General features: G+C 46.9%; 183 protein-coding genes and 3 pseudogenes (1 of these 186 only partly in view). 64 read left to right on the top strand and 122 right to left on the bottom strand.

What is annotated here, in order from left to right:
* The 8 genes from AYJ58_RS06050 to AYJ58_RS06015 all read right to left on the bottom strand — a co-directional run.
* Positions 1-8, bottom strand: partial view of a tyrosine-type recombinase/integrase gene (locus AYJ58_RS06050; protein ID WP_106649398.1) — the 5' portion only. 856 nt of this gene lie to the left of the window's left edge; 8 of the gene's 864 nt are visible here — the first part of the coding sequence; its start codon is at positions 6-8; the stop codon falls past the left edge of the window.
* A 656-nt stretch (positions 9-664) separates the two neighbouring features.
* Positions 665-1,495: a hypothetical protein gene (locus AYJ58_RS06045; RefSeq protein WP_106649397.1), complete on the bottom strand. Its 831-nt coding sequence runs from the start codon at positions 1,493-1,495 to the stop codon at positions 665-667.
* Positions 1,496-1,593: 98 nt separating this feature from the next.
* Entirely contained in the window at positions 1,594-2,301 is a 708-nt protein-coding gene (locus AYJ58_RS06040) for a LysE family transporter (RefSeq protein WP_106649396.1), read from the bottom strand.
* 136 nt (positions 2,302-2,437) lie between these two features.
* A complete protein-coding gene (locus AYJ58_RS06035; protein WP_106649395.1) occupies positions 2,438-3,280 on the bottom strand; it encodes an AraC family transcriptional regulator in 843 nt (280 codons plus the stop codon).
* Positions 3,281-3,532: 252 nt separating this feature from the next.
* Positions 3,533-4,261: a hypothetical protein gene (locus tag AYJ58_RS06030; protein ID WP_106649394.1), complete on the bottom strand. Its 729-nt coding sequence runs from the start codon at positions 4,259-4,261 to the stop codon at positions 3,533-3,535.
* 193 nt (positions 4,262-4,454) lie between these two features.
* Positions 4,455-6,092, bottom strand: a complete 1,638-nt coding sequence (locus AYJ58_RS06025) for an alkaline phosphatase (RefSeq protein WP_106649393.1) — start codon at positions 6,090-6,092, stop codon at positions 4,455-4,457.
* 40 nt (positions 6,093-6,132) lie between these two features.
* The gene (locus AYJ58_RS06020; RefSeq protein ID WP_106651755.1) at positions 6,133-7,626 is read right to left on the bottom strand and encodes an alkaline phosphatase; all 1,494 of its coding nucleotides are present in this window, start codon (positions 7,624-7,626) and stop codon (positions 6,133-6,135) included.
* A 175-nt stretch (positions 7,627-7,801) separates the two neighbouring features.
* Positions 7,802-9,859: a TonB-dependent receptor gene (locus AYJ58_RS06015; protein ID WP_443019232.1), complete on the bottom strand. Its 2,058-nt coding sequence runs from the start codon at positions 9,857-9,859 to the stop codon at positions 7,802-7,804.
* Positions 9,860-10,185: 326 nt separating this feature from the next.
* Between AYJ58_RS06015 and AYJ58_RS06010 the strand changes: the two genes are divergently transcribed.
* Together AYJ58_RS06010 and AYJ58_RS06005 are read left to right on the top strand one after the other, a co-directional pair.
* The gene (locus tag AYJ58_RS06010) at positions 10,186-11,001 is read left to right on the top strand and encodes a hypothetical protein (protein WP_106649391.1); all 816 of its coding nucleotides are present in this window, start codon (positions 10,186-10,188) and stop codon (positions 10,999-11,001) included.
* Between the two features lie 312 nt (positions 11,002-11,313).
* Entirely contained in the window at positions 11,314-13,308 is a 1,995-nt protein-coding gene (locus AYJ58_RS06005; protein ID WP_106649390.1) for a diguanylate cyclase domain-containing protein, read from the top strand.
* Here the strand turns inward: AYJ58_RS06005 and AYJ58_RS06000 are convergent.
* Entirely contained in the window at positions 13,305-14,270 is a 966-nt protein-coding gene (locus AYJ58_RS06000) for a hypothetical protein (protein ID WP_106649389.1), read from the bottom strand. The genes AYJ58_RS06005 and AYJ58_RS06000 overlap by 4 nt on opposite strands.
* Position 14,271: 1 nt before the next feature.
* Entirely contained in the window at positions 14,272-14,658 is a 387-nt protein-coding gene (locus AYJ58_RS05995; RefSeq protein WP_106649388.1) for a PadR family transcriptional regulator, read from the bottom strand.
* A gap of 408 nt (positions 14,659-15,066) precedes the next feature.
* On the opposite strand from AYJ58_RS05995, the gene AYJ58_RS05990 reads away from it, so the two are divergent.
* Together AYJ58_RS05990 and AYJ58_RS05985 are read left to right on the top strand one after the other, a co-directional pair.
* Positions 15,067-15,720, top strand: a complete 654-nt coding sequence (locus tag AYJ58_RS05990; RefSeq protein WP_106649387.1) for an excalibur calcium-binding domain-containing protein — start codon at positions 15,067-15,069, stop codon at positions 15,718-15,720.
* 51 nt (positions 15,721-15,771) lie between these two features.
* Positions 15,772-16,119 carry a thioredoxin family protein gene (locus AYJ58_RS05985; protein WP_106649386.1) on the top strand — a complete coding sequence of 116 codons (348 nt, stop codon included), beginning with the start codon at positions 15,772-15,774 and terminating at the stop codon, positions 16,117-16,119.
* A 19-nt stretch (positions 16,120-16,138) separates the two neighbouring features.
* Here AYJ58_RS05985 and AYJ58_RS05980 read toward each other — a convergent pair whose 3' ends face one another.
* From AYJ58_RS05980 to AYJ58_RS05970, 3 genes are all read right to left on the bottom strand, one after another.
* Positions 16,139-16,654: a NifB/NifX family molybdenum-iron cluster-binding protein gene (locus tag AYJ58_RS05980; RefSeq protein WP_106649385.1), complete on the bottom strand. Its 516-nt coding sequence runs from the start codon at positions 16,652-16,654 to the stop codon at positions 16,139-16,141.
* Complete coding sequence (locus AYJ58_RS05975; protein ID WP_012088215.1) at positions 16,651-16,947, bottom strand: DUF134 domain-containing protein; 297 nt, start codon at positions 16,945-16,947, stop codon at positions 16,651-16,653. Before AYJ58_RS05975 ends, AYJ58_RS05980 begins: the two co-directional genes overlap by 4 nt.
* Positions 16,948-17,400: 453 nt before the next feature.
* Positions 17,401-18,915: an ATP-binding cassette domain-containing protein gene (locus tag AYJ58_RS05970; RefSeq protein WP_106649384.1), complete on the bottom strand. Its 1,515-nt coding sequence runs from the start codon at positions 18,913-18,915 to the stop codon at positions 17,401-17,403.
* Positions 18,916-19,081: 166 nt separating this feature from the next.
* Here AYJ58_RS05970 and AYJ58_RS05965 point away from each other — a divergent pair, with 166 nt between their 5' ends.
* Positions 19,082-19,333: a DUF2999 family protein gene (locus AYJ58_RS05965; protein WP_106649383.1), complete on the top strand. Its 252-nt coding sequence runs from the start codon at positions 19,082-19,084 to the stop codon at positions 19,331-19,333.
* Between the two features lie 175 nt (positions 19,334-19,508).
* On the opposite strand, the gene AYJ58_RS05960 is transcribed toward AYJ58_RS05965, so the two are convergent.
* The 9 genes and pseudogenes from AYJ58_RS05960 to AYJ58_RS05920 form a co-directional block, all read right to left on the bottom strand.
* Positions 19,509-19,895 carry a carboxymuconolactone decarboxylase family protein gene (locus AYJ58_RS05960; protein ID WP_106649382.1) on the bottom strand — a complete coding sequence of 129 codons (387 nt, stop codon included), beginning with the start codon at positions 19,893-19,895 and terminating at the stop codon, positions 19,509-19,511.
* 835 nt (positions 19,896-20,730) lie between these two features.
* Complete coding sequence (locus tag AYJ58_RS05955) at positions 20,731-22,377, bottom strand: endonuclease NucS domain-containing protein (RefSeq protein WP_106649381.1); 1,647 nt, start codon at positions 22,375-22,377, stop codon at positions 20,731-20,733.
* Positions 22,378-22,776: 399 nt separating this feature from the next.
* Complete coding sequence (locus AYJ58_RS05950; protein WP_106649380.1) at positions 22,777-23,106, bottom strand: hypothetical protein; 330 nt, start codon at positions 23,104-23,106, stop codon at positions 22,777-22,779.
* Positions 23,107-23,649: 543 nt separating this feature from the next.
* A pseudogene (locus AYJ58_RS05945) lies at positions 23,650-23,793 on the bottom strand (type II toxin-antitoxin system HipA family toxin); the annotation flags it as partial.
* 3 nt (positions 23,794-23,796) lie between these two features.
* On the bottom strand, positions 23,797-24,033 hold the full coding sequence (gene hipB, locus AYJ58_RS05940) for a type II toxin-antitoxin system antitoxin HipB (RefSeq protein ID WP_106651754.1): 237 nt from the start codon (positions 24,031-24,033) through the stop codon (positions 23,797-23,799).
* A 527-nt stretch (positions 24,034-24,560) separates the two neighbouring features.
* Positions 24,561-24,821 carry a hypothetical protein gene (locus tag AYJ58_RS05935; RefSeq protein WP_106649379.1) on the bottom strand — a complete coding sequence of 87 codons (261 nt, stop codon included), beginning with the start codon at positions 24,819-24,821 and terminating at the stop codon, positions 24,561-24,563.
* A gap of 86 nt (positions 24,822-24,907) precedes the next feature.
* On the bottom strand, positions 24,908-26,557 hold the full coding sequence (gene ltrA, locus AYJ58_RS05930; protein WP_106649378.1) for a group II intron reverse transcriptase/maturase: 1,650 nt from the start codon (positions 26,555-26,557) through the stop codon (positions 24,908-24,910).
* 1,130 nt (positions 26,558-27,687) lie between these two features.
* Positions 27,688-29,325 (bottom strand): chaperonin GroEL, encoded by a 1,638-nt coding sequence (gene groL, locus AYJ58_RS05925; protein ID WP_106649377.1) that lies wholly within the window; start codon positions 29,323-29,325, stop codon positions 27,688-27,690.
* A gap of 57 nt (positions 29,326-29,382) precedes the next feature.
* The gene (locus tag AYJ58_RS05920) at positions 29,383-29,673 is read right to left on the bottom strand and encodes a co-chaperone GroES (protein WP_006086113.1); all 291 of its coding nucleotides are present in this window, start codon (positions 29,671-29,673) and stop codon (positions 29,383-29,385) included.
* Between the two features lie 224 nt (positions 29,674-29,897).
* On the opposite strand from AYJ58_RS05920, the gene AYJ58_RS05915 reads away from it, so the two are divergent.
* Positions 29,898-31,259: an MATE family efflux transporter gene (locus AYJ58_RS05915; protein WP_106649376.1), complete on the top strand. Its 1,362-nt coding sequence runs from the start codon at positions 29,898-29,900 to the stop codon at positions 31,257-31,259.
* On the opposite strand, the gene AYJ58_RS05910 is transcribed toward AYJ58_RS05915, so the two are convergent.
* Positions 31,256-32,257 (bottom strand): LysR family transcriptional regulator, encoded by a 1,002-nt coding sequence (locus tag AYJ58_RS05910; protein ID WP_106649375.1) that lies wholly within the window; start codon positions 32,255-32,257, stop codon positions 31,256-31,258. The two genes, AYJ58_RS05915 and AYJ58_RS05910, sit on opposite strands and share 4 nt — an antisense overlap.
* 128 nt (positions 32,258-32,385) lie before the next feature.
* Between AYJ58_RS05910 and AYJ58_RS05905 the strand changes: the two genes are divergently transcribed.
* Complete coding sequence (locus tag AYJ58_RS05905) at positions 32,386-33,468, top strand: efflux RND transporter periplasmic adaptor subunit (protein WP_106649374.1); 1,083 nt, start codon at positions 32,386-32,388, stop codon at positions 33,466-33,468.
* A gap of 3 nt (positions 33,469-33,471) precedes the next feature.
* On the top strand, positions 33,472-36,561 hold the full coding sequence (locus tag AYJ58_RS05900) for an efflux RND transporter permease subunit (RefSeq protein ID WP_106649373.1): 3,090 nt from the start codon (positions 33,472-33,474) through the stop codon (positions 36,559-36,561).
* 110 nt (positions 36,562-36,671) lie between these two features.
* On the opposite strand, the gene AYJ58_RS05895 is transcribed toward AYJ58_RS05900, so the two are convergent.
* Positions 36,672-37,793: an ISAs1-like element ISSod22 family transposase gene (locus tag AYJ58_RS05895; protein ID WP_106651753.1), complete on the bottom strand. Its 1,122-nt coding sequence runs from the start codon at positions 37,791-37,793 to the stop codon at positions 36,672-36,674.
* A gap of 698 nt (positions 37,794-38,491) precedes the next feature.
* Here AYJ58_RS05895 and AYJ58_RS05890 point away from each other — a divergent pair.
* On the top strand, positions 38,492-39,478 hold the full coding sequence (locus tag AYJ58_RS05890) for a DUF3187 family protein (protein WP_232790867.1): 987 nt from the start codon (positions 38,492-38,494) through the stop codon (positions 39,476-39,478).
* Positions 39,479-39,696: 218 nt separating this feature from the next.
* Here the strand turns inward: AYJ58_RS05890 and AYJ58_RS05885 are convergent, their stop codons facing one another.
* A complete protein-coding gene (locus AYJ58_RS05885; RefSeq protein ID WP_106649372.1) occupies positions 39,697-40,281 on the bottom strand; it encodes an FxsA family protein in 585 nt (194 codons plus the stop codon).
* A gap of 250 nt (positions 40,282-40,531) precedes the next feature.
* Here AYJ58_RS05885 and cutA point away from each other — a divergent pair, with 250 nt between their 5' ends.
* From cutA to AYJ58_RS05860, 5 genes are all read left to right on the top strand, one after another.
* Positions 40,532-40,855, top strand: a complete 324-nt coding sequence (cutA, locus tag AYJ58_RS05880) for a divalent-cation tolerance protein CutA (RefSeq protein WP_106649371.1) — start codon at positions 40,532-40,534, stop codon at positions 40,853-40,855.
* Positions 40,852-42,711, top strand: a complete 1,860-nt coding sequence (locus AYJ58_RS05875) for a protein-disulfide reductase DsbD (RefSeq protein WP_106649370.1) — start codon at positions 40,852-40,854, stop codon at positions 42,709-42,711. Before cutA ends, AYJ58_RS05875 begins: the two co-directional genes overlap by 4 nt.
* Positions 42,712-42,892: 181 nt before the next feature.
* Positions 42,893-44,548: a cation:proton antiporter family protein gene (locus AYJ58_RS05870; RefSeq protein ID WP_106649369.1), complete on the top strand. Its 1,656-nt coding sequence runs from the start codon at positions 42,893-42,895 to the stop codon at positions 44,546-44,548.
* 295 nt (positions 44,549-44,843) lie between these two features.
* Positions 44,844-45,989 carry a galactokinase gene (galK, locus tag AYJ58_RS05865; RefSeq protein ID WP_106649368.1) on the top strand — a complete coding sequence of 382 codons (1,146 nt, stop codon included), beginning with the start codon at positions 44,844-44,846 and terminating at the stop codon, positions 45,987-45,989.
* A 160-nt stretch (positions 45,990-46,149) separates the two neighbouring features.
* A complete protein-coding gene (locus tag AYJ58_RS05860; RefSeq protein WP_106649367.1) occupies positions 46,150-47,184 on the top strand; it encodes an aldose epimerase family protein in 1,035 nt (344 codons plus the stop codon).
* Positions 47,185-47,353: 169 nt separating this feature from the next.
* Here AYJ58_RS05860 and AYJ58_RS05855 read toward each other — a convergent pair whose 3' ends face one another.
* Together AYJ58_RS05855 and AYJ58_RS05845 are read right to left on the bottom strand one after the other, a co-directional pair.
* Positions 47,354-47,758: a hypothetical protein gene (locus tag AYJ58_RS05855; RefSeq protein ID WP_106649366.1), complete on the bottom strand. Its 405-nt coding sequence runs from the start codon at positions 47,756-47,758 to the stop codon at positions 47,354-47,356.
* A gap of 496 nt (positions 47,759-48,254) precedes the next feature.
* Positions 48,255-49,256, bottom strand: a complete 1,002-nt coding sequence (locus AYJ58_RS05845) for an NAD(P)H-quinone oxidoreductase (protein WP_106649364.1) — start codon at positions 49,254-49,256, stop codon at positions 48,255-48,257.
* Between the two features lie 430 nt (positions 49,257-49,686).
* Here AYJ58_RS05845 and AYJ58_RS05840 point away from each other — a divergent pair, with 430 nt between their 5' ends.
* Positions 49,687-52,812 carry a M9 family metallopeptidase gene (locus AYJ58_RS05840; protein WP_106649363.1) on the top strand — a complete coding sequence of 1,042 codons (3,126 nt, stop codon included), beginning with the start codon at positions 49,687-49,689 and terminating at the stop codon, positions 52,810-52,812.
* A 166-nt stretch (positions 52,813-52,978) separates the two neighbouring features.
* Here the strand turns inward: AYJ58_RS05840 and AYJ58_RS05835 are convergent, their stop codons facing one another.
* From AYJ58_RS05835 to AYJ58_RS05820, 4 genes are all read right to left on the bottom strand, one after another.
* A complete protein-coding gene (locus tag AYJ58_RS05835; RefSeq protein WP_106649362.1) occupies positions 52,979-54,796 on the bottom strand; it encodes a sel1 repeat family protein in 1,818 nt (605 codons plus the stop codon).
* Between the two features lie 183 nt (positions 54,797-54,979).
* Positions 54,980-58,057 carry an efflux RND transporter permease subunit gene (locus AYJ58_RS05830; RefSeq protein WP_106649361.1) on the bottom strand — a complete coding sequence of 1,026 codons (3,078 nt, stop codon included), beginning with the start codon at positions 58,055-58,057 and terminating at the stop codon, positions 54,980-54,982.
* Complete coding sequence (locus AYJ58_RS05825) at positions 58,057-59,277, bottom strand: efflux RND transporter periplasmic adaptor subunit (RefSeq protein WP_198555611.1); 1,221 nt, start codon at positions 59,275-59,277, stop codon at positions 58,057-58,059. The genes AYJ58_RS05830 and AYJ58_RS05825 overlap by 1 nt, the downstream gene beginning before the upstream one ends.
* Positions 59,278-59,571: 294 nt before the next feature.
* A complete protein-coding gene (locus AYJ58_RS05820; RefSeq protein WP_106649360.1) occupies positions 59,572-60,909 on the bottom strand; it encodes a leucine-rich repeat-containing protein kinase family protein in 1,338 nt (445 codons plus the stop codon).
* 221 nt (positions 60,910-61,130) lie between these two features.
* On the opposite strand from AYJ58_RS05820, the gene AYJ58_RS05815 reads away from it, so the two are divergent.
* Positions 61,131-62,576: a LysM peptidoglycan-binding domain-containing protein gene (locus AYJ58_RS05815; protein WP_106649359.1), complete on the top strand. Its 1,446-nt coding sequence runs from the start codon at positions 61,131-61,133 to the stop codon at positions 62,574-62,576.
* A 175-nt stretch (positions 62,577-62,751) separates the two neighbouring features.
* On the opposite strand, the gene AYJ58_RS05810 is transcribed toward AYJ58_RS05815, so the two are convergent.
* Together AYJ58_RS05810 and AYJ58_RS05805 are read right to left on the bottom strand one after the other, a co-directional pair.
* Positions 62,752-63,873 carry a sterol desaturase family protein gene (locus AYJ58_RS05810; RefSeq protein WP_106651750.1) on the bottom strand — a complete coding sequence of 374 codons (1,122 nt, stop codon included), beginning with the start codon at positions 63,871-63,873 and terminating at the stop codon, positions 62,752-62,754.
* Between the two features lie 158 nt (positions 63,874-64,031).
* A complete protein-coding gene (locus AYJ58_RS05805) occupies positions 64,032-65,405 on the bottom strand; it encodes a DUF4397 domain-containing protein (protein ID WP_106649358.1) in 1,374 nt (457 codons plus the stop codon).
* 375 nt (positions 65,406-65,780) lie between these two features.
* On the opposite strand from AYJ58_RS05805, the gene AYJ58_RS05800 reads away from it, so the two are divergent.
* Positions 65,781-68,498, top strand: coding sequence for a DEAD/DEAH box helicase (locus tag AYJ58_RS05800; RefSeq protein ID WP_106649357.1), 2,718 nt, complete (start codon positions 65,781-65,783; stop codon positions 68,496-68,498).
* A 17-nt stretch (positions 68,499-68,515) separates the two neighbouring features.
* On the opposite strand, the gene yidZ is transcribed toward AYJ58_RS05800, so the two are convergent.
* From yidZ to AYJ58_RS05770, 6 genes are all read right to left on the bottom strand, one after another.
* Positions 68,516-69,475, bottom strand: a complete 960-nt coding sequence (yidZ, locus tag AYJ58_RS05795; RefSeq protein ID WP_106649356.1) for an HTH-type transcriptional regulator YidZ — start codon at positions 69,473-69,475, stop codon at positions 68,516-68,518.
* A complete protein-coding gene (locus tag AYJ58_RS05790) occupies positions 69,450-70,643 on the bottom strand; it encodes an MFS transporter (protein ID WP_106649355.1) in 1,194 nt (397 codons plus the stop codon). Before AYJ58_RS05790 ends, yidZ begins: the two co-directional genes overlap by 26 nt.
* Before the next feature lie 233 nt (positions 70,644-70,876).
* Entirely contained in the window at positions 70,877-73,684 is a 2,808-nt protein-coding gene (locus tag AYJ58_RS05785; RefSeq protein WP_106651749.1) for a M16 family metallopeptidase, read from the bottom strand.
* Between the two features lie 354 nt (positions 73,685-74,038).
* Positions 74,039-74,305: a hypothetical protein gene (locus tag AYJ58_RS05780; protein ID WP_232790865.1), complete on the bottom strand. Its 267-nt coding sequence runs from the start codon at positions 74,303-74,305 to the stop codon at positions 74,039-74,041.
* Positions 74,306-74,474: 169 nt separating this feature from the next.
* Positions 74,475-75,179 (bottom strand): single-stranded DNA-binding protein, encoded by a 705-nt coding sequence (gene ssb / locus AYJ58_RS05775; RefSeq protein WP_006083192.1) that lies wholly within the window; start codon positions 75,177-75,179, stop codon positions 74,475-74,477.
* Positions 75,180-75,288: 109 nt separating this feature from the next.
* Entirely contained in the window at positions 75,289-76,656 is a 1,368-nt protein-coding gene (locus AYJ58_RS05770) for an MFS transporter (RefSeq protein WP_106649354.1), read from the bottom strand.
* A gap of 414 nt (positions 76,657-77,070) precedes the next feature.
* Between AYJ58_RS05770 and uvrA the strand changes: the two genes are divergently transcribed.
* The 3 genes from uvrA (at position 77,071) to AYJ58_RS05755 (ending at position 83,425) form a co-directional block, all read left to right on the top strand.
* Positions 77,071-79,953 carry an excinuclease ABC subunit UvrA gene (gene uvrA / locus AYJ58_RS05765; protein ID WP_106649353.1) on the top strand — a complete coding sequence of 961 codons (2,883 nt, stop codon included), beginning with the start codon at positions 77,071-77,073 and terminating at the stop codon, positions 79,951-79,953.
* 184 nt (positions 79,954-80,137) lie between these two features.
* Complete coding sequence (locus AYJ58_RS05760) at positions 80,138-81,307, top strand: M28 family peptidase (protein ID WP_106649352.1); 1,170 nt, start codon at positions 80,138-80,140, stop codon at positions 81,305-81,307.
* 195 nt (positions 81,308-81,502) lie between these two features.
* Positions 81,503-83,425, top strand: coding sequence for a DEAD/DEAH box helicase (locus tag AYJ58_RS05755; protein ID WP_106649351.1), 1,923 nt, complete (start codon positions 81,503-81,505; stop codon positions 83,423-83,425).
* Between the two features lie 145 nt (positions 83,426-83,570).
* Here the strand turns inward: AYJ58_RS05755 and AYJ58_RS05750 are convergent, their stop codons facing one another.
* On the bottom strand, positions 83,571-84,095 hold the full coding sequence (locus AYJ58_RS05750) for a type II secretion system protein (RefSeq protein WP_106649350.1): 525 nt from the start codon (positions 84,093-84,095) through the stop codon (positions 83,571-83,573).
* Positions 84,096-84,311: 216 nt separating this feature from the next.
* Between AYJ58_RS05750 and AYJ58_RS05745 the strand changes: the two genes are divergently transcribed.
* Positions 84,312-84,677, top strand: a complete 366-nt coding sequence (locus AYJ58_RS05745; protein WP_011847890.1) for a DUF6677 family protein — start codon at positions 84,312-84,314, stop codon at positions 84,675-84,677.
* On the opposite strand, the gene AYJ58_RS05740 is transcribed toward AYJ58_RS05745, so the two are convergent.
* Both AYJ58_RS05740 and AYJ58_RS05735 read right to left on the bottom strand, forming a co-directional pair.
* A complete protein-coding gene (locus tag AYJ58_RS05740; RefSeq protein WP_106649349.1) occupies positions 84,674-85,288 on the bottom strand; it encodes an HAD family hydrolase in 615 nt (204 codons plus the stop codon). The genes AYJ58_RS05745 and AYJ58_RS05740 overlap by 4 nt on opposite strands.
* A gap of 31 nt (positions 85,289-85,319) precedes the next feature.
* The gene (locus AYJ58_RS05735; RefSeq protein ID WP_106649348.1) at positions 85,320-86,294 is read right to left on the bottom strand and encodes a DMT family transporter; all 975 of its coding nucleotides are present in this window, start codon (positions 86,292-86,294) and stop codon (positions 85,320-85,322) included.
* 316 nt (positions 86,295-86,610) lie between these two features.
* Between AYJ58_RS05735 and AYJ58_RS05725 the strand changes: the two genes are divergently transcribed.
* Together AYJ58_RS05725 and AYJ58_RS05720 are read left to right on the top strand one after the other, a co-directional pair.
* A complete protein-coding gene (locus AYJ58_RS05725; protein ID WP_106649346.1) occupies positions 86,611-87,429 on the top strand; it encodes a hydratase in 819 nt (272 codons plus the stop codon).
* A gap of 159 nt (positions 87,430-87,588) precedes the next feature.
* Positions 87,589-88,704 carry an energy transducer TonB gene (locus tag AYJ58_RS05720; protein WP_106649345.1) on the top strand — a complete coding sequence of 372 codons (1,116 nt, stop codon included), beginning with the start codon at positions 87,589-87,591 and terminating at the stop codon, positions 88,702-88,704.
* A gap of 24 nt (positions 88,705-88,728) precedes the next feature.
* Here the strand turns inward: AYJ58_RS05720 and AYJ58_RS05715 are convergent, their stop codons facing one another.
* The 7 genes from AYJ58_RS05715 to slyA all read right to left on the bottom strand — a co-directional run bounded on the left by AYJ58_RS05715 (position 88,729) and on the right by slyA (position 95,511).
* Positions 88,729-89,058: a cysteine-rich CWC family protein gene (locus AYJ58_RS05715; protein WP_106649344.1), complete on the bottom strand. Its 330-nt coding sequence runs from the start codon at positions 89,056-89,058 to the stop codon at positions 88,729-88,731.
* Between the two features lie 415 nt (positions 89,059-89,473).
* A complete protein-coding gene (locus AYJ58_RS05705) occupies positions 89,474-90,424 on the bottom strand; it encodes a hypothetical protein (protein ID WP_106649342.1) in 951 nt (316 codons plus the stop codon).
* A 443-nt stretch (positions 90,425-90,867) separates the two neighbouring features.
* Positions 90,868-91,935, bottom strand: a complete 1,068-nt coding sequence (locus tag AYJ58_RS05700; protein WP_106649341.1) for a c-type cytochrome — start codon at positions 91,933-91,935, stop codon at positions 90,868-90,870.
* 10 nt (positions 91,936-91,945) lie between these two features.
* Positions 91,946-92,569, bottom strand: a complete 624-nt coding sequence (locus tag AYJ58_RS05695) for a c-type cytochrome (RefSeq protein WP_106649340.1) — start codon at positions 92,567-92,569, stop codon at positions 91,946-91,948.
* A 208-nt stretch (positions 92,570-92,777) separates the two neighbouring features.
* Positions 92,778-93,806, bottom strand: coding sequence for a DUF2955 domain-containing protein (locus tag AYJ58_RS05690; RefSeq protein ID WP_106649339.1), 1,029 nt, complete (start codon positions 93,804-93,806; stop codon positions 92,778-92,780).
* Positions 93,807-93,970: 164 nt separating this feature from the next.
* Complete coding sequence (locus AYJ58_RS05685) at positions 93,971-95,029, bottom strand: HlyD family secretion protein (RefSeq protein WP_106649338.1); 1,059 nt, start codon at positions 95,027-95,029, stop codon at positions 93,971-93,973.
* An 8-nt stretch (positions 95,030-95,037) separates the two neighbouring features.
* Positions 95,038-95,511: a transcriptional regulator SlyA gene (gene slyA / locus AYJ58_RS05680; protein ID WP_006083211.1), complete on the bottom strand. Its 474-nt coding sequence runs from the start codon at positions 95,509-95,511 to the stop codon at positions 95,038-95,040.
* Between the two features lie 221 nt (positions 95,512-95,732).
* Here slyA and AYJ58_RS05670 point away from each other — a divergent pair, with 221 nt between their 5' ends.
* Positions 95,733-97,634 carry a methyl-accepting chemotaxis protein gene (locus AYJ58_RS05670; RefSeq protein ID WP_198555609.1) on the top strand — a complete coding sequence of 634 codons (1,902 nt, stop codon included), beginning with the start codon at positions 95,733-95,735 and terminating at the stop codon, positions 97,632-97,634.
* A gap of 56 nt (positions 97,635-97,690) precedes the next feature.
* On the opposite strand, the gene metF is transcribed toward AYJ58_RS05670, so the two are convergent.
* The 3 genes from metF to metB all read right to left on the bottom strand — a co-directional run bounded on the left by metF (position 97,691) and on the right by metB (position 102,364).
* On the bottom strand, positions 97,691-98,578 hold the full coding sequence (gene metF, locus AYJ58_RS05665) for a methylenetetrahydrofolate reductase (protein ID WP_106649335.1): 888 nt from the start codon (positions 98,576-98,578) through the stop codon (positions 97,691-97,693).
* Positions 98,579-98,795: 217 nt separating this feature from the next.
* Positions 98,796-101,189 (bottom strand): bifunctional aspartate kinase/homoserine dehydrogenase II, encoded by a 2,394-nt coding sequence (locus AYJ58_RS05660; protein WP_106649334.1) that lies wholly within the window; start codon positions 101,187-101,189, stop codon positions 98,796-98,798.
* Between the two features lie 11 nt (positions 101,190-101,200).
* A complete protein-coding gene (gene metB, locus AYJ58_RS05655) occupies positions 101,201-102,364 on the bottom strand; it encodes a cystathionine gamma-synthase (RefSeq protein WP_106649333.1) in 1,164 nt (387 codons plus the stop codon).
* A 212-nt stretch (positions 102,365-102,576) separates the two neighbouring features.
* On the opposite strand from metB, the gene metJ reads away from it, so the two are divergent.
* Positions 102,577-102,891, top strand: a complete 315-nt coding sequence (gene metJ / locus AYJ58_RS05650; protein WP_006083215.1) for a met regulon transcriptional regulator MetJ — start codon at positions 102,577-102,579, stop codon at positions 102,889-102,891.
* 134 nt (positions 102,892-103,025) lie between these two features.
* Positions 103,026-103,769: a sulfite exporter TauE/SafE family protein gene (locus AYJ58_RS05645; RefSeq protein ID WP_106649332.1), complete on the top strand. Its 744-nt coding sequence runs from the start codon at positions 103,026-103,028 to the stop codon at positions 103,767-103,769.
* A 106-nt stretch (positions 103,770-103,875) separates the two neighbouring features.
* Here the strand turns inward: AYJ58_RS05645 and nrfD are convergent, their stop codons facing one another.
* The 5 genes from nrfD to AYJ58_RS05620 form a co-directional block, all read right to left on the bottom strand.
* The gene (nrfD, locus tag AYJ58_RS05640) at positions 103,876-104,823 is read right to left on the bottom strand and encodes an NrfD/PsrC family molybdoenzyme membrane anchor subunit (RefSeq protein WP_106649331.1); all 948 of its coding nucleotides are present in this window, start codon (positions 104,821-104,823) and stop codon (positions 103,876-103,878) included.
* A 2-nt stretch (positions 104,824-104,825) separates the two neighbouring features.
* Positions 104,826-105,392: a 4Fe-4S dicluster domain-containing protein gene (locus tag AYJ58_RS05635; protein WP_106649330.1), complete on the bottom strand. Its 567-nt coding sequence runs from the start codon at positions 105,390-105,392 to the stop codon at positions 104,826-104,828.
* 12 nt (positions 105,393-105,404) lie between these two features.
* Positions 105,405-107,687 (bottom strand): thiosulfate reductase PhsA, encoded by a 2,283-nt coding sequence (gene phsA / locus AYJ58_RS05630; protein ID WP_105251315.1) that lies wholly within the window; start codon positions 107,685-107,687, stop codon positions 105,405-105,407.
* 418 nt (positions 107,688-108,105) lie between these two features.
* Positions 108,106-108,768 (bottom strand): pentapeptide repeat-containing protein, encoded by a 663-nt coding sequence (locus AYJ58_RS05625; protein WP_106649329.1) that lies wholly within the window; start codon positions 108,766-108,768, stop codon positions 108,106-108,108.
* 95 nt (positions 108,769-108,863) lie between these two features.
* Positions 108,864-109,037 (bottom strand): SRPBCC domain-containing protein, encoded by a 174-nt coding sequence (locus AYJ58_RS05620; protein WP_232790864.1) that lies wholly within the window; start codon positions 109,035-109,037, stop codon positions 108,864-108,866.
* Between the two features lie 24 nt (positions 109,038-109,061).
* Here AYJ58_RS05620 and AYJ58_RS22155 point away from each other — a divergent pair, with 24 nt between their 5' ends.
* The 4 genes from AYJ58_RS22155 (at position 109,062) to AYJ58_RS05595 (ending at position 113,450) form a co-directional block, all read left to right on the top strand.
* Entirely contained in the window at positions 109,062-109,490 is a 429-nt protein-coding gene (locus tag AYJ58_RS22155) for a hypothetical protein (protein WP_106649328.1), read from the top strand.
* A complete protein-coding gene (locus AYJ58_RS05610; RefSeq protein WP_106649327.1) occupies positions 109,477-110,580 on the top strand; it encodes a phosphoribosylaminoimidazolesuccinocarboxamide synthase in 1,104 nt (367 codons plus the stop codon). Before AYJ58_RS22155 ends, AYJ58_RS05610 begins: the two co-directional genes overlap by 14 nt.
* Before the next feature lie 497 nt (positions 110,581-111,077).
* The gene (locus tag AYJ58_RS05600) at positions 111,078-112,259 is read left to right on the top strand and encodes a hypothetical protein (protein WP_106649325.1); all 1,182 of its coding nucleotides are present in this window, start codon (positions 111,078-111,080) and stop codon (positions 112,257-112,259) included.
* A 213-nt stretch (positions 112,260-112,472) separates the two neighbouring features.
* Complete coding sequence (locus AYJ58_RS05595) at positions 112,473-113,450, top strand: transposase (protein WP_106649324.1); 978 nt, start codon at positions 112,473-112,475, stop codon at positions 113,448-113,450.
* A 366-nt stretch (positions 113,451-113,816) separates the two neighbouring features.
* Here AYJ58_RS05595 and AYJ58_RS05590 read toward each other — a convergent pair whose 3' ends face one another.
* The 7 genes and pseudogenes from AYJ58_RS05590 to AYJ58_RS05560 form a co-directional block, all read right to left on the bottom strand.
* Positions 113,817-114,395: a porin family protein gene (locus AYJ58_RS05590; protein ID WP_106649323.1), complete on the bottom strand. Its 579-nt coding sequence runs from the start codon at positions 114,393-114,395 to the stop codon at positions 113,817-113,819.
* Positions 114,396-114,852: 457 nt separating this feature from the next.
* On the bottom strand, positions 114,853-115,098 hold the full coding sequence (locus AYJ58_RS05585; protein ID WP_232790863.1) for a hypothetical protein: 246 nt from the start codon (positions 115,096-115,098) through the stop codon (positions 114,853-114,855).
* Positions 115,095-116,303 carry an IS4-like element IS10A family transposase gene (locus AYJ58_RS05580; protein ID WP_001206290.1) on the bottom strand — a complete coding sequence of 403 codons (1,209 nt, stop codon included), beginning with the start codon at positions 116,301-116,303 and terminating at the stop codon, positions 115,095-115,097. The genes AYJ58_RS05585 and AYJ58_RS05580 overlap by 4 nt, the downstream gene beginning before the upstream one ends.
* A gap of 108 nt (positions 116,304-116,411) precedes the next feature.
* Positions 116,412-116,882: pseudogene (locus AYJ58_RS05575) on the bottom strand (DUF4336 domain-containing protein); the annotation flags it as partial.
* 352 nt (positions 116,883-117,234) lie between these two features.
* Complete coding sequence (locus AYJ58_RS05570; RefSeq protein ID WP_106649322.1) at positions 117,235-118,092, bottom strand: class I SAM-dependent DNA methyltransferase; 858 nt, start codon at positions 118,090-118,092, stop codon at positions 117,235-117,237.
* 237 nt (positions 118,093-118,329) lie between these two features.
* On the bottom strand, positions 118,330-118,791 hold the full coding sequence (locus AYJ58_RS05565) for a hypothetical protein (RefSeq protein ID WP_106649321.1): 462 nt from the start codon (positions 118,789-118,791) through the stop codon (positions 118,330-118,332).
* 122 nt (positions 118,792-118,913) lie between these two features.
* Entirely contained in the window at positions 118,914-119,687 is a 774-nt protein-coding gene (locus AYJ58_RS05560) for an EAL domain-containing protein (RefSeq protein ID WP_106649320.1), read from the bottom strand.
* Between the two features lie 292 nt (positions 119,688-119,979).
* On the opposite strand from AYJ58_RS05560, the gene AYJ58_RS05555 reads away from it, so the two are divergent.
* Positions 119,980-122,133, top strand: coding sequence for a TonB-dependent siderophore receptor (locus AYJ58_RS05555; protein ID WP_106649319.1), 2,154 nt, complete (start codon positions 119,980-119,982; stop codon positions 122,131-122,133).
* A 107-nt stretch (positions 122,134-122,240) separates the two neighbouring features.
* Here AYJ58_RS05555 and AYJ58_RS05550 read toward each other — a convergent pair whose 3' ends face one another.
* The gene (locus AYJ58_RS05550) at positions 122,241-122,954 is read right to left on the bottom strand and encodes an oxidative stress defense protein (protein ID WP_106649318.1); all 714 of its coding nucleotides are present in this window, start codon (positions 122,952-122,954) and stop codon (positions 122,241-122,243) included.
* 417 nt (positions 122,955-123,371) lie between these two features.
* Between AYJ58_RS05550 and rimO the strand changes: the two genes are divergently transcribed.
* Positions 123,372-124,790 (top strand): 30S ribosomal protein S12 methylthiotransferase RimO, encoded by a 1,419-nt coding sequence (gene rimO / locus AYJ58_RS05545; RefSeq protein ID WP_106649317.1) that lies wholly within the window; start codon positions 123,372-123,374, stop codon positions 124,788-124,790.
* A gap of 98 nt (positions 124,791-124,888) precedes the next feature.
* On the opposite strand, the gene fumC is transcribed toward rimO, so the two are convergent.
* Complete coding sequence (fumC, locus tag AYJ58_RS05540; protein WP_106649316.1) at positions 124,889-126,292, bottom strand: class II fumarate hydratase; 1,404 nt, start codon at positions 126,290-126,292, stop codon at positions 124,889-124,891.
* A gap of 195 nt (positions 126,293-126,487) precedes the next feature.
* The gene (locus tag AYJ58_RS05535) at positions 126,488-126,712 is read right to left on the bottom strand and encodes a ribosome alternative rescue factor ArfA (RefSeq protein WP_006087026.1); all 225 of its coding nucleotides are present in this window, start codon (positions 126,710-126,712) and stop codon (positions 126,488-126,490) included.
* Positions 126,713-126,986: 274 nt separating this feature from the next.
* Here AYJ58_RS05535 and AYJ58_RS05530 point away from each other — a divergent pair, with 274 nt between their 5' ends.
* Together AYJ58_RS05530 and AYJ58_RS05525 are read left to right on the top strand one after the other, a co-directional pair.
* Complete coding sequence (locus AYJ58_RS05530) at positions 126,987-127,835, top strand: substrate-binding periplasmic protein (protein WP_106649315.1); 849 nt, start codon at positions 126,987-126,989, stop codon at positions 127,833-127,835.
* A 269-nt stretch (positions 127,836-128,104) separates the two neighbouring features.
* Positions 128,105-130,231 (top strand): TonB-dependent receptor, encoded by a 2,127-nt coding sequence (locus AYJ58_RS05525; protein ID WP_106649314.1) that lies wholly within the window; start codon positions 128,105-128,107, stop codon positions 130,229-130,231.
* A gap of 225 nt (positions 130,232-130,456) precedes the next feature.
* On the opposite strand, the gene pmbA is transcribed toward AYJ58_RS05525, so the two are convergent.
* A complete protein-coding gene (gene pmbA, locus AYJ58_RS05520) occupies positions 130,457-131,800 on the bottom strand; it encodes a metalloprotease PmbA (RefSeq protein ID WP_106649313.1) in 1,344 nt (447 codons plus the stop codon).
* A 174-nt stretch (positions 131,801-131,974) separates the two neighbouring features.
* Between pmbA and yjgA the strand changes: the two genes are divergently transcribed.
* The gene (yjgA, locus tag AYJ58_RS05515) at positions 131,975-132,511 is read left to right on the top strand and encodes a ribosome biogenesis factor YjgA (RefSeq protein ID WP_106649312.1); all 537 of its coding nucleotides are present in this window, start codon (positions 131,975-131,977) and stop codon (positions 132,509-132,511) included.
* Between the two features lie 29 nt (positions 132,512-132,540).
* A complete protein-coding gene (locus AYJ58_RS05510; RefSeq protein WP_106649311.1) occupies positions 132,541-135,063 on the top strand; it encodes an Ig-like domain-containing protein in 2,523 nt (840 codons plus the stop codon).
* A 138-nt stretch (positions 135,064-135,201) separates the two neighbouring features.
* Here the strand turns inward: AYJ58_RS05510 and AYJ58_RS05505 are convergent, their stop codons facing one another.
* Entirely contained in the window at positions 135,202-136,533 is a 1,332-nt protein-coding gene (locus AYJ58_RS05505; RefSeq protein ID WP_106649310.1) for an APC family permease, read from the bottom strand.
* On the bottom strand, positions 136,530-136,685 hold the full coding sequence (locus tag AYJ58_RS21905) for a hypothetical protein (protein WP_012586678.1): 156 nt from the start codon (positions 136,683-136,685) through the stop codon (positions 136,530-136,532). The genes AYJ58_RS05505 and AYJ58_RS21905 overlap by 4 nt, the downstream gene beginning before the upstream one ends.
* Positions 136,686-137,149: 464 nt before the next feature.
* Between AYJ58_RS21905 and AYJ58_RS05500 the strand changes: the two genes are divergently transcribed.
* Positions 137,150-137,551 carry a hypothetical protein gene (locus AYJ58_RS05500; RefSeq protein ID WP_006083244.1) on the top strand — a complete coding sequence of 134 codons (402 nt, stop codon included), beginning with the start codon at positions 137,150-137,152 and terminating at the stop codon, positions 137,549-137,551.
* Positions 137,552-137,635: 84 nt separating this feature from the next.
* Here the strand turns inward: AYJ58_RS05500 and AYJ58_RS05495 are convergent, their stop codons facing one another.
* The 33 genes from AYJ58_RS05495 to AYJ58_RS05335 all read right to left on the bottom strand — a co-directional run bounded on the left by AYJ58_RS05495 (position 137,636) and on the right by AYJ58_RS05335 (position 178,084).
* On the bottom strand, positions 137,636-138,787 hold the full coding sequence (locus AYJ58_RS05495; RefSeq protein ID WP_106649309.1) for an ABC transporter permease: 1,152 nt from the start codon (positions 138,785-138,787) through the stop codon (positions 137,636-137,638).
* Between the two features lies 1 nt (position 138,788).
* On the bottom strand, positions 138,789-140,006 hold the full coding sequence (locus AYJ58_RS05490; RefSeq protein ID WP_198555672.1) for an ABC transporter permease: 1,218 nt from the start codon (positions 140,004-140,006) through the stop codon (positions 138,789-138,791).
* 80 nt (positions 140,007-140,086) lie between these two features.
* A complete protein-coding gene (locus AYJ58_RS05485; protein WP_106649307.1) occupies positions 140,087-141,061 on the bottom strand; it encodes an HlyD family secretion protein in 975 nt (324 codons plus the stop codon).
* Positions 141,051-142,508, bottom strand: a complete 1,458-nt coding sequence (locus tag AYJ58_RS05480) for a TolC family protein (RefSeq protein ID WP_106649306.1) — start codon at positions 142,506-142,508, stop codon at positions 141,051-141,053. The genes AYJ58_RS05485 and AYJ58_RS05480 overlap by 11 nt, the downstream gene beginning before the upstream one ends.
* Before the next feature lie 118 nt (positions 142,509-142,626).
* Positions 142,627-144,075 carry a metalloprotease TldD gene (gene tldD, locus AYJ58_RS05475; protein WP_106649305.1) on the bottom strand — a complete coding sequence of 483 codons (1,449 nt, stop codon included), beginning with the start codon at positions 144,073-144,075 and terminating at the stop codon, positions 142,627-142,629.
* A 113-nt stretch (positions 144,076-144,188) separates the two neighbouring features.
* The gene (locus AYJ58_RS05470) at positions 144,189-145,019 is read right to left on the bottom strand and encodes a carbon-nitrogen hydrolase family protein (RefSeq protein ID WP_106649304.1); all 831 of its coding nucleotides are present in this window, start codon (positions 145,017-145,019) and stop codon (positions 144,189-144,191) included.
* Entirely contained in the window at positions 144,943-149,199 is a 4,257-nt protein-coding gene (locus AYJ58_RS05465) for a YhdP family protein (protein WP_106649303.1), read from the bottom strand. Before AYJ58_RS05465 ends, AYJ58_RS05470 begins: the two co-directional genes overlap by 77 nt.
* On the bottom strand, positions 149,199-150,665 hold the full coding sequence (rng, locus tag AYJ58_RS05460; RefSeq protein WP_198555671.1) for a ribonuclease G: 1,467 nt from the start codon (positions 150,663-150,665) through the stop codon (positions 149,199-149,201). Before rng ends, AYJ58_RS05465 begins: the two co-directional genes overlap by 1 nt.
* Positions 150,666-150,928: 263 nt before the next feature.
* Positions 150,929-151,531 carry a Maf family protein gene (locus AYJ58_RS05455; protein ID WP_106649301.1) on the bottom strand — a complete coding sequence of 201 codons (603 nt, stop codon included), beginning with the start codon at positions 151,529-151,531 and terminating at the stop codon, positions 150,929-150,931.
* A 2-nt stretch (positions 151,532-151,533) separates the two neighbouring features.
* Positions 151,534-152,022, bottom strand: coding sequence for a rod shape-determining protein MreD (mreD, locus tag AYJ58_RS05450; protein WP_106649300.1), 489 nt, complete (start codon positions 152,020-152,022; stop codon positions 151,534-151,536).
* Positions 152,019-153,029, bottom strand: a complete 1,011-nt coding sequence (gene mreC, locus AYJ58_RS05445) for a rod shape-determining protein MreC (RefSeq protein ID WP_106649299.1) — start codon at positions 153,027-153,029, stop codon at positions 152,019-152,021. The genes mreD and mreC overlap by 4 nt, the downstream gene beginning before the upstream one ends.
* 44 nt (positions 153,030-153,073) lie before the next feature.
* Positions 153,074-154,123 (bottom strand): rod shape-determining protein, encoded by a 1,050-nt coding sequence (locus AYJ58_RS05440; protein ID WP_105251284.1) that lies wholly within the window; start codon positions 154,121-154,123, stop codon positions 153,074-153,076.
* Between the two features lie 340 nt (positions 154,124-154,463).
* A complete protein-coding gene (locus AYJ58_RS05435; RefSeq protein WP_232790861.1) occupies positions 154,464-158,429 on the bottom strand; it encodes a DUF6701 domain-containing protein in 3,966 nt (1,321 codons plus the stop codon).
* Between the two features lie 373 nt (positions 158,430-158,802).
* Positions 158,803-159,291: an MSHA biogenesis protein MshP gene (locus AYJ58_RS05430; RefSeq protein ID WP_198555607.1), complete on the bottom strand. Its 489-nt coding sequence runs from the start codon at positions 159,289-159,291 to the stop codon at positions 158,803-158,805.
* The gene (locus AYJ58_RS05425) at positions 159,281-160,132 is read right to left on the bottom strand and encodes a PilW family protein (RefSeq protein WP_106649298.1); all 852 of its coding nucleotides are present in this window, start codon (positions 160,130-160,132) and stop codon (positions 159,281-159,283) included. The genes AYJ58_RS05430 and AYJ58_RS05425 overlap by 11 nt, the downstream gene beginning before the upstream one ends.
* Entirely contained in the window at positions 160,132-160,710 is a 579-nt protein-coding gene (locus AYJ58_RS05420) for a prepilin-type N-terminal cleavage/methylation domain-containing protein (protein ID WP_106649297.1), read from the bottom strand. The genes AYJ58_RS05425 and AYJ58_RS05420 overlap by 1 nt, the downstream gene beginning before the upstream one ends.
* Positions 160,700-161,197, bottom strand: coding sequence for a type II secretion system protein (locus AYJ58_RS05415; protein ID WP_198555605.1), 498 nt, complete (start codon positions 161,195-161,197; stop codon positions 160,700-160,702). Before AYJ58_RS05415 ends, AYJ58_RS05420 begins: the two co-directional genes overlap by 11 nt.
* A gap of 167 nt (positions 161,198-161,364) precedes the next feature.
* Positions 161,365-161,868: a type II secretion system protein gene (locus tag AYJ58_RS05410; RefSeq protein WP_106649295.1), complete on the bottom strand. Its 504-nt coding sequence runs from the start codon at positions 161,866-161,868 to the stop codon at positions 161,365-161,367.
* Positions 161,869-161,979: 111 nt separating this feature from the next.
* Positions 161,980-162,597, bottom strand: coding sequence for a prepilin-type N-terminal cleavage/methylation domain-containing protein (locus AYJ58_RS05405; RefSeq protein ID WP_106649294.1), 618 nt, complete (start codon positions 162,595-162,597; stop codon positions 161,980-161,982).
* Positions 162,598-162,672: 75 nt separating this feature from the next.
* On the bottom strand, positions 162,673-163,167 hold the full coding sequence (locus AYJ58_RS05400) for an MSHA biogenesis protein MshF (RefSeq protein WP_106649293.1): 495 nt from the start codon (positions 163,165-163,167) through the stop codon (positions 162,673-162,675).
* A gap of 50 nt (positions 163,168-163,217) precedes the next feature.
* Positions 163,218-164,438: a type II secretion system F family protein gene (locus tag AYJ58_RS05395; RefSeq protein WP_106649292.1), complete on the bottom strand. Its 1,221-nt coding sequence runs from the start codon at positions 164,436-164,438 to the stop codon at positions 163,218-163,220.
* Between the two features lie 2 nt (positions 164,439-164,440).
* Complete coding sequence (locus AYJ58_RS05390) at positions 164,441-166,201, bottom strand: GspE/PulE family protein (protein ID WP_106649291.1); 1,761 nt, start codon at positions 166,199-166,201, stop codon at positions 164,441-164,443.
* The gene (locus tag AYJ58_RS05385) at positions 166,198-167,430 is read right to left on the bottom strand and encodes a tetratricopeptide repeat protein (RefSeq protein WP_106649290.1); all 1,233 of its coding nucleotides are present in this window, start codon (positions 167,428-167,430) and stop codon (positions 166,198-166,200) included. Before AYJ58_RS05385 ends, AYJ58_RS05390 begins: the two co-directional genes overlap by 4 nt.
* Positions 167,427-168,335, bottom strand: a complete 909-nt coding sequence (locus tag AYJ58_RS05380; RefSeq protein ID WP_106649289.1) for an ExeA family protein — start codon at positions 168,333-168,335, stop codon at positions 167,427-167,429. The genes AYJ58_RS05385 and AYJ58_RS05380 overlap by 4 nt, the downstream gene beginning before the upstream one ends.
* 6 nt (positions 168,336-168,341) lie before the next feature.
* A complete protein-coding gene (gene mshL, locus AYJ58_RS05375; protein WP_106649288.1) occupies positions 168,342-170,021 on the bottom strand; it encodes a pilus (MSHA type) biogenesis protein MshL in 1,680 nt (559 codons plus the stop codon).
* Positions 170,022-170,035: 14 nt separating this feature from the next.
* Positions 170,036-170,356, bottom strand: coding sequence for an MSHA biogenesis protein MshK (locus tag AYJ58_RS05370; protein ID WP_106649287.1), 321 nt, complete (start codon positions 170,354-170,356; stop codon positions 170,036-170,038).
* On the bottom strand, positions 170,343-170,993 hold the full coding sequence (locus AYJ58_RS05365; protein WP_106649286.1) for an MSHA biogenesis protein MshJ: 651 nt from the start codon (positions 170,991-170,993) through the stop codon (positions 170,343-170,345). Before AYJ58_RS05365 ends, AYJ58_RS05370 begins: the two co-directional genes overlap by 14 nt.
* Positions 170,990-171,592 carry a fimbrial assembly protein gene (locus AYJ58_RS05360; RefSeq protein WP_106649285.1) on the bottom strand — a complete coding sequence of 201 codons (603 nt, stop codon included), beginning with the start codon at positions 171,590-171,592 and terminating at the stop codon, positions 170,990-170,992. Before AYJ58_RS05360 ends, AYJ58_RS05365 begins: the two co-directional genes overlap by 4 nt.
* On the bottom strand, positions 171,589-172,467 hold the full coding sequence (locus AYJ58_RS05355; protein ID WP_106649284.1) for an MSHA biogenesis protein MshI: 879 nt from the start codon (positions 172,465-172,467) through the stop codon (positions 171,589-171,591). The genes AYJ58_RS05360 and AYJ58_RS05355 overlap by 4 nt, the downstream gene beginning before the upstream one ends.
* Positions 172,468-172,709: 242 nt before the next feature.
* Complete coding sequence (gene csrD, locus AYJ58_RS05350) at positions 172,710-174,653, bottom strand: RNase E specificity factor CsrD (protein ID WP_106649283.1); 1,944 nt, start codon at positions 174,651-174,653, stop codon at positions 172,710-172,712.
* 185 nt (positions 174,654-174,838) lie between these two features.
* Entirely contained in the window at positions 174,839-176,083 is a 1,245-nt protein-coding gene (locus tag AYJ58_RS05345; protein WP_106649282.1) for a malic enzyme-like NAD(P)-binding protein, read from the bottom strand.
* Positions 176,084-176,619: 536 nt separating this feature from the next.
* A complete protein-coding gene (gene rpmE, locus AYJ58_RS05340) occupies positions 176,620-176,832 on the bottom strand; it encodes a 50S ribosomal protein L31 (RefSeq protein ID WP_063883331.1) in 213 nt (70 codons plus the stop codon).
* Positions 176,833-177,013: 181 nt separating this feature from the next.
* Positions 177,014-178,084, bottom strand: a complete 1,071-nt coding sequence (locus tag AYJ58_RS05335; protein ID WP_106649281.1) for a FimV/HubP family polar landmark protein — start codon at positions 178,082-178,084, stop codon at positions 177,014-177,016.
* Between the two features lie 102 nt (positions 178,085-178,186).
* On the opposite strand from AYJ58_RS05335, the gene priA reads away from it, so the two are divergent.
* From priA to AYJ58_RS05315, 4 genes are all read left to right on the top strand, one after another.
* Entirely contained in the window at positions 178,187-180,382 is a 2,196-nt protein-coding gene (gene priA / locus AYJ58_RS05330; protein WP_106649280.1) for a primosomal protein N', read from the top strand.
* Between the two features lie 134 nt (positions 180,383-180,516).
* Positions 180,517-182,262 (top strand): arginine--tRNA ligase, encoded by a 1,746-nt coding sequence (argS, locus tag AYJ58_RS05325; RefSeq protein WP_106649279.1) that lies wholly within the window; start codon positions 180,517-180,519, stop codon positions 182,260-182,262.
* A 3-nt stretch (positions 182,263-182,265) separates the two neighbouring features.
* Entirely contained in the window at positions 182,266-182,982 is a 717-nt protein-coding gene (locus tag AYJ58_RS05320) for an SPOR domain-containing protein (RefSeq protein WP_106649278.1), read from the top strand.
* Positions 182,983-183,316: 334 nt separating this feature from the next.
* Positions 183,317-183,541 carry a hypothetical protein gene (locus AYJ58_RS05315; RefSeq protein ID WP_006083282.1) on the top strand — a complete coding sequence of 75 codons (225 nt, stop codon included), beginning with the start codon at positions 183,317-183,319 and terminating at the stop codon, positions 183,539-183,541.
* A 210-nt stretch (positions 183,542-183,751) separates the two neighbouring features.
* Here AYJ58_RS05315 and AYJ58_RS05310 read toward each other — a convergent pair whose 3' ends face one another.
* From AYJ58_RS05310 to AYJ58_RS05300, 3 genes are read right to left on the bottom strand one after another with little or no spacing between them, the layout of a single operon-like run.
* The gene (locus AYJ58_RS05310) at positions 183,752-184,690 is read right to left on the bottom strand and encodes an SPFH domain-containing protein (RefSeq protein ID WP_198555603.1); all 939 of its coding nucleotides are present in this window, start codon (positions 184,688-184,690) and stop codon (positions 183,752-183,754) included.
* Complete coding sequence (locus AYJ58_RS05305) at positions 184,690-185,625, bottom strand: SPFH domain-containing protein (RefSeq protein WP_012586651.1); 936 nt, start codon at positions 185,623-185,625, stop codon at positions 184,690-184,692. The genes AYJ58_RS05310 and AYJ58_RS05305 overlap by 1 nt, the downstream gene beginning before the upstream one ends.
* A 12-nt stretch (positions 185,626-185,637) precedes the next feature.
* Positions 185,638-186,108, bottom strand: a complete 471-nt coding sequence (locus AYJ58_RS05300; protein WP_106649276.1) for an NfeD family protein — start codon at positions 186,106-186,108, stop codon at positions 185,638-185,640.
* 474 nt (positions 186,109-186,582) lie between these two features.
* On the opposite strand from AYJ58_RS05300, the gene AYJ58_RS05295 reads away from it, so the two are divergent.
* Positions 186,583-187,335, top strand: a complete 753-nt coding sequence (locus AYJ58_RS05295; RefSeq protein ID WP_063883325.1) for an outer membrane protein OmpK — start codon at positions 186,583-186,585, stop codon at positions 187,333-187,335.
* Between the two features lie 102 nt (positions 187,336-187,437).
* Here the strand turns inward: AYJ58_RS05295 and udp are convergent, their stop codons facing one another.
* Positions 187,438-188,196, bottom strand: a complete 759-nt coding sequence (gene udp / locus AYJ58_RS05290; protein WP_006083287.1) for a uridine phosphorylase — start codon at positions 188,194-188,196, stop codon at positions 187,438-187,440.
* Positions 188,197-188,609: 413 nt separating this feature from the next.
* Here udp and AYJ58_RS05285 point away from each other — a divergent pair, with 413 nt between their 5' ends.
* Positions 188,610-188,822 carry a YdcH family protein gene (locus AYJ58_RS05285; protein ID WP_006083288.1) on the top strand — a complete coding sequence of 71 codons (213 nt, stop codon included), beginning with the start codon at positions 188,610-188,612 and terminating at the stop codon, positions 188,820-188,822.
* 64 nt (positions 188,823-188,886) lie between these two features.
* On the opposite strand, the gene AYJ58_RS05280 is transcribed toward AYJ58_RS05285, so the two are convergent.
* On the bottom strand, positions 188,887-190,062 hold the full coding sequence (locus AYJ58_RS05280; RefSeq protein WP_006087063.1) for a type III PLP-dependent enzyme: 1,176 nt from the start codon (positions 190,060-190,062) through the stop codon (positions 188,887-188,889).
* Positions 190,063-190,439: 377 nt separating this feature from the next.
* Complete coding sequence (locus AYJ58_RS05275; RefSeq protein ID WP_106649275.1) at positions 190,440-190,919, bottom strand: hypothetical protein; 480 nt, start codon at positions 190,917-190,919, stop codon at positions 190,440-190,442.
* A 169-nt stretch (positions 190,920-191,088) separates the two neighbouring features.
* Between AYJ58_RS05275 and AYJ58_RS05270 the strand changes: the two genes are divergently transcribed.
* The 3 genes from AYJ58_RS05270 to AYJ58_RS05260 all read left to right on the top strand — a co-directional run bounded on the left by AYJ58_RS05270 (position 191,089) and on the right by AYJ58_RS05260 (position 194,143).
* Positions 191,089-191,925: a mechanosensitive ion channel family protein gene (locus AYJ58_RS05270; protein WP_106649274.1), complete on the top strand. Its 837-nt coding sequence runs from the start codon at positions 191,089-191,091 to the stop codon at positions 191,923-191,925.
* Positions 191,926-192,043: 118 nt separating this feature from the next.
* The gene (locus AYJ58_RS05265; RefSeq protein WP_106649273.1) at positions 192,044-193,582 is read left to right on the top strand and encodes a tetratricopeptide repeat protein; all 1,539 of its coding nucleotides are present in this window, start codon (positions 192,044-192,046) and stop codon (positions 193,580-193,582) included.
* Between the two features lie 231 nt (positions 193,583-193,813).
* Entirely contained in the window at positions 193,814-194,143 is a 330-nt protein-coding gene (locus tag AYJ58_RS05260; RefSeq protein WP_106649272.1) for a hypothetical protein, read from the top strand.
* A 33-nt stretch (positions 194,144-194,176) separates the two neighbouring features.
* Here AYJ58_RS05260 and AYJ58_RS05255 read toward each other — a convergent pair whose 3' ends face one another.
* Positions 194,177-195,016: a LysR family transcriptional regulator gene (locus AYJ58_RS05255; protein WP_106649271.1), complete on the bottom strand. Its 840-nt coding sequence runs from the start codon at positions 195,014-195,016 to the stop codon at positions 194,177-194,179.
* 190 nt (positions 195,017-195,206) lie between these two features.
* Between AYJ58_RS05255 and AYJ58_RS05250 the strand changes: the two genes are divergently transcribed.
* The 5 genes from AYJ58_RS05250 to AYJ58_RS05230 all read left to right on the top strand — a co-directional run bounded on the left by AYJ58_RS05250 (position 195,207) and on the right by AYJ58_RS05230 (position 201,590).
* On the top strand, positions 195,207-195,938 hold the full coding sequence (locus tag AYJ58_RS05250; protein ID WP_106649270.1) for an SDR family oxidoreductase: 732 nt from the start codon (positions 195,207-195,209) through the stop codon (positions 195,936-195,938).
* Positions 195,939-196,425: 487 nt separating this feature from the next.
* Entirely contained in the window at positions 196,426-196,755 is a 330-nt protein-coding gene (locus AYJ58_RS05245; protein WP_006087070.1) for a cytochrome c, read from the top strand.
* Positions 196,756-196,946: 191 nt separating this feature from the next.
* A complete protein-coding gene (locus tag AYJ58_RS05240; protein WP_106649269.1) occupies positions 196,947-198,671 on the top strand; it encodes a DUF3373 domain-containing protein in 1,725 nt (574 codons plus the stop codon).
* 55 nt (positions 198,672-198,726) lie between these two features.
* The gene (locus AYJ58_RS05235) at positions 198,727-200,115 is read left to right on the top strand and encodes a tetrathionate reductase family octaheme c-type cytochrome (RefSeq protein WP_106649268.1); all 1,389 of its coding nucleotides are present in this window, start codon (positions 198,727-198,729) and stop codon (positions 200,113-200,115) included.
* Between the two features lie 314 nt (positions 200,116-200,429).
* Positions 200,430-201,590 (top strand): putative sulfate/molybdate transporter, encoded by a 1,161-nt coding sequence (locus AYJ58_RS05230; RefSeq protein ID WP_106649267.1) that lies wholly within the window; start codon positions 200,430-200,432, stop codon positions 201,588-201,590.
* Between the two features lie 225 nt (positions 201,591-201,815).
* Here the strand turns inward: AYJ58_RS05230 and AYJ58_RS05225 are convergent.
* The 3 genes and pseudogenes from AYJ58_RS05225 to AYJ58_RS05215 all read right to left on the bottom strand — a co-directional run.
* Positions 201,816-202,058, bottom strand: a pseudogene (locus AYJ58_RS05225) (polysaccharide deacetylase family protein); the annotation flags it as partial.
* Entirely contained in the window at positions 202,055-202,693 is a 639-nt protein-coding gene (locus AYJ58_RS05220; RefSeq protein WP_106649266.1) for an ester cyclase, read from the bottom strand. The gene AYJ58_RS05220 and the pseudogene AYJ58_RS05225, both read right to left, overlap by 4 nt.
* The gene (locus AYJ58_RS05215; protein WP_106649265.1) at positions 202,693-203,829 is read right to left on the bottom strand and encodes an alkene reductase; all 1,137 of its coding nucleotides are present in this window, start codon (positions 203,827-203,829) and stop codon (positions 202,693-202,695) included. Before AYJ58_RS05215 ends, AYJ58_RS05220 begins: the two co-directional genes overlap by 1 nt.
* Positions 203,830-203,940: 111 nt before the next feature.
* Here AYJ58_RS05215 and AYJ58_RS05210 point away from each other — a divergent pair, with 111 nt between their 5' ends.
* Positions 203,941-204,852 carry a LysR family transcriptional regulator gene (locus tag AYJ58_RS05210; RefSeq protein ID WP_106649264.1) on the top strand — a complete coding sequence of 304 codons (912 nt, stop codon included), beginning with the start codon at positions 203,941-203,943 and terminating at the stop codon, positions 204,850-204,852.
* A gap of 50 nt (positions 204,853-204,902) precedes the next feature.
* Here AYJ58_RS05210 and AYJ58_RS05205 read toward each other — a convergent pair whose 3' ends face one another.
* The gene (locus AYJ58_RS05205) at positions 204,903-206,714 is read right to left on the bottom strand and encodes a sensor histidine kinase (RefSeq protein WP_106649263.1); all 1,812 of its coding nucleotides are present in this window, start codon (positions 206,712-206,714) and stop codon (positions 204,903-204,905) included.
* A 214-nt stretch (positions 206,715-206,928) separates the two neighbouring features.
* On the opposite strand from AYJ58_RS05205, the gene AYJ58_RS05200 reads away from it, so the two are divergent.
* The 7 genes from AYJ58_RS05200 to AYJ58_RS05170 all read left to right on the top strand — a co-directional run bounded on the left by AYJ58_RS05200 (position 206,929) and on the right by AYJ58_RS05170 (position 212,516).
* The gene (locus tag AYJ58_RS05200) at positions 206,929-207,531 is read left to right on the top strand and encodes a response regulator transcription factor (RefSeq protein WP_106649262.1); all 603 of its coding nucleotides are present in this window, start codon (positions 206,929-206,931) and stop codon (positions 207,529-207,531) included.
* A gap of 414 nt (positions 207,532-207,945) precedes the next feature.
* Positions 207,946-208,221, top strand: coding sequence for a hypothetical protein (locus AYJ58_RS05195; protein WP_106649261.1), 276 nt, complete (start codon positions 207,946-207,948; stop codon positions 208,219-208,221).
* 15 nt (positions 208,222-208,236) lie between these two features.
* Positions 208,237-208,788 carry a dihydrofolate reductase family protein gene (locus tag AYJ58_RS05190; RefSeq protein ID WP_106649260.1) on the top strand — a complete coding sequence of 184 codons (552 nt, stop codon included), beginning with the start codon at positions 208,237-208,239 and terminating at the stop codon, positions 208,786-208,788.
* A gap of 310 nt (positions 208,789-209,098) precedes the next feature.
* Entirely contained in the window at positions 209,099-209,623 is a 525-nt protein-coding gene (gene hslV / locus AYJ58_RS05185; RefSeq protein WP_011918556.1) for an ATP-dependent protease subunit HslV, read from the top strand.
* A gap of 19 nt (positions 209,624-209,642) precedes the next feature.
* On the top strand, positions 209,643-210,971 hold the full coding sequence (gene hslU / locus AYJ58_RS05180) for an ATP-dependent protease ATPase subunit HslU (protein WP_106649259.1): 1,329 nt from the start codon (positions 209,643-209,645) through the stop codon (positions 210,969-210,971).
* A gap of 196 nt (positions 210,972-211,167) precedes the next feature.
* A complete protein-coding gene (locus AYJ58_RS05175) occupies positions 211,168-211,554 on the top strand; it encodes a gamma-butyrobetaine hydroxylase-like domain-containing protein (protein ID WP_063883307.1) in 387 nt (128 codons plus the stop codon).
* A 374-nt stretch (positions 211,555-211,928) separates the two neighbouring features.
* Positions 211,929-212,516, top strand: a complete 588-nt coding sequence (locus AYJ58_RS05170) for a DMP19 family protein (RefSeq protein WP_106649258.1) — start codon at positions 211,929-211,931, stop codon at positions 212,514-212,516.
* A 485-nt stretch (positions 212,517-213,001) separates the two neighbouring features.
* Here the strand turns inward: AYJ58_RS05170 and AYJ58_RS05165 are convergent, their stop codons facing one another.
* Positions 213,002-213,370, bottom strand: a complete 369-nt coding sequence (locus tag AYJ58_RS05165) for a hypothetical protein (protein ID WP_106649257.1) — start codon at positions 213,368-213,370, stop codon at positions 213,002-213,004.
* A gap of 923 nt (positions 213,371-214,293) precedes the next feature.
* Between AYJ58_RS05165 and AYJ58_RS05155 the strand changes: the two genes are divergently transcribed.
* The 3 genes from AYJ58_RS05155 (at position 214,294) to AYJ58_RS05145 (ending at position 219,499) form a co-directional block, all read left to right on the top strand.
* Complete coding sequence (locus tag AYJ58_RS05155; RefSeq protein WP_106649256.1) at positions 214,294-215,859, top strand: cryptochrome/photolyase family protein; 1,566 nt, start codon at positions 214,294-214,296, stop codon at positions 215,857-215,859.
* Between the two features lie 13 nt (positions 215,860-215,872).
* Positions 215,873-216,580, top strand: a complete 708-nt coding sequence (locus tag AYJ58_RS05150) for an SDR family oxidoreductase (RefSeq protein WP_106649255.1) — start codon at positions 215,873-215,875, stop codon at positions 216,578-216,580.
* Between the two features lie 582 nt (positions 216,581-217,162).
* The gene (locus tag AYJ58_RS05145) at positions 217,163-219,499 is read left to right on the top strand and encodes a M4 family metallopeptidase (protein WP_106649254.1); all 2,337 of its coding nucleotides are present in this window, start codon (positions 217,163-217,165) and stop codon (positions 219,497-219,499) included.
* A gap of 210 nt (positions 219,500-219,709) precedes the next feature.
* Here AYJ58_RS05145 and AYJ58_RS05140 read toward each other — a convergent pair whose 3' ends face one another.
* Genes AYJ58_RS05140 through AYJ58_RS05130 form a run of 3 tightly spaced genes read right to left on the bottom strand, consistent with a single transcriptional unit; the run spans position 219,710 to position 222,491 of the window.
* A complete protein-coding gene (locus AYJ58_RS05140) occupies positions 219,710-220,261 on the bottom strand; it encodes a response regulator transcription factor (RefSeq protein WP_106649253.1) in 552 nt (183 codons plus the stop codon).
* The gene (locus AYJ58_RS05135; protein WP_106649252.1) at positions 220,258-221,568 is read right to left on the bottom strand and encodes a sensor histidine kinase; all 1,311 of its coding nucleotides are present in this window, start codon (positions 221,566-221,568) and stop codon (positions 220,258-220,260) included. Before AYJ58_RS05135 ends, AYJ58_RS05140 begins: the two co-directional genes overlap by 4 nt.
* Positions 221,569-221,576: 8 nt before the next feature.
* Positions 221,577-222,491: a dTDP-4-dehydrorhamnose reductase family protein gene (locus AYJ58_RS05130; protein ID WP_106649251.1), complete on the bottom strand. Its 915-nt coding sequence runs from the start codon at positions 222,489-222,491 to the stop codon at positions 221,577-221,579.
* 178 nt (positions 222,492-222,669) lie between these two features.
* Here AYJ58_RS05130 and AYJ58_RS05125 point away from each other — a divergent pair, with 178 nt between their 5' ends.
* Positions 222,670-224,520, top strand: a complete 1,851-nt coding sequence (locus tag AYJ58_RS05125) for an alkaline phosphatase D family protein (RefSeq protein ID WP_106649250.1) — start codon at positions 222,670-222,672, stop codon at positions 224,518-224,520.
* 4 nt (positions 224,521-224,524) lie between these two features.
* On the opposite strand, the gene AYJ58_RS05120 is transcribed toward AYJ58_RS05125, so the two are convergent.
* The 4 genes from AYJ58_RS05120 to AYJ58_RS05105 form a co-directional block, all read right to left on the bottom strand.
* Positions 224,525-224,914, bottom strand: a complete 390-nt coding sequence (locus AYJ58_RS05120) for a hypothetical protein (protein ID WP_106649249.1) — start codon at positions 224,912-224,914, stop codon at positions 224,525-224,527.
* Positions 224,915-225,067: 153 nt separating this feature from the next.
* Positions 225,068-225,979, bottom strand: a complete 912-nt coding sequence (locus AYJ58_RS05115; RefSeq protein ID WP_106649248.1) for a pseudouridine synthase — start codon at positions 225,977-225,979, stop codon at positions 225,068-225,070.
* Positions 225,980-226,032: 53 nt separating this feature from the next.
* A complete protein-coding gene (locus AYJ58_RS05110) occupies positions 226,033-226,608 on the bottom strand; it encodes an LON peptidase substrate-binding domain-containing protein (RefSeq protein ID WP_106649247.1) in 576 nt (191 codons plus the stop codon).
* Between the two features lie 183 nt (positions 226,609-226,791).
* Positions 226,792-227,847, bottom strand: a complete 1,056-nt coding sequence (locus AYJ58_RS05105) for an alpha/beta hydrolase (RefSeq protein WP_106649246.1) — start codon at positions 227,845-227,847, stop codon at positions 226,792-226,794.
* Positions 227,848-228,197: 350 nt separating this feature from the next.
* On the opposite strand from AYJ58_RS05105, the gene AYJ58_RS05100 reads away from it, so the two are divergent.
* The gene (locus AYJ58_RS05100; protein ID WP_106649245.1) at positions 228,198-230,591 is read left to right on the top strand and encodes a TonB-dependent receptor plug domain-containing protein; all 2,394 of its coding nucleotides are present in this window, start codon (positions 228,198-228,200) and stop codon (positions 230,589-230,591) included.
* The last annotated feature ends 95 nt before the right edge of the window (positions 230,592-230,686 follow it).

The raw sequence follows: 230,686 nt of genomic DNA, 5'->3' as shown, positions 1-230,686 counted from the left end.
GATGACATGGTAGACCTCCTAGGTGAGGGATTATCCCTAGGAGTAAGTGTGGAACAGTGGTTCGCTTTAAGCTCCGCGCAGCGGCTTAGTTCAACATTTTATTAGTACGCATGCGCATTTACCTTGTCAGACCAGTAAAAGCGCGCATTGTTAACTATTTGTATTGCAAAGAACTTATCAGCTTTCCATTAAATACACCATCAGGAAAAACGCACATGCGTGTTTTCCAAACCTATTATCAACTTAATTAAAAGTATAAGTAACTAATTTTAATGTTATTTATTAAAAAATGAGAAAACGCGCACGAGTGCTGGATGAATATCGTTCAAAATCCTTATGATTTAAATACAACTGTATACTTATCCTGATTTTTGATGAGTAGTAGTGAATTAGATCACACGGGGTGTAACGATGAAAATTTCTAGGCCAGAAAGTCTGTTCGTTACCGCTCCACCGTTAACAAGTTAACTTGTTAACAAGTTAACTTGTTAACTTGTTAACTAGTTTGGAGCATTAACTTTTTAGGACGGATTTATATATTGAGAACTTACCTAAGATTAGCATTGTTGCACCAGTGACTTTCTAAAACATAGATGACTAAAGCAGCGACCATCAACATATGGTCGCTGCTTTACATCTCACTCATAGGGATAGGGAAACGAGACTAGTCTGCTTTAATGACGGCTTGTTTTAGTATTTCTTGGTCATTTTTATACACAACTAGCTCACCTGGAGGGCTATCACTGCTGCCTAAGACGGTGACATAACAGTGATACTGGTATGGGCCGCTGCGAAATTGGAATGAATGATTCCCACCGCTACCGTCGAATACGAGTTTCCCCTTGTTCAGCACTAGATCTGGCTTTTCGCTCAATGACTTACCCTTTGCCCAAGCGGCATAACGATATTGGTTGTTGCCCATATTATCGACACGAATAGTAAACTTAGCGGTTTCCCAAGTTAATTCAGGGCTCACGAACTCACTCACGCTCGTATGTAATCCAGTTTGTTGCTTAGCAATAAGCTCTGCCTTCAACGTTGCCTCTGCGGGTGTTTGAGCGTTAATGCCAATAATCTTGCCGTCAAAATCCAGCCACACCACACCGCTGCCGAGCATAATGCCGCGCCACCCCATAGTCTGCCAATCGGCTTCAACCTTAGAATGAGCAATCTGCTCAAGCAGCTGTGGATCGAAGACTTGGTTGAAACGTGCAACCATTTCCTGAGTATTTTGAATCGCTGGGATCGGATATTCACGTTTAAGTGGGTAAGCCACTCGCTTAGCAATGGCTTCTGGATCATTCGCTTTGGCCGCATCGATAAGCCCTTGCACCAGAGGAATATATTCCTTTGGTAATGCCTCGTCGGCCGCATTCACTGCGCTAGTTAACCCCATAGCACCGAATATCAAAGCGGCATAACATAGGATTTGCATCAATTTAGCTTGGCCGAAAATAGCGGTTTTTATTGCCTTTAATGGTGAGGCGAGTGACATCTTTATCCCTTATATCCAAACGTCTCTGCTGAGACCCAAAGCGAAGAATAACATAAGTACACAGGACAAAAACCTAAGCTGATTGACGCAATGCCTGACTAAACCGTCAGCAACAGGTTAGCGTAAATCGCCAGCGCGACCGACATAAAGATAACACCAATAATTGCATCGATAATCGGTGTCAGTCGCTGCAATTTAAGTTGCACCTGCGCCTTAGATAACATCACAGCCACAAAGCCAAACCATGCTAGCGACAGCGATAACAACAAGATAGCGGCAGCGATTTTAGTGCTTGTGGTAACGCTTGGAGTAATCAAGGCCGAAAACAGGGTTAAGAAAAACACCAATGCTTTGGGATTCAATAGATTGGTATAAAGCCCAGTCAAAAAGCCTTGCCTGCGCGACATAGGTCCACCTAAGCCACCAGCAATAGACGCCGCGCCTTCAACGTCAGCAGAAAGAGCATCAACCTTTGTCCCAGCATTTGTACTGGCACTCGCTTTACGTTTAGCGAGTATCGCAAGACCGGCACGCAGGGCACCAAACCCCATCCAAGCGAGGTAAGACGCGCCCACGATTTGCACCAATAAATACAGAGTGTGTGAACTCTTAATGAGTAGACTCACGCCAGTTAGGCTCAAAATCGTGTGGGCTAAAATGGCCATTGAAATCCCCACGGCGGCGGCAATTGCCGTGCCTCTAGGTTGCTGAGTGGCAATCTTTACCATAATAGCGAAATCGGGTCCGGGGCTGATCAAGGCAACCGTGTGGATCACGGCCAAGGTGAGTAATAAAGATAAATCCATAGAGATGCGGCTCCGCAAGAAAAAGTAAAAAACGATAACTGAGGCTGCCAGTATGGCCATTTGTCGCCGGGCTGAATTGTAATAAATTGCACGATTCTGTTTTATTCGAATCGGCAGTCGTCGAAAGACGGAAAAACTAGAGCATGCGCCGCTGAAATTGCACCGGCGATAATAGGAATGCCTGCTTAAAGGCTTTATTTAAATGGCTCTGGTCGAAAAATCCGAATTGCTGCGCCACATCCGCCACTAAAGCACCATGACTTAAGGACTTTTTCGCCAACTCTAAACGCACCCGCTTGAGATACGCATGGGGTGTCATCCCTGTTGCCTGTTTAAATTGCCGTAAAAACTGAAACTTACTTAAGTTCACTTCATTGGCTAAGGTTTCAAGTTGAGTATTATGCCAAGGTTCATCGTGAATTCGCTGCTTGACTAAGCTTACCTGTAACTTAGATAACCCCAGCTGTTGATTCGGTTTAGATATGCCAGATGAAACGCCGCTTGGGTAACGCTCCAGCAGCAGATGAATAAAGTTCAGTAAGTGGGACTCGCCCGCGAGCGCACTGCATTGGCCTTGGATCAATAGCTCGTGTAGCTGAATAAAATATTGATAAAGCGTTGGGTCATCCACCATAGGCGCGCTGAAAAAGTGCTCCTTTAACCCCAGTTCTTGGCTGACTTCATTCATATATTCAACGGGGATAGACATGACTTTCACCCGATAACCGTCGGCATCGCGGCTCTGGCCATCGTGGGTTTCGTCGGGATTTAAGGTCGATAGACTGTGCTGACCGAGTTGGTAACGACTGCCCTTATTCACAAACTGCTGCGCACCTTGGGTGACCACACCTAAGTGGTAGTCCAGATGCACATGTTTATCAAAGCTGAAATGCGTGAATTCCGCCTGACTCAGTTCTATGCCTGATAAGCTGGGATGACGCCAATAGTTAATGTTTTCAATCGGTGTTGCTGTGCTCATCGCTCGCGGCTATTACCTATAAATCAGCATAAAAACTGGGGAAACTCAAATCCACTGAAGTTCATTCTAGCCTTCATTGTCAGCGCGGGAATAGTAAATTATTGCAGCCATATGGTTTGATGGAATGTGCGCATAGATTCGCGCTGAAAAAAACAAAAACGCCCAACTCTGTGGACGCTTATAAATAAGGTAATGCTTAAGTTAAGCGCTAGGCTCGTCAGTATCACTTACACTTAATATCGATTAAATCGATTAATGCGAATGACTGCCGTGTCCGCCTTGGGCTTCAATCGCTTGGCCTTCACTGTTGTAAAAACCGCTACTGCCATGCTCGATAAAGCCTTGGTTGATCATCTTAGCGATAAAAGGATCGGACTCACTGTCGCCGACATCGGCAAAATCAATATCTTGATAATCTTGAGTTAATACCACAAAAGCATCGCTAGCAAATGGCTCAACGCCCACCAGCTTGTAGGCTAGATTCGGTTGAGATTGACCTAAGATAAACTCAGCGGGCAGGCCGATGGCATCAATCCATACCAGCTCACTCTCCAAGCCGTTAACCTTACCTTCAAAGCCTTGAGTCGTAAAACACGCCTCTTGCTTAGCTTGTGTCTTGGTCATGTGGGTCGGCAATGCTGGCGATACGACATGGTACAACTGGTCGCGATCGTGTTGAATGTTGAGTGCGCGCAAATCACCTTTGCGGTAAGTCACAGAACGTTTTTCAGCGGGGAAATAACGCACGTACTCGCCATTGCTCGACCATTGTTCAAATGTTGAACCATCACGCTGAATAATAAAGTCTTGTCCATTACGGATGAGGGTCATTTGCCATTGCTGGCCCTTGCCATTGGTCACTTGATATTGAGCCTTTAAATGCTCGGCTTGTAGCGTTGGACACTGAGCCTCTTGCGCTGCCATAGCAACATTTGGCAGAACTAAGCTGGATAACATTAGAGCCAATAGACGGTTTTTCATTAGACTTCTCACTTACTGAACAGGGTAAACACTTAAGCTTTTGTAAACGCTTTGGTATGTTAAATCGTTAGGCTAAAGGCCGATGGATGACGTATGCCATCCATCAGCGCTGCTTTTACTTAACTATTACTGCTACTGCACTATGTCTTACTGCACTATTTCTTACTTCACTTATGCAGAGACTAAGCAGAGCTTACTTAACCGTAGCCGCTTCAGCTTTAGCCACTAAATTTGCCGCGCGGTTCATCACGTGGAAAATGTGGTTCTGCTCAACCGTACCTTGGATAAGATCCGAACTTGGGCCGCGGGCGAAAATCGCCACGTCTTCCCCAGCATGGGTTTCATCGCTTAATGGCACTAGGGCTTCTTGGTGGAATCCTGCACTTTGGGTATCAACAAAGTTCAAGTCCTTACGCCCTGCATCCACTGGGAAGTTGTAACGCTCATCGCCACCTGTTGCTAATGACGCATAGCCCATGCCGTTAGCGTAACCGACTGTGGTATATGGCAAACCGTTAGCATCGGTAGAGTTAGTCACTTCAGCAACGCCATTGGCGTCGTTTGACTTCACTAAACCTAGGATAGGGTTACCACGGGTTGGATAACCTGCAATGGTGAACACATGGCTGTGATCCGCGGTAACCATTAACAAGGTATCGTTTGCCGAGGTTTTTTCCATCGCCACGCGTACCGCTTCAGACAATGCCACTGTGTCATACAGCGCACGCGCCGCGTTACCCGCATGGTGAGCGTGGTCGATGCGGCCAGCTTCAACAATCAGCACGAAGCCTTTTGAGTTTTTCTTCAGAATATCAATCGACTTAGCGGTCATTTCCGCCAGTGATGGCTCGCCAGTCACGCCCGCTTCGGTGCGGTCGTAGTCGTATTCCATGTGCGATGAGTTGAATAGACCAAGCAAATGATCTGTGCTTGTCGCATCCACACCGAGGAAACCGTCTCTGTCTTGCACGTAAGCGGCGTTAGTGTATTTGCTCATCCACTCGGTTGTGAGGTCGCGGCCATCGTTACGCTTACCGGCTTTACCTTCTGGATCAATGGTCGTCTTAGGAATAAAGCTACGGCGACCGCCACCCATCATCACGTTAAGACCGCTGCCGTAGTTAAAGTCGAGCATTTGCGCGGCGATATCTTTACAGCCATTAGTCACAGCTTCAGCTGGCAAGTTTGAATCGGCCTCCCAATCACGTTCTGGCGCATGGGCATAGGCCGCCGCAGGTGTTGCATGGGTTAAACGAGTCGTTGTCACCACACCCGTTGCCATTCCCGCCATTGCGGCAAGCTCGAGTGACGTCACCAGATTTTGATCTTTAGTCGAAGCACAGTTAGCACGTACTACGCCTTCGGCCTGTGAAATCACGCCCACGTCGGTTTTGACACCTGTCATCATCGCCGACATAGTGCCTGCAGAATCCGGCGTTTGGCCGTCGACGTTATAGGTTTTAGAAAGACCCACATACGGCAGAGTTTCGAAAGATAACGAGTTTTCTTCACCCGTTTTGCCTTTGAGCTGGCCTTCTAAAATCCGTGCGGCAGTAATGGTCGATACGCCCATACCGTCACCCACAAACAGGATCACGTTTTTAGCGGCGCCCACATCATTGTTCACGGTTAAACCTTCAGCTTTGGTCACGCGAGCTTGTGCATCGACATACCACTGATTTACAGCCGTCCAGTCTTTACCGTTGCTACCGTTCGACCCATTTGTTCCATTGCTACCCGGCGTTCCTGCCGTACCGTTATCGCCATCACTACCGCATGCGGCTAAACCCAGCATGGCTGAAATCGCGACAACTATTAATTTCTTATTCATTTTTTGCTCCAAAAGTGAGGACTCAGTAACTAATTCGGGATTAGTACTTAGTGCCGCCAAGTTGCTGCGCTTGGTTGATGATGTGGAAGATCACGTTTTGCTCAATCACGCCCTGAACCAGATTCGAACCTGGACCTCTGGCATGCAAACTGACATCTTCACCGGCATGAGTTTCACTCGACATAGGGATAAGCGCTTGTTGCATAAAATCTTTATCTTGCGTATCGACTGAGGTTAAGTCGTCACGAATAGTCATTGCACCTGGGCCATTGGTATAGGCGAGCGTAGTATAAGGCTTGCCGTCAGTCGCAATGGCTAACGAACCGTCGATGTCGTGCACTAAACCTAAGATAGGGTTACCGCGTTTTGGGTAGCCTGCGATAGTGAATACATGACTGTGATCCGCCGTGACCATAATCAAGGTATCCTCGCTGCTGGTTGCATCCATTGCCGCTTTCACTGCATTAGATAATTCAACCGCATCGGTCAGGGCACGGCTCGCATTGCCCGCATGGTGACCATGGTCGATACGGCCAGATTCAACGATCAGCAAGTAGCCTTTATCGTTCTTCTTCAAAATATCGAGGGATTTGGCGGTCATTTCAGTCAGTGATGGCTCACCAGCTACGTCATCGGCGCGGTCTGCTTCGTATTCCATGTGCGATGGATTGAATAGGCCGAGTAAGTGATCTGTGTTGGCGGCATCAATGGCGTCGAAGCCTTTTTTGTCCCACACGTAGGCAGATTTACTGAAGTTATCGACCCAAGCTTTGGTTAAGTCTTTGCCGTCTTTACGTTTACCGGCTTTGTTCTCACCGTCTGTCACTTCTTTCGGTAAGAAGTAGCTGCGACCGCCACCTAATGCCACAGTTAACGCATTAGCTTCATCGCGCATCACCAATTGGCTGGCGATGTCAGTACAACCATTCGCAACCGCTTCGGCAGGTAAGTTGAAATCGCCTTCCCAATCGCGCTCAGGTGACTTAGCATACGCCGCAGCAGGCGTGGCGTGGGTTAAACGCGCCGTACTGACAACCCCTGTTGATAAGCCTTTAGCATTGGCAAGGTCAACCAAGGTGATTAACTCGTTACCTTTTGAAGACAAGCAGTTACCACGTAAGCTGGCATCCGAAATAGCAATGCTACCCGCTTTAGTCTTAACCCCAGTCGTCATGGCTGTCATAGTGCCCGCAGAATCTGGCGTTTGTTGATTAGTGTTGTAGGTTTTCACCAATGCACTATGTGGAAATTGCTCAAAGCTTAAAAAGCCTTCTTCACCGCCTTGATTACCTGACTGCTGCTGTCCCTGAAAAATCCTTGCAGCAGTTAAAGTAGACACACCCATACCATCACCGACAAATAAAATCACATTTTTAGCGGTTTTTTTAGTGTCGACTTGGGCTTTAGCCACCACGTTTGCCGCACTGTCTTTAAACCACTGGCTGTCTGTTTGCGTTGCGGGCAGGACTGCAGCGTGCGCCACAACCGTCATTAAGCTGCAGGAGATAGCTGCAGCGATCCGTTTAATATTCATCACGTTCATCACCGATTTATTATTGAGTGTATGAGGGTATTCCCTGTAGAGGCGACCCGATTTTCAGGCATTTATGTGACGAATAAGCGTGATTTGGATGGCGGTTTTATTGCAGCTAAGTGTGAGATTTGTTTCAACTAACAATATGCCAAACTGATCAAAAGAAGGGGTAATCTTAGAAATGGTAACTCACGCTCACTCTTACCATACGCGGCTCAACGGGATGATAATGCTGATCTTCAACCCCTTCGGCTGCTTCACCGGGTAAGCATGAGGCATAAAAGTAATCTATGTCGTGATCTTTACTATCGAACACATTGAGTAGCTCAAGCTTAGTGTCAAAGCGGCGGAACTCATACCCTAGCGCAAAGTTAACTAATGTGGTCGCATCGGCCTTGTGCTCATTAAAACTGTCGAGCACCCGCTCGCCAAGGTGTCGCACGCGAACACTCGAATACAAACCATCGCCGTCGGGTCGATAGGTGATGCCCGCACTAGCGACAAAGGGAACCGCGCCATCGATATACTTGCCCTCTTCAAGCTCGTTTTCAGTGAATCTGGCATTGGTCCAGGCCAACTCCATATCGATACTGACGGCATCATTCAACCAATAATAAGCCGTTAATTCAGCGCCATAACGTTCAGACGCGCGACTCGGCTCAGTGTTACCGGCATCGCCGACAAACACGAGTTCTGAGTCTAATTGCAGATACCAAAGCGCGGCGGAGAAATTGATAAAGTCCCTATCATAATATTTCACCCCAAACTCACCGCCATTGGAGCGCACGAGCAGATCGACTTTCTCGACTCCATCGCCACTCACTGGATCGACGTTAATGGTCGCACCGCGGGCATCGTTCGAATGCAATCCTTGGCCCGCATTCACATACAACTCAAGATTATCGCTCCATAAATAGGAAGCGCCCGCCTTAAGACTGAACATGCCATCGGACGCATCACCACTGTTCAGCGGATTATCACTGTCGACCTGCACATCGAAATAGTCGTAACGCAGCCCAAGGTTGAAGCGCCATTGCTCTGCGGGCAGCCACTCCACTTTGCCAAATATGCCGCTCGATAACTCTTGCACTTCATCAAGCCTGACGGTATTCAACCTTTGTCGCGCCTGAGTGTTATACAAACCCACAGCACCAATATCGTCATAACGTACATCGCCGCCCACACTGTAATTCAGTTGAGTGCCGCCAAGGTAAGTGTGCCAGTCGCGTTTCAGATCGCCGCCCCAAAGTGTGCGTTCATCGACTTGTTCAAACTCATCGCCATTAACGGGATCATTTAAGAAGTAGGTAAAATTAGAGAATAAATTCATGGTCGAGCGAATGGCATACACATTCCCCTGCCAATCGCCCGCATCGTAATTGGCTGAAATGCTATAGCGGCTTGAATCACCGCCGACGTCTGTATCTAACGAGCCGTAAAAATCGATTAATCCTGAGTCTACCGCACGGGCGGGAATTTGATCCGCCGAATTCCAACTGTTGTCGTAGGCCATCATAGTCACGCTCAAGTCACCCTCACCGAGCCGAGTTAAATAACGCCCGACTAAGCTAACCTTACTCACATCCTCATCGATATCCGTCCACGGACCATCATAGGCTTGTACTTCACCACCAAGAATAAACCGCCCTATATCCGTGTTTAACTCCTGCGTTGCCACCAGCCGCTGGTAACCATATTCCCCCAAAGTCACACCCACTTGGTTATGGGGCAATTGTTCAGCCAGCAGCAATTGGGCGGCACCTGCACCGGAAAAATCGGCCACCTCGGGATAATAAGCCCCTTTGGCATAACGGATCTCACCGATAAGTTCAGGGATCAAAAAGTTAAGGTCGGTATAACCTTGACCATGCCCATGGGTGCGCATATTCACCGGCATACCGTCGACGCGGGTATTAAAGTCAGTGCCATGGTCCAAGTTAAAGCCGCGTAGAAAATACTGATTCGCCTTACCCGAGCCGCTGTGTTGAGTGACTATCATACCTGGCACAAATTCGAGGATTTCCCCCGTGCGCAATAGTGGTCGACTCTCAATTTCAGCCGCGCCGACTATCCCCTCAGATGCCGAGGTGCTATGGCCTAAGGTATTAATCTGCCTGCCGCGCACCTCAAGGCGTTCAATATTGTCAGTCGCCGCATCAGCCATAACCACGCTGGATAAACTACAGAGAGGTAATAACCATGCCATTGATAACCAAAGTTTTGATAAGCGCATTCCTGATAGTTCACGTCCCGACTTCATCCCTTATTTCCTAGTACAAGTAATAGATGACGCCGATTTAACGCCTAATTCACACGGAAAAAGCCGATCGAGCTCAAACTCTGATGAGTAAAAAAACAGCAAAATACAGGCAAATATTAATTCTATGTGCTGTATCGCACATTTTTAAAAGCAAAAGGACAAAATGTCCGCCAGCAGATCACATTTCAATGTCCTATTGATGCGAGTTCATGGAAACGAGTGATTTAACTTGAATAAAAATGAACCCATTTATTAGGCTAGCTATACTCTAGATAACTCAACACGTTTAGGGACAGGCTATGCAGCGACGGAGCAATATGCGCATTTTTTGGGGGGTGATAGTCCTATTCTTTTGTTTCTCAGTTCCTGCGATCTGTAAATCCACAGCAGAAACTACAACGGCGCTTGCAGCTAAACCTATTATTACCATGGCGTTTTATGAGGACCCCAAACACAACTTTTACTTTAAATGGGCTGAGCTGATATACACCCAAGCCTTTGAACGCTTAGGCTATGGCTTCGCCTATCAAGTGGTTCCCGCAGTCCGCGCCAGTATGATGGCTGACTCAGGAAAAGTGGATGGTGAACCGGGACGCGTATTTCATTATGGTGAAAAATTTACTAACCTCATTCGCATCGAAGAACCGGTTGTCGATACCCGTTTAATTGCCTTCGCACATAATCCCAACATCAAGATTACTAACTGGCAAGCACTGCAAAAGAGTCGATATAAGATCGAATACTATCGAGGCGTGTTCCTCGCAGAACAAAAGCTAAAAGGACTCATTCCAAAGGAACGCCTGACTGAATCCTCATCCCCTGTAAGCTCTTTTCGTAAAATACTCCGCGACCGGATCGATATCTATATTGATACGGAAGCAAGCTCATTGGAGCTATTACAAACGCCAGAGTTTCAAGGTAGCGAGATCAGCGCGATTGCCACCCTAGAAGAACTCACCAGCTATGGTTACTTGAATAAACGTCACGCGGCACTCGCCGTTAATCTTGCTCGGGAGTTAAAACAGATGAAGCAAGAAGGCATATTTGAAACCTATAAACAGCAGGCAAAAAAATCACTTAATGATGCAGTGAATAATGGCGATGCCCCACAATAACTTAATCGGCATCGCCAATCTTGTTTCAATTATTTCATTGACTTAATTTCAAAGCGTTTTAGTGTTATCTAAAGTATGTCGCTGACATATATGGCTTAACTGACAGTACATGAATGAACTGACAGTGTATTGCACAACAAAGAGGCTGACCCACAACCAAACGGTATTTAGATTTAGCATGTGGAACAATCAACCTAAGGAACAGATGAATAGCAAAATAGTCCTCAAAAATTGCAGACAAATCGATTTACCCCTTCTCCCTAAGCTGCCCACTCTGAAGTGGTATTGCTGTACTGGCAGTGGAGCATAAGGATGGGGACTCAGTTCGCACGCACCTTAGCTAGGTTACAGCAACGAACTCGTTCAACCGTTGCTAAGGTTTTATTAATCATCAGCATGTTCGTAGGGATCTGCATCGCGCTCGTCGCCCTAGTGTATATTCAAGGCAATATATTTGATGGTGTACGCACCTATGTCCGTGGTGAAGGCTTATGGGCTAAGGCGCAAAAAGATGCGGTTCTTTATCTCACCCACTATTCACACACCCAAAATGATGTGGACTTTCAGCGTTATCGTGCCGCGACGAGCGTCATGGAAGGCGATCATCGAGCTAGACAAGCCTTACTCGCCACACCCATTGATGAACAAGCCGCCAAACAGGGTTTTATTCAGGGCCTCAATGACGAACGGGATACCGACTCAATGATCTGGTTTTTCCGACACTTTCAATCCAATCATTACATGCAGCAAGCCATTCAGTTGTGGGGCTTAGCCGATCAACGCTTCGAGTTTGTGGTGCAACTCGCCGAAAATATGCGCATTGAGATCAATCAGCTTGGTGCTAGGCCCGAAGTTCTCGCACAATATCGCCAGCAATTGATTGATGCCAATGAAGAATTGCTCAGCCTAGAAATTGAATTTTCAGCTGTGCTCAGTGAAGGCGCACGCTGGGTCAAGCAAATGACTTGGTTAATTAGCCTTGGTGCCCTATTGCTGTTTATCAGTATTGGGATCTTCGCCAGTCGGCAGATCATTCGTAACATCGCCAGATCCGAGCGGTTGTTACAGATAAGCGAATCTCGCTTCACTAGCCTGAAAAACTCCGACACTATCGGGATCATTTCATGGCAACTCGATGGCACCATACATGATGCCAATGATCATTTTCTCCAGATGCTCAATTTTGACCGTGCGGATTTAACTTCAGGCTTAATCAACTGGCGCTCAATTACCCCGCCTGAATATGAAACACGTGATGCCATTGCGATTACAGAGTTAGAACAGTTTGGCCGCTGCCAGCAATATGAAAAACAACTTATCAGCAAGAATGGCGTCTTAGTGCCAGTAATGCTAGCGGCGAGCTTTTTGAATGGCAGCAAACATGAAGGCGTAGCCTACTTTATGGACCTCACCGCCAGTAAGCAGGCCGAAGATAAACTCAGACTCGCGGCAACCGTTTTTAATGCCAGCACGGACGGCATAATGATCACCGATCCCCTGCTAAGCATTATCTCTATTAATCAAGCCTTTACCCATGTTACAGGTTTTACCAAACAGGATTTACACGGCGATGCCAACGACTTCCTCAATGATGGACACAATAACGATGACGCCCGCCAAGCCATGCGAAATCTGTTGCAGCAAGGCGAGCAATGGCAGGGAGAATTATTAAAAATGGTTAAATCAGGCGACTTACTGTCGCTGAGTGTACGCATCAATACAGTGCGAAATGAGCATGACCGCCTGACTCATTTTGTCATTGTGATTACCGACATTTCCGAACGTAAGGCAGAGGAAGAATATCTGCTTCATATCGCCCACCACGACGCCTTGACGAATCTGCCTAATCGCGTGTTATTTCACACTAAACTTGAACAAGCCATAGTGCATGCGCAACGCACTCAAAGCATTTTTGCGGTGTTATTTTTAGACTTAGATAATTTTAAGCCAGTGAATGATTCGTTTGGTCATGATGTGGGCGACAAATTACTGCAAGAAGTTGCGATGCGGCTACGCTCAAGTACTCGGCAAATGGATACCACCACTCGCCTAGGCGGCGATGAGTTTGTGATCTTGCTGGAACGCCTTGCCAATACCCACAATATCGCCCAACTGGTCCCTAAGATAACCCAAGCTATTTGCGCGCCCTACACTATCAATGGTCATCAAATCCATATTGGCGTCAGCGTAGGTTTGGCGCTTTATCCAGAAAACGGCACAGATGCAAAAAGCCTGATCAATCATGCAGATCAGGCCATGTATTCGATGAAAAAAATCAATAAGATTCAACGACAAAACTCAGTCTAAGTCTGACTAGCGAGTTTACGCCAACGTAATCCATCACGAATCACCTCATAGCTGGGGAACATAGCGGCAATCACTAGACTATAACTGAACCATTTATCTAGCTGCAGTAACGTAAATATCCCCTGTAATTCGGTTCCTTGGTTCTGTACTTGGGTTTGTAATAGTGGCGAACTAAATGCCAGAAAGACTAAGAACGAGGCATAAGCAAGATTGATCCCCATATTTGCCAATAACAATTCACTGGTCCACACTCGGCGGCGTAACTGCCACAGACTATTGCCCATAGACAGCAAAATAATAGGGCTAAACCATTGCAGTAATTGCTGAGCATTGGCGCTAAAAATCACAGTGCGTGCGGCTAATTGCTCGCTACTCATCCACATAGAACACCATATCACCAGCAAGAGAAAGAGATACGTCGCCAGATCGGCAAACACATCACTTAAACTAATATGCTGCCAACCTGGGCCGACTTTTGGTAGGTTCTGCGGCTGCCATTTCTGGCAATTACTGCCGGACAGCGGTTTTCCTTGAGCCGAAAAGCTCCAAAAAGACAAGCCAATTGCAGTAAAAGCTAGACAGGCATCGCCGATAAAACCACTAACGATATGCTGGATAAATCTGAATAGATTTCCCTCTGTTGAGCCCAACCATTGCGTCGTACCGCCCACCACCTGCAACACAAACAAGACACCCAACACCATGAAAAGTGTATTTTTAAACAGCGGAATATCCTCAGAGGCAATAATAGGCACTGCCGGTACAAATTGCTGCGCGACCTTACAGGGATGCCCCATTTGCTTTAATACATCGGCAATTTGCGATTCAGTCAATTCGCCTTGTTCAGATAAGACATCCAGTTGGTCGCAGATATTGGCTTTTAATTCACGGCCAATTTCCTGACGTTTGTTCTCGGGCAATTCTCGCTGCACCGCGGCGATATAGCGATCGACTAATTCCATATCAAATCTCCTCTGCACTCTCGTCTGAGCGATTAATATCAGAGCCATTAGTGTCAGCGCTTTGCTCCAGTAAAAAAGCCAAGGCGCCATTAAGTTGCTGCCATTCATCGGTAAGTTGACTGAGCAACTCAGCGCCCAATGACGACAATTGGTAATAACGACGCTCACGCCCTTCGGCCTGTCGCCACTCACTATCCAACAATCCTTGATCGGCTAGGCGGCGCACTAAGGGATACAGAGTCCCTTCGTCAATATCAATACCGCCTTCCTGCAACTGTTTGCGGAGCGAATAACCGTAGTGGGCTTGTTTTAATAATCCCAGTACCGCCAACACTAATACCCCACGGCGCAACTCGAGTCGCATTTTGACTAGCTGTGAACTTGTCATAGTCGAATTCCTATCCTGAACACTGTGTCACACACTGTGCGCCACACAGCAAATACTATGTAGCACACAGTAAGATTGCAAGTTTTTATTGCACACTTTTTGCTCTTTATGTTCAAAATAAACACAAGCAATTGTTTGTATTGAATTTAGAAAAATACCAACCGTTTCTGCTAAGTGCTCACATATCCCCTACTCCATACGCTCAAAGTGAATGGCTCACACATAAGCAAATTCAGGATAAAAAATTGCAAAACTTCCTATGCTTGAGTAACTTAGCAGCCAACACTGGATAATCGACCAGTCAACCTAAGAACGGTTTACTCCTCAAAGGGATAAATCTGATCGACTCAAGTAAGTGTTGATATTCAATAACTAAAATATTAAGCCGTTAAATTAAGGACATAGAAAATGCTCATGGATAGAGGCGTGCTGGTACGTTGGAACGATGAAAAGGGATTTGGCTTTATTCAGCCAGAAAACAACGTCGCCCAAGATGTGTTTATTCACATTTCAGTACTGAAAAATATGGCGAGAAAACCCATAGTGGGCGACAGCATTCTGTATCAAACGGAAGTGCAAAATGACGGCAAGAGAAAAGCGGTTATCGCCTCAATTGAAGGCGTCGCTGTTATTGCAGCGAGTGCAACACCGCGCTCCCACTCTCATGTCCAATCACGCAATGAAACCTTCAACTTCAACAACAAAAGCAAAGCGCATTCCCATAGCCCACGAAAATCGTCTTTTAATACGATAATCCCGCTGCTAATAATCGTGGCCATCGTTATCTTTGGCTTTAAACAATACCAAGAATTCAATGAAGCTACTGCAATCGATGAAGTACCAGTCCTCACGAATGAAGACACTCAGCCAATGCCCATGTATGAAACTAAATCGCGAACACAAGCAACGGCAACACCAAAATTCCAATGTGAAGCGGGTAAAACCCATTGCAGCCACATGAGTTCCTGTGATGAGGCGACTTTCTACATCCAAAATTGCCCCAATACTCAAATGGATGGTGACGGTGATGGCATTCCCTGCGAGCGTCAGTGGTGCAGTTAGCGATGCGACACCCATGAATTCATACCCATCACAACTTCCAAATGGCAACGCATGCACACCGATATCATTACGCACATTGATTCACCTGAGATACTGGAGTCCATGTTAACTGAGCATGCGGCGGTGCTGTTGTTATTTGGCGCGCCGGACTGCGGTGTGTGCCAAACGCTCAAACCGAGAATTGCTGAGATGTTAGCGCAAGCGTTCCCGCAGATGCGGATGGCCTATATTGATTGCCAAGCCCAAGGTGAGATAGCGGCGAGCCGCAATGTATTTGCCTTGCCTGTAGTGGAATGTGTGTTTTATGGCAAAACCTTTGGACGTTTTTCCAAGGTGTTTTCGTTAGCGGATATTCGAGGGGCGCTTGCCCGCCCCTATGGTTTAATCGTGACGGAATAATTCAAATTAAACACTGAGATTATTTGTTTACCAAGGGTCTAAACCCAGCATAATGCACTGACTTATCTAGCTTAACCTGTACTGCTGGCGTGCTTATAAGACGTGTTGAGCCAGGTGCTGCTTTAGCTTTACCGCTGCAACCACAGCCGTCACCTGTTGAATGACAACATCCGCCCTTGGCTGCATGTTTGAGTGAAGCGCGGCCTTGGGATGCATCCGTCAACCTAAGATTCAAATCCGCTGTTTGTGCCAGCAAAGTCGCCACTGTTTGACTGGCACTGCCTTTACTCACGCTAATCCCCGCATCGAGCAACTTTCCTAACATGCGCTCACCGATATTCTGCACAAGTACAATGTCGGTACCTTGTTGAATAATCAGCTCTAATAAGGCTTTTTTAGCACTACAGTCACCTTCAATTGCTGGGTTATCGACTAGTTTGATCAGCTGAAGCTGTTCGTTATAAAAACCAATCTGTAGGGCTTTCGTAAAGTGACTGGCGAGGCGTTCGCGGCTCATCGGCATGGCAATAATCATGATAAATCCTTGTCTGTTTGGGTTGGCAGTCTCAAGGCTTGACCTTGAGTAATGGCCGTCGCCACCTTTTTACGGGCATTGGCGAGAAGGTAACCAAAGGTTTGCCGAGAGATCCCCATCAAGGCCGCGGCTTCGATCTGGCTTAATCTTTTAACATCACCCAGTTCGAGGGCCTCAAACTCATCGGCCTCTAATTGAATATGAGTTAATTTAACCGCAGGGATCCCATTAGGCTTAAATAGGCTACAGGGCACACAGCTCGATAATTGACGGCATTTTTTGGGTCTTGGCATAAATGTTTTATCTTTAAGTCGTCTTATATGTCTTGAAATCGGGTTTTAGGTCTTAGTGCACATCTTCGGTACTACGAGTAACACTCGGGCTCAACTAAAGCTCAACTAAAGCTCATCTAAGGCTCATCTCGCTAAGGGAGCCCATAGCTTTGGATTCTCAAGCGTGATAACTGACTTGATGAATAAGTCCGATGGATGAACCATAAAACAGTCACGAGTTTCTGGCCTAGGCCAGAAACCATTATTCGCGCCAACGACATTAAAAACTGTAGGACGGCTCACAGTTACCTATATCAAGCATGACTAATTAACAGAATGGCTGTCTGGCGTGACTAACATTCTCAATGGCTAGCGCCCTGTAAGGTCAGTCTTAACCTGCGTTGGAGTGCCGAGGGATAATGACAAACTCTGCAAACAAAGAAGCAGCCGTTAAGCTGCTGCGATAGGTGGCATTTACAGATTTAAACGGGTTAAATCCTCAGACTCACAGTAGTTCACCTGTACCGAATAGCCGTCATCTTGCTTGATGAAATCGACAAAGTTTTTAATCGCAGGTAAGGCATCTTCCCTATGGTGCGACACGTACAGCAATTGGCTCAGATGATGCTCGGCTATCATCTCCAGCGCCCGCATCACTAAGGTGCGATTGATAAAATCTAAGCCCTGATACGGCTCATCTAAAATCAGCAACAGTGGCTGTTTAATCAAGGCGCGACCTATTAGTAATAACCGCTGCTGACCATAATCGAGCTTCTTAAAGCTGGTGCTCGCCAACCCTGTCATGTGCAAAATCGCCAACCATTCCTTCGCCAAATCTAGCTGAGGTTTAGTGGGTTTATGGTACAGGCCAATAGAGTCAAAAAAGCCCGAAAGCAGCACATCTAATGCCGAGCAACTGACGCGATATTGCAAGTGTAGCGCCGACGATACTATGCCAATCCGTTGTTTAATTTGCCAAATACTCTCGCCACTTCCGCGAGGTCGGCCAAAGAGCGTGATGTCGTTGCTATAACATTGGGGATGGTCGCCTAAAATCAGCCCCAGCAAAGTGCTTTTACCGCAGCCATTTGGGCCACGAACTTGCCAATGTTGCCCCGCTTCAATGCGCCAATTCACGCCGCTGAAAATCAGCCCACTGACGTACTCCACTTTGCCATTTTTAATCTCGACCAGAGGATCAAACGCCTCGGCGTTGTGCCTTTGCCGCTCCATCAAGGCCAAGAGTTCATCGCTACGCTGCGCCGATAACGCATTCAACTGCGCCATCACAGGATGATTGTGCCATTGCTCAATCGACATCGGCGGGCTGAGTTTGTGCACACTCTGCCCCGATTTGAGCATCTCGCCATTAAACAGCGCCACATGGCTGATGCACGGCGGCAATTCTTCTTGGCGCGAGGTGATGATCAGCAACTGAGTATGCGCGGCCACTTCACTCAGCAGCTCAGATAAACTCGCCTGGTGTTCAACATCGAGCCCTGCATAAGGGTCATCTAAAATCAGCAATTGCGGTAACATTGCCAGCGCACGCGCCAGCATGACTCTGCGTGTTTCGCCCGTAGATAATTGCCGAAAACCGCGCAGGCGCAGCGGCTCAAGCCCAACCTTTTGTAATAATGCAGGGAGTTGTTTGGCATCTTGGCAGCATTCCAGCACTAAGGATTCGACACTCGAACCGTAATCCAGCTCGTCTTTTTCTAACTCGCGCGCCAGCAATGCTTGCTGCAACCCAAGTGACACCCAGCCGATACGTTGCGGCAGGCCAGCAATCGTCCCTTCATCGGGCTGAATATCACCGGTTAATATTCGCCCGAGCAAGGAACCGCAATAACTGTCGGTCGCGAAAATCGCCCAGTGATCTGCTGGGTGCAGTTGCCATTCATCGACGACTAGCACCTCATTATCACGCCCGTATCGTAACTGTTTAACCACAATACTTTTGTCTTGGTTCGCGACAACATCAAGCATAAACACAGTTCCTTTCTATTTTTAAGGGATGATAAAATCTAATGCGCTTAATGGCATAGGTAAAGCGTGGCAAAATCCAACGGGTACGCGTGTGTGAGTCAACCACTCTGGCAGAACTGTGATAAAATCGGCACCTGTTTAACTTTCATATCAACAAGGTAATGCAATGAATCCCATTATTGCCATCTTAAAAGAACACAACGTCAGTGACGCTAAAATCCAAGAACTGTTTCAAACATTAACCGACAATCCATTAATGGCGATGGGCACGCTCGGTCAATTAGGTATCCCAGCCGAAAAATTACAACAACTGCTGGGATTAGTGATGCAGAATCCGGCTTTAATTAAAGAAGCCGTGCTCGAACTCGGTTTGGATTTTTCAAAAGTAGAAGCCGCAAAAGCCCAACTGCAAAAATAAGCACAGACGATTCAAGTTTGTAGCCATCATGCGCTAGGGGAATGCGCGTAAATCAGCTCCCCTAGCGAATGTTAAAACCACTAAACCTCAATTTAACTAAATCTCACAGCAACTAAACCTCACAGCAGCTAAACCCCAAAGCCATCGATGCTCAAAATGATCAGTACCAAGTGAACTAACGGTTTTGCGCCTGCCACTCCTCAATCGCCTCTTTCGCCGCTCGAAAAGCTTCAATCCCCGCAGGCATACCGCAGTAAACGGTGCAATGCAGTAAGACTTCTTGGATCTCTTCAACCGAGCAGCCATTGTTTAGCGCGCCCCGCACATGGCCCTTTAACTCAGTCGGCGCCTTTAATGCCGCCAGCGTCGCTATGGTAATCAAACTGCGCGTTTGCCTTGAGATAGCATCACGCACCCAAACCTCACCCCAGCAATTGGCCGTAACTAAATCTTGCAGCGGCTGGGTAAAATCCGTCGCACTATTGAGCGCCTTATCCACATAGCTATCGCCCATCACAGCACGACGCACCTCAAGCCCCTTCTCGTATTGCTCATCGTTCATCGATGCACCCTTTTTTCTTATGTGATTAAGCTATGTGATTAAACTCTGTGACTAGACTTATTGAACCGCCGCCAAAGACACTGCCCAGCAAAAACATAACATAGGATTATTAGATTTCGATGCTTATTTGCGGCCTAACGGCTCAGATGGGACATCCCTTCCCCCCGAGCCTGCGCCATCATCCATGATGTCGCCACGGCCACACTCAAACAACTAAGAGCTATCTGCGTATTTCGACAACTTCGCAGGGAAAGGTGTATCTCTTTTATATTTGGTGTTGCTTGCGAGTCATGTAAAGCAAACAGAATTAAGCCCACCATCCCTTTTTTAAAATTTAACAATGGGTGGCCCATTAAATTCTTGGATGTGAAAGAGCGGCCATGCCGTCAACGGTCACTTACATGCCAATGCTTAATCGAGCCAACTATCCAGTTATCTGTATGCCTTTTTTACAAGCATACACTCTATAAATTTAACAATGGATGGCTCGTTAAATTCGTTTGCTACTCGTTTGCTGCTTAACAGCGGAAGCTGATTATTAAGCACTGTCATTCCAGTGACACGCCACCCCTTTTATTTCACAAGAAGTATCCATGAGGGCTCGACGACGGCATCCATGCCTACTGAAGTGCAAATGCCGCGATCACATGGTCAATGATGTTCCAGACATCATAGTGACATTTCCCATATCCCTATGGGTCAGATATGAAAGAGCGGCCATGCCGTCAACGGTCACTTACATGCCAATGCTTAATCCAACCAACTATCCAGTTATCTGTATGCCTTTTACAAGCATACACTCTGCAAATTTCACAATGGACGGCTCGTTAAATTTTCATGTATGAAAAAAACCACCGCCAAAATCGTGTCTATCATATAATTCATAGATAGACTTACAAAATTCCGTCCTAGTTTTAATGAAGTTTATAATAGCAGCATAAGGATGAGGGTTTTCTGCGCGACAGTAGCGAAATCCATTATAATAAAATCCATTTTCAACATTTTCTTTTTTATTTAAAACCACCAAATAGTTAGCGTATTCCAAGCCATAGGTCATGACGAATTCACAATCATTCTTATCAAAACCACCATGTGCCTGAGACTTTATTATTTTGGACTCATTTCCTTCATAACAATCCTTAATCACTTTATTAAGATCGATCTCGCCAGCGCCTAAATCTAACTCTATTAAACAACCATAATACTTATAAAAGTAATCATCCGTTTCTATATCTATGAAATATCTAGGAATCCACTGTTCTACATTCTCTGATTGCATAGCAGACTTAATCATCAAATTAATAGTATATAAAGTATTACTTGGATTGAATATGTATGAGTTTATAGAGTTTAAAATTTTTTCATCTAACCTGTTACATGCATCCTGCACTGCACTAGCCACTCCTTTTCGCCATACATAATGATGCGTTAAACAACTCTCCATTTCCATTGAAGAATTTTTAAAGTGTTCCAAAGATCTAAATTTTTTTTGATAAATGCAATAATCATGGCCTGTTAAACCCTTCAATTCATTTATTATACTTTCATCAGTTAAAATATCATTACTTAAAAATCTACCATACCTTTTTATATATAAAACTTCCCAGCCACACTCTAGGATGTCGTGAGAAAATTTAGCGGGATATCCTAGCTCAACATAATCTTTCTTAGCAAAAGGACGTTGATCTAACACTATTCCATTTAGTTCCTCTGTTTTATCTAGACCTTTAAGACTACTAATATAATCCTCATCAAATTCCTCTAAAATGTTTTCATTAGATTTAATTATTTTTAAATACCTAACATCACTTAACAATTGATTAGATGTGTAAACTAAGAAGTTCAAACTTACCATCTCATTAGATAAATTAAAATACTCCCTAAAACCTACTATACTTTTATCTTGATCAACACTGACAGCATCATACTTTAGAATGACTAATACATAATCCTCAATCCCTTTCGCCAAATAGCTATCAGAAATTGATTTCAAACCTGCATTCATACTATTTTCATCAAAATAAAAATAGCAAGTATGGTTATGACTAAAAACGCGTTCATTTTGTATTTCAATCGGTTTTATTTTAACTACTGAAATAGGATTATGTGATTCATCAATGTGTAATTTGAATCCAACCACCTCAGAGTTACATTTGCTCACATATGATGAAAATGGAATAATCAATTCATTCCATTCAGTAGATACGATTAAAGAAACAATCTCATCATCCTTTAAGCTTTTATTCTCTTTTAAACCCTCAATATACTTTAAAACTTCATGTATAGCTTGCCTCGATGAACTATTTGATCTTTTCAACTCGATAATTACATATCTTCCGTAATTATCTTTTGCTAATATATCAATAAAACCTCGTGTCCCCTCACTATTAGGAACAAAATATTCCTTTCCAACTAATTCTAATCCCATATCAAAGATTGAAAGCTTAGATATCAACTTATCTCTAATTTTTGACTCACTCATTTTTCAGCATCCTTTCTTATAACGTTCCTAATTATGCGTACAAACGGGTAGAGTAAATTTAGTCTTATAATACCCATATAAGCAACAAAAAGCCCCGAAACAGTTAAGTATCGGGGCTTTCTTTATTCTTTTACAAGAAATTCTGCACTAAGCTTCTAGGCTTTAGAACGACAATGTATCTTACGTAGGATAAATCGAGTTAGAACAAGGCGCTTTACCACGACGTTTAGCTTTCTTAAACGAGTGGTGAAGCAACGCAGTTATCACCGATTTAGACCAGTAAGATGTCGGGTAAGGAACAAACATTACTGCTTGTCCCTCCCTTAAGAACCGTACGTGCGAGTTTCCCCGCATACGGCTCAAGCCTTTATAAATCTATACCTAAGTACAGACCAGCGACTACTCTTTTGCGATATACAGTGCAATTATAGTTGTAACGAGTATTCCCAGAATGCCGACCGAAATATTTAGTGCCGTCAACCTGTTGGGCAGTGTCCATTCTGACCCTTTTTTACCGAAGTTTTCACAAGCTGAAATGCCCCTCATCGTAATTTGCACTTTGCTAAAGACAACCCCCCTGTCATAACTTTGTTCCTGACCCTTTATAAATCCTTCAGAAATAAGTTGTGACATGATTACTGCCCCTTTGCTGTCCAAGTCACTGTAGAAACCATAAGTCTCATCTTGTTCTTTCACTCGGTTCAAAAGTTTAAAATGTTCACTGTTCATAGATACGCTCACACTTGGTTAAAATCGCATCTATTATACCAAAATAAAAAGTATTTTTTTCAACACAACTTCGAGTGCAATTGCCTGTGACAATTAGGGTGAACAACCAAAGATGGGACATCCATAACTCTTTTGGCATTAACAGCACACCGAGGCTACATAAGTTCACCCTCCCCTGCGAAGTTGCTGAAGGCGTTGGAATAAATTGCGTGAGTCTGGATATGGATGTCCGGCTAGCTTTCGTAGGTACAGGGACGTTGCCTTCGGAAGCGATAGCAATTTATCCATAAGCCCAAGGCCAGTATCTAATGCATGTAACTTCGCTAGGGTGAGTGCTGCATAGCAGCGTTACGAACGAGAGCCACGGATGGCGAACTGGCAGTTAGACATGGACGTTGTTCGGCAAGGACTCTTGTTAACAAAGATCCAAGAGGGAATTGCTGTTGATCCCCTCTTGGTCGGGTGTGGGGTGAAGCCCCACGACTTTGATTCACCTCGGCCGTTAGGCCGCAATGACTAGCAAGTTATGCTAGCGATCACAGTGGTCGGTGAAAGTGGAAATCCACTTTGTTGCCAGTCTTTGGTGTAATCCACCGCAAAGGTGTCGGTCGTCGAATCAAAGGATAACTCCCCGATCATTAAATCACCGAGGTGCATCTCTAACGTGAGCTTTTTGGAAGTACTCATAGGTTAATACCAGCCGTTAGTTTCGGTGTCGCTGGTTTGAGCCGCAACGATATCAATCCCCAGACCATCAAGAATTTTGAATACGGTTGAGATATAAACATCCTCACCTTTTTCAACTCGGATCAGCGTTTTTTTGGTTACGCCGCACAGCATGGCCGCCACGTCTTGAGTAAGAGCAGCACTTTTCCTTCGCTCTTTAATTAACAAGCCGAGGGATTGTTGATTTAGCTGTGATGCCATCATCATCTCCAAAAGTGTAACTTCATGCACCTTAGCCCTAAAACCAGCCCCATTCAATATAAAAGTGTACAGAACTACACTTTTGGATTGTTGAAAATGACAAGCCACCAAAAAGTGTACAATGTTACACCTTCATGGTCATTTCAGCGCTTATATCCCAAAAAGTGTAGGTAAGTACACCAGAAACTTATTCACGTCGTTAGACCAAGAAAACAAAACCCCGACTCAGTTACCCGAGTCGGGGTTTTCATTTTTCTCTTACAAGAATTTAGGTTTAAGCGATTGAGCTAAAGACCGCAGATGTTTTTGCGCAGGATAAAACGTTCAGTACAAGGCGCTGTGAGCGTAGCATACGTTGTGTGTATGTGAGCGAGCAGCAACGCCGTAATCAACGTTTTAAACCAGCAAAGATGTCGGGTAAGGAACAAACATTACTGCTTGTCCCTCCCCTAAGAACCGTACGTGCGAGTTTCCCCGCATACGGCTCAAGCCTTTATAAGTCGGCACTTAAAGTGCACGACCAACAACTACCAACTGAGAGCTAGTTTGTAAAAGCCATTTTGTTCATCTTTTAAATGAACTGAGTACGACAATGCTTCAATCTCCGCAATAGCCTTTGTGATTTCGTCCTTGCTGACATTTTCCTTAGAGAATGTACACTCAGCGTGGGCTATACCACTCTTAGCTATACTCTTAACCGCAGCATCTACGTTCCTCAAAATTTCTTCTACTCCATAAGAGGCACTATCACTAATACCTCTAGCAGTCTTTGCATCGATCATACTCATTTGGAGCTCCTGTTATCACGTTATACACTGTATTTAAGTACACACTGTTTACTTATACAGCATCTAACCATGAAAGTGATCAGTTTTCAACCAGAATGAATCTGTCGATGACAATTAGGGTGCAACAACACTAAGTTATCCATTTCATCACTGCCCCCTTTCACCCTTTCCACAATATGATGAATATTCCATCCTGTTTCTTTGGTGATCTTGTGACGGCAAATGGGACAACATTTCTGTTGTCTGAGCCAAAGTATCAGCAGCCTCCTTTGACCTTGCATTGAGTCACGCCAAGCTCGCTCTAGGCGCTGCTCGAAGTATTCCTCAAATGCCAAGTCATAAGGATTTGCTTCTCCTTTGATCTTAGTATGTCGCTTTATCACAGTATCATTGGTGTATACCAGCCGTTTAGTAAAGCCATCGACTGTCATGCCTGAAAACACCCAATTTCGTGGACCTGCTGTTTTAAAGTATTTAGCTTTAATCCAGCGTTTCTGACGATTTTGATGTCGCCTACGGCACCACTGCCAGAGTAGTTTCCAAACCCGATAATCCACGTAGTTAAAAGTCTCCTTCGCCACAATGTGGCTATGGTAGTTAGCCCATCCTCGAAGAACAGGATTAAGCAGGCTTATCAGCGTTGCCGCCTTTACCGTTTTATTACTTTTAACAATATCGCGAACCTTCTGAAGCAAGTTACGCAAGTTCTTACGGCTCGGCTTTATCAGCAATTTGCCATTGTATTTACGTACGTTTTGCCCCAGAAAATCAAACCCTTCGTCAATATGCGTTAACACCGTTTTTTCTGGCGATAGCGTTAACCCGCGTTCTGCCATAAAGGCTTCTACCACAGGTTTGACTTCATTGACTAACAGCTCTTTCGAGATACCAGTGATAATGAAGTCATCCGCATAGCGCACATAATTGACCTTGGTCTTGTAACTGGCTTTGGTGTTCTTCTTCCCAAAGTGGGATTCAAGCACCGCTTCCAAACCATCAAGCGCCATATTGGCCAATACAGGAGAAATAATTCCTCCTTGGGGCGTTCCCGCATCCGTTGGGTTTAACCTACCGGACTCCATAAAACCTGCTTTCAACCATCGACTGAGCACTTGTTTGTCCAAAGGTATATTGGCAAGTAACCAATCGTGGCTGATGTTATCGAAGCACCCTTTGATATCGCCTTCCAGCACCCACTCCGAGGAGCTTTTACGACTCAGATTGACAAAACATTGCTCAATCGCATCGTGGGTTGAACGCATAGGACGAAATCCGTAGCTATTTCGATCGGCGGTTGTTTCCGACACAGGCTCCAAAGCTAGCAGATATAGCGCCTGCATAGCCCTATCGAGCATGGTTGGAATACCTAAAGGCCGACGTTTACCGTTAGCCTTCGGGATATAAATCCGCCTTAACGGTTTTGGCTTGTAGCCTTGCCGTTTCAATTGAAATACCGCCTGCCACTTAGTTTCAGGTGTACTCCATAACTCCCCATCGACACCGGGCGTCCTTTTGCCTCGGTTCTCAGTTACTCGTTTGACTGCCATTACTTTGCCAGCAAACGAGCGCACCAACATACGTTGCAAAGCCTTAACCTTGCGCCATTGTTGTTGCTTAGTCGCCTTCGCGATCCGTACTTGTAGCTCTCGCACCTGACGTTCAGCGGCATACCAGTCAATGGAATGCCAGCTGTTCGCTGGATGGGAGAACGCAGGTACAACTAATGCTGCACTCATCTTGCTTTTCTCCTGTTATCAATTGATCTAACAGAAAAAAAGACAATCCTCCCCTAATGGGAAGAATTGTTTCATTCCCATTAGGATCAGTTTATAAGACAGCTTTACACGTCTTTCACACGATTAAAGACCAGTTAGAAGTGGGCACTGTTTCCAGTTAAGGCATTTCGCCTCTATCCAAATCATTACAATTTGGCATTCGCTTTTTCTAACCTCCTATACCCGCTTATTCAACAGCTCGCCTTACGGTCTGCCTGCCCATTCAAAATAAATGAAGTGGCAAATAATCGGGCTTACCGAGTTCCATTGAAGTTACATGAGCAACTTAGGTTCTGCCTATCCACCGACGGCCTTGTGACGACGTATTCCCAGATGTAAAAGGAATAACCAGCCGCATACCTTTTGGTTAGAGCGTATCAACAATCTTTCGCTCTTTGCGGTTGACGGTGTTTAACAGCAGTTCACATACGTTAACCTTATTGCCCAGCCTAGCCCTCAACCTGTTTATTGTTAACAAGTTATACCCACTCTCACGAGTAAAGCACTGCTTACGCAGAGGTACATTGTCAGGAAGCTTCGCACCATGTCGTTACCAACATCGCACTATCCCTAGGCTACTAACAGTCGCATGTTAGGTCTCACTTACTTGTTTAATGGAACAAGTCGAGACAATAACTTCAACAGCTGACACCGGAAGATCACTCCAGTAATCATTTGACACATGGAACAGGTAATCGAATCAAACAATCATAAGTACACAGGCAGGTTAATTAGACCCGCTAGAGTATTCATTGAATTGCTTTCTTAATTGGGAAGACACACTACGAGGATGGCGGAACGCCTTGCGGGCAGATGTTAATCGCCCTTCTTTTTCCCGACTGCATAACTAGTCGACTAAAGTTTGTAGTTGTCTATTACGTGTTGTCGGCAGACTTGCGTCGCCGTTTTTCTTTAACCAATTGTATATAAACACAATTGCGCGACATCTTCAAGGAAGATTCCGGCAATCGGTTTATGCATACCGATTACCGGTGTCGACTACTAGTTTTGCAGGTGTGGAAGCAAGCACTTGTTAGTGCTTGCTTACGGTGTAGCCTGCTAGGTTAGTGACCTACACGACTCTCGTCGCACTACATCATGCCGCCCATTCCGCCCATTCCACCCATCCCGCCCATATCTGGCGCAGAGTTTTGTGGGATTTCAGCAACCATAGCTTCTGTAGTGATCATCAGACCTGCGATTGACGCAGCGAATTGCAATGCACAACGGGTCACTTTAGTTGGGTCAAGGATACCCATTTCTAACATGTCACCGTAAGTGTCGTTGCCGGCGTTGTAACCATAGTTACCGCTGCCGTTCTTCACTGTGTTAGCAACAACTGACGCTTCTTCACCCGCGTTAGTGGCGATTTGACGCAGTGGTGCTTCCATTGCACGCAGTGCGATAACCACACCGTGTTTTTGATCTTCGTTTAATACTTCAACGTCAGCGATCTTAGAAGCTACGCGAACCAGAGCAACACCGCCGCCAGGAACCACGCCTTCTTCTACCGCAGCGCGAGTTGCATGCAGAGCATCTTCAACGCGGGCTTTTTTCTCTTTCATTTCAACTTCAGTCGCTGCGCCAACTTTGATTACTGCTACGCCGCCAGCTAGTTTAGCCATACGCTCTTGCAGTTTTTCTTTGTCGTAGTCAGAAGTTGATTCTTCAACTTGTTGTTTGATTTGGCTTACACGAGCAGCAATTTGTGTTTGCTCGCCGTTACCATCGATGATGGTGGTGTTGTCTTTAGTGATCACAACACGCTTAGCTGTACCTAAATCTTCCAACGTTGCTTTTTCAAGCTCTAGGCCGATTTCTTCAGCAATAACAGTACCGCCAGTCAGGATTGCTACGTCTTGCAGCATTGCCTTACGACGATCGCCAAAGCCAGGCGCTTTAACCGCAGCCACTTTCACGATACCGCGCATATTGTTAACAACTAAAGTTGCTAATGCTTCGCCTTCAACGTCTTCAGCAACGATAAGCAATGGCTTACCGGTTTTTGCCAGACCTTCAAGGATAGGTAACAGTTCGCGAATGTTAGAGATTTTCTTGTCTACTAACAGTACGAATGGGTGATCTAATTCAACGCTGCCGGTTTCTGGCTTGTTGATGAAGTATGGAGACAGGTAGCCACGGTCAAACTGCATACCTTCTACTACGTCCAATTCGTTTTCTAACGCTTGGCCTTCTTCAACTGTGATCACGCCTTCTTTGCCGACTTTTTCCATCGCAGTTGCGATGATTTCGCCGATAGATTCGTCAGAGTTTGCAGAGATAGTCGCCACTTGCGCAATCGCTTTTGAGTCGGCACAAGGTTGTGATAAGGCTTTTAATTCAGCAACTGCAGCGATAACGGCTTTGTCGATACCGCGCTTCAAATCCATAGGGTTCATACCGGCTGCAACGGCTTTTAAGCCTTCAACAACAATGGCTTGAGCCAGTACAGTTGCAGTAGTAGTACCATCACCGGCGGCGTCGTTGGCTTTAGAAGCAACTTCTTTCACCATTTGCGCGCCCATGTTTTCGAATTTGTCTTCTAACTCGATTTCTTTGGCAACAGACACACCGTCTTTAGTGATCAGTGGTGAGCCGAAGCTCTTGTCTAATACCACGTTACGGCCTTTAGGGCCTAAGGTCACTTTCACTGCGTTTGCGAGAATGTTTACGCCAGCCAGCATTCTTACGCGAGCGTCATTACCAAATACAACTTCTTTAGCTGCCATCTTGATTATCCTTTAAATTTTTAATGATTAATTGGAATGTCGAATTGATGCTGAGGATTAACCCACTACTGCCATCAGGTCAGCTTCCGACAGGATCAAGACTTCTTGACCGTCGATTTTTTCTTTCTTAACGCCGTAACCTTCGTTGAAGATCACCACGTCACCCACTTTGACATCCAGTGGCTTAACTGTGCCATTTTCTAAAATACGGCCATTGCCCACAGCAAGGATTTCACCGCGAGTTGATTTTTCAGCGGCGCTACCGGTCAGTACTATGCCACCCGCTGATGTAGATTCAACTTCTAGACGCTTAACGATTACGCGGTCATGTAATGGACGAATATTCATCTATGAACTCTCCTAATGATTTGATGCCCTACAATCGAGCCTATTTGTGATTAAAAAAACAGACACGTCGGTCTGCTCTTTTGCTGTCTGAGATATGGGGCTGGCTGTGTCGAGATCCAAGGGCATTTACAAAAAAAACTTCAATTTTTTGATGTCGGTTTTTTCAAGTCGGCACAATCCTGCTAGAATCTCGCCTCCGCTCGCTAACAAGGCACTATTTTTCCATGAAAGACAGACACGGGCTGCTCACCGCGCCAATTGGTCGTGTACTGCTCAACATGAGCCTCCCCAACTTAATTGGCATTATGACCATTCTAGGTTTCAGCCTCGCTGACACTTTTTTTATCAGCCAATTGGGCACCGAAGCCTTAGCCGCCATTAGTTTTACCTTTCCAGTGACCTTAGTGATCTCGAGCATCGCCATTGGTATTGGCGCTGGTGTCTCGACTAATTTAGGCCGACTTATCGGTTCGGGTAATGCCCACAAGGCCAAAGTGTTCTTGCATGATGCCTTATTACTCACCTTTGGTTTGATTGCCAGTTTAGCTGCACTGGGTAGCATTTTTATCGAGCCACTGTTTCGCTTACTTGGGGCAAACGATGACAGCTTGCCGCTGATCCACGACTATATGATTTACTGGTATGTCAGCGCGCCGCTGCTGGTATTGTTGATGGTGGGCAATCAAGGTTTGCGTTCCACCGGCGATACTCGCTCGCCAGCGATGATTATGGCGCTGGCGGCAGTCATTAACCTTATCCTCGATCCATTACTTATCTTCGGTATTGGGCCGTTTCCACGCTTAGAAATCCAAGGCGCCGCAATTGCAACCCTGTTCGCTTGGTTGATTGCCTTATCTTTGTCGGGCTATTTGTTGATTGTTAGGCGCAAGATGCTCGAATGGGCGGCCTTTGACATCGACAGAATGCGCGCCAACTGGACTAAATTAGCCCATATCGCCCAGCCGGCAGCGCTGATGAATTTAATCAATCCATTAGCCAATGCCGTTATCATGGCGATGTTGGCGCATATCGACCATAGCGCAGTGGCAGCCTTTGGGGCTGGGACTCGCTTAGAGTCAGTGCTGTTAATAGTCGTGATGGCACTGTCGTCCAGCCTAATGCCCTTTATCGCGCAAAACTTAGGGGCAGGACAGCCACAAAGAGCGAAAGAAGCCCTGCTATTATCGATAAAATTTATTTTTGTTTTCCAAACCTTACTCTATATCCCGCTGATCTTTTTAGCTGAGCCTATCGCGCACTTATTCAGTACCGATCCGCTAGTGATCGAGTGGTTGAGTTTTTATATCTTAGTGCTGCCCTGCGCCTACGGACCTTTAGGCATAGTGATTATTGTCGCAACGTCGCTCAATGCTTACCACAGACCTATGAGTTCACTGGTGATCAACCTATGCCGCTTAGTGCTACTTATGCTGCCGTTGGCGGCCTTGGGATCGTACATAGGTGACGTGAAAGGCCTGCTGCTGGCGCTGCCTGTGACCAATATTTTGATGGGGATTGCCTGTTACTGGCTGGCGCAGCGGATCTGTGAACCGACAAAGGTCACAACCGCTAACGCCATGAGCTAAAGGGAAACGAGTTCGATTTTTTGCCTAGAAAGTGGCAAAACATCATCTGAAAACGCTTCTGAAGAGGCTTTGCAGGAGCGACGTGTACCTTGCTCGCTCATGTTAGTCGGCACGCCATTTGGCACTAACTCTTGCATTATGTAGTCGATAAAGCGTCGGCTGGCTAAACTCACATAACGCCTTGATGGATAAGCTAAGAAGCACTCGCCTTGGTGGGGCTGGATTTCAGGTAACAGCGTCACCAACTCTCCGCTTTGGACATATTCCTCTACCACTTCAACGGGTGCATACACGATACCGCGCCCTTGCAACGCAAACTCAACTGCCACTTCAACACTGTTGGAGCAGAAATTGCCTCTGACTCTCACCTCTTGCTCTGATCCTATCCATAACTCATTGAAAATTTTTCCGTTGGATAATCGGAACAAGGAAACATTATGCGATTCAATTTGTTGTGGTGTTTTAGGTGTGCCGTGCGCCGCTAAATATTTAGGACTGGCGTAAAAACGTAAGTCAGTGGTAAAAATCGGCCGCACCACTAAATCTAAGGTATCCAACGCGGGCTCGACCACAAAAGCCACATCGAGATTATGTTTCACCATATCGACAGATTCTGAGCTACTGATGACTTCTAAGGTGAGTTTTGGGTGCATATCCATAAAGCGGAAAATGGCTTGCATCAAGATTTTCATGCTATGGATGGGGAACATTTGAATGCGCAGATGGCCGCTGATCTCAGCATCATCATTGGTCATTTCAAATAGAGTTTCATCGAGCTGGGCCAGAATGTTTTGCGAGCGCTGGTAGAAATGGCTGCCCGCAGAGGTGAGCGTCATGGAGCGGCTCTGGCGGTGGAACAATTTAATATTCAGCTCATCTTCCAAGGCTTGCAAACGTCGACTCACAGTCGATTTGGGTAAGTTAAGTAAATCAGCCGCTTCAATCAAACTACCGGTTTCAGCAATTCGGTGGAATAACGCTAAGTCCTCTGTCTTCATTTTGGCCTTAAGTTCAATCTCATTATGTGGGACTGATAATCCCAAAGTATCCCGTTTATTGCAACTACTTTAGCTGGTATCTTCGCGCCCAGAAATGCTGACAACTTGTTAACTAGGAAATCGCTACCATGAAATCATCTCGACTCTTGCCACTGGCTATGCTGCTTCCAGCCCTGCTCAGTGGTTGTTCGCCAGCGGAAAGTTCAGTGCAAGTGGACACTGTCCGTCCGGTTAAACTGTTTGAAGTGCTCAACGTAGAAGCTGGAGATTTTAGAACCTTTCCTGCCCGCGTTGCCGCCAATAGCCGCGCCGAATTGTCGTTCCGTATTTCAGGACAACTCACCGAACTGACATTAGTCGAAGGCCAAAGAGTCGCTCAAGGTAGTCTGCTCGCCCAGCTTGACGATAGGGATGCCAAAAATAACTTAATGACCCGTGAGGCAGAGCACGAACTGTTAGCCGCCGACTTTAAACGTAAGACCGAGCTACTCAATCGTAAGCTGATTTCACAGTCTGAGTTTGATAGCACGCAGGCGCAGCTCAAATCGGCCAAGGCCGCCCTTGCGGCTGCGCGCGATCAGCTGAGTTATACCCGCTTAACCGCGCCCTTTAGCGGCACTATTGCAAAACGTTTAGTGGATAACCACCAAATAGTGCAGGCCAATCAGGGGGTGTTAACACTGCAAAACAACAACTTGCTCGATGTGAGCATTCAAGTCCCCGAAGCCATGGCGGCGGGGCTGAAGCAATATACCGATCAAGCTCACTTTGCAGCTAAAGTACGTTTTAGCGCCTTCCCCGAGCAGAGCTTCGACGCCAAGTTTAAAGAATACTCCACCCAAGTCACCCCAGGCACTCAAGCCTATGAAGTGGTGTTTTCATTGCCTCAACCCCAAGATATTCAATTACTTCCTGGTATGAGCGCCGAATTAACCTTAGCTTTAGTCAAAGATCCCAGCGCACTCGCGTCAACGGTCGTGCCTGTGACCGCTATCGATAAACGCGATCAAGATGGCCAAGTGCAAGTGTGGGTTTATCAAACCCAATCGGGTGAAGTCAAACCGACCATAGTGACGTTAGGACGTGTGAGTAATCAAGGCGTTGAGATTTTAACAGGCGTCAACAAGGGCGATCTTATCGTCAGCGCTGGGGTGTCTCAATTATCCGCGGGCATGAAAGTCAAACCACTTCGCTGGCAGCGTGGAGTGTAATTGATGAACATTGCAGAGTATTCGATACGCCACAAAGTCATCAGTTGGATGTTTGTGTTGCTGCTACTCGTGGGTGGCGGCGTGAGTTTTACCGGTTTGGGGCAATTAGAGTTTCCCGAATTCACCATTAAAGAAGCCTTAGTGATCACAGCTTATCCCGGTGCATCACCAGAGCAAGTGGAAGAAGAAGTCACACTGCCGCTCGAAGATGCCCTACAACAACTCGATGCGATTAAGCATGTGACCTCGATTAACAGTGCGGGTCTGTCACAAATCCAAATCGAGATTAAAGAAAGCTACGACAAAACCAGCCTGCCACAGGTATGGGATGAAGTGCGGCGCAAGGTCAACGACACAGCGGGAAGCTTGCCTCCGGGCACCACAGCGCCGCAAGTGATGGACGACTTTGGTGATGTGTATGGCATTTTATTTAATCTCTCTGGCCCTGATTACAGTAACCGCGAATTAAGCAATTACGCCGACTATCTGCGCCGTGAACTCGTGCTAGTACCCGGCGTTAAAAAAGTTTCAGTTGCGGGCAACGTCACCGAGCAAGTGGTGATTGAAATCTCCCAGCAAAAGCTGTCGGCACTGGGGTTAGATCAAAGCTATATCTATGGTTTAGTGAACAATCAAAACGTGGTCTCTAACGCGGGCAGCTTAGTGATTGGCGATAACCGTATCCGTATTCATCCCACGGGCGAATTTAGCAATGTGCAGGATCTCGCGCGTTTGATCGTTAGTCCACCGGGTAGCACTGAGCTCATTTACCTTGGCGACATTGCCAATATTGAGAAGGACTACGACGAAACCCCGAATGTGCTTTACCACAATAAGGGCGAAGCGGCGTTATCACTGGGGATCTCTTTCTCTAGTGGCGTGAACGTGGTTGAAGTCGGACAGAAGGTCAGTAACCGTTTAGCCGAGCTTGAATCCCAACGCCCAATCGGGATGAATTTAGCGACGGTTTACAACCAGAGTCAGGCGGTCGATGAGACAGTCAACGGCTTCTTAATCAACCTATTAGAATCGATTGCAATCGTGATCGCCGTGCTCCTGCTGTTTATGGGGCTGCGCTCGGGTCTGTTGATGGGTCTGATCTTACTGCTGACAATTCTGGGCACCTTTATTGTGATGAAAGTGCTGGGGATTGAGCTACAACTTATCTCCCTCGGTGCACTCATTATCGCCCTCGGCATGTTGGTCGATAACGCGATTGTGGTTACAGAAGGTATTTTGATTGGCCTGCGCCGTGGTAAAACGCGCCTCGAAGCGGCGAAGCAAATTGTGGCTCAAACCCAATGGCCGTTATTGGGTGCGACTGTGATTGCCATTATAGCCTTCGCGCCCATTGGCCTATCGCAAAATGCCGCCGGTGAGTTCTGCCGCTCTTTATTCCAAGTGTTGATGATTTCGCTGTTTATCAGCTGGATCACCGCCATCACCTTAACGCCGTTCTTCTGCCATCTGTTATTTAAGGATGCGCCGAGCGACGAAGAAGCCCAAGACCCTTACAAGGGCTGGTTCTTCAGCTTATATCGCGCAAGTTTAACCCTAGCGCTGCGCTTTAGACTGGTGAGTATTCTGCTGGTTGTCGCCATGCTGTTCAGCGCGGTAGTGGGCTTTGGTCATATTAAAAATGTGTTCTTCCCTGCCTCTAACACGCCGATTTTCTTTGTGGATATCTGGATGCCAGAAGGGACAGATATTAAAGCAACCGAACGCTTTACCGCTGATATCGAAAAGTTAATGCTCTCGCTGAACGAGCAAAAAGACGTAGGGCTAAAACACTTAACAACCGTTATTGGTCAAGGTTCGCAGCGTTTCGTCCTGCCCTATCAGCCGGAAAAAGGCTATCCCGCCTTTGCCCAGTTTATAGTCGAAATGCAGGATCTCGCCGCCGTTAAAGCCTATATGCCAGAGTTAGAAACCTTGTTAAATCAACGTTTCCCACAGGCGCAATATCGCTTGAAAAACATGGAGAACGGCCCTTCGCCCGCCGCCAAAATTGAGGCGCGCTTCTATGGCGATAATCCTGAAGTGCTACGCGCTTTAGGCGACCAAGCCGAAGCCATTTTCCACGCCGAACCGAGCATGGATGGCATACGCCACAACTGGCGCAACCAAGTGCCCTTGATCCGTCCACAGTTAGAAAACGCCCAAGCGCGGGAAACGGGGATCAGCAAACAAGATCTGGACAATGCCCTATTGGTTAACTTTAGCGGTAAGCAAATTGGTTTATACCGAGAAACCAGCCACTTGTTGCCGATCGTCGCCAGAGCGCCCGCCGAAGAACGTTTGCAAGCCGACAGCCTATGGAAGCTGCAAATTTGGAGTAGCGAACACAATACCTTTGTACCAGCCACCCAAGTGGTGAGTAACTTCAACACTGAGTGGGAAAATCCGCTGGTGATGCGCCGCGATCGCATGCGTATGCTCGCTGTGATGGCCGATCCTAAGCTTGGCAGTGATGAAACCGCCGACTCTGTGCTGCGTAAAGTAAAGGACAAGGTCGAAGCGATCAGCCTGCCCGCAGGTTATCACTTGGAATGGGGCGGTGAATTTGAAACCGCAGGCGAAGCACAAACCGCAGTATTCAGCTCGATTCCTATGGGTTATCTGGCGATGTTCTTGATCACTGTATTCTTGTTCAACTCAGTGCGTCAGCCCTTAGTGATCTGGTTTACTGTGCCCTTGGCCCTGATTGGGGTGTCTGCGGGACTCTTGTTATTCGACGCCCCTTTCAGCTTTATGGCGCTACTCGGCCTGCTGAGTTTGTCGGGTATGGTGATTAAAAACGGTATCGTCTTGGTCGATCAAATCAACCTCGAACTCAGTGAAGGCAAACCCGCTTATTTCGCCTTGGTCGACTCCTGTGTCAGCCGTGTGCGCCCCGTCATGATGGCAGCCATAACCACTATGCTCGGGATGATCCCACTGATCTCTGACGCCTTTTTCGGTTCAATGGCGATTACGATTATTTTCGGTCTCGGTTTTGCGTCACTGTTAACACTCATAGTACTGCCAGTGATGTACAGCCTAGTATTCAATATTAAAGCGACAGCGATAGGAGGTGAGTCACCTAACAAATAACACTCAACTTATAGCTCCGCAATTGTTCCAAAAACGCTTCCCGGCGCGGCCGGTCAGTCACTCTGTTAGTGGCTGACTGGTCATTATTACCAGGGCAACCGCATGAGTGTTTAAAATTCGTCCAGCTGCAACCCTGCTAATAGAACCGATTCTAAATATTCAGGTTTCATCCAAGCTCTTTTCTGTTTCGCTGGAATGCTTCCTTTAGAAGGTTCAGCCCTAAGCATATTCAGTGATATTTGCCTAAGCATGGCCCAATTTTCTGCCCCATGATGTTGGTAAATCTGGCAACTATCTTCTTTCATTGAGACATCTAGCACCCAGTGTAAGCTGTTCTCAATCCCCCAATGGCCACGAACTGAATTGGCTAACTGCTGCTCATCGAGTGTGGCTGAACTGATATAGTAACGGTAGGTCAGTTCTGCCTCTTTCCCTTTCGTATACCGATAACTCAAACACATACCTAATGTGTTCAATTTCATCCACTTAGGAAAATAATCTTGGAGCTGGTTTGCAGGTATTACATAATAGGCTCTTGCCTCGATACGGCCTCTATTTTTTTCAATAACGAGTCCATCAAGAGGATTACTGCGCGCTTCACTGAAAGCACTGACCACGGCCTCATGCAAGGAACTTTGATTTGCCTTTACAGCAAGTAAGTAGTCACCTCCTTGCTCGACTATCTGTCTTGCAATCTCTGTCTGGCAACCCATGGCGTCGATTGATACAAGTGCTCCTTCTATATCTAACAACTGCAGCAGCGCTGGGATTGCGGTTATCTCATTGGATTTATTTGCCGTTTTTACTTGCCCCAGCACCACTTTATTGGCACAGGCAAACGCATTGACCATATGAATGGTTGAGCGCCGATCTTCACGATTGTATGAGGCACGAAGCGTTTTACCATCGATAGCAATAAGATGACCATCACTCATCTCATGGACGGCTCGCATCCAATTGGCGAAGCACAGTCGGAACTGTTCCGGCTCGATACGAGAGATAATACGTGCAATGGTATCATCGACTGGGACACCTTCGGTCAGAATTCCCTTTTCTTTAAACCAGTTATGATGTCCGGCAGCATAGTCATGGATTTCTGACCAGCCTTCGGCACCAGCAATCACACCACACAGAGTAACGAACAATACATCATGCAATGGGTAAGTCACTTTGGCAGATTGTCGGCTGTCAGCAATCGAGTTGAAATGAGACGTGAAGGCTTCAAGGTACATGCTCTGATGTTCTCTATAAGAAAAAGAGAGCATAAGATCATAATCGATACCGTTCGTCAAATTGGGTTCAAAACGGTTAAAATACATTCACGATCTCACCCTGTCATTATTACCCTTTAAGAAAAACTGAAAACAATATCATTTGAATAACTAAATTTGACATATTAAAGCAAGGCTTTAATTAATGATCGCAAATAACACAGCTAAGAAGAAATGTATTAATTAAAACAGGAACTATCAGTTCCATATTTATACGAGTAATATGGAGTAATGATCAATTACGCACATTTACACGAATAAATAACAAAGGTATATTTATAGCCGATTGTTAATTTACCATGCCATCTTAAATACCACCCTCATAGTTTACGACAAAACAATGTTGCTGTTTTGTTGAAATTAATTTTTGAGAAGCATCATGAAATTACGTTTTGATAGTATTCTTCCAATAAGAAAACCGACAGTATTACTGGGAATTATCAGCGCTTTGCTCATACTATCTTTAATTCCGTTTATCGGCAGAGCATTCTGGCTTGCACTCGTACTCCTATGGTATGTGTTTTTGTAGCTTGAATTCAGTAATGTTAAGCTGCCAAGTAAAAACTTATTATCAATTTAAATATCAGCTATTTATAGGTAACAAATATCTTTTCAATAAGCGTTGCCTTTAATTTTTATTAGTTTAAAAGAGCGCCAAGATGAGATATGCAAAGAAAATGTTATCTGTGACAATTAGAGCACAGCTAATTTACGCGGTACTTTTCTTACCGAATACTTTCGCAGAAAATATCAATTATAACCATTATGGTCCACTCAGTGTGTATGCTCAGTCACCCATGCAGGCGGCTAGCTTAACCCCTATGCTGCGCTCTGGCTTTGCACTGCCTGAGGGGAAAAAAGAGCTATACGGATCTGCGACGGCTGCAAGTGTATGGGCTGAAACTGATGAATATTATGCTGACTATTATCATAATTCTCTCAATGGTGGGATCAAGTGGCAATTGACAGAAAAATGGATGCTGGATAGTCATTACAACTGGAGTTTTAGTGGAGATAACCACCTTGACTCAGTCACAATCTGGTTTCATGATGCCTTTGGTATAGGTCAAAATGGCCGTGATAATACAACCAAGAATAAAAATGAAATATATTCAAAAAATGGTATATATCAACCTGATATTTCTGGTGACACGCTCAATAATGCCATAAGCTTTTATTTAGAATATCAGCTAATTAATGAAAATAATTATGGGCTATCAATAGGTGGCAGCTTATATTACAACCATGTTAATTCAGGCCCATTTGTAGACAATCGGTTTGAACAAGCATTACAGCTGAATTATAGCTATACCACTGGAATGCATAACTTGTACTCCACAGCTGGCATCAGTTTTAGACAAAATAATGAAAGCCTATCCGGAGCAGACTATAAAGATCATGCATTAATGTTATCTTTAGGTTATGAATTTTTGATGGGACGTCATGGTTGGCTTATTGAATTGCATCATTATGATGGCTTACTGAATGCAGATAATGACTTTTCAAAGGCTTCACACGAAGTATTTCTAGGCTATAGATATTATCTAGATAACAGTGCAATTGAGTTTGCTATAGTCGAAAATCTGCTCAATATGGACAATAGTACTGATATTGCTTTTTCTCTTGGGTATCGAATGATGATTTAAACAGATCTTATTCAATCTCGTGGAACGAAAAAATAGTACATTTATTGCTAAGTGATATTGCTAAGTGATATTGCTAAGTGAATGACTATTGCGATCAGATGAAATACACCAGCGGCGCAGCTCAAATTAATCATGATGGCCGCTGGCATTGAAGCAAGATTGGGGTAAAAAGTTCAAGCGATTAAAGGCGTGTATCAAACGCACTAAACCATAACAGACTAAGGCTTAGGATCTTTATTCTGATCTTTATCAGACAGCTGATGGCTAGCGGGCTTGATATCACTTGGATCGACTTTATGCTCGAAGTCACCCTCAAACACATTACCGTCTTTCTTCACGCTATCATCAAACGGCGCTTGGCCAAATGGGCCATGCGACTTAGGCCCAAACGGACTTTGTCCCGCTTGAAAGCCACCGTGCATACCACCCTGTAATCCCGCCACAACCCGTAACTGCATGCGCTTAAACAGCAAGGCGGCGATCGGGCGACGAGTGAATGGTGTCAGCAATAACAGGCCAATGGCGTCGGTTACAAAACCGGGGATCAGCAGTAAAATGCCCGCCATAGCTAGCATCATGCCCTCGACGATTTCTTGCCCCGGCGCTTCACCGCGAGCGAGTTTTTGTTGAACTTGCATTAAGGTGCTTAAACCTTGGCTGCGAACCAAAGAGACCCCGAGCACGGCGGTAAACAGCACTAAACCTATGGTAGTCCAAGTGCCAAGCACTTCACCCACACGGATCAGCACCGACAGCTCTATTACTGGGATCAGCACAAAGAGTAAAAATATAATGAAAAACATACCGACCTCAGGTTTATCTGACTATCTGTGTAAACTAAATGGGGACTATCCGGTCTTAATTCAAGTCAGGCTAAGCATAGCGACAGACTCAGGGGCGAATCACCACAGATTAGCAATGGATATCACAACTGATATTTAGCTCACCCTTTTGTTAACGCGCTAATGTATGAGACCATTAAAACACGTAAAGTAGCCTAACTCAGTTGGCTTAAGCGAACTTTAAGATTCTTAAGAGACGATACCTAACACCATGCAGCATCAGTATTTAGTGGTTAGCACTACCTGCCCCGATGAAGTACAAGCCAATACCTTGGCTCGGGCTTTAGTTGAGTCGCGTATTGCCGCTTGTGTTCATATCTCCGCCCCGATACGTTCAATTTATGCTTGGGAAGGGAAAATCTATGACGAACAAGAATTTAGCTTACAGATTAAATGTTTACAAAGTCGATATTCAGAGTTAGAACAACTTGTGCTTAGACTCCACCCATATCAAGTACCCGAAATTATTGCCGTGCCTGTGACTCACGGGCTACCAGCCTACTTAGATTGGATAAAAGACAACACTCAGCCATGAAAAAACTACTCAGCCTTATTTTCACGTCTTTATTGCTCCTCACGCCCTTAGCGCACAGTGAAGGGGTTTTCGGTAACAAATTCGACTTCATGAAGAGTGAGCCGGAATTGATGCCTGTCGATCAAGCCTTTGCCTTCGATTTCAAGCAAGAAGGTAATCAGGTCAAACTCAATTGGGTGATTGCCGACGGTTACTATATGTACCGCGACAAGCTTAAATTCAGTGTTAATGGCGCCGAACTAGGCACAGTGGCGCTGCCCAAGGGTAAGCCCCATCAAGATGAGTATTTTGGCGAACAAGAAGTCTATTACACCTATGTGGATATTCCCGTTGCGCTGAAACAGGCCGATGACAATGCCACTCTGACAGTCACTTTTATGGGCTGCGCCGAAGGTAAGTTATGTTATCCACCAACCAAACGTGACGTGGTGCTAAAAGCGATTGCCGCTAATGATGGCTTAATCGCAGGCGCCGAAGCGGGCGAATCAACCGCCGCAGCAGAACCAGCCAGCGCTGAGTCTGCCAGCATTGAACCGAGCACGGCCGATAAAGCCAATCCCCAACCTATTACCCAGCAAGATACCCTGAGCCAAATGCTGTCGAACGACAGCCTGATTTGGACCTTAGTGATCTTCTTTGGTCTGGGTGTCGGTCTGGCATTAACGCCCTGCGTATTCCCTATGTACCCGATTTTGTCCGGCATTATTGTCGGCCAAGGGCAAAAGCTCTCAACTGCAAAAGCTTTTACCTTGTCCATGGCTTACGTGCAAGGCATGGCAATCACTTATTCTATCTTAGGCTTAGTGGTCGCATCGGCGGGACTAAAATACCAAGCAGCATTGCAACATCCGGCCGTGTTAGTGGTTCTGGCGATCCTGTTCTTTGTGCTCAGCTTATCTATGTTTGGCCTGTACGATCTAAAACTGCCATCGAGCTGGCAGGAGAAGATGAACTCAGTATCGAACAATCAAAAAGGCGGCAACTTAGTTGGCGTATTCTTGATGGGCGTGATTTCAGGTCTGGTCGCATCACCTTGTACTACCGCGCCGCTGTCGGGCGCACTCGTTTATGTGGCGCAAACCGGCGACTTACTCCAAGGCTTCTTAGCCCTGTATGTGCTCAGTATGGGCATGGGTTTACCTCTGCTGATTATCGGCACCTCGGGCGGTAAATTATTACCCAGAGCCGGCGCTTGGATGGACATCATTAAGACCATCTTCGGCTTCCTGTTGATCGCTGTGTCTATCGTCATGCTCGGCCGTATTTGGACGGGCGTGGTATCCGATGTGCTTTGGTCATTGTGGGGTGTGAGCTTCGCTGGCTACTTGATGCATCAGAACAAACTCAGTGAATTTAACTGGAAACAAACTGTCCGTTCAGTGCTATTAACTCTGGCACTACTGGCGAGTTTCTCCTATGGATTCCAAGCTGTAATGGGCCACTTAGGTTTTAATCACAATCCCGTAGGCACTGCGGCGACAACCGAAGAAGCCCATGGCTTTAAACGGATTAAATCCATTAAAGATCTTGAGCAAGAAATCGCCGCCGCTGCAGCCCAAGGCAAGCCTGTGATGCTAGATCTCTACGCCGATTGGTGTGTTGCCTGTAAAGAGTTCGAAGCCATCACCTTTAAGGATGCTGACGTGTTAGCCCGCATGAATAAAATCGTGCTACTGCAAGCAGATGTGACTAAGAGTGATAAGGTCGATGTGGCCTTACTCGAAAAATACAATGTGCTCGGTTTGCCTACCTTGTTGATGTTTAACGAACAAGGCGAGCAAAGGGAAGATTTACGTGTGACTGGTTTTATGGGCCCTAAAGATTTTGCCGCCCATTTAGATCATCTGGTGAAATAGTCACGGTTTAGACTTAGACCACTAAAGCAATTTCACTCGCGCAGGTTTTAACCGGCGAGTGTATTTGCCGCAACACCAATAAAAAGCGGACTTTTTTCATTAAAAGTCCGCTTTTTTGTTCCAGTGTCATAGATTTCTTATACAATCAGTCACTATTTTGGACTTTTTAGATTGGAGCATCATGGAACCCGGTATCCTCATTATCACACTCATCTGCGGCATGCTCGTCAGCCGCATAGGACTGCCACCGCTCATCGGCTACTTAGTGGCGGGCTTTGTACTATTCGTCCTAGGGATAGATAAAGAAAGCCTGCCATTGCTGCAAGAACTCGCCAGCCTAGGCGTGACTTTGCTGTTGTTTGCGATTGGTTTAAAACTCGACATTCGCAGCCTGTTCAAGGCCGAAGTGTGGGCGGGGTCGAGTGTGCACTTGGTACTCTCGATCGTGATTTTTGTGCCGATTCTGAAACTCTTCGGCTTACTGGGTTTAAGCCAACTCACCAGTCTTAACCTTGAGCAACTGACGTTAATCGCCTTCGCGTTAAGCTTCTCCAGTACCGTATTTGCGGTCAAAGTGTTAGAAGATAAGGGCGACGTCCAATCCCTCTACGGCCGAGTCGCTATTGGTATCTTGATTATGCAGGATATCTTCGCCGTACTGTTTTTAACCATTTCTAAGGGCGATGTACCTTCGGTATGGGCCTTCGCATTACTCTTACTGCCACTGGCTAAGCCGCTCATTTATAAAGCCTTCGACCGTGTTGGCCACGGTGAACTGTTAGTCCTTTTTGGTCTAGTAATGGCACTCGTGGTTGGCGCTTGGTTATTTGAGTCTGTTGGCTTAAAACCCGATCTCGGCGCACTGATTATCGGTATCTTGTTGGCGGGCCACAAAAAGTCCTCAGAACTGGCAAAATCCCTGTTCTATTTTAAAGAACTCTTCCTCGTCGCCTTCTTCTTAACCATTGGGCTCAACGGCTTACCTACGGTATCGGATATCGTGCTCGCGGCGCTGTTAGTGCTGTTAGTGCCACTTAAAATCCTGCTGTTTGTCTACATTCTTACCCGCTTTAAGCTGCGTTCACGGACCTCAATGTTGGGCTCGTTCAACCTAGGTAACTTCAGTGAATTCGGTCTGATTGTCGCCGCCGTTGCAACCTATAAAGGCTGGTTACCTCCAGAGTGGCTAGTGATCATCGCCGTGGCATTAAGCTTTAGTTTTTTACTCGCCGCGCCGCTTAACGCTACCGTAGGTAACATCTATCAACGATTCCAACAGCGTTTAATCAAGCTTGAAAAACGCCCATTGCATCCAGAAGACAGACCGATCGCCATTGGCAATCCACGCTTCTTAATTTTAGGTATGGGCCGCATTGGTAGCGGCGCCTACGATGAACTCAGGGAACAATTTGACGGCGAAATTCTCGGCATTGAGCACAAGCAAGACATAGTCGACTTACATAAAGCCAAGGGCCGCAACGTAGTACAAGGTGATGCCTCGGATACCGACTTTTGGGAGAAGCTCGACAGAGCACCGAATCTTGAATTAGTGCTGCTGGCCATGCCGCACCACGCGGGAAATATGTTTGCGGTCGAGCAACTCAAAAAACTGGATTATCAAGGCAAGATCAGCGCGATTGTGCAGTACAGTGACGACGCCGCGGCGCTTCGAGAGTCCGGCGTACACAGTGTTTACAACCTGTACGAAGCCGCCGGTGCCGGTTTTGTGGATCATGTGATTTACGAGCTGTTGCAAGACTCAGAAAAAAACACCGCGCAAGCGGAAGAAACAGCGCAAGAGGCTGATCCTAAGATTAATGCAGAGTCCAACAGTTAAGTGCCTGCTAATGCTGCATTGAATTAAAATCACGCCATAATAGGCCGCACAAACGAGCAGTAACCTCTTCTGCAAGTTTGTGCGGCATCCAACTAACTACTGACTAATCTTTACAAATCAATCGACTAGATAACGCACTGAATACGCTATTTTGACTTCCTATCACAGTATCGATTTTCTCCTTACAACCTATCGCCATTTCAGCAAAAAATCTCAGTTACATCACCGACTCAGTCGTGATATAAATCGATGACGGTAACGAAATTAGCTCAGCTTTTTTGGAATTTTTTACAGCATGTCAAACCCTGCGCAGCGCGCCACAAAGTTATTTGTCCAAACCTTTGGCACTAAAGCCGACGATTTATATCAAGCCCCTGGGCGCGTCAATCTGATCGGTGAATACACGGATTACAACGACGGTTTTGTACTCCCCGCGGCCATTAATTTTCATACAGTGATTGCAGTAAAACGCCGTGACGACACTAAGTTTCGTGCCGTTGCCGATGCCTTTCCCGGACAAATTAAAGAGTGGACCTTCGGTCAAGAAAACGACATGGACCCGCAAGATGGCTGGGTGAATTACCTCAAAGGTTTTACTGCGGCTATGGCGCAAACGGGTTTATTAGCCAAGGGCTTAGACTTAGCCATTGTGGGCGATGTACCACTTGCAGCAGGTTTATCCTCATCGGGCGCCTTGGTTGTCGCCTTCGGCACTGCCATCAGTGATACCAGCCAACTGCATTTATCACCAATGGCGGTAGCGCAACTCGCACAGCGCGGCGAGCACAGGTATGTTGAATCGGCCTGTGGCATCATGGATCAAATGTGCAGCGCTATGGGTGAGCAAGACCACGCACTACTGATTGACTGCTTAGATCTGGACAGTGAAGCCATTCCTATCCCAGAAAACCTAAGCCTTATCATCATAGATGCCCATATTGAGAAACAACGTTTAGCCGCCACTAATCAACAACGTCGCAATGAATGCGCCCAAGCTGCTGAATACTTTGGCTTAGATGCACTGCGTCACCTCGATTTACGTCGATTAGAAAGCGCAAAAGCCGATTTAGATGAAGTGTTATATCGCAGAGCGAAACACGTAGTCACAGAAAACCAAAGAACCCTAAGTGCTGCACGCGCGTTAGAGCAAAATAACATTGAAAAATTCAGCCGCTTAATGGCGGAATCCCATGTTTCACTGCGGGATGATTTTGAAGTGACACTGCCCGAATTTGATACTTTAGTTGAGATTGTCAGCCAAGTGATTGGCGAGCGTGGCGGTATCCGCATGACCGACGGCTGCGTGGTGGCTTTAGTCGATCATGAACTGACCGACGCTGTCGTTGCCGCTGTTGAACATGAATTTTTCGACAAAACCGCCATCGATGCCACTGTCTATTTATGTTCCGCCAGCGCTGGCGCGGGCCGCATAGACAATTAGCCAGAACGCGCTTAAAACAAAGAAAACCAATACAGTGACAACGCCGTCTATACCATACGAATTCATCGCTGAACTTTATAGTGTTGATGGCAAATAATAGGGTTAACATACTCATTTAACACAATAAGCAGTGAGCATATTCAACACAGAGGGAAGCTAAATGGTACGTTTCAGTGTTTTGGATCCTTGGACCGATCCCCGCGGCGGCGAAATCGAGCGGGTTCGGATCGACAATGGCATACTCGCATTAGAAGTCATCAGCTTAGGCGGAATTATCCGCGCTCTGTGGACCCCAGATAAACACGGCGAACGTGCCAATATCGTCCTTGGTTGCGACAGCGCTGAAGATTACCTGACGCAATCGGCTCATTTAGGTGCCATTGCTGGCCGCTTTGCGAATCGCATCGCTAACGGCAAAATGCACTATCAAGGTCAAGATTATCAACTCGATGTCAACCAAGCGACCAACTGTTTACACGGCGGCCGTGAAGGATTTAACCGTAAAAACTGGCACTTAGGCCAACTGCCCGATGGTGTGCGCTTGACCTTAATGAGTCCAGACGGCGACATGGGTTTTCCCGGTAATTGCACGGTTCAGCTAGATTACCGCCTCGCAGGCAATAATCTCTATGTGGAGATCTTAGCCTCAGTGGATAAAGCCTGCCCCGTGAGCTTAACCCAGCACAGTTATTTCAACCTCGATGGTTCAGAGACCAATCACGAACATTTGATGCAAATTGATGCCAAGCGTTATCTCACCATGAATGATGTCAGTGTTCCCACTGGGATTGCCGAGACGGCAGGGTCGATTTTCGACTTGAGTCACCCGATACGTTTAGGCGACAAACTGCATGCCGCAGAACTCGCAAGCACGCGCGGTTATGATCACTGTTATATGATGAATGATCCAAACGGTTCACTTGCCCGCTTTGGCTGTTTAAGCAGTCCAGTGAGTGGTCGCGCTATGACGGTTTATACCAATCAACCGAGCGTGCAGCTCTACTGCGCTAACTTTTTAGATGGCACTGTAGGTCGCAATCAACAGGTATTAAATCAACATCATGGCGTGTGTTTAGAGCCGCAGATGCTGCCAGACTCACCGAATCAAGGCGAGCGCTTTGGTAATGAGGTTTGGTTAGTACCTGGCAAGGTTTATCACCACATCAGCCGATATCAGTTCGATGCCGATGCGTAACCATTGCCTATAAAATAGCAATAAATTAACGGTAAATGGGGGCACGCTAAAATAGCGATGAATTGAGGTTAACACTCGGTTTCGCGGAAGGGAATAAAGCGATAAGGAATAAAATAAACACTACTTTATTCCTTACACTCACAGTGTTAGCCCTTAGGCCGACACTGCGTTAATCATCAAAATCATCAACCCAATCATCCTCCAAATCCACAATAACGGCATCGGATTCGACTTCCGGATCAACTTCAGGCTTTGCCTTACGTACAGGCGCAGTTTCCTTCACGTTGTTTAGGTCAATGCGAGCTTGATGTTTAACCATAAATTGAGATCTTGCCGCCTTCCATGCACCACCAAACTTAGCCTCAGCAGCTTTTAACGCAGCCTCATCTAAGTCGTATAGGTTCACTTTGACTATATCTTCCACATACTCAATGATCGCATCGCGATCGGTATTGTATAGGTAGATACGTCCTGGGGAGGCATCGGGCAGCTGGTTGTCATGGACGACAATCGCGTTGCCTTTCGATGTTCTCAGCTCACCATACCAAACCTGTTTCTTTGCTGTGTTATACATATATGCTAATACCCTTAAATCAACACATACACTATGAGTTTTTTAGCCTGAATAAGCGAAGCATCGCTTGCTTTGATCCACGAATAGCGCCGGAAAGTCTCTGACGTTTTCAACTGGGTATTTTTACAGAATATTTCCGATAATCAATGCCTCATACCATGAAATTTTCACTAATTACGTATTAATTTCTGCCAAAGTACCCAAAAAGTTTAATCATTAACGACTTTAGTCTAAAAAATCGACGCGGCAAGTTTTATTCCCAATAAAAAGCAATCATATCGACTATGTTCGATGTGCTTAAACTTTGCGATTCGAAGTTGCAGTTCGAGGTTACTGCAAGGTTAGGCATCAGGTTTAACCATGACGATTTAACGACAGTCGCGCAAACGGCTATTTACCACTGCGTTACTCAGCCACGCTTTTGTCAGAAAGATCGCAGACTGACATCGAATGGCAGCGACCTAAACCAGCTCGCTGCCAAGCCAACTTGCCTAATTTAAATAACAGTCAATACCACCTTGCCCCTGTGTTCACCCGACTCCATCAGCGCATGGGCTTTCGCGGCTTCGCCTAATGGAAAGGTCGCAAAAATATTCGGCACAATTTTATGGGCATTTAACAGTGGCCAGACTTTCTCAAATAATTCGGCGGCAATCGCGGCTTTTGCTTCCACGCTTTGCGGTCTTAAGGTCGACCCTGTCCACATAATGCGTTTTGCCATCAGGCGGAAAATCTCGACTTCAGCCTTAGGCCCGCGCTGCATCGCCACCGACACCATACGGCCGTCCATCGCCAAGGCTTGTAAATCGAGGTTAATAAAATCGCCACCCGCGATATCAAAGACCACGTTTACCCCCTTATCTTGGGTGAGCGCCATGACGGGCTCAACAAAGTTGTGGGTGCGATAGTTGATGACTTCAGCCGCCCCAAGGCTCAAGCAATAATCGCGCTTCTCATCTTGCCCCGTCGTCGCTATCACTGTTGAACCTAAAGCGCTGGCGAGTTGAATGGCCGTACTACCAATACCGCCCGAGCCGCCATGGATCAGTACCGTCTCGCCCGCTTTCAGTCCCGCACGCATAAACAGGTTGCCCCATACGGTGAAGAAGGTTTCTGGCAGCGCAGCGGCCTGCACATAACTAAAGCCCGTTGGGATAGGCAAACAGTGGGCGGCATAGGTGAGCGCATACTCGCCATAACCCCCGCCCGGCACTAAGGCGCAAACCTTGTCGCCGATTTGCCATTGGCTCACGCCTTCACCTAGGGCGCAAATATCCCCCGCGACTTCAAGCCCAATAATGAGTGATGCACCCGGTGGCGGTGGATACGCGCCCACCCTTTGTTTGACATCGGGGCCATTCACTCCAGCTGCATGTACGCGGATCAACACTTGACCAGCGGCGGGGACTGGCAGAGGCGAGCGCGATAATTGCATCACCTCGGGGGCACCGGGTTGATCAACATAGATATGGGTGTATTCGCTTGGTAAAGCTGACATAAAAGCTCCTTTGGAATGGCATCGACCTCATCGCAGATGGCTTAGCGGTTCGAATGCTTACAGCGGAAAGTGCATATAACCTTAATGCGGCTAAGCTAGCGCAAATTCAAGCCAAATAGCCACTCTTATTCAATCAGGCATTTCATAAGGTGTGGAGTCCCACAGACTCAGCTTCCGGTGCAAACCCATATAGCAAAAGCTGAACCTAAGCTGAACAAAAAAGATGTATCGAGTAAATATTGAGGTAAATACTAGATATATTAAAAACTTACAGCCATCATTTGGACGCATTATTTGCTAGCTGCGATGTTTGTCGCGCTATTGTTATCACGCAAATAATCCAATGAGGTTTGATGCAAGCTTAGGTTCCACGCATCAAATAACGCCCAAGGAAGATCTGCTTTGCAGACTAGATAACTACGGATACACAATGAAAAACACACTGCTCTTCGCAGCTATTAGCTTAGCTTTTGCGACTCCCGCTCTCGCCCATGACACTCATACGAGTCACCCATTAGGCAGCAACACACCCAGCAATCCACAAGCGCAACCGGCACCACGACCACCCTCGGCGCCCATTAGCCAAATAGAATCCCATAGACAGATACTGCGGGAGACGCCATTGATGGCATCCCCGAATGAGCCGACGCTTACAGAACAAACAGCGACAGAACCGCCTAAGATACATTCACGCAAGAAGCGAGAAGTATCTGAGCAACCGCTACTTAAGTTACAGAGTCGCAGCGCCGCACTGCAGAGCGATGGCTGCAGTGACTTTGTCGGTAAATCGGGCCAAGCCCTAGTGGATCAATTGAGCCAATCGACACCCGAATGCGTCGGTAAGCTCTATAGCCTCAAAGGCAGTAGCGCCACCGCGCTATTTAGCGAGGCCAATTTGATCAGTGTCGCTAACGCCATTGCTACTAAAGCCAAGGACTACACTGGGGTCGATGTTCAGCATCTTGAATCGCATATTTACTTTGTCCGCGCCGCTCTCTATGTGCAGTTTTACAGCCCAAATGATGTACCCGCTTACAGCAGCGCCGCTAAGGCCAGCTTAAAATCGGCCCTCAACGCTTTATTTGCCAACGCTGCAATTTGGACTGTTTCCGATGACAATGCTGGCGTGTTGAAAGAAGCCTTAATCCTGATTGACTCTGCCGAGCTCGGCGCCGATTTTAATCATGTCACCATAAAAGTGCTAACCGACTACGACGCTAACTGGCAAGCCAGTTTCGCCATGAACGCCGCAGCAAACTCAGTGTTTACCACCTTATTCCGCGCCCAGTGGAATGAGGACATGCAGGCGCTATTCGCTCGTGACCAAGGTATTTTAGATGCGCTGAATAACTTCCAGCTCGAACATCGTGACTTGTTAGGTACCAATGCAGAGTATCTGTTAGTTAACTCAGTCAAAGAGTTATCTAGACTGTATTACATTGATGCCATGCGCCCGCGAGTGACTCAGCTGGTTAAAAATATCCTCAGTAGCACCAGTAAAAGCGAACCGAGTAAAGTGCTTTGGTACGCGGCGGCAGAAATGGCCGACTATTACGATCGCAGCCATTGTAACGATTACAATATCTGTGGTTTTAAGGCGCAATTAGAGGCCGATGCCTTACCTTTTAATTGGAAATGCTCCGACAGTCTCAAGATCCGCGCCCAAGATCTCTATCAAGATCAAGCCAAGTGGGCCTGTGATGTGCTGACCAGCCAAGAAAGCTATTTCCACAGTAAGCTAGAAACAGGCATGCAACCCGTAGGGCAAGATAACAACGATGACTTAGAGCTAGTGATCTTTGGCAGTTCGTCTGAGTATAAATCCTTAGCCAACAGTATCTTTGGCATCAATACCGATAACGGCGGCATGTACCTTGAAGGCTCGCCCGCCGGACTCAAAAATCAGGCGCGTTTTATCGCCTATGAAGCCGAATGGCGCACGCCGGATTTCCATGTCTGGAACCTGCAACACGAATATGTGCACTACCTCGACGGGCGCTATAACCTGTTTGGTGACTTTAGTCGCGGCACGTCAGCCAATACTATTTGGTGGATTGAAGGCCTAGCGGAATACATCTCTTACCGTGACGCCAATACCGCGGCCATTGCCATGGGCGAAACCGGTGAGTTTATGTTGTCGACCATATTCAAAAACAACTATGAATCGGGCCAAGACCGTATCTACCGTTGGGGTTATCTGGCGGTGCGCTTTATGTTTGAGCATCACAGGGACGATGTAAGACAGATTCTCGCCTACCTACGTAACGACCAATACGCGGAATATCAAACCTTTATGGATGGTATCGGTACACGTTACGACAACGAGTGGCAAGGTTGGCTCGCCAGCGGCTTGAGCACGGCTGACAATGGCATTGTCGATAAAGGCCCAAGTGATGTCGATGCTGAGCCCAGTGGCCGTGAAGGTAACTGGACTGGTCCTGCGGGCACTATCAGTAAGGATTACTCGCCTTGCCAAGTGACGAACGAAGCCTACCGTTACACAGAATCGGCCAGCCTGAAAATCGATGTGCCGATGGAATGTATCGATTCAAAACTCGGCCGCGCCAGTTTTAGCTTCACTAATACCGATCGCTCGGCCCAAGATCTTTGGATCAAGATTGGCGGTGGTTGGGGTGATGCCGACATTTATTTCGATTCTAGAGGCTGGGCAAGCCCAGAACAAAACCAAGGCGCGGGGATCGGCAATGGTAACTATCAAGTCATTAAAGTGCAGTTAAACCCTGACGAATATTGGCACTACATTACCTTGTCGGGGGACTTTGGCGGCGTCGACATGCAAGTCAGCACCACTGAGCTGTTCGCTGATGTCGATCCCGATCTGGGAGATGGCGGCGTGGATCCTGAGCCACCAGCAAATTGCGGTGCAGTGACCTTAGATTACGGTAAGCTCACACTGGGCAAAAACGAGTGTATCAGTGGTGGACGCAACAGCTTCTACTTCTGGGTTGAGGAAGATAATAGCCAGTTTACCGTCACCACTAAGGGCGGCGCTGGGGATGCCAATCTTTACTTCAATGCCAGTCAGTGGGCCGACGCCGATAATGCCGATGCCAAGAGCACTCAAGTGGGTAATCAAGAGTCGCTTAGTTTTAGTGCCAATCGCGGCTGGCGTTATATCACAGTGGACACTACCACTGAGTTTAGCGGCGTCACTCTCACCCTCAATGCTGGTGCAAGCAACACGCCTACGCCAGCTCTCATCGCCAATGCCTGCGCGACGCAATCCCCCTTGAGTCATGGTGAGCTGAGTTCAGGCAAAGCGATCTGCACCGCCGATGGCCGCAGCGATTACTATTTTTGGGTGCCAGAAGGTACGGGTCAGTTAAGCATCAACTCTGCCCACGGCAGTGGTGATGTGAGCCTGTTTTCGGGGACGACTTGGGCCAATGCTCAACACTTCGATGCAGCGTCTGTCACGCCTGCTAACACTCAAGAAAGTATCACTGTCGATGCGCCAAACGTGGGGTGGTATTACATCACAGCGCAGAGTGAACCTCAGAGTTCGGGTGTCGCACTGCAAGTCGATTTACGCTAGTTGGCTATCGTTGTTTAAGCCAGAACGTTTAAATCTGCTTATTCAACTCTAGCCACTTAACACTAAAGGCTTAAATCAAGTAATTGAATAAATAGCAAAATCCCTGCCATGGCAGGGATTTTTATTGGCTAAATGCTAACGAATACTCTTTTATATAAACATGAGGTTATAAGCGCAGCTGTTCAAGCACTTGTACTCTGTCCTTGGCCTTTGCTTCATAGTCGTTTGAGAATCGCTCAGCCATTTCAATGCTCTGCTGATAAAGCGTTAACGCTGTTTTCGCATCGACCGCGCCGCCCTCGCCTTTATCTAACAAGGTTGCGAGCTGAAAGTAAGCATTGCCTAAAATGTCCGCCTGCAAACCTTGCTTGGCACCCAGCGTCGTCACTCTTGCTAACCAGTAGCGCGCATTAACTGCATCTCGATGGGTTTCCGATAACAAGATATTGGCAAGTTCGGCTGCGGCGTAGAGATCCCGCTCGGCGGCAATCTGCCAAAACTCCGCACCCGCCGCAAAATTATCTGCCAAATAGTAATAATCGCTGGCCGCTGTATGGGCCAGTTCAGGCTTAGCCTTCACACTTAGGCGATAATTTTCCAGCGCGGCGTTAGCATCAAAATACGGTGAATAGGGTAACACTTGATAGAAAGCCATCAGGCTGCTTGCCTCAGGCAATCCTTGGTCAACTAATTGATTTAACTGCTGCCACGCTTGCGTTTCTCTGACCTTATCTTCACCCGTATTAACGAGGCCACGCTCGATAACTGATAAAGGTAAACGGATTAACTCAAGCTTTGCCTCATTGTCACCAAAACTCGCGGCGCGCCCGAGCCAATAGGTTTTTTCATCAATTCGCCCCGCGTAACCGGCTTGATCTCGCATCCAGTGCAAGGCCTCAATATCGCCCGCCTCTGCGGCTTCACGGTAATACTCTTGTGCCTTAGCCTCGTCCTTAGGCAAAGCGTGCCCAAGCTCATAGATACGCGCCAATAAGCGCTTATCTTCGGCCTTGGCACTTTGAGCTAAGGTCTTGATTTGTGATTCAGGTTTACCATAGGCATACAGTTTCACATCACCGTTAGCATAAGCATATTGAGTGCCGTCGGGATACTTCACCTCCACCGTATCGGGCTGATACCAGACATCGACCTCGTAATGCTCGGCAATCTGTGGGTTGAAGTTCACCCGCATCACCGCCTCATCGCCACGCCGAACGGCCTGATTATACGGGCTGGCCCACAGGCTAGCAGTGCGCTGCAGGCTACTCTTCAGTCGTGCCTCGAAGGGTTTGTCTTCCTCTGGATAATGAATAAAAACCGGATAGTAGACTGGCGCTAACGATAGCGGCGTGGTCGCCAGCAGCGAGCTATCCGCCTCACTACCCGCACGAATGGGATCGATATTAAGTTCATGACTTAAATAAAAATCATCGTGGGGTGACACTTGAGTCGGCAACCTAGTTTGGCTGGCAGCCTTAGATGCATCTACCGAAGTGCGCTGCAACTTGGCGAGGTAATCCCGTTGCAGCGTTTTAGCTCTCTGCCACAGTGGATGGTTTGGCAGTATAGTCACATCGAGCATTAAATCCTCAAGCCGCCACTGACAATCACCACCGCCATTTAAGGCTAAGGGCAGCGAAAACTCACTCGCTTTGCTACCACTGCTAATCACTTGCCGCAGCACTGAGGTTTTTTCGAGTGTGGCGCGGTAGGGATTCGCGAGATCGCCACTGGGAAAACGAATTTCCTTACGGGTACAAATCGATGAGGCGTAATAACCGACCAGTTCTAATTGCGTATTGGCTGGCAACACACCGACAAACTCGAAACGCTGGCTGTCCGCCGGCGCCGTCACTTGATCGACCGGTAACTCACTGCGAAACAAGGCCTGCCAAAAAGAGGCCATGACCGGAGAGGCAAACATCAGCCCAGCCGAGCAAGCCAGATACAGGGACGCCCGATGAAAACACTGTAACAAACTCATAATGCCAGCTCTCCGTCGCTGATGAGGCCACTCGCACTCAACACTCTCTCAAATACTGCAATGATCACTCGACAAAAAAATTAAGCCAACGCGCTTAGCTATTGGCTTAAATCATAACGTATTTATGGGCAAGTTGAACCCATGCAGTGGATCTAGGCTCGATCAACCCCAACCAACCTGCGACTAAACTTTAGCACTGCGCAGCCCAGCAAGCACATCCTTAGCTTTGAGTTCGGCCATAGCAACATAGGCCACAGGCACCACAAATAACGAGAAGAAGGTCCCCGTCATTAAGCCTCCGACTAAGACTAAGCCTATGTTAGCTAACCCTAATGAACCAGGCCCAGAAGCCAGCGCTAAAGGAATGGCACTTAAAATCATGGTTAAAGAGGTCATTAAAATCGGCCTTAAGCGCGATTTAGCACTGCTGAGCGCCGACTCAATCGCACTCAAGCCTTGGTCCTGTTGCTTATTGGCAAACTCCACCAGCAAGATGCCGTGTTTAGTCACGAGTCCCACTAAGGTTAATAACCCTATCTGCGAGTAGATATTCACGCTCTGGCCAAACAAAGCTAAGGTCAGCAGCGCGCCAACAATACACAGGGGCACAGTCAGTAAGATAATTAAGGGATCGACGAAGCTTTCAAACTGCGCGGCCAAAATCAAATAGATAAACACCAGTGCCAGCAAAAATAGCGACTGAGTGCCCGCCTGCGAATCCATTAAATCTTTCACTACCCCATTGTATTTAAAGCCTTGGGCGTCATTGAGCAGCGTTGGCAGTTGCTCGTCTAAATAGGCTTTAATTTCATTGGTGGAATAGCCGGGCATAATATCTGCCGTCAGCTCGGCGCTATCAAGGCCCATAAAGGTCTTAATGTTCGACTCTGCCGTAGTCTGCTTAATCGACACAAACTGCGATAACGGCAATGCTTGCCCCGATTCTGAGGTGACGTACAGCTTATTCAATACTTTGAAATCACTTAGCTTATCTAAGTTTACTTGCACTTGAATGGGATAGGTAAAGCCATCGGTGGCATGTAAGTCCGCCGCCTTGACTGAGCCAAGGAAGGTAGAAAGCGCATTCGTCACATCGCCATAACTCACCCCCGAGAGGATAATCGCATTGCGATCGATAGATAAATCGTAGCGTAGTTGATCCCTCAGTACCGAGTTACCGACGTTGTTCAGCCCTGGATAATCCTCGAGTAACTTTTGCACTTTGGCTGCGGTGTTGTTCAGCTCATCCTTATTGCGATCTAAGGTCGTTAACTCTAAGCGCAGATTATTGGCAATACTGAGGTTATCCGCCGAGCGAATGCTAAAGGACATGTTATAAGCAGAAACGCTCTCCTTCGATTTAGTCATCAAGTCGCTGATCACCTCATCTATCCCCTCGCTGCGCTCACCCCAAGGCTTGAGCAGCACATGGTTTACTGGCTCGCCCTCGATGTAAGACAAGTTCGCTCCAACGGCAGAATGCTCGTCCATCACGCCATTAAGCTCAGCATTATGGTTCAGATGATACTGGCGACCCACACCCGTTGGGCCATTGGACGCCACATCAATAAAACCAGAATCTTCCGCGGGTAAAAGTATTTTTGGCAGCTGCCAGTAAGCGATGCCCGCAAGACCGACAAGCACCACTGCCGCGCCGAGCATTAAACGCTTACGACCGAACCACTTATCCAGCTCTTTGATATACATATCATTTAACTGCTGCAGCGCATGCTCGACTCGGCTAAACCATTTAGGCTGCTGCTCAGTGGTATTGATAAGATAGGCGCTCATCATGGGCGACAAAGTCAACGCCACCACACCAGAGATCATCACGGCAGCGGCCAAGGTGAAGGAGAATTGCCGAAACAGATCGGCGGTTAACCCCGACATGAGTCCTATCGGCAAATACACGGCGGCGAGGGTTAAGGTCATGGCAATGATAGGGAAAATGATTTCCTGGCAGCCTTTAATCGCCGCGTTAAAAGGGGTTTCACCGTTTTCGATATGGCGATAGCAGTTTTCCACCACCACAATAGCGTCGTCCACCACCAGACCGATGGCCAAGATTATTGCCAGAATAGTGAGCACATTGATGCTAAAACCCAGCGCCGACATCACGGCAAACACGCCGATCACACACACAGGAATGGTAATGATCGGGATTGACGCCGCCCGCAGGCTACCTAAAAATAACACCACAATTAAGGATACTAAGATCACCGCCTCAATCAGCGCGGAAAAACCTTCGTCGATGGAAGCTTCGATAAAATCGGCCTGATTGTAGGCCAAGGTCATTTCTAACCCTTGGGGCAAATGCTGCTGCATGCGCGCAATTTCGGCCTTAATGTTCGAGGCCACAGTCACAGGGTTAGCATTACTCAAAGGTAAAATCTGCAGCGACATCGCACTATGACCATCGATGGACAACAGACTCGGCGATAAACTTTCCTCACCTATCACCACATCGGCGACATCGGCCACACGGATGATCTTGCCCTCGCTGACCTTGATCACTAAGTCCTTCACATCATCGAGCGTTTCAACTTGATTTAAAGGGTTGATCGAGAAATCCCGTGACTTGCCTTTAATCGCCCCCGAGGTGAAGCTGGCATTGTAAGAACCTAAGGTGCCCACCACATCGGCGGCTTTAATGTTGAGCGCCTTCATCTGCTCGGGGTTGAGCCAGACTCTAACCGCCTTTTGTGAGCCGCCATAGGGCCCCCACACGGCGCCAACACCTTGCACTTGCTTGAGCTGCGGCACTAGTTGCTGGCTAATGTAGTCGTACATGGCCTGCTTTTCCATGCCGCCCGCGTTCACAAAGGTAATGATATTACTGGCAGCATCGGTAGCCGAGGTATCGTCGGTGACGGTCGGTTTATCTATCATGCTCTGGGGGAAATCGTTAATCCCTTCGACGCTGCTACGCAACTTATTCATTAAGTTGGTGTATTCGATATCGCTGGTATCGTCATTGAATTTAATGGTTAACGAGCAGCGACCTTCGCTACAGTCGGTCGACATAGTATCGACCTTGTCTATGCCCGAAGCCGCCGCAATTAACTTATCGGCCACATTGCTCGACATAAAATCGGCGCTAGCCCCCGCAATCGATGCATTCACAGATGCCGAGTGGGTGGTGTGCTCAGGAAAATATCGGATATCGAGTTTTTGAAAGGCAATCAAGCCCAGTAACACTGCCATGATGCTGAGCACGGAGGCGAAGATAGGATGGCGAATACAGACTTCGGGTAAACGCATTATTCGGCCCCCTCAGTGCTGGGCTCAGCGCTTAGCGCTTCGATCGCACCAGAGTTAGCACTGGAGACAGTGGCTTTGTCTGCCGCGCTTTTGTCCTGAATGACTTTGATCTTGCTATCGGCCTTGAGGTTTTGCATACCCGTTTTAACCACGAGATCGCCTTCGGCTAAACCTTCGGTTACAACCGCATAGCCATCATTAGTGTTTTGCGCGAGTTTAACCACTTGTTTTACGGCGCTATCGCCGCGCACTAACCAGACAAAGCGTTCGTCATTATTGGCGATAATTGAATTTTGCGGCACTAATAAGTGTTTAATATCATTGCTGTAGAATTGCTTAATATTGGCGAACATACCGGGCGCCAGTTTGAACTCAGGGTTATCGAGGGCGGCGTGTACCTCAACTCGTCCTGAACTTTCATCCACCGCAGGGGCCACATAGTTAACTAACCCATTGAACACCTTATTACCATAGGCTTCAACGGTGACATTCACCTTCTGGCCTTTTTGTGCCTTACCTAAATCCTTCTGGCTAATGGCATAACGGACTTCGACCGGATTTAAACTATAGAGGGTGACTAAGGCGGTACCTGCGCCAATTTGGCTGCCGATGGACTGACTAAAGCTTGTTAGCTGACCGTCGAAGGGGGCTTTGATCAAGTAGTCGTTCATGGTTGCTTGTTTCTGACGAAAATCGGCATCAGCCAGATTCACATTTTCCCGCAGTTCATCCACATCTTGCTTGGAGAGTGCAAATGGCTCTTTGATTAACAGGTCTTCAATCCGTTCAAGCTTTGTTTTTGCCAGTGCTAAGGTGCTTTTGGCCTTGTCTAAATCAGCCTTGGCCTTAGTGTTATCTTGCTCGGCAATCACTTGGCCCTTCGTCACTTTGTCGCCGTTACTAAAATGGATAGCACTGATTTTTTCACTGGCATTAAAGTTGAGGATCGCCGAATCGATGGCGTTAATTTTACCGACTTCGTTGACGATATCGGCAAAGGCAGTTTCTTGAATGGCCTCGACCGTCACAGGGATAACGTCGATCTTATCCGCAGCTGATACAGCTATAGGGGTTAAGGTGAAAAGACTCGCCAGTAGAAACGTCAAAGGCGCGATTAAGGGCGCCTTTGGAAGATTGTGGGGCTGGCTTTTAAATGAAATATCGCATGCACTGCGTGCTCGTTTTGTCACTCTTTGTGTAAACATCGTTTGTATAAACATAGTATGCAAACCTATTGTTCTTACTATTCAACGGACATCCTATCCGACAACAGCAAACCGGATTGAACCCAAGACTAATACCCAGTCCTCCAAAGTGCTTATTCAGCAATTTGAGGTTATTTGGGTATACAGCCTATAGGCATAATCCCTGTCAGTGCCAGTAAAAATACTGTTACACATTCAAACAAAACAATGAGTTAACGCAAAACCTAATCGAAAAAACTTAAATCACACAAAATCACATAAACCACAACAAACTAGAAACAGATGTAAAGCCAGCCTGTTAGCAAGCCACTATTTGCCTTTTAGCAGGGCTCCGATGGCCTTTTTCACGTCTGCAAAACAGGGGCGCTGAGTCACATCTAACTGCATACATTCGTCTTTAATCGCACTCAATTTGTTATAGTATTCAGGGCCAACCGAGCCACTCACATAAGCCAACAGATCTTCAATCAAGCAGCCCAGCGCCCGCACTTCAATCGCCTCCATCGCCAAGCGCTCGACTGTAGACAGATTGCGTAAATTGGATGCCGCGCCAAAATCACCAAACAACAAGTTCATCTGTTGATTAACCATAATGTTATGGGCGTAAACATCGCCGTGGCTCACTTGCTTAGCGTGCATGTGCGCCATCGCATCGGCGAGTTGGAATGCCATCATTGCCACCTCATCAAGGCTGAACTGGGTATCGGCATGGAAAGTATCGCGGGTGCAACTTGCTAAGCTTGGCGGTAAGCCTAAATTGCTAAACCCCGGCGGGATAAGCTCCATCACTAAGCCCAATTGATCTTTTTGGCTGATGTGCGCGACCACCTTGATAAGGCTCGGATGATCTCCCGTTGTTAGGCAGCAATCTAACTCGTCGGCGGGATAACCATCGCTGGTCACTTCACCCTTAAAGAGTTTTACCGCAATCTGCGATGAACCCGTCATGGCGACCATGGCTTGATTCAACCAATCGCCTCGATAAATCACCCCAGAGGCGCCTTCACCCAGCTTTTCAGCCAACTTAATATCATCCAGAGTCACATTTGCCACTGTGGCCACATCGGCATGGGGATCGACTAAGGTATGGCTGAACGGATTACCCGCAAACGCGAGCCAAGTTAACTTAGGCAAACCCAATAGCCAAGCTGGCAGCGCTTGCAGTTGATTGGCCGATAGGCGCACCAATTCTAAGTTACGGCAATTGGCCATCGACTCGGGCAAAGCCGTTAACCGGTTGCCCGCTAAGGCTAATTTTTGTAGACGAGGTAAATCGCCCATAGCCGCAGGCAAGGTTTCGATTTGGTTATCGGTAAGGATAAGCCAGCGAGTTTGCAGCGGTAACGCGGCGGCAGTCACAGTACGGATTTGATTCGCCTTAAAGCCAATCATCTCTAAACTTTCACAGCGTCCTAATGCCTCGGGTAAATGCTCGAAGCGGTTATTAGAAGCAAAAATGATCTTTAAACGCGATAATCGGTACAGGTCCTCGGGCAAAGCATTCAATTGATTATTCGATAAATCGAGGATTTCGAGGGTATCGGCTAAGTCAAAAATCTCCCGCGGAAACTCGGTTAACTCCTCTACCAATTGTAAACGCGTGATCCCTTGTAACTGCCCTGCTCTTAACTGCGCTAACGTCTGCACTTTGCTACCCAAGTCAATGAAAAATCGCCGCTATGGTAGCGCATTAATGGCTAAAGCTAAACGCAAGATATCCAGCCAAAGGGCGGCACAATCGGCGCTAAACGGGCGTTAGGCAGGCGCTGCAAATAGGGGGAAACCGTGGGGGAGCTATCCAGAAACGCGAAAACAGATTAGCATGTGCACCAATATGGAATGCCCAGTTAACTCATCACAGGACAATCATGCGGAAACATTTTCGCCAAACGCACTCTTTTACAGTGCTAATGCTGGCCATGTTCGTGGCCCAATTGAGCGGTTGCGCGACCACGTCGGCAAGCCCATCAACCACAGAATTCAATGCCCCAGCAAATGATGTGAGTAACGCTAACGAGCACTCGCCACAACACCAGCAGCACACGCCACCCGCTGTGGTTGAGCAGTACAACGACGTTTGGGAAAAGATCCAACACGCCAACACCATTGACGTACATGACGATGCCGAAGTGCGCAAACAGCGTAACTTTTTCGATGATAAACAGAAATTTATGAACCAAGTCGGCGAACGCGCCGAACCCTTTTTGTACTACATAGTCAGCCAGCTCGAAGCCCGTAATATGCCATTAGAATTGGCGTTATTACCCATAGTCGAAAGTGGTTACAATCCACTGGCACAGGCAAACGGCCCAGCTGGACTGTGGCAGATGATCCCCGCCACTGGGCGTAATTTTGGCTTAACGGTTAACTCAGCCTACGACGGTCGCAAAGATGCGCTGGCCTCAACCGATGCCGTGCTCGACTATCTACAGCATTTGTACGACACATTAGACAAAGACTGGATCAACGCTGTCGCCGCCTACAATACCGGTGAATTGGTGATTAAAGCCGCCATCGACAAGAATAAAGCCAAGGGTAAACCAACGGACTTTTGGTCGCTAGGCATTCCTGCCAAACGCGTACAAACTGTGCCTAAGTGGCTGGCCTTTATTCAAATTATTCGCGCACCCAATCATTACAATCTAAAAGTACGACCGATTGCGAACCGCCCTTTCTTAGATAGAGTCCCTGCGCCCAATGGCGTGGATATCGGCCAAATCGCCAATGCGGCAGGGCTGAGCAAGGCAGAATTTAAAACCTATAACCCGGGCTTTCGCCAAGGCGTGATCCCGAGCAAAGGCAAATATCAGATCGCCTTACCGCTGGAAAACATAGGCCAATATCAGGAAAATCACGACAAACTCTACGCCCAAAAACGCTATGACAGCCAAAGCTATATCGTTAAGTCCGGCGACAGCCTAGGCACAATCGCGGCTAAGTTTGATACATCAGTCAAGGCATTAAAACAGGCTAATAACCTGACCTCTGATCGCCTCAAAATCGGCCAAGAGCTCACACTCTTAACGCCAATGGCAGCCAATGATAATGAGCCAGAACCCACTAAAGCCAACACTAAGGCCGATAGCAAAGCCAAGTCATCGACCAAAAAAAATGCCAACGGCACTAAGGCCAACGGCTCAAAATCGGCCGATATGCCAACGGTAAAAGCCAAAACCTACAAGGTAAAATCCGGCGATTCGCTGGATAAAATCGCCCGTAAGAATAAGGTCAAACTGGCTGATTTAATGAAGTGGAACCAGCTCAATAGCAAGAGCATTATTAAGCCAGGCCAAGAGCTGAAAATCAGCGAATAACACTTGCGATATTAACTGCAAAAAAGCCCAACAAAGCGCCAATTAAAAACGCTGTGTTGGGCTTTTTGCTGTCCCAGTGTCAGAGTTAACCATCACTTAAACATTGCTACTCAGTTGACCTCACATTGACTTCCAGATAATGACTCCAAAACAAACCACTCCAAATGCAGCGCCGTTATTTTGTGTCCTTCTTCGCTAAACCGAGGGGATATAATTGCTGCTTAAACATGCCAACGGGCATGTAATCACCGACGACACCATATTGCTCTGGCCACTCTTTCTGACCTCGAACTGCGGTTCCAAAGAGGTAATCTAAAAATGAAAAATGGGCGGCATAGTTACGATCTATAGCCGCCTTATCGGAAGCATGGTGCCAATGGTGGAACTGCGGGCTGACGATTAAGTAACGTAGCCAACCGAAGTTAACTTGGACATTGGCATGGTTAAATACCGCCTGTACGCCAACGATAATGACATAAATACTGATGATATCTTTGGAAAATCCCAAGATAAAAATCGGCGTAAGTACTAGACAACGGGTGGCGATCAACTCAAACATATGTTGCCTTGATCCCGCCAACCAATCTAAATGCTTGGCGCTATGGTGTACCGAATGGAAACGCCACAGGAATGGGATCTCATGGTAAGCGCGATGCGCCGCATATTGCATTAAATCGGCGACCAATAGAATCAACAGCAGTTGCAACACAAAGGGCAGACCCGCGATAAAGCTTTGCACTGTGCTGGAAATAGCCCAAGAAAAGGTCGACTGCACAAATTGATTCGTCACCAATAATACAAATCCAATCGCTAAATGATTCACCAAAAAATGATTTAAATCCCCTTGCCATTCGGGTCTCAATATTGGCTGTTCAGGTTTATGGGGCAGCCATTTTTCGATAAAAATAAAAATTAAGGTTGAACCTAATAAGTCTAGAATAAACCAATCTAACCCTAGTGAGACCTTATGATTGGCAAAAGGCTCGACCTCGACTTGATGACCACCAAAGGCAATCGCCAAGCTCACAAATACCCAAGCGACAAAGCCAAATCGTTTATTTTTATTTCGAATAAAATTTAATAAACCTAAGCTGCCCGACACCACTAAGGCGACAAATATCAAACTGCGAATAATATCGACGTTATAACTTTGGCGTAATTCGGGGGTAGTCAGGTATTCAGGGAAATGAAACGCCAATACACCTAAAAACGATAATATGGCTAACATGCACGCTATGGTGCCGCTAATACTGCCTTCACCAATTTGGAAATGGCCATCTTTAAATCCTTTGCTAATCACAGTGAACTCCTTTTCCTATGCTGCTCGCGTTATCCACACAACCACCACTCAGCTTAATTTTGCCGATTAGCCTACATTAACCCCACTGCCACAATCAATAAAAAGCGCTACCTAAGTAGCGCTCTTGTATTAGCTAAGTTCACTCACCTTAACGGTTAGAGCTTAATCAAGTTATAACCAAAGCTAGTGGCAGCATCTTTATTCAGCACCATAGTGACATTATCTTCATTGCTGAAATCCATTAAATCGGAGGCATAGACAACGGTTTTAGTGCCGTTTTCGACTGCGATGACTTTAATAGAATATTCGCCTGCAGGTACAGTCACTGACTGAGGGCTAGCTGGATTGACCGCAGTGATTTTATTTACCGCAGTTTCAATCGTGTCATTTGCTTTTAAGAAATATACAGTGAGATTGCTTTTATCGGCAAAACTCACGATGTCAAACTTAAAGCTATAGGGACTTGGCGTCTGAGTTTGCTTCATCTCCATCGCCTTCACTTGGCTGCCCTGCTCTGTCGCCTGCTCGTAAATGAAGATGGTTTTAATATCATCTTGATTAAGGGTGATCAGCACATTGTCGAGTAATTTAGCTTGGCTAGTATGGTCAAGTACGCTCACACCAAAGTCATTAAACTCGGCGCCTTGGTAAGCTGTTACGCCGAAGGGGGCCACATTGCTAAATAGCGCTTCTTGCTTACTACTCACCACTTTCACATCAACATTATGTGTAGCCAAGCCGTTGAATACTCTAAAGTCTACACTGCTTTCGAGGGCGACATGGTTACGCACATTGGTGGTTGAGTCGACGCTGTCTAAACTGATTTTAGCGGCTGAAGCGCCAAAGCTTTCCCTTAAAATCAACTTATAAGGCACCTTGGTTTTAAAATTAATGCTTGCCGTGGTGTAACTGATATTGGTCGTACCCGCCGCAGTCAGATAAATTTTATAGTCGCCCGTATCTAAAATCTGTGGTGTTGAAACCTCACCATAGGAGACGCTACCTAGCATCACTGCATCGGCAAAGCTTTTATCCGCTTTGGCAATATAGGCATCGTAAGCAGGTGCATCAGTCGCAGTGTGTGCAATCAATAATTGCATCTTGCTCTTGTCCGCTTCGGCATTTTGTTTATCGAGCTCGGTACGCGAGTAATTAATATTCAAAAGGGCTGGCGAGGCAAAATCCCCATGCAATACAAAGAAATGGTCGGTTGCCGTTTTTAAATCGATATTCTCTTTGTAGAGTGAAATATCTTTATTTGCCGCATCCTTACCCATCACCTCTACCTCACTCACACCGGGGGTAGATGTAAATCGTGGCATCGCATCTGCGTAGCTCACGCTTTCATAGGTTTTATCGCCAATCTTCAGCGCGGTAGCAGTGCTCCCCACTGTCGCATTATAGAATTGCACATAAGTATCAGTTTTAGAGGTATCCTCATCCTTGTCATTATCAGAACCACCGCAAGCGGTCACGCCTAAACAGGCGAAGGTCAAAACCGCGAATCCCTTTAGCTTACTTTTTATCATTGTTTCCCTCATTAGCAGACAAAAATTCAGTTCAGTCTACGCAGTTATACAATGACAACAATGGCAATTTCCACTAAAAACAAAAACAAATATTTCACAAACTCAAACACTTAACAAACATTTCAATAACAAACAAAATACTGATACAAACGCCACTTTTCGGGCTCTTAATTGATACAAATGCGATTGCTGATACCTTAGTTCACATCTACAAAAACGCTTCCGCTCCAGAGCAATAAGGCTGGCATATCGAATACCTCTCTTTTAGGCTATTGCGACCATGGAGAAATCATCCACAGTTGGTGCAAACCTTGTTCGACTTATGCGATTGAGTTACTCTCGCACCGCCAATTAAGCCTTTAGGATGGATAGGGTTTGCAAGGGATTCTTAACTACTACAAACAGTGTTTTCAACACGATAGTGCTGAAATTAACCTTTGGTCTAGCCACAAACTTGCTGAGCAAGAAAAGCTATTGCTCCAAGGTGAAGACGAGTTAAGCAGTGGCTTTCTACCACGCTTGCCGCTGCCATTTGCTCCTGCCTCCGCATTAATGGCGCGTAGTGCTTTGTATCTGCGAGAAAAAGTATTATTGCACTCTTGTCTGTTTTTCTGCGGCACTGTCGAGCTTAATGGCGAAAAACGTAAAGTCGTCACGCCATTGCTGTACCGCGAATGCCAATTGCAGGCCGATGGCGATAACATTTACCTCGAATCTAATAACAGCTTCTCTGGCGGCGGGCCATTCACCATCAATGAAGCCCTGTTAGAAAAATTAGTCGTTGAAGGACACAGCTTAAGTCAAGAGTTACGCGATAATCCAACGGATGTCAGTGGCTGGATAGCTTGGCTGCGGGCGGGCCAAGCCGATGTTGATACCAGTCATTTATTGCATTTTCCCAAGCTGATCGATGAGACTGAATTCACTGGCTTATGCCGTAAACGTGGGCGGTTTATGGTTAGTCGCAGCCAAATTATTCTTGCAGAGCGTTCGCAGGCAAGTCGCGGCATATTGCACGAACTCGACAATCTCATCACAGCGCCCTCACACTCTGCGCCGCTTCAAGCGCTGTTTGGGCAAGCGCCAACTCGAAATTCAGTTAGTCACAATGTCGATACCCAAGAGAATTACCTTCCTGGGCTATTAAGCCGCGCACAAATTCAAGCCTTAAAGGTGGCGGCCAACCATACTTTGGGGCAAATATCGGGCCCACCGGGAACGGGTAAAAGTTACACCATAGCCACAGTGGCGGCGGAGCAGGTATTAAGGGGTAAATCGGTCCTCATCGTCGCCCACACCGATGTTGCCGTTGATGTGATTGCCGATAAGTTGCAGCAACAATTCCAGCTAGGGAGCAGTCTTATTCGAGCCGGCTCGCCGCAGTTTATTAAAGTCCTTAAAAACCAGATAGATGAAATGCTGCATGGTCAGCATCCTGCGACTGCAGAAACCCTCTCAGATATCTTACTACTCAATGCAAAACAGCAACTTAATACTGTGACTCGCGAGCAAACCAAAATGGAAGCCGGTTTTATACACCATTGCCGCCACGCCATACGTCGCGGCCAAAAACTGGCGACCTTACAACAAAGACAATCACGCTGGCGCTTAGGATTTTACAACTGGGCTTACCGTGCCGGGATCAAACAGTTTGCTCAGCAATGGGATGTGCTCGATAAATTAACCGCCCTCATCGCCCAAAAAGAAGACTTAAGCCTCAAATACTTACAATTGGCCACTCACTATCGATTAAACCAATTACTCAAACATAAGCGCAGTACGCTGGTGAGTTTTGCCAGTGCACTTCGCGCTCGGCAGTCCGCTAAGCAACTCGACGGTTTCTACAAAACGGATTTTGATGCCTTAAAGCAAACCTTTCCCATTTGGTTATCTAGCCTTGCCAGCTTGCATAAAGTGCTGCCCATGGAGCAGCAAATGTTTGATCTAGTGATTATTGATGAAGCCACCCAAGCCAATATTGCCGCCTGTTTACCAGCATTGCAGCGGGCAAAAGCAGCACTGGTGGTGGGCGACAGTAAACAGCTGCGCCATTTCTCGTTTTTATCCCGCGCAAAACAAACCCAAATCCAGACCCAACTCGGACTTGCTGCGGATTGCCGCGGCCTAATGAGCTACCGTGATGCCAGTATGCTCGACTTAGTATCACAATCCCTCATGAGCCAATCCCAAGTGGTATTTTTAAATGAGCATTTTCGGAGTAAACCTGAGCTGATCCAATTTAGTAATCAGCGGTTTTATCAAGGTATGCTGAAGATTATGCAGCACAGACCCTGCACAAGTTCAGGGCACTTACACCGAGTCCAGGTGACTGGCTGCCGTGATAGCAAGGGCATTAACGCCATAGAAGCGGAGGCATTAATTGAAAAGTTAGCTCAACTGATTGATGAACAAGAGAATGCATTAGTGCCCGCCAGCATTGGAGTGCTCTCCTGTTTTCGCAATCAGACAGAGTATTTATCCCAGCAAATTCTCGCACGTTTTAGCACGCAGCTAATAGAACGTCATCAATTACGGATTGCCACGCCCTTTGGTTTTCAAGGGGAAGAGCGCGATATCATGCTGCTGTCGTTTAGCATTACGGCCAACGATAGCCGCGCCGCCGTGTATTTAAATCGAGCCGATATGTTCAATGTCGCCATCACCCGCGCTAAACAAATGCAGTGGCTATTTTTATCGGTACAAGCGCATGAGCTCCCCAACAATAATTTACTGGCAACTTACTTAACATCGGCGGGCCAATTTCAAGCGGCGCACAATTATGTCGATGCCCTCGATAGCTTCGGCCAGTCGGTGGCACTCGCGATTGAAGCAAAAGGCATAACAGTCTGGCGCGCCTACCATATGGCAGGGCTAGAACTGGATATTCTGTGCCGCTATGGTAACCAATATTTAGCAATAGATTTAATCGGTTACCCAGGGCCATGGGCGGACTTTTTCGATATTGAACTGTATAAACTGTTACAGCGCGCCGGGATTAAACTTATCCCCGTCAGCTATGGGCTATGGTGCCAACAGCAAGAATTGTGTATCCAATATATTTGCCAGCAATTGGGTATTACTCAAACAAGTTAATGCCGTAAATAACAGCCTTAATCATGCTGTTGATAAATCACTTTTATCTTGTTTCTTAGCCAAGTGATTTTGGGGTTGTGGCTGTTTCTCTTATGCCAAATCAAGGTAAAAGGAATGGCAAGTTTATCAAGATATTCGCCACTTATCGGGATAGGACGACTGACTAAGTCAGGGTGTAATTGGTGGGCATACTGCTCACAATATTGCGGCGCGATTGCCATCATACTGTGGTGAGGCTCTGCCGCGACAAACAGTGACTGCTCAAAGCTGGCCAAGGTCAGTACTATATTGCGACTTAAACCAAGCTCAATAAGTACATTATCTAAGGCCCAGGTTTCGCTCTTTTCCCACAAGATATTGATATGCGAGTATTTTAAGAAAGTGTCTATATTCCACTCTTCCTGCAAGGCGGGATGATCGCGGCGTAAATACACCTGAGGAAGATCGGTAAATAAAACCTCAAAATCGATAAAATACGGCAATAAATCAAGGGATTCCTTGGAACGAGGATGACTTTCTCGGCCTGTAAAACCTATGTCAGCCTCACCGCGAATAATGGCCTCTAGTGAATCATAATCCCAATTTCGTACTTTCACTTTTGCATCAGGGTAGTGTTGATAAATAGCCTGCGTTAATTGATTAAGCATAATGAGCGACAAAGGTGACTCAAGCATCAGCTCAAAACTGAGCCCTTTCGCCATATCGTCCCCGCGCTTGCCCATAAGCTGTTTGCCCATTTGTAACCAATCGGCTAAGTCATGCTCCATGCTTTGGGCCAATGGCGTTAACTGTAATCCCTGAGGCGTTTTAATGAATAGTGGGTCGTCAAACCAATCACGCAATTTCGCCAAGGATTTACTCACGGTCGATGGCGTAACATTGAGCTTTTTAGCGGCCTTAGTCACACTCCGCTCTTGTAAGAGAAGTTGTAGAGTAAACAATAGATTAAGGTCAAGACGTGCGAGTGATTTCTTCATCTAGATAAACGCTCGGTGCTGTAGGCACACATAATATGAGTAAGGTACTGATAACAGAGCCCAAGGCTAATATCAGCAACAATATGTTAAGTGGACTAATACCTATTAATCCCATCAGCCAAATATACAGTGCTGAAGTACAAACCTGTGCAATACCTAACAATGAACTTGCCACCCCAGCACGCGATGCAAAGGGGCTCAGTGCTTGGCTCATAGTCACACCAAATCCAATAGCGAATCCGCTACAGACAAAACCAAAGCCTAATAAATTCACATTAAGGCTAAAATATTGCACCTGAGTTAGCACAAACACTAGCGCGGCAGCTGCAAATAACAGCTGTGAAATCAACATCAAACTTTTTTCTTTAAGCACAGCAAGTGCAAAAGGAGTCGAGAACGATACCAGCATACTCACTAACGCTGTCAATGCCATAACATTAGAGTATTGCCCGCGGTCAAACCCCATCTGCCCCATGATCAGCATGGGAGACACATTGACATAACTGAGAATCGTAGTCACACCTAGAGTCGTCATAACAAGCCGGCTGAGGAAAAAGGACTGACGAAAAGATTCTTGCGGCGCCAACTGACGATTAACATCCTCAATCCTACTCTGCGCAGGCTTAGTCTCCCGTAATATAAAAATACATAACAAACAGACTAATAGTCCCATGCCAGCCATAGTGCTAAACAGACTCTGCCAAGGGAACTTGAGCATAATTACATGCCCAATAACAGGTGCAATGACCGGGATAATGCACGTAATACCATTGATCATTGAGAGCACTTTAGCTCGGCGCTTATCGTCTAAGGTGTCGCGTAAAATAGCAAAGGCGACAACGTAACAGGAACCAGCACCAATTCCCTGCATAAAACGTATGAGTAAGAACTGATTGCTTGTCTCAGCCATACCACCTAAATACGAAGCTAAGGCAAAGACAATAGCGCCGAATAGAGTGACAGGCTTGCGCCCTAATCGGTCCGCTATGCTGCCAGCAAAAAGCATGGTTGCCGCCATTCCGCCAAGATACACAGAAAAAGCGATATGCAACTGTGCTTCACTCGCGCCTAAATCCTGCGCGATTTGCGGTAAACCAACCAAGTACATATCTATCCCAGTTGGATACAGAAGCACTAAACAAAAACTACACAAAAGATATCGCAACATATACCTCACCCATCTCCTCGCAAATAAGTTGCGCTTAGAGTAGTGGGGCGACCACAGTTAAGTGAGTGGCTTTTTCGACAACAGGTATTTCCGTTTGCGACCAAGGGATATAGGCCGTGGAATTGGTCCTAAATTGAAGGAACAGAAGGAATAGAAACAAAATATCCCCTGCACTGGCTAGCACAGGGGATATGGCGGCGAATGGTCAATCTTCTATTCTATGAACCCAACACTCATTGCTGAGGTGTTAAGGGTGCAGGAAGGACTTGGATGGTTAAACTGCCCTCTGCTGGCAAATATTGCTGTGCCAATTTATTCAGTTCAGCAACCGTCATCTGCTGTGCCAACGCTTGTCTTTGTTTGAAAGCAGCAAAGCGTCCAGGATAACTCTGGGCATTTGACGCTAAATCTAACCAAAAACCATTGCTCTGCGGCGCGGCTTGCATCCATTCAAGCACAGGTTGGCGGGCTCGGTTAAGTAAGTCCTCGCTAATCCCCTGCGGCTGCTTGACTTGGTTAACTGCAGCGGTGAAATACTCGGAAACCTTTGGCAACATGGCTTGAGTCGTCACGCTAAACAAACCTAAGTAACCATAACCGCTGGCATTGAAATCACTATAAGAAAAGGCCGATGGCGAATAACTCGCGCCCGCTTTTTCTCTCACATTCTCCGTTAATAAAATGCCGAGCACTTGCTCCAGCAATCCCAATCCCGCATGTTGGCTCAAGTGAGTCATATCCGTTGTTGGCCACACCATGGCCAGCGCCGCTGAATCGGGATGACCATAGTGTGTTAACGTCATCTTAGCGGGCACTTTCGGGAACACAGGCACTAGCGACTGGCTATTTTTAGTGGGGCTGCGTTTAATTGCCCCGAGAGTGTCAGCCACAGCAGCGATGGCACTGGCTTCGTCGAAATCACCTACTATGGCGATTTCAATTGCTCCTTGCTCGACGGCTGAATGGAAACTCGGCGCCAACTCTGCAAACTGACGCTTTAAAATTTCTTCAGGATCACCATAACCATAGCGTTTATCACCACTGTGGGAGATACGATCAAACTGATTAGAAAACTCAGTTTGCGGGTTGCTATGGAGACTTTGCTGCTCGGCAATCACTTGCTCGCGGAACAATTGCTCAGCCTGCTTATTCATGCCAGGTTCAATCAAAAAGGCCGTCATTAAGCCAAGCTGTGTACGTAATTCTGCGGCATTGGTACTGATCTCACCACCAAAACTCTGCTCACGCACACCTAGGTTAATGGAAATATCTTGCCCAGCAAAAATATCCTGCAGACTGCCATAGTCATGGGCCTTAAGCCCTCCCTGCACAAAGGCACTGTTAAACAGATAAGACAGGCCATCTAACTCAGGGAATGGCACTTCACCAAAGCCAATGTTGAGGCTGACCAATGTGGTGCCTTTATTAAAGTCAGTAGGCTTAAGATTAAGCCGCACACCATTGGCAAACTGCAACTGACGAATGCCCGTTTCGGCATCGCGATTATCGGCGTTTAACTTGCCCTGAACGCCAAATTCAGTGTATGCGAACTCATCAATCGCCTTCGCTGCTGGTACGCTCACAGCTTGTTTGCGGCTTTTCTCATAGCTAGCAACAAGCTGTTTTTCAACATTTTCGATGGGCTTATTGCTGGTTAGATACAGATACGGCGTGGCGTTCCAAGTCTGATTAAATACTTGCTTTAGCTTTTGCGGCGTCACTGTTGGCATTATTTTTTCAAAAAATGCCAGCTGCCAATCAGGCTCTACAGGCACGCGCTTTTCTGCGACCGAGTAGACTAACCCATCAGCAATATTCACACTGTGGATAGTACTGCTACCCGCAGCGCTGAGCTGATATCCTTTGTGCATACGTTTGATTTGTTGGTCAATTTCCTGCTGACTAAAACCAAATTCTTTTGCTTGGCGCAAGGTTTGCTCCAATATTGCTATGCCCTCTTGCCAGTTATTTTCCTGCGTACCTAAGCTCATTTGAGTGCCGTAGGCGATATCAAATTGATCCCCAACCTGCAGGCTAACGCCATATAAACCTTGGCTATGCTGCAACTGCGACTCCATTCGGCGATACAAGATGCCGTGGGCGAGTTCGAGCAGTATTTCCTGCTCCCGCACAGCAGGGCTGTCGGTAGGGTATGCCATAGGCTTGAGCATACCGAGTGAAACCGAGGTCGATAGGCTTGGATCGAAAAATGCCGCCGCCTCGACGCTCTGGCGCGCAGCGACAGTGCCAATCGATTGCGGCTTCACCTTCGCCGCTAAAGGCGCGGCCTGCCAACTGGCAAACTGTTGTTTTATCTTTTGTTCAACTGCGGCCACCTCGATATCACCCACCACAATTAAAGTGGTGCGTGAGGGCGTGTAAAAACCTTGGTATAAAGACAGTAAAGCCTCACGAGTAGCATTCTTTATGCTGTTGGCCTCGCCCACAGGGAAGCGCTGCGAGAGCAATGTTTGCGGCATCAAGAACTGTAATTGATTGCGGTAATTCTCCAGATCCGCACCGCTACGCTCACGCAGCTCAGCCAAGACCACCGCTTTTTCACGCTCAATAAGCGCAGGGTCGAGTAGTAAATTACTGCCAATTTCACGCATTAAAAATAAAGCAGTATCGACTCTATCTTGGCTATTACTAGGCAAGTTGAATTGATAAACCGTCTGCTGAAACTCAGTCACAGCATTGGTATCGGCGCCAAAACTCAGACCTAAGCGCTGCAAAGTCGGGATCATCTCGCCCGCAGCCAAACCCGTCGAGCCATTAAAGGCCATGTGTTCAAGAAAATGCACTAACCCCTGTTCGGTATCGGACTCCACCACTGAGCCGACATCCACCCGCATGCGCACTATGACAGCCTGCTCTGGCGTCTTATTGCTCACTAATAAATAGCGCATGCCATTGGCAAGTTCACCAGTATGGACTCGCCCACTCATGGGCAAGTCAGGCGTTCCCATCCACAGCGGCTCTTCGCTCGCCTGTAGCGGTAATGCCACAGTTAACAATGTCAGCAGTAGCCACTGGCGCATCAGGCTAATCGCCTTGAAATTATTCATTAAAATTCGCACTTTTCCCCCAAAATCAAACAAGAAACCTAAGAAGCGCATACCTAAGTTTCAGATAAAATAAGCAGTCACTATAATACCTAAAGCACTTTAAGTCACAAAATCAATACCTTATGGCGTACTAAAAATAGTTTATAGCCTTGATATTTAGCAGGAATATCTTGAAAAATAAGCGCGAGGGGGATAGGGCAAAGGATAGCATTCAGTAAGCTAAAAATTAGCTTATACCAACCGTATTAGCTCCCAGATGTTTGCAGTGACGTTAAAAAAGCAGAATATAAGTGATTAGAAATATATTCCGCTTTCATATTCAGAAATTTAAACTAACAAGGTGAGAGCATAAATAATCATCGCCCAATAGAAACAAAACAGACCAATCCATATCCAATTCAACCAAGTTAAGCGCGAATTATCAGGATATTCCACAGATTCAAGTGCAAAATTAACTGCTTTTTGAGCTTGATACAGCGGATATAAAACAGCTAATGGAACAAATATTGATGCCACAACTAATGATATTGGCAACGTTTCAATTTGATTAAGAATTCCGCCAACGACTAACAATACAACATAAAATGTCGCCATAGCTGAGCTATTCCAGCGATACTCTCGATTATCTTCTTTAATGTATTCACTAATATAAACAAATAGAGAATGTGTGTCATAAAAAAGCCCCACAAATCATTGCGAGGCTTTAAAAAATGAGATTATGTCGACTTTAGCATCTAAATTGACGCTAGTACTTTATAGCGAATTAAAACGGGATATCGTCGTCCCAGCCATCATCCAAATCTGGCGTGAAGTTTTGCTGTGGTTGTGGTGCTGGACGTTGTGCCGGCGCAGCTGGCGCTTGATAAGCTGGCGCTGGAGCGGCTTGTGGCTTAGGCGCATAACCACCTTGTTGTGGTTGAGCTTGTTGCTGTCCATATTGCTGCTGAGCAGGTGCTGGCGCAGCATACTGTTGCTGAGCTGGCGCTTGGTAAGCAGGTGCAGCTTGAGGGGCTGGCGCATATTGATTTTGCGCTGGTGCCGCTTGTTGTGGTGCAGATTGATAACCTGCGTTTTGTGGCATGCCGCCGCCCATTGGCGCGCCTTGTGCTTGGCCACCTTGACCACGGCTACCTAGCATTTGCATGCTACCGCTTTGATCGATAACCACTTCAGTGCTGTAACGGTCTTGACCGCTTTGGTCTTTCCACTTACGAGTTTGCAGTTTACCTTCAAGGTAAACCTGTGAACCTTTACGCAGGTATTCACCGGTAATTTCAGCTAATTTGCCGAACAGAACCACACGGTGCCATTCAGTACGCTCTTGCTGTTGACCTTGTTGGTCTTTCCACGATTCGCTGGTCGCTACTGTGATGTTTGCGACTGCATTACCGTTTGGCATATAACGCACTTCTGGATCTTGTCCCAAATTGCCAACCAAAATTACCTTGTTAACACCACGACTGGCCATTGAAATCTCCTGCGATTCTTTAAATAATCTATTAATTCAGTATGTTGTTTATCTGTGTCGCCATAGAGGAAAATCAGCTTCCCCAAATACCACACGGCAGACCCAGATATTATTGAGCAGAGCCTAACACAGCTCGTGCTTCTCTTAAATCGAAATGCTCATCAACCTTTAAGTAGGCGACTTTCTCGTCCAGCACGACGATCGCTTCGACGACCCCCATCAGTTGCGATAACTGTGCCGCCATATCCCGCGCTTGCGCCTTGTCTTTGACTTCGGCTTCTAAGGTGTAACTCTTTAACAGCACGGGATTTTGCATACCTAATGTCAGGAATAACCAAATAGACATTAAGATCACGGCAACGATAAACACCCCAACCGCGCCCACTAATTGGAAGGCGCCACCGCCCAGCATACCACCACAAAAGGCCCCTAAAAACTGGCTAGTGGAATACACGCCCATGGCCGAGCCTTTTTCACCGACGGGGCAAAATTTGGCAATCAAACTGGGCAATGAGGCTTCTAAATAGTTAAAGCCAGTGAAAAACAGCACTACGGCAAAGCTCAACACCCATAAGTTGTTAGAGAATGCCGCCATCGCCAGCAGCGCCACTATCATGATCACTAAGGCGATTTGGAACATAGCTTTAGTATTCTTACGTTTAACCCCTATGATGATTAACGGCACCATCAAGAAAAACGCGCCCACAAAAGCAGGGAAATACAGCATCCAGTGTTTTTCTTTGACTAAACCGGCATCCACCAGATCCAGCGGCAAGGCCACGAATACCGCGGTTAACACTAAATGCAGAATAAAAATCCCCGCATCGAGTCTAAACAGTTGGGGATCGGTCAACATACGCTTGAGTCTGGCAGGCGTGGCTAACGTGTCACCCTTAGGCGCGTGGGAAATCGGATTCGGCACTAAAAATTGCACGATCAACATGCCCGTCACAGCGAGAATCGCCGTGAGGAAGAACAAGCCTGATAAGCCAACATGTTGCGCCACAATCGGGCCGACCAGTAAGGACAGCGCAAAAGAGCCACCAATACACATACCGATAATTGCCATGACCTTAGTACGCTGTTCGTCGCGGGTTAAATCCGCCGCCAGTGCTAACACGGCTGCGGCAATCGCGCCCATGCCCTGCACTGCACGACCAAACACCACGCCGTAAATCGAATCGGCGTTGGCGGCAATCAAGCTACCAATGGCAAACAGCACCAGACCGATAAGGATAATCGGCTTGCGACCATATTTGTCAGATAAAATCCCCATGGGGATTTGCAGCACAGCTTGAGTCAGACCGTAGGCGCCGATAGCAATACCGACCCACAGCGGCGAGAAGCCTTCTAAATGCTGACCATAAAGTGCAAAGACGGGCATGATCATAAACAAGCCCATCATGCGTAAACCAAATACACTGGCTAAAGAAAACGCGACTTTTTTCTCAGTACCCGAAAGTCCGTTGTTACCCATGATTTTGCCCTGGATTGAAGTCTTTTAAGGGGCGCATGTTACCACACCCAAAAGGATTTGCTCAAAAGGAAATAGTGGCCTAAACCACTGCCTGTACCGTTAACTTTTATCCCGATTATCACAGACCTATATTGGCCGCGCTCGGATTAACATGTTTATTTTTCTGCCCTATTTAACGCTCAGGCACAGGAAACGAGTCTAACATAGTGTTCACATTTGTCCTGTGAGTCAGTACGCAACAAGTGGATTAATCTTAGTTAATCCACTCGGTACATCACTGCCGCTATCTGCAAGGTGATTAAAAGCCAGTGCCAGCCCTAGGATTGGTGCAGATCACAGAATCAACTAAACTCAGCCGCGGAACTGTGCGATACTTGTGCTCATTTTTTTAAGCATATGGCATTAGAGCGATAGATGGATAAGATTGAAATACGCGGCGCACGCACCCACAATCTCAAGAATATCAACCTGACTATCCCAAGGGATAAACTGATTGTCATCACGGGCTTATCGGGATCTGGCAAATCCTCCCTTGCTTTCGATACTTTATATGCCGAGGGCCAACGACGTTACGTCGAGTCCTTGTCAGCCTATGCTCGCCAATTTTTGAGTTTGATGGAAAAGCCCGATGTGGACCATATTGAAGGCTTAAGCCCTGCGATATCCATAGAGCAAAAATCCACTTCCCATAACCCACGTTCAACCGTGGGCACAATTACCGAAATTTACGATTACCTGCGCTTGATGTTTGCCCGCGTGGGTGAGCCGCGTTGTCCGACACACAATCAACCTTTGGCGGCGCAAACCGTCAGCCAAATGGTCGATAAAGTATTGGAAATGCCCCAAGACAGCCGCTTAATGCTGCTTGCGCCTGTGGTCAAGGCCCGTAAGGGTGAACACGTTAAATTGCTCGAAGGTCTATCGGCGCAGGGTTATATCCGTGCGCGTATCGACGGTGAAGTGTGTGATTTAACCGATCCACCGACCTTAGATTTACACGTTAAACACACGATTGAAGTGGTCGTCGACCGTTTTAAAGTGCGTGACGATATTAAGCAACGCTTAGCTGAATCCTTTGAAACCGCACTGGAACTCTCCGGCGGCATCGCGACCGTCGCCACCATGGATGACGACACAGGTACTGGTAAAGCAAAAGGTGAAGAGCTGATCTTCTCGGCCAACTTTGCCTGCCCGCACTGCGGTTATTCGATGGCGGAATTAGAGCCAAGGATCTTCTCCTTTAACAATCCAGCCGGCGCGTGCCAAACCTGTGATGGTTTAGGGGTACAACAATTTTTCGATCCTGAGCGCGTGATCAGCAACACTGAGCTGTCACTGGCGGGCGGTGCGATTCGCGGCTGGGATAGACGCAACTTCTATTATTTCCAAATGCTTAGCTCACTCGCCGAACACTATAAGTTCGATGTCGAAGTGCCCTATGAGCAGCTCAGCGAAAAAGTCCGCAAAATCGTCCTGTACGGATCAGGCAAAGATAGCATTGCCTTTAAGTACATCAATGATCGCGGTGATGTGGTGGTGCGTAATCACCCCTTCGAAGGCATTCTCAACAACATGGACAGACGCTATCGTGAAACCGAAAGCAACTCGGTACGTGACGAATTAGCCAAGTTTATCAACACCCAAGCCTGCCAAAGCTGTGGTGGTTCACGTCTGCGCGAAGAGGCCCGTAACGTATTTTTAGGCGATATCAATCTGCCGCAACTTACCACTTGGTCGATTGGCGAAGCCTTAGACTACTTTGAGAAGGTCGAATTTAGTGGCCAAAAGGCGCAGATCGCCGAGAAGATTTTAAAAGAAATCCGCGATCGCTTAGGTTTCCTCGTCAACGTGGGCCTCAATTATTTGAGCCTATCGCGCTCGGCAGAAACCCTCTCCGGCGGTGAAGCCCAACGGATTCGACTCGCCAGCCAAATCGGGGCCGGACTCGTCGGCGTGATGTATGTGCTCGACGAACCTTCAATCGGCCTGCATCAAAGGGATAACGAACGTCTGCTACAAACCCTGATCCACCTGCGGGATTTGGGCAACACTGTGATTGTGGTTGAGCACGATGAAGATGCGATCCGCATGGCGGATCACGTGATCGATATTGGCCCTGGCGCTGGCGTACACGGCGGCGAAGTGATTTGCGACGGCCCGATTGAGAAAATCATCGCCTGTGAAGAGTCAGTCACTGGCCAATATATTTCCGGTAAGCGCAGCATTCATATTGATACGCCGCGTATTCCGTTCGACAAAACTCAAGTGATTGAGTTATTTGGCGCACGCGGCAACAACCTGCGCAATGTGGATTTAACCATTCCCATTGGTTTATTCACTTGTGTGACGGGCGTGTCGGGTTCGGGTAAATCAACCTTAATCAACGATACCTTCTTCAAGATCGCCCATAGAATGCTCAACGGGGCGACAGTGGATGAGCCATCACCCTATGACCGTATTGAAGGCATGGAGCAGTGCGACAAAGTGGTCGATATCGACCAAAGCCCGATTGGCCGCACGCCGCGCTCGAATCCTGCCACTTATACTGGCATCTTCACCCCAATTCGCGAGATTTTTGCCGGAACCCAAGAGTCACGCACGCGCGGTTATCAGGTCGGCCGCTTCTCCTTTAACGTTAAAGGTGGTCGCTGCGAGGCTTGCCAAGGCGACGGCTTGATCAAGGTCGAAATGCACTTCCTCCCCGATGTGTATGTACCCTGCGATTCCTGTAAAGGTAAGCGCTATAACCGCGAAACCTTAGAAGTACGCTATAAAGGCAAGAATATTCACGAAGTACTGCAGATGACAGTGGAAGATGCGCGCACTTTCTTCGATGCCGTACCTGCCATTGCCCGTAAGCTGCAAACCTTGATGGATGTGGGTTTATCCTATGTACGCCTCGGCCAAAGCGCGACCACCCTTTCGGGCGGTGAAGCCCAAAGGGTGAAACTTGCTAAAGAGCTGTCTAAGCGTGATACGGGTAAGACCTTGTATATCTTGGATGAACCGACCACGGGCTTACATTTTGCCGATATTCAATTGCTGCTCGACGTGTTGCATCGTCTTAAATCCCACGGCAACACGATTGTGGTGATTGAGCATAATCTGGACGTGATCAAAACCGCGGACTGGATTATCGACTTAGGCCCAGAAGGCGGCGGTGGCGGCGGGATGATTTTAGCCACAGGCACGCCGGAAGACGTCGCCGAGCATCCAACCTCCCATACGGCACGCTTCTTAAAGCCACTGCTGGAACGGGATATTGAAATGGCAAAGGCCAATCAAGCCAAGGCTTGAGTTTCGAGCCCTTGGTCTGAGTAGAATAGAAGCGCAGTCGCATAAGCACTGCGCTTTTTTTTTTAGCTCAGCAATCCAATATGCTTAAGCTATCGCATACATAGAGATCTCATTGAATTAGAATCGGATTTAGGCAAAGATGATATTCATCTTCTGGCGAAGGCTTCAGCGATAAGGAATGTCCATGCGTGATAGCACTCAGTCCCCAGTGACCCACCTTATGTTACCGAGGCAACATCAATCACTTTTAAATAAAAAACTAAGCGAAATAAACCTCAGTGACATAAACCTAAGCCCATCGACTCAATTCAACCACAGTCGCATCGGTCAGCTGCTCGCCAAGTTCACGTTCATGCACTTTATAAGAGATCAATTCCAAAGACTTGGCTTATTAGCACTGGCCTGCTTTGTTGCAACGACTCTCACTGGCTGCGCCAGTTCACCCGAAACCTGTGCGCGTACTGAGCTTAAGCTCACTTGGGCCGACCCCTTAGAGTTACAAGCGATTGTCACAAGATTAAGCTCAGATGAATTTGAAGGCCGCAAAACCCAAACTCCAGGCGCAGAAAAAAGTCGTGACTATATAAAGCAGCAATTTCAGGAGCTAGGTTTACAGCCTTGGGGAGCAGACTTTATCGTGCCCTTTGAATATCAAACCTTCTTCACCCAAGAAACCGGCGCCAACGTGGTCGCCACCGCCATGGCGACAGAGCCGACGAATCGATGGCGTATTATCGTCGCCCACTACGATCATTTAGGCATGAGCGGCAGCAAGATTTACCACGGCGCCGATGATAACGCCTCCGGCGTCGCCGCTATGCTGGCGATTGCTAAACATTGGCAGCAGCAATTTGCCCTACAACCCAATACCTTGCCTAAGGTGAATCTGATGTTTGTCGCAACCGATGCCGAGGAACCTGGGCTCTATGGCAGCATAGCCTTGGTCGAACAACTCAAAACCCGTCTGCCAGAGGCGACTTTTGAGCTGATGTTGAATTTAGATATGGTGAGTCACCCCGGCAGGCCCTATGCGATTTACCTTGAAGGCAGTCGAAACTTCACTCAGTTCAATCAATTTAAACCTCTACTGAATCAACAGAACCGACTGTGCATTAAGCTCTCCCACCCCAAACCCGTTGGCCGTAGCATACAAAGTACCGATTGGCTGCGGGCATCGGATCACTATTCCTTCCACAAAGCCAATATCCCTTGGTTGTATTTTGGCGTGCCGACCCATCCCCAATATCACACCCCTGAAGATACCGTCGCGACAATTGACATCACTTTTCTGGCGGCCGTGACTGAGTCAGCATTTGAGTTACTTCAATTAAATGCCGAATATTTAAAGAATTAATGGGAAGTGGCGCGTTTCTTGCTCAGTTTTAGCGAAAAAAATGCAGAAAACAGGTTAAATAGCGTGACTCTGATTGGTAAAGTGGCGTCCATGCTGCTATAATCCGTCGTTCGCGGGAAATCGACACGGGGTTGATTTTCTGTCTGTGAAACTATTAGCGCCATTTCGCGCGCGCATCCACAAGGCTACAACCCAATGTCATCCGATGAAAGAACTTTCCGTGAACTCGGCTTATCCGAGAATTTGTTGCGTGCTCTTGACGAGCTAGGTTATGAAAAACCAACGCCAATCCAGTCAGCCAGTATCGACCCACTTATGGCTGGCAAAGATATTTTAGGTCAAGCGCAAACAGGTACAGGTAAAACTGGCGCCTTCGCTTTACCACTACTAAACAAAGTGACCAGCCAAACCACGCCGCAAATTTTAGTATTAGCGCCAACACGTGAGTTAGCGGTTCAGGTTGCTGAAGCGTTCAGCAGCTATGCCAAATTTATGAAAAATTTCCACGTACTGCCAATTTACGGCGGTCAAAGCATGCAACAACAGTTGAATGCACTGAAACGTGGTCCACAAGTTATCGTGGGTACGCCTGGTCGTGTTATGGACCACATGCGTCGCGGTACTTTGAAACTCGACTCATTAAAAGCACTCGTGCTCGATGAAGCCGATGAAATGTTAAAAATGGGCTTCATCGATGATATCGAATGGATCCTTGAGCACACGCCAAGCGAGCGCCAACTGGCGTTATTCTCTGCCACTATGCCAGAGCAAATTAAGCGTGTTGCAAACCAACACTTACGCAGCCCAGTGCATGTTCGTATTGAATCAAGCCAAACAACGGTTGAGTCAATTGAGCAGCGTTTCGTGCAAGTATCACAGCACAACAAACTCGAAGCTTTAGTACGCGTATTAGAAGTTGAAAACACTGAAGGTGTAATCATATTCGTGCGTACTCGTAACTCATGTGTTGAGTTAGCCGAGAAGTTAGAAGCCCGCGGTTATGCTTCATCACCACTACATGGTGACATGAACCAGCAAGCCCGTGAGCGTGCAGTTGACCAACTGAAACGTGGCAAGTTAGACATACTGATCGCGACTGACGTTGCGGCCCGTGGTCTTGACGTTGAGCGTATCGGTCACGTTGTGAACTACGATATTCCGTATGATGCCGAAGCTTATGTACACCGTATTGGCCGTACAGGCCGTGCTGGCCGTACTGGTATGGCGATCCTGTTTGTGACAAGCCGTGAAATGCGCATGCTGCGCACGATCGAGCGTTCAACTAACAGCCGAATTTCTCCAATGAAAATCCCAAGCCCAGAGACTGTTGCAGAACGTCGTCTATCTCGTTTAGGTGAGCAATTGGCTGAAACAATCAGTGGCGATTTAGATTTCATGAAAGAAGCTGTTGCGCAATTATGCCAACAGTTAGAAGTCGATAGCGATCTGCTAGCTGCAGCATTATTACAGCAAGTTCAGCAAGAACGTCCACTGCAATTACCTGTGATTCAAGAACGTGTTCGTGATGAACGCAGTGAGCGCACTGAACGTAGCGACCGCGGCAGTGATCGTAATGACCGTGGTGGTGAGCGTGGCGAACGCAGAAGCCGCGAACCGCGTCCAATGCCAGCCAGCTTAGGCTCAGCTGAAGCGTTGAAAGACAACCCAGATTTGAAAATGTGCCGTTACGTGATCGACGTAGGTCGTGAGAATGGTGTAGGTGTGGGTAACATCGTTGGCGCTATCGCGAACGAAGCTAACATCGACAGCCGTTACATTGGCGCAATCCAACTTTATGATGCAGTGACCACTGTTGACCTACCAGACGGCATGCCAAAAGACGTGTTACAGCACCTACGTAAAGTACGTGTTTGTGGCAAGCCATTGAACATCCGCAAAGCTGGCGATCAAGTATTTGTTGATTCAGGCCGTAGCGCGCGTTCAGACCGCCCTGCTGGTGACCGTAAACCACGTGGCGATCGTCCAACGGGTGACCGCCCAGCGGGTGATCGTAAGCCTCGCGCTGCGTCGACTGGTGATAAGCCATTTGCTGACCGCAAACCTCGTGCAGACAAACCTGCCGGTGAGCGTAAGCCACGTAAACCACGTGAAGACTAATCTAGCTTAAGCTAGAGACTAAAAAAGGAGCCTAGGCTCCTTTTTTGTTGGCTTGAAATCAGTAATCTGTCTCTAACAAAGTGAGCCTACGACCATTCACAACATGAATACAGGCCTCAGAAAACGAATTTGCTAACAGCTAAAACTAGCATCCATCGGTCTCGAATAAAAACGAATGTCCAGTTGAGGTATGGTGATATTCGGCATAGCACTGGCCAGCAGTTAAATCTCCCGTTCCATAACCTAATCGCGAATAGTCATTATCTTCAAATGCTTGTATATCACCGTAATCAGCCTGCCTTCTGGTATTATTTTTAGTCTGTTGTTTAGGCACGCCTAAATCCATAAAAGTCTCTAAGAAATACAAATTAGGTGACGTTGATTCACTCTTAGTTTCAGGAAAGCCTGCATAGAATTGATAATCACCGTATTGGGTCGCGATAGTAACATCGTCGCCAGTGGTGTTAACGATTTGCGCTTTCATATGCAGCATCTTGGTCATATCTTGCATCTGCCCCAAGTACCCTTTGACGGCATTCACTTTGGCATCTCTTTGCAAGTTCATAAATTTAGGGGCGGCGATAACAGCCAAAATACCTAAAATAATGATCACGACGACCAATTCAATTAAGGTAAACCCTTGAACACGTTTATTTAATGATATCTGCATTTTATTCCTTTTCCTCCAGAAGCTGCCATGCAAGCAGCGGAAGAATACGCTCAGTGTAGACTGATGTTAATAGATAAACGACGAATAGGCAGCGCAAAGACGCAATTTAAACAAAACAGGCTCCTTAATAAGCAGCCATGGCTCAAGATTGACTCTCATGCTTATTCGCTTAACAATGTCACCCAAACGCTAAGCGTTCCCTTTGAGAGTTTCCCCATGAAAAAAGCCCTAACCGCTGGACTATTATCCGCCTTCGTCGCCCCTGGCAGCGGCCATTTTTATCTGCAACATAAACGCAGTGCCCTAGTGTTTTTTGTGCTGGCAATACTGAGTCTCGGCCTATTGCTGCAACAAGTCATGCAAGTGGCGCAGCTTATCTCGCTGGATATTCAAACTGGTGTTTTGCCGCTGGATATGGGCGTGATTGCAGCCGAAGTGACGAAACAAACCACGGCAACCATTCGTGATGGTGCAGACAAGCTGATGTATGGCTTTATCCTCTGCTGGCTGATTGCCTTATTGGATAGTGTACGCTTGGGACTGAAGCAAGATAAGCAAGATGCAGCCCCAAACAATGCCTAGTCACCCACTGTCCACGCTTCGATAAAGCTATGGTAGCAAGCCACTAGCATGTCGGCGTCGTGGGCATAATCGGGAATAATTTCAGGGCAATATAATGCGCAGCGGCTACCCGCATTACGCGCGGTTTGCAGATCAAACAAATAATCGCCCACATACAGGATATCTGCGGGCGCGAGTTGCCACTGCTGGCAAATAAGGTGAATGCCTTCGGGATGCGGCTTAGGCTGCGCGTCGTAGCGCGTTAACACCAATTCGATATCTATGCCGAGCTTATCGATAGTGATTTGCGCCGCTTCTGGCATATTGCGGGTCAAAATAGCCAAGGGCAGCGACTTAGCCCGTAGGCATTCGATAAGCTCGCGCGCGCCATCGATCCAACTGGCATTGAGTGAGCTTTGTCTTTCGTACTCATGGACGATTTCCAGCGCCTGAGCCTGCGCTTCACCCGCGCTCAGACTATCAACATGGGCCAAGATATCCGTACCAGAATGAATCCCCAACTCGCGCCGTAACCCAGAAAAATCCGGATTAGAATGCGCTAAGGTGCCGTCGAGATCGAAGATGACCCCACGGATATCCTTAAGTTTTAAATCGCTAAGTCTGGTGATCACTGGCCTTTCCCATTAGGTGAAAATGTACGCCTTAGACAATCTGCAAACGCTTCGCCTGACGATTGCGATACAGTGGCAGTAATTGTACCACCATCACAGACACAATAATGACGCCAATCCCCAGCAGAGATAATCCATCTAATTCATCTGCATGGAAGACTTCTGGCCACCAGCCAATGCTCACTACCAAAGCAGTGGCACTAAAGCTAAATACTGGCGTTAGGGCCAACATGGCACTCACCTGTGCCGTCGGCCAGTACTTCATCGACTGCCCAAAACAGCCATAGGCGATCAAGGTATTGGCGGCGCAAAACAGCGCAATCTGCCACTCGAAGCTGTCCATACTGGCAAACTGACTAAAGTCGCTAAAGGGAGCCATTACGAAAATACCTAAGCCATAGATCACTAAAAGCACGTTCGCGGGCGATAAACGATTCAATAAGGATTTTTGCAACAAGGCATAGCTAGTCCACGACAACGCAGAGAACTGAATGATCATCACCCCAATCCAAACCTGATGATTATTGGCGCCAGATAAATCCAAATACGGATGGAAAAACATCAACATGCCTAAGGCCAGTGTCGCAAAACAGCTGAGTTGCACCGCATTCAGCCGTTCCTTAAAAAACAGCACGCTACCGAAGGCAAGGAAAAAGGGCGAAGTCTGGAAATTCAGCTGGGCAGCACCCGGCGCGAGATAATCGAGTGAGTAAACAAAAGACACATAATTGAGCATCAAGAAGATGCCCGCAAGCACTAATCTTAACCAGACTTTAGCATCGAGCGCCGCAAATTGCTTAAGGCTGCCCGCGCTCCATTGGATTAGTATGCTGACCACAAGCGCAACCAAAAAACGAAACCAAGTCAAAGTGACAGGATCAATAAAAGCCCCCGAAAGCTTCAAGGCTATGGGTAACATACCCCAAAATACAATCGCAACTGAGATGAAGAGCAGCCCGAGTTGAGCATGATTATTTGCCGAAGGGGCGTTATGGCTAAGGTTCACGGAGATATCCAGTAGAGACCGCAAAATGGAGCGTCATTCTGGCACTGAGTCAGCGCAATATCTAGCGGCACATCATGGAAACATTCGCGTTAGATTGGATACTTTAGCTGACACTGATGTGGAGCAAGTTTCAGCATCTTACAATAATTGGAATATTGGCCGCACTCTTGACCCAGCGGCAGCTGATTTACTAGGAAAGCCAACATTGGCATTTCCCGCGATGGCAATAACCGAGTATATTTGGCCGATTAAATGGCTTCTTCACACACTCTCTAGGCCACTTCTTTTTAAGCGAACGCTTTAAATAGGAAAGTTAATGTTATCTACCGCCACGATCGAACAAGTTAAAACGCATATTCATGCCGCAGCCAAAGAATTAGCCGAGCACCGCGCCGCAGGCACCAGCGGCGATTTACTGCTCCAAGAGCTGAGGCCAACTAGCTTCGAACAGGCCTTCGCCATTCAGCAAACCGTGGCTGCCATCTATAAGGCTAACAATAATCCTATCGCAGCGTGGAAATGCCTATTACCCTCGGCGGAAAAAACCGTCGTAGCGCCTATTTATCAAGCTGATGTGTATCAACAATCGGCCACTTGCCCACTCTATCCATCGACTAAAGATCTGGCCCGAGTCGAACCGGAACTCGCCTTCGAGATTGCTCGCGATTTACCACCAAGAGCCACACCTTACACAGAGGCTGAAATCGACGCGGCCTTAGGCCACACTCGCTTAGCCTTGGAATTGATCAAAAGCCGCTACCACACACCCAGTGAAGCGACGCATTTTGATGCCCTCGCCGATGGCTTAGTCAATCAAGGACTGTGGTTAGGGCCAGTGCTTAATCCGCAAGAAGGTTTAGAAATGAGCTGTTTTGAACTCAGCGTTGATATTGCCAATGACGAGCACCAGCAAAGCGACACACTGCAAAAATCCGCCATTCATCCCAACGGTTTCCCTAAGGCGGGACTCTACTGGTTAGTTAACTTTTTATCCGCCCAAGGCATTAGCTTAACTCAAGGGCAATATGTGATCACAGGCTCTTACGCAGGAGTGTTAGATCTACCGCTCAATCAGCACTGCCAATTCCACTACGGCGAGCTAGGCCAGTTTGGTTTGCAGTTTGTCGCTAAATGAGTCATGAAATACACAGTGCCAAGCCCATCTGCAAGGTGAGAAGGTTGGCAAAAGCTTGCCTTCTAAAATCTCCAAAGTGACCAACAGCCTGAAAACAAGCTTGTATCAAGGGTGAAACATTTGTATTATCCAAGAGAATAAAATATAAGGATATACAAGATGTTATATGGAAAAATATTACCCTTAGCAAGTCTACTGGCCTTAACCTTAAGCACCTCACTTGCCTTAAACGCCTCGGAAAACACCTTTTCCCAAGCCTACAGTGACTACCAAGCCGCACTCAAACAAGGGAATGACACCCAAGTAGAAGCCAGTGCCAAAAGGGCCTTTGAATTGGGCGAAGCTCAATATGCGAAGGACAGTGTCGATCTGGCCAATCTGGCAATGAACTGGGCTGGTGCGCTCAAAACTATGGCCATGCCTAATCTCTTTGACGGTGATAATGCGGCGAAAACGGCTAAGGCCTATGAGTTATATCAACTCGCATTAAGCAATTATAAAAAGCATTACGGCGAGCATGCTGCCGAGCTTATCGACCCGCTACTCGGCGCAGCAGAAACGGCTCCTAAGCTGGTTTTGGCTAAGGAACTTTTAAATAGCTCGCTGAAAATTGCAGAAAAAACAACAAATAAAAAGCTGTTGGCTGATGTAAAGATGGCAACCTTTGATCGCTTCACCAACACAGGATTGTATACGACTCAGGTAAGGGAGTATGCCTTCGAGGCCTATGAAACTTACAAAGAGATCCTGCCCGAAAATGCCCTAGACAGAGTCAAAGCTACCTATGTAGTGGGTGCCGTTGAGTATGCAGAAAAGCATGATGACAAGGCGATTCCATTGCTTTTAGAAGTCGTTAAGCAGTTTGAAGCCCTTAACTTTAGCCATCCCTATGCATTAAGTGCCCACGCTTATTTAGTCGAACTCTATGAGCGTCAAGGAAAACGTGACGAATCCACCGCTCACTGTATTGCTATCGGCAAGATGAGCCCCTGGGCCGACACTCAGGAGCAACAACCGCTGTTTCGTACGGTACCAAAATACCCCAAGTCCTACCTCCTACAACGTAAAAGCGGCTATGTAACCCTTAACTTCACTGTTGATGAGATGGGATTTGTGAAAAACCCTGAAGTGCTCGAATCCAAAGGCGGTGTGCTATTTGAGAAATCCACACTAAAAATGATCGAAGAATGGCGTTATGCCCCTAAGTTTGACAATGGCAAACCAGTGTCAGCTCAAACCACAGTGCGTATAGATTACTATGTTGATAAATCTTAATATTTTTCAGTAACCTATAACAGATTATTTCACCTCATAACCTAGCCCGTCGCTCACACTCGATGGGCTTTTTTCATCCTGTGTTGCAATCAGCCCCTGACTTAAACTCTGCTTGAGTTGGCTAAGACAGATTTGGCAAATACACGCATCGGCAGACGGTAAAATATGGTTGATGACCCCTAGCGGCGAATCTGATGCTTGCGCTTGCAACACCGCCAAAGGCGGAAACACCTGCTGCGCACACCAACAGTCATCAATGCCCTTACCTAAAATCACAGCACATTGATTCGCGCCTTGGCACAAAGGGCAAATTTGTGCAGTTTCTAACTTAGGTTCTTCCAATGGCTGAGACACGGTAATCCTTATAGCAAGATAAGTTATTATAGCGCGGAGATCATAATAGATTTTTGCAACTCAGGCTGAGTTGTTTCCCACCAAAGCAAAGCTGCTGAGTTATGCAGCATTAATTGCCATTGTTTTCCCAGTGACACGCCTGCTTATGATTTAAAAAAAAGTGTTAATAATGTCCTAGGCATTATAGTGATATTCTCTATGCCACTATCGGTCAGATACACTAAAGTATCCTTTCTGATTTGCTAAAAGATTAAGTACTTGTATTCCAGTGACACGCCATAAACTCATCCCTGAGGGCTCGACGGCGGCATCCTTGCCGCCAACGGTCACTTCCATGCAAGTACTTAATCTCGTTAATTCCCGAGTATACCTGTCGCTAAATTTAACTATGGATGTTTCAATAAAGTTCTTAATTTTATGACTTTGTAAATTCTTTAAATAATTCATCCTGTCTTTCAAATTGAGCGTTTAATTCTTCTTCAGTGATATCAGGCAGAGAGTCATACCAATGCTGTATGGAACTGATATTTGTATCTGTTTCTTTTATTCTAGCTATAAGCTTCTGAAAATTATCTGGTATCAAGCAGGCTAAATTTTCAGCTTGGACTGGACTATAAAACCCCGACATTGGTGGATTAATGCCAAATTTACGCTCCATGTCAAAACCTACTAAAAGTACAGGATTGCTTAATGCAACCGTAAGGGCTATTAATTCAACTGTTTTCAGGTAGTAAGAAAGACTCTGGCTACATGCTTTTTTATCAAATTGCGGGACGCCCATTCCATTTATATGGCGAAACCTTGGAGATATGATGTTGAAGCTATTTTTCAAGCCGTTTACATGAATGACATTACAGATATCCCAATAATGCTCTAATAAAACGTCTGTCCATAACTCGTCATTATCTTGGTCATACTGCCGAGTTGCCTTTTTTAGTGCACTTAACGCACGCTTAAAATTTGGTGTACCGTTATCTGAAACCGAATGCATCCACTTTTTTGCCTTTTCTGACTCAGTACTATCCAAGACAAAAAAACTGCCCGCGACTACGAGTTCTAAAGCTCTCCTTAAAGAATCAAAAGCATTTTTGTAGTTGCCCTGAAAGATCACCGTCAAACAACTATCCAACTCATGTACCGCTTCAACCCACGGGAAAATGCTTACTTTTTCTAAGTGATCGGCTCTTGCCGTAGGAGCTTCCATTAACTCATGCGTACAAAATGACTCAGCTTGCTCAAGCTTTTCGAGATTTGGATAGTAATTATAGATATAGTTAGAAGTCTCTGTAATAACACCTTCCAAACTAGAGAGCAGTATATCTCGTCTAGCGTTAAAACTTTCTTTTGGTAGGTTAAATGGATTCAAGGTCAACTCTTTTTAATAAATTTGACGTGCTACATACGATAACTGAAAAGATAGTTATCCACCAAAAATTAGAGTTCAATACTTTCCAAATCAGTTGATATTTTCTATCAATAGGATAGTTTACTGAGCCACCCATTGCTAAATTCTCTGTGTACTTTAAAGCGACAGTTAACACTAATGCTCGAAAGGTGAGTCATGGTGATTAGCGAGACGACCGTCCGCCCCATAGACGGGGCGGTCGAGCATCCAAGGATGACTGGCTGCGAGTCGACGAGCTAACGCCATGAAAGCCGATACTAGCGGGCTAAACCACTAAGAGCAATCAGTACAATTGACCAATAAAAAAGCCAGCAGGCTATAGGCTTACTGGCTTTTCTGCTTTATTTATTAACTCGCTTTATTTCATCATTTCATCAAGCGAGCCCTGAATCAAAGCCGCTCAACTATGACTTCTTAGGAAAAATCGGATAGGCCTCAGTGCCTAACACTTTGCCATCGACCTCGACACCATAGTAATCGCTGTCATTATGGAATTTTTCCTGCGCTTGCTTCACATCACCCTTGCTACGTGGGTCCTGTGGACGCTCGTGGGAGTTAATGTAAGCGGCAACATCCCAAGCCTGTTGGTTAGTTAACTGCATACTCTTGCCAAAGGGCATATTTTCATAAATGAAAAATGCGGCAGTATTGACCCTGTGCATTCCCGCCCCCCAGTTGTAACTTTGAGATCCCCACAGCGGTGGCAGCGCATACACGCCGGCAATCGCTTGACCTTGGCCATCAACACCATGACAAGTTTGGCAATGGGCGACATAGACCTCTTTACCCCGTTCAGGTGAATAGGCTTGTTCGGGTTTTGGGATCTCAGGATAACCACGACCCGGCAAGTTGGCACGCTGCTCAACTGTCATCGCCTTAGCTAATGCCTCTGGTAGCGGGAAGTCTTCCCGTTTGGCACCTTTAACTAACTCGGCATCGCTCAGCTCAGGGACAGGGCCACTGATATTAGCTTCATCCATCAAACCACCCATGCCTAACCAATAGGCGTAGGCAGAAAGCGCCACTAACTCAGAGCTACCCGATGCAGGAGCTTTACCATTCATCGAATAATTAAAGCAGCCTTGGATGCGTTCTTCAAAGCTACTGACTTTATTGTCTTTTTTGCGATACGCCGGATAAGCAAAATACGCGCCCCAGAGGGGTGAAGCATTGGCTTTACGGCCTGCATCCATATGGCAGTTGGTGCAGTTAAGCTCATTACCCACATACTTATCACGCAGCTGTTGGGTATTCACAAATAGCTGATAACCCAAACGCACTTTATCACCAAAGGCGCCTTCGGGAATCGCACTCAAAGGTCTAGGGACGAGATAGGTTTGATCCGGTATCTTAGGGAAAGAAGGCAGCGGAGCTTGCTTATCTGGCCGTTCTTGTACTGGCTCAGTTTCAGCGTGCGCCTGCACGGTTAACGACCCCATCGCGGCCAGTAATAACATTGCGGAATATTTCATGGCCGGCTCCTTATTTTAAATTCGCAAAGTAGTTGGCTAAGGCATCAACCTCAGCAGCGGTAAGCTTGTTAGCCACGTTCGCCATCATGCCATCGACATCACCTTTACGCGTTCCCGACTGCCATGCCAGTAGCTGAGTTTTAATGTAACTCGCTTGCTGACCTGCCAAACGGGGAAATAAGCCGCCACCTAATACGGAAGGACCATGGCAGGTCACGCAGGCTGGTAAACCACGGGACCAATCACCTTGATAGGCTAAACGGGCGGTATCGTCATTAAAAACAACTTGTTCACCGCGGATAACAGGCTTGACCTCATTGGCAGGCTTTGCTGAAAAATAGTTCGACACTTGCTCAATACCGTCACCTTGGAGCGTCATTGCCATCGGCATCATGGTCGCATTTTGGCGCACACCCGCTTGGAAATGTTGTAACTGGGTCGAGATATATTGTTTAGATAATCCCGCTAATCGAGGGCCGAGCGGTTCAACGCCCTGACCTTCTACCCCATGGCAAGACACACATAACTGTGCAGCTTGTGGGATTACGTTCATCGATTGTTTGTCAGAAGGCTCGGCGGCAGCGGCATAGCCGCTACATAGCGTTAAACCTATGACGAATGTTCTAATCTTCATGTTCTATCCTTGAAGAGAGTTAAGCTCTAAAGCATAGGAGGTTATTGTTATTTATGTTGTTGCTCACACACTGAGCCCATTTTTAAAACAGTCAATAAATGAGCTTTAACGTTCATTAAAGCTCATTTATCGTTCAATCCAAATGGGATAAATTTACCTTACTCTTTGAAAGGGTATGCTGCAAGCCTTCAAACCCGAGTAGCCAGAATTAATAACCAAATCGTGTCGACTCAAAACGATTCAATAACTTATGTATCAAATAGCACAGGAGTAGTGTGCCGACAATGGCGGTGAGAATGCTGCTCACTCGATACAAGGCGCTAAAAATTAAATCGTTGCCTGGGGTCAGATACTGTCCAAACAGAATACCTAAGGTTGTCATAGCGCCAAAACCCACGCCAGAGCCACTTGCCTCTCGCACATGGGCTTGGCTAAAGATCATCAAGCCAATCCACAACAAAGGGGCAATTAATATCAATAGTCCTGACCAATCATAGAGTACCAATTGCACGACGATTCCAAACGACACGCCCAGTAGAGTCCCTATGGCGCGCTTACGGGCATAATCGAGTGCACCATTCCAATGCATAGGAAACAGCAGCAACAAGGTGGTCGCCTGAGCCGACATCGAATCCCGTAGATCGAATATTTGGAATACCAGAAACGATGCTGTCGCTATGGTCGCGCCGAGTAACGCTTCGTGGCGCATTCTATGTGGCGCCTTAGGTCCCGGCTTGTAAGCCGCCCTAGGTTCGACATCGGGCCAGAGTGCCGTCATAGCGTAGGCGATAACAACTGAAAGTGCCGTCGCCCAAAAGTTACTGAAAACTAAGTCGTTTAAATCAACGCCGGGATAGCTAGCAAAGTGCAGCATGATGCTGAGACTCAGCACTCCGTTGGCGCCAAAGAGGAACAAACTGCCGCGGGACATGGCCGCAAAGCGATATAAAAATAGTAAAAACACGATGGGCGTCATCAGGCCGGGATGACTGCCAAACAGACCACCAAGCAGTCCAACCTCTAACCCCGCCATGGCAGAAGAGGCCAATAACTGGCGCATAGCATGGCCATTCATCACGGGCACGAGTCCGAGTAGCAGCATAGGCGTCACAGTGAAGAAGACTCCATTGCTCCAACCAAACATTTTACACAGGGTAAAACCTATGGTCGCGCCAGTCGCAATCCGTAAACACTGGCGTAAATCGTTGGCCGTCAATGGGCTATGGCGTAGTAACATGCTCGTCGCCTTGTTCTATCGATACGTAAAATAGGGATATTTAGCTGGCTTATGCTGCGCTCACACTTATGTAGCTTTGAAGCGTTAACTCAAGCGACTCACGGCAAACACACACCGACCGCGAGTCACTCACCCGTCAACAGCAATTAGTGCGAGTAGATAGGCTAGTAAATATAGTGCAGCAGGCTGATTGCTTTAATCTGCACCTTAGCAAGCAAACCAAATAGGCCGTTCTCTGGCAGCAATTGCACTGTGGCGCGCGCCCCTGCTGGCAGATCTTTCATCCCATTGCCATCCAAAATTAAGTGCAATCTGAGTCTTTGGGCATCACGTACCCAACGGTCAGACTCCTGCGGCGCCGCTAAACGGCCATTGGCATCGAATTGCCCCGCACTCACGCCCGCATCGACACTGCTCACCGTCGCCCGATATAAACGGCCAGGTTCGCCATCGAACGCAATCAAAGCGGTCGAAGAAGTATTGACACCACGCAGGCTCTTCTCGCGAAAATCGGCAATAATATCAATCTTATCCGATACCAACGCTAACAATGGTTGTCCAACGGTCGCAAAACTCCCGACTTCTAACTGCAGGTTAGTTACTATCCCGTCCTGATCGGCATGGATTTGGGTATACGACAAATTAAGCTCGGCTTGGGCAAGATGGTTTTGCGCCTGACGCACCTTAAGATTCTCTTCGCCATAACTGCCACGGCTCACCTTAAGTTTTTCTAAGCGCGCATTGGCGGCGAGCAAATTGGCTTCCGCGGCGGCGGCATCACTATCGGCCTGATCCCTTTGCTGCTGCGATACACCATGGGTGGCATACAGGGCATCGAGACGTTTAGCTTCGCTACGTTTCTGTTGCGAGGTGGTTTTGTTGGCATTAACCTCGGCCTTAGCGGCCAGCAGCGAGGCATCTAACTCAGCATTGTCTTGGCGAGCTTGTTCTAAGGCCAATTTAGCTTGCGATACTGCTAACTCATATGGCGCGGGATCGACTTGAAACAGCAAATCGCCCTTGGCAACCGCTTGGTTATTAGTCACGGCTATGGTCTGAATTTTACCGCTGATCTGCGGTGTCACTTTAGTCACTACACGGGTCGCCATGGCTTGCGGCGTCAATGGCATCATAGTGTCGGCCAGCATGAAATAGCCGAAAACCATTACAAAGGCGAACATGGCAAATTTTACTAAACGGGCAAACTGTTGATCCGGTGTCATCTTCTTTCTCACAAAATAGTTGCTGTTGCCTTGGCCAATTTGGCACTGGCGTTGTCACTAATCAGGCTAATAATGCGTTCAAATTCGCTGAGTTCACTGGCACTGATCCCAGCTAATAACTCACGGCGGACTTGAATAATCCGCGCTTCCATTTGCTTTAATACATCCAATCCCGCAGGCGTTAATGTCACAATCCGTGCGCGCTTATCTTTGTCACAGCAATGACGCTCGACTAGACCTTGCTCTTCTAATTGCCCTAAGGTGCGCATTAGCGAAGCCAATTCAATTTCTAAGGCATCGGCCAACACTTTCTGGCTCACGCTGTCGCCTAAACGCAGTAATTTCCACAATGCCGTCCAACGGGGATGAGTCAATCCCAAAGGCGCCAGCTCGACATCGGCCACGGTACGCCACAATCGATGCAGACGGCCTAAATGCTCCGCCAGTGATAACTCTTTCAATCGCTCTAATTCTTTTTGCATCTTGCTCACCCACTTAGTTAGCGTGCTAAGCATTATACTTAGTTAGCAGGCTAAGTAAATGTGCTCATATAAAAAATTTTCTGTGTCCTATGGCGCAAAAATGTCGCATAGGGAAACAAATAATCCAAAAGGCTGGCGCTATCTCAAATATAATCAGCCGTATCTCTATAATATTAAAAAGATAAATCAGACTGATGAAGTGAACTGGGAGGTTGGCTTTGGTGAATTTAAAAATTAGTACGAGGATTGTGGTTGGGATATGTCTATTACTGTTGGCCATGATGAGCTTTATCATGCTGCTAGTCCTGTCGGAATTCAGCAATCAGGTGAAAGAATCTGAGCAAAGAGAACTGCATAAACTGTACGAAACTGCGGTAGCCAACATAGCCTCATCCGGTAAACTCGCACAGGCCATGGCAACGATAGTTTCACTGACGCCAGAGATCCAAAGTAACTTCGCCGAACGGGATCGCCCTGCACTCAAAGACCGAACTCTGCCGCTGTTTGCCAAGCTTAAGCAAGATTTCGCCGTACAACAATTTCAGTTTCATACGCCGCCGGCAACCTCTTTTTTACGATTACATCGCCCCGAAAAATTCGGTGATGATCTCACTACCATTCGTAAAACCATTGTGGAAACCAACACCACAAAACAGCCATTAAACGGGTTGGAATATGGTGTTGAAGGTTTAGGCATTCGCGGTTTAGTGCCCATGGGTTATCAAGGCCAACACACAGGATCCGTGGAATTTGGTATGTCCTTTGGACAACCTTTCTTCGACAGTTTCAAAGATGCTTATCAAGCTGAAATCGCACTATTATTGCCTAATGGTGCGGATTTTAAAGCATTTGGCGCCACGTTCACGCCCGATATTCAGGCCATAAGTGAACTCAATAGCGTGATGCAAGGCAATGAAGTGATTCGCACTATTAGCTTAGAGGGCAAAACCTTCGCTTTGTATCGCCACGCCATAAAAGATTACTCGGGACAAGTCTTTGGGGTACTGGATATTGCGATGGACAGAAGCCATTCAGAGCAAGTCATGGCGGATATTCGCCTCAAGTTGATCCTCATCGGTTTCGCTGCAATGTTAATCGGCACTGCCATTGCTTGGTTTATTGCTAAGGGCATTACCCGCCCAATAGCAGAAACAACCCAAGCCATGAATGACATCGCCGAAGGCGAAGGCGATTTAACCCGTCGAATTACCATAACGAGTAAAGATGAAATCGCCGAGTTAGCGCAGGCATTTAACCGTTTTGTGGAGAAAATCCACCACACAGTAACTCAAGTGTCTGATGCCACGAGTTTACTCGCAACCTCTGCTGAAGAAATGTCGAGCATTACGCGGGAAACCCAGAAGATGGCGAGTCGTCAACACCTCGAAACAGATCAAGTTGCCACCGCAATGAATGAAATGGCCGCAACGGTACAAGAAGTTGCCCATAACGCAACCGATGCGGCCGATGCCGCCAATCATGCCAATGACTCAACCGAACAAGGCAAATTAGTTGTACAAAAAGTGGTAACCACTATCGCAATATTAGCCGAGGAAATAGCCACAGCAGCAAGTGCAATCAATGAATTAGAGCGTAATACCGCTGAAATCGATTCTGTGCTTGTGGTTATCCGTAACATTGCCGACCAAACTAATTTACTCGCACTCAATGCGGCAATTGAAGCCGCAAGGGCGGGAGAACAAGGTCGAGGATTTGCAGTCGTTGCCGATGAAGTACGCACTCTGGCGAGCCGCACTCAAGCATCTACGACAGAAATTCAGCAGATGATCGAAGCGCTTCAGCATAAAGCTAAGTCCACAGTCAATGCGATGGAAACCAGCACCCGCACCACCCAAAGCTGTGTATCCCAAGTTCACCAAGCAGGTGAGGCACTCGAAGCCATTACCCATGCGGTTTCCACCATTAGCCAGATGAATATCCAAATCGCCAGCGCGGCAAATGAGCAGTGTGCGGTTTCAGCAGAGATTAATAAGAATGTTAATAACATCAATGACATTGCAACTAATGCGACAGATAGTGCGGTACAAACTGCACGCGCTGGCGATGAGCTTGCCCAACTCGCAGTCCGTTTAACAACTTTATTAGCTCAATTTAGAATTTAAACAAAACAAAACGCCGCATTCTCTGCGGCGTTTTTATTAGCTTATTTTATAAAGTTTTACTTAGGACGCACGCCTAACGTATGGCAAATCGCGTAGGTCAATTCGGCGCGGTTTAGGGTGTAAAAGTGGAAATCCTTCACGCCTTCACGTGACAACACCTTAACCATATCAATCGCTACGTTTGCACCCACTAATTGGCGTGTACCGGCATCGTTTTCTAAACCATCGAATTGCTTATGCAGCCAGTTAGGTAGCGACACATTGGTCATGCCCGCAAAACGTTTTAACTGAGTAAAGTTAGTCACAGGCAAGATGCCCGGAACGATTTCAACGTCGATACCGGCGGCAACGCAGCGGTCACGAAAACGCAGGTAAGATTCCACATCGAAGAAAAACTGGGTAATGGCACGGCTAGCGCCCGCATCAATCTTACGCTTAAGGTTGATCAAATCCGCCTGTGCATTACTCGCATCGGGATGCACTTCTGGATAGGCCGCAACGGAAATATCAAAGTCAGCCACAGAGCGCAGTAAACGCACTAAATCCGCCGCAAAACGGGTTGGCCTAGGGCTGCCTGCAGGTAAATCACCCCTCAGCGCCACTATGTCACGAATGCCCGACTTCCAGTAATGCTTAGCCAGTTCTAACAGCTCTTCATCACTGGCATCCACTAAGGTTAAGTGCGGCGCGGCAACAAGGTCGGTTTCCTGTTGAATACGCTCAATCACGCCGTGGGTACGGTCGCGCACACCTGAGTTAGCGCCATAGGTCACAGACACAAACTTAGGATTCAGCGGCTCTAAACGACGGATAGAGTTCCACAGGATCTGTTCCATTTCGGGGGTCGATGGCGGAAAAAACTCAAAAGAAACATTAATATCGCCATTAAGCTCAGACAAACTCTGGTTCAGCGATTGTGAATGTTGTGCGTGATGAAAAGCCATGTGTATTTCCTCAACCGCCCTTGGCGCTACTCTTTGCTAGTATGAATTAGTTCAAATGGACGTTTGGACGTCTATATGTCCATATACTAGAGAAACTGAGATGTAAGTCAAGCCCAAAAATACCCATAAACCGCATTTAATCTCGGTTAATTCGATAGATTTATTCTAGCCAATAAAAAAGGACTCGAAGGAGTCCTTTAAGAGGCTTGATACCGCGTTATTCCTGCAGCAGATCGCGACAGATCTGGGTCAGATCCGACTGCACCGCCGCCGCTGTCACTTCGCGTCCAGCGCCCGGTCCACGGATGATCAGCGGATTACCTTGGTAGAAGACACTGCGGATCACAAACACATTATCACCAGGGGTTAAGTTGGCGTAAGGGTGATGGGTATCAATCCACTGCAAACCCACCTCGGCCTTGAGCTCTGGGCCGCTGTTGTCTAAGGATGCTACGTATCTGAGCACCTTATTTTGCTCCGCCGCCGCACCATACTGTTGCAGCAGATCGGCATCTAACTCGGCAATGCGGGTGAGAAATTGATCTAAGGGAATATCCGCCAAAGCGGCTGGCACGAGTGAACGCAGTTCAATATCTTCAAGCTCGATTTCAAGGCCAATTTCACGGGCCAAAATAAGCAGTTTACGCTGCATATCACGGCCGGAGAGATCGTCGCGGGGATCGGGTTCAGTAATACCTAAGCCTCTGGCTTCAATCACTAATTCTGAAAATGGCTTACTAGTATCGTATTTCTCAAACAACCAACACAAGGTGCCGGAGAAAATCCCGCCCACGGCTTCAACGCTATCACCGCTGTTACGCAGATCATTTAGCGCATGTTGGATAGGTAAACCAGCGCCACAGCTGGCGTTATAGCGCCAAAACAAACGACGATTACCCAGTTGCTGCTTTAACTCTCGATAGAAAGGCAGTGGACCCGAGCCCGCAAGTTTATTCGCGCTCACCACATGGATGCCACGCTCGAACAATTCTGGATATTGCAGCGTCAAACTGGCGCTAGCACTGATATCTAAGGCCACCAGCTCATCGCAGTTAACTTGCTCTAATTGCTCGAATAAATGTTCATACTGCCAAGGCGTTGCTTCAGTATTAAACTCTGTTTGCCACGCGGCAAGATTAATACCAGTGGATTTAATCAAGGCTTTACTCGAACTGACTAAACCGACTAACTCAACACTGGCTTCGAGTTCATGGTCTAGTGAGGGTGAAACCGACTTAAACAGATCGATCCATGCCTCACCGATATTACCCACACCGAGCAACAGGACACCAATGCGTTTACGTGGGCCAGCGCAGCGACGGTGAACTTTTTGGGTTAACAGATTCACCTGTGACTGGGGCACTAACGTCACTAAACTTAAATCGCCACTGAACAAAGGTTTAGCATCACGGCTCAGTAAACGGGCGAAGCTACGACGATAATGTTCGGCGTCGGCACTCACTAATGCGACTAAACCAAAATCTGTGTTGATCTGTTGATCACTAATCCCTAATGCTTCTGCCTCGGCATCGAGTAATCTTTGAACTTGTTTTTGATTCTCAGCGGTATAGGCAAGTTCAACCCTTTGATGGGCAGAGGTCCAATGGGCCAATGGCGTTAAACCCGCGGCGAACAATAGATCTAATAAACGAGTTAATTCACCCGTGAGTTTAAAGCCGAACAGCACAACAGCATTAAGGTTAGTCACCACAGGTGCGCTCGCCGACGAACTGTGGGGCGCGATTAAGGTAAAGTCGGTGTGGGATGCATAACTTGAGCGTACCGCTAAACTCACTTCGGTATTAAACAAAGGCTGCAGAGTGCGCGAATGCAATACTGGCGAGCCTAAACGCGCTAGGCGATCGGCTTCGGCAAGTGACATGCTTTTCAGTAACTTGGCATCGTTGATTTTATTAGGATCGGCGTTGAACACCCCTTCCACATCGGTCCAAATGGTCACGCGCTCGATATCGGCGAGACTAGCAATCAGGCTGGCGCTAAAATCTGAACCATTACGACCAAGTAACAAGGTATCGCCACGCTCGTTAGCGCAGATAAAGCCGGTGATCACTAAGCGTTCATTGGGATGCGCAGCTAATAGGGCTTGTACTTTAGCGCGGGATTCCTGTACCCGAATTTGTGGCACAGCGGCTTCATCGGCCACTAAAATTGAACAGGCATCCACATGGCTTGCCGCCACGCCAGATTCGCGCAGTAGCGCCGCCATTAAACGTGCCGACCAACGTTCGCCAAAGCTCACCACATGGTTGATTTGGTATTCGTTGCGCTCGTCTAAGGACAACAGGCTGATGAGTTGCGCTTTATCAGTGGCCAAACGCTCACGCAGATCTCGGGCTTGTTCATTCGACAACAACTGCTCAATCAACCCCTGTTGGTAACTGATCAGCACTTGTAATTCTTCTTGCCATAGCTGACCCGCATCACGCAGCGCTAATAATTTATACAGGAAATTCGTGCTTTTACCCGCCGCAGAGACCACCACGAGATCATCACTATGACCGTGGGTTAACAGGATATGGGCAACTCGGCGATAACAATCGGCATCCGCTAAACTGGAGCCACCAAATTTATGTAAGTGACAACGTGCCATCTATTATTCCTCTACTGACAAGCCGCAACGGCGGCTAATCCTGCTTGAATATCTGCAACTAAATCGGCGGCATCTTCAATACCCACCGATAGACGCAATAGGGTGTCCTTAATACCAGCCTCGAAGCGCGCCTGCGGCTCCATGGCTCTGTGGGTCATAGTGGCGGGCACGGCCACTAAACTTTCGACGCCACCTAAACTTTCCGCCACGCTAAATAAGCTGAGTGCACCTAAAAAGGCCACCACTTCGGCCTCACCGCCTTTGAGCTCAAAACTCAGCATAGCGCCAAAGCCCTGTTGTTGCTTGGCCGCAATGGCGTGACCAGGGTGATCCGCAAGACCGGGGTAATAGACTTTACTCACCACAGGGCTTTGGGTTAATACCTCAATAATACGCTGGGCATTGGCTTGATGCTCGCGAATACGCACCGCTAAGGTACGCAGGCCGCGCAGGGTCAGATAACTGTCGAAGGCTGAGCCCGTTAAGCCTAGAGTGTTCGACCACCAATGTAAGCTTTCGCCGATTTGCGCATCTTTGGCGACAACAGCGCCGCCGACCACATCGCTATGACCATTGATATATTTAGTGGTGGAGTGGATAACGATATCCGCGCCTAACAATAGGGGTTGTTGCAATATCGGCGATAAAAAGGTGTTATCGACCACCACCAGCGCGCCGACCTCATGGCTCGCCTTAGCAATGGTTTCGATATCTACCACACGCAATAACGGGTTCGATGGGGTTTCGAGCCACACCATCTTAGGATTCTGCGCAATGGCGGCGGCTAACACTTGGCTGTCGGTTTGGTCGACCACAATGAGCTTAAACTGGCCTTTCTTCGCCAAGTTGGTAAATAAACGGTAGGAACCACCATAGCAATCATGGGGCACAACTAATAGGTCATCGGGGCCGAGCAAAGTAGTCACTAAGGTGATGGCCGCCATGCCAGTGCACGTCACTATGCCAGTGGCGCCCTTTTCTAATTGCGCTAATGCTTCGCCTAAAATGCAGCGCGTTGGGTTGCCTGAACGACTGTAATCGAATTCGCGGGGATTTTTATGACCATCGAAGGCGTAATTAGTCGACAAATAAATCGGTGGCACAACTGCGCCATATTGAGTATCGCTTTCGATACCCTGACGCACTGCCAGTGTGGCTAATTGACGCTCTGCCATGGGTGGACTCCTAAATTCGATAGACTGATAGAGATGTCTGGACGTCTAAATGTACCTAAGCCCAACGCCATCGTCAATAGGCGTGAAGACGTTTAGACGTCTAAACATAAAGAAATCTGTTTGCAATCACAAAGAAATAGTAGCAATAATTTGACTGTTGTTTGTAAGGGTTTAAAATCTGCCCCGAATTTAGCGTTATAACAGGTGAGTCAATGACTGAATGGAATGGGGAATACATCAGCCCCTATGCTGAACATGGCAAGAAGAATGAACAAGTAAAAAAAATTACTGTGTCTATTCCGCTCAAAGTGCTTAAGGTCCTCACGGACGAACGTACTCGTCGTCAGGTCAATAATTTGCGTCACGCCACCAACAGCGAGCTGTTGTGTGAGGCATTTTTGCACGCCTACACTGGCCAGCCATTGCCTAACGATGAAGATCTGTCAAAAGACAGCCCAGACAGTATTCCCGCCGAAGCCAAGTTGCTGATGGACGAAATGGGGATCGAGTGGGAAGATATGGAATAGCGACTCGTCGCTTTCAAAGTCATATCACAGTGCTCATCAATAGGGATCGTTAACGATCCCTTTTTGTTTATACCCAAGCGACTTCAAACTTTAAATTTCACTATCTTGAGGTGGTTTGGGATATAGGAAATCCTATGTTTTCTATGATAGATCCACAGACACTCGCCTTAGCCTCGCTGGTCGTGTTTCTGGGCGCATTAACCCAGAGCCTGATTGGATTTGGACTTGCGGTTGTCGCCAGTCCTTTGCTGTATATCGTCGATCCACAACTTGTACCTGCGCCTGTTATTGCTATGGGTTTCTCCATCGCCCTGCTGACCTTAGTGCGTGAACGCGGTCACTTAGAATTCAATGGCTTGCAATATGCGCTCCTAGGTCGCGTGCCCGGCGGTTTTATCGGCGCGAGTTTATTGCTGTTTGCGCCTCAGCCCATACTCGGTTTATCCATCGCCGCCATTGTAACTGTCGCAGTGATCCTCAGCCTGTATAAATTCAGCCTACCCGTGAATAAGAAAACCCTCTTCGGTGCGGGCGTGGTTTCAGGGATCTTCGGCAATATCGCCGCGATTGGTGGCCCGCCGATGGCGATTTTGTTGGCAGGCAAAGATGCCTCGCAGTTTCGTGCAGCCCTGTCGGCCTTCTTCATTTTTAGCTCCATGATTGCATTGGTCATTTTAGCGATCACTGGCTTATTAGAATTAAAACATCTGTGGCTGTCGTTGATGCTGCTCCCCTCAGTGATTTTAGGTTACTTAGTCGCAGGACGATTAGTGGGCCGTGTCGATAAAGAGAAGACAAAGATGGCGACGTTAGTCCTGTGCAGTATCAGCGCCTTAGTGCTAACGGTGAAGTCGGTTATCGAGTTATTACCCCAATAAGCGTCCCGCTTGTACTGGCAAATCATCTCAAGATTCAAACAATAAAAAAGCACTGACATTGCCAGTGCTTTTTCTTTATCTATCAATATTTAAAGCCAGCTTACACTCAGCTTAAATAGCTTTGCCCTGCGTACACAATAAAATGTCTTAAGGCGAGTACGCCGGTTAAGCTCGCACAAGCCACCATGATCATCGCGCCCTTAGTGTGGCGAGTCGCGGCGGGTAGCAGCATAAACAGCAATGGAATACCAAAGCCGATACCGACAACCCCTATCCAGAACACGCTTGCCCATAGCCCTGAGGTTAACGACGCTAAGGCCGCAGCTGCCGCGCCGCCCTTGAAGTACAAGGCGCAGAACAACATGAACAGGAACATGATTTCAATCGCCATCACAGGCAATTCTAACCCGTGCATCTTAGCCAAAGTCTTATCATGGCTATCGGTCTTAAACAACAAGAGTGCCAGTACCGCGTTTGCCGCAGCGCCCGCCGATAAACCCGACACTAAAAACAGCGCAGGCAGTACCGCAGTGTTGAGCATAGGATAAGCATTCATCGCCGAAATTAAGAAGCCAGTGTAAGCCCCTACGCCAATGGCGAGGACAAACAACAATACTTCAATCAGCTTTCGAAATGGCATAAGTAACTTAGCGATAGGCGTTAAGAAACCCAAACCCCATTTCGGTAAGTCATCCCGCAGCACAATAATGGCGTATGCAAAGGCCAAGGGAGAATACGCCAGCAGCGCCAGCACCCCGATTGCCATCACAGACTGGAAGTTATAGTGAATTAAAATCAGCCAGAAGTGGAATGGTTTGGTTAAGTCAAACACTAAGCAAGCTAGACCTAAGCTAATTGCCACAGGCCCAATAATGGCCGCAGCCTTAAGAATGCTGCTTTCGGCTCCCGCGCTGAGTTCCTTATTCGCCCAGCGCAAACCAATGCCAATCAGTAAACTGCCCGCGGATAACCCCGCCATAAACAGGTAAACGGCGATGACCCAGTGCCAAGTGACAGGATCATATTGCGCCATGTCGCCCCAAGTATTGTTCATAATCAAATCCCCCCTCTTTTGGTAGGAACGCGATATACCCTAGGTTTAGTGCCTAAATGGGTTTTATCTTGGTAAGTGATCTTAGTGTTGAGCAGTGTGGCCACTTCACTTTGTGGATCGTTAGCATCGCCAAACACTAAGGCATCGGTTGGACACACAGTCACACACGCTGGCTCTTCGCCCCGTGCTAAACGCGTATCCTTACAGAAGTTACACTTGTCAGCCACTTTGGTTTCTGGGTTCATAAAGCGCACTTTATAAGGGCACGCCGCCACGCAGTACATACAACCCACACACTTGTCGCCGTGGATGGAGACAATGCCGTCTTCACCCACATAGGCCGCGCCCGTTGGGCACACCTTAACGCAAGGCGCATCTTCACATTGCTGGCAAGATACCCTGTGGTATTTGAAGTGCAGATTGGGCATCTCACCAAAGGGGCCTTCCACACGCACTTGCAGACGAGTAACGCCTTCGGGTACGCCATTTTCACTGCGACACGCCACGTTACAAGCTTGGCAGCCGATGCACTTATTCTCGTCGTGCACCATTACATATCGTTTATTCATTTAAGCCTCCGATTAGCGCTTTGCCAGCGTGACGCCCGTGGTGTGCACTGTCATGCCACACACAGGAGCAGTAACGTGCGGTAGTAAGTTACCGCAGTGGATACCTTTGCCCGTTGCTCTGACCAACTCTTTGTTTTTAGAACCAAAGCCCATGTAAGCAAACACAGTATCTTGGCGAATGCCCGGCGTGACTAAGGCATGGCCTTCTTCTGTGCCTACACTGCTGGTGAGGCGGATTGGGTCGCCATTGCTGATCCCTAATTTGCCCGCAGTAACAGGGTGAACCCACACAGCGTTATCCGACATCAGGTTAGCGAGCATAGGCACATTGTGGGTTGCACCATTGGTGTGCACCGCCACTTTGCCTTGGATAAAGTACAGCTCATCTGCTTTTTTAAGATTCACTTCGCGGAACTTGATCACCCCACGGCCCGGTGCCATGGCTTCGACTTTCGCGGAAGTGAGTTCAATTTTGCCACTCGGAGTTTTAAAGGTCAGTGCGCTGGCGTAAGTGCCGTCTTCATCGGCAGGTCGCGCATTAGGGTATGCCTTAATAAACTCGGCAACCATCTTAGGCTCGCACAACATAATTGGCTTACCGAAGCTCACAAAACCTTCGTCTTTGATCCGGCGCAGCAGGTCAGTGTCGCGGTTCACCTGCAGCATTTGCAGGGTTTCCATGTTTTCCCATGGATAGAACTCGCCAAGGCCCATAGCCACACCCACATCCTTAAAGATCTGCCAAGAAGGCTTAGTATCACCTAAGGTTTCAACGACCCGTTGGCGCACATAATAGGCCGGATTTTTACCTGACTTATCAGCAATTTCTTCATCACGTTCAAGATAAGTTGACTCAGGTAGAATCACGTCCGCATAGGCGGCGGTTTCGCTGATATACACATCACACACGGCGATAAAGTCGAGCTTTTTCATCGCTTCAACAACGCGCGCCCTGTCTGTCATGGTTTGCATTGGGTTAGTGCGTGACATCACCCAGCCGTGTAACTGGTAAGGAACAGCGCTTAATGTGGCATCGAGAATAGTTTGGTAAACGCCGCCCGATGTCCACATCATGGCGTACTGTTCTTCCACCTGATCGATACGTTTCGCTGCTGGTTTTGGCATGTCTTTCACGCCAGGTTTTGCCAATACGGGCGCAACCGCTTCACCGGCAAGCTTGTTGTAATCACCGGGTTTCTGGCCGATATAAATCCCGCCCTTACGCTCGATGTTACCAATCAAGACGTTAGCGGCGTAAAGGGCGCGGCGCATCTCAAACTCTTCGGTGGTAAAGGTGGCTCTGTGACCAAAATCGACCACTGCATGGGGCGCTTTAGCGGCATATTCGTGGGCGATACGACGGATGTCTTTGGCAGGCACATCGGAGATAGTTTCTGCCCATTCAGGGGTATAAGCTTTCACTTCGGCGGCAAAGGCTTCGAAACCTTCCACATAACGCGCGACAAATGCCTTGTCGTAAAGATTATCTTCAATCAATACATGGCATAACGCCAAGGCGACGGCCACGTCGGTACCGGGGCGAATGGCATACCATTCATCGGCCTTGTCGGCCACAATGGAGAATCTTGGCTCGAACACCACCAGCTTGGCACCTTTGTCCATTTGCGCCGCCATCATGCCGCGGGTTTCGGACATATTGATGCCTTCGTACAGGTTATGGCCGAAGTTAATGATGTATTTAGAATTACTTAAATCACGTTTGACCTTAGTGCCAAAAATAGCCTTAGCGGCAATTTCATAACCGCCGGGGCAAGTCGACGCGTGGGTAAAGGTATTTGGACTACCAAAGGCGGTCGCAAGGTGAAACAAATGCTTTTCTTGTGAGCCAGATTTTGACGAGAATGCCACGGCTTCTGGGCCATGTTCTTTTTTGATTTTATTGAGGTTTTCAGCAATTAATTTATAAGCTTCATCCCAACTGATCTCAGCCCATTTGCCTTCGCCGCGCTCACCGACCCGCTTTAACGGTTTAACGATACGCTGTGGATCGTACAATAAACTATGGCCTGCGCCGCCACGGGCACACACTTTACCGCCAAAAGATTTAGCGGCCTTGTTGCCACTAATGAAGACGTTTTTGCCCTCAATCACCCGCGCCGAAATCGGGCAGCGAGTCGAACACATTTCACAAATACTGGCAATGTCTTTGCCCATGCCCTTTAGCTGCTTATTCTCTAATGCCGCTAAGCTGCCCGGCAGCAGACTGGCCAGCGCACACGTGGCGCTGCTCGCTCCTGCTCCCTTTAAAAAGGTTCGCCTATTAAGCTCAATCATGGTTACCTCCATCACGCTCATCCCACCCGTCAGTCGCCACATTGGACGCCATCGAGCAGAGGTTTGCTCACTGATTTGATTACTTTTTTAGTTATAAAGCGTTAAAACAGCGCCACCATATCTTCAAAACCAGCATACGCTGAATACACTGCTCATCCACAGAGATTGTTATCCCGAAAGAGGTAGGTGGGTATTGTGGTAAACCACATGGGGAAGCTCGGTGTGATCTACCGCAACTAAAACCTAAGACTGACCTTGAAATACGTGAATAAGATCAATAGGTCTTAAAAAACGGACAGAAAAAGCCGCCAGCTTTGGATACTGGCGGCTGAGAAGAAAACTGACATTTCAGTCAATTGCGATAACCCTAGCAGGATAAGAACATCGCGCTAGCGGGCGCAAACTGATTACAATCGCATTAATCCATTAGCTCTATATCGAGGCAGTTGAGCAGGCGTATCGCTTCATCGCGGCTAAACTTAGCGCCTTTGATTTTATTGTTAAAAATGTCGATATCGTAATTAGTGGCCTCGCTAAAATCCGCCTCCAATAGCTGACTGCGACCAAACAGACTATGACTAAAATCCGTGTAGGTGAAATTGGCTTGATTAAAACTGCCCTCGCGAAAATCGACATCGTGGGCCTTGCACTCTTCGATGATGATTTCATCGAGGGACAAGCCTAAAAATGAGCCGTCATTTAGAATGCATTGCTTAAAAGAAAAAGGCGCGGCAAAGGATAAACGCGACCACGCGGCGCGGGTCCAATCGATACCGACTAACTTACATTCTTCAAACTCGACCCCGCTGAACTGGCACTGGGGCACTTTCACTAAGCTTAAGTTGCAGCGTACAAAGCAACAATCGATAAACTTACATTTACGAAAAACGCTCTCGCTAAAATGGCAGTCTTGAAAGCAGCAATCCTCAAACTCTATGCCCTGTAGCTCTTGGGCTAATTCCGACAAACCATTGAACTGTTTTGATAAAAAACTATTGCCCTGCAAAGCCGCACTTGAGGCTAATTGCGATGGCGCAAACTGCGATTGTTTAAGCTGTGGCACTTCTTTCTGTGATGACATAACACCTCTAATCCTGCCCAATCCCCAACAATACGATAATGCAGGGCAATTGGGCTAGGTACGACCTAATGTTGACTCTCTGATAGGGGCGCCTGCTAGAGAGTCGCGACGAGTTCCTCAAGCTGATCGGTCGCCTTAGACCAACCCGGATGAAACCCCATATCCTCATGATTCTGCCTATCTTCGCTATTCCAATGCAGCACCCGCGCAGTGTACTTCCCTCCATTGGATATTTGGCTTAATGGTCTTGTGAGCTGCAACTGTGTCATAAGCTCGCACATCAGCGAAGAACAATGCAAATAGCCGTGGCAAATTTCGTCAATAAAGGTAAAATGTCGCCACTTTTTCGCGGCAGTCTAGCACAAGGTTCTCTCGGATTAATGGTTAGCATTTTCGAGCAAAATGGCACGGGCCCAGCCCGCTTTAACAGACCACTTTCACTGTGGTGCCAACCTTGCCCTGCGTTTGTTCCATCCCTTGCATTATCTCCTGCTGACACACATCAAACACCGCCCGAAAATACCCCTTTTGCTGTTCAAGATTTAACATCAAATCCCGCAAACTGGCTGAGCGCTTTACACCCTAAGCCACGCGCGAATAATAAAGCGGTTGCAATGAATCTGGCTGTTGCTAACGCCATAATCCTTCTGCAAACCGACACTTATAAAAACCTTATCCCTACACTCTCTATCCTAAGGAATACTCGTCATGAGTCTTGCTGATTCCGTATTAGCCGTGAATAACGATTTGCCAATCCGCACCGACAGCCCAGTCCACAGCGGCAAGGTTCGCAGCGTTTACTGGCTAACCGATGCCGACAGCCGCCGTTTAATCAAAACCAAGGGTTATAACGTCCCCGAAGATACCCCGCTTGCCATCATGGTGATCAGCGACCGTATCTCGGCCTTCGACTGTATCTTCCACGGTGAAGGCGGCCTCAAAGGCATTCCCGGTAAAGGCGCGGCATTAAACGCGATATCTAACCATTGGTTTAAACTGTTCGCCGAAAACGGCCTAGCCGACAGCCATATTTTGGATATCCCTCACCCGTTCGTATGGATAGTCCAAAAAGCCCGCCCCATTAAAGTCGAAGCCATTTGCCGCCAGTACATCACAGGCTCAATGTGGCGCGCTTACTCTAAGGGCGAGCGCGTATTCTGTGGCATCACATTGCCAGAAGGCTTAGAGAAAGATCAAAAGCTCCCTGAGCTGTTAATCACCCCATCGACTAAGGGCATTTTAACCGGTATTCCGGGTGTGCCCGCGCAGGACGACGTGAACATCAGTCGAGCCGATATCGAAGCCAACTACCAAGCCTTTGGCTTTGAAAAGTTAGAAGATATCGACCTGTACGAGAAGCTGTTAAAGGATGGCTTTAAAGTGATATCAAAAGCGCTGGCCGACATTGATCAAGTGTTTGTCGACACTAAATTTGAGTTCGGTTATGTCACCGACAAAAACGGTAATTCAAAACTGATTTACATGGATGAAGTTGGCACTCCAGACTCATCACGTATTTGGGACGGCGCCGCCTACCGCGATGGCAAAATCCTTGAAAACTCTAAGGAAGGCTTCCGCCAGTTCCTGTTAAATCATTTCCCAGATCCTGATGTGCTGCTCAACAAAGACAGAATGCCAGAGCGTGAAGCCCTAGCACGCGATAATGACCTGCCACTTGAGGCCATGATGCAAGTGTCACGCACTTACACCGGCGTTGCCGAGAAAGTGACTGGCGCGGCAATTCCGCTGCCAGCCAATCCAAAGGCAGATATTATTAAGATACTCAAAGATGAGTATGATCTGATTGTTTAATCAGATTTCAGGTTAGTTAGGGAGTATCCCTGCCCCCTGAATTGAAAAGGCGCTTAGGCGCCTTTTTGTTTGCTTTGCAAAATAGATTATCCAAACTTCGTTTGGATCAAAGTCGTGGGGCTTCACCCCACACCCGACCAAGAGGGGATCAACAGCAATCCCCTCTTGGATCTCCCTTGCCGCTCCTAGCGAAGTTACATGCATTAGGTACTAGCTTCGTGCTTATTCGAAAATAGCTAACGCTTCCGATGGGGCGTCCCTTCCCCCCGAAAGCTACGCAGACGTCCTGTCTGCGGCACGCTATTTCCTTCAACGCCCTTCAGCAACTTCGCAGGGAAAGGTGTACTTCTGAGGCTTTGGTGTTGACTGTAATCCCAAAAGAGTTTTGCCAGCCCCATCATTCCAATAAATATCATGCAACTGTGTAGACCATCTAAAGTCGATCAGACTAAAATGATCAAGAAATTCGCTAACTAATTGTAGAATAAGGATGTTACATGAATAATTTTAGCAATAAATATACATTAAATTTTTCGCTTAGAGTGTTAGCGATTCTTGGGTGTATCGGACTAATAATAGCATTGCTCATCTTAGCGATTTACGCATATCAAATGGGCTGTTTTTCATTACTCTCAAATCCGCATGATTTAACTTGCCGTCTATCAGCTTATAACGAAGATTGGAGTACTTTTGGTTCTTTACTATCTGGCGTTTTTTCAATGGTTGCAGGCTTTGGCACCTTAGGCATCCTTTTAATGGGGATGCAACAATTCAAAGTCCAACAAGATCAGATTGCAAAACAAGCTGAAAACCAAAAATCATTTGAAGATAGACAGCAAGCAAAGTGGGATAATGAGAACGACATCATCAGCTTTCAAAAATATCAAATGCATACTAGATCTTTTGAGAATTTACTCATCAATATTGAAAAAAAAAGCAAGAACACAATTACTTTTAAGTCAACAACAGAGTTATACAATAAAATATTTAAAACCAACAGCTCAACTATGACAGTATCTAAATCAAACAGTGAAAACCAAGATTCATCACTGCCTTATATAATAGAATATTACAACATGCTCATTAATGACATTAATAAACCCTCTGTGAATTGTGAAGGTGTAATGTCGAAAATATCTGAGTTACTAGATAAATTATGCATTTGGTATAAATCCCCATCGGATATATTAAGGATTACAGTCGATTCTAGTGCACTTGACTACAGCCCATTTTCAATTAACAAAATAATGCACCAGACAGCTGATGTCATCAATTTAATTACCCAATTTAGCAACATTAAAAATCTAGATAAATTAGAAAAAACCAATTCTAGTGCTGGAATAAATTTCGTTAAGAGTATCACCGCATCATCCAGCGGGTCGATTTCATTTACAAGTAAAATAAATGGAATTAAAGAGCTTATTGAAATAATTATATGGCATGATGAAAATTCACACGCACTAAACAGTCCATTAAAATCTCTTTCACTCAATATCATTTACAATGATGAAATTCAAATTTTCAATGATAAAAGTTTCACCAATGAATTCATTAAAAAATTCGACGAATTACTCAACATTGAAAATAGTGATATCATAACTGAAGATATAAGGTCCACTTTTTTAGCATTTAAAAACAAACAGGATGAAAATCCAGGGTTTGATTTATTATATGGGTAGAAGAGTTAAAAATGGGACATCCATAACTCTCATGGGGTTGCGGCCAACACCGCGGCGTCAGAAGTTCACCTCCCCTCGGAGTTGCCGCAGGGCATTAGCGTTCGTTGCGTGATCGAGGCATGGATGCCGTGAACTAAATGGACATCCATTGTTAATGGCGCGGTAGTTAACCTCCGACTATGCTTAGGCTAAGCATTGAACAAAGAGGTTTGTATGCCGCGCCCTCGCAGAACTCAGATTAGTGTTGAAGACACGCCCTTCTATCACTGTTGTAGTCGCGTTGTTCGGCGTGCATTTTTATGCGGCGATGATAGTTACTCGGGGAAAAACTATGACCATCGCCGCGCCTGGGTAGAATCGCTACTATTTGAACTTGAGGCTGTTTTTGCTATTGATGTAGCCGCCTTTGCGGTGATGTCGAATCATTTGCATGTGGTGTTACGGGTAGATATCGACCGAACTAATCGTTGGACTGATCGCGAAGTGCTTGAGCAGTGGCATAAGCTATTTAAAGGTGATGAATTAACGCAAAAATTCGCTAAAGGTGAGTTGGTTGAACCTCACCAAGTCCTCAGGCTAAAGCATGCTATAGCAATTTACCGTAGCCGTTTATGTGATATCAGTTGGTTCATGCGTTGCTTAAACGAACCGATAGCAAGACAAGCAAATCAAGAAGATAACTGTAGTGGTCGTTTCTGGGAAGGCCGCTTTAAGTCACAGGCTCTTCTTGATGAAACTGCTGTTTTAGCCTGTATGACCTATGTTGATTTGAATCCCATCAGAGCCAAAATGGCTGACACGCCAGCACAATCAGACCATACCAGCATTCAGCTACGCATTCGGGCAGCATTGAAAGGTGATCAGCCTAGCAATCTACTGCCTTTCATTGGTAAAGAGCGCGATAACCAACCTAATGGAATCGCGTTTACACTCAAGGATTATCTTGAGTTAGTTGAGGATACAGGGCGGATCATCCGCAACGACAAGCGTGGTGCAATAAGTGAAAATAGCGCCAACTTACTGACAAGATTAAATATATCCCATGAAAATTGGTTAAAACTGACCACAGAGTTTGGCAAGCTCTTTCGTGGTCCAGTGGGGACGCTGCAAGAACTGACCGATTACTGCGAGCATTTAGAGAAGCGACGACGGCACTTTGCTAAATGCTGTCGGTACCTTAACGCTGGCTGATTTCAAGCCTGTTTCATTGCTCGTTCCTTCAAGACCTCCAACGAGGCAATGGGTTGGGCTTTTTTTACTAAAAATATCGTTTTTTCAGCCAAATAGGTCAATTTAGTTAGTCATCATCCTTTGGAACCCTAATTCGCTAGCCTTTTAACGGCTAAGTGACTTTTTGTCACTTAAATGCCAACAGAAAGTGCATTATGTTCTTGTTTTATCTTGGGTGGCCTTATTTAAGTCTTTTTAAGTCATTTTGACTTTGATTTAAAAAATAAAAAATCGGAGGGGCTTATTAGTAATATAAAAAAGGTGTGACACTTAGCGTGTCACACCTAGATAATCAATTTTTAAATTATAAATATCAACTACAAATAATTAGAATCGATATTCAACACCTAAACTCGCTTGTTTAAAGTCTGTGTCTGTATCTGCGCCGTTACTAACATTCTCAACGGTAATTCCTGCATCATACCAAGTGTACTCGGCATTAATTAAGAATCGATCTGTAACTTTAAATGCGACACCAGCACCAGCGAACACACCTTCATCATCTTTATTTCCAGAAAAACCTAACACATCATAATCTGTGGAATACCATAGTTGCCCGCCTTTAGCGTACAACTCAACGCGATCGACAATGGGATATGAGACTTTTAGCGCAGCGGTATAACCATCTGTTTCTGCATTAGAAAGGCTATTACCATAATCACCGAAGTTGACGTATCCGCCTTCGATAGCTAAATATTGGTTGAAGCGATAACCAACAAGCCCTTGAATAACATCGCTATCGTCGTCAAAGTCATCCTTGCCATCGACTTTTAAATAACCATAGTTAGCACCAACATAAATGCCATTTTCTGTGGCGTCATTATTTTCCATGCTCTGCGCCTGAGAGTAAGCACTAACCGATGCTAAAGAAATAATGGCGGCCAAAGTAAGAATGGTATTTTTCATAATGTACTCCTAGTTAATTATTTAAATACGCTAAGTACATTACAAAAGTAATGCCAGACTTGCTAAATCAAAGCAGAATAATTTTATAAAATTAAAAAATAACATTTATATCAATGCATTATATCAAGTGAAAAATGTAAAATAAATAATGAACAGTTTAAATAAACTGCTAAAATCGCTTATATATCACTCGCTGTTAGTTATCCTCACTCTGACGAATGTATTTATTGCCTATTACATTGTAACTATTTCACAGGCAACAAATAAACCCACAAACCAGCAACATTCAACCAACTTACTATATATGACAAGTTAGTTATCATTCATGCTGCACAGGTTAATTTTAAATAAATTTTAAAATAGTAATTTCTGAACGATAAAATATCCGTCTTTCATTCGTTAATAATATATAACGACTTAATCGTTAAAATGATATTGGGAAAATATCATAAAACTATTATTCCCCCTTTACCCAAGAAAATGATTTTTCCAGAAATGCCGTTGCATCATTCTCTATGATAAGACCATGGGCCATGATGATAACTTTTGGCTCCCAAGCTAATATTTTATTAATATGATTACGTGCTTGTGTCTTAGCAAACATAAAACTTAAACGCCAATCTAAGGGCATTTTACCGTTTGGAGCGAGTATTCCCGCTCCGCGAGCCAATAATCGCTGTAAAGCACTGAAGGATCCCCTCATAAATCAGCCATAGCATAGCCATATTTGAGCAACTGATTGGCGAATAATACCCAGGCCGCCAGCAATTCTTTCTCCGTGATTTGATAATCAGGCCGCCTGAGTACCTCCAATCCCAAGCGAATCGTTGAGAGTACCGTTCGATGCCCAATGGTATTGGCCTGAAAATGCTTATCCCAGCCCTGTTGCTGTGCGTGTAAACCAACTAGCCACAACAGGCATTGAACCATCAACGCTATCAGTAGGATGATGTCGAATCGCTCTGGACTGTTGGTACGACTTTGGCGTAAGCCAAAGCCGTATGCCGGGCTTTTGAGGTCACGAAAGGTTTCCTCTATTTGCATACGTTTGGCGTACAGGTTTACCAGCTGCTTTGGGCTCCGAGATTCTGGTGGTAAATTGCTGGCTAACACCCAAGGCTCTTTCGCCGATGTTGAGTACGTTTTTGCCGATGGATGGTGGCAATTAGTCCTCGTTGAACGCTGATTTGTACGCCCCTTAGGTTTGCTACGATAAAGCGTGAGATGGCAATTGATAGGGTTAGTTTTGGTCAAGGTCTTACAACCCAGGCTCTTCGCTTGACCGTTGGCCAAGTCATGTGTACTGCGAACTGCACGCCAATTTTCAGCGCCAATATCTGCAAATTGAACTGTACCGCGAATACGGCTTAGCCAAAACCAACCATGCGCCTCAACCTCTTTGTACCAAGGCACTTTGAACCCCGCGTCAGTCACGATGAGAGGGGTAACATGCAAAGGTAAAATCTTGGCTAAGTCCGCTAAAAAACCGTTGTGGGAGGCCTTAGAGCATTGTTCTGATAGGGGATAGGACTTCTCATACAGGGTAATAGAGCGGCCATTGAAGGCTATTGAGGCGCGCAGGGCCATGATGCGTTTATGCTCTCGGATGTCTGACCAATCGACGAGCACAATCGGCATAGGGTTACCAGAACAGATGAGGCTGGCATGCCATTGGTAGACAGCTAACCGTTCTTGATGCAGATGCGTGTTGCCGAGCAAACGATCAATGCGCTTGATGTTGTGCTTGGTTCGGGCCGTGGTTGGTAAATTTCGACCTAACTCAGTCAAGGTCAGTGTCTTACATTCAATCAGTGCCTTAGAGGCCAGCATCAAGCTGTTTAATCGTTTTAGGTGAAGTTCTGGGCAGTATTGGTGTAAAGAATGTTGTAGGATATTGGCTTCGCGCATCTTGTTGTCCAAGTGTAGTTTTTGGCGAAACCATTTGATCATGCAACAAGATGCGCTTCCACCCTAATTTGATGATTTATTTGTAAATCATCAGGGGATTCTTCAGTGTAAAGCATTAAAAGATTCGGGTGAAAAGTTCTCGATAAGATCCGTCACAATCAAAGTACGCGATGCTTTATGAAAGAACACACATTCCTGCATGAAATGAGAGCCCGTAAATAAAAGTTGGTCAATATCAGCCGCCCACATGGCATGAAATTGAGCGGTGAACAGGCCATCAAAATGGAGATCTGGCCGCTTTGTTTGAACTTCCGAGGTACCATAGCTTTGGGCCTGCGGATAACGTTGCTGCCAGTCCTTTAAAAACAGGTGGTGCAAATGATTAGGTGCAATAAGATAACGAACTTCGCCTAACGCCTCGACCAGTGCTTGAAGTTCAGAGGTGAGCTTGATTGGGCTATGTACCCACAAAGCGCCATTATTTAAGCGGATCACTGTCATCCGAGTGGTATAGGGCAAGGTAAAAAATGGTACGGCTTCACCATCAAAAATCCACAGGTTTTCTGCTAGTTGCTTCATATCAACTCTCCATGCTACCAATCATTCCATCAATAATCGCTTTCGCTTTATTGCACATTGAAGCACGAAATCAGCCGCCAGCCATCATCACAAAAGTATGAAAAGAGAATAGAAAAGCCAGAGTACCCAAGACTCATTTTGTTTTAAGGGCTAACAAACCTTACTTAAACCCAATAAATCGCCCTTACCCTTCGACGTTGCGAAGAGGCACGAAGACTCTTTATTAAAAAAGATGGGTGTGGCTGGGGGGAAATAAAGGGGAGTAAACGCTTTTCCGTTTTGGTCAGATCTTGATTAAGAATCTGTGGGGCCTAGCCCCACGACTTTGAGTTGCCCAACCTTCAACCCAAGGTCAAATCTTCACGCAGACAAACAGCGCGTTGCCGGATGCGAGATCCCACGGGACGATTTTTTCATAATCGTGTTCGAAAACATGCACTTCAAAATAGGGGGCTAACAATTCCTGCAGTTCTGTGAAGCTAGTCGCGACCATGGCATGTTGATCTTGCCATTGCTCAATGCTGTGTAGTTCTTGTAAGCCAACGTCCTGCAAACCTGCGGCGTGCAACCCCGCTTCCAGCGAGCCTAAATCTTTCATGTCAGAGACTGGTAAAGACGAAGCTGACACCTCAGTAAACGGCAGACTGCTTTTGGCAATACTCAACTTTAAGGACTGTTTCTCGCCTTGACCACTGTAATGCCAACCGGATTCGAAGGCAAAATGGCTACCATCAAACTCGGCAAAATGCTTAACCGAGGCAGTGTTATCGATTCTGTGTTTATCGACAGTATTAAAACAAAACAATCCGCCGTCATTGAGCGCACTGTGCACACTGGCGATACAACTTTTAAGCCGTTCGATACAAGCACTGTAATGGATGGAATATAAGAAACAGGTGATCAAGTCGACGCGCTCTTCTAAATAAAAAGCGGTCATATCTTGCAAATTAAACTGGGCTTCGGGACAACGGCGCATGGCCATGTCGAGCATAGGCTGATTGATATCTAGGCCACTGCATTGATAACCGAGATCGATAAAATGCCGCACATGGGGACCCGTACCACAAGCTAAATCAAGGTGTTGTTTACCGTTATTACCCAGGAACTGATGCAGACGATGAATGCTCGCACTCTGTTGCTGGTAGTTAATATCGGCACACATTAAATCGTAATAGCCAGATAAATCGGTATAGAGCGCGTTGGATGACATAGTAGCGAATAGGTAACAAGGGCAATTTTAGGTGGCGCATGATATATCAGTTAGCCGATTTCATAAACAAACAATTGCCCTTTTGCTAAGTAAGCCACAAGCTAAAGCGGCCATTTGTGTACTCAAGGATTCAATTCGAGTTAGTAGCGCAATAATCGCAGATAGAAAGATACGTTAGTCAAAGAAATGAAAACGCAGTGAACTCACAACATACATCGAGCTCACACTCTCGATTAACTAGTTGCAGGCACATCTCGCGGATTGCTCACAAGGCGGCGCAGCGGCCACTTCGCACATCCCCGCTGTTTTACCTTCGCCGACACACCAAGCATTACAGTCAAAGGTATCAGGATGACCTAAGTCGTCACTGTGACCGTGTATTACATCTTTGCCGGGGTTAGATTCGACTAACAGGCCATCGGGCAAACACGCCTCGCCAAACATTCTGCCATTAGGCACACCTTGTGCGTCGGTACCGACATGGCACCCCGCAACACCGGGCGCAACACCGTCACTGTCCTTCCACCAGCTCTGTTTGTTCTCTTGCCAATCAGAGGGTTTAAATTCTATGGTGCCCATGGCACCGGCCATTCCCTTGGCGCCATCTGAGGGTTCACCGATTTCACCGTGGGCAAACACTTGGCTAGCTAGCAGCAAGGAACAGGATGCGAATAGGGTTAAAGCTGTAAACTGTTTCATAACACCTCCTTTGTTTGAGTCAGAATAAGCTTAGTCAGATGTGTCGATATCGCCATTTTAGATTCTATGGTGAACGCACAAAGCAGAAGATCCAGATAGGTTAAGATGTTGAACGAGCGCGGCTATGGTGCATGAAAGTTCAGCTCTGCATAGGTAGTTAAATGTTCGAGTTTAGGTTTAGCAAAGTAATAACCCTGAAAATACTCAATCCCGATTCCAGCGAGATAATTCAGTTCGGCTTCGCTCTCAACCCCTTCAGCCAAGACTCTGGTATTTAGCTCTAGGCAAATACGCAGTATTTCATCCACCGCCAGCTGTTTTTCTTTATCGACATCGATATCACGGATCAAGGTCATATCGAGTTTTAATACTTGAGGGCGCAGGGCATCCAACCAACTTAAATCAGCAAAACCACTGCCAAAATCATCGATTGCGGTGATAAAACCACGTTTAGCATAGCTCTCGAAGATACGGACTAATTTCGCTCGGTCGACAATTTGCTCGCCCTCAGTCACTTCAAACATGATTTTGTGGATATCAAACCCATACATGTCGGCAGCTTCAATCGTCGCGCGGATACAAGTCTCAGGGTTATACACGGCGTTAGGTAAAAAGTTGATACTGAGCATCTTATCGAGTCCCAGTTTGGAGGCGGTTTCTATCGCTTTAACTCGGCAGGCCTGATCGAAATAGTATTTGTTGCTTTCGTTAATCCGCTCAAACACCCATCCAGCGCCTTCTCCATTGGGCCCACGGACAAGGGCCTCATACCCGTGGATCTCACGACTAGGCCAATGAATGATAGGTTGAAATGCCATTCGAATTTCAAATCCTAATGACTTACCACTTAAGCAATCCATGCAAGTTTGTTGCTTTATTTGAGCGGGAAAATCCATAAACGGCCTCCTAAACATCACCTTACTAGTGTGAGGATAAATGGTTAAATTTGCCAGTTTTTACTGTTCATCATGTTAATAAAATCTTTCACCACAAGATGTTGGCATTTCATCATGAGCACTTACCTCATCCACGCAGACCACAAGGTAAATCAGGCTTAAGTAGTATTCACGAATTTAGCCTGCAAAATTTAACAAATGTAAATGATAACGAATATCATTAACTTAACCGTACGCTTACGTTATATTGTGCTCACTTTTCCATCCCATCCCCAAAATATCAGGCTTAATGATGAACACACTGCGCTTGTCCACACTCTATTCAGCAATAATCATTGCACTATCGACTGCTATGCCAAGCTATGCCGATGAGGCCGCTCCCAATGAAAATGTCGATGAAAAAATTGAAAAAATAGAAATCAAAGGCAGTTATATTGCAGGTTACAACGCCAGTACCGCCAGTGGTGCTTCAAAATTAGAATTGCCAATCAGTGATATTCCGCAATCTGTCTCTGTGATTACCAGCGCGCAAATGAGCGACTTCCAACTCACTAATATCAACACGGTTTTAGATACAGCGACGGGTGTCAATGTTGAACGTATCGAGACTGACCGTACTTATTACACGGCCCGCGGCTTTGATATCACTAATTTCCAGATTGATGGTATCGGCCTACCATTAAGTTCCGGCAGTAACCATTCTGACGAAGATACCGCCATTTATGACCGCGTCGAAGTGATCCGCGGCGCCAATGGTTTAATGACAGGAGTAGGCAATCCCTCTGCCACGGTAAACTTTATTCGTAAGCGCCCAACGGCAGACAATCAACTTAATATTAATGCCAGCTACGGCAGTTTTGACAATGCTCGCCTTGAACTCGATGGCACAGTGAATTTGGGCGAAAAAGTCGCGGCCAGAGCGGTGGCGGTGAAGCAAGTTCAAGACTCCTATCTTGATCGCTACCAACAAGACAAGAATGTCTTGTATGCCATGCTTGAGGCACAATTATCCGATAACACGACTCTTTCACTCAGCCATGCTTATATCAAAAATGACACAGATGGTGGCCTATGGGGTGCACTGCCGCTGTATTATACCGACGGTAGCGCGACCAATTATGATCGCTCTACTAGCACCTCGGCCAATTGGTCATCATGGCTAGTTGAGAAGCACAATACTGTGGTTGAGCTAAGTCATTACTTTAACGATGACTGGCACCTACGTGCGACTTACTCGCATAAATCAACCGATGAAGACACCCAGCTTTTTTATGTTTATGGCACACCAGATAAAACCACAGAGTTAGGTCTGACCGGTTACGGCAGTGAATATGATGCAACAGAAAGCAGCGATTTGGCCGATGTATATGTTAAAGGCGATATCAATTTGTTTGGCCGTGAACACCAGTTAGTTTTTGGCCTAAACTACTCAACGTCAGACAAACAAGAACACTCACTCTACGACTACACCACAGGCAATGGTTTCCCTGCCATGCCAGACCTCAATACGTGGGAGGGCAATACGCCCTATCCCACCTTTGCCGACAGTCCATTGGGGAGCGATGTTAACTCAACCCAAAAAGCCGCTTATTTCACTGGACGGTTTAATTTGTTTGAAGACATGCACTTAATTACTGGTGGCCGCTTTAACCAATGGGAAGCAAAAGGTGAATCCTACGGTGAATCACGGGATACCGATGCACAAGATTTCATCCCTTACCTAGGGCTTGTCTATCGTTTTATGCCAGAACTGGTCGCCTACGCTAGCTATACCGAAACCTTCCTCGCACAAATTAAAAGAGACATTAACAATCAATTGATTGACCCAGTGACAGGCGAAAGTCGTGAGGTCGGTTTAAAGAGCGAATTATTTGATGGTAAGTTAATCGCCAGCCTCGCCTACTTCGATGTCGAACAAGTGAACTTGGCTGTTCCACTCAACAGCAATCCTGATAACAAGATTTTTATTGCTGGTGATGGGATCAATAGCAAAGGTTACGAACTGGATATAGCGGGAGAGGTTTATCCGGGCTTACAGGTGAGCTTAGGTTATACCGACTTCAACATTAATGGCCGCGATGATGTTGCCAAACTGGTAAAAGAATACACGCCAAGTAAGTTATTTAAGTTAAGTGCCGTCTATGAATTTGAGCAACTCGAAGGCTTAAGCTTTGGTGTTAACATGCGCTGGCAGGATGATATCTCTCGCACACAGGATGACGTAGTTGCTGATGGTTTTGCCAATGCGGGTGACCCTATTATCACGAAACAAGATGCCTATGCTATCGTCGATTTGATGGCGCGCTACGCATTTACCGACAATGTTAGCCTGACCGTTAACGCCAACAACATCACCGATGAGAAATACCTCAATAGCCTCTATTGGGCACAAGGTTTCTACGGTGCACCAGCCAACTATAGTGCAACTGTAAGCTGGAAGATGTAATGCTATTTAGGATGGGGCAATCCCAATAAGAACTGGCGAACAAAAAGGGCAGACTCGATTTAAGTCTGCCCTTTTCTATTCTTCAGCACTTATTACTTCAACACTGACTACTTCAACTTATAAATCACTTCAACTCTATCTTCTATGCTCACTTGACCATATTGATAACTCTCGGCGGCGCCCATAGCATCGGCTTTGGCGTTCATGCGTAACATCACAGGTTGCACAGGGCGTTGATCGTAATAACGGATCTGCCAGATCTTGCCGAGATTTTCACCAAAGCCTTTAGCCAAAGACTCGGCTTTTTGTTTAGCATCCACAATCGCGGCTTGGCGTGCCTTGGCGACGTATTCCGCTTCTTTGCTCGATTTAAGGGCGATGTTGTTCACCCGATTCATGCCCTCTTCTAAGGCTGAATCTAAGATTGCATTCAAGCGGCTTAAGTCTGTTACCGTCACGGTAATTTGACGACTGGCGGTGTAACCCGTCAGCTCAGGTGCCTTATCCTGCACATAGGTGTATTGCGGCTGAAGATTTAAATTCGCGCTCTGGATCTGAGCTTTAGCCACACCCGCTGCGGTGAGACGGGCGATAAACTTAGCCACGGCGGCATCGGAATTATCCTTGGCGGCTTTCGCGGTTTTTTCGATCACGGCCACTTCCACATTCACATCCGCCATATCGGGTTCGACTTGGATTTGACTCACACCCATGGTTTCAATGTGGGGGAAATCGACCTCTGCAGCGAGTACCGCTGGCGCCATAAACGCACTCGAAAAAAGACCACCCGCCACCAATACCGCTAAAAGAGAATTTTTCATAACTGACTCCAAAATAATGTGCTTATAGCTAAACCACTTCAAATAGAACGCATATTCAAACGAGACGGTTAACACGACTGTGTCGCTTATTTAGCGCTTAGGCTATCAGTAAAAAGTGCCAATACCTGTACCAATATGTAACAGCATCAACAAACTGTCTCTTGCTCCCTATAAACGCGGCGGATTTTAAAAAGGGTTATTTTTTCTGAAAAATATTTAGCTCGTTTTATCCCTATGGGTTCGACTGCGGATCTCTGGCGGATATCTCTATATCCACACCCAAAATAGGCCTTAGGGTTAACTGGCATATTCAGCGCCCCAGTTGTACAATTTTCAGCCAAAGCTACTGTACCTTTTAACCACTTCAGGTATAATCCGCCATCTTTTTTAAGGCGGCTTATACCTCAGCGAGAAACCATGACAGTTGAAACTTTTAAACCCAAGCAAACGACCACGCTTGATATCCCAGTCAAAACATTAGAAGCCACCAGCACTAATGCTGTTACCACTGGGAATCGCATCGGTTTCGTGTCTTTGGGCTGCCCAAAAAACCTCGTGGATTCAGAGCGTATTCTGACTCAGTTACGCATCGACGGCTACGAAGTGACTAACAGCTACGACAATGCCGACTTAGTTATCGTCAACACCTGCGGCTTTATCGATGCTGCGGTTGAAGAATCTCTGGATGCTGTGCGTGAAGCCTTAGAAGAAAACGGCAAAGTGATCGTCACTGGCTGTCTTGGCGCCAAAGAAAACCAAATCCGTGAAGTGCACCCTGATGTATTAGAAATCACGGGCCCACACAGCTACGAAGCTGTGTTGAAGCATGTTCACAAATATGTGCCTAAGCCAGAACACAACCCTTTCACGTCATTAATCCCACAAACAGGGGTTAAGTTAACGCCTAAACATTACGCTTATTTAAAGATTTCAGAAGGTTGCGACAACCGTTGTACTTTCTGCATTATTCCTTCGCTACGTGGCGATCTCGACAGCCGCCCAGCGGGCAGCATCTTAGATGAAGCTAAGCGTTTAGTGGAATCAGGCGTACAAGAAATTCTAGTTGTGAGCCAAGACACCTCGGCCTACGGCAAAGACAAAGGCGGTCGTACCGATTTTTGGAACGGTATGCCAGTCAAGCAAGACATTACTAGCCTAGCGCGCCAACTGGGTAAAATGGGCGCTTGGGTGCGTCTGCATTACATCTATCCATACCCATGGGTTGACGATTTGATCCCCTTGATGGCCGAAGGTTTGATTCTGCCGTATTTGGATATTCCAATGCAGCATGCAAGCCCGCGCATCCTCAAGATGATGAAGCGTCCAGGCCGTGTTGACCGTCAGTTAGAAGCAATTCAACGCTGGCGTGAAATCTGCCCCGATCTAGTGATCCGCTCGACCTTTATCGTCGGCTTCCCAGGTGAAACCGAAGAGGATTTCCAAATCCTGCTCGATTTCTTAAAAGAAGCCCGCCTCGATCGCGTCGGTTGCTTTAAGTATTCAGAAGTGGATGGCGCTGTCGCCAACACCATCGCCGAGCTTATCAGCGAAGAAGTGAAAGAAGACAGATACCACAGATTTATGGAAGTCCAAGCCGAGATCAGCGCCGAGCGTTTAGCCCGTTTCGTTGGCCGTACCTTAGATATTCTGATTGACGATGTAGACGAAGAAGGCGCCATTGGCCGCAGCTTCGCCGATGCACCTGAAATCGACGGTATGGTGTTTATCAATGGTGAAACTGAGTTGGAACCTGGTATGTTGGTTCGTGCCCGCATCACCCATTCAGATGAACACGATCTATGGGCTGAAGTAGTCGACGCTGACACCCAAGACTAAGATAGATTCTAGGTTCTAGGTTCCAGGGCCTAGATTCTCGCAGCTGCGCTCTTTGCAGCGTCCTAGCAGGGCGAAGCCCGCCCTGCTTTCTACCTTCACTATACATCTGGCCCCAACATCTTATTGGCATCGACCCACAGCTCGAACTCTTCTGCTGTCACCAACTCAAGTTCTAATGCCGCTTGGCGCAGTGTCTTATGTTCGCTATGGGCTTTTTTGGCTATCTTAGCGGCCTGTTCATAACCGATATGTTGATTCAGCGCCGTGACTAGCATAAGTGAGTTTTCCACATGCAGCGCGATTTGCGGTTCATTTGCCACTATGCCGACCACGCAGTGATCGTTAAACGACTGGCAAGCATCCCCCAATAAGCGCCCCGATTGCAGCACATTGGCGATGATCATCGGCTTAAATACATTGAGCTCAAACTGACCATTGCAACCGCCAATGCTAACGGCGACATCATTACCCATGATTTGCGCGCACACCATAGTCATGGCCTCGACCTGAGTCGGGTTGACTTTGCCCGGCATAATGGACGAACCGGGTTCATTTTCAGGCAGGAATAACTCACCGATGCCGCAGCGCGGGCCAGAACCTAACATCCTAATATCATTTGCGATCTTCATTAAACTGACTGCCGCCACTTTATAGGCCGCCGACAGGGCGACTAATTCATCGTGGGCAGCAAGGGCGGCAAACTTATTCGGTGCCGTCACTAAGGGCAAGCCCGTGAGTTTTGCGATATTGTCCGCCACCTTAACGGCGTAATCCTTGTGCGTATTCAGCCCTGTGCCGACGGCGGTCGCACCTAAGGCTAACTCGGCCACCCGCTTGAGACTGTGCTCAATGCCTTCGATGGCATAACTTAACTGCGCGGCGTAACCCGAAAACTCTTGGCCCAAGGTTAACGGTGTCGCATCCATAAAATGGGTGCGGCCGATTTTAACTAGGTGCGCAAATTCCTCGGCCTTATGCAGCAAGCTCTGCTGCAATAACTTCATGCGGGGCAAAACCAGCTCAACGGCTTGGCGATAGGAGGCAATGTGCATGGCGGTGGGAAAGGTGTCGTTGGAAGATTGCGAGCGGTTAACATCGTCATTGGGATGCAAGCATTTAACCGCATCGATAAGTTGCCCACCCGAGAGCACATGGCCGCGATAGGCGATCACCTCATTGACGTTCATATTGGTTTGCGTGCCCGAGCCCGTTTGCCAAATCACCAAGGGAAATTGCGTATCGAGTTTACCTGCTATCAGTTCATCGCACACTTGGGCAATCAGTTGGGCTTTAGCTTGAGTCAAAGTGCCAAGTTGTTGATTGGTAATGGCGGCGGCCTTTTTGAGATAACCAAATGCATGGATCACTTCAATCGGCATTGACGCTTCGACACCGATACGAAAGTGCTGCCGCGAACGCTCGGTTTGCGCGCCCCAATAACAGTCTGCGGGGACTTGTACCTCGCCCATAGTGTCGTGTTCGATTCGATATTGCTGTGCCATGCGCATCTCCTTCGCTAAAACTCTCTAAGCCTTCACCATACTCGCTCAGGGCGAAAGTACAATTAACCTCCAACAAGGAGTATCAATAATAAGGCTGATTTAAGCGTAAAGATTGGCGTAAAGGCAGGCGGAAGAGCGTGAATTGGCAGGATTAGCGAGGCACTAACACAGCAGACTAAAACAGTAAAAAGCAGATTAACAAAAACGCAGACCTAGAAAGTCAAAAGGGGCATCGCCCTTGTGCTGATGCCCCTTTCGGTTTTGTGCCTTACGGTCATATGACCCTTTGCCCTTTTTCGCTTTCTCAGTACGGGTCCTAAACAAGGGACTCGTCACTAACGCTTTAAGTGCGTTGTCGGTAATGGTGCCTCGGCCACTTTCGTGTTCTAAGGTCATATTTTGCGGTTTTTGTTTAGTCATTTTATGCCTCACTGCTTAATGAAAGTTAAGCCCATGGCCTAACCGCGCAAACTATAACGCAATCAAATCAGATGTACAGAGTTTGTGCACTCCAATATAAAAAATGGCTTTGACTAGTAGGAAAGTATGATAGATTATTCAAACAAAAATAATATATTAGCTTAATAATCAATAAGATTTAGTTAATAGGTTTTCAGGTTTAGTTTACCGATTTTGCCATAACCTTTATTGGCACTCAGGTTACGCTTTGTAATCGACAGATAAGGAGATCAATTTGAAATCCACCTTAGTCGCTCAACCTTGGCTCGGCGCACTGCTTTTGCTGATGACACTTCAAGCTCCGCTCGCCAATGCCTTTTCCAGTTCCGACGCCTGCGTGATTACTATGGGATATCGCACCAGCGAACGCTTACCTTTTATCGGAGATGAGCCCAATAATACGGGATTTTATCACGACCTTTACCAAGCGGCGGCGGACAAGGTTGGCTGCAAACTCAATATAGTACGCGCCCCTAAATTACGCATTTTGCGGGATCTCAAACTCGGCAATATCGACTTTTATCCTGGGCTTAACTTCAGCGAAGATCGCGCTAAATACGCGTATTTTATCCCTAATGGACTTTCAGAACGCGCCATAGGCATTAGCCGTGCGGGCGCCGCCGATATTCGCTCGATTGAGCAATTAGCCAATAACAAGATGACCCTCTTAATCGCGCCCGGCAGTTACGACTTTGGTGGCCTACCCGACAAAATACAGGTACGTAAACCGCCTGAACTCAATGTGTCTAAAGCCTTAGATTATTTGCTTTCAAACCAAGGGGATTTTTTCATTTACGATCAAACCACACTGCATTATTACCTAAAGGATCGCGACCCCACTCAGTTCAAACTCCACTATGACTGTTGCCAATTACCGCAGGAAATGTACCTCGGCTTTTCGAAAAAAAGCCGTCACTACCGCGGTAGGCACAACCCTAACTATCGCACCGAAAACCCCATCAGCCCAGATAATAACCCCACAATATTAGCGCCTGATTCAAAAGCCTTCGAGTTTGCCAAAGCACTCGCGGCTATGGATTCCCAAGGTGAAACGCAGCGGCTGTATAGCAAGTATTTTGGTTAGTTCAAGCCTTAAAAACTCACCCAAGCTTTCACCGCCGATAAGACAAGGTTCCATTGGTACGCCTATCGATAATTGAACAGCTCAATTGTTAAAAGTATAAGATAGTCATGACTTAAGTGATTCAAGTGGGAGGAATTTACCTTCTGCTCAAGCTCAATTCTGTTCCTTAGCCCGCTTTATTGCCCTCTGCGACAATATGCCGCACCTGCCACACTGAGATGCTCTTTATAATGCAGCGCAATTAATCCAAGTGAATGGAAGACAATAAGATGGCTGCAAATTCTGCGTATTTATCTCACCCGTTTAAAACTTCAGTAATTTCCTCATCCCTCGCAATCGCCATGGGCTTATCGCTAGCGCCACAAGCCATGGCTGACGACAGCGAATTAGCCAATATTGAGCGCTTAGAGGTCCATGGCCAACAGACCGAAAACCGTAACGCCTTAGGTTCGGCTGAAAATCTACTGAAAGGGCAAGGGGTCGATTTCTCCGAAGCGGGCGGCGTATCGGCCCTACCTATCCTCAATGGCATGATGGGCGATCGCATCAAAGTGCTGGTTGATGGCGCAGACATTACCGCATCCTGTGCAAACCAAATGAATCCACCGCTGTCCTATATTTCTGCCAACCAAGTCACCACAGCCGAAGTGATTGCGGGTGTATCGCCCGTCAGTGCCGGTGGCGACAATATTGCGGGCGTGATTAAGGTTAGCAGCCTTAATCCTAAATTTGGTGAAAGCGATAGCATCAAGTGGAATAGTGGCGATATTTCAACGGGATATCGCAGTGTGAGTGACACCTTGCTACTCGGCACTAATGCCACAGTCGCCAGCAAAAATGTCAGCCTTAGCTATCAAGGCGCCTATGAAGATGCCAACAGCTATAAAGATGGCAATGGCGATAAAGTCATAGATACTCTGTACCGCGCACAAAACCATGCATTGACCGCCGCATGGCGCGATGAGACTCAGGAAGTTACCATCAAACTGACCCATCAGAATATTCCATTCCAAGGTTTTGCTAACCAATACATGGATATGACGGATAACAAGAGTTACGGTGCCCTCGCCCGTTATCAACTCAAACTCGACGATGACGGTGAGTTCAGTGCCCAAGTAAACTGGCACGGCGTGAAGCACGAGATGGGCTTTTTCACCCCAGAAAAAACCGGCAAGATGCCAATGAACACTGAAGGTGATGACTACAGCTATCAACTGCACTGGCGTTTGCCAATGGGTGATGACAGCACCTTACTGGTCGGCCAAGAATACTATAGCTACCAACTTGACGATGTGTGGCCTGCGGTGCCAGGCACTATGATGTCGCCCAATGACTACATCAACATCAACGATGGTGAACGCCGCCGCGCCGCCGTTTATGGCGAATGGCAGCAAGATTTGAGCCCTAGCTGGTGGTTATCGGCAGGTGTTCGCTTTGAGTATGTCACCACCAATACCGGTGAAGTCCAGGCTTACAGTGACATGCCAATGATGGGCATGCCCAATGTCGACGCAGAAGCGGCAAAAGCCTTTAATGCGATGGACAGAAAACGTGATGATAATCTGATCGACGCCACCTTACTGGCTCGCTATCAATTATCGACCAATCAACAACTTGAGTTTGGTTTAGCCCGCAAGAATCGTGCACCCAATCTGTACGAGCGTTACAGCTGGGGCCGCGGCACTATGGCGACCACTATGATAGGTTGGTATGGCGATGGAAATGGTTACGTGGGTAATCCGGATCTTAAACCAGAAACCGCCCATACCCTGAGCGCAGCCTACAAATATAACGGTGATAGCTGGCAAGTCTCGACCACAGCTTGGTACACAGCTGTGACTGACTATGTCGATGCCGAAGTGATTGGCAGTTTTAATCGCACTAGCTCAGCTGATGGTAAACGCAATATTCTTCAATTCACTAACTTAGATGCCAATCTCTATGGTGCACGTTTTAATGCGCTCTATCAGTTTGCTGAAACCAACACAGGCAAATGGCAAGTGTTAGGCAAAGTGAATGTAACCCGTGGTGAGCGAGATGAAGGCAATGAGCCTTTATATCAAATCAAGCCGCTGCAAACCGAACTGGCACTGCAACATCAACTCGGTAACTGGGAAAACAGCCTTTCATGGCAATGGGTTGCGACCAAAGATCGTGTGGATGACCGCCGCCTTGAAAATGAAACCGACAGCTACTCCTTGCTCAATTTAAACAGCAGTATGAAATGGCAGGATCTGACTGTTACCTTCGCCGTGAATAACCTGTTCGACAGCTACTATGAGCTGCCACTGGGCGGGGTGAGTGTGGCGGAATTTAAGGCCGATAATACCAATGGCTTTAAGCAGATTGCCGGTGCAGGCCGCTCGTTTGAACTCAGCGCAAGCTATGCGTTTTAACGACCGATTTTAAAGGCACTGTTTTTAATAACATCGTTTTTAACCACATGGCTTTTTAACGACACAGTTTTTTAGGGCGAATAACTCTAATCCAAACGTTAAACAAAAAGGGCAAGCAGATTAAGTGATTAATCGCTTGCCCTTTTTTATGCTCAAACCACATTCATGCTACTGACGCTAAAGCACTGGCACTAAAGCACTATGCACAAAGAGTAAAACGATGGATTAGTTACCCGCAATCTTCATTTCAGATAACAAGATACCGCCGGTACGAATCGATGAGCGCAGATCAAAATCCTTACTCACGGCTTGCACGCCACGGAACATCTCTTTCAAGTTACCCGCGATAGTGATTTCTTCCACTGGATATTGGATCTCACCGTTTTCAACGTAAAAACCTGCCGCACCACGAGAATAATCGCCCGTTACCATGTTCACACCTTGGCCCATGACTTCGGTCACAATCAAACCTGTGCCCATGTCTTTTACCAATTCGTCGAAGGTTTGGCCTGTATGGCCGAGCGTCCAGTTATAGATACCGCCCGCATGACCTGTGTTGCTTAAACCTAACTTGCGCGCCGAGTAGCTGGTCAGCAAATAGGTTTCTAACATGCCGCGGTCAATAATGCGTCTGTCTTGAGTCGCCACACCTTCACTGTCGTAGTTCGCGCTCGCCAGTGCGCCCAGTAAATGCGGCTGCTCTTCGATATTGAACCAATCGGGGAAGATTTGGGTGTTGATCGAATCCAATAAGAAACTGGATTTACGGTATAAACTGCCACCGCTGATCGCACCGATAAAGTGGCCGATTAACCCTGTGGCGATATCTGGCGCTAATAAAATGGGTAAACGCGTAGTAGCTATCTTGCGTGCACCGAGGCGGCTGACTGTCTTCTCGGCGGTCTTTAAACCGACCGTTTCAGGTGCAAGCATCTCGCTGAATTTACGGGCAATAGTGTAATCGTAATCCCGTTGCATATTGCCTTCGCTATCTTCACCGATCACGCTGCAACTTAAGCTATAACGCGAGCTGCAATACCCGTTTAAGAAACCGTGGCTGTTGCCATACACTTTAACCGCAGTGTGGGCATTGGCACTGGCGCCGTCGGAATTATTAATGCGCGGATCGGCATCGAGCGCCGCTGTTTCAGCGCGGATCGCCAGTTGGGCTAACTCATCGGGGGAAATATCTTCTGGATAATACAGCTGAAGATCGCGGATCTGAGTTGCCATCAAGGCTTTATCGGCAAGACCACTGAAAGGATCGGGCGAAGTGTAACGGGCAATATCGTCAGCCGCTTTCACCGCTAAGGCTATGGCCTCTGGACTTAAATCCGACGTCGATGAACTGCCCTTGCAACCATCGCGGTAAACCGTAATCCCTAAGGCACCATCTTTATTAAATTCAACGGTTTCAACTTCTTTTAAACGGGTAGAAACCGACAAACCTTGTTGTTTACTGATCGCCACTTCGGCAGCGTTCGTTCCTAATTTGTTGGCATATTCCAGCGCCACGGCCACCGCATCTTTCAGCGCGCCCAATTCACTATCGATTCTGTTCAAAGACACAAAGCTACTCTTTCGTTGTCGGCAATGACGCTAGCATAACAAACACAAATCCCATTCACATTAATTATTCACCGCCGACTTAGGCTTGAGCGCGTATCCTAAGCACATTCACCTAGGCGATTTTTGGCTGGAGATGTTATTATTAGCCAGTTATTTACTTGAGGTTTTATCGATATGAAGATTGTTGGTGATTCAGAACATTTTAAACAGCCCTACGACATAGATGAAGATTATGTCAGCAGTAAAACAACGGACAAGCGTGATAGCGAAGCCGTGCAAAAAGTCGGTATGGAGCTTGTTTCACTGAGCAAAACTCAGCTAGATAAAATCGAGCTGGATGAGTTTTTGTACGACGCTATCCTGCAAACACGCAAAATCAAGGTTAATACTGAGGCGTATCGTCGCCACATGCAGTATATCGGCAAATTGATGCGTAATTTTGATATCGAGCCTATCAAGGCTTCACTCGCTATCGTGTTGAATAAAAACAACAACGAAACGGCGAAGTTGCAGATGTTCGAAAAAATGCGTGAACGCTTACTCACCCAAGGTGATGCTGAAATTCAAACCTTAGTTGAGCATTATCCGCAATTAGACAGACAGAAACTGCGTACTTTGGTGCGTCAAGCGACCAAAGAAGTGGCCAAAGGTCCAGAATCAAAATCATCTAAAGAGCTGTTTAAATATCTACGCAGCGAAATCCAAGACTAATTAACTTCAGCCCCACAAGGATGTTGCTTATGCGACTTAGCAAAACGTTATGTAGCCTAGCTTTGCTTTTTATTGGACTATTTGGACTCGGGGCCTGTAACGGCCCTGCGGACGAAGATAACGGTGGCACAGATGCCACTGACGGTATTTATAAACTGTCTATCGACTTTAAGACCTTATCGGGTTCTGAATGCGGCAGTGTTACTTCACTCCAAAGTTTCCCTAAAGACACAGGTTTTTGCGCAGTCGCGAAGTTAAAGAAAGGCTCAGCTACAGTGAGCAATCAGAAAGTCGACTTTACGACAGACCTTGGTGTATTAACACCTAATAGCAAACTAACAGACAATAACGGTGAAGCCATTATTATCGTTAGTAATCCTGATTTACTTGTCAATGCAGGGACAATTACTGCAACGACAACCCCAAATGATTCCACAACGGCGCTAACAGCTACCCGCAATTTTGAGTTTTTAGGTGTTAGCGATGGTACTTCTCCTGCAGCACCTAAACTCAGCGCCAGTATTTTAAACAACTCCGCCTTAGTGACTCGCTTCAAAGTCGATGAGTCGGTGCAACTGCAAGCCATATTGCTCGATAGCGAAAGCAACGGCATCGAAGGCGCGAAAGTGACGTTCAGCGCCGGCTCTGCAGCGCTGAATCCTGCAAGTGCGTTGACCGACAATCAAGGTATTGCCCAGGTGCCTTATACGCCAAGTGCAACTGAATTAGGGGCAAACTCCCTCACGGTCACAGTGGACTACCAAGGTCAATCGCTGCAAACCAGCAGTCTGTATGAAGTCTTGAGTAAAGATGCGGTCAATCAAGAAGGTACGCTGAAACTCGGCTCATTCAATGGCGCTGTCTTTACTGAAGGTAAACTGGCGAGTACCTTAACGGCCGATGCCAATGGCGCATATAAGATCAGCGCAGGTGGCAGCTTTGGGGTGACCGCAAGTTTAGTCTTAGAGGCCAATGACGGTACTATTACCCGAGTGCAAACCCCCTCTTCCATCAGCTTTAGCTCAGATTGCACCAACAGCAATAGTGCGACACTCGATACCCCAGTGACGACCTTATCGGGTAATGCGAGCTCAACCTTCCAAGACACAAGTTGCAGTGGCAACAGTGAACGTAGCGACCAAATCATCGCCACGACAGTAGCAGGCAATCAGACGCTAACGGCAAATTTCCCATTTACTCTACAACGCCAAACCCTTGCCAGCTTAAGTTTTGAGTCAGCAGAGCCAGCACAAATTCGCATCAAAGGTGCGGGCGGCACAGGTGCAAGCGAATCCTCTTTAGTCAGCTTCAAAGTCACCAGCGCTAATGGTCAACCCGCAGCGCAACAGAAAGTCAGCTTTACCTTAGACACTGTGGTTGGTGGTTTAAGTTTTGCTAATGGCACTGCGAATGCGCAAAGCCTGACTAACTCCCAAGGTATCGCCAGTGTGCGGGTATTATCCGGCACTGTCCCCACACCCGTGCGCGTGGTCGCTTCAGCGGTGGATACTGATACTAAAGAAGTCATCACTAGCCAATCTGAACAATTAACTGTCAATACTGGTCTACCGCAACAGCTTGGGTTTAGTCTAGCGACTACGAATGCCAATCCTGAAGCGGGTAATGTAGATGGTGAGAAAGTCACAGTGACAGCAAGACTGTCCGATAGTTTTGGCAACCCAGCGCCAAATGACACAACAGTTAACTTTACCAGTGAAGGCGGCCAAATAGAGCCAAGCTGCTTAACCCAAAATGGAGCCTGTAGCGTCACTTGGACCTCGAGCGATCCTAGACCTCAGGACCACCGTATAACTGTGCTAGCTTATGCGTTAGGCCATGAAACTTTTTTCGATACTAATGGTAACAACCAGTTTGATTCAGCCGATGGCGGTGCAATTCTAAAAGCCTGCATAATGAATGGCGCCCCCGTTTCCTGTCGTGGTAACGGTCTAGATGTAGAAACATTCCACAGCTCAGGTTTTAGCGATTTGCCGACAGCCTTTCGCGATGATAATGAAAACTTCGCCTATGATAGCGGTGAACGTTATTTCGATAACCTCGCTAGCGACACCTACAAAGGTGCCGATGGCAAGTTTAACGGTCCTCAATGTCAAGGCGCGCTCTGTGGGACAGGACAAGCCAATAAAACTTACGTCCGCAAAGCTGTCGTGATGATAATGTCTGGCTCGAAAGCGTATTTCACACTGTGGCAAGATGGTGTCAAAGTATATGAAGATCACCAAGGTCAAACTATTCTTAACAATCTTGATTCGTTAACGGCCATACCAGCTGGGCAAACATCCAAATTTATCGTAAAACTCTACGATAGTGCCGATCAAATTATGCCCTCTAGTACAACGCTTAATGTAGATGCAGATAAAGGTGAATTACTGTCATCGCCTTATACTGTGCCTAAAACGAATGATGCGAATGCGAGTATGACGGACTTTTACCTCAAAAATACTGAAACAGCTAGCAGCCAAGTGGTGCTAACAGTGAACACACCTCGTGGTGTCCAAACCCTACTTAAGTTCAATATTCTGCTGCAATAATAGCTAATTAACACATAAGTAAAAGACCCGCAAATGCGGGTCTTTTCAATTGGGCTTTTGATTAGAAGGCTATGCTGCCTCAATCAAACCCTTGTCAGTTGTTAGCAATAGCTGCGACTCTACAATCCTATGCAGCAACTAATTTTGTAACTCTACTGCTCGGCGTAAACGTATGCTACGCAGGGCCAAATATAAAGCTCCCACGGCAGCCCAAATTAATCCCAATTCTAATGACTGTGGCTCTAAGTTTGCCCAAAGCACGCCAATAGTACCCGCGCCACACAGGGGCAGCACTAAGTATTGCAGGTGATCTTTAAAGGATTGATTACGTCGCTCCCTCACATAAAACTGCACTATGACCGCTAAGTTCACGAAGGTGAACGCCACTAAGGCGCCAAAATTCACTAAGGCTAAGGCCATTTCCAAATCAAATGAGACGGCAGACAGCGCCAGCGCTCCCACCAATAAGACATTAAATGCAGGAGTACGCCACTTAGGGTGGATATAAGCAAACCCTTTACGTGGCAGCATGTTATCTCGCCCCATCACATACAAAATCCGTGCAACGCCAGCGTGGGCAGCCATGCCGGATGCCAACACCGCCACTGTAGTCGCCACTAATACGATGGACTGAAATAGGTTTCCTCCAACGTAGAGTGCAATTTCGGGCAATACCGCATCAAGCTCCTTGAAGCGGGAAATATCGGGGAAATAAAGCTGAAGGAAATAAGACACGCCGACAAAAATCACCCCACCAATCAAGGCAGTCAACACGATAGCGCGAGGAATAACACGCTGCGCATCCTTCGTTTCTTCGGTCAGCGAGCTCAAACCGTCGAAGCCGAGGAAGGAAAAACACAAAATAGTGGCGCCAGTAAATAACGGCACTATCGCCATATTATCGGTATAAAAAGGTCGTACGCTCGCAATCGCACCTTCGCCTTCACCAAGGGAAATGTTATAGGCCATTAATGCTATAAACACGAGGATAATGGCGATCTGCGCAAACACTATCACCCCATTAAAGTTAGCCACCAAATCAATCCCTTTAAGATTGAGCAGGGTCATTATGGTCACGAGTGCGAAAATGAAGATCCAAGGTTCGACAGTGGGGAACATGGCCGTTAAATAGATTTTTGCCAACAACATGTTGATCATTGGCATAAACATATAATCAAGCAGTGACGACCAGCCCACCATAAAGCCGACATTCGGACTAAAGGTTTTCTGGGCGTAGGTGTAGGCTGATCCCGCGTAGGGATATTTACGCACTAAGTGGCCATAACTGAACGCGGTAAACAAAATTCCCGCCAGCGCGAATAGATAAGACGTAGCCACATGGCCAGAGGTAATCTCGGAAACAATACCAAAGGTGTCAAAAACAGCCATAGGCGTGAGATAAGCGAGCCCCATCACTACCACTTGCCATAAATTGAGGGTCTGCTTCAAACCCGGTTTGTGTTGACTCATGAGCACGCCCCCATCACACAGGGTTGAACAGCTAACCATGCATCTGCAATTGGTTTTGGCATGTCACTCACCATCAGCACTTTAGGCTTAATGGCTAACTCAACAACTTGATTTACGGCAATGACCGAAAATTCGGCGCACAACAGCCCCATTGATTTGTCCTCATTAAAATAGGTTCAGCCGAACCTCATATCATTTCCGGATGTTTACCGGCCTCAATTGTTTTAAAACGCATACTCTCTAAATAAAAATAACCGAGATACTGAGTACCTCGGCCATTTTTTTCGGCGCGCATTCTCCCCCAAAACCCGCTAGAAGACAACCCAACAAGGGCACTTTGCTGGCTATCTGCGCGATGAGAGTTAAATTAACAGAATAGAAAAGGATAAAGATGATTAAAGCAGTTTGAACACTGAAACACGCAACAGGAATACAAGATTAAGTCTGATGACATACCAGAGGATAAGCTCAATACAAGATAATTGTTAATTTGTATTAAATTTGTTATTGGAAATGAAGCAGATATAGATATAATCGTTCGGCAAAACTAAACAGGGGCCGTTTAATTTGCGAAGCGACTGCTTCATTTGTTTTATCGCATCAAAAGGAAGATGAAATGCGTAAAATTACTTTAATCTCTCTGGCCATTGGCAGTTGTTTTCTCGCCGCCTGCGCCGCAAAACCACCTATTATCGCTCAAGAAAAAACTGTTGAAATCGATGGTATTAACTTAGTTTTTGGTGGCAGTTTTGATACAGAACGCAAAAACATTTCACTCTCAGTGAATGGCGACTCTGTTATGAAAGGCACTTTCCCTCCTTACACTCCTACTCAACATTTGAGCGGCAAATACAAGGATTTCAAGATATCTAGCCAGTGCTATTTTGGCTCAGTGCTCAGCAGCCAAGGTGGCGCATTTGGCGCGATTGCCGGCGTCATTCAAGCGACTAAATCGAGCTCGGGCGATAAGTGCGATATGCTCGTCGATGGTAAAATTGTAGAAAGTCTTTACTTCTAAAGATTAATTACAGAAGTACCTAAACAGCCCCTGTAAAGTTCAAGCCCAGTAAACACTCGCGAGATACTCTGTCCCGCGAGTCCATCAAAGCTGATTAGCTTCAGCCAACAATCTCACTCTGTGCTTAATACCTAAGATAGCTAAGCCGAAAAAAACCGCAAATAAGCCCCAGAGTTGTAGCCACTTGGGCATCACACTCGCCCAACTTGCGCCCATTTGATTGAGTTCTAACATCCCCATAATCGCGGGTACGGCGGGGATAAACTGCGAACCTAATACTAACGGTTCGGGGATGAGCGCTATCGGCCAGACAAAACCCGACACGAATAGGATTGGCATTGAAATCAACAACAATACTTGGGTCGGTAAATCGCGGCGGGTAAACAAGGTGCTCATGGCGACCCCAGCAGCGGCGGTCGCCAATAAAAAAGGCAACAACCATAATGCCACTGTGCCAAGGCTCGCTTGAATACTGACGTGATACCAGTGGTAGCAATAGCCGACGTAGAAGCTAGTAAAAAAGAGATAAATCAACATGAAGGCGAGTATTCGCCCACATAAGAGTTGTACGGGCGAGACCTGCTGCCAATAGCCCTTCTGGCGCCATTGCCCCGCCCCTAAAATACCTGTACCGATCAGCAGTGTTTGATGCAAGATCAGCAAAAACAGTCCGGGCACAACATAGGGCGTATAACCTAGGCTTGGGTTAAAGGCCGGCACGCTATTTAAGTGCATCGAGTTCAGGTTCTGCTCGGCCTGTTTAGGATTTGTGCCTTGGGCCAACATGCCTATCAATTGCACTTGCTTACCCGCATCCATACCCGCGCTCACTAAGCCTTCGGCCACCGCGGAGTAAATCAGGAAATAACTGGCGTCACCGCCATAACTTAACGTCACCCCCTTACCCAGCATTAAGTCGCGGCGGAATCCTTCAGGGATCACCAGCAAGCCGTGGGCTTTGCGCGTCTCAATAAAACGCTTCGCTTCGGTAATCGAACCCACTTGGCCTATTACTTGGATTTTTGCACTGGCGTCAGCATGGCGGATCAACTGGCGACTTAAAGAAGAATGATCTAAGTCCACCACAATCAGTTGTTGCTCAGTAGGCACTTGGTTTAAATAGGGTAAAGGATACAATATCGAATAAAACAGCACGCCGCCAAACAAGGTCACTGCGATCGCTTTATCGCTAATAATCGCCTTAAGTTCAGTTAACATCAGTCGCCAGATATTCATCCTATTGCCCCTTCGCAGGCAGAGCTACGCCCGAGTCAACTACTGCCACCACATTATTCGCGCTAACCGTGCTCGGCAGTAATTGACGCGATAGCAAATAGATAAAAGGCAGCAAACAGATAAAGCCCCAATAACTGCTGAGTTGGCCCGCCACGCTCGGCCAAGCAGCACCATAACTGACGACGCTCACATGGGACTCAATATAGTGGCTCGACGGCATAATAAGTCGCCACCACTGCGCCAATTGCGGCATATCATGGGTGGGGAAAGTGATGCCCATAAAGGCAAACGCGGGCGCAAATAAGGCCGTGCAGAAACTGATGACCCGCGCACTGTCACGCATCACGACAAAGATGAATAACACCAGACTCCAGACCGCCAGTAACATCACCAATTGTGCCACCAGCAATAGGGCTAAACTGCCCGCCATAGGCAACGCGAGATACAAATACAGCCAAGCTAAAATAAAGCTGCCCTGCAGCATCAATATCGGCGTAAACAACACCAATTTCGCCAGCACCTTAGGCCAAAAATGTTCGGTTAAGGTATTCGATACGCCATTGTTCTGGTTCGTGGGCGCGAGATGCAGCTCTCGATTTAAGCTGTTGGCCATCACTAACATAGATAACAACTGCCACAGCGCAATCAGCACTGGTGGCACTAAGAAGCCTATGTAGTTGTTATTTCGGTTAAACAGCGCCGTTGTTTGGCTTTTGACTGGGCTTAAATTGACTGCCACTTGGGATTTAGGCGTGCCGTTGGCGAGCTGTTTTAAACCCGCGACGTGCAATAAACCGTCACCCAGACTCAGCTGAATTTGGCTTGAGAGTAACTTGCCCACCAGCAAAAATTGGCTGTTGTAGCGCACATCTATGGTGGGCTTGTGGCCAGTGAGCAAATCTTTTTTCATATCATAGGGAAAAACCACGATAGCGTAGACTTTCGCCTGCTGCATCGCCGACACAGCCGCGGCTAAATCGGTGAAGTTTTGTGGCTCAGTCACAGGATTTGCCTTTAGCTGACGGGTCAGCATGCGGCTTAACTGACTGTGGTCTTGATCGACAATCGCCACCGGTAATTGCCTTGGTAACCCCGCACTGAATAACCACCAGAGGCATAACATCCCGATAAGCGGAATATAACTGATCAACGCCAGCTGCCAAGGGTCGCGCCACAGCGCATTGAGCTCACGGCGAACTAACGCGATGAGCAAGGCCATAAAGCTTCTGCTCGATGGCTGTGATTCATCCTTAGTTTTGTCGACCGTATTGGCGTTGGGCGTGCGTTCAGTCACGGCTTTTACTCACTGCGCAGCAACACAGACATACCGACACGCAGATCGGCAATCGGCTGGCTTGGACGCAATTCCACTTCGAAGGTGCGCATATCAAAATCATGGCCACTTTCGGTCGAACGCCAAGTAGCAAAATCGCCCATCACGCTGATATGGGACACAGTAAATTCCACATCTTGCCCGAGTGCTGGAATATTCAGCTGAACTTTTTGGCCTTGCTTGAAGCGCTTAAGTTGGTCTTCGCGCACTTGGAAGACAGCCCAAGCATCCTGCATATCAATCAGGCTCACAATCGGAAAACCGCTCGGCGCTAATTCACCCGCCTGCAATAACACGTCGCTGATTTCACCCGATTTAGGCGCGCGCATTTGGCTATCTTGCATAATGGCGTTAACTTCTTTTACCGCGCCTTCGGCCATACGGGCGTTACCGGCGGCAGCGGCTTTGGTTTCGACCCGCGCGCCTTCCTGCGCCATTTGATACATGGCTAACGCCGCTTGCTCTGTGTATTTCGCCGCTTGCCATTGGGTAAAGGCTTCATCGCGTTTTTGTCTCGCGGCCACACCTTCATTGAAGAGGTTTTCAACGCGGGTATAAGTGGTTTTCGCCAGCGTTGCCGCTGCCTGTGCCTTGAGCCATTGCTCTTTGGCCGCCATCACTTCTTGGCTGCGGGCGCCATTGTTGGCTTCAAGCTGCATCGCTTTAGCGGCATCACGGCCACCTTCGGCCTGCATCAACTTAGCATCCAGCTCAGGGCTGTGGATGGCGAACAGCAAATCCCCTTCAGCCACACTGTCACCACGGCGCACCAGCACTTGCTCAACACGGCCAGGCACCTTAGAGGAGACATTGTATTCGCGGGCTTCAATCTGGCCCTGCAACAGGCTCGGCTGCGGACTGTACGCCAGCTTGAGGCCATAGGCCAAGATAAGGCCTAATGCGACCAACGCCACAAGGGCAAGTATTCTGTTAGCGCGCATTGTTTGTCTCCTGCACTTGGGTAGGGGCTGTGGTTTGAGCTGAGGTTCGGGCTGAGTTTCGGGCTATGGTACGACCGATAAATTCATCTAATTGACCACTGATGGCCATTAATCTGGCATAGGCTTGCACATAACGATAACGGGCGGCCAGTTGCTGAGTCTTGACTGCGCTGAGTTTCAGCTCGGCATCGACTCTGTCGATAGAAGTTGAAAGCCCTTGATTAAAAGCGATTTCCCGCAGGCGCAGGTTTTCGCTGGCGAGTTCGAGTGAGGTATCCAGCGCCTTCACTTCTTCTTCGGCCTGTAATAATTGGCGATAACTTTGATCCAGTAACAGACTCAAGTCTTGCCGCGTTTGTGCCTTGGTATAACGGGCCTGCAAGAGTGCACTCTTGGCAGCTTCGACCTTACCACTGCGGCCATCGCGGCTGAGAATAGGCACTTTAACGCCGACGCCGACCATCCAATCAGGCTCTACCTGAGAAAACAGGCTGTCATCTTCGTAAAGAGTGTAATTACCAAAGAGGAAAACCGTGGGGTGATACTTACCCTGTTCTAATGAAACCAAGCCATTGGCCTGCGCTTCCTTGGCCTCGAGCAATTTGAGCGCTGGATGTTGGCTCAGCGTCACTTGAGTGAGCTGACCTAAAGACGGCGCATGCGGCAAGACAAATAGAGGTGACTCAGTACCAACATCGCTTTGCTGCAACATGCGCGACAGGGCGATAACTGCCATTTCGTGTTGACGGCGAGCGCTGCCTAAATTGACTTTGGCATTATCTAAGGCGACCTGCGCATTGAGGCGCTCAACCTTAGCGATTTGCCCTTCACGCTCTAACGCTAGCGCATGGTCAACATGCTTAGTTAAAGAGCCAACGAGATCGGTTTGGGTATTCACCAGCGCCAGCGTGACATCAACGGCATAGTATCTGTCGACCAATTGGGTAAATAAATCCCGGGTGGCCAGCTGTAATTCTTGTTGCTTCTCGGCCACCATAGCCGCGTGTATGCCTTGGGCTGCGGTGATCTGCCCGCCCGTGTAAATCGGCCACATGGCTTGTAAGCTCGCGCGGAAGATATCTTGCTCGGTAAAAGGTGTGACAAACATTGACCCCGGAATACTCGCCAGTGCTCCGCCAAGGGCGGGTGGCAAAGTGGCGGGATCAAGGGAGGCTAAGGGATTGAGATCCCGAAGATCGAGTTCAATCGGTTTTTCGAGGTGGGTATAACTGCCATTAAGGCTCAGGGAGGGCAGATTTAAGCTCTCGCCCGCCTCTTCTTCACTTTTAGCGCGATTCACTTCCTGGGATTGCGCTTGCAACTTGTCGCTCACCTTGAGCACTTGTTGCCAAGCGTCGGTGAAGCTCGTGGGCTGAGCATAACCAGCCAAAGGCAATAAACAAGGCAAGGGCAGTAAACACAGCCAAGCCACACGTGATAGTTTCATTAACACCTCTAGAGTAGTTACTCTAATTTCCTTTGCGAATGATAACATTCATAGCAGGCAGCGGCTAGAACTCGCCTCCTTAAGTGTGGCGTAAAGCTTAGGCTCTAGATTCTAGATCTTACGCTGTACCACCCACAGTTAAGCGATCTAACTTCAAGGTCGGCTGGCCAACGCCTACAGGGACACTTTGGCCGTCTTTACCGCAAACGCCAACACCTTGATCTAAGGCCATATCGTTACCGACCATAGAAATCTGGCTCATAGCCTCAGGGCCGTTACCGATTAAGGTAGCGCCCTTAATGGCTTGTGTGACTTCACCATTTTCAATCAAATAGGCTTCAGATGCGGAGAACACAAACTTACCCGAAGTGATATCCACTTGACCACCGCCAAAGTTCGGCGCGTAAATGCCCTTCTTGACTGACTTGATGATCTCGCTTGGATCCGACTCACCCGCCGTCATATAGGTGTTGGTCATACGTGGCATAGGTAAATGCGCGTAAGACTCACGGCGACCGTTACCCGTTGGTGCGACGCCCATTAAGCGAGCATTGAGTTTGTCTTGGATGTAACCCTTTAGAATACCGTCTTCAATCAACACGGTTCTTTGAGTCGGCACACCTTCATCGTCGATGCTGAGTGAACCACGACGATTAGGCAAGGTGCCATCATCGACCACAGTCACTAACTTAGAGGCGACTAACTGACCCACCTTACCGCTGAAAGCACTGCTGCCCTTACGGTTAAAGTCACCCTCTAAACCATGTCCAACCGCTTCGTGGAGCAATACACCCGGCCAGCCATTGCCTAACACCACGGGCATTTCACCCGCCGGCGCATCGATGGCATTGAGATTGACCTGTGCTTGACGCACGGCTTCACGGGCAAAGGCGAAACACATAGGTAAACCCGTGTCGTCGCTTGCCATTAATACGCCGTAGTCATGACGACCACCACCACCGGCGCCGCCACGTTCACGTTTACCGTTTTCTTCTAAGATAACGCTACAGTTAAAGCGCACTAAAGGACGAATATCGGCCGCTAAAGTGCCATCGCTGGCGGCGATAAGGATTTCTTCGTGCACGCCCGCAAGGCTAACAACCACTTGAATAATGCGGCTATCTAAACTGCGAATAAAAGCATCGGCTTCTTTCAGCAGATTGATTTTTTTGACTTCTTCCATCGCCGCAATCGGATCTAAACTGTCGTATAACGCCAAGGATTTTTGACGTTTAAAGGCTTGAACCTGAGTTTGCTCACCGGCACTGGCTATGCCACGGGCGGCCTGAGCGGCAGCGCTTAGGGCTGCTGGCGTAATATCATCGGCATAGGCGAAACCGGTTTTTTCACCGCTGATCGCCCGCACGCCCACACCGCGTTCGATATGGAAACTACCGTCTTTAATGATGCCGTCCTCCAGCACCCAAGACTCGTGGCGACTACCTTGAAAATAGAGATCGGAATAATCGATTTTGTGCTGATGTATGGTGTTTAGATAGGTTTGCAACCCCTCTAACGCTAACCCATTCTTCAATAAACTTTGCTCTACTTGTGCTAAAAATGGCATCTATGCTCTCTCTGACCCCAAGGGATCTTGATATTCTGAGTGTAAATTCGCTGTACTAATTCTGTACGTAAATCGCTGTCTAATTCGGTATTGCCGCTCGCAAGTGCGGGCGGTTATTTCAAGCTTGGCTCAAGGAAACGATTATGCTGCACCACGGGCATTTTACGGCGAATATTGTGCAGTTCGGTTAAATCGACCTCAGCCTGCACCCAACCCGTACCCGTTTTACGTTCGGCCAAAATGTTGCCCCAAGGACCGACTATCATGCTCTGCCCCCAGGTTTCACGACTGCCTTCATTATGCTGTCCCCACTGAGCGGCGGCGAGAATAACGCATTGGGTTTCAATCGCTCTGGCCTGTAGCAATACTTGCCAATGGGCTTCACCGGTAACTTTAGTGAAGGCCGACGGCAAGGTAATGATCTCAGCACCCGCAAGACGCATCGCCCTAAATAAGTCGGGAAAGCGTAAATCATAACAGATGGCTAGGCCAATTTTGCCAAAAGGTGTATCGATAACGCTAATGTGATCACCGGGGCAGAAGGTTTCGCTCTCACGATATTGTTTTGTACCATCGGCAACATCCACATCAAAGAGATGCAGCTTATCGTAGTGCCCTAAAGTATCACCTTTATCATCAAACAGATAACTGCGGCTATAGACGCGGCCATCCTCAGCCAGCGCCGGAATAGTGCCTGCCACCATAAAGACCTGATATTTGGCTGCCAGTGCACTTAAGGCCGACTTGAGCGGGCTCTGATGAGCATCACCCGCATAGGCGAGTTGCTGACTTTCGTGGCCACCAAACAGTAAACTGCATTCGGGCAACACGACTAAATGGGACACATCGGCATCCCGTTTGAGTTCGTTAAGCTGCGATTCGATAAACAGCAGATTGGCGCTGACGTCGCGACTGCTCTGACATTGCAACAGGCTGATGTGCATTGTTATCTCCCTGAATTTGCTTAATCGGTTCTACTGCTGGCTGATTCTCTGGTGTGGCAGGCGTGTTCGGCGCTTCAGGCGAAGGTGTCGCTTGAGGTTGCACTAACTTTAAATCGGGCGCTTTCATTTGATCTGTGGCTGGCTTTGGCTCTTCTGACTTTGATTCTTCAGATCTGGCCTCTTCAGGCTTAATGTCTTGTAGCTCAAGTGATTCTGATTGTGCTTCTTGAAGCTGTGGCTCAGATTTCGTCTCTACCGGCTGAGTGATATCGGTATTATGACTCGCGGCTTCGGTCGGCGCCGCTGGGCGATCAACGCCAACAACAGGTAAAATAGCCTCAGGAATTTCAATCTCTTTACTCTTACGTTCCAGTTCTTCAACCACAGGTTCAGCCATAGTGCCGGTCACCCGAAAACGAATTTCTGAAATTACTTCAATCACAGGCTCAAGCACTTTTGTCAGTGCAAATGCGCCCAGACCGAGTGTCCACGCACTGGTACTGAGCAATACCACAGTCGGCACACTCGAGGCCAATTGCGGCACAAAACGGATATCGTAATTCAAACTTTCAGTAGTGAGATCCGTATAGCCACGGACCTTCATATTGCCCGCAATCGCATCCATTTCGGTATCAGTGGTTTTCACTACACCGTTATCAATTTGCAGATTGCCATTGAAGGAGTTGAAATACATGCCCTGACCGAAGACATCGGTGAAATCCAGCGACAGTTTACGCACCAAAGAATCTAAGCTGAACAGGGAGAAAATGCGCGCGCCCTTATCACTCACCTGAGATAAATGCCCTTTGCCTAAGTCGAACTTCACCTTGCCATTTAAGGTTTCGAGGGAGAAAGCATAAGGCGCACCTTGCCAAGACAAATCTGCGTTAACCTTTAATGGCGCTTCATTCACGCCGGGATCTATGCCCAATTGGGCCGAGAGGTAATTAAACTGAGTGGCATTCAATTCGACACTCAAATCAGTTTTATTCTGCCCTGCCTGTTGCTGCCAAATACCACTGCCCTGCAAGGTCACATTGGGCGTAGTCAGCGACAGGGTTTGGATTTTATAGCCTGCCGCTTGTGGGCCCGCCTGCAAGACTAGCTTGCCAAAAGGCTTATCGAAGAAACGAAAATCTTCCACATTCACGGCCACGGGCGGCAGGTTAGTGAGCACTTGATCGCTGGCAAAATCGGCATCGGTATCCGACTTAACCTCGGGTGAAAAATAGAATTTGCTCGCCACAACTTTGAGACCTTGGGTTCGCCAGTTGGGATAGAAATCGACCCAGCCGTCAAATTCGTTGGCAACGGTATTAAAACGCCAGCCCGTTTCATTGGGTTTCGCATTGAGCCTAAGCTCGGTCAGCTGTTGTCCTAAAAGGTCGAGGCGGCCAATATGGGAATCGATACTCGCCACAGCTGGGAATAAACTGTCATGGGCGATATCGTCGACGAGGATGCCGGTTTTAGGTAATTTCTCTTGGCCAACAAAGGCATTAATCACAGGTAACCAGTCGGCTAGTTTCGCCTTACCAAGGTCAATTTGAATATGACCTTTCTCAGTATTTCGGGCTTCATCCTCATCGAATAAACGCCCCAATAACAAATCAAAATAACTGAAATTAGCACCTTTTTCAGCATCAAATCCACCGATAAACTCGGCATGACTCGCCAGTTTGACATCTAAGGTCGCATCATTTTGATCGCCAATAAACTCAGCGACTAAAGGCCGCGGCTCATCTTCGGGTTTGGCAAAATATCCCGGGAATGACAGTTGAGTGCCAACCATATCCGAAGTTACTTTGGCTTGAATTAGATAACCTTTTTCAGTAAACAGCATAGTCATAGCGCCGTCCCAACTGATTTTACCCTGATAGAAATCACTCAAAGGATTATGCAATGCTTCGGGGAGACGATTCAGATCCCAACGACTTTTGAGTGAAAGATTAAGGCTAAAATCTTTGCCTTTAGGCTGAGTATCAAAGGTTAAGTTGAGCGGCTGTTCGAACAAACGCGCTTTAATCCCTTTAGCTGTCACCACCTCATTTGCAAAGTCGACGATACCCGTTACGCCATTAAGCTGCAGTCCGGGCTGGGCAATATATACAGGCGTGTTATCAAAACTAATTTGACCACGAATATCTTCTGCGCCTCCGTCATACAGCGGAATACTGATATCCAAATTGCCAGTCACAGCGCCTTGTACTTGCACGACATCTAAGGTTTTACCCACTGACCCCGCCAAAGGTGAAGCTTGTAATACTTTAGTTGCCGCACTGCCTTGGGTGGCAAGTTCAGCTTCAATCCTCAGCAGCGTGTGCTCGCCAATCGCGGGAATAAATACATGGGCACCCGTGGCATCCACGTTCATCAGCTTGCCTTGGTTGAGCCAAAGATCCATACGAGCATTTTCAAACAAAGCATTAAGGGATAAGTCAGTAACTGCAGGCCAATCGGGTTGAAACTGGAATTTGGCATCCGTTAAAGTAAATGCCGCTTGAAACACGCCGCTATTGTCATCGAAGGGGAAACCGCTTAACGGACCACGCCAAACGACCTGTGCATCTTGAGTCTGACCCGCTTTAAGCCCTGTATCCAAATATTCAGCCAGCGATTCGCCCATCGCCTTATTGGGGAAATACTTGTCAGCATTGGCGACATTATTAATATGAACATTGGCAGCCAGCGCCATATGCGCCGCAGCACTGAAATCCAATTTAAGCGCAGCATCTAAGCCTATATCATCGTTCTCAAGCTGCAACTGAGGCACGTTTAAACTCAACTCTGCAGTATTGAACTGACCATCAATTGCCGCACCGTTAAAAACGAGTGGCGCCACAAATTCATCTCCAAAATCCACGCTATAAACTTGTGCAGGCAAAGAGAAATACAGCGTCTTGTCTTGCCAATGTAAGTTCAGATCTAAAGGATGGGTATTGGGGATACCGTCGACCTTCTGCCAATGTAACTGTTTCACCTCAGAAGTGGCGAGCAAAGGCTGATCGGCCTTTTGATACAGTCGAATGGGCCCAATGCTGGCTTCAGGCGCTAAAGCATGCCATTGATGTAATACGGCTTTATCGACTCCGGGGAATAGCGGTAACAAGGGTAATAGGTTTTGAGTGTTAACTTGATTCACATAGGCAAAGAATTCGTCATGTTGGCGCTTAGCCGCCAGCGTTAACTGCGGCCAATGCTCACCGTTAGTGACAAAATCGAGCCCTGAGCTCTGTACTTCCCAGCCTGAATCCTTTGGCTGCCAAACGATATCACCCGCTTGGATTTCAAATCGTTGTGGCGCTTCCTTTAAGGTCCATTGCAACCAGCTCGGCTCAAAATGCACCATGGCAGAGCTGATGCTGCGATCGGCAAACGTAAGCCAAGCCTTAAGATTAACGACCCCTTCTAAGGGTAATTTTTTGCTCGCATCATAGGGATTAGGCTGACGCGACGCCCACTCACCTAAGTCTAATGAGTTCGCCGCCAGATAAATCTGCCCCGTTAAGCTGTCGGGATTAGCGCCATCGCCATTGAGATCTAACTGTAATCCCAGAGATTCATGCTCAGAGGCATTATCATCGAGATACAGTTCCCCTGCACCGCGGTGACGCTCACCGTTATTGCGCCAATTTAGCTGGCGAATATGGATCGGGCGAAACTCTTGGCGCAAACTCAGCAACTGCACTGTGGCATGGGTTAACGAAAATCTGTCGAGTTGTTTAAGCAATAGGGCATAGAGCCAATCAACCTGCGGCGCTTTAGTCGCCTCGTCGGGATTATTTTCGGTGAGCTTGTCCATGTTTAACGCGATATGGACACCATCAAAATTGACATCTTCGATACGCGGCGTGAAAGTCAGCAACGATTGCCAAAAATCTAACTTTACTTGCACATTCTTGATAATCAGAGTGACAGGTAGCTGCTCCTGCGGCGGGATCACTAAATTATCTATGTTAATTGCCGGACCAAACGCTTGCCAGTGGGCGGATAATTCCCCCACTTGCACATCAACTTTATATTCGTTTTTTACGTAATCAACCAGTTGCTGGCGCACCCCATCAACCTGTGGCAATAAGCCACGGATCAAACTCACTGCAAGCGCAAATAGCACTAAGACTAGCGCGATAAATTGCCAACAAAAACGACTTAGTTTTTTTGCAGTAAAAGGTGCTGCCACTACATCATCACCACATCGTATTTGTTCTGTGAGTACATAGGCTCATTTTGCAAACGGATACGCTTACCGATATAAACCTCAAGCTCAGCAATCAGATGATTTTCATCGGTATGTAAGCTTTGATACACGGCAGGCGAACAGTACAACAGGAATTCATCGGCATCATAGGCGCGGTTTAAGCGGATGATTTCGCGAAATACCTCATAAGAAACCGTCTCCACCGTCTTCATGCTGCCCGTGCCATGGCAAGCGGGACATTCGCCGCAAACCACGTGCTCTAGACTTTCGCGGGTTCGTTTGCGGGTCATTTCAACTAAACCTAAGCCAGAAAAACCACTTACATTAGTTTTCACTCTGTCCTTAGACAAGGCACTGGTTAGGCTGCTGAGCACCCGAGCCTTATGATCCGCCGTCATCATGTCGATAAAATCGATAATTATGATGCCGCCGAGATTACGCAGGCGTAATTGTCTGGCTATCGCTTGGGTTGCTTCGAGATTGGTATTAAAGATAGTTTCTTCAAGATTTCTGTGCCCAACAAAGGCGCCGGTATTGATATCCACAGTCGTCATGGCTTCGGTCTGATCGATAATCAAATAACCGCCAGACTTGAGTTCAACCTTACGGCCAAGCGCACGTTGGATTTCGTTCTCCACATCGTAAAGATCAAAAATTGGCGCAGGCCCTGAATAATGCTCAATCTTCTCGGCAATCTCAGGCATAAACTCTTGGGCAAAGGACTGTAACTCGGCAAAGGTACGGCGAGAATCGACCTGAATACGGTCAAGCTCAGTGCCAACAAAGTCACGTACAATCCGCACAGGTAAGGCTAAATCTTGATATAAGAGCGACACACCGCTGCGCTTACGTCGCTCGCTCACCTTTGACCAAACTCGGCGTAAAAACGCCGCATCTTGGGATAATTCGTCTTCACCCACGCCTTCGGCGGCGGTGCGGATAATAAAACCACCGTCATCATCGACATAGGGCAAAGTGATTTGCTTGAGGCGACTGCGTTCTTCTTCAAGCTCGATACGCTGGGAAACACCAACATGGCTAGAGCCAGGCATAAAAACTAAATAGCGGGAAGGCAGCGTGATGTCGGTTGTCAGACGTGCGCCCTTAGTGCCCAGCGGATCTTTAACCACTTGCACCATAATATCTTGTCCTTGGCGGACTAATTCGGCGATATCGCGGACAACAAAATGACCTTTCTCAACATCGGCGACACATTCAGTGTGCGGCACTATGTCGGAAGCATGTAGAAACGCGGCTTTATCTAAGCCAATATCGACAAAGGCGGCTTGCATACCGGGCAACACACGGCTGATTTTACCTTTATAAATATTGCCAACTAAACCCCGTTTCATCCGGCGTTCAATGTGTACTTCTTGCAGCACGCCATGCTCAACTAAGGCAACCCGTGCCTCAGAGGGGGTTACGTTGATCAGTAATTCTGAACCCATCTTGCGCTGTATTTTATTTGGATTTAAGCGACTGGTATTCACGACTCACCCCATTCGGGAAACTAGATTAATTAATCGAAGCTACAAACTAGAATTTACAAACTAGAATTTATAAACTAGAAGTTACCAACTATCTAAGCATGAAAACCGAATAAAGGTTCAAGGCTAAAGATAACGTCATGGAGATACTCGATTAAGAGCCTAAAACCTCCACAAGGTTCATTCTAACCTCAAGCCTAAGTCGCAATACCAGCCACAAGACGTTAAATCAGCCCAACCTCGGCTAACAACTCACGGGTTTCAACCAAAGGTAAACCCACAACGCCAGAATAACTGCCTTCAATCGCAGCCACAAAGCAACCACCAAGCCCTTGGATACCGTAACTGCCAGCTTTATCCATTGGCTCTTTTGAAGCGACATAAGCATCAATATCGGCGGCCGATAAGACGCAAAAACGCACTTGTGTTTCGACCAAACGCACTGAGGTTTTGAAGCTTAAATCGGCATCAGCTTGGTAAGTCAGCGCCACAGCGGTCATTACTGTATGCGTTCGGCCAGATAATTCACTGAGCGTACGCTTAGCATCGGCCACATCCAGCGGTTTGCCTAATATTTGGTTTTCAAGCACAACGATAGTATCAGAACCTAATACAGCAGGCTGTGACATATCTGCGCATAATGCCAGTCCAGCTTGGGCTTTTTCGGCAGCTAAACGTCGCACATAATCCCTTGGCGCTTCACCTTGCTGCACGGTTTCATCGATATCCGGCGCCACTTGCGTGAAACAAAACTCAGGACGACCGAGCCCCAGGTGGGCCAATAATTCTTTACGACGTGGTGAAGTCGAAGCTAAAACTAAATCCACAGTTAGCGAACCTTATAATGACGTCGAACCCGACGTAGAATCCAAAATATCCAAGGCCAGATCACGAGTCCCGAAATCGCAGGTAAGAATAGATCGGTATCGAACACCGCCTCTTGCATGACAAACTCGACCCAGTAAATCACTAAATGATACATACAAATGAGCAGCATGATCACCAACGACTGTTGCCATTTAGGGAAATTTCGCAATCGCTGGCAATGCAAGATGGCGACATAAATCACCAAAGACATAGCTAAAGAGCGCACGCCTAAGGTAGCGCCCAATAAAATATCCAACACTAGGCCTAACATCCAAGCGGTTAAGATGTTGTATCTATGGGGTAATGCGATAGACCAGTAGAGCACAATCATCAACAACCAGTCGGGACGCCAAGCATCAACCGCACTCGGTAAAGGCATGATCTGGCTGATCACGCCGATAAATAATGTCACCCAAACAATAAAGCGCCCATTGGCAGCTTGAAAGCTCATCGATGCACCTCTGTCGCTGGAGAAGTGGTTTCCGTTGCCGGTTTGGCCACAGTGGCTGCGGGTGTCGTCACAGGCTTAGTCGTCTCTGCAGATGTGCCCTCAGCAGGGCTTGCGCTGCCGATTTTTGATGCCTCTTCGCTAAGCGATTGATCCGCAGCAGGAGCTGTGGGCTGATTTGGCAAGGTCACACCTGAATCGGGAGACGGCCAAATCAACAACACATAACGAATACGATCTAACGCTGCGAGTGGTTGAGCAGTGACTCGAGCATAGCTTTGGCCGTCTTCAGTCAAGACTTCTAATACCCGTGCGACGGGATAACCTTCGGGGAAGCGATTGCCTAAGCCTGAAGTCACCAATAAATCGCCGACACGAATGTCGGTACTCTTGGCCACATGGCGCAGTTCTATCTCATCAAGCTCACCCGTACCATTGGCGACCAGGCGTACATCATTACGGGTAATACGCACAGGTAAACCGTGTGATACGTCGGAAAGCAATAGCACCCTACTGGTCATTTCACTGACCTGCACCACTTGGCCGACAACACCTTGCGCATCCACCACTGGCTGGCCGACAAATACACCGCTACGAGAACCGTGATTCAACACCACGTAGTGATGGAAAGGATCGCTGGCGACCTCTAGCACTTCGGCCACCATCTTGCGCGAATCCAGATAGGCGGGTGAGCCTAACAATGCCCGCAAACGCTCATTTTCTTGGCGTAAATGTTCGAAACGCTGTAAGCGTTCACTCATTAGCAGTTGTTGTCTGAGCAGTTCTTTATTCTGCAGTGCCAACATATTACGGGTGGCAAAACTTTCAGATGACCAGTCGAGCGCTGCGCCTGGCATACTGGCTAAATACTGTAATGGACTAAAGACAGAGGAGAGGTTTTGCCGAACAGGATCGAGGCGATGATTAGCCACGAGCAAAGCCACCGACAAAATAATTGCCAGTGTCAGACGGAATTGGTTTGAAATACCACGAACAAAAATTGGCTTCATAGGAAAGCTAAGGCGGTGATTAACCGCCCTATACCGAAGTTAAATTAGGTTTCTTCGGAGAACAGATCGCCGCCGTGCATATCAATCATTTCGAGGGCTTTACCACCGCCGCGTGCTACGCAGGTCAATGGATCGTCCGCCACCATGACCGGAATTCCGGTTTCTTGCATTAATAAACGGTCTAAATCACGCAATAACGCACCACCGCCGGTTAACACCATACCGCGCTCAGAAATATCTGAAGCTAATTCTGGTGGAGATTGCTCTAACGCCACCATCACAGCACTTACGATACCTGATAATGGCTCTTGTAAGGCTTCTAAAATTTCGTTGCTATTCAGTGTAAAGCTACGAGGTACACCTTCCGCCAAGTTACGGCCGCGGACTTCAATTTCTAGCACTTCATCGCCAGGATAAGCGGTACCGATAGTGTGCTTGATACGCTCAGCCGTGGCTTCACCAATTAAACTACCATAGTTACGGCGAACATAATTGATAATGGCATCATCAAACTTATCACCACCTATACGCACAGAAGACGAATACACTACGCCATTTAGCGAGATAATCGCGACCTCAGTCGTACCGCCACCGATGTCCACCACCATAGAACCTGTCGCTTCAGATACGGGTAAACCCGCACCAATAGCTGCAGCCATAGGTTCTTCAATTAAATACACTTCGCGAGCACCAGCACCCATGGCTGATTCACGGATCGCACGGCGTTCAACTTGAGTAGCACCTACCGGCACACACACTAGAACCCGTGGACTTGGACGAAAAAAACTATTGTTGTGCACTTGTTTGATAAAGTGCTGCAGCATTTTCTCAGTCACATAAAAGTCTGCAATTACACCGTCCTTCATTGGGCGGATAGCTTGGATATTGCCAGGCGTTCTACCTAGCATTTGTTTAGCTTCTGTGCCGACCGCGGCAACAGATTTCTGACCGGAGCCACTACGCTCACCACGTATAGCAACAACAGAAGGCTCATTGAGGACTATGCCTTCGCCACGAACATAAATTAATGTGTTAGCTGTACCCAAATCGATCGATAGATCATTAGAAAAAATGCCGCGTAGCTTCTTAAACATGTAACTAGCCTGTATTCTGTGGAGTCAGAAGAAAAGAAAAATCAGCTAACTTTATCAATGCCACCCTGATTCCACAAGACCGTTGAGGTTAACAATCGCTAATGGAGTGATTTTTTTTCAAATCGTCCTCTTAAAAACAGTATTTAAGCGGAAAATACTGTTTATTGACGAAAATATCGACAACTTAAAACGAAGAAACATACAAATAAGCAACAAATGTCAAACTCAGAAATTGCATTTAGAATCTGTCACTAGGGTTTTAATCAACCTTCAATAAATGAAACTGATGCGCATTTCATACGAAAGGCTCAGTTTGATTCAATAGCTGAAATCACTCAGATTAGTTTACCTCACGCCAATAGATGATTTTGTCATGGCCACGATAACGGCCAAAATACGCGCTCGCCCGCGGTTCTGTGAGAACGCTTGGTGATACGCCATTCCAATTCCAGTACCATTCTAGCCATGGCGGCACATCCAAGGGCGCCGTTACTTGGCCGCGGTATGGCGCACCACTTGAGGTGACCGCTTGCCAGAGCAACTCAAATTGGCCAGCTTGGAATGTTGCAGTCCCGCCAGAACGTACAACACTTTGCCCCGCCACTAAGTCGGGATCAAAGTTGTAGCCAAGGCCAGCATTGTCCACCTGCGAACCCAAACCATACACAGCCGTTGTGCAGCTATCGTTGGTATTCAGTACCCAACGACTGCCATCCCAATATTCGGCCCGAGTCGGCATACGCAGTATTTCTGTCTCAGGACCATAGGTGTTATCCATCACCACACGGCCGTGACGATATTTCTGTTGGTTAGCGGATAATACAACTGCATCACAATTTCTACCGACACTGCAGTCGCCAAGGGTGGAAGCATTCATATTGGGTGTTGCTACTGAACTCACATTACCGTCATTATCAAATACTTTAATCCCCAAGAGCATTTGTTCATAGGGACCATCAACTTCACCACCGACTAAAGCAGGGAGGCGCGAGAAATGAGGTTGATAATCTATGTTAGCCTCACCTATCGCCCAAGAACTCGATTGCAAAGGTACAACCACGTCATTTAAACGAGCCTGCATATCATTGCTATCGTCATTATTTTCCCCCACCAGCAATCCCGATGCCTTAGCAAAACTGCCACGATAATTTTTGGTCACAACGCCAGCGATATTTAGCGCTTTAAGATTAAATGCCACATCAAAGGGTTGGTCCATATAGCTAAAGGCACTGCTACACGCAGGCACCACACTCGATGTGGTCACTTCAAATCGGTCGGGGACAAATCGGCCGATGTTGGCACTTTTTGCCTGTGGTATTGAGTAAAAACTCGATCCCAAGTAACTCGCTGGCGGCGCAGCACTAAATGTAAACACCCCGACTTCACTGATGCTTTGGACAATTGTATTAAGATTATTTGTCGCAGCCACTTGATCGTAACTGGCAATACCTACTCCCCCCTGAACGCCAGAGCTTGGCGCCACCAATTGACTCGACAATACAATACCGGATTGAACGTAATTAGGCGTACTTGGGTTATCGCAATAATTACTGTCGTTATCTGCAACCCAGGCTTTAGCAGCAATCTGCAAATTAAAACTCTCACCGGCTTTTTTATACACAGCGCAGCTAACGTCTCCCGCAGGGCACAAAGCACCGCTGTCTTTGGGCGTAACACACAGACCAACTGGAAAACTGACGAAGGGATCGCTACCTATCATCACCAGCCCTTCATCGGGAGTGCCTGCAACACCAGTATATTTGGCGTTTAGCCCAACTTTACCAGCGTCGCTATAATTAACCGCTATTGTTGCTTTACCGCTGGCATCAAAGGATAAATTCAGGGGAGAAGGTGACGAACTCGAACCGCTGATAGGCGTTGAGTTAACGCTAACGGCTGTTGGGGTAAACATAGATGCAGCGACAGGCGAAATATATTGACTCCATAAATCGACCCTTTTTGTTTGACCAGCAAACGTCGGCACGCACTCTAGGTTGTCGTTTGACTTCCTGACCGCAGAAATAGTCGCATTTTGGGCTTTATTGGCCAATTTATCTGGCATATCAATTAAAAAGCCGCTATCTGCAAATGACAGCGTACAAGCCGCGGTTGATAACGCGCCAGCGCCACTGCGGCACAAGGTATTACTACCAGGGACGGTGGCAGGATTTGAACTCGATACTCCGATTGTTACTGGGGTGGTGACATTATGACGTAAGTCAACAGAGGCGATTCCGTTGATGAAACCGACATTACTAACACTACTGCCATTTTGGTACCAACCGCCATTAGTTGCAGGACTCAATGACAATTGCGCACTAACTGGGTCAGTAAACGGGGTACAAGGAGTGTTTCCATCAGCACACGCTTTGATCTGCATAGGCTCTGCCTTACAGGTGAGCGGTGATGATGAGTAATCAAATTCAAAATGATGTACTTGTAAGCCAATCGGTTTGGATTTTATTGCACAAACTTTAAAATTATCGATTTCGTGGTTGTTATTGGCGCCACCAGTAGAACCCGTAAATGACAGATAAAAATCGGCAGGAACAGAATCTTGACCTGATATCGCTCTCGCATTAAATCGAGGGACAAGTACCTGATATCCATTACCATCACGCACATCTCTGTCTAGCGATACCCAAGCTTGACCTGTGATAGTCGAATCAACTTTAATCCGATATTTATGATTGGGTGCTGCGGTTGACGTACTACGAACATCAATTCTAGGATTCAAATTCGCGGCGGTACCAGCCAAATACTGATAATTTGCCGCCACAGAACCGCGTAATGTTACCGATTGAGATCTAAATCCAGGGCCACCGATCTTCCCCTCATTCGGATTGGAAAAATTACCATACTCATCCAAACCAACACCTATCCATCCACCTGCAAAGCCCGGCGTACCATCATCACGTTGTGCATAACCGAGCGAACCGCCAAAGCTGCCAGGTTGCGGTGTAACAGAAGCATCCGATAAAATAACCGCTACACCATCACCACCCGTTCCAGATGACGGTGACCAAGCATAATAATCAAACTCTATCGTGACGAGATTACCTTCAGCAGGAAATAACCGCTGGTAAGTACTTGCAGTGGCCTGATTACCCAATGCTGGCGTTATTCTTAGTCGCCCCCCGTTGATAGCCGGCGGAGTAGAAGAACCCAGCACTTTCGTTGCCCAATCATTGCCTAAGCTGCTGCGGGAAAACTCATCAGTAAAACACTCTTCAACTGGCGCGACTTTCTCAAGCGCTATAAAATCATAATTTTCAGCAAGATGACTACGTTCATTGTCGCCATAGGTATCTTCATCGTTTACCATACTGACTTGAGTTGCACTCAGATTACAGCGTCTTAACCAGCCACCATCACCACCTAGGCGAGAAGACTTTCCAGCCACTAATGTTGGAGGATTGCTAAAGCCAGTTAAGCTGGTATTAAAGGTACATTGAGTTACTAAGTCACGAGCTGAATTTCCCGAGCCATGAGTCAAGGCGTTGGCAAACTGATAGTTAATCGGCTCGCCATTCAGAGTTATCGTGCCTACACCAGGCTCAATGGCTAGATAAGCAATGGTTTCATTGGCTAATGTATTGAAATTACTAGGCTGACAGCGCCGGCTTGTGCCTTTTCCAGTGTAGACTTCTGACGTATCCATATTAAGCGAAATACCGTTAACGCTTGGCTGCGACACGCTAGTCAACCAACAATTATTATTGCGGGTTTGTAATTGGTTTAACCGTACGCTCAAACCTGAGTCGAGCGTTTGATTGACCCAGGCTGACGATGGCATGTTCAAAGCACTGTTAGTCACCACAGTACCCGCCGTCAACCGCTTACCATCGGATAGAGCATAACTGCCTGGCGTCACAGCTATCCAGTGTACTTCGGGCATAGTGATCGCCGCAGTGCTACTTGGAGGTTGCCGCTGAGTCCAGCTAAAACCAGTCGCTGATACGCTACTGATAAACGCCGACGAGGGACCATAGCCACTTGGGTTTGACGACAAAATCGTCGGCATTAAAAATACTAATGGAGTAACACCAGATGGAAACACATGATCGAAGGTAACCGAGGTTGATGTTGCTTTACCAAATTGGAGATTGAAAGCACTCGCACCACACATACCATTAAAATCAGCATTATTAATAGTATTTTGATCGAATGTCACATTACTATTGCCAGAAATACTCAGAGCACCTCCAGCACCAATCGCACCTGTGATTTCGCTATTACCGCTGATGGTAACGGAGCCCGCAACATAGATAATGGCATTGATTTTGTTTTGACCGGTAATACTCAACGAACCTGCAACATAAATAATTAAATTTTCAGCGGCGCCAGTGAGATTTATATTAACATTCGTCAGATTCAAGCTATTAAAATAGAGACGGGATGTAACGCCAGTTGTCTTGATAACTGTGCCATTCTTGAAATCACCAAAATTATAATCATAATCCCCCGGAGTAAACACATTTCCACCAGAGCGATCGCAAGTACCAGAGTCACAAGATAAGTTACTTAGTGGTGGCACCAAAATACCAGGAGGGGGTTCCAGCCCAAATGGCGCATGATTCCCAGAGGGAGGAGATGTAAAAATACTGTCACACTGAGGTACCGCTGCCACCTGCCAACAGAATACGCATAAAATGGCAAACAACGTGAAACGTAGATTATTAACCACGGGCTTCTACCTCAACTTGTCGGCTAACACGGGTCTCGCCGCTTTCACATACTGCTTTACTGCTGATTCGATATTGCGTGACTGTGTCTACCGCATATGCTGTACAAGTCAACGTCACACTACAGGCATGAAAACCAGTTACATCGGGCGGTGTCCAAACATCCGATGCTAAACACGCTCCGGCGTTACCATTCAATGGAAACAACTTAGCCAGCGCGGCATCGGCGCCACTGTTCGCCGCCGCAAAGGCACGGGTTCCCCACACTTCTTGGGTGAGCCCGGTATCACCGTCTTCCACAATATTAATCAGTGCCGATGCCAGTAGAAACATCACTGTGATCACAAACACGCCAATAATCAATGCACTGCCGCGTTGACGCGCAGGTAAAGCCGTTCGTTGCGACCTTGCTAGTGATGTTCTGGGTAAGATCCGCATGACCGAGTGATGACCTGTCGATTGACGATATAAATTAAGGAACATTGATCACCTGCACTTGATGTCGATATTGGAACGTCTCACCATTGACATTAAATCTTGGCTGCAAGTGCACCATGGCATTATTGACTAAACTCGATGGCGTTAAGATCAACGGCAAGTCATTACTATTATCGAGACGATTCGCCACACTTTGCGCCATTAGCACGCCCGTACCCATAGTGGCTGGATTTGGTTGAACGGTATTAAAGTTATAACCAGCATAACGCACTATTTGTAAATCATTACCGCTTGCACCCTTTTCGAAGCAATAGCTCACAGGACTCGAACCAAAATAGATCCTTTGTCGTGGTGATGCTTCGGCAAAACGTGTTGGCGCAGTAAAAGTCAGTGTCACTTGATTAGCCAAGGTCAGAGGAGGTGTTTTAATCTGTGCTCGTTTTTGTCTCGCGCTGCTATACACATCGGCGTCAACCAAGGGATAGATCCAAGCGAATTGATTCACGCGAATCGCACTCGCGGTATTATCTAGAATAACTATGCCAGTACTCGCGGCCGCAGCGGGGATGATTGGCATAGTGAGATAAGTTGTGCTGGCCTCGATAGGCACAAATTCAATACATTGATAGGTCAGCGAATCGCTATTAAGACGCACACTGTTGGGCAAAGCACTACGTAGCTCACGGGTCATTCGCTCGACGGCAAAACGGCTTTGACTTAGCACTTGATCGACTGAACTCGACTCCACAAAAATCCGCGTACCAAAAATAATAAAACTACTCACCCCAACAACAAGAATGCCTAAGATAAGGATCACAGTGACCATTTCGACTAAGGTAAAACCCTGTGCGTATAGATGCTTACGCTTAACGGAAAAAGAGCCCATTAGTAATTGCTCCTCACCAGATTGTAAGTGATCACTTCGTTGTCCGGCGTAGTCACATTAATGGTGACTAGCTTAGTATTGGGCGCAGGCCCATAGGCGACAGTGACGTTTAAACGATAGTTAGGATAAGCAGCGGCATAGGTTTGGGTTGAGTTGAGCATAGTGGCGTTTTGACTTAAACCGTGATAATCGTCCACATCGTTAAAATCGTTACGGCCCTCGCCTTCATTAGGCCATTTCCACTCCGATGGCCCTAAACTGGTCACATTTGAGCAAGGTAATCCTAAAGGACTACCACAGGCAGGCACACCGCCATTGGCATTAGTGTTTTGATCGTAACGCTTGCCCCAGATCTCATTCATCACCGAATGAGCAAGCTCGGCACTCTTCACTCTATGCAAAGTCTTAGCCGCACGATCCGCCTGTGGAAATAACATGCTGGTTAGCATCACTATCGCAATGGCAATCACCAGCATGCCAATCACTAATTCGATAAGGGTAAAACCTTGCTGTGGTTTGGCTTTTTTGGATGTTTTTACTGATGCTTTACCCAATAGCAACCGAGGATTAATTCGCATAAATATAACCCTCGCTAGAGACGTTAATCATCACAGTGTCATTAGCAATCACATTAATGCATGGCCCATTACAAGCCAACGAAGTGCTACCATCGATATCGAAATCGAGGCTGAAGTTGCTGCTGTTAGTACTGTTAGGGCTTACTAGCACTAATTGAGCACCACCTTGAAAAGCTTGGCTATAAAGCGGGTTGGGCGATAATGCGGTACCAGAACAAACCGCCTCATTTCGGGTAGAGAATTGACTCACTTGATAGCCAGTACCAGAAACGGTTACACGAAAACACCTGTCAGTATTATTGAGCGCTTTCTGCTGTACTTGACGCAGTTCGCTAATGAACTCGTTACGTAGGCTATAAGCACTGTAGGAAGACTGGGTAAACAGGCGAGGCAGTACAACCACAGCAAGAATTGAAATCAAGATGATGGTCGTCACTAATTCTACTAAGGTAAATCCGGCCTGTTTTGACATAGAGAAGTTAAGCATCGCTCGGGTTAATTGCTGATTTCATGTACTAGGTTCAGTTTCTGCCAACGATATGATTAACGCAAATAAATGTCGGTAAATTTGGCGGACTCATTTTTAAAATCCTGTAAGAACCGTATTTTATCTAAAAAAAAGGCCTGCTAGGCAGGCCTTTTTCCTAATCGCTATTAACAAGCAGATGCATCTGGGGTAGCTGTAAACGCTGGCGGAGCTATCGCTGTTGCAGGCGAGTATTCAATAAAACATGTTGTAGGAGCACTAGACTGCCAGAACTTCGCTTTACCAGTCGTCGTTGTTGTATCAACAACCCAATCTGTCGTAGCTCCAACAGGCGTAGTTCCTTCACTAATACTTACATCCAACGCATTTTTGAAATTATCTAGCTCTGCAGTCATATAACCGTAAGCAAGATTCACTTCAACACCAGTCGCAATCTCAACAGTTGGACCATTTGATGCTGCTGGCGCTACTTTTTCCACACCCGCCAATGCAGCCTTTGAATAAACCAAAGTATTTGCACCTTGAATTGATGCCTTTAATCCATTAAGTGCAGATACACGCGCATCACCTTGCAAATTAATAAACTTAGGTGCCGCTGTGACAGCAAGAATACCTAAGATAATGATCACTACGACTAATTCAATTAAGGTAAAACCTTGTTGTCTTTTCATATCAAACTACCTTTCTTTATCAGTGAGTACTCGTGTGAGTACTAATTAAGTTAAGTCACTTCTGAACTAAGTTACTTAAAACATGAACAAAATAAAACTGTTAATTACGGCCTATGGCACAAATGGCGTTTGAGTAAAGCTTAGCACTTTACCTGTACCTGGGTTATACACGATTCCTTTCGCACCAGCTGTTGATAAATCCGGTGTAGGAGTGGGTACACCAGTGGTTTGATCAAGCACCAGTGAAGCCACTTGGTGATAAACACATAAATCTAAACCAGCAACGACAGTGCCTGTAATCGAATTAGCGCTACCACCTGCGCCATCAATCACGCGCACGGTATAACGTTGATTACGCGCATCTTGAGTGTAGAGCACATTACGAGGAGCGCTCTGCAGCACGGTATTAAATACTTGTTGGCAACTCGCATCAGTCATAGCAGTCACATCCGTCACTGAAGTTCCCGTTGGATAACCAAAACGAGGATCGAGCAAAACTGACGTACCATCTAAGATCACACTACTATTTTGGCGCCCATCGACTTCCCACTGCGAACGCACAAAGCTAACGGCAGTCGATAAACCACCGGCTACGCCGTCAACACTGGCGTCTTCAGCATCATCGGTGACATTTAAGAATCGTGGGATCGCGGTTGCGGCGAGTAGCCCTAAAATCACAATCACAATCACAAGCTCTATTAATGAGAAACCTGTTTGCTTAGTTTTCATATATATGCCCCATACTTAAGAAATTTTATTCTAACAGCTAAATCAATTTTAAAAAGCCTTTGAGTTAACAATATTTTAGGGTGCAGTCAAAAAAATGACCCTGCCAGAGTTCAGTTGATAGCCTAAACTATCGCCATTGTGCGACCGATAGTGACAGCTGTTATCCTTAACTAAATAATCAGCAACCAGCCCTGCGTTATCCACTTCGGCACCCATAAGTTGCTGCCACAAATCTTGGCAACCTTGGGCATTTAACTGTTTAGGTTGTGGCCATCCTAAACTATTGATATCGACGACACTAAACTCAGTGTCTTTGGATATGTTGTCAAACGCCTCCCAATTCAACTGCATCTGCGGCGGCTTGCCCAAAGATAGCCATTGGGAGCGCACCATCACCAGCACATTTAAAAAACGCGCATGATCGACTTCTAATCCACGGGCAGCGATTTGCGGTAGGGTAAAAAAGTACTTAGCACCAATCACCGCCATGATAACCAACACTAACCCTATGGTTATCATACGCCCATAGAGGCGTAATAGATCGCTTTCTGCCTTTTGCTGAGTCTGCATTTAACCTCAGCCCCACACATAAGAGAGGAGATAAACATTTTCCATATCGATTATTTACCGCCCTTGACCACATTGAGCATATCCCACATGGGCAGGTATATCCCTAAGGCCAACACGAGAACAATCACGGCCACAAAACCGATCAAAATAGGCTCCAATTTAGCGGTGAGGTTCTTTAAATCATAGTCTACTTCGCCCTCGTAGAAGTCTGCCGCATCATTGAGTAATTGATCGATTTGCCCTGTTTCTTCACCCACGGCCACCATTTGCAGCACTAATGGCGTAAATAACTTGCTCTGATTCGATACCCTTAACATAGAGTCACCAGACTCAATCCCACGGCGCATACCGACTATTTTGTCGTGCATGTAGGCATTATCTACCGCATCAGCCACTAAACTTAGGGCCTGCGTCATCGGCACGCCAGCGCTCAGCATCATAGAGAAACTGCGACAATAACGAGCTAACGTCGAGCGCTCGATAATCGATCCCACGGCGGGGATGTGTAACTTCCACTTATCCCACTGCTTCTCGCCCTTTTCCGTATGGTGCCAATAACGGATGCCGATAATAGTGCCGATCAGCGCCACCAACATCAGCGCCCAATAATTCACAAACAGATTCGATGTACCAATCAGCACTTTTGTCGCCCAAGGTAAATCGGCGCCAAAGCGGGAAAACATCTCGGCGAACTTAGGGATCACCATGATATTGAGGATCACCATAGCGAGCGCAATCGCAATCAAGACAAACATGGGATAACGCATGGCCGATTTAATTCGCCGCCGTGTTTCCTGCTCACGCTCGATATAGCCAGAAAGCTGAATAAAGGCATCTTCTAACTTACCTGTGTTTTCGCCCACGTGCACCATAGAAACAAACAAGGAATCAAATACATCGGGATGTTGATTCATGGATGATGATAAGGGTCGGCCTGCGGTGAGCTGCTCAGAAATATCATTGAGCGCATCTTTCATCCGCTGGGAATGCGCCGTTTCAGACAAGCCCGCAATCGCCCGCAAAATCGGGATGCCAGAACGGGTCAAGGAGTACATTTGCCGAGTAAAAATCTGTAATTCTTCTAACGCGACTTTTCCACCAAATAACTTAGCCAGTGAGAATGACTTAACCACTTTGGCGACTTTGACCTCAAGGGGGATAATCCCCCGCGCCAATAGCATGTCAGCAGCGGCACTTTCCGATGCAGCATCCAGTTGCCCAGTAACGGATTGACCTTGACCACTGCGTCCACGGTATTGATAAATCGGCATAATTACGCCTCAACGCCTTGTTGGCTAATAATATCCTTCGACAAAGGTATTTGTGATTCACTCACATCCTCTACCAGCTTAGCCACCTCTTCAATGGTCGTCATGCCTTCGCTCAAATATTGCAACGCTGACTCGGCGAGCGGAGTAAAATTCGGGCTCTGCAACGCGGCTCTGGCAAAATCCTGCGGATTACCGGTACGCATCGCATCGATCATCTTCTCATCCAACTCGAGGATTTCAAAAATACCGATCCGCCCACGATAACCGCTGCCGTTACAACTCTGGCAGCCGGTACCAATTCTAAAGTTCGCATGGCTAAAATCTTTATGACTCACACTACTCAGCCAGGCTTGTTCCTGCGGTGTCGGCTGATACTCAACGCCACAGTTATGGCAAACGCGGCGCACTAAACGCTGGGCAATAATCACCCTCAAGGCACTGGCGACCAAATAACTGGCGGCGCCCATATCGAGCAAACGCAGTGCACTGGTGACCGCATCGTTGGTATGCAAGGTCGATAGCACAAAGTGACCCGTTAATGCGCCCCTTAAACCAATCTCCACGGTTTCTTGGTCACGCATTTCCCCGACCATGATAATATCGGGATCTTGACGCAAGGTGGTGCGCAATACGTTGGAAAAGTCTAAGCCAATCTTATGGTTAACTTGAACTTGGTTGATCCGCGGCAATTGATATTCAACCGGATCTTCCACCGTAATGATCTTACGGTCGGCGGTATTGAGCTCGCTCAAAATACCGTACAAGGTGGTGGTTTTACCGCTACCCGTGGGACCTGTGACCAGTAGCATGCCGTGAGGGCGTTTAATCTGTTTACGAATACGCGCCAAAATAGCGGGTGGCATACCGGTTTCGTTTAGAGTCAATAAACCCGCCGATTGATCGAGTAACCGCATTACTACAGATTCGCCATGGTAAATCGGCATGGTCGACATACGCACATCGATATGATGACCTTTGATCTCCATGTGGAAACGACCGTCCTGCGGCAAACGTTTTTCAGAAATATCGAGTCCAGCCATTAACTTAAGTCGCAATACTAAAGCCGCGGCAATATTAACTTCATTCAGAATCGTTTCGTGTAGCTGGCCATCGATACGCTGGCGAATACGCAAGGCTTTATCACCGGGTTCGATATGAATATCCGAGGCGCGCATTTGCACCGCATCTTCAAAAATCGACTGCAGCAACTTAACCACTGTGGTTTCATTGTCACTGTCGCCCGACGTGAGGCTGGCTAAATCGAACATCTCATCGGCGGCGTATTCTTCTTCGAGCTTACCGGCGATCTGAGCAATTTGGTCTGTACGGCGATATAAATTATCAAACGCTTGCAGCAGTTGCTGCTCGGGCGCTACCGCTAACTTCAAACGCTTAGGTGCGATAAGCATTTCGAGATGATCAAGCGCCTGCAAATCTGCTGGGTCGCTCATTGCTACCAGTACGCTATCGCCCCTGTCTTCAACTGCTAAAGCACGGAAACGTCGGGCTTGCACCTCAGGAATAAGATGCACCACTTCCGCTGGGATTGGCATTTTACTGATATCCAGCAAAGGTACATTCAATTGTTGCGACAAGAACTGCAGTAACTGATGTTCTGTAATCGATTGCAGATCAATGAGGGTACGGCCCAGTTTTTTGCCCGTATTACGCTGCTCGCCTAACGCCTGTTGTAGCTGGGCTTCGGTAATAATGGCTTCTTGAACTAACAGATCGCCTAAACGCATTTTTAATCTGGGTTTCATTGGCTATCTCCTAGCTGAGTCAAGCGTTGTTCGATAAAGGCACTCGCCTGCGCCGATAAGCCTCTGTGGCCTAATGCAGTCCGATAGGCTTGGCGTGCTTGGGGGAATTGCTGCTGCGAATCAAGCGCATAGGCCAACCCCATCCACCATTTAGCCTGTTGAGGTTCTTGTTGTAATAATTGTCTATAGGCTTGTTCTGACAATGAAAACTGCCCTAGCTTTTGCGCCAAATCCGATTGTGCCATCCACTTTTGCCTCGCCAGCGGATGCGTGTCAGGTATATTGGCTAAGGTCACTAATGCGAGATCAGCCTGACCAGAGGCTTGCTGAACCCGAGCAAGCAATAAAGCAAAGTCTAATTGCTGCGGGAATAACAGCATGCCTTGCTGTAACACTTCACTGGCTTTGGCTAATTGACCTTGCCCATAATGCAGCGCAGCTAATTGCTTGCGCGCTTCGTGCATACTGGGGTCGAGCACTAATGTTTGATCATAGTAACTAATGGCTTCTTTGAGCTTGCCATCCTTTTCAGCCTCACTCGCAAGTGTAAACCGCTTCTTTGCTAGCTGCTTTGGGGTTAACTTCACCTCAGTAATCGCCATTTGCCCTTGTGCTTTGGGCGCAAGTCGATTAGCGCCAGCAGTGACCTCGGCGCTTCGCACACTCGATGTCGCACTATCTGGCTGTGAATGGCTTGGCTGCGAATGGTTTGGCTCGCTTACCGTGTCAACTTGGTTGTTTTCAAGTGCAAGGCTCACATCTGTTTTCGACTGCGCTTGTCGCTCAGGTTCTATATTCCTTTCAAATTCAGGTGACTGACTCGATGCGATTTCGGCGGCACTTGGTTCAAACTCTTCACTATTGGCTGTCATTGTTGTCGCAATCTTCTGCGTAGTCGCAAGCTTCAGCGGTTCTGCAGCGGCATCAAGGTTAGATGAAGCTTCGCTTGAGGCAATGCTCTCCGTTCGCACAGGCTCAGTTTGAGCGGTTAAAGTATTTTGTTCCTGAACTTGAGCCGAAATAGTCGCTTCTGCAGGCTTTGCCATGAAAAATTGCCAGCCATAAACCGCGCCGCCACCGAGTAGCAGTGACACTCCACAGAGCAGCAGCCAGTTAAACGGAGCGCGCCTGTGAGCTAAATACTGCACCTGCGGTTGAGTGACGTTACTGAGTTCGTGCCCCTGCTGACGTTTATCAAGATCCTGCAGCATCTTATTGATCACGCTCATACAACACTCCTCAAAACGTGTTGTAATCCCAAACCAAAAGCCACAGTTATCAGAGTGAAAAAAGGCAGCCATTTCCACGATAATAATCGGCGAACACTTGCATCTTCGGTATCTTGAATCGCCGCTTTAACGTGGGAGGTTTGCACACGCGTAGCGCCCTCGCCGAAACTCAGTAACAAGGCTTTATGGGCAAGAATATTGATCAATCTGGGGATCCCTCGGGACGCATAGGCAATCTGACGTGTTTCCCGTGATGTAAAGAGTGGTTCGCCCGCACGCCCTGCTATGGCTAATCGGTGGCGAATATAAGCGTCGGTTTCATCCCATGTTAGTGGACGAAGATTGTAGCTAAAAGTAATGCGTTGTCTTAATTGCCTAAATTCTTGGCGTTTAAGCCTGTCATCTAGCTCGGGTTGCCCAAATAACACTACCTGTAATAATTTGCGTGTCTCGGTTTCCAGATTAGTGAATAACCGCAGCGCCTCTAAACTGTCGTCCGGCAATGCCTGTGCTTCATCGAGCACGAGTACGATGGCGTGACCGTGGGCGCTCAAAGCTAAAAGCTGCTGCTGGATAAGTCCAGTGAGTTGCTGCTGATCGATATTACTGGCGTATTTAAGGCCTAACTCACTCGCTACCGCCCAACGTAACTCTGCAGGCGTAAGATAAGGGTTAGGCAGATAGGCACAGTGGAACTTAGTCGGCAATTCATTGATAAGCTTACGGCAAATCAACGTCTTTCCTGTCCCCACCTCCCCTGTCACCTTGATAAAACCTTCACCCGTTTGCAGCGCGGTTTGCAACACTTGCAAGGCTTCCACGTGTGGCGACAGGCCGAAAAAAAATCCGGTATTGGGTGTCAATGAAAATGGCGTTTGGCTTAGGCCAAAATGCTTCTGATACATAGAAGCTTACTTTGTCTCCGGATACCAACGATCTAATAAGGTCTTAGAACGTTGTAGCTCAGTTTGCCAAGTATCGACGCCAACTACCGTAGGTTTTAACAGGATAATTAGCTCGGTTTTCTTATTCTGCTTGCTGCGGTTTTTAAACAATTCACCGAGGAAAGGAATATCACCTAACAAAGGTACTTGTGACACCACTTCAATATTTTCACTCTTCATCAAGCCACCGATGATCACCACATCACCAGAGGCGGCGCGGATAACAGTATCAGACTCACGAATTTCACTCTGCGCTAAAGGTAGCTCCAACGAAGCGTCACTCACTTTAATGTCTTTAGTCTGCTCTTTCACATCGATAACGGATGGATGCACGTGTAATAATACATTGCCGTCATTATCGATTTGCGGTGTCACATCTAAAGCTATGCCCGAGAAAAATGGTGTTAATTCAACTTGTGGTGTGGTCACTGGCGTTGTGCCCGCAACGGTAGTCGATGACACGTCGGTGACAAAGTACTCATCGGTACCCACTTTAATCACCGCTTTTTGGTTATTCGATGCAGTCACCCTTGGGCTAGACAATACATCCACATCGCCTTGGGTATCTAATAGATTGATCATAGTTGTAAAGTCGGAGCCTTTAATGCTCAACGAGGTCACACCACCAATCGCAGAGGTGATTTTATCGTTTAAACCAGGGCCTTTCGAAGTCCCAAAATTCACATTCGTATTGCCAACATGACCCAGCACATTGTCCCATTGGATACCCTGCTGATAGCCATCGGATAATGTGACTTCGAGGATCTTAGCCTCCAAGATCACTTGTCGCTGTAGGTGACTCTCGGCGGAATTCAAGAAAGTACGCACTTGGCGTAATTCACTTGGGAAAGCACGAATAGTGACTAACCCCGCCTGCGGCGTGACCACCACTTGCCGCCCATTACCAGTGTCACCAATAATCGCCGTCAGCGTTTCTTTCAGCTCGCCCCAAAAATCAGTCTTAGTGCGCGAGCGAATAAATGTTCCGTTACTGCTATCGCTGCTGCCATTACTGCTAGAGTTGTTGCCGTTACTGCTGTTGGAATTATTATTACTCGAACCATTGTTATTTGAGTTGTTATTGTTCGAATTACTATTGGAATTATTGTTATCGGAAATGCGTCCAGAACTCACTGAGGTCACAGATAAGCCGTCACGTTCCATATAGAGATAATTCAGCGGAAACGTCTCAGTACGCATTCCAGCGGGGAACACTCTTAGAATGCGCCCTTCGCGGCTCACTTCGTAACCGTAGATATCTTCAACCACTTGAATCGCTTCGCTTAAGGTTACACCTTTAAGGGATAGCGAAATCGTACCTTGCACATCAGGATGTACGGCAACACTCAGCGGTGTACCTTGGACTAAACTTGGAAAAAATACTTTAGCATCAACATCATGGGCAGAGACATCGAAACGGCGCTCAGTTTCCAGCGCAGGAGTCAAACCTGATAGCAATGCGCCTGAATTCAATTCCCGCTGAACCGCATCCGGCATAGTCGCAGGCGGTGGCGTCGTTGATGCCGTAGCCGTCGCCATTGAGGCCGCTAGTGCCGCCTTACTCGCCTCCGGCTGTGGCCTATTTGTGGTCTGACACGCCACAAGGCAAAGTGAGAGCAGAGGTGTAAAGTATTTAATCGCTTTCATCTGAGGTGTATTCCCTATCTCTCTGTTATTGCTTGAAACAATGTCAATTTCCGTCCATCGGACAGCGACACATAAGTGGGGGTAATCTTGACGATACTCAGCCCCTGAATGCTGTCGCCAACAGACAATATCTTGTTATTTATCACAGCATAAGCCCTGTTGCCTGAACTCACTATGCTGTTAAGTACCATTGCCTGATCCTGCGCTTGACTCGCATGACCGACCACAGCAAAACCTTTACCGGGCAAGGTAGGGTCGCGCAGTGATTCAGCAGACGCTATAGGGCTGCTGACCAATAACAACACACTGATAATATAAGACTTATTTAGAGACACTGATAAAGTCCTTATTAATACTCAAGGTATAAAGTTCAATCTCTACTGTCGCTTTTGGGTATTCCGCGACTTTATAGTCGAGACGCTTCCAATAAAGTTTATCTGGCATGGCCTCAACGGCTTCCACAAAGCGCAGCACTGAGAAGTAATCGCCCTCTAAACTTATGCGAATACCATGGCTATACAGATTGAGTTTCTTCTCTTCACCCACAGCCAACAGAGGAATGGGTGCAATCGACATAAACTTAATTAATTTAATCCCTTGGACTTGTCCCAGTAAATTTCCCAGTAGCTCTGGCATATAGTCTGCAGGCACCATGTCCACCATCTGCTCATTGAGCTGGGCATCTAAGGCTTGATTCTGTTGCTCTAACAAGACTAAACGCTGTTGGTAATCTTGATTGGGATCTAACGCTAAACGTTGCTGATACAAGTCAACCTGCTGGACCGAAATCGCGTTTTCTTGCTCTAAGGCTTTTAGCTGTTGTGACAACGCCACATGGGTTTTCCACAGGGACTCTAAGGGTAAATAACTCAGCATACCGACCACGGCCAGAATGGCGACTGAGATCAACACTCGCTCACGGCGACTTAGCGCATCAAACTGTTGTCCTAATTGGGCTAACTTTTGCTTCATTGCGCGGCTTCCTCCTTGTTATCGCTTTTCAAGGTAAAGGCCAAAGGTTTATCTTCACCGCGATCCATGCTCATCGACGAGAAAGCTTGCCCCTTTAAAGTCTGCGTTGTTTTAAGTTTGCCAATCCACTGCGGAATGCTTTGAGGATGGTCGGCAAAACCTTCGAACATAAAATCTTGCTCATTAATGACGATATGACTAAGCCAAACACTCGCATCCGACACGACAGCTAAATCTTTAAGTACAGGCGCAAACCCTCGGCTGGTTAAAGAGGCCCTAAGACTCAATTCACCCATGAGTAACTGCTTCAGCTCTAACTGTTGTGCCGCTAAATCGACTCGCGCAACGAGTTCGGCATCGGGTTTACGCGCTGCAATTTGTGCTTCTAATGCCTGTTTTTGGGTATCGAATTGCAGCTTTTGCTGGGCAGCCAATTGCTGAGCCTGTTGCAACTCACTGACTTGCCAGTAGCTATAACCGCCTAATGCCGCAAATAGGACCAAAAATCCTGCTGCATAAGCCCCCAAACGGGCAAAGGTTAATCTTTGCTTTGGCGGAAGTAAGGAAGGAGTGTAGAGATTGACTCGGTATTTAATCACTCAGCACCTCTGGAAAATTCGGCAAAGGCTAATCCCGCTATTCGCGCGCCAACACAGCTTTTATCGATAACATTCACAGCTTGATTAAAGTTTGCCGACACTAGCTTAGCTAAAGTATCCACGGCGCCATCGGCGAGAAGTTCAATAGAAGATACCGGAGCTTGCCTTAACTGGCTTTCAAAGTAATCCATAGAGCGCTGAATCTCTAAGCTTAAATTATCTGCCATGCCATAAGTTAACTCATCGGCTTGAGTCTTATCCAACTGGGTAAATCCGCGCACACGCCGCTGCATGTACAGCTGCCCTTGCTTAACCACAGTCAATAACAATTCTTGCCCTGGATGATGGCTAACCACCAGACGAGCTTGGTGGTCATCACCAAATAAGTTGGTCATGGCTAACTCTTCGATACTGATACCAATGAGTTGTAAATCTTGTTCATGAATGGCCTGCACCATACTCACGAGTTTAGCTTTATCGACCACCACTACACTGATTTTATTACTGGGAATAGGTGACTCGAAATAATCCAAATGGATTTGCGGCACAGGTAGCGTCACCATGTCTTTAATTGACCACAGCAAGGCTTGGGATAATTCGACAGTGTCGACATTGGGTTTATCAGTCAGCAGTAATTGATAAAGCCCTGAAGCTAAAACCAGTTGTAATTGGGCATTAGGGAAGGATTTAGCGACGGCAGCAAACGCCGATGACCAGTGCTCATCTTTAAGCTCAAAGGGTAACCACAGTTCAGTACGATCACTTTGAGCAGGTGCATAAACCCATAATTTATCGGCACAAACATAGATACCAAGGCTAGTCGGATCCGTTTTTTTCTGCCAAAAGGCGAGTCGACCTATAAGACTTTTTTCCATAAAGATGCCTGTAACCAACTGAATTTAAAAGCGTGAGTAGTCTCTTTTGCTTAAACGTCCTGTCACTCCACTCTCCAGTGTTCCTTGCCCTCTGACTTGCTTTATCGCTAATTTAAACAGCAAACGTCATTATTTTGGCACTGGATAGTTTAGCTGCAAATACTCGTATTTTATAGATAAATACGTGAATAATAGGATCTATTTGTCTCTAAGACGACATTAACCCAAATACCACACTTGCCTTACTTAGCCTCTATGGGTTCGCTGAAATACATTCCCTGCGCTGCGCCAACACCAAGGATTTGCAGTGTCTGCCATTCTTCGAAGACTTCGACCCCCTCGGCACAGACTTGCACTTCCGTTCGATACAAACCGCCAATCAAGCTACGGATGAATAATTGGTTTTCTGGGCGTAAATGAATATGCCGTACAATCGATCTATGTAGCTTAATTAAATCAAAGTGACATTCACGAATATAGTAAGTGCCAACGACCTGCTGACCCACATGATCAACACATAATCTCGCGCCCATTTTACGAATCATATCTAATTTAGGCTGCAATTTTTCTTGATGTTGAATCACGATATCTTCCGACACTTCGAAAATCAGTCGCGTGGTCAGATGGCGATATTCTAACAGCGTCGTTTTTAGCCATTGGGTAAAAGCTCGACTCATTAGCGAATCCAAACTCAGATTAATACTGTATATCTGTGACGCTGGTTTTTTATTTGTTTGAGTATTCGATACGCCGCCCACTAATTCATTCGACAGTAACAACAATACCCGCTCAATAATTTGCCGTTCGACCTGCGGCATTAAACCACATTTATTCGCCATTGGAATAAACAGTGTGGCACGAATTAACGCTCCTTGATTATCCCGCGCCCGAGTAAATATTTCTTTATGATGCTCATTACCATCAGAATCGATTATAGGCTGGCTAAAAGGGAAGAATCGCCTTTGCACTAACGCGTTTTCTAAAAAGCTGCGCCAACGTACTGAGCCTTTAGCAAACTCTTCATCAATTGCGCCTTTGTCGTACATAAACCAATTACTATTGCCCTGTAATTGTGCCGCCCTCAAAGCCATATCGGCTTCTTCAATTAACTGCGCCGCATTATCGCCTGCGGTAAAATAAGCGCATCCGAGGTGGAAAAAGTTATCGCTATTGTCGACTTCGGGTAAAGGCTGGCTCAAACATATCTTAAGCAACTTACTGGCGAATTGGTCCGCTTCGATTAACGAGATTTGCGGTACGACTATGGCAAATTGATTGTGAGAACGACGGGCAAAAATACTGTTAGCTTGGGTTTGCAGCAATTGGCTTATCGCGTTGACGGTCGAATTTAATAACTCTTTAGTTACCGCTTCACCTTGGGATTGCTGCAATAAATCCAGATCATCCATCTCTAATAAATAAATCACCCCATGGGCGAGCATCGCCTGATTATGACTAAGGGCGTCGAGACGGTTATTCAAAAAGAGCCGATTACCAATGCGCGTTTCCGCATCGAGAAAGGTATTAGAACGAATGAACTTGTCAAAACGGCCACGTTCTTTTTGTGCGTCTTGTAATTCTTCTAACAACTTGGTCAAAGCGCGGTTAATCAGCCTTGGCTTGCCATTTCCGGGGGTCGCGAGTGCTTGCTCGTGCTTACCTTGCAAAATCAATCGGCTGCGTAAGGCTAATTCTTCAATGCCATCCAACTGTTGGGAAAACCATAAATAGCCAAAACGCACCAAGGCAGCCACAGCTAACACACCGACCAACAGGATGAGGATTTCATACCAACTAAAAGTGTAATGCTCGAAGGGTTGGGTTAAGGTCAGCTGCATACGCAGGCCAGATTTAGGTTCTAACACATGGTCATACACCATGGCATTTTGCGTAGTCAGATTGCCTTCATAGGCAAAGATCACTTCATCTTTCAAGGTCAGCCGAAAATCAACAGCATTGTAGGCAAGTAGCATGGGCGGCAGCCAAGCTTCCAAATCCCAATCGGGTTGGTGTTGATATTGGTCCACTAACATAGTTTCGAGTTCGGCGACTTTCTGCTGCTGAAATTTATAGGTCAGCTGCACGAAACTCATCATAGCGCTCAGCAAAAAGACGAAGGCGATAGCGGCTAATGACATTAACCAAAAGCTGGTTAATTTTGTAGTTAACATTCGGGTGAATTTCATCTATCCGCTATCCTGCAGGATTATTATAATTATTTGTGCGATTTTAACAGGAGTACAACAAAGTTGTCCGTTGATTATTCAGTAGCATAACCTAAAAGGCAACCAAGACGCTGTGACTTTAATGTCCACTTAAAAACAAAAAAGAGGCTCATTAGCCTCTTTTCGATGTTTTTACCACTTTTAGCCTAGTCGGCGTATTGAGGTAAAGTAGGAATCGCAGCAACACCAGAGTCGATAGCCGCCTGTGCAACCGCACGGGCAACATTAGGCAATAAACGTGGGTCCATAGGTTTTGGCAGCACGTATTCAGGGCCAAAACTCAGTGAACTCACATTAGGATAAGCCTTCAACACACTCGCAGGCACAGGCTCTTTTGCCAGTGCAGCAATGGCATGAACCGCGGCGATTTTCATCTCATCGTTAATGCATGACGCACGTACATCCAAGGCGCCACGGAAAATAAACGGGAAACACAATACGTTATTCACTTGGTTTGGATAATCGCTACGACCGGTACCCATGATCAAATCGCTGCGCGTTGCGTGAGCCAGTGCCGGTTTGATTTCAGGATCGGGATTAGAACAGGCAAAAATTACTGGCTTATCGGCCATCAACGCAACTTCTTCTGCACCTATCACGTCAGGACCAGATAGACCTAAAAACACGTCTGCGCCTTTAATAACATCAAGAAGCGTGCGTTTGTCTGTATCATTCGCAAATAGCGCTTTATATTCATTAAGATCCGTACGGCCAGAATGAATCACACCTTTAGTGTCTAACATATAAATGTTAGCGCGATTCGCACCACACTTGACCAGCATAGTCATACAAGCAATGGCTGCCGCACCTGCGCCCATACACACAAACGTTGCGTCGCTGATCAACTTGCCTTGAATTTCCAGCGCGTTAATCATACCCGCCGCGGTCACAATTGCGGTGCCGTGTTGATCGTCATGGAATACTGGCACTTTACAACGGGCAATCAATTCACGTTCGATAACAAAGCATTCTGGTGCTTTAATATCTTCAAGATTGATACCACCAAAAGTGTCAGCAATCGCAGCAACTGTATTGATAAATTCTTCAGGCGTATTGTGGGTGATCTCAATATCTGTCGAATCGATATTTGCAAAATGCTTGAATAATAATGCTTTGCCTTCCATCACAGGTTTAGAAGCCAAGGGGCCTAAATTGCCTAAACCTAAGATCGCCGTACCATTGGTAATCACGGCAACCGTATTACCTTTATTGGTATAACGATACGCATTGTCAGGATTAGCCGCGATTTCACGCACAGGCTCAGCCACACCAGGGCTATAAGCTAGAGCGAGATCGTGACTCGTTTCGGCAGGTTTGGTAAGGCAAACTGCGGTTTTGCCTGGTATTGGAAATTCATGATAATCGAGTGCTTGTTGACGAATATCTGACATTTTAAAATCCTGAAATGCGACATTTATAATTTATGAGAGTAAGACCTACCAACACACATCTAGTCTCACCAAAGGTTGATGTTAATAGTCTGGCTGGTCGGGGTAAGATACGCCAATAAGGGGGATTTTTAAATAAGAGATTCAGAAATTTCACTTTAGCCTGCAAATATCACCTCTAAGCTTAGTTTTATAAACTTATCTCCTATAATAAAGCTGCATTTCTTAATATATTTTGTAGGAAACAAACATATATTTTGTAGTTATAGCGCTAGTTGTAGCGAGTTAATCTCAAAAATGTTGGTTAAATTACAATATATAACGGCTAGCATATTTATCTTATAGATAATTGCTATAAATAAGTCGAATTACATACTTGAACTCGCAATACTCAATAAGTTGACGATTAATTGAGTGACGTCGTACCAGATGGGGGATTTAACATAAGTATTAAGATAGGCGTAAATAAAGCAGTTCAGCAAATGACAGAAAGCAAAAAGGCGCCATAGGCGCCTTTTCTAGAAACATTGCAATCGCAATTATTTCTTTGCAAGCACTGCGAAGCGCTTGTTGAATTTGTCGATACGACCGCCAGTATCAACAACTTTTTGTGTACCAGTGTAGAATGGGTGACAAGCACCACATACGTCTAAATGCAGATCTTTACCAGCAGTAGAGTTTACTTTGATAACGTTACCACAAGTACAGTTTGCAGTGATGATAGCGTATGTTGGGTGGATACCTGGTTTCATTGGGGTTACCTCAAAAGTGTAAGGCCATGTCGCTCTTCCAACCCGTAGTCGGACACCACATGCATGTTAATAACAATATGTTTAGGGCGCAGAATGGTACAGCATACCCACAAGGGATACAAGTAGATTATCTGAGCGTTTGGCGGTTAACCTGCGTCTATTTTGACTTTAGTTCGCCGCTTCATTTTCCCGCCTCTTTAGCTTCAAACATCGCCTGCGCCTCTTTGGCGTTAGCATACTGTGCCAAAATCATTTGCGAAGGACAGGACAGAGCCGCATTACTCTTGAGTGCGTTGATTTTATTTTTTGAGAACGCAGCAGGATTCGCCTCATAGATCGCCAGCATAGCGACATAGACACTCACGTCCCAATCGTTGGCATAGCGATTGGCGATTCGCCACAAGGTCTCACCTGCAAGATAAGTTAACTGGCAATGTTCAGGTGTCTGCGAAGCGGTTGGGGACGTTTCAGCGGCATTCACTTTGAGTTCACTATTTGTTGTCTTAACTGCTTCAGTGACTACGACTTCAGACATAACAGGCTCAGGCATCACAGTTTCAGCAGACGTTGCTTTAACGGCAACAGGTTCAGAGTTTTTGGCGACAGTCTTTACCTCGGCAACCTGGGTATTTTGCTCATCCGCTGCTTCAGGAAATTTAAAGCCAGTCACAACTTCAGCCGCTGGCACTGTGGGCTTACTATTTACATGAGTATTTACATGAGTATCTACATGAATATTTGCAGCCGTAATAACCGTCGCGGTCTTAGCACCCACCACTGATGTGGATTCTGCGGCCACTTTTACAGGCTGAACATTCACTTTATCCGCACGTTTTTGCACCAGCGCTGTCGTCGTATTTTTACTGCCCGATGCCGCGCTCATAGATAGCGCAGCCGATGTTGGCTTAGCCTCGCCAAATAGATTGATACTTTTAACTTCGTACCATCGGTCGAGTCGATACTCCCTCACTAAGAGTTTAGCCTTGTCATCTTTTACATCTTCAACACCTGTGAGCAAAACTAAAAAGCGATTAAGCTCCTCAACCATTAACTTTTCTTCGCCGCCAGCTTGCTGCACCACAAACTCTAAGCGCGACATGTCTTGATTGTCCGCAATCACATTTACCCTGAGTTTTGGATAACCGCCTAATTCAAACATGCGGCTGTTAACACTCACATGGGAGACTTGTGCCATGCTCGGTGCGCTACACACTAACGCGAGTAGACCTAATGATTTCACTCTATTAGCCATTTATTTACTCTCAACTATCCTTGGTAAACCATCATTAGGGCTAGCCCTAGCCAGCCGCGCTGAGTACACTAAACCACATTATTGCCTAAGACTTGCCTGCATATGTCATTGTTTGTCGAAGTTGCGTTACCTGTGCCTATGCGGCAAACTTTTAGTTACCGCGTACCCGAAACTTATCCTAGTACACCGCAGATAGGCGTGCGCGTTAAAGTCCCCTTCGGTCGTCAACAATTAATTGGATTAGTCACAGGTATAACTGAGTCTTGCAGCTTAGCGCCTAAACAGATTAAGTCTGTGCTTGAGTTTATCGACGATGAACCTTTGCTGCCTGAATCACTTTATAAATTAACGCTTTGGGCCGCGAGATACTATTTTTGCAGCCAAGGGCAGATGCTAACCCAAGCCTTACCAGTCGCCCTTCGCAAAGGGCTCAATGCCGCGCCACAAAAGATTCAATTCTGGCAATTAACTGAAATAGGCCAAAATATTGCGCCAGAAGCAGTTAAACGCGCACCCGCACAGAAAAAACTACTCGAGTTACTCAAAACCGCCAGCTTAACCCAAGAAGAGGTTATCAGCTTAGACATCAGTAAGGCGGCGCTTAAAGCCCTAGAAGATAAAGGCTGGGTGGCACGTCATGAGAAAGTCGCCGAGCTTAACCTCGACTGGCGCACCTCACTCGAAATGGACGAAACGCCACATAAACTCAATAAAGAACAAGCCGTCGCCGTTGCCACTTTAAATCTGCAACAAGGATATCACTGTACTTTATTAGAAGGCATTACCGGTTCGGGTAAAACGGAAGTCTATTTGGCGGTGCTCGAAGAAGTCCTTAAGCAAGGCAAGCAAGCATTAATTTTAGTGCCTGAAATCGGTTTAACGCCCCAAACCATCAATCGCTTTAAGCGCCGTTTCAAAGTCAATGTCGCGATTTTACATTCAGGGTTAACCGACAATCAGAGACTCGAAGCTTGGCGCCAAGCCCGCCGTGGTCAGGCCGCCATCATTATCGGCACCCGCTCAGCCTTGTTCACGCCTATGGCCTATCCCGGCATTATCATACTCGATGAAGAGCACGACAGCAGCTTCAAGCAACAGGAAGGCGTCGGTTATCATGCCCGCGACTTGGCAGTCATGCGTGGCCATCTGGAATCGATTCCGGTGATATTAGGTACGGCAACCCCCTCACTCGAAAGTCTACAAAATGCTTTAAGTGGCCGTTACCATCATTTGCAATTGGGTGAGCGCGCGGGCGTTGCTAAAAAAGTGCGTCAAGGCATTATCGACATTAAAAATATGCCGTTAAAAGCAGGCATGTCGGTGCCGCTGCTGAACGAAATCCGTCTGCATTTAGACGCAGGCAACCAAGTGTTACTGTTTCTCAATCGCCGCGGCTTTGCACCCGCCCTGCTTTGCCACGAGTGTGGGCACTTACACGAGTGCGACCGCTGCGATGCGTTTTTCACTGTGCATCAATCTCTTGGCGAAATTTGCTGCCATCATTGTGGCAATCAATACGCTATCCCTAAGCAATGCCACAAATGCGGTAGCACTATGCTGATGGGCCAAGGCATAGGCACTGAACAACTGGCCGAGGCGCTGCAACAGGAATTTCCGAAACATCCAGTCGTGCGCATCGACCGCGATACCACTCGCTTGAAAGGCTCATTGGAAACCCACTTAAACGCAATTCATAAGGGCGAATATAAAATCCTCGTCGGCACGCAAATGCTAGCTAAAGGTCATCACTTTCCTGATGTGACGCTTGTTGGGCTACTCGATGTCGATGGCGCCTTATTTAGCGCCGATTTTCGCGCGCCCGAGCGTTTTGGGCAACTCTATACCCAAGTCGCCGGGCGTGCGGGCCGCGCCAGTAAACCCGGCACGGTATTATTGCAAACTCACCAGAGCGACAATCCCATTTTGCGGGATTTACTGCACCGTGGTTATGGCGAGTTTGCCCGCAGCCAATTAAAAGAGCGTCAACAAGCACTGCTGCCGCCAGCATGGCACATGGTGTTGGTACGCGCCGAAGCGCATTTAGCCAGTGATGCCGATAACTTTCTCAACGCCTTCGCCGCGCTCTTGCCGCAAGATAAAGAATTCGAGGTGATTGGTCCTATGCCAGCGCCCTTAGATAAAAAAGCCGGCAAGTTCCGTCGCCAACTGCTATTCCAAGCTAAAAACCGCAACCGTCTGCAGCAAGAGTTTGAACGTATTCATCCGCTTGTAGAACAACTGCTCGAAGCTAAACGCTGCCGATGGAGCTTAGACAGAGATCCGCAGGATCTCCTCTAAGTCGAGTATTTGATAAGTATTTAAGCGCCATTTGATAAAAAATCATCGGGAAGATAGCAATTGTTAACCACAAGCGGCTAAAATATGCGGTTATTCCCTGTATTCACTCTTAAAGTTAGTGCCGATTAGAACCCATGAAATCACATATCCAATCATTACTTGAACAAACTCTAGAATCCTTTAAACAACAAGGTATTGTGCCTGCTGACTTTGAAGCGCGCATTCAGGTAGATCGAACCAAGGATAAGAGCCATGGCGACTTGGCAACCAACTTAGCCATGATGCTGACCAAGGTCGCGGGCAAGAATCCACGTGAATTAGCCCAACTGATCATCGATACCTTACCGACGTCGGCTTATGTGGCTAAGGTAGAAATTGCAGGTCCAGGCTTTATCAACTTTTTTATCAACGACAGCGCCTTAGCGGATCAACTACAAAATGCCGTCAACGATGAGCATTTAGGTATTAAATTACCGACACCGCAAACCGTTGTTGTCGATTACTCTTCGCCCAACCTCGCCAAAGAAATGCACGTAGGTCACCTACGTTCAACCATCATTGGCGACAGTGTGGTACGTGCGCTGGAGTTTTTGGGCCATAAGGTTATCCGTCAAAACCATGTTGGCGACTGGGGCACACAATTTGGTATGTTGCTGGCCTATATGGAAGAGCTACGCGCCAAAAATGGCGAAGAAGCTCAACTTGAACTGTCTGATTTAGAAAACTTTTACCGCGCTGCTAAACTGCGCTTCGACGAATCGGCAGAGTTTGCCACCCGCGCTCGTCAGTTAGTGGTTGAACTGCAATCTGGCGACGAATATTGCAACAAACTGTGGCGCGAATTTAACGACATTTCGTTGAGCCACTGCCATGAAGTCTACGCCCGTTTAGGTGTGAGCCTGACCCGCGCCGACGTGCACGGTGAAAGTGCCTATAACGCCGATCTCGAGCAAGTGGTTAAAGATTTAGATGCCCAAGGCTTATTAACCGAAAGCAACGGTGCCAAAGTGGTGTTCCAAGAAGCCTTCCGCAACAAAGAAGGTGAGCCACTGCCTGTTATCATCCAAAAAGCAGATGGCGGCTACTTGTATGCCACCTCAGATCTGGCGGCAATGCGCTACCGCTCGAACGTGTTAAAAGCAGATCGCGTACTGTATTTTGTTGACCTACGTCAGGCACTGCATTTCCAACAAGTCTTTAGCCTAGCCAAGCTGGCTAAGTTTGTCCGTGAAGATATGTCATTGGAACACTTAGGTTTTGGCACTATGAACGGCGAAGATGGCCGTCCATTCAAAACCCGTAGCGGCGGCGTCGTTAAGTTAGTCGACCTGTTAGAAGAAGCAAACGTGCGCGCACTAGAACTCGTTCGCAGCAAAAATCCAGATATGGATGAGAACACGCTGGCTGAAATCGCCCGTGTCGTTGGGATCAGTGCCGTTAAATATGCTGATTTGTCGAAAAACCGTACCAGCGATTACATTTTCAGCTTTGAACAAATGCTCAGCTTCGAAGGCAATACCGCGCCTTACCTGCTGTACGCTTACACCCGTGTTGCGGGCATCTTCAAGCGTGTAACTGATCTGGATTTGAGCCAAGCAAGAATCGTGCTTGAGCATGAAAAAGAGAAAGATCTCGGTAACAAATTAGCACAGTTCGGTGAGATCCTCAGTCGCGTTGTCGATAAAGGTCAACCGCACGTATTGTGTGCTTACCTGTATGAATTAGCGGGTGCTTTCTCAAGCTTCTACGAAGCCTGCCCCGTACTTGCCGCCGATAACGACGCGCAAAAGAATAGCCGTTTATTACTCGCACAATTGACGGCTCGTACGTTACAAAAAGGCCTAAATCTACTCGGTATCGAAACCTTAGAGCGGATGTAAGCCATGAGTAATCGCGATTATGCCAATAGAAGGCCGCAGTCGGGCGCTAAACCGCGCCCAGTCCGCGCGACTCGTCCAACCCGAGCAAAGCCTTCACAATCTAAATCAGCGCCGCGTAAGAAGCTGCCGCTGACGCTGATAGGCTTTGTCATACTCGCTGTGGGTTGTTTCGTCTATTTTCTATGGAGCATTAAAGATAATGCGCCACAAGAAGAAAAGCCGCAGCCAACTCCGGCCAAGAAAACTGAAACTCGAGTGAAGCCGCAAGAAAATGTGGTGCTCACTCCTAAAGTGAAAGAACCCGAGCGTAAAGCCGTCGTTATTCCTGTGGAGAAAGAGGAAACAGCAGAGCCTGTTGCGCCGCCGAAGAAGGACCCTAACGCTCTGCCGCCTCAACCAAAGGAAGAATGGACCTATCTTAATGAGCTTGAAAACAAGCATGTTGAGGTCGATATTCCCGATGTGGTTGCAACACGAGCACCAATGCAATATCAATTGCAATGTGCTTCTTTCCGCCAAGAATCACAGGCGAATGAGATGAAAGCTGTCATCGCTTTCCAAGGTTTAGAAGCGCAAGTAAGACAAGTCGAAGGTACGACTGGCGTGTGGTACAAAGTCGCTTTAGGTCCTTATGAACGTAAGCGTGATGCCGAACGTAAGCGTCACACGCTGCAAAATGCCGGGATTAATGGTTGTCAGATTCTGGCTATCCCTAAATAAGGCTTCACCCTTTCTAGGCGTTTTTAAATACCTAATCACAAAAATAGCGGCCAGCGTTTATCGCTCGTCGCTATTTTTTTATCCGCTACGATTGAGCTTGCCGCATAACTCAGCATTCGCTCCAAGCTCATCTAGACACGCCCAGTTTTAAACAACCCTATTTTTTAAAGTACTGTTTTGCTAAATCTATAACTGATTATTTATAAACAACAAAATCCTTTATTAATAAAGATTAATATGCAGTTTAATTGACCTAGATCAAACTTAGGCGTATCTCTTAAGTAACAGCAAGACTGTTGTATCTGTGTCAAATCCAACCTTAGGGTGAAGTATTATGAATGCATTAATCGAGATAGAAGCCACCGAATTCAGCCAACTTTTCAAAAGTGGTGACATGCTAGGAATTAGAATGTTTATGGAGCATGTTCGCATGCCGCTGGATGTTCAAGACAAGATTTATGACGAAATTTCTGCGCTTCAGCAATTAGAGCAAAACCAAATTGCCAAGCTCATTGAAACCCACGCCCATTCCCAAATTCATGAACGCCTAGCTTATTAGCCTTCCATTCAATGAAAAATTTATCTATGCCCAACTGCAGCTTCTCGCGGTTCACTCAACAGAAGCTGCATGATCTCCACGTAACTCAAAACACAAACCGTTATATAAACCGCCACGACACACATCATCCAATTACAGCCAAAAAATAAGGCCAAATACCTGAGTATTTGACCTTAATAAACTAGCTAGTTTCAGATGTTAACCACAGCCTTAGCTCGGCTTTTCTTCCGTTAAGCCTATGCTATTCATCCAGTAATCGAAATCCACCATATTACCCGGCAATACCACTCGGCTATTCTTCTGGCTTAAGCCATCGAGCTGTTTAAAGTACTGTTCACCGAGTTGCATCCGCAGAGCATTGTGCCCACCCGGCGCGGCAATCACAGAGGCGAGACGCTCAATCGATTCCGCCGTCGCGCGGGAAATGGTTAAAATTTCTTCAGCCTTACCTTCGGCTTCGTTAATTCGGCGCTGCATCTCACCTTCAGAGCGGTTTACCGTCTCAGCTTTAACGCCTTCTGAACGATTAATCTTGCTCTGCTTGTCGCCTTCACTCTTAGCCAATAATGCGCGGCGCTCACGCTCAGCGTTCACTTGCATTTCCATGGCATTTTTAACCGTTTCAGGCGGCGTGATATTTTTAATCTCATAACGATGCACACGTATGCCCCACATGGCACCCGCTTGATCTAATACCTGCACTACCTTGGCAGAAATCACATCACGCTCTTCAAAAGTACGATCTAGGTCCAACGTTCCTATGACAGAGCGCGTGGTGGTTTGCGCCAACTGGATAGCCGCGTAGCGATAATCGGTAATACCGTAACTGGCTTTGACTGGGTCGGTCACTGAGATATAAATCACCCCATCCACTTCAACGTTAACTTCGTCGCTCGAAAAACATTCCTGCGGCGGTACGTCGATGGTCTCTTCTTTCAAATCATGAATGAAAGCGACTTTATCCACGAAAGGGATCAAGGTATGGAAACCCGCATCTAAGGTGCTGTGGTACTTACCTAAACGCTCCACAATATAAGCCGACTTAGTGGGAACAAGTCGAATCGATTGGAAAAGCTTAATCACGAAAATGGCAAAGATAAGTCCCCAAATTGCCATCACAATCAAATCTGTATCTAATGGAAGATTCATTATCGCGCTCCTTTGCCACTATTATTTTGGCCACTCACAGTCTGAGTGACTTGCTCCATGCCTTCGAAGAAACCTTCGAGTTTCGCCATTTCAGCGGGGACAACAGAGACCTGTGCATCATTGAGGATCTTGCCAACTTGAGCGATAAACTGTTCTTTCAATAACATATTCATCGCATCTGTGCCGCCATTGACCGCTAACGCCTGCGAGATCATTGCCATACCTTCGGATTTCGCTTTGGCTATGATAGCAATCTCTTGACCTGTACCTTTGGCTTCATTAATCCGTTTCTGTTTTTGACCTTCTGACAGGTTAATCGCCTCTTGGCGCTCACCTTCAGACATATTGATCATCGCCGCTTTTTCCGCATTGGCCAACGTGATTTCGGCGCGTTTGCGACGCTCGGCTTCCATCTGCTTCTCAAGGGTGTGGATCACATGGCGCGAAGGCGTAATATTGCGAATTTCATAGCGCAATACTTTGATCCCCCAAGGTTCTGACGCCTTATCGATTTCCCGCACTATGGATTCATTCAAGCTATCACGCTCGGAGAATGTTTCACTCAAACTCAGCTTACCTATCTCAGAACGCATTGTGGTTTGGGCTAAATTCACCGCCGCTTTACGATAGTTTTCAATACCATAACTCGCTAATTTGCCATCCATCACTTTTAAGTAGACTAAACCGTCCACTTCCAGTTGAGTGTTATCTTTAGAGATACAACTCTGTGGCGGCACATCTAATACTTGCTCACGGGTATCGTGACGGTAGGAGACGCGGTCGAAGAAAGGGATCAAAAAATGAAATCCTGGGTTTAATACTGCACGGAATTTCCCCAGACGCTCAATAACATGCACTTCACGCATCGGCACGATAAGCATCAACTTATAGAGAATAAAAAAGATAAATAAAATGACTAAGGTAAATACAAACATAGATTCCATCCTTTAGTTTTTGGAAGCTTCTATTGAAATAGGCTCAACGACTAGAGCGATATTTTCACGACAAATAATTCTGACTTCGGTCCCCGCAGCGATAGTGGTGCCATCGCCCAGCGCTGGCCATTCACTCCCCTGAAATTCCACCCGCCCAGGTGTTTGTCCAGGACCTATGGTCTGCTTTACGCGAACAACTTGATTGTATAGATCGATTGCTTCATCCGTGTTATCCACATGGGAATCACCACCAACGAGCCTTTGAGTCACTTGTCTGAAGGTCAGTAACAACACAATGGCCGAGATAAACCACAGGGTCATGCTCTGCACTACGCCTTCGACTAGTCCTATGCCTAACGCGCCAGCCACGACTAAACAAGCCGCGCCCAGCAACACTATGATGCCACCGGGAACCACTATTTCGGCGAGCATAAATACTAGCCCCACCACTGCCCACACTAAAATCGGATTTGAAAACTCCATATTTCCCCCTGAAATGAGAGTGTCCTTGCAGCAACTATAACAGCAGCTTTTCGGATAAGCGACATAATATGTCAAAATTTACGAAGCAAAATGCGCAATCAATCACTTCTGTGTTAGGCCTCATTCTCCCATATCCACACGGCAAAGCCCTTAGGTTGTTTTAAAATTAAGCATAATCAATTCAAAAAGATAGCCAACACCAAAGGAATAACTCATTCCGCTATAGCAAAATCCATTTAAAATCAATTAGCTAAAAACAGATTATCACCATAATGATTATGTGATTTTGACAACAACATTCGATAAAAACTTTGAATAAATGTAAATTTTTGCATATATTGCCCCCACTTTTGTGCCAGTCCTTTGACGTACACTCACGCTAGGTTTGAACTTACCTATCAAACCATGCCATAGGTCAGAGAGCGGATTGAGTAAGACGCGAATTAACTTCCACCTATACAACAGGAAATAACAATGAAAAAAACATGCCTATGCCTAGCACTTATGCTTTCTCCTCAAGCATTTGCGGGTGACTTAGTACAATGGTGGGATTTCAGTGCAACAGCCCTCTATGGCGAAGACTACGATTTAGCGCCATCAGACAAACAAGCCACTATTACCTTAGAAACGGCGGGCGGCTGGAAATACGGTGATTGGTTTGCCTTCCAAGACTTTATCTATTTCAAAGGTAACGACACTGGCATGGAAAGCACCACCTATGGTGAAATTTCGCCACGCTTCAGTGCCAGTAAAATCCTCGGCGAGAAAATCGCCTTTGGTCCAGTAACAGATTTATCTCTGGCGCTGACCTATGAAGAAGGTGAAGGCCCAGTTCACAGCCTGCTTTACGGTTTAGGCGTTGATGTCGCCGTGCCTTATTTCACTTACCTGAACTTTAATACCTATCGCCGCAATGGCATGAGCACAGGTAACAACAGTGACGGCTGGCAGTTCACCCCTGTATTTCGCATCGATATTCCCGTTGGCTCAGCCAACATAGTGCTCGATGGCTTTATCGACTGGGTATTTGCCACCGACGATAACGGCTACGAGGAGAACTTCCACTTCAACCCACAGCTGAAATACGATCTTGGTAAGAGTCTGTTCGGGGATCATCAAGCCAATAAATTATTGGTGGGTATCGAATATGATTTGTGGACCAACAAATACGGTGTGAAAGGCGTCGATCAAGACACTTACTCTGTGATTGCCCAATACCATTTCTAATCGGTATCGACACCATTTTGAAGTAACAAAAAAGGTGCCATTGGCACCTTTTTTAGTTTGTTCACTCACTTTGCAGGGGAGTGTCGCTTAGCGTAATAAAAATTAAGCTAACAGTTTTTTCGCTGCAGCAACCACGATAGAAACCGCACTGACTTCGGTTTTCTTCATTGTGGCTTCATCAGGAATTTCTTGTTGGGTGCGGTTTACAATCACACCAGCAACACAGGCAGCACGCCAGCCTTGAGTGGCACACATAGTGAATAAGGTGGAAGATTCCATCTCATAGTTCAGTACGCCCATATCTTGCCATTCTTTCATTGAACCCGCGAAACGACGCGTTACACGGCCAGTGACAGTGTCATAACGCTCTTGGCCTGGGTAGAAAGTATCGGAAGAAGCCGTTACGCCAATGTGTGGCTCTACGCCTGCATCGCGACACGCTGCAACCATAGCAGTGGTACATTCAAAGTTTGCAACCGCAGGGAACTCCATAGGTGCAAAGTGTAAGCTTGCGCCATCTAAACGCACTGAAGCTTGAGTCACAATCACATCGCCCACATTCACATGGGGTTGAATTGCACCTGTAGTACCAACGCGCAGGAAGGTATTCACACCTAACTGTGCAAGTTCTTCTACTGCGATAGAAGTCGATGGGCCACCGATACCGGTTGAACACACGACTACTGGCTTGCCATCGGCATACGCTAAATAGCTTGTATACTCGCGGTGGCTAGCAAGAAACGTCGCATTGTCCATTAGTTCGGCAATACGTTTTACGCGCTCTGGATCACCTGGAACGATTGCCAAAGTTGCACCATCGAGCATTGCTTTGGTCAAACCTAAATGAAATACATCAGCCATTGTGAAAACCCCTTTCATTTTTGATAATTAAATTCTTATAAAATCGACTTTAACCTAGTATCGAAGCGGTGAAGGTTAACTTGATCACAGAATTATCGGCAAGAAGTAATTGTTTAGTCGTAATCAAATTACCAATCACCCTCACATCTGATCACAAGATAGCAAATTTGCCCGCACTGCGAATGTCAGTCTGATTTATGCCTAACAAAGTGTGAACCAGATCCTAATCACATGCCATAGATAGCGGCAAAGATCGTTTAATAAGCTGATTTATAAGAAATTAAAATAAATCATCATTTAGTATTAATCTGAAACGGGATGAAAGGTGATCTAAATCACGTTTCACTACAGAGTGAAAGGTTAGGGTTAAGACGAAACCAGAAGTGTAATAAATGACGACAAGGAGAATGCCGATGTTTCCAGAGTACAGAGAATTAATTTCCACCTTGAAAACCCAAGATGCTCATTTTCAACGTAAGTTTAACGAGCATAATCAGTTAGACGAGGAAATCAAACAACTGGAAAAACGTGTCGCCAGTGATTTCAACCCTACAGTGAAAGAACTCAAAAGCAGAAAGTTACACCTAAAAGAAGAGATTTATCAGATCCTCAAATCCCACGAGTAATTCCAAACTTCTTTAGCGAACAACAAGGGCGCCTAAGCGCCCTTATTCATGTCAACGTAATCGCTTACAGATAGTAATCTTTCAGCGGTGGGAAACCGTTAAAGCATACAGCCGAATACGTCGTCGTATAAGCACCAGCGGTTAACCAATACATGCGGTCACCAATGGCTAAGTCATTCGGTAAACCATAGCTGTAGTGTTCGTACATGATATCGGCACTGTCGCAGGTTGGGCCGGCAATCACGCACTTATCCAACTCGCCTTGACGATCAGTATAAATCGGGAACTTAATTGCCTCGTCCATCGTTTCAATCAAGCCTGAGAATTTACCCACATCGGTAAACACCCAACGCTCTAACGCTGTGTAGGATTTTTTGCTGATCAGTACCACTTCAGACACTAAAATCCCCGCGTTAGAAATCAACGAACGGCCCGGCTCTAGGATGATTTGCGGTAAATCGTCACCGAAATCTTCCTTCAGGAAGTGAGTGATCTGCTCGGCATACACACCCAATTGATTAGTTTTATCAATATAGTTAGCAGGGAAACCGCCGCCCATATTGATCATCTTCAAGGTGATATTGTGCTCATCACGCAGACGATCGAAAATGCTTTTCACTTTACCAATGGCAGAATCCCAAGCACCGATGTCACGTTGCTGAGAACCCACATGGAAAGAAATACCAAAAGGCTCTAAGCCTAACTCCTGTGCCAATACTAATAGCTCATAGGCCATTTCGTTTTGACAACCGAATTTACGCGATAACGGCCAATCAGCAGTATCAGTGCCTTCGGTCAGGATACGTACATAAATACGCGATCCCGGCGCTTCTTCAGCGATCATCCGCAGATCGGCCTCTGAGTCGGATGCGTACATACGCACACCGCGCTCGTAAAATGCACGTACATCTTGACGCTTTTTAATGGTATTGCCGTAGCTGACTCGGTCGGTTGTCACGCCGACATTCATGACCATATCTAGCTCATAAATTGAGGCAATATCAAAGTTTGACCCTTTATCTTTCAGTAAAGATAAGATCTCGGCCGCTGGGTTTGCCTTAACTGCATAATAAACGTTGGCGTAAGGAAAACTATTAACCATGTCATCGTATTGTTTCGCTATGATACTGGTATCAATTACTACGAACGGGGTTGCTTTGTCTTTGGCAAACGCTTCAATACGCTTGAATGTATCCACGTCATAATAGTCAGCAACATCAATAGATTGAAATTGGCTCATTGGGCCAGAGTCTCCTTTGGGTCAAGTAGAAAAAAGTGAGTGTAATGTCTTAAAAAACGTGCGCAGTAAACGATATTTTTTTGCTTTACGCAACGAATTTTTATGCTGATTTTATAACTTTTTATTCCGCAATGTTTTAAGGGGCTAAATAATCAAAAAAAGATCCTATAAAACAAATGATTATGCATACAAACCCTAAGGTAAATTTGTGTGCATTATCAGAATAAAAAGTGAATTTTTTACGACGTTATCGCAAAGGAGAGGGATAGACTGGCTCAAGCCAAGATATCCATCCTAAAGTGATAAGCTTGAAGAGCAAGCGCGCCACGAAAAAAGGCTAATGCGGCGCCTTAAATTAGGTCAATTAAATTGAATCGTTACTGCGGCTGATTGAGTTTTGCGAGTGCTTGGCCCAAGGCTTCACTGGAATCAAAATAGGCGATATCTAAAATATTACGCTGATTAAGCAATATCATAGTGGCCATATCTTTGGTATCTGGTAGTAAACGACTGATCTCACCTCCCCTATCTAACCCAATCGCAAAGGGTAAATCTTGCATTTGTGGCACAGCAACAAACTTAGCGATTAAAGAAGGCATACCACTGATATCGGCGACATAAACTAAACCCACAGGCATTTGAGTCGTACTTAGAGGCGTGAGTGCTTCTTTAATCACATCACCGCCTTTCATGCTGCGGCTAAAGAGCAACACTTGAGTTTCATCTGTCACACTTACCGTTTGATCATTTTGATCGAGAAGTGAAATAGGATTAATCGCATCGCCCGCAACATAACTCGCAGCATAGGCCCACATGGGGGTTAATAAACAAGACAGACATAACAACAGCGTTTTCATAAACACTCGACTCCATTATTGGATAGGCGGACAGCATACCTGACTCCCCCTATCGACTCATTAAATCAACCGCGATTACATGATACGCTTCACACATGCAGGTGAATAAGCATTTGATGGGATTTCTGCGCTATAATCGCACAGTTAATTTTATTACAAGGATATCATAATGATAACACCTGGACTCGATCAGGAATTGCAGCAACTACAAGGCGTTTATCAACTGATCACTGAGTTTTTAGTCACCTACAGCTTCCAATTGGTCGGCGCTTTACTGATCTTTTTACTGGGCTTGTGGGTCGCCAGTAAGACATCACGCTTAGTCGCAAAGCAGTTCGAAAAACACAATATCGATATTACCTTAAGTAATTTTGTCAGTAACCTTATCCGTATTCTGATCATCATAATGGTTGGGATCATCGCCCTCGGCAAAATCGGCATCAGCGTCACCCCTATGGTGGCAGCCATTGGTGCAGCCTCCTTAGGTGCAGGCTTAGCCTTGCAAGGCATGTTAGCCAACTATGCCGCCGGCGTGACCATTATCGTCACCCGTCCTTTCGTTGTAGGGAATACTATCGAAATCAAAGGGGAAAGCGGCGTCGTTAAACGTATCCACTTAGGCATGACCATACTCACCAATGAGGAAGGCGAGCAAATCAGCATTCCTAATAAACATATCGTCGGTGAGATCCTGCATAATTCCTTTAGCAATAAACTGGTCGAAACCCAGTTCAATCTCAGTTACAACACAGATCCCGAACGGGCCATTAGTGTGATCACTGAATTATTGAGTAACAATCCCTATGTTTATCAAGAGACTGCACCCAATATTGGCATCAATGGTTTTAATGCTATCGGGATTGAAATGGGAGTGCGCTATTGGGTGCCAACGCAAAGCTATTTTCAGCATAAATATAAGGTGAACTTAGCCCTCTACAACGCCCTTAAGCAGGCGGGAATCGAGATTGCCTGCCCCATTAGAGAGATCCATCTGCAAGATAAATAACGCTAATGCTCATGGAGTTGACCGGCGTAGTCGGTCAGCCTAGCGCACATGGTAAACTTGCATTCTTGTAAAAATTTACGTTTACTATACTCCCAAATATCGATAGTGATGGACTACTATGTTGTTGATACTCATAATTATTGCTTTTATTGTACTGTTTATTTTTTTCGCTAAATATCAAAAAAAACAAGTGCAAGCTAAAGCACTTGCCGCAGGTGATCCTACTGCGCTACTCAATCATGGCTTAACACTGATTAACCAAGGCGAAGTCAACTCTGGCCTAGATTATATTCAGCAGGCAGTCGATAAAGGCTTAGCCGTTGCCGCCATTGCTATGGCAGAACTTTATTCGGGTCGATTCCCACAAGTTCCCGCCGATCCCAAGGCATCTAACGATTGGTATAAAAAAGCCGCCGAAATAGAGCCTCAATATTTACCCATGCTCACCCTACCTAATTTGCTCTCTTCTGAGTCGCAAACACTCGATGAGTTAATCGCACAGGCAGAACAGCTCAAACCTAATGCCGAAGCGGGGCAAGCCGAGTTTCAATATGAGCTTGCTTACTTGTATCTAAGCCAGCCCTTTCTCGATCCCGATGCTAGCCAAGCAATTTACTGGTTCGAAAAAGCCGCCGCACAAGAAAACCAAAGAGCCTATTACCATTTAGCCACACTCTACTGGCATGATGAGCGCGTCACTTCGGACTATATCAAAGCACGTGAATACTTTGAGAAATCCGCCGCCGCTAGTGATGAATTAGCAAAAGATGATCTAGGACATATGCTTGCTGCTGGCCAAGGTGGACCTAAAGATTTAGCGCGTGCAGAGGCATTACTTAGCGAGCGCGCCGCAGACGATGATTTCCGCCAGTATTATCTTGGTAAACGTTTCCTCTACGGTGAAGATTTTGCTGTCGACTATGACAAGGCGCGCCATTGGTTAAGCCAATCTGTCGCTAGAGGTAATGACTTCGCTAAGATTGAATTTGCTCATCTTTTACTGAAAGCGCCACAAAATGAAAGTGATTACCAACAGGCTAAAATTGACTTTGAAGAATTCGCACTTAAGTGGAATGAAGACGCACTGCTAGGCTTAGGCAAGATTTATGAGCAAGGTTTAGGCGTGAGTCGCCAACCGATTAAAGCGTTAATGTATTACCAGCTCGCGGCCATGAGCAATAGAGCCGATCATCTAAAAGAATTAGCCAGATTCAGTCAGCAACTAGGCACCTTAGAGATAAGAGAGGCCGAGCGTCTGCGTGACAGTTTCTTGCATCAGCATCCAATCCCCGCTGAGCAACAACAATATTTTTATTTCTATAAGGCTGAATCATTTTTAAGTGGTGAAAAACCCACTCAAGAGGCTCTACAAGCGGCAGAAGCTTGGTACGTCAAATCGGCAGAGCTAGGTCATGAAATTGCTATGCGGGAACTGGTCAATATTTACGGCGCAGAACAATTAAATAAACCTATACAAATGTTTATTTGGTCTAGTTTATTGCTACGTCATTTTGGTAAATACGGGATGAATAGCGCTCAACGACTCCATCAAAACACCGCAAAATCATGTTTAACAGAATCCGAACTTGCCTACGCCGAAACTCAAATTGAGGCCATTGAAACCCAATTAACGCCCTATCTTGAGTCGGATAGGTAAGTTTCCTAGCAGCGAATGAGCCCCAGAAAAGGTTTGGTCAGATTTAACAGGCCAAACCGTTTGGTTACAAAATAGAGTGAATTTATAATTACTTAAAAAGCACAGTGGATGTATAAGCACTACAATCAATTATTGACCAAACCTGCGCAGCTAAACGACTCAAAAATAAAAAATAGTCAGGTTAACTGCCCAGCCCTAAATTAAAACTGACCATTTTAATAGGCAAGATGTATGAGGCTGATACTGATCATTGTCATTTCATGCTTATTTCTGCCCCAAGCAAGGGCAGAAACCTCTGCCGTTGTCTGGCAAGCACATTGCCGCGATAGGCATCCTGTTATTTATGTCGAAAAGGAACTCAAACAGATGGCATACGTAGATATCAGCAAAAATGGCCGCTATTTCAGTATTCCGCTCATGTCGCCGCAGCATCAATATGCCAAGCAAGTTCACCAGATAGTCGACGACATGCGTACCTCAGGTGAAATTACTCAACTATTTAAATCCTACGGCGTCGAGCCTCCACTTAATCTCACTGAATCGCCCTTAGCAACTCACTAATCTGAATGCTGATAACCCAAAACTAACTTGGAATTAATTCGATCGAGCGGCTAAATGCCGTAACAAGGTCGCCAGTGTTGGCGCAACTGCCTGATGGGAGGGATAACACAAACCAATACGACGGAACATTCTCGGACCATCAAATTTCACTTGCTTGAGCCTAGGCTCATCTTCAATCAAACCATCGGGTAAAAAACTCACCCCAAATCCAGCCAACACCAGCGACATCACTAGAGATTTTGACTCGGCCTTAGCGACTAAATTGAGCGACATATTGCTGCACGCCAGTAAACCTATCGTCTGCTGATGAGCTTCACAGGGCGGACACTCAATAAAGTCAAAACCATTTAGCTGCTCGGGGCGTAGGCTATCTACTCGGGCGAGGGCATGCTCCTTGGGGACGCACAGCACATAATCTTCTTCCCACAGCGGGAAAAACACTTCATCTTCATGGCGTAAACTGTCGATAGTTAAACGACAATCTGCGGGGCTTTGGTAATCCACCAGCTCCAGATCTAGCTTCTCAATGGCTTGATTCACCTGCTGTAAAAATCCCGCCAAACGCCGCTGACTGAGATCTGGCATCACAGCCAAACGTAGCTTTTGTCGGCTCGACTTCGCCATAAACAGACCCGGCAATTTACTCGCCTCCTCGACTAATTTAACCGCCAAAGGATACAAATAATGAGCGCTATCTAAGGGTTTAACGCCTTTCTTACTACGTTCAAATAGCTGGCCGCCTAACTCTTCTTCCAACTGCTTTAAGCCAACTGACAGTGAAGGCTGGCTCACAAAGCAACGGTTAGCCGCTGCGGTGATATTGTTCTCTTCAAAAATTGCGATAAAGAAACGCAGCAAACGTAAATCAACCATTTTATCTTCTCCGACAACGGCAAATTAAGTACAAAATTCGATAATAGTGTCATAGGCTGAGCCTATCATATCCAGCTGGAATAAGTATTTTTCGGCTAAAAATCCCCAGCCTATACTGATTGCCAACTTAAAGACGCCGAACAACAGTTTGTTTACGGCTCAGATTGGCTTCAATTAATAGGAAATACTAATGAATCAAGTTACTAAATTACTGGTTGTCATCACGGGCGCTTCATCGGGTATTGGCGCCGCTATGGCCAAAAGTTTTAGCGCCGCAGGCCACCCACTGTTATTACTGGCACGCCGGGTTGAAGCAATGCAAGCGCTTGAATTACCTAACAGCCTCTCTATCAGCGTCGATGTCACCGACGCTGCAGCCATTAAAACCGCCATAACTCAAGCAGAAGCACAATTTGGCCCTGTTGGCTGTCTTATCAATAACGCGGGAATCATGCTACTGGGCCAAATCGATGTGCAAGATCCTAACGAATGGAGCCGCATGCTCAATATCAATGTGATGGGCGTGCTTAATGGCATTCATGCGGTATTAGCCGACATGAAAGCTCGCAAAACTGGCACTATCATTAATATCAGCTCAGTAGCGGGGCGTAAAACCTTTCCAAACCACGCTGCTTACTGCGCCACTAAATTTGCCGTGCACGCCTTAACAGAAAACATTCGTGAAGAAGTCGCCATGGATGACGTACGCCTTATCACTATCGCCCCAGGCGCAGTAGAAACTGAGTTGCTAAGTCACACCACCAGCGATGACATTAAAGCCGGTTACCATGACTGGAAAGAAGAAATGGGCGGCGTTATCGCGCCTGAAAACGTCGCCGCTGCCGCGCTGTTTGCATGGCAACAACCGCAAAATGTGTGCGTACGCGAAATCGTTTTAGCGCCAACACGCCAGCAGCCTTAATCCGTCTCGAGTCCGTATTCGCCTAGACTGTTTAGGCGAATACGGTTCAGAAACACTCATCAACCCAAGCCAAAAAACTAAAAATGTCAGGTCATGCTCTAGCATTTATAGCTTAGTGCCACATCCCGCCACCATCTCGCTAATTTTAAAATAGCTACTTTAGTTAATGCATATTTTACAAAGTGTTAGCTAAATCACAGTCGCTTTTGCGTGTTAAGTACCAAACACGACAGGTAAAATCGACATGGCTAATTTAGCTAAAAAATCAATCTATTGGTTTTACTGAAATAAAAATAGCGTAAACCGTGACAAACACAGTCAATTAGATTTTTATCAATGAATTTTTTATCAATTAGATTTTTTTAATGGAAGTGATACACCTCAAATTTACTCACTGTGGTTTTTGATAAATTTGTTCACAAGGCGGAATCAATAAAAACACTTCGCCAACAAAGTCATACAAATGGCCACAAAAGTAAGGAATGAGATGATGAAAACATTAACCAAGATAGCAATAGCAATGGCCGTAATAGGCAGCTTAGGTATCAATGCCTACGCAGCAGACGGTGGTAACCCAAAGAAAGGTAAACATTTATACAAAAAAGAATGTAAAGCCTGCCATAGCCAAGGTGGCGAAGGCGGTGAACTTACCCCTATGACCAAGACCATGAGCCAATGGGATCGCTTCTTTGATAAAGATAAGCACAAACTCAAACCAGAGGTATTCAACGGCTTCACAGAACAAGACCTCAAGGACATACAGCAATTTTTGTATGACCACGCCGCTGACTCCGACCAACCACAAACCTGCGGCTGATCTCTGCCCATTTAACGGCCTAAGGCAATGCTAGAAAGCAGCCCTGCAACTGCGACCTAAATCATTGACTTAAAAATTTAAAACCCAATGCGAGAAAAATGGGGAAACACCTCAGGGACTCCTATTGGGTAAATTTGGCGAAATGCTTCTTAGCGAGATAGCGCCAACAGAAAAACTCAGGGAGAAACCTTATGCGTACCCTTATTTCCATACTCGTTGCTAATGCCTTGTTTATGTCGGGCCAATCCCTTGCTGCACCGAACGATGTGCAAAATGAAACGCAAAAAATTACCGAACTTAAACAACAGCTTGCCGATATTACCGAGCAATTGGATGACCTTAATAATCGCGTAGATAAAACCGAGCGGCACACATCATTAGATCGTCTTGAAATTACAGGTGATTTCCGCACTAAAGCCCATTCATTGCATTACCAAGATGTGGTCTGGAGCCCAGCGATGAAGGTTAACTTCAACGACTTTGGCGCCAAAGCTATGTCGGGCGCCTTCGGCATGCCCAACGATCTAAATTCGCCACTTGGCAAAATGATGCAAGCCAATCCAGACCTTGCCGCCGCCTTCCAAAATGGCATGTTGCAGGGCGTGATGCCCTATGTGCTCGCCCCCAAAAGCGTGCAGGACATAGATAACGACATCTACTACACCACTCGACTGCGCCTCAACCTTAAGGCAAAAGTATGGGATAACGTCAGCTTTGCTGGCCGTCTCAGTATGTTCAAAAACTGGGGCGACTCCACAGGAGTGCAAGTGTTTGACTCTTGGCGATCTTTCACTATGGATGGTACCAGCAGCGGCAATACCAGTGGCGACTGGTTGCGGGTCGAACGCGCCTATTTTGACTGGAAAAAAATCAACGGCTCCGAGTTTTATCTCTCCATTGGCCGTCGCCCTTCCACCTATGGCCCACCAAGCCACTACCGTGAAAACGAGCTACGTGGCGGCACGCCTTCAGGCCATTTAGTTAACTTCAACTTCGATGGCGCCACCTTAGGTTATAACCTAGGGGAAATCACCGGGGTTGAAGGGCAAGTTGTCCGTTTTTGTTACGGCCAAGGCTTTGAATCACAATGGGGCAATGGCGAAATGTTTGGTGACATAGTCACTAAAGATACCCACCTAGGTGGTTTTAATATCGATGCCATCAACGATGGCACCAACTTCCTCCAGTTCACCCTGTTTGGCGCTAAAGATGTGAATGACGGCTTTAAAGGCACTATGGCCTTCCCGACCCAGCTGGCGGGCATTTTCGCTCCGACCATGTACCAAGATATGCAAAAGTTCGACAATTTTAACTTTGTTACCCGAGTACAACCCAGCGGTGTGATTGGTGACATGTACCTAGGCGGGATTGGCTTTGCGCGTGAAGAAGCAAACGATATTAAATGGTTTGCCTCACTCGGCTGGACTCGCGCCGAGCCCAATGGCAACGCAGGTATGTTTGGTGGCATGTTATCCGATGCTATCTTCGAGGCTGAGTTAAATAGCACTGGTACAGAGATCATCATGGTGCCTAAAACCAGTGACGATAGTGATACCAAAGACGGTTACGGCATTTATGTCGGCGTACAAATTCCTGCACCCTACGGCAAGTTTGGTCTGGAATATAACTATGGTTCTAAATATTGGACACCCTTCACCCAAGCCCAAGACGACCCTATCGGTAGCAAACTTGCCACCCGTGGTCATGTGGCCGAAGCCTATTATATCTTTGATATCAATCCAAAAATGTTTATCAAATTGGCTGGGCTTTACTACGACTATGAATATACAGGTAGCGGTACACCTGTGGGTGCTCCACAAAAAATCGACGATGTGCTAGCTGGCTCTGCTTATTCCATGTTGCCAGTGGTCGATACCGCCTTCGACATGAACGCCTCACTCACCATCAACTTCTAATCCGTCATTGATAACAACGATCAGCCCTCGGTTACATCGAGGGCGGGAGTACAAAATGAATAAGCTCATCCTCATTGCCTTAGCGGGCATGACATTAAATGCCTACGCCGCTAATCCCCATAAAGAGGCACTTAAAGGCCCGTTTACCACAGGCTCACAGGTGACCACACAATGTTTAGTCTGCCATGAAAATCAAGCGACTGACGTGATGAAAACCTCCCACTGGACTTGGGAGTTAGAACAAAAACTTCCCGATAGGACAGTCGTAAGAGGTAAGAAAAACAGCATTAATAACTTCTGCGTTGCCATTTCCAGCAATGAACCCCGCTGTACCAGTTGTCACGCGGGTTATGGTTGGAAAGACAGTAACTTTGACTTTAAAGATAAAACCAAAGTCGACTGCCTAGTTTGTCACGACACTACAGGAACTTATGTTAAAGATCCCGCTGGCGCAGGTGAACCTATGGCAAAGCTCGATCTGACTAAAATAGCTCAAAACGTTGGCGAACCTGTACGGGATAACTGCGGTAGTTGCCACTTCTATGGTGGCGGTGGTGACGCGGTAAAACATGGGGACTTAGACTCATCCATGTCTTATCCAGACAAAGCGACGGATGTGCATATGGATAGCGACGGTAATGACTTTCAATGTCAGAACTGCCACACCACTGAGAAACACATGATCTCAGGTAATGCTATGGGGGTTTCACCCGGTGGTGTCGACCATATTGGCTGTGAAAACTGCCACGAATCAGCGCCGCACGCGAACAAAAAACTCAATACTCATACAGCGGCAGTTGCCTGTCAAACCTGTCATATTCCGTATTTTGCTAAAAACGAACCGACAAAAATGCGCTGGGACTGGTCAACCGCAGGCGAGGATAAACCAGAAGCCGTTGACCAATACGGCAAACATACCTACCAAAAGAAAAAAGGAGATTTTGTTTGGGAAAAAATGGTCAAACCCCAATACGCTTGGTATAACGGTACAGCCAATGCGTACATGACTGGCGACAAAATGGACCCGAATGCCATCACAAAACTCACCTACCCCATAGGCGATATAAATGATGCCAAAGCAAAAATCTATCCTTTCAAGGTGCACACGGGTAAACAGATTTACGATAAAAAACTCAATATTTTTATCACACCGAAAACCTATGGCAAAGGGGGATTCTGGAGCGAGTTTGATTGGAACTTAGCGGCAAAACTAGGAATGGAAGCGAACACGACTATGCTTGAGAAAGGTATCAAATACAGTGGTGAATATGACTTTGCAGCCACTGAAATGTGGTGGCGGATAAACCATATGGTGTCACCCAAGGAGCAAGCATTAAATTGTAACGACTGCCATAACAAAGGCTCAAGACTCGATTGGCAAGCCCTAGGTTATCAAGGTGACCCGGTGAAAAATAAACAAGGGCCAAAACACAAACAGCCTTGATTAAATCGTTCACTGATTTGAGCATCACAGATATCTTACTTTTAGTAAGGCATCGAAGTGAACACAGCTGATGAACCAAATCGAGTTCCCAGTAATACCCTTTGAGATCTTAGTGTTCACTAAGATCTCTCTTTTATTATCTTGTTACTCTCACCCCAAAAAGACAATTAGACTCAGCCATTCTTCGGCCTTGCCCCAGTTTGTCTCATTGAGTGACTCAATACGGTAGTTTGACTCTGTTTACCCCCCAAATCATCTGATTTTTATGGCATTTATTTTGCGTAGTCATAGCGTGTTCAATTACGGCAATCAGTATGACCTCGGGCAAAATTTCCCAAACAGTATCCAATCCTTCATTCAACCGTTTACTCGGTGAAACCAGTGGCGCTTTTGCCGACTTAGGCACTTTTTTGCCTTTGGTGTTGGGGCTGATTGCCCTCAATCAATTTTCGCCCCAAGGGATATTTTTGGGCTTTGGGCTATTCGCTATCTTAAGCGCGCTGTTTTACCGCCGCCCGATTCCGGTGCAACCGATGAAGGTCATCGCTGCACTAGTCATAGCCCAAGGCTTAACCCCTGGTATGTTGCAAGCGAGCGCCATGTTGATGGGTATTATCCTGTTAATTCTGGCTTTTAGCGGCGCCATTACTTGGTTAGCAAAACAGTTATCCCAAGCAGTAAGTGTTGGCATTCAACTCGCCATAGGTCTGCAACTGATGTGGATGGGCACTAAGATGATGAGTGAATTTTGGCTGGTTGGCGTGGGGGCATTTGTACTGTTATTTATCAGTAAATTTTTGCCGCTGCGTTACCTTGCCATGCCCTTAGTCATAGCAGCGGGGATGATTTGGCAAGCAAGTACACAAACTAGTTTAGCCACTAACTTTGATATTCAAGCAATGACAGCGCCATTTCAATTAGCGTGGCCGACGTCTGTTGAATGGACTTCCGCCGCCCTTTTATTGGTTTTGCCACAACTGGCTCTCACCTTAACCAATGCGGTCATTGCCACCTCTGTAATGGCACAGGAGAAATTTCCTGAAGATGCCGCCAAACTCACGCCCAAAAACTTCGCCATTAGCTCAGGTCTTGCCAACTTATTGCTCGCGCCCTTTGGTGCCTCGGCCATGTGCCACGGTGCGGGCGGACTTGCGGTGCAATACCATTTTGGCGCCCGCACTTATCTGGCGCCGTTAATTTTTGGCAGCACGTGCTTAATGATAGCCCTGTGCTGGGGGACTAATATCGCTTGGCTATTAAGCCTTATTCCTATGGCAATCCTCGGCAGTTTACTGACCACTGCGGGGCTGCAACTGGCGTGGTCGAAACGCTTAATCGATGGTAAACCCTTCTGTATCTTTGTGATTTTATCAACCGCTGTGACTTGCCTCGCCATCAACGCCGCTGCGGGACTTGCCGTGGGGATCATTCTGGAGCAAGGTCGCCGCACTTGGGCCATGTTAGCCATGCGTTAATCGCTTCCGACCCGCAGTAATAAGGTTCCCAAAATCAAACAGCGCGTTATACAACGCGCTTTTTGTTAACCATTCAAACCTCTTCTAACAAAGCTACAGCAGGCTAAAATGTTCTTGCAGGATTGGTCGGTGTGTCCTTTTGCGCCAGCGCCCATTTAGCAATGGCATCTTTACGCATAAAGCCAACGCTGTCGTGACCTTTCACGTACTGGATAAACTTATCTAAGGCGGAAATGGCCCTTCGGCATTTTTATCTTGGGCACCTGCTTCAAACTGCATTGAGATTGAAATCACTAACTGCTCACCACTTGGCCAAAATATTTTGTTCATACCACTGCCGCCTGAACTTTTGGAGTCATTTTCTAAGGTATCTAATGAGGGTAAACCAATAGCCAGCGCCGTTTGGCTTAGGCCGAACCCCGCAGCGATGGCGCCACCAGCCATTAAAAATCGTCGACGTTGATTCATGATTGAGTCCCTGCAGCTAATTGAGAAAATAGCGTTTGATAATCTTCGAGGTGCCAGTTATCTGTGATAAAACCATCCCGTACTCGATACATGTCAACAGCACGAAAATCGATTTTCTGCCCTTGGCCTTTTTGCTCACCAAAGACACCAGTGAAGCGGCCATTAAAACGCAGCCGTACCACTGCACGATCGCCAACGACTAGCAAATGCTCAACTGAAACAGAGAGATCGGGGACCGCTGCCCTAAATGCCTTTGAGGCTTCGAGTGGACCCGTGATCCCCTGTGCGCGGCCAGCGGGCAGAGTACGGTCGATAAACCCTGTCGCTAACGCACTATAGGCAAAACGTGCATCCCCCGTGTGCCAAAAACTGGCATACAACAAGGCCGCGCGGGCGATAGCTTGTGCCTGCGGTGATTCATCAGAAATCGTTTCCATTGCCGCCACTTTTGGCACTAACGCCGCTGATAGTTTAGTGATTTCTGGGGTCGCGCCGACTTGGTCGGCCATCGCATCCATGCTCAGACTTGCTAAGCTAAAACCCACAATAGCGATACCTATAAAGCCTGAAAACCATAGACTTAAACGAAGCCAAGCGGGTAAGCGCTGAACATACAAAGTGTTAACCCGATCCATTATGCCACCTCAGCGTCAGCGGATCGGATGACGGCTCTCAATGCTTCGTTGTGTGTAAGATAATCGGTATACCCCGCTGCACTACCACCAAACAAGGGCCCTTTGTCGAATGCAGATAAAGGCAATTGATGCATTAAACGGTAAGGCAAATCAGGATTGGCAATAAAAGGTCGACCGAAGGCAACTAAGTCCGCATAACCGTTATCAATCACGTCATTGGCACGCGCCACATCATAGCGACCCGCAACAATAATGCTGCCCTTAAAGACGTTACGCAGCTCGACTCTAAAGGATTCTGGCACCTTGGGCGCATCGTCCCAATCCGCCTCTGAAAGGTGTACATATGCCACGCCCAATGCCGATAAATGCTTAGCCGCTAACAGAATAGTGTCTACAATTTCAGGACACGCCATATCTTTAAACGTCACGTAAGGGGCGAGGCGAACCCCGACTTTATTGGCACCAATTTTCGCACTCACGGCTTGGACAATTTCGAGTAAAAAACGAATGCGATTTTCCTGAGAACCGCCGTAGGCATCGGTTCTGTGGTTTGAATTGGTGCGTAAAAACTGGTCAATCAGATAACCATTGCCGCCGTGAATTTCGATGCCATCAAAACCCGCCGCAACCGCATTCACTGCCGCCTGTGCAAAATCGGCCACAACGCGGTCGATATCCGCTTGCACCATAGCCCTAGGTTCTGGGCAATCCACCATTTGTCCTTCAGGATGGGCTTCATCCACAATCCATACTTTAGTGCCAACGGGCGCAATGGCCGATGGCGCAATCGGGGCATTACCCTGCTGAAAAATCGGGTGTGATACCCGGCCAACATGCCAGATTTGATTGAAGATTTTACCGCCAGCCTGATGCACTGCCGCAGTGACTTTTTCCCAGCCCTCAATTTGCTCAGCGGTATACACGCCCGGCGTAAATGAATAGCCTTGGCTGTCATCGGAGATTTGTGTCGCTTCTGTGATGATTAGCCCCGCCGAGGCGCGCTGGGCATAATATTGCGCCATCAGGTCATTAGGAATATTGCCTGGCTGCATGGTACGCGCCCGAGTCATCGGGGCCATCACAATACGATTGTTTAGCGCCAGTGACGCTAATTTGTAAGACATGAATAAACTCATACACACTCCGAACCAGAAATTAAGATGAAATATCAGTGGTGCAATTGTGCATTAGTTAATCTATGTTGATAATTAGGCTATTATTAAAATCATTTTCAAAAATAATTTGATATGTATCATCTAAACGATCTGCAATTAGCGCTGCGTATCGCAGCCCTAGAGAGCCTCTCGGCAGCCAGTAAAGAAATCGGCATGACGCCGGCAGCGGCAAGTGCCGCGCTGCAAAGATTAGAGAAAAAGCTAGGATGTCAGCTATTTGCTCGCTCAACGCGGCGCTTACAGCTCACAGAAGAAGGGCGGATCTTTCTCGATTCGGCGAAACCTGCACTGGCGATTCTCGAAACCGCCAGCGCCAATTTAGCCGAACACAGGGGTGAGCTTAAGGGCGAAGTACGCCTCGCGTTACCTTCGGATATTGGTCGCAGCCAGATCCGTGCTTGGCTCGATGAATTAATGGACATCGCCCCAGAACTGACAGTGCAGCTGTATTTTGGCGATCATATGACAGACTTAATCGACCATAATATCCATTTGGCTTTGCGCTATGGTCAACTTGACGACTCAAACCTTAAAAGGCGTCAGCTCGCCATGACCCCAAGAGTACTGGTCGCCTCACCCGCTTATCTGGCACAACACGGCACACCAAGCACACTAAATGAACTCAGCCAACATGCTGTGCTGATTTTAAATCGCGGCGGTGAGCCGTGGCAGAAATGGAAATTCAGCCATAACGGCGCGCCCGTTGAAATCGAAGTCAAGGGTAAACGTTTTTGTAACGATGGCGCAGTGATCCGCGACTGGGCAATCGAAGGCCGTGGAATTGCCTATAAGAGTTGGTTCGATGTGGCGCAAGATGTGACCGAAGGCAGACTCCACTTAGTGCTAGCCGATAAAATAGCCCCGCCGATCCCGCTGCAATTGGTATACCTACAAACCGATTATCCCAGCCATAAGATCCGTCGCACCATAGAGTTTTTAGTAGAAAAGCTCAGCCAGTTCGCCCAAAACTATCCACTGCCCTAATGGCATTAATCTGCAGCTAAGTGGAACTATGCATATATGGACTATGCACATTAGCCTTTAGGTAAGACCACAGTGACCACACAGCCCTGTTGCCACGGCAATAAAGCTTGCGTGGATTGCTGACAGTTTTCGATTTGAATGCTGCCATGGTGGCGACTGACCACATCCTTACAGATGGCTAAGCCAAGCCCTAATCCCGCATCTTTGGTTGAGGCGAATGATGCCATTAACTCACTCGCCTGCCCCTGTAACCCTTCGCCATTATCAATCACTAATACTTTGATTTCATGCGGTTGAAAATAGATATCGATCCATAATTGTCGCGCGCGGTTATCGCCGCAGGTTTCTAACGCATCTAAGCTATTTTTCACGAGATTGACCCACATTTGACTTAAGCCAACGCTATCGCCCACCAGTTCAAAGGGCTCACCCTGCACTCGCACATTCACTTGCACATTCGCTCGGTCTAACTCACGCCGCAGTAAAGCTAGCGCCTCCTTCACCACCAGTACGATATCTAACGGTTCTGTCTTGGCCTGACGCCGTTTGAGTAAACCGCGAATACGGTGCACAACCGCACCCGCACGAATCGACTGCGCATTAATTTTACCCAGTACATCATAGAGTTCGGGATTATCTTGCCCAAGCCTTTCCAATTGCAGCATGGCGCCTTCGCTGTATTGGGTAATTGCCGCTATGGGTTGATTGAGTTCGTGCGCAAGACCTGCGCCAATTTCCCCCAAAATTGCCGCACTTTGCAGCCGCTCAAGCTGCAATGCCTTGTCCTTTAATTGGCGCTCAGTGCTGACTAAAAACTCACTTTTCTGGCGAAACTTATATTCAAGCCACAGGTGATAAATGGTGGAAATAATGAAAATTAACAACAGTGCACCACCCCACTCTTTATTTTTTGCCATCCATTTATATACGGTTTGATAGAGTGGCGGCGATGCACCTTGCAGTTGCAATTCCTTAAATAACTCAATCACTTTCAACTGACTCACGGGTGCAGTCCAGCCCAAGGTATCGGCGGTAATTGCTGCAATATGATCGGCGGGTAAATCGAATAAGGCGCGGGTAATTTGCATGGTGATCCGTGGCGAAACCGTATCCGCCGCAGCGAATGACCAGTTGGGGTATAACTGAGTGCTGACCTCGCAATCATATCCTGCAGGCGTTGCAGGATGGATCACCCGATAATCGGCCTGATTAACGAGGCCAGTTTCGATCATTTCTTCTAAGGTACAAAAAGGCGCGATGGCGGCGTCGGCACTGCCGTCGCGTACTTGATAAATAAGCGGTTCTAACGGGAATCCGAGAAAGCGTACTTGCCCAAAAAACTGTTCGGGTAAAAAGCCCATTTTATGCAGTAACCCCATAGCCGCCTGATACCCGCCTAATGCCTGCGGATCACTGGCGACCACATTGCGTCCGCGCAAATCCTGCAGGGTGCGGATAGGGCTATCGGCGCGAACAATAATAGTCGCGCCTATGGTAAAAGTGCTGCCCTGATGCTTACGGCTCTTCATCGTCGCGAGCCAAGACAGCGGGAAATTATTGCTTAGATGCAGATATTGCCCAGGATTAGTGACGATAAACTGCAAATCATGCTCAAGTAACTGGCTACGCATGCCATTAAAATCCACTGGCACGACTTCAAAATGACTATTAGGCACTTGCTCAGTCAGGTAATCCATCATAGGTTGCCAACGCTGCTTGGCTTGTAACACACCATGATTTGCCAACACTCCGACTCTAAAGTGGTTCACCTGCGGCACGTCATCGGCATAGGACTGACTGAGCCCAATGACACTTAGGCATAATCCCATCACTACCGCTTTACACCAAGAGTCCGTCGCCATCGCCGCTATTACCTTGCCTTATATGCTATTAAACGACTTTAACTCGCAGATAAAAATCAAGCTGTGAAATGCCGCCAAACTCTGGTTTCTGCCCTAAGATAATCGGCTAATTTAGTGATGCACCTCCCAAGAGCTAGGCTTAAAATTGAGCCAAGCACAGACGCGGCTTAAGCTGATATGGCGATCCCGCACCCACATGCCCATAAGGAAATCCATGTTTACAAAATTGCCACTGTATTTAGTCGATGACGATGATGCGATTCTGGATTCGCTGGGTTTTATGCTTGGGCAATTTGGTTACCAAGTGCAAACCTTCAACAGCGGCCGCGACTTCCTTGCGCAATGTGCATTATCACAGGCGGGCTGCGTGATTTTAGATAGTCGAATGCCAGAAATCACCGGCCAAGAAGTGCAGCAAAAACTGATCGAAACCCACAGCCCGCTAAGCGTGATATTTCTCACTGGCCACGGCGATTTACCTATGGCACTCAGCGCCTTTCGTAAGGGAGCCTGCGACTTTTTTCAAAAACCCGTATCGGGTAAAGCATTAGTACAAGCGATAGAAAAAGCACAGCGTGAAAGCCAAGCGGCCTTCGAACAACAAAGTCTGCAGCATAAATTTGACCAACTGACAGAACGCGAACAACAAGTGTTAGCCAATGTGATCCAAGGCATGACCAATAAGCAAATCTCGGAGGCGATGTTTTTATCCCTACGCACGATTGAAGTACACCGCGCCAAAATCATGAAAAAACTCGAAGTGAACAATATGGCAGAGCTAGTGCAGCACTTAGGCAATCTACATTCAGTCTTATAAGTCAGTGACCCATAGTCGCTAAACAATCGCGACGCCTTCTCGCCACGCATAAGGATTTAACCGTTAAACCCTTTTTACCCAGACCATTCAAGATACCGTAACTACACAGTTTTCATTCTACCTGCGACAAGCTGTCGCAGTTTGTGCATTTGGCTTTGTTAAATATCGTATCAGCCCGCACAATCACGCCATAGGTTCCTTCCTTTGTGCCCCGCAGGCGCTCAAGAAATCCACTGCTTTTTGAACCTCCACCCGAGGGTAGCTATGCCCTCGGGGATTTTTTCTCCCACCCGCGAATGCCTTACTCCGAGATAACAACCAAAGTGGAAATGAAACGATCCAGTTCTCGCTCAGCCTGCAAAGCAGTTATATACTTTCCAACCGTCTCAAATAACAAGAATCATGGAAGAGCGAATGTTCAAACCTTTAATATTACTCAGCTTTAGCACTTTAGCCCTAAGCTGTATGACTGGCTGCGTTGGGCCGCTTAATGCAAAATGTGATACAAATTCCCCCTACAGCAAACAAGAATGCAATGCAGCCGACGCCGCAGTTTATGTTGCAGCCGCCATATTAGAAGGCCCAGATAAAGGTCAAACGTGTAACGATATGTCGGGCAAAGCAAAACAAGACTGCCTCGCTCAGCAACAAGCCCTGAAAGAATCACTAGAGAAACACGCGCGAAAATAGCATTAAGGAAGATGAATGAAAGCCTCCGTTTTTATTGCCGCGACCCTCGACGGTTATATCGCAACGCCCGATGGGGATATCGACTTTTTAAATCAACATCCCAGTACTAATCCCGATGAAGACTTTGGTTATCATGCCTTTATCGACACTGTCGATGCGATTGTAATGGGACGAAAAAGCTTTGAAAAAGTCCTCTCCTTCGATTGTGATTGGCCCTATGTAAATATCCCAGTATTTGTATTAAGTCGCAGCGGCGTAACAGTACCGTCGGCGTTAAGTGAGCACGTACAAGTGCTAAATGGCGATGCGGCAAGCATTAGCGAACAACTCAAAACCCGTGGCTTCAAACATCTCTATATCGATGGTGGCCAAACAATCCAAGGCTTTTTAGCGGCGGGGCTAATTCAGGAACTCACGCTCACTCGTATCCCCACTTTACTGGGTAAAGGCATTCCCCTCTTTAGTGACGTCCCCCAAGCCATACTATTAATGCCCATCCACACACAGCAATACGACAATGGCTATGTACAAACCCGCTACCGCGTCATAGACGAAACCGCTTTATAAGTCGTTTACCTACGGCCGATGACATTGAAGGGTAAGGTAATGACTTGTTATTTGACCCTTTTTTTGTCGCTCAAAGCGTCAAAATCACCATAATTTAAACTGTTTAATATGCTGCGTATAATGACCGAACCTAAATAGGTCGATCCACACTTTCCCAATAAGCGCTTATTTTTATTGCTAAAGGAGCGCGAAAGTTCGCAAACTCCTTTGGCTTTTCTCGCTATAACTTGAATTATTGTCATCTATCCCCATATCTACTGCATCATCCACCGCATGATTTGTCATTGCGGGCCAGAGAAGAGGATTTATTGTGACCACTATCGTATCAGTACGCCGTAATAATCAAGTTGTCATCGCCGGCGATGGCCAAGTCTCCCTAGGCAATACCGTGATGAAAGGTAACGCCAAAAAAGTGCGTCGCTTATATCACAACAAGGTACTGGCAGGTTTTGCAGGCGGCACCGCCGATGCATTCACCCTATTCGAGCGTTTCGAAGCCAAACTCGAAATGCACCAAGGCCATTTACTGCGCTCGGCCGTTGAGCTTGCCAAAGATTGGCGTACCGATCGTATGCTACGAAAACTCGAAGCCATGCTCGTTGTTGCGGATGCCGAAGCCTCGCTGATCATCACAGGTAACGGTGATGTCGTACAGCCAGAATATGACTTAGTTGCCATAGGTTCAGGCGGCAATTATGCCCAAGCTGCGGCGCTCGCCCTACTGCAAAATACCGAATTGTCTGCGCTAGAAATTGCTGAAAAGTCCTTAACAATTGCGGGCGACATTTGCGTATTTACCAATCAATTCAAAACGATTGAAGAACTCAATTACTAAACAGCCCGTGAGGAATATTATGTCTGAAATGACCCCCCGTGAGATTGTCCACGAGCTGGATGCACATATTATTGGTCAACAAAAGGCCAAACGTTCTGTCGCCGTCGCCCTGCGTAATCGCTGGCGCCGCATGCAACTGGACGCCGACTTCCGTCAAGAAGTCACCCCAAAAAACATCCTGATGATTGGCCCAACAGGCGTGGGTAAGACTGAAATTGCCCGCCGTTTAGCAAAGCTCGCCAACGCGCCTTTTATCAAAGTTGAAGCCACTAAGTTCACCGAAGTGGGTTATGTCGGTAAAGAAGTCGAGCAAATCATCCGTGACTTAACCGACATCGCCATCAAGCTGACCCGTGAACAGCAAATGGGTAAATGCCGTCAACGCGCCGAAGAACACGCCGAAGAGCGCATTCTTGATGCCTTGCTGCCTAAGCCTAAAAATGACTGGGAAAGCACAGAAACCGATTCCAGTTCAAACACCCGTCAAGTGTTCCGCAAAAAACTGCGCGAAGGTCAATTAGACGATAAAGAAATCGATATCGATGTGGCACAGCCACAAATCGGCGTCGAAATCATGTCGCCACCCGGCATGGAAGAAATGACCAACCAGCTGCAAAGCCTGTTTAAAAACATGGGCCAAGCACCGGCAAAACGTCGCAAGATGAAAATCAAAGAAGCGTTCAAGCTGTTGATCGAAGAAGAAGCGGCAAAACTGGTCAATCAGGAAGATTTAAAAGAGCAAGCCATTGAATTGGTTGAGCAACACGGCATAGTGTTCCTCGACGAGATCGACAAAATCTGTAAGCGCGGCGAAACCTCTGGCCCAGACGTTTCCCGTGAAGGCGTACAGCGCGATTTACTGCCGTTAGTCGAAGGCTGCACTGTGACCACCAAACACGGCATGGTGAAAACCGACCATATTCTGTTTATCGCCTCAGGTGCATTCCAGATGTCGAAACCGTCGGATTTAATCCCTGAATTACAGGGCCGTTTACCGATCCGTGTTGAGTTAGATGCGCTCTCAGCCAATGATTTTAAACGCATTTTGACCGAGCCACACGCCTCGCTCACCGAGCAATATATCGCGCTGATGAACACAGAAGGCGTGAAAGTTGAATTCAGCGAATCGGGTATCGACAGCATTGCAAAAGCCGCATGGCAAGTGAATGAGCGCACCGAAAACATCGGCGCCCGTCGTTTACACACTGTGATGGAAAAGCTGATGGAAGATATCTCCTACGAGGCATCGGAAAAATCAGGCTCCGCCTTTGTTATCGACGCCGACTATGTCAGCGCCCATTTAGATAACTTAGTCAAAGACGAAGACTTAAGCCGCTTTATCCTCTAGTGAAAACCCGCTCACCGCCAAGCCCAACGACTTGGCGGTGAACGGCGACTCACAATGCAAAAGTGTGACTTAAACGAAAAGCCTGACCAAGGCTCTCGCTTACCCTTTGTATCCTTGGCCGCGAGTGGTTACATTAGTCAGGTGTTACTTTAATAAGTCGTTATCCTATCCTTAGCATTTTCTTGGTAGCCAACCTATGACCACAGCAACGCCCAATGTCACCGATCTTAAACTGAAACGTAAATCGCGCATTCTAGAAATCAGTTTCGATAATGGTGAGCAATATCAGCTCAGCTGCGAGATGCTCAGAGTCTACTCGCCCTCAGCCGAAGTGCATGGTCACGGCAATCCCAAGCTGGTCACCCACAAGAAAAACGTCAACATCAGCGCCATAGAACCTGTCGGTAATTACGCCGTAAAAATCGTCTTCGATGACGGCCACGACACAGGCCTATTCTCGTGGAAAGTACTCTACGATCTCGCCACCCACCAAGTGGATCTATGGGAAAAATACCTCGCCCGCCTACGCGCCGAAAAAGCCTCACGCGAACCGCTGATTGCGATGAATATAAAGTACAACTAATCGAATTAAAGTCGTGGGGCTTCACCCCACACCCGACCAAGGAGGACTGCTCGTCCTATCCTCCTTGGATGCTCCAAGACGCCCCCAACGGAGTTGAAAGCCCCTTGTGCTCATCGCCAAATTTGCTATCGCTTCCGAAGGATGCGTCCCTGCACCTGCGAAAGCTAGCTTGCCATCCATGGCAAGACTCACGCAATTTGTCTATTCGCCCTGCGGCAACTCCGAGGGGATGTGTATTCTGTGACTTCGGCGTAAGCTGTTAATACCAAGAGCCATCAACATTGTAAAATTTAACAATGGGTGCTCGATAAATTCCATGGGTAGTTTGTGAATCTGTTACTTCTCTTGCTGACCTGAGTATCTAAGGAAAGATAATGTCGGAAAAAGTCCCCTGCACAGCCTGCCAAACCTTAATCATGCCCAGCACCGCCGAGCGAAACGCAGGCTTATGTATGCCCTGCAAAAATGGCAATCGTGAAAATATCGAACAGGCAAAAGCCTATTACCAAAAGGAGCGGGAATTAGATAAAACCTGCCCTTTTAGAGCCCTGTGGCGAGATATAGTGGTGACAGTTCACGACAGTAAGCAGGGCTTCCACACGCTAAGCGAAGCTGCGCAATACTATTACGCCGTCAATTGTCTCTCTGGCGAAGTCTATAACGGCGGCTTTATCCAATATTTCGATAACTCATCTGGCGAGCATTATGCTGTTGCCGAGCGCGGCCTTGAGCAAATTGGCGCTTTGCACTCGTTAGCCCTATTACAACAGGCTAAACAGGCAGTATTTGGTGACCATCCAGTCCCTACCGACAGAGACCAACGCCTCTACGCAACCGATAATCCAGTAGCCGAAGCCCGACTCAATCAACTCGATGATGAGTTTTATAAAGATTTGGATAATCTTGATATCAAGCTAGAGAGCTATGCAATACAAACTGGATTGGTTAACGCAATCGAATGATTGCGGGTTTATTGTGAGTACTTTACGCAAGTAATTTAGCGATACTTTTCAGTAGTCTTTATAAGTTTAAAGTCGTGGGGCTTCACCCCACACCCGACCAAGAGGGGATCAACAGCAATTCTCTCTTGGATCTCCCTTGCCGCCCCTAGCGAAGTTACATACATTAGAGACTGGCCTTGGTCTTATGGATAAATTGCTATCGCTTCCGAAGGATGCGTCCCTGCACCTGCGAAAGCTAGCTCGCCATCCATGACCGGACTCACACAATTTATTCCAACGCCCTGCAGCAACTTCGCAGGGTATGGCGTACTCTGCAGCCACAGAGGCGAAACAAAATATAGAGATCTATTTAGAGTATGTGCTCACAAGCAATTTCAAAGCATGCAAATCAACTCCGAGTATATAGATCTTAAATCGATATTAGACAAAATCTTAATAGAGAATAAATATGCATGCTCTGACTATTTGGTTGTTCGACAAGCTAGCTATTTAACTCTAGAGTTTTTAATAATTTTGTAGCACGAAACACCTGTGGCAACCAATGCGCCTATTAGTGTAGCTTTTAGATCCGCAGCTAATGTGGCGAATGTGGCAGCATTGGTTAACCAGCTATTATTCTCACTCGAAAACTTACCTTCTCTTGCAATCACTTCTGATATAAGAACATTGAGCTGTTCTTCATTTAAAGAATCAACTGGTATACCTAGCTTCCCAAGCGCGTTCAAACCTGCTTCATTTCCTTCTAACTGTATACGAGGGCAATTTCTAGCTTTGATAAATTGTTGAGAGGTTGTTTTGTTATTTCTCAAGACTGCATCATCGCAATCCTCTAAATCAAACATTGGTCCTGTCATATTGCAAATCTCATTGATATGGGTTGTAATCAAAGGCCCTCAAATATAAGAGGGTATAATAAAAGCTGCTATTATCTCCAGTTGAAAGAGCTAAAGAAGATGAACTATGTACCAATCCATGAGTACAATCTTGCGCTTTTAAATCTCTCAAATTTTTACCCTTCATGCCTGTAGTACAGTTACCAAAGTCAACTCGACTAAGTGTAAGGCAATCAGAATTTTCAGCGTCAATACCTACATCGAAGCCACTTATTCCTATATTGATAAACGAACAATTACTGCTATTAACAATTTTAATCGCGCAAGACATGCATAGCCCCATTAAAAATTCTTCCTATCAACACTATGGGGAAAACAATCTGAATAAACAAGGTATCTTAAAAAGTATAATACGCACAGTTAGCTTCGATTTTAATAACGTGAACACAATACCAAAACTGAAGGGATATACTTCCCCTGCGAAGTTGCTGAAGGGCGTTGAAGAAAATAGCGTGACGCAGACAGGACGTCTGCGTAGCTTTCGGGGAAGGGGCGAATGAAAATCGGTGATTTTCGAGCTTATGAGCGAGAGGCAGGGACTGCCGAACTGGAGTGCTTTACATGGATGTAAAGCGGACCCATCGGAAGCGTGAGCTATTTTCGAATAAGCACGAAGCCACTAACCAATGCATGTAACTTCGCTAGGGACGCCGGGGGTTTTCCAAAAGGGGAACAGGCGCTTTTCCCCTTTTGGTCGGGTGTGGGGTGAAGCCCCACGACTTTGCTTTAAAATAATTTAACCTGATTAGGTATTCAAAGAAGTTAAGCAATCCCAAATCACAACTATAAAAACGTCCCCCCTGTAAAGCTACCTTCAGATTGATCCCAATCCCCCATTTAACCGTAACCTTAAATTGAAAATTGTCATTCAACGAGTCCACTTAATGCAATTACAGCAATTCCAAACAGTTAGGCTGATTTTAGGCGATCAACTCAATGCCCAGCATTCTTGGTTTAACCGTGTTGATGATCAAGTGCTGTATGTGATTGCAGAACTGCACCAAGAAAACACTTATGTGACGCATCATGTGCAAAAGATATGTGCCTTCTTTGCGGCAATGGCGCAATTTGCCAAAGAGCTGCGTGCGCAAGGGCATCAAGTGCTCTATCTCACCCTTGATGGCACCTTCAATAACACTCAGGGCTATAGCGATCTACTGGGGCTCATTCAACATCAAGTGGCGCAGGTTGGCGCGATCAAGTTTGAATACCAAAGGCCAGATGAATACCGCCTACTTGAGCAATTGAGCCAGCTTAAACTCAACACCGCCGTGGTGAACTGTGTTGATACAGAACACTTTATCTTGCCGTTTGACGAAATCGATGCGCAGTTCCCCGTCGGCAAACACATTATGATGGAGCACTTTTATCGCCGTATGCGTAAACGCTTCAACATCTTGATGCAAGACGCAAAGCCACTCGGTGGGCAATGGAACTTTGATGCCAGCAACCGTCAGAAGCTTAAAACTCAAGATATAAAAGTCTTGCCTGAGCCATTAATGTTTAGCCTCGATGTGACTGAGATTCTCGCTAGGCTTGAGCGTCACCGAATCCCGACCATGGGTCGCATTGATGCGCCATTGCTGTGGCCGATAAACCGTGCACAAAGCCTCGAATTATTAACCTATTTTTGTCAGAGTTGCTTGCCATCCTTTGGCCGCTTTCAAGATGCCATGACAGCGCAACATCATGCCAAGTGGAGCTTGTACCATAGTCGGCTATCATTCAGCCTTAACAGCAAATTAATCAGTCCGTTAGAAGTCATCAATGCGGCTATCGACAGTTATCAAACCAATGCTGACATTGATATCGCCCAAGTCGAAGGCTTTGTTCGGCAAATCCTCGGCTGGCGTGAATACGTTCGCGGCATTTACTGGGCCAATATGCCACAGTACGCCAGCACTAATGCGCTCAATGCCCATGGAACGCTGCCCGATTATTTTTGGCATGGCGACACTAAGATGAACTGCATGCGACAAGCGTTATCCCAATCATTAGATTTTGCCTACGCCCATCATATTCAACGTTTAATGGTGATTGGCAATTTCTGTTTATTAACCGAAATCGAACCAAATCAAGTCGATAAGTGGTATTTAGGCGTATATGTTGATGCCATCGAATGGGTTGAAATGCCCAACACTCGCGGCATGGCATTGTTTGCCGACGGCGGTATTGTCGGTACTAAACCCTACGCCGCCAGCGGCTCTTACATCAATAAAATGAGTGATTACTGCAGTGGCTGTCATTACAAAATAAAGGAACGTAGCGGCGCACTCGCCTGCCCGTTCAATAGCTTTTATTGGCGCTTTATGGACAAACACCGCGCAAGATTGTCGCAGAACCCCAGGATCGGCATGCTATACCAGACTTGGAACAAGATGGACGAGTCCACAAGGCACGCCATATTAGCCACAGCCGAGCACAACCTCGCTCATCTAAACCGTTTATAGTGGAGAGTTTGCCATGAAAGTACTTATCGTCGGCGGGAGTGGAGGTATTGGCCAAGCCATGGTTAAGCGAGTCCAAGAGGCATATCCCAACGCCACTGTGCATGCCACCTATAGGCATCATCTTCCCCAAGACAGGCAGAATAATATCCAATGGTATCAGTTAGATGTGACCAATGAGGTCGAGATTAAACAGCTGAGCGAACAACTCACTGAATTAGATTGGATTATTAACTGTGTCGGGATTTTACACACCCAAGATAAAGGGCCAGAAAAAAGCCTACAGTCACTGGACATCGACTTTTTCCAGCACAATTTAACGCTTAATACCCTGCCCAGCGTCATGCTAGCTAAGCACTTCTGCCATGCCTTAAAACAAAGTGACTCGGCAAGATTTGCCGTGATATCGGCGAAAGTCGACAGCATTACCGACAACAGATTAGGTGGCTGGTACAGCTATCGCGCCTCAAAGGCCGCGCTGAATATGTTTCTCAAAACACTGGCGATTGAGTGGCAACGAACCATGAAACACTGCGTGGTGTTATCCCTGCATCCGGGCACCACAGACACACCATTGTCTCAACCCTTTCAACAGAGTGTCCCTAAAGGCAAACTGTTTACACCTGAGTATGTCGCCAACTGCTTGCTGCCGATCATTGCCAATGCCACTCCGGCACAAACAGGGCGTTTTTTTGCCTACGATGGCACTGAGTTACCTTGGTGAAATAAGTTAAACAGTGAGCCTAGTCGCGCGATGCGGGAGGGCTCTTGCAAAATGCATATTTCAAAGGGCGTTTCAAAATGAATCCGGCAAAGCGATGGATCTTTTCCCTTAAAAAAGGGTTATGCCCAGAAGCCCCGCTAATCCTTAAATCTACCCACTTAAAAAATCACTCGCCTAAAAACACCCGCTTAACCTCGCCACCAGCTCCAACCTAAACCAATGAAAATCAATCAATAAAGTACTTTTTACGACTCACAAAGCCCGCTATTTGAATAGGCTAAATCGCTATTACCCAAAAGTCCTAATTCAGATTTAAAAGCGTCTAAATGAACGCTGAAGATAGTTCCTTTGTACGATTGTTAACACTTTTACATTTAAATAACATCTAAGGTCATGCGGTCATTCACGCTTTACACAGAATAAAAATCTGAGAATCTCCGCCTGAGCAACAGCTCATTCTATTCGGCCATGGCAGAGGTATGCCGACGACCCTGTAGAAATCACAATAAAAAACGCTCGCCCGAGCCAGTTAAGCAGTATGGCATTCCAACGTTAATGACAAACGGAAAAAGGATTTTAAGCATGATGCTAAACAAAAAACTGTCGCTACTCTTCATTGCAGTGTCGGCTACGTTAGGCACATCAGCATTTGCTGCTGATGTTGTCGATGTCGGTACACTCAGAAGTGCGTCTTCAAGCAATAATCTAGTGTCACAGTTCAACTTAGACGCAGGTAGCCAACTCAAAGTCGAGAAAAAACTCGACCTAGGTCAAGGCAAGCAGAAGCAACGTTTACAACAATATTTCCATGACGTGCCTGTTTATGGTTTCTCTGTTGCAACGTCACAATCAAGCATGGGCTTCTACAGCGACATGTCTGGCCGCGTATTAAAAAATATTGAAAAGTCGGCTGATTTTGTCAAACCCACTTTAACGGCTAACAAAGCGTTAGATATTGCCATTCGTGGTAAGTCTGAGAAAGCGGTTGCCGGCCTAAAAGCTGAAAACAAACAAGCTAAATTGTGGCTTTACCTTGATGATGCGGCTAAAACTCGCCTCGTTTATGTGACGTCTTTTGTGGTATATGGCGATGAGCCAAGCCGTCCATTCACTATGATTGACGCGCACTCAGGTGAAGTACTCAAGCGTTGGGAAGGGATTAACCACGCTGCGAGCGGTACAGGTCCAGGCGGTAACATCAAGACTGGCCAATACGAATACGGTACAGATTTCTCTTACTTAGACGTTGAAGTGAGCGGTGACACCTGCACCATGAACTCACCTAACGTGAAAACCGTTAACTTAAACGGTGCCACATCAGGCGCAACAGCCTTCTCTTATACTTGCCCACGCAATACAGTTAAAGAGATCAACGGTGCTTACTCGCCATTAAACGATGCGCACTATTTCGGTAACGTGATCTACAACATGTATAGCGAGTGGTACAACACTGCGCCGTTAACGTTCCAGTTAACCATGCGGGTTCACTACAGCAGCAACTACGAAAACGCCTTCTGGGACGGCAGTGCTATGACCTTCGGTGATGGCGCAACGACCTTCTACCCATTAGTGAGCTTAGATGTCTCGGCACACGAAGTGAGCCATGGTTTCACTGAGCAAAACTCAGGCCTGATTTACGATGCTCAATCTGGTGGCATGAACGAAGCCTTCTCAGATATGGCGGGTGAAGCTGCTGAATTTTACATGCACGGCACGAACGACTGGTTAGTCGGTGCTGATATCTTTAAAGGCAATGGCGCACTGCGTTATATGGCAGATCCAACCTTAGACGGTATCTCAATCGGTCATATTGACGATTACTATGATGGCATCGACGTACACCACAGTTCAGGTGTCTTCAATAAAGCCTTCTACACACTCGCAAACTTACCGGGTTGGGATACACGCAAAGCATTCCAAACATTTGTGGTTGCTAACCAATTATATTGGACGGCTGACAGCTTGTTCTGGCAAGGCGCATGTGGCGTTAAATCTGCGGCAACTGACTTAGGCTTAAGTGCTGACGATGTGGTTACTGCCTTTGCTGCTGTGGGTATCACACCTTGTGAAACGCCACCACCACCGCCACCACCAGAAGCGACTGAACTCGCGAACGGTGTCGCAGTGACAGGTTTAGCCGGTGCATCGGGTAGCAAACAATACTACAAACTCGACGTAGCAAGCGGTGCAACCAACCTGAGCTTTAATATGTCAGGCGGCACGGGTGATGCGGACATGTATGTTAAATTCGGCCAAGCTCCTACTTCTAGTAGCTATGATTGCCGTCCATACAAAGCCGGCAATGCCGAAAGCTGCCCTATCGATCCAGCCCAAACAGGGACTTATTGGGTCATGGTCAGTGGCTATAGCAGCTACACAGGTGTGAGCCTAGTGGGTGCTTATGACGCTGGCGATGAAGTACCAAACCAAGATCCAACAGCGGGCTTTACGGCAAGCTTTGCCAACGGTAACGGTAGCTTCACTAGCACCAGTACTGACAGCGATGGTGATGTCGTTGCATGGAGCTGGAGCTTCGGTGATGGCACAACTGCTTCAGGCGCAAGTGTAAATCATCAGTATGCTCAGTCAGGCAACTACACAGTGACATTGACTGTGACTGACAACGATGGCGCAACAGCAAGCACTTCTGAAGAATTTGCAGTTGAAGTACCAGAAGTGGCGTTAGAAATGACAGTGAAAAACGCTAACAAATCTCGTCGCGGCAGCATTCGTGTTGCACTCGCATGGGAAGGTCATAACGCTGATGAGTACACTATCTTCCGTAACGGCGTTGCGGTAGGTACTTCAAGCAATTCATCGTTTATTGACCGTTTCACCGACCTAGCTGGTACTAGCTTCAGCTATAAAGTGTGTGAAACTAACGGCCCTTGCTCAAACGAAGAAACCGTTAACTTTTAATCGCATAAGATAATCGTATCGTGGCGCTAGCGTAAAATCCTAGCGCCGACTCATCGATAAACTTCTCGTTTCTTGTTAATGCCACTCAGCCTTTTTTGAGTGGCATTTTTTATGCGCAAATGCGGCGCACTAAGCCGGTCTCAATCCCGTCAGCATCCTTATGTCATGTGCTTGAGTCGGCGTCACTTGCCAACTAATGAAAATAAAGCGTTACTTCAAATGTCCACTTTCACCCACAGGTTTCTTGAGTAATTTACGTTGTAAGGTGCGGCGATGCATCCCGAGTTGGCGGGCGGTGGCAGACACATTGCCTTGGTTCGCATTAAGCACTTGCTGAATATGCTCCCACTCTAAACGCTTAGGATTAAGGGGCGAGTCATCGACCTCATCTTCTTGAAGGGTATAGGAATGCCCTTGCATTTCCAACGCGGCGAGCAAGGTTTGAGTATCCACAGGTTTAGCTAAATAATTGTCGGCGCCGAGGCGAATCGCTTCCACCGCAGTGGCAATACTGGCGTAGCCAGTGAGCAACACCATGGTCACCTTAGGCAGTAGATTACGTAGCGGCACAATTAGCCCTAAGCCATTGGCTTCGGCAAGCTTCATGTCTAACAAAATGTGGCTAGGGCGAAACTCCCGCGCCACCAGCAGAGCATCGCTGGCATCATGGGTTAAGCGGCACTCAAAGCCGTGGCGCGTGAGCCGTCGACCTAAAATACTCGCCAGAGAAAGATCATCCTCAACAATCAATAAACGTTTCATGATCTGACTCCATCAGCAGCCTGAGTCTTGGGCGATAACGATGCCGTTTTATCCTTGAGAATCGTAAAGCAAATTTGTGCCACAGTACCGCCTTGGGGATGATTGGCCAGAATCAATTCTGCGCCCAAACGCTCTAGGCTGGCGTGACTGAGCAGCAGCGCAACCCCTAAGCCCTTGGGGCTCTCAATTAATAAGGTGCCCAATTGCGGTAATAAAGAAGGCGCAATGCCGGCGCCATAATCACGGATCTGCAAATAGATTTGAGCTTCACTTGGCGCGATATCTAAGCTGATATCCACCTGCGGCGCACCTAGGGTTTCGACACTGGCGCGGGCGGCATTCTCAATCAAAGCCATGATGGCAGGTGTGAGACTCATATCGGTCAGAATGCTTTGCTCTGCCAGTTGCTCAGGCGCACAAGTGAACAACCAGTTCAGTTCGGTCTGCGGCATAAGCAGTAAGGTTTTTTGCTTTAAACCGTCCACCAGCTCAGCGATCTTTTGTGGCCGCTGGCGGCGATCGCGGATCGACTCAGTCGCCAACCGCAGCTCGGCGAGCGTATGTTCACAGCGGCCTAGCGCAGTCTCCATCTCCACAACCGTTATCGAAGTGCCGCTCATATCTTCTTTGACTTCATCGAGTAGCAACCTCAGGCTCGAAAGCGGTGTGGCCAATTGATGCGCCATCTGCGCCGATGCCGTGCCTAGGGCTAAGAGTTGTTCCTGACGCAATTGCCCTTCACGCATATAGGCTAGCTGCGCATCTTGGCGGCGCATACGTTTAGTAATCAACGCCACGCTGGTTGTCATCACCAAAGCTGAAATCACAAAATTAAACCACATGCCTAAGTAGTGGGAACTCATGTCCATACCGTGGTGCTGCATGGGGGATTCGGGCACAGTAAAGATCATCAGGCTGTAGGCAAAGGTTGAAATTGCAGTCAGCGCCCAAGGCGCCCAGATTGGCAAAGTCACAGCCGCAAGTGCAATCGGCAGCAATAATAACGAGATAAACGCGTTAGTCGCGCCGCCGGAAAAGTGCAGCCAAGATATCCAAAATAATGTGTCTAAACTGAGCGCGATAAAGAGGCCACGCTCCTTGGCAAACAAAGGTTTACGTAGCGCCAATGTGAGCGACAGGTATAACACCTCCAGCACTAACACATGCACTAACGGCTCCATTTGCAGGCTAAGACCAAAAGTATCGGCGGCAAACGTGGTTAAGCCTATTTGCAGCAGCAAACCTAAGGTTCGCAGTAATGCGACTTGGTCGGCAGCCTGTAGACTGGTCCCTAAGATCTTAGCCATGGCGATTCCTACAGAGTGAGTCCGAGTGCGGCCAATGCACCACTCGATTGCATTAATGCTTGGCGTACGCCAGTGGCGAAATTGATTTCAGAACAAATCCCGAGCGCAGCTAAACGCCTACAACTTAAAGTGCAATCCCTTGGCCGCTTGGCATTATCCGTCGGCGTAGACTCAGGCGTTAAGTGCGCCGTGCTAAGTTGTAAAATCTCTCCTAAGGTCAGCAGCATCTGATACTTAGTCATGGTCTCTATGGCGCTAAAATGATAAATCCCCTGCACTATTGGCGCTGCAATATGTTGTGCAATCATCTTATCTATGGCTTGAGCAATATCGGCGGTTGATGTTGGACTACGCACAGCCCAATGATCGGCACCTTGAGCCCGACGTTCAATCAGTTGGTTGATCAGCACTAGCACAGCAGATTCACTCAGCTTCTCGACTTGGCCGTAAAGGATTGGCAAGCGTAGCACGGCAAAATCAGCGCTAGTGTCTAGCACTATCTCTTCGCCCTTTAGCTTAGATTCACCATAAAAATTAACCGGATGAGTGGCTGCATCTTCAGCGTACTTAGGCTGAGTGCCATCGAACACATAGTCAGTGGAAATATAGATAAGCCAAGCATTATTGGCCTTAGCTGCCTTAGCTAAGGCTTGGCTAGCAGTTAAGTTAAGTGCCAATGCCGCCTGCGGATTTTGCTCGGAGACATCGGGGCGACGCTCGGCGGCGCAGTGCACTATCACTTGCGGTTGCTCGCGGGCGATAAATTTCTCGACAGCCAAAGGGGCAGTCAGATCGAGTTTATGCACTCGCTCACTTGCGCGGCTAAAACCTGTTGCCACAACCTCATGTCCCGTTAATTCAAGCTGTTTTACAACAGCTCGGCCGAGTAGCCCTGTCGCGCCTGTTACCATGACCTTAGCCATATTGCCCCATTAAGTTTCAACTCATGTGTATGGCTGACAATTCTAAAAGCTTTTCATATTCAACGCACTTGTTTACTCTTTTAAACCAAACTTACTTAGGGTTAACTCACTTGAGATTAACCTAAGCACCAATAGGCTGAATTTGACTCCGACACTTCCTCTGATATTGGCAGGCCCCATGCTGCGCCACTGCGATGCCACCCATTTTACCTTGTGGTTTGTAAGTCGTGAGCCATTAACTGAGCTTATGTTGCGTCTAGGGGAACATGAGTTTCCGTTGCAGGATGCCGATGTGCACTATGTGCCACTCGGGCAGCACGCCCATCAATATCTGATCATGCTGTCGCGACCAGAGTTACTCACGCCGAATCGAGTCACAAATTACCAAGTATCCGCCGCCCAACATGGGGATATTTTTGCCAACATCAGTCAGCTGAACTATGGCGATGCCTCATCGCCAAGTGTGCGTTTTACCCCAGAATTAACCCAAGTATTTCATGGTTCTTGCCGCAATCCGCATCACCACAGTGACGATGCGCTCGTCGCCGCCGATACCTATTTAGCCAAGAAAATCGACACGGGTGTAGCGGACGATCGCCCCGCTCTTATCGTGATGAGTGGCGATCAAGTATATATCGATGATGTGGCTGGACCCATGTTAAACGCCATAGGACAAGTCATCGACTTGCTTGGCCTTCAGCATGAGCAATTTGAAGGGGCGAATATAACGAGCAGTGAGGCACTGCATTATCAACCGGCCGATTTATATCAGCGCCATAAAAACCTGCTGCCGCACACTCAATATCCCGCCAAAACCGCACTATGGCGTTGGTATCGCAATCACCCGATTTTCACTTCCTCCATCGCTGAGAATCATCTTGTCAGCCTGAATGAAATCATCGCCTTGTATTTACTTACTTGGTCGCCAGAGCTGTGGGAATTAGTCAATATCCCCAAGGATGTTGATGGCTTAATACCCGCCAATAACGCCCGCTGGCAGAATGAATGGCAACATTTGCTCGGCTTTAAAGCTGGGCTGACGCAGGTGAGGCGCTTTATGGCGCACATTCCCGTTTACATGATGTTTGACGACCACGACGTCACCGACGACTGGAACCTCACCGCCAAATGGGAACTCGCTGCCTACGAGCATGCATTTTCGAAACGCATTATAGGTAATGCACTGATTGGCTATACCTTATTCCAAGGGCTTGGCAATGCGCCCGATAAATTTGCTGATGAAATCCGCCCGCTGCTCGATGCTTTTTTTGCACAGCCACAGAGTGAAAGTCAGGATCTGCTCATCGACGAATTACTTAAATTTGAGCAATGGCATTACACCTTAGCGACCTCGCCCAAACTTGTGGTGCTCGATACCCGCACCCGCCGCTGGCGCAGTGAATCCAATCTCGCAAAACCTTCCGGCTTAATGGATTGGGAGGCGTTAATGGATTTGCAGCAAGAATTGCTCGGCCAGTCGAAGGTCATTATCGTCTCGCCTGCCCCTATGTTTGGGGTCAAACTGATTGAGGCGATACAGCGCACTGCCACGCTGATGGGCGCTTCTTTGTTGGTGGACGCCGAAAACTGGATGGCCCACCCCGGTGCCGCCAACGCGCTACTGAGTATTTTTATGCACCGTAAAACCCCAGAGGAATTTGTGATCCTCTCCGGCGATGTGCATTACTCCTTTAGTTACGACATTAGTATTCGCTTTAGGCGCAGCAGTCCTAACATCTACCAAATCACCTGCAGCGGCATTAAAAATCACTTCCCCGAGAAGCTATTACCAATTTTCGATAAACTCAACGGTTGGTTTTACGGCCACTTTTCGCCACTGAATTTACTGACAAAACGAAAACGTATGTCGCTGCGCGGCAGAAGACCGAATGGTGCGCCGAGCAAACGTTTAGTGAATAAAAGCGGTATTGGGATTTTGGAACTTGCGGATGATGGTGCGCCGACAAAAATTGCAGTTTTACATGGTGATATGAGCGAAACCTTGTTCGAACCTCCCAAACAGGAATAGCAAATTAAACGGGTTTATTATGTTTAACCGTCTCAGGCTGAGTCGCACCCGAACCCGAATCCAGCGGTGGAATATTTTTAGATAATACCTCATCGGTTTCGACTTTCTTCGGCTGTACTTGATTGAAAATCAACGCCTCTGACTGCGGCTTACCTGCTGGTTTCTCATGTACCATTTGATCCCAAATCACCTTCGAGTCTTGGTCCACATCATCAGCCTCAACGACCGATGCAGCAGAAGAGCTCGGTTTCTTCGGTTCAATCACCGCAGTCCCCTTACGGATCTCAGCGGCAATATCCTTCAAATAAGGTTGTTTCGTCCAGTCGCCAACAAACATGGCTGCCACTAATACCGCAGCGCAAAGTAAGATAGAGATCATCGCAGATTTAGTCATAATGGACTTCCTTCAAACAATCGTAATATGGCTCCCTATGGCAGAGACTCAGATACTGCAGTTTGTATTCATACCATCACAGAGCCAAGCGCACAATTGCATCTGACCATTTCCTTCAAGCGAACTGGAAATAATGCTTTCCGCTGACTACAACTAAAAACCCTCACATTGCACGTCGTGATGGATCCCGCTCACAGGGTCAATGAAACGTAAACGCTGTGCCATCAACTTTAAGGGGGCCTCAAATTTATCCGGTCCTTTGGGTAATAAGCTTGGATAAAATCTGTCGTTTAACAGTGGCATACCTAAGCTTTGCATATGCACCCGCAACTGGTGGGTTTTGCCGGTAATTGGGCTCAGGTGGAACAAACCAAGATCGCCATTAATGGCTACTAGGCTGATTTCGGAATGGGTATTCGGCTCGCCTTCTACTATTTTCATGGTAAAACTCGGATCGCTCGGCTGCATGCGGTTTTTTACCGTCCAACACAGGGGTAAAGTTAAGCTGCCCTGTTGATATTGCTGAATAATTTCAGGTGTCAGCTTGGCAATGGCTTGATAGTCTTTACGAATAGCATCGTCGATAAATAATTGATGATAAAGGGCGCGGGTTTCGGGCGCGACTGTCATCAAGATCACCCCTGCGGTTTCACGGTCAAGCCTATGAGCAGGCGCGATAGTGTCTATGCCGGTGCGTAATCTCAGTCTATGTACCAGACATTCGTTCACATAATTGCCGCTTGGGGTCACAGGTAAAAAGTGTGGTTTATAGGCCAAAATAACGTTGTCATCTTGGAATAGGATCTGTTCTTCGAAGGGAATTTTCGCTTCGACTGGCACTTCACGGTAGTAATACACCCGCGCAGCTGGACGATACTCAGTGTCCAAGGCGATCAAACTGCCGTCGCGCCAATGCACTTTTCCGTCGAGGATCCGCTGACGCCATACATCTTCACCTATGCGGGCAAAATGTTGCGCGAGAAAGGCAAACACTGTGGGTTTATCTGTGACATTCACAGGAAGCACTATGTAAGAAGGTTGGGCAGCGCGGGCAGATGCAGTCATATTACAAAAAAAGCGGCTATAGAAAGCCGCTATTCTAGCCTTTTTGTGGTTTTTCAGTCCACATGGGACTTGATAAGTTGCAGCACGAAATCCAAGGTTTTGTGACAATCTGGCTGATTCACTAACACTAATTTGTCCTTATTATACATAGGTAAAACCTCGAGCCAGCGTTGGCTTACCCAAGCTGCGTCTTCCAAATGCACTTGAGAATAGAGTTCAAACAGATCGGGATTCACCTCATAAAACTGTTCTAGTGCGGCGCTTATCAGCTCAAACTCGCCTTTAATCGGCTCCTCTTGCCAGTTTCGACAGGGTAAAGTACGCGCCATCCATAACTTATCTTTGGCCTGCGCAGCTGAGAGGATGCTGACACGCTGACGTCCTTCGAGCACTAGGCTGAGTGAATCATCTTCTAGCTGATTAAAATCGATAATGTCACATTGGGTCGCGGTGGGATAACAGGGCGGACTACCGCGGGGCCGTATGGTGGCAAAAGCGAGCGCATATTTGCCCTTAAAGACATCGGCCACCATGCGCAGATGACCGGGGTCGACTACACGAACCTCTACCCGTCCCTGTGGCAGCAACAAGGCATCGCGCATGAGTAACGCCATTTCTCGTGTTTGCATAGCAACCTCCAGCACCTAAATAGAAGGAAACGAACATCAATGCATTCGTATTCCCTATTACTTTAGAGTGTAGCAGGTAGAATAATTTCCTTCCTGAAGCCCTTGAGTGCAAAATAAATTGGTAACCCACTAGATTAAATCAGAGCATTTCAACCGCCGTTTTCTAAGCCCAATCACGGCGAACTAAAAACGCTCTAGTCGCTCTAGCACATTTCCCCTTGCGACAACCTCGGCAAACTCCTCGGCCAGACGCTCACTTAGGGCCACCGCTGTTCGCCAGTATTGCATCCGCTGCGCCGTATCCAGTTGTTTAAAATCTTCGCGGTCGGGGATTTTGCCAAAGGGCAATGAAGCCACAAATTCAGCCGATGGTGCTAACACGAGTGCATTGTGATAATTGACTCGGCCTTGGCGCCACTTCAAGGATTTATCGAACCATCCTGGGCTGATCGTTGGATAAAAATGTGGATACAGCGTCAACCCCATAGCGTGGGATAAAGGCAAGTCGAAGTGATAGTCGGTAATGCCACCATCGTAATATTGCCCATCGGCAACACCCTCTATTTGCGGTACGGGTGCTAGCAATAATGGAATTGATCCCGTTGCTAACATCACAGCATCGACATTGGCCTCGGTTAACTCGGCCTGCTGACTAGGTAAGTCATTGAGTTGCAAAAAGGGAGAGGCTGCAGCTTGTTGGCTAAAGACCACACGTTCAAAATGCCAGCCTAAACTTCGGCGGCTGACTAAGTTAGTCGCCGCCGTTATCGCCAGCCCCACAACGAGTGGCAGCTTTGCCGTTAAACGATTTAAATGTTTGCCGCGGCACACTACTAAATGACTGTGGATATGAGCGTTATTGGCGATCTCACTACCACCACTGGCGCCTAAAATCCCCTGCACTACGCCTTTAACTTGTGCACTGACTTCCTGCGGAGTTGGCATACTGTCGTAACGCTGACCAATATAAAAATCCTCTAAGCGACCATAGGCTGCGAGGGGATCTTGCTGCGCCAAACAGGCTAAACGCCACGCCCCTGAAGACGCGCCAAGCGTATAAAGCGGTGTTTGTCTGTTTTTGAAAAACTCAGAAAACAGATACTTATCTAGCCCTGCGATACCAAGCCATTTAGGTCCACCGGAGGCGGCAAGTAGCTGGGTAAAATGTTCAGATTTAAGGCCTTGTTCTGCCAAAGTATTAAATGCTGTTGCTCCCGCGAGAAATCGTAACGCTGACAAATCTGTGTTCCTTCAAGCCAGTGCCATTAAAATGAAATAACGCATTAAACCACGATGGCGCACGTCAATAAACAATTCGTATCATCGACTTAACTCGCTCGTCATCAATATGTGGCAAGCGACTCAAGCACCCAAACACTCATAACATATCTGCAGATAGCAAGGTTTCATCCATATATTCAACTGCATTTTGAACATTATCTAGAACACTCGGCTCTGAGTTAGCACATTTACGTCTAGATGTAACAATTGTTACAGTGATAACCTTCTCCACATTGAATTGTTACGTTATCTTTAATCTGCGCTCCTAAGTTTGAGTATCGGGTTACAAACATCATTGAGAGGTTTTTATGCGTCTAGCGATTATCGCATTAGCAGTGTCGTCTACACTGGCCATTCCAGCTGTTCAAGCCGAAGAGCAACAGCCTGGCTTCGAGAAAATCGAGATCATAGGCTCACGCATAGCGCTGCGCACAGCAACTGACAGTGTTGCTCCCGTAGACATTATCACTGCCGAGCAGCTCGAATCGACCGGCATGACTGAAACCGCTAAAGCACTGCAATTTGCTGCGCCAAGCTACAGCTTCCCATTTTCATCAGTAACAGATGGTTCTGATGCGGTGCGCCCCGCGAGTTTGCGCGGCCTGTCGCCCGACCACACCTTAGTGCTAGTGAACGGCAAACGTCGTCATGGCTCAGCGCTAGTGCATTTAAGTGGCACTGTGGGTAAAGGTTCATCTAACGTCGACTTAAACGCTATCCCTATGACGGCGATTAAGCGTATCGAAATCCTGCGTGATGGTGCCTCGGCACAATACGGCTCGGATGCCATTGCTGGCGTTATCAACGTGGTGCTTAAGGACAGCGACCAAGGCGGTAGCCTCTCGGCTCAAGCAGGGCAGACCTACATAGGTGATGGCGAGCAATGGCGTGTGGGTGTAAACCACGGCATCAGTTTAAGTGACGATGGCTTTGTGAATGTTTCACTAGAAGCCCATCATAAAGACAGCACTAACCGCGCCGGATTAGATGAACGCAAACAATACAATGATTTACCCGATGGCTCAGCCGATCCCCGCGAAGCGACATTCAACCGTAAGAGCCACCAAGTCGGTGATGCCGAATATGACAACTTAGGTCTATTTATCAACGCTGCCCAGTCCATCACAAAAGATGGCAAACTCTATGCGTTTGGTGGCATCAGCCAACGTGAGACTAAGTCAGGCGCCTTTTACCGCCGCGCACTCGACGCCCGTAACTTAACTGAAATCTATCCAGATGGTTTCTTGCCGCAAATCAATCCTAAAATTATCGATGCGTCCTTAGTGCTAGGGTATGAATTCAGCCTAGGCGAGTGGAATATTGATACTTCAGCAGGCCATGGTGAAAACTCATTTAACTACAATATTGTTAATACCTTAAACGCCTCTTTAGGCCCAGATAGCCCAACCGAGTTTGATGCAGGCACACTCACGACCCGTGAAACCAATCTTAATCTCGATGCCTCGCGCTACTTTGCCTTTGCTAATGATTCTGAAATCCTGTTTGCGACGGGAGTGTCGTGGCGCCAAAACGGCTATCAAATTGAAGCCGGTGAAACAGGTTCATACATCAATGGCGGTTATGACAACCGCGCGGCGGGTAGCCAAGGTTTCACTGGCTTTACCCCTGAGTCGCAAGTGGATGAAACCCGTGACAATACTGGCGTTTATGTCGAGCTTGAAAACCAGTTAACCAATGAGTTTTACTGGGCGGCGGCGCTACGTTACGAAAACTATTCTGACTTTGGTGGCAACACCAGTTGGAAGTTAGCGGGCCGTTACGACTTTACCGACAACTTAGCCCTGCGCGGCACTATCAACACTGGCTTTAGAGCGCCGAGTGTACAGCAACTGTACTTCAGCAATATTTCGACGCTGTTTAATCCCGATCCTATGACGGGTCAGCTGGTGCCTATTGAATCTGGCACTTTCAACACCCTATCGCCAGTGACCAAAGCATTGGGTATTAATGAGTTAGATCCCGAGCTATCCCAGTCATTTAGCTTAGGCTTGGTGTACACCAATGACACTGGCTTAGCACTGACATTAGATGCCTATCAAATCTCCATCGATGATCGCATTATTCTGTCGAGCTCAGTGACGCCTAATGATTCGCCCGCCGTAGCGGCAGCGTTAGCGGGCACCAATGCGGAATCGGCGCGCTTCTTTATCAACGCCGTCGATACCCGCACCCGTGGTGTTGACCTTGTGGTGAGCCAAGATTTTGATATCGGCTCTTGGGGTGATTTACGGGCGAACTTAGCCTATGCCTACAATAAGACTGAAATCCAAGATATTCATTTCCCAGAGATTTTAGACGGACTTGGCCCTAAACTGTTCGATAGCATAGAACAAACTCGCATGACCTCGGCGACGCCACATAACACAGGTAACTTGGGCTTAACCCACGAGCTAGGTGACTTTAAGACCAATATTCGCCTCAGTTACTTTGGCGATTACACTGTGGGTTACTCAACGGGTGATGTGAATTACAGCGATCAATGGGTGATGGATCTGTCGGTGAGATACGCAGCAACCGATGCGCTGAGTTTCACCGCTGGGGTACAAAACCTGTTTGATGTGTATCCAGAAAAACGCCCTGAGGACAATAACTTCGGAGGCATTTTCGTTTACCCATTAACCAACACCCCGTTTGGTTTTAATGGTGGCTACTATTTCTTAGAAGCTAAATACACTTACTAAGCGAGTCTTAGCGAACAAAGTGACACTTGATATAAAAACAGGCCATGCAATGGCCTGTTTTTTTATGTCTAAAGCTTATGTCCTAACGGCGACTA

The organism is Shewanella sp. Pdp11, assembly GCF_002838165.1.
GTDB classification, from domain to species: domain Bacteria; phylum Pseudomonadota; class Gammaproteobacteria; order Enterobacterales; family Shewanellaceae; genus Shewanella; species Shewanella hafniensis.
Note: the sequence above shows the minus strand (reverse complement) of the source record. Positions and strands in the feature narration are given on the sequence as shown.

What these genes read in the sequence shown, in the direction of transcription:
- AYJ58_RS05645 (WP_106649332.1), top strand. Translation starts at nt 103,026, where the DNA reads ATGTTTTCTATGATAGATCCACAGACACTCGCCTTAGCCTCGCTGGTC.
- priA (WP_106649280.1), top strand. Translation starts at nt 178,187, where the DNA reads ATGTCATTGTTTGTCGAAGTTGCGTTACCTGTGCCTATGCGGCAAACT.
- AYJ58_RS05625 (WP_106649329.1), bottom strand. Translation starts at nt 108,768, where the DNA reads ATGTCATCACAGAAAGAAGTGCCACAGCTTAAACAATCGCAGTTTGCG.
- AYJ58_RS05660 (WP_106649334.1), bottom strand. Translation starts at nt 101,189, where the DNA reads ATGGCACGTTGTCACTTACATAAATTTGGTGGCTCCAGTTTAGCGGAT.
- AYJ58_RS05980 (WP_106649385.1), bottom strand. Translation starts at nt 16,654, where the DNA reads ATGATTATTGCCATGCCGATGAGCCGCGAACGCCTCGCCAGTCACTTT.
- AYJ58_RS06010 (WP_106649391.1), top strand. Translation starts at nt 10,186, where the DNA reads ATGCAGCGACGGAGCAATATGCGCATTTTTTGGGGGGTGATAGTCCTA.
- mreD (WP_106649300.1), bottom strand. Translation starts at nt 152,022, where the DNA reads ATGAGCTTTCAAGCTGCCAATGGGCGCTTTATTGTTTGGGTGACATTA.
- AYJ58_RS05525 (WP_106649314.1), top strand. Translation starts at nt 128,105, where the DNA reads ATGGCTGCAAATTCTGCGTATTTATCTCACCCGTTTAAAACTTCAGTA.
- ssb (WP_006083192.1), bottom strand. Translation starts at nt 75,179, where the DNA reads ATGGCCAGTCGTGGTGTTAACAAGGTAATTTTGGTTGGCAATTTGGGA.
- AYJ58_RS05415 (WP_198555605.1), bottom strand. Translation starts at nt 161,197, where the DNA reads ATGCTTAACTTCTCTATGTCAAAACAGGCCGGATTTACCTTAGTAGAA.
- AYJ58_RS05420 (WP_106649297.1), bottom strand. Translation starts at nt 160,710, where the DNA reads ATGCGAATTAATCCTCGGTTGCTATTGGGTAAAGCATCAGTAAAAACA.
- AYJ58_RS05260 (WP_106649272.1), top strand. Translation starts at nt 193,814, where the DNA reads ATGAGGCTGATACTGATCATTGTCATTTCATGCTTATTTCTGCCCCAA.
- AYJ58_RS05335 (WP_106649281.1), bottom strand. Translation starts at nt 178,084, where the DNA reads ATGGCTAATAGAGTGAAATCATTAGGTCTACTCGCGTTAGTGTGTAGC.
- AYJ58_RS05860 (WP_106649367.1), top strand. Translation starts at nt 46,150, where the DNA reads ATGGTACGTTTCAGTGTTTTGGATCCTTGGACCGATCCCCGCGGCGGC.
- rimO (WP_106649317.1), top strand. Translation starts at nt 123,372, where the DNA reads ATGACAGTTGAAACTTTTAAACCCAAGCAAACGACCACGCTTGATATC.
- AYJ58_RS05305 (WP_012586651.1), bottom strand. Translation starts at nt 185,625, where the DNA reads ATGTTTGTATTTACCTTAGTCATTTTATTTATCTTTTTTATTCTCTAT.
- AYJ58_RS05170 (WP_106649258.1), top strand. Translation starts at nt 211,929, where the DNA reads ATGTCGGAAAAAGTCCCCTGCACAGCCTGCCAAACCTTAATCATGCCC.
- AYJ58_RS05785 (WP_106651749.1), bottom strand. Translation starts at nt 73,684, where the DNA reads ATGCGCCAGTGGCTACTGCTGACATTGTTAACTGTGGCATTACCGCTA.
- AYJ58_RS05700 (WP_106649341.1), bottom strand. Translation starts at nt 91,935, where the DNA reads ATGAAATATTCCGCAATGTTATTACTGGCCGCGATGGGGTCGTTAACC.
- AYJ58_RS05910 (WP_106649375.1), bottom strand. Translation starts at nt 32,257, where the DNA reads ATGAAGACAGAGGACTTAGCGTTATTCCACCGAATTGCTGAAACCGGT.
- AYJ58_RS05620 (WP_232790864.1), bottom strand. Translation starts at nt 109,037, where the DNA reads ATGACACAGTTGCAGCTCACAAGACCATTAAGCCAAATATCCAATGGA.
- AYJ58_RS05960 (WP_106649382.1), bottom strand. Translation starts at nt 19,895, where the DNA reads ATGAACGATGAGCAATACGAGAAGGGGCTTGAGGTGCGTCGTGCTGTG.
- AYJ58_RS05385 (WP_106649290.1), bottom strand. Translation starts at nt 167,430, where the DNA reads ATGAGCGTGATCAATAAGATGCTGCAGGATCTTGATAAACGTCAGCAG.
- AYJ58_RS05300 (WP_106649276.1), bottom strand. Translation starts at nt 186,108, where the DNA reads ATGGAGTTTTCAAATCCGATTTTAGTGTGGGCAGTGGTGGGGCTAGTA.
- AYJ58_RS05200 (WP_106649262.1), top strand. Translation starts at nt 206,929, where the DNA reads ATGTTTACAAAATTGCCACTGTATTTAGTCGATGACGATGATGCGATT.
- AYJ58_RS05315 (WP_006083282.1), top strand. Translation starts at nt 183,317, where the DNA reads ATGAATGCATTAATCGAGATAGAAGCCACCGAATTCAGCCAACTTTTC.
- AYJ58_RS05135 (WP_106649252.1), bottom strand. Translation starts at nt 221,568, where the DNA reads ATGGCTAAGATCTTAGGGACCAGTCTACAGGCTGCCGACCAAGTCGCA.
- AYJ58_RS05410 (WP_106649295.1), bottom strand. Translation starts at nt 161,868, where the DNA reads ATGAAAAGACAACAAGGTTTTACCTTAATTGAATTAGTCGTAGTGATC.
- rng (WP_198555671.1), bottom strand. Translation starts at nt 150,665, where the DNA reads ATGGGTTCAGAATTACTGATCAACGTAACCCCCTCTGAGGCACGGGTT.
- AYJ58_RS05485 (WP_106649307.1), bottom strand. Translation starts at nt 141,061, where the DNA reads ATGCGCGCTAACAGAATACTTGCCCTTGTGGCGTTGGTCGCATTAGGC.
- AYJ58_RS05600 (WP_106649325.1), top strand. Translation starts at nt 111,078, where the DNA reads ATGAATAATTTTAGCAATAAATATACATTAAATTTTTCGCTTAGAGTG.
- AYJ58_RS05745 (WP_011847890.1), top strand. Translation starts at nt 84,312, where the DNA reads ATGAAAAAAGCCCTAACCGCTGGACTATTATCCGCCTTCGTCGCCCCT.
- AYJ58_RS06015 (WP_443019232.1), bottom strand. Translation starts at nt 9,859, where the DNA reads ATGCGCTTATCAAAACTTTGGTTATCAATGGCATGGTTATTACCTCTC.
- AYJ58_RS05825 (WP_198555611.1), bottom strand. Translation starts at nt 59,277, where the DNA reads ATGTTTATACAAACGATGTTTACACAAAGAGTGACAAAACGAGCACGC.
- AYJ58_RS05950 (WP_106649380.1), bottom strand. Translation starts at nt 23,106, where the DNA reads ATGAACAGTGAACATTTTAAACTTTTGAACCGAGTGAAAGAACAAGAT.
- AYJ58_RS05390 (WP_106649291.1), bottom strand. Translation starts at nt 166,201, where the DNA reads ATGAAACCCAGATTAAAAATGCGTTTAGGCGATCTGTTAGTTCAAGAA.
- AYJ58_RS05470 (WP_106649304.1), bottom strand. Translation starts at nt 145,019, where the DNA reads ATGCACATCAGCCTGTTGCAATGTCAGAGCAGTCGCGACGTCAGCGCC.
- AYJ58_RS05190 (WP_106649260.1), top strand. Translation starts at nt 208,237, where the DNA reads ATGAAAGCCTCCGTTTTTATTGCCGCGACCCTCGACGGTTATATCGCA.
- AYJ58_RS05210 (WP_106649264.1), top strand. Translation starts at nt 203,941, where the DNA reads ATGTATCATCTAAACGATCTGCAATTAGCGCTGCGTATCGCAGCCCTA.
- AYJ58_RS05395 (WP_106649292.1), bottom strand. Translation starts at nt 164,438, where the DNA reads ATGCCGATTTATCAATACCGTGGACGCAGTGGTCAAGGTCAATCCGTT.
- AYJ58_RS05230 (WP_106649267.1), top strand. Translation starts at nt 200,430, where the DNA reads ATGACCTCGGGCAAAATTTCCCAAACAGTATCCAATCCTTCATTCAAC.
- AYJ58_RS05355 (WP_106649284.1), bottom strand. Translation starts at nt 172,467, where the DNA reads ATGGAAAAAAGTCTTATAGGTCGACTCGCCTTTTGGCAGAAAAAAACG.
- metF (WP_106649335.1), bottom strand. Translation starts at nt 98,578, where the DNA reads ATGGCTTTTCATCACGCACAACATTCACAATCGCTGAACCAGAGTTTG.
- mshL (WP_106649288.1), bottom strand. Translation starts at nt 170,021, where the DNA reads ATGAAAGCGATTAAATACTTTACACCTCTGCTCTCACTTTGCCTTGTG.
- AYJ58_RS05895 (WP_106651753.1), bottom strand. Translation starts at nt 37,793, where the DNA reads ATGTACCTTGAAGCCTTCACGTCTCATTTCAACTCGATTGCTGACAGC.
- metJ (WP_006083215.1), top strand. Translation starts at nt 102,577, where the DNA reads ATGACTGAATGGAATGGGGAATACATCAGCCCCTATGCTGAACATGGC.
- AYJ58_RS05100 (WP_106649245.1), top strand. Translation starts at nt 228,198, where the DNA reads ATGCGTCTAGCGATTATCGCATTAGCAGTGTCGTCTACACTGGCCATT.
- AYJ58_RS05995 (WP_106649388.1), bottom strand. Translation starts at nt 14,658, where the DNA reads ATGACAAGTTCACAGCTAGTCAAAATGCGACTCGAGTTGCGCCGTGGG.
- AYJ58_RS05215 (WP_106649265.1), bottom strand. Translation starts at nt 203,829, where the DNA reads ATGAGTTTATTCATGTCTTACAAATTAGCGTCACTGGCGCTAAACAAT.
- AYJ58_RS05295 (WP_063883325.1), top strand. Translation starts at nt 186,583, where the DNA reads ATGAAAAAAACATGCCTATGCCTAGCACTTATGCTTTCTCCTCAAGCA.
- AYJ58_RS05750 (WP_106649350.1), bottom strand. Translation starts at nt 84,095, where the DNA reads ATGCAGATATCATTAAATAAACGTGTTCAAGGGTTTACCTTAATTGAA.
- AYJ58_RS05110 (WP_106649247.1), bottom strand. Translation starts at nt 226,608, where the DNA reads ATGCAAACACGAGAAATGGCGTTACTCATGCGCGATGCCTTGTTGCTG.
- AYJ58_RS22155 (WP_106649328.1), top strand. Translation starts at nt 109,062, where the DNA reads ATGCAAATAGCCGTGGCAAATTTCGTCAATAAAGGTAAAATGTCGCCA.
- AYJ58_RS05570 (WP_106649322.1), bottom strand. Translation starts at nt 118,092, where the DNA reads ATGTCATCCAACGCGCTCTATACCGATTTATCTGGCTATTACGATTTA.
- AYJ58_RS05815 (WP_106649359.1), top strand. Translation starts at nt 61,131, where the DNA reads ATGCGGAAACATTTTCGCCAAACGCACTCTTTTACAGTGCTAATGCTG.
- rpmE (WP_063883331.1), bottom strand. Translation starts at nt 176,832, where the DNA reads ATGAAACCAGGTATCCACCCAACATACGCTATCATCACTGCAAACTGT.
- AYJ58_RS05155 (WP_106649256.1), top strand. Translation starts at nt 214,294, where the DNA reads ATGCAATTACAGCAATTCCAAACAGTTAGGCTGATTTTAGGCGATCAA.
- AYJ58_RS05115 (WP_106649248.1), bottom strand. Translation starts at nt 225,979, where the DNA reads ATGACTGCATCTGCCCGCGCTGCCCAACCTTCTTACATAGTGCTTCCT.
- nrfD (WP_106649331.1), bottom strand. Translation starts at nt 104,823, where the DNA reads ATGAACAATACTTGGGGCGACATGGCGCAATATGATCCTGTCACTTGG.
- mreC (WP_106649299.1), bottom strand. Translation starts at nt 153,029, where the DNA reads ATGAAGCCAATTTTTGTTCGTGGTATTTCAAACCAATTCCGTCTGACA.
- AYJ58_RS21905 (WP_012586678.1), bottom strand. Translation starts at nt 136,685, where the DNA reads ATGGGGCTGTTGTGCGCCGAATTTTCGGTCATTGCCGTAAATCAAGTT.
- galK (WP_106649368.1), top strand. Translation starts at nt 44,844, where the DNA reads ATGTCAAACCCTGCGCAGCGCGCCACAAAGTTATTTGTCCAAACCTTT.
- AYJ58_RS05405 (WP_106649294.1), bottom strand. Translation starts at nt 162,597, where the DNA reads ATGAAAACTAAGCAAACAGGTTTCTCATTAATAGAGCTTGTGATTGTG.
- AYJ58_RS05835 (WP_106649362.1), bottom strand. Translation starts at nt 54,796, where the DNA reads ATGAGTTTGTTACAGTGTTTTCATCGGGCGTCCCTGTATCTGGCTTGC.
- AYJ58_RS05555 (WP_106649319.1), top strand. Translation starts at nt 119,980, where the DNA reads ATGAACACACTGCGCTTGTCCACACTCTATTCAGCAATAATCATTGCA.
- AYJ58_RS05690 (WP_106649339.1), bottom strand. Translation starts at nt 93,806, where the DNA reads ATGTTACTACGCCATAGCCCATTGACGGCCAACGATTTACGCCAGTGT.
- AYJ58_RS05280 (WP_006087063.1), bottom strand. Translation starts at nt 190,062, where the DNA reads ATGAGCCAATTTCAATCTATTGATGTTGCTGACTATTATGACGTGGAT.
- csrD (WP_106649283.1), bottom strand. Translation starts at nt 174,653, where the DNA reads ATGAAATTCACCCGAATGTTAACTACAAAATTAACCAGCTTTTGGTTA.
- AYJ58_RS05590 (WP_106649323.1), bottom strand. Translation starts at nt 114,395, where the DNA reads ATGAAAAATACCATTCTTACTTTGGCCGCCATTATTTCTTTAGCATCG.
- yidZ (WP_106649356.1), bottom strand. Translation starts at nt 69,475, where the DNA reads ATGAAGAAATCACTCGCACGTCTTGACCTTAATCTATTGTTTACTCTA.
- AYJ58_RS05840 (WP_106649363.1), top strand. Translation starts at nt 49,687, where the DNA reads ATGAAAAACACACTGCTCTTCGCAGCTATTAGCTTAGCTTTTGCGACT.
- AYJ58_RS05255 (WP_106649271.1), bottom strand. Translation starts at nt 195,016, where the DNA reads ATGGTTGATTTACGTTTGCTGCGTTTCTTTATCGCAATTTTTGAAGAG.
- uvrA (WP_106649353.1), top strand. Translation starts at nt 77,071, where the DNA reads ATGGATAAGATTGAAATACGCGGCGCACGCACCCACAATCTCAAGAAT.
- AYJ58_RS05165 (WP_106649257.1), bottom strand. Translation starts at nt 213,370, where the DNA reads ATGACAGGACCAATGTTTGATTTAGAGGATTGCGATGATGCAGTCTTG.
- AYJ58_RS05345 (WP_106649282.1), bottom strand. Translation starts at nt 176,083, where the DNA reads ATGTCAGATATTCGTCAACAAGCACTCGATTATCATGAATTTCCAATA.
- AYJ58_RS05480 (WP_106649306.1), bottom strand. Translation starts at nt 142,508, where the DNA reads ATGAAACTATCACGTGTGGCTTGGCTGTGTTTACTGCCCTTGCCTTGT.
- AYJ58_RS05125 (WP_106649250.1), top strand. Translation starts at nt 222,670, where the DNA reads ATGCTGCGCCACTGCGATGCCACCCATTTTACCTTGTGGTTTGTAAGT.
- hipB (WP_106651754.1), bottom strand. Translation starts at nt 24,033, where the DNA reads ATGGCATCACAGCTAAATCAACAATCCCTCGGCTTGTTAATTAAAGAG.
- AYJ58_RS05580 (WP_001206290.1), bottom strand. Translation starts at nt 116,303, where the DNA reads ATGCGCGAAGCCAATATCCTACAACATTCTTTACACCAATACTGCCCA.
- AYJ58_RS05240 (WP_106649269.1), top strand. Translation starts at nt 196,947, where the DNA reads ATGCGTACCCTTATTTCCATACTCGTTGCTAATGCCTTGTTTATGTCG.
- AYJ58_RS05140 (WP_106649253.1), bottom strand. Translation starts at nt 220,261, where the DNA reads ATGAAACGTTTATTGATTGTTGAGGATGATCTTTCTCTGGCGAGTATT.
- AYJ58_RS05425 (WP_106649298.1), bottom strand. Translation starts at nt 160,132, where the DNA reads ATGGGCTCTTTTTCCGTTAAGCGTAAGCATCTATACGCACAGGGTTTT.
- AYJ58_RS06005 (WP_106649390.1), top strand. Translation starts at nt 11,314, where the DNA reads ATGGGGACTCAGTTCGCACGCACCTTAGCTAGGTTACAGCAACGAACT.
- AYJ58_RS05970 (WP_106649384.1), bottom strand. Translation starts at nt 18,915, where the DNA reads ATGCTTGATGTTGTCGCGAACCAAGACAAAAGTATTGTGGTTAAACAG.
- AYJ58_RS05145 (WP_106649254.1), top strand. Translation starts at nt 217,163, where the DNA reads ATGATGCTAAACAAAAAACTGTCGCTACTCTTCATTGCAGTGTCGGCT.
- groL (WP_106649377.1), bottom strand. Translation starts at nt 29,325, where the DNA reads ATGGCAGCTAAAGAAGTTGTATTTGGTAATGACGCTCGCGTAAGAATG.
- AYJ58_RS05585 (WP_232790863.1), bottom strand. Translation starts at nt 115,098, where the DNA reads ATGAGGGGATCCTTCAGTGCTTTACAGCGATTATTGGCTCGCGGAGCG.
- AYJ58_RS05220 (WP_106649266.1), bottom strand. Translation starts at nt 202,693, where the DNA reads ATGGATCGGGTTAACACTTTGTATGTTCAGCGCTTACCCGCTTGGCTT.
- AYJ58_RS05270 (WP_106649274.1), top strand. Translation starts at nt 191,089, where the DNA reads ATGATAACACCTGGACTCGATCAGGAATTGCAGCAACTACAAGGCGTT.
- AYJ58_RS05560 (WP_106649320.1), bottom strand. Translation starts at nt 119,687, where the DNA reads ATGGATTTTCCCGCTCAAATAAAGCAACAAACTTGCATGGATTGCTTA.
- AYJ58_RS05440 (WP_105251284.1), bottom strand. Translation starts at nt 154,123, where the DNA reads ATGTTTAAGAAGCTACGCGGCATTTTTTCTAATGATCTATCGATCGAT.
- phsA (WP_105251315.1), bottom strand. Translation starts at nt 107,687, where the DNA reads ATGATTGAGCTTAATAGGCGAACCTTTTTAAAGGGAGCAGGAGCGAGC.
- tldD (WP_106649305.1), bottom strand. Translation starts at nt 144,075, where the DNA reads ATGCCATTTTTAGCACAAGTAGAGCAAAGTTTATTGAAGAATGGGTTA.
- AYJ58_RS05380 (WP_106649289.1), bottom strand. Translation starts at nt 168,335, where the DNA reads ATGTATCAGAAGCATTTTGGCCTAAGCCAAACGCCATTTTCATTGACA.
- AYJ58_RS05550 (WP_106649318.1), bottom strand. Translation starts at nt 122,954, where the DNA reads ATGAAAAATTCTCTTTTAGCGGTATTGGTGGCGGGTGGTCTTTTTTCG.
- AYJ58_RS05250 (WP_106649270.1), top strand. Translation starts at nt 195,207, where the DNA reads ATGAATCAAGTTACTAAATTACTGGTTGTCATCACGGGCGCTTCATCG.
- AYJ58_RS05760 (WP_106649352.1), top strand. Translation starts at nt 80,138, where the DNA reads ATGCGTGATAGCACTCAGTCCCCAGTGACCCACCTTATGTTACCGAGG.
- AYJ58_RS05830 (WP_106649361.1), bottom strand. Translation starts at nt 58,057, where the DNA reads ATGCGTTTACCCGAAGTCTGTATTCGCCATCCTATCTTCGCCTCCGTG.
- AYJ58_RS05400 (WP_106649293.1), bottom strand. Translation starts at nt 163,167, where the DNA reads ATGCAGACTCAGCAAAAGGCAGAAAGCGATCTATTACGCCTCTATGGG.
- hslU (WP_106649259.1), top strand. Translation starts at nt 209,643, where the DNA reads ATGTCTGAAATGACCCCCCGTGAGATTGTCCACGAGCTGGATGCACAT.
- AYJ58_RS05890 (WP_232790867.1), top strand. Translation starts at nt 38,492, where the DNA reads ATGAGATATGCAAAGAAAATGTTATCTGTGACAATTAGAGCACAGCTA.
- AYJ58_RS06025 (WP_106649393.1), bottom strand. Translation starts at nt 6,092, where the DNA reads ATGAATAAGAAATTAATAGTTGTCGCGATTTCAGCCATGCTGGGTTTA.
- AYJ58_RS05875 (WP_106649370.1), top strand. Translation starts at nt 40,852, where the DNA reads ATGAAAAAACTACTCAGCCTTATTTTCACGTCTTTATTGCTCCTCACG.
- AYJ58_RS05780 (WP_232790865.1), bottom strand. Translation starts at nt 74,305, where the DNA reads ATGGCGACATTTTATGTTGTATTGTTAGTCGTTGGCGGAATTCTTAAT.
- AYJ58_RS06040 (WP_106649396.1), bottom strand. Translation starts at nt 2,301, where the DNA reads ATGGATTTATCTTTATTACTCACCTTGGCCGTGATCCACACGGTTGCC.
- AYJ58_RS05235 (WP_106649268.1), top strand. Translation starts at nt 198,727, where the DNA reads ATGAATAAGCTCATCCTCATTGCCTTAGCGGGCATGACATTAAATGCC.
- ltrA (WP_106649378.1), bottom strand. Translation starts at nt 26,557, where the DNA reads ATGAGTGCAGCATTAGTTGTACCTGCGTTCTCCCATCCAGCGAACAGC.
- AYJ58_RS05275 (WP_106649275.1), bottom strand. Translation starts at nt 190,919, where the DNA reads ATGAAAACGCTGTTGTTATGTCTGTCTTGTTTATTAACCCCCATGTGG.
- AYJ58_RS05855 (WP_106649366.1), bottom strand. Translation starts at nt 47,758, where the DNA reads ATGTATAACACAGCAAAGAAACAGGTTTGGTATGGTGAGCTGAGAACA.
- AYJ58_RS05285 (WP_006083288.1), top strand. Translation starts at nt 188,610, where the DNA reads ATGTTTCCAGAGTACAGAGAATTAATTTCCACCTTGAAAACCCAAGAT.
- AYJ58_RS05120 (WP_106649249.1), bottom strand. Translation starts at nt 224,914, where the DNA reads ATGACTAAATCTGCGATGATCTCTATCTTACTTTGCGCTGCGGTATTA.
- AYJ58_RS05175 (WP_063883307.1), top strand. Translation starts at nt 211,168, where the DNA reads ATGACCACAGCAACGCCCAATGTCACCGATCTTAAACTGAAACGTAAA.
- AYJ58_RS06035 (WP_106649395.1), bottom strand. Translation starts at nt 3,280, where the DNA reads ATGAGCACAGCAACACCGATTGAAAACATTAACTATTGGCGTCATCCC.
- AYJ58_RS05725 (WP_106649346.1), top strand. Translation starts at nt 86,611, where the DNA reads ATGTTATCTACCGCCACGATCGAACAAGTTAAAACGCATATTCATGCC.
- AYJ58_RS05935 (WP_106649379.1), bottom strand. Translation starts at nt 24,821, where the DNA reads ATGAGTATGATCGATGCAAAGACTGCTAGAGGTATTAGTGATAGTGCC.
- AYJ58_RS06000 (WP_106649389.1), bottom strand. Translation starts at nt 14,270, where the DNA reads ATGGAATTAGTCGATCGCTATATCGCCGCGGTGCAGCGAGAATTGCCC.
- AYJ58_RS05130 (WP_106649251.1), bottom strand. Translation starts at nt 222,491, where the DNA reads ATGGCTAAGGTCATGGTAACAGGCGCGACAGGGCTACTCGGCCGAGCT.
- AYJ58_RS05205 (WP_106649263.1), bottom strand. Translation starts at nt 206,714, where the DNA reads ATGGCGACGGACTCTTGGTGTAAAGCGGTAGTGATGGGATTATGCCTA.
- argS (WP_106649279.1), top strand. Translation starts at nt 180,517, where the DNA reads ATGAAATCACATATCCAATCATTACTTGAACAAACTCTAGAATCCTTT.
- AYJ58_RS05150 (WP_106649255.1), top strand. Translation starts at nt 215,873, where the DNA reads ATGAAAGTACTTATCGTCGGCGGGAGTGGAGGTATTGGCCAAGCCATG.
- AYJ58_RS05805 (WP_106649358.1), bottom strand. Translation starts at nt 65,405, where the DNA reads ATGATAAAAAGTAAGCTAAAGGGATTCGCGGTTTTGACCTTCGCCTGT.
- AYJ58_RS05635 (WP_106649330.1), bottom strand. Translation starts at nt 105,392, where the DNA reads ATGAATAAACGATATGTAATGGTGCACGACGAGAATAAGTGCATCGGC.
- AYJ58_RS06045 (WP_106649397.1), bottom strand. Translation starts at nt 1,495, where the DNA reads ATGTCACTCGCCTCACCATTAAAGGCAATAAAAACCGCTATTTTCGGC.
- AYJ58_RS06020 (WP_106651755.1), bottom strand. Translation starts at nt 7,626, where the DNA reads ATGAATATTAAACGGATCGCTGCAGCTATCTCCTGCAGCTTAATGACG.
- AYJ58_RS05755 (WP_106649351.1), top strand. Translation starts at nt 81,503, where the DNA reads ATGTCATCCGATGAAAGAACTTTCCGTGAACTCGGCTTATCCGAGAAT.
- AYJ58_RS05885 (WP_106649372.1), bottom strand. Translation starts at nt 40,281, where the DNA reads ATGTTTTTCATTATATTTTTACTCTTTGTGCTGATCCCAGTAATAGAG.
- metB (WP_106649333.1), bottom strand. Translation starts at nt 102,364, where the DNA reads ATGGCAGAGCGTCAATTAGCCACACTGGCAGTGCGTCAGGGTATCGAA.
- AYJ58_RS05965 (WP_106649383.1), top strand. Translation starts at nt 19,082, where the DNA reads ATGAATCCCATTATTGCCATCTTAAAAGAACACAACGTCAGTGACGCT.
- AYJ58_RS05870 (WP_106649369.1), top strand. Translation starts at nt 42,893, where the DNA reads ATGGAACCCGGTATCCTCATTATCACACTCATCTGCGGCATGCTCGTC.
- AYJ58_RS05535 (WP_006087026.1), bottom strand. Translation starts at nt 126,712, where the DNA reads ATGACTAAACAAAAACCGCAAAATATGACCTTAGAACACGAAAGTGGC.
- AYJ58_RS05320 (WP_106649278.1), top strand. Translation starts at nt 182,266, where the DNA reads ATGAGTAATCGCGATTATGCCAATAGAAGGCCGCAGTCGGGCGCTAAA.
- slyA (WP_006083211.1), bottom strand. Translation starts at nt 95,511, where the DNA reads ATGCAAAAAGAATTAGAGCGATTGAAAGAGTTATCACTGGCGGAGCAT.
- cutA (WP_106649371.1), top strand. Translation starts at nt 40,532, where the DNA reads ATGCAGCATCAGTATTTAGTGGTTAGCACTACCTGCCCCGATGAAGTA.
- AYJ58_RS05985 (WP_106649386.1), top strand. Translation starts at nt 15,772, where the DNA reads ATGCACACCGATATCATTACGCACATTGATTCACCTGAGATACTGGAG.
- AYJ58_RS05955 (WP_106649381.1), bottom strand. Translation starts at nt 22,377, where the DNA reads ATGAGTGAGTCAAAAATTAGAGATAAGTTGATATCTAAGCTTTCAATC.
- AYJ58_RS05310 (WP_198555603.1), bottom strand. Translation starts at nt 184,690, where the DNA reads ATGAATCTTCCATTAGATACAGATTTGATTGTGATGGCAATTTGGGGA.
- AYJ58_RS05265 (WP_106649273.1), top strand. Translation starts at nt 192,044, where the DNA reads ATGTTGTTGATACTCATAATTATTGCTTTTATTGTACTGTTTATTTTT.
- AYJ58_RS05610 (WP_106649327.1), top strand. Translation starts at nt 109,477, where the DNA reads ATGAGTCTTGCTGATTCCGTATTAGCCGTGAATAACGATTTGCCAATC.
- AYJ58_RS05905 (WP_106649374.1), top strand. Translation starts at nt 32,386, where the DNA reads ATGAAATCATCTCGACTCTTGCCACTGGCTATGCTGCTTCCAGCCCTG.
- fumC (WP_106649316.1), bottom strand. Translation starts at nt 126,292, where the DNA reads ATGGCACAGCAATATCGAATCGAACACGACACTATGGGCGAGGTACAA.
- AYJ58_RS05920 (WP_006086113.1), bottom strand. Translation starts at nt 29,673, where the DNA reads ATGAATATTCGTCCATTACATGACCGCGTAATCGTTAAGCGTCTAGAA.
- udp (WP_006083287.1), bottom strand. Translation starts at nt 188,196, where the DNA reads ATGGCTGATGTATTTCATTTAGGTTTGACCAAAGCAATGCTCGATGGT.
- AYJ58_RS05500 (WP_006083244.1), top strand. Translation starts at nt 137,150, where the DNA reads ATGCGTAAAATTACTTTAATCTCTCTGGCCATTGGCAGTTGTTTTCTC.
- AYJ58_RS05595 (WP_106649324.1), top strand. Translation starts at nt 112,473, where the DNA reads ATGCCGCGCCCTCGCAGAACTCAGATTAGTGTTGAAGACACGCCCTTC.
- AYJ58_RS05365 (WP_106649286.1), bottom strand. Translation starts at nt 170,993, where the DNA reads ATGAAGCAAAAGTTAGCCCAATTAGGACAACAGTTTGATGCGCTAAGT.
- AYJ58_RS05430 (WP_198555607.1), bottom strand. Translation starts at nt 159,291, where the DNA reads ATGTTCCTTAATTTATATCGTCAATCGACAGGTCATCACTCGGTCATG.
- AYJ58_RS05685 (WP_106649338.1), bottom strand. Translation starts at nt 95,029, where the DNA reads ATGACACCGGATCAACAGTTTGCCCGTTTAGTAAAATTTGCCATGTTC.
- AYJ58_RS05505 (WP_106649310.1), bottom strand. Translation starts at nt 136,533, where the DNA reads ATGAGTCAACACAAACCGGGTTTGAAGCAGACCCTCAATTTATGGCAA.
- AYJ58_RS05790 (WP_106649355.1), bottom strand. Translation starts at nt 70,643, where the DNA reads ATGTTGCGATATCTTTTGTGTAGTTTTTGTTTAGTGCTTCTGTATCCA.
- AYJ58_RS05490 (WP_198555672.1), bottom strand. Translation starts at nt 140,006, where the DNA reads ATGGCCTTGCTCATCGCGTTAGTTCGCCGTGAGCTCAATGCGCTGTGG.
- AYJ58_RS05245 (WP_006087070.1), top strand. Translation starts at nt 196,426, where the DNA reads ATGATGAAAACATTAACCAAGATAGCAATAGCAATGGCCGTAATAGGC.
- AYJ58_RS05565 (WP_106649321.1), bottom strand. Translation starts at nt 118,791, where the DNA reads ATGAAACAGTTTACAGCTTTAACCCTATTCGCATCCTGTTCCTTGCTG.
- AYJ58_RS05915 (WP_106649376.1), top strand. Translation starts at nt 29,898, where the DNA reads ATGAAAGACAGACACGGGCTGCTCACCGCGCCAATTGGTCGTGTACTG.
- AYJ58_RS05845 (WP_106649364.1), bottom strand. Translation starts at nt 49,256, where the DNA reads ATGTCAGCTTTACCAAGCGAATACACCCATATCTATGTTGATCAACCC.
- AYJ58_RS05975 (WP_012088215.1), bottom strand. Translation starts at nt 16,947, where the DNA reads ATGCCAAGACCCAAAAAATGCCGTCAATTATCGAGCTGTGTGCCCTGT.
- AYJ58_RS05695 (WP_106649340.1), bottom strand. Translation starts at nt 92,569, where the DNA reads ATGAAGATTAGAACATTCGTCATAGGTTTAACGCTATGTAGCGGCTAT.
- AYJ58_RS05770 (WP_106649354.1), bottom strand. Translation starts at nt 76,656, where the DNA reads ATGGGTAACAACGGACTTTCGGGTACTGAGAAAAAAGTCGCGTTTTCT.
- yjgA (WP_106649312.1), top strand. Translation starts at nt 131,975, where the DNA reads ATGAAGATTGTTGGTGATTCAGAACATTTTAAACAGCCCTACGACATA.
- AYJ58_RS05900 (WP_106649373.1), top strand. Translation starts at nt 33,472, where the DNA reads ATGAACATTGCAGAGTATTCGATACGCCACAAAGTCATCAGTTGGATG.
- AYJ58_RS05720 (WP_106649345.1), top strand. Translation starts at nt 87,589, where the DNA reads ATGTTATATGGAAAAATATTACCCTTAGCAAGTCTACTGGCCTTAACC.
- AYJ58_RS06030 (WP_106649394.1), bottom strand. Translation starts at nt 4,261, where the DNA reads ATGAAAAACCGTCTATTGGCTCTAATGTTATCCAGCTTAGTTCTGCCA.
- AYJ58_RS05510 (WP_106649311.1), top strand. Translation starts at nt 132,541, where the DNA reads ATGCGACTTAGCAAAACGTTATGTAGCCTAGCTTTGCTTTTTATTGGA.
- AYJ58_RS05195 (WP_106649261.1), top strand. Translation starts at nt 207,946, where the DNA reads ATGTTCAAACCTTTAATATTACTCAGCTTTAGCACTTTAGCCCTAAGC.
- AYJ58_RS05990 (WP_106649387.1), top strand. Translation starts at nt 15,067, where the DNA reads ATGCTCATGGATAGAGGCGTGCTGGTACGTTGGAACGATGAAAAGGGA.
- AYJ58_RS05495 (WP_106649309.1), bottom strand. Translation starts at nt 138,787, where the DNA reads ATGAATATCTGGCGACTGATGTTAACTGAACTTAAGGCGATTATTAGC.